The 230,686-nt window shown below is 66.3% G+C and carries 216 protein-coding genes, 4 tRNA genes and 1 pseudogene (2 of these 221 only partly in view); 74 read left to right on the top strand and 147 right to left on the bottom strand.

Going from position 1 to position 230,686, the window contains the following annotated elements:
- The 3 genes from ACQP1T_RS15260 to def all read right to left on the bottom strand — a co-directional run.
- Window positions 1-322, bottom strand: the 5' portion of a protein-coding gene (locus ACQP1T_RS15260) for an RsmB/NOP family class I SAM-dependent RNA methyltransferase (protein WP_433760885.1). 1,004 nt of this gene lie to the left of the window's left edge; 322 of the gene's 1,326 nt are visible here — the first part of the coding sequence; its start codon is at window positions 320-322; its stop codon lies beyond the left edge, outside the window.
- 749 nt (window positions 323-1,071) lie between these two features.
- Window positions 1,072-1,995, bottom strand: coding sequence for a methionyl-tRNA formyltransferase (fmt, locus tag ACQP1T_RS15255; protein ID WP_433760884.1), 924 nt, complete (start codon window positions 1,993-1,995; stop codon window positions 1,072-1,074).
- Complete coding sequence (gene def, locus ACQP1T_RS15250; protein ID WP_433760882.1) at window positions 1,995-2,558, bottom strand: peptide deformylase; 564 nt, start codon at window positions 2,556-2,558, stop codon at window positions 1,995-1,997. The genes fmt and def overlap by 1 nt, the downstream gene beginning before the upstream one ends.
- Before the next feature lie 433 nt (window positions 2,559-2,991).
- Here def and ACQP1T_RS15245 point away from each other — a divergent pair, with 433 nt between their 5' ends.
- Entirely contained in the window at window positions 2,992-3,390 is a 399-nt protein-coding gene (locus ACQP1T_RS15245; RefSeq protein ID WP_433760880.1) for a hypothetical protein, read from the top strand.
- A gap of 197 nt (window positions 3,391-3,587) precedes the next feature.
- The gene (locus ACQP1T_RS15240; protein WP_433760879.1) at window positions 3,588-3,761 is read left to right on the top strand and encodes a CsbD family protein; all 174 of its coding nucleotides are present in this window, start codon (window positions 3,588-3,590) and stop codon (window positions 3,759-3,761) included.
- A gap of 80 nt (window positions 3,762-3,841) precedes the next feature.
- On the opposite strand, the gene ACQP1T_RS15235 is transcribed toward ACQP1T_RS15240, so the two are convergent.
- Window positions 3,842-5,047 carry an AI-2E family transporter gene (locus tag ACQP1T_RS15235; protein WP_433760877.1) on the bottom strand — a complete coding sequence of 402 codons (1,206 nt, stop codon included), beginning with the start codon at window positions 5,045-5,047 and terminating at the stop codon, window positions 3,842-3,844.
- 204 nt (window positions 5,048-5,251) lie between these two features.
- Between ACQP1T_RS15235 and ACQP1T_RS15230 the strand changes: the two genes are divergently transcribed.
- The 4 genes from ACQP1T_RS15230 to ACQP1T_RS15215 all read left to right on the top strand — a co-directional run bounded on the left by ACQP1T_RS15230 (window position 5,252) and on the right by ACQP1T_RS15215 (window position 9,613).
- Entirely contained in the window at window positions 5,252-5,713 is a 462-nt protein-coding gene (locus ACQP1T_RS15230; protein ID WP_433762211.1) for an SRPBCC family protein, read from the top strand.
- A 226-nt stretch (window positions 5,714-5,939) separates the two neighbouring features.
- A complete protein-coding gene (locus ACQP1T_RS15225) occupies window positions 5,940-6,095 on the top strand; it encodes a DUF6131 family protein (RefSeq protein ID WP_433760876.1) in 156 nt (51 codons plus the stop codon).
- Window positions 6,096-6,269: 174 nt separating this feature from the next.
- A complete protein-coding gene (locus ACQP1T_RS15220; protein WP_433760875.1) occupies window positions 6,270-7,664 on the top strand; it encodes a sigma 54-interacting transcriptional regulator in 1,395 nt (464 codons plus the stop codon).
- The gene (locus ACQP1T_RS15215) at window positions 7,661-9,613 is read left to right on the top strand and encodes a hypothetical protein (protein ID WP_433760873.1); all 1,953 of its coding nucleotides are present in this window, start codon (window positions 7,661-7,663) and stop codon (window positions 9,611-9,613) included. Before ACQP1T_RS15220 ends, ACQP1T_RS15215 begins: the two co-directional genes overlap by 4 nt.
- 4 nt (window positions 9,614-9,617) lie before the next feature.
- Here the strand turns inward: ACQP1T_RS15215 and ACQP1T_RS15210 are convergent, their stop codons facing one another.
- The 5 genes from ACQP1T_RS15210 to ACQP1T_RS15190 form a co-directional block, all read right to left on the bottom strand.
- On the bottom strand, window positions 9,618-10,652 hold the full coding sequence (locus ACQP1T_RS15210; protein WP_433760871.1) for an NAD(P)-dependent alcohol dehydrogenase: 1,035 nt from the start codon (window positions 10,650-10,652) through the stop codon (window positions 9,618-9,620).
- Between the two features lie 81 nt (window positions 10,653-10,733).
- Window positions 10,734-11,423, bottom strand: coding sequence for a TetR/AcrR family transcriptional regulator C-terminal domain-containing protein (locus ACQP1T_RS15205; protein WP_433760869.1), 690 nt, complete (start codon window positions 11,421-11,423; stop codon window positions 10,734-10,736).
- Between the two features lie 92 nt (window positions 11,424-11,515).
- On the bottom strand, window positions 11,516-12,457 hold the full coding sequence (locus ACQP1T_RS15200; RefSeq protein ID WP_433762210.1) for an esterase/lipase family protein: 942 nt from the start codon (window positions 12,455-12,457) through the stop codon (window positions 11,516-11,518).
- Window positions 12,458-12,627: 170 nt separating this feature from the next.
- Entirely contained in the window at window positions 12,628-13,284 is a 657-nt protein-coding gene (locus ACQP1T_RS15195; protein ID WP_433760868.1) for a PadR family transcriptional regulator, read from the bottom strand.
- 357 nt (window positions 13,285-13,641) lie between these two features.
- Window positions 13,642-14,232 carry a TetR/AcrR family transcriptional regulator gene (locus ACQP1T_RS15190; RefSeq protein ID WP_433760866.1) on the bottom strand — a complete coding sequence of 197 codons (591 nt, stop codon included), beginning with the start codon at window positions 14,230-14,232 and terminating at the stop codon, window positions 13,642-13,644.
- A gap of 74 nt (window positions 14,233-14,306) precedes the next feature.
- Between ACQP1T_RS15190 and ACQP1T_RS15185 the strand changes: the two genes are divergently transcribed.
- Window positions 14,307-15,152 carry an NAD(P)H-binding protein gene (locus ACQP1T_RS15185; RefSeq protein ID WP_433760864.1) on the top strand — a complete coding sequence of 282 codons (846 nt, stop codon included), beginning with the start codon at window positions 14,307-14,309 and terminating at the stop codon, window positions 15,150-15,152.
- A 33-nt stretch (window positions 15,153-15,185) separates the two neighbouring features.
- Window positions 15,186-15,347, top strand: coding sequence for a hypothetical protein (locus ACQP1T_RS15180; RefSeq protein ID WP_433760863.1), 162 nt, complete (start codon window positions 15,186-15,188; stop codon window positions 15,345-15,347).
- 200 nt (window positions 15,348-15,547) lie between these two features.
- Here the strand turns inward: ACQP1T_RS15180 and ACQP1T_RS15175 are convergent, their stop codons facing one another.
- The 14 genes from ACQP1T_RS15175 to ACQP1T_RS15110 form a co-directional block, all read right to left on the bottom strand.
- Window positions 15,548-18,526, bottom strand: a complete 2,979-nt coding sequence (locus tag ACQP1T_RS15175; protein ID WP_433762208.1) for a hypothetical protein — start codon at window positions 18,524-18,526, stop codon at window positions 15,548-15,550.
- A gap of 131 nt (window positions 18,527-18,657) precedes the next feature.
- Window positions 18,658-19,872 carry a methionine adenosyltransferase gene (metK, locus tag ACQP1T_RS15170; protein ID WP_433760862.1) on the bottom strand — a complete coding sequence of 405 codons (1,215 nt, stop codon included), beginning with the start codon at window positions 19,870-19,872 and terminating at the stop codon, window positions 18,658-18,660.
- A gap of 285 nt (window positions 19,873-20,157) precedes the next feature.
- Window positions 20,158-21,381, bottom strand: coding sequence for a bifunctional phosphopantothenoylcysteine decarboxylase/phosphopantothenate--cysteine ligase CoaBC (gene coaBC / locus ACQP1T_RS15165; RefSeq protein ID WP_433760860.1), 1,224 nt, complete (start codon window positions 21,379-21,381; stop codon window positions 20,158-20,160).
- 25 nt (window positions 21,382-21,406) lie between these two features.
- Window positions 21,407-21,688 (bottom strand): DNA-directed RNA polymerase subunit omega, encoded by a 282-nt coding sequence (rpoZ, locus tag ACQP1T_RS15160; RefSeq protein ID WP_040692158.1) that lies wholly within the window; start codon window positions 21,686-21,688, stop codon window positions 21,407-21,409.
- Between the two features lie 58 nt (window positions 21,689-21,746).
- Window positions 21,747-22,331, bottom strand: coding sequence for a guanylate kinase (gmk, locus tag ACQP1T_RS15155; protein ID WP_433760858.1), 585 nt, complete (start codon window positions 22,329-22,331; stop codon window positions 21,747-21,749).
- Between the two features lie 8 nt (window positions 22,332-22,339).
- The gene (mihF, locus tag ACQP1T_RS15150) at window positions 22,340-22,657 is read right to left on the bottom strand and encodes an integration host factor, actinobacterial type (protein WP_062993489.1); all 318 of its coding nucleotides are present in this window, start codon (window positions 22,655-22,657) and stop codon (window positions 22,340-22,342) included.
- A 615-nt stretch (window positions 22,658-23,272) separates the two neighbouring features.
- The gene (pyrF, locus tag ACQP1T_RS15145) at window positions 23,273-24,097 is read right to left on the bottom strand and encodes an orotidine-5'-phosphate decarboxylase (RefSeq protein WP_433760856.1); all 825 of its coding nucleotides are present in this window, start codon (window positions 24,095-24,097) and stop codon (window positions 23,273-23,275) included.
- A gap of 16 nt (window positions 24,098-24,113) precedes the next feature.
- Window positions 24,114-27,422, bottom strand: a complete 3,309-nt coding sequence (gene carB, locus ACQP1T_RS15140) for a carbamoyl-phosphate synthase large subunit (protein WP_433760855.1) — start codon at window positions 27,420-27,422, stop codon at window positions 24,114-24,116.
- A complete protein-coding gene (gene carA, locus ACQP1T_RS15135) occupies window positions 27,422-28,534 on the bottom strand; it encodes a glutamine-hydrolyzing carbamoyl-phosphate synthase small subunit (protein WP_433760853.1) in 1,113 nt (370 codons plus the stop codon). Before carA ends, carB begins: the two co-directional genes overlap by 1 nt.
- Entirely contained in the window at window positions 28,531-29,028 is a 498-nt protein-coding gene (locus tag ACQP1T_RS15130) for a transporter (protein ID WP_433760852.1), read from the bottom strand. Before ACQP1T_RS15130 ends, carA begins: the two co-directional genes overlap by 4 nt.
- Entirely contained in the window at window positions 29,029-30,324 is a 1,296-nt protein-coding gene (locus ACQP1T_RS15125) for a dihydroorotase (RefSeq protein WP_433760850.1), read from the bottom strand.
- Window positions 30,321-31,277 carry an aspartate carbamoyltransferase catalytic subunit gene (locus ACQP1T_RS15120; RefSeq protein ID WP_433760848.1) on the bottom strand — a complete coding sequence of 319 codons (957 nt, stop codon included), beginning with the start codon at window positions 31,275-31,277 and terminating at the stop codon, window positions 30,321-30,323. The genes ACQP1T_RS15125 and ACQP1T_RS15120 overlap by 4 nt, the downstream gene beginning before the upstream one ends.
- Before the next feature lie 37 nt (window positions 31,278-31,314).
- Window positions 31,315-31,950, bottom strand: a complete 636-nt coding sequence (gene pyrR, locus ACQP1T_RS15115) for a bifunctional pyr operon transcriptional regulator/uracil phosphoribosyltransferase PyrR (RefSeq protein ID WP_040692178.1) — start codon at window positions 31,948-31,950, stop codon at window positions 31,315-31,317.
- Window positions 31,951-32,114: 164 nt separating this feature from the next.
- On the bottom strand, window positions 32,115-32,975 hold the full coding sequence (locus ACQP1T_RS15110; protein WP_433760846.1) for an SAM-dependent methyltransferase: 861 nt from the start codon (window positions 32,973-32,975) through the stop codon (window positions 32,115-32,117).
- A 103-nt stretch (window positions 32,976-33,078) separates the two neighbouring features.
- On the opposite strand from ACQP1T_RS15110, the gene ACQP1T_RS15105 reads away from it, so the two are divergent.
- Genes ACQP1T_RS15105 through ACQP1T_RS15095 form a run of 3 tightly spaced genes read left to right on the top strand, consistent with a single transcriptional unit; the run spans window position 33,079 to window position 34,814 of the window.
- Window positions 33,079-33,633 carry a TetR/AcrR family transcriptional regulator gene (locus ACQP1T_RS15105; protein ID WP_433760844.1) on the top strand — a complete coding sequence of 185 codons (555 nt, stop codon included), beginning with the start codon at window positions 33,079-33,081 and terminating at the stop codon, window positions 33,631-33,633.
- 51 nt (window positions 33,634-33,684) lie between these two features.
- The gene (locus tag ACQP1T_RS15100) at window positions 33,685-34,311 is read left to right on the top strand and encodes an alpha-ketoglutarate-dependent dioxygenase AlkB (RefSeq protein WP_433760843.1); all 627 of its coding nucleotides are present in this window, start codon (window positions 33,685-33,687) and stop codon (window positions 34,309-34,311) included.
- Between the two features lie 56 nt (window positions 34,312-34,367).
- Entirely contained in the window at window positions 34,368-34,814 is a 447-nt protein-coding gene (locus ACQP1T_RS15095) for an SgcJ/EcaC family oxidoreductase (protein WP_433760841.1), read from the top strand.
- 3 nt (window positions 34,815-34,817) lie between these two features.
- Here the strand turns inward: ACQP1T_RS15095 and ACQP1T_RS15090 are convergent, their stop codons facing one another.
- Window positions 34,818-35,666: a hypothetical protein gene (locus ACQP1T_RS15090; RefSeq protein WP_433760840.1), complete on the bottom strand. Its 849-nt coding sequence runs from the start codon at window positions 35,664-35,666 to the stop codon at window positions 34,818-34,820.
- Window positions 35,667-35,877: 211 nt separating this feature from the next.
- Between ACQP1T_RS15090 and ACQP1T_RS15085 the strand changes: the two genes are divergently transcribed.
- Window positions 35,878-36,591, top strand: a complete 714-nt coding sequence (locus ACQP1T_RS15085) for an HD domain-containing protein (RefSeq protein WP_433760839.1) — start codon at window positions 35,878-35,880, stop codon at window positions 36,589-36,591.
- On the opposite strand, the gene ACQP1T_RS15080 is transcribed toward ACQP1T_RS15085, so the two are convergent.
- A complete protein-coding gene (locus tag ACQP1T_RS15080) occupies window positions 36,588-37,163 on the bottom strand; it encodes a TetR/AcrR family transcriptional regulator (protein ID WP_433760838.1) in 576 nt (191 codons plus the stop codon). The genes ACQP1T_RS15085 and ACQP1T_RS15080 overlap by 4 nt on opposite strands.
- A gap of 82 nt (window positions 37,164-37,245) precedes the next feature.
- On the opposite strand from ACQP1T_RS15080, the gene ACQP1T_RS15075 reads away from it, so the two are divergent.
- Window positions 37,246-38,214: a quinone oxidoreductase family protein gene (locus ACQP1T_RS15075; protein WP_433760836.1), complete on the top strand. Its 969-nt coding sequence runs from the start codon at window positions 37,246-37,248 to the stop codon at window positions 38,212-38,214.
- A 142-nt stretch (window positions 38,215-38,356) separates the two neighbouring features.
- Here ACQP1T_RS15075 and ACQP1T_RS15070 read toward each other — a convergent pair whose 3' ends face one another.
- The 3 genes from ACQP1T_RS15070 to ACQP1T_RS15060 all read right to left on the bottom strand — a co-directional run bounded on the left by ACQP1T_RS15070 (window position 38,357) and on the right by ACQP1T_RS15060 (window position 46,030).
- On the bottom strand, window positions 38,357-39,586 hold the full coding sequence (locus ACQP1T_RS15070; protein WP_433760834.1) for an FAD-dependent oxidoreductase: 1,230 nt from the start codon (window positions 39,584-39,586) through the stop codon (window positions 38,357-38,359).
- A 130-nt stretch (window positions 39,587-39,716) separates the two neighbouring features.
- On the bottom strand, window positions 39,717-40,262 hold the full coding sequence (locus ACQP1T_RS15065; RefSeq protein ID WP_433760833.1) for a DUF4334 domain-containing protein: 546 nt from the start codon (window positions 40,260-40,262) through the stop codon (window positions 39,717-39,719).
- Window positions 40,263-40,327: 65 nt separating this feature from the next.
- Window positions 40,328-46,030: a TIR domain-containing protein gene (locus tag ACQP1T_RS15060; protein WP_433760831.1), complete on the bottom strand. Its 5,703-nt coding sequence runs from the start codon at window positions 46,028-46,030 to the stop codon at window positions 40,328-40,330.
- A 105-nt stretch (window positions 46,031-46,135) separates the two neighbouring features.
- On the opposite strand from ACQP1T_RS15060, the gene ACQP1T_RS15055 reads away from it, so the two are divergent.
- Window positions 46,136-47,395 (top strand): SLC13 family permease, encoded by a 1,260-nt coding sequence (locus ACQP1T_RS15055; RefSeq protein ID WP_433760829.1) that lies wholly within the window; start codon window positions 46,136-46,138, stop codon window positions 47,393-47,395.
- 13 nt (window positions 47,396-47,408) lie between these two features.
- Here the strand turns inward: ACQP1T_RS15055 and ACQP1T_RS15050 are convergent, their stop codons facing one another.
- The 7 genes from ACQP1T_RS15050 to ACQP1T_RS15020 form a co-directional block, all read right to left on the bottom strand.
- Window positions 47,409-48,335 (bottom strand): inositol monophosphatase family protein, encoded by a 927-nt coding sequence (locus ACQP1T_RS15050; RefSeq protein ID WP_433760828.1) that lies wholly within the window; start codon window positions 48,333-48,335, stop codon window positions 47,409-47,411.
- Entirely contained in the window at window positions 48,317-49,003 is a 687-nt protein-coding gene (locus tag ACQP1T_RS15045; RefSeq protein ID WP_433760826.1) for a hypothetical protein, read from the bottom strand. The genes ACQP1T_RS15050 and ACQP1T_RS15045 overlap by 19 nt, the downstream gene beginning before the upstream one ends.
- Entirely contained in the window at window positions 49,004-49,900 is an 897-nt protein-coding gene (locus tag ACQP1T_RS15040; protein ID WP_433760824.1) for a hypothetical protein, read from the bottom strand. It abuts the gene before it with no gap.
- Between the two features lie 331 nt (window positions 49,901-50,231).
- Window positions 50,232-50,498: a YciI family protein gene (locus ACQP1T_RS15035; protein ID WP_433760823.1), complete on the bottom strand. Its 267-nt coding sequence runs from the start codon at window positions 50,496-50,498 to the stop codon at window positions 50,232-50,234.
- On the bottom strand, window positions 50,495-51,004 hold the full coding sequence (gene nusB, locus ACQP1T_RS15030) for a transcription antitermination factor NusB (protein WP_433760822.1): 510 nt from the start codon (window positions 51,002-51,004) through the stop codon (window positions 50,495-50,497). Before nusB ends, ACQP1T_RS15035 begins: the two co-directional genes overlap by 4 nt.
- A 34-nt stretch (window positions 51,005-51,038) precedes the next feature.
- Entirely contained in the window at window positions 51,039-51,602 is a 564-nt protein-coding gene (efp, locus tag ACQP1T_RS15025) for an elongation factor P (RefSeq protein WP_433760820.1), read from the bottom strand.
- A gap of 47 nt (window positions 51,603-51,649) precedes the next feature.
- Window positions 51,650-52,777, bottom strand: coding sequence for a M24 family metallopeptidase (locus tag ACQP1T_RS15020; RefSeq protein WP_433760818.1), 1,128 nt, complete (start codon window positions 52,775-52,777; stop codon window positions 51,650-51,652).
- Between the two features lie 154 nt (window positions 52,778-52,931).
- On the opposite strand from ACQP1T_RS15020, the gene ACQP1T_RS15015 reads away from it, so the two are divergent.
- The 4 genes and pseudogenes from ACQP1T_RS15015 (at window position 52,932) to aroB (ending at window position 56,757) form a co-directional block, all read left to right on the top strand.
- Window positions 52,932-53,399, top strand: coding sequence for a prepilin peptidase (locus ACQP1T_RS15015; RefSeq protein ID WP_433760816.1), 468 nt, complete (start codon window positions 52,932-52,934; stop codon window positions 53,397-53,399).
- 70 nt (window positions 53,400-53,469) lie between these two features.
- On the top strand, window positions 53,470-54,663 hold the full coding sequence (gene aroC, locus ACQP1T_RS15010; protein ID WP_433762207.1) for a chorismate synthase: 1,194 nt from the start codon (window positions 53,470-53,472) through the stop codon (window positions 54,661-54,663).
- Window positions 54,660-55,178 (top strand): annotated as a pseudogene (locus ACQP1T_RS15005) (shikimate kinase); the annotation flags it as partial. The gene aroC and the pseudogene ACQP1T_RS15005, both read left to right, overlap by 4 nt.
- A 412-nt stretch (window positions 55,179-55,590) precedes the next feature.
- Window positions 55,591-56,757 (top strand): 3-dehydroquinate synthase, encoded by a 1,167-nt coding sequence (aroB, locus tag ACQP1T_RS15000; protein ID WP_433760815.1) that lies wholly within the window; start codon window positions 55,591-55,593, stop codon window positions 56,755-56,757.
- 259 nt (window positions 56,758-57,016) lie between these two features.
- Here aroB and ACQP1T_RS14995 read toward each other — a convergent pair whose 3' ends face one another.
- The 6 genes from ACQP1T_RS14995 to ACQP1T_RS14970 form a co-directional block, all read right to left on the bottom strand.
- Window positions 57,017-57,499 (bottom strand): B-4DMT family transporter, encoded by a 483-nt coding sequence (locus tag ACQP1T_RS14995; protein ID WP_433760814.1) that lies wholly within the window; start codon window positions 57,497-57,499, stop codon window positions 57,017-57,019.
- 46 nt (window positions 57,500-57,545) lie between these two features.
- Window positions 57,546-58,358, bottom strand: a complete 813-nt coding sequence (locus tag ACQP1T_RS14990) for a shikimate dehydrogenase (protein ID WP_433760813.1) — start codon at window positions 58,356-58,358, stop codon at window positions 57,546-57,548.
- 4 nt (window positions 58,359-58,362) lie between these two features.
- Complete coding sequence (gene mltG, locus ACQP1T_RS14985) at window positions 58,363-59,937, bottom strand: endolytic transglycosylase MltG (RefSeq protein WP_433760811.1); 1,575 nt, start codon at window positions 59,935-59,937, stop codon at window positions 58,363-58,365.
- Window positions 59,934-60,467, bottom strand: coding sequence for a Holliday junction resolvase RuvX (gene ruvX / locus ACQP1T_RS14980; protein ID WP_433760810.1), 534 nt, complete (start codon window positions 60,465-60,467; stop codon window positions 59,934-59,936). The genes mltG and ruvX overlap by 4 nt, the downstream gene beginning before the upstream one ends.
- Window positions 60,467-63,133, bottom strand: a complete 2,667-nt coding sequence (gene alaS / locus ACQP1T_RS14975) for an alanine--tRNA ligase (RefSeq protein WP_433760808.1) — start codon at window positions 63,131-63,133, stop codon at window positions 60,467-60,469. Before alaS ends, ruvX begins: the two co-directional genes overlap by 1 nt.
- A 93-nt stretch (window positions 63,134-63,226) precedes the next feature.
- The gene (locus ACQP1T_RS14970; protein ID WP_433762206.1) at window positions 63,227-64,573 is read right to left on the bottom strand and encodes a replication-associated recombination protein A; all 1,347 of its coding nucleotides are present in this window, start codon (window positions 64,571-64,573) and stop codon (window positions 63,227-63,229) included.
- A 269-nt stretch (window positions 64,574-64,842) separates the two neighbouring features.
- Between ACQP1T_RS14970 and ACQP1T_RS14965 the strand changes: the two genes are divergently transcribed.
- Window positions 64,843-65,190: a YciI family protein gene (locus tag ACQP1T_RS14965; RefSeq protein WP_433760806.1), complete on the top strand. Its 348-nt coding sequence runs from the start codon at window positions 64,843-64,845 to the stop codon at window positions 65,188-65,190.
- 4 nt (window positions 65,191-65,194) lie between these two features.
- Window positions 65,195-66,448, top strand: coding sequence for an RNA polymerase sigma factor (locus ACQP1T_RS14960; RefSeq protein ID WP_433760805.1), 1,254 nt, complete (start codon window positions 65,195-65,197; stop codon window positions 66,446-66,448).
- A 29-nt stretch (window positions 66,449-66,477) separates the two neighbouring features.
- Here ACQP1T_RS14960 and ACQP1T_RS14955 read toward each other — a convergent pair whose 3' ends face one another.
- Entirely contained in the window at window positions 66,478-67,647 is a 1,170-nt protein-coding gene (locus ACQP1T_RS14955; RefSeq protein ID WP_433760804.1) for a phosphotransferase family protein, read from the bottom strand.
- 193 nt (window positions 67,648-67,840) lie between these two features.
- Between ACQP1T_RS14955 and ACQP1T_RS14950 the strand changes: the two genes are divergently transcribed.
- Window positions 67,841-69,058 (top strand): hypothetical protein, encoded by a 1,218-nt coding sequence (locus ACQP1T_RS14950; protein WP_433760802.1) that lies wholly within the window; start codon window positions 67,841-67,843, stop codon window positions 69,056-69,058.
- Window positions 69,059-69,109: 51 nt separating this feature from the next.
- Here ACQP1T_RS14950 and ACQP1T_RS14945 read toward each other — a convergent pair whose 3' ends face one another.
- Together ACQP1T_RS14945 and aspS are read right to left on the bottom strand one after the other, a co-directional pair.
- Window positions 69,110-70,078: a DUF389 domain-containing protein gene (locus ACQP1T_RS14945; protein WP_433760800.1), complete on the bottom strand. Its 969-nt coding sequence runs from the start codon at window positions 70,076-70,078 to the stop codon at window positions 69,110-69,112.
- A 66-nt stretch (window positions 70,079-70,144) separates the two neighbouring features.
- Window positions 70,145-71,944 carry an aspartate--tRNA ligase gene (aspS, locus tag ACQP1T_RS14940; protein ID WP_433760799.1) on the bottom strand — a complete coding sequence of 600 codons (1,800 nt, stop codon included), beginning with the start codon at window positions 71,942-71,944 and terminating at the stop codon, window positions 70,145-70,147.
- 161 nt (window positions 71,945-72,105) lie between these two features.
- Between aspS and ypfJ the strand changes: the two genes are divergently transcribed.
- Both ypfJ and ACQP1T_RS14930 read left to right on the top strand, forming a co-directional pair.
- Window positions 72,106-73,029, top strand: a complete 924-nt coding sequence (ypfJ, locus tag ACQP1T_RS14935; protein WP_433760797.1) for a KPN_02809 family neutral zinc metallopeptidase — start codon at window positions 72,106-72,108, stop codon at window positions 73,027-73,029.
- Between the two features lie 63 nt (window positions 73,030-73,092).
- Complete coding sequence (locus ACQP1T_RS14930) at window positions 73,093-73,614, top strand: hypothetical protein (RefSeq protein WP_433760795.1); 522 nt, start codon at window positions 73,093-73,095, stop codon at window positions 73,612-73,614.
- 235 nt (window positions 73,615-73,849) lie between these two features.
- Here the strand turns inward: ACQP1T_RS14930 and ACQP1T_RS14925 are convergent, their stop codons facing one another.
- Both ACQP1T_RS14925 and ACQP1T_RS14920 read right to left on the bottom strand, forming a co-directional pair.
- A complete protein-coding gene (locus ACQP1T_RS14925) occupies window positions 73,850-75,448 on the bottom strand; it encodes a hypothetical protein (protein ID WP_433760793.1) in 1,599 nt (532 codons plus the stop codon).
- On the bottom strand, window positions 75,445-75,774 hold the full coding sequence (locus tag ACQP1T_RS14920) for a type VII secretion target (protein WP_433760791.1): 330 nt from the start codon (window positions 75,772-75,774) through the stop codon (window positions 75,445-75,447). The genes ACQP1T_RS14925 and ACQP1T_RS14920 overlap by 4 nt, the downstream gene beginning before the upstream one ends.
- A 247-nt stretch (window positions 75,775-76,021) precedes the next feature.
- On the opposite strand from ACQP1T_RS14920, the gene ACQP1T_RS14915 reads away from it, so the two are divergent.
- The 4 genes from ACQP1T_RS14915 to ACQP1T_RS14900 all read left to right on the top strand — a co-directional run bounded on the left by ACQP1T_RS14915 (window position 76,022) and on the right by ACQP1T_RS14900 (window position 81,162).
- Complete coding sequence (locus tag ACQP1T_RS14915) at window positions 76,022-77,026, top strand: NAD-dependent epimerase/dehydratase family protein (protein ID WP_433760789.1); 1,005 nt, start codon at window positions 76,022-76,024, stop codon at window positions 77,024-77,026.
- A 31-nt stretch (window positions 77,027-77,057) separates the two neighbouring features.
- Window positions 77,058-78,074: an Rv2578c family radical SAM protein gene (locus tag ACQP1T_RS14910; protein WP_433760788.1), complete on the top strand. Its 1,017-nt coding sequence runs from the start codon at window positions 77,058-77,060 to the stop codon at window positions 78,072-78,074.
- 83 nt (window positions 78,075-78,157) lie between these two features.
- Entirely contained in the window at window positions 78,158-80,083 is a 1,926-nt protein-coding gene (locus tag ACQP1T_RS14905) for a 2-oxoacid:acceptor oxidoreductase subunit alpha (RefSeq protein ID WP_433760786.1), read from the top strand.
- On the top strand, window positions 80,083-81,162 hold the full coding sequence (locus tag ACQP1T_RS14900; protein WP_433760785.1) for a 2-oxoacid:ferredoxin oxidoreductase subunit beta: 1,080 nt from the start codon (window positions 80,083-80,085) through the stop codon (window positions 81,160-81,162). The genes ACQP1T_RS14905 and ACQP1T_RS14900 overlap by 1 nt, the downstream gene beginning before the upstream one ends.
- Here ACQP1T_RS14900 and ACQP1T_RS14895 read toward each other — a convergent pair.
- On the bottom strand, window positions 81,155-81,601 hold the full coding sequence (locus ACQP1T_RS14895; protein ID WP_433760784.1) for a MarR family winged helix-turn-helix transcriptional regulator: 447 nt from the start codon (window positions 81,599-81,601) through the stop codon (window positions 81,155-81,157). The genes ACQP1T_RS14900 and ACQP1T_RS14895 overlap by 8 nt on opposite strands.
- A gap of 58 nt (window positions 81,602-81,659) precedes the next feature.
- On the opposite strand from ACQP1T_RS14895, the gene ACQP1T_RS14890 reads away from it, so the two are divergent.
- The gene (locus tag ACQP1T_RS14890) at window positions 81,660-82,055 is read left to right on the top strand and encodes a hypothetical protein (RefSeq protein ID WP_433760783.1); all 396 of its coding nucleotides are present in this window, start codon (window positions 81,660-81,662) and stop codon (window positions 82,053-82,055) included.
- 20 nt (window positions 82,056-82,075) lie between these two features.
- Here the strand turns inward: ACQP1T_RS14890 and ACQP1T_RS14885 are convergent, their stop codons facing one another.
- From ACQP1T_RS14885 to hisS, 3 genes are all read right to left on the bottom strand, one after another.
- Window positions 82,076-83,083: a malate dehydrogenase gene (locus ACQP1T_RS14885; RefSeq protein WP_433760782.1), complete on the bottom strand. Its 1,008-nt coding sequence runs from the start codon at window positions 83,081-83,083 to the stop codon at window positions 82,076-82,078.
- Between the two features lie 596 nt (window positions 83,084-83,679).
- Window positions 83,680-84,336 (bottom strand): hypothetical protein, encoded by a 657-nt coding sequence (locus ACQP1T_RS14880; RefSeq protein ID WP_433760781.1) that lies wholly within the window; start codon window positions 84,334-84,336, stop codon window positions 83,680-83,682.
- Between the two features lie 42 nt (window positions 84,337-84,378).
- Window positions 84,379-85,656 (bottom strand): histidine--tRNA ligase, encoded by a 1,278-nt coding sequence (gene hisS, locus ACQP1T_RS14875; protein WP_433760780.1) that lies wholly within the window; start codon window positions 85,654-85,656, stop codon window positions 84,379-84,381.
- Window positions 85,657-85,850: 194 nt separating this feature from the next.
- On the opposite strand from hisS, the gene ACQP1T_RS14870 reads away from it, so the two are divergent.
- Together ACQP1T_RS14870 and ACQP1T_RS14865 are read left to right on the top strand one after the other, a co-directional pair.
- Entirely contained in the window at window positions 85,851-86,666 is an 816-nt protein-coding gene (locus tag ACQP1T_RS14870) for a peptidylprolyl isomerase (RefSeq protein WP_433760779.1), read from the top strand.
- Window positions 86,667-87,089: 423 nt separating this feature from the next.
- Window positions 87,090-87,644 (top strand): hypothetical protein, encoded by a 555-nt coding sequence (locus ACQP1T_RS14865; protein ID WP_433760778.1) that lies wholly within the window; start codon window positions 87,090-87,092, stop codon window positions 87,642-87,644.
- Between the two features lie 64 nt (window positions 87,645-87,708).
- On the opposite strand, the gene ACQP1T_RS14860 is transcribed toward ACQP1T_RS14865, so the two are convergent.
- The 25 genes from ACQP1T_RS14860 to ACQP1T_RS14740 form a co-directional block, all read right to left on the bottom strand.
- Window positions 87,709-88,095, bottom strand: coding sequence for a DUF4913 domain-containing protein (locus ACQP1T_RS14860; protein ID WP_245672630.1), 387 nt, complete (start codon window positions 88,093-88,095; stop codon window positions 87,709-87,711).
- 73 nt (window positions 88,096-88,168) lie between these two features.
- Window positions 88,169-89,992 carry a type IV secretory system conjugative DNA transfer family protein gene (locus ACQP1T_RS14855; RefSeq protein WP_433760777.1) on the bottom strand — a complete coding sequence of 608 codons (1,824 nt, stop codon included), beginning with the start codon at window positions 89,990-89,992 and terminating at the stop codon, window positions 88,169-88,171.
- A gap of 48 nt (window positions 89,993-90,040) precedes the next feature.
- Complete coding sequence (locus ACQP1T_RS14850; protein WP_433760776.1) at window positions 90,041-90,598, bottom strand: hypothetical protein; 558 nt, start codon at window positions 90,596-90,598, stop codon at window positions 90,041-90,043.
- 161 nt (window positions 90,599-90,759) lie between these two features.
- Window positions 90,760-92,442 (bottom strand): peptidoglycan DD-metalloendopeptidase family protein, encoded by a 1,683-nt coding sequence (locus tag ACQP1T_RS14845; RefSeq protein ID WP_433760775.1) that lies wholly within the window; start codon window positions 92,440-92,442, stop codon window positions 90,760-90,762.
- 46 nt (window positions 92,443-92,488) lie between these two features.
- Entirely contained in the window at window positions 92,489-92,797 is a 309-nt protein-coding gene (locus tag ACQP1T_RS14840) for a transposase (RefSeq protein ID WP_040692310.1), read from the bottom strand.
- 88 nt (window positions 92,798-92,885) lie between these two features.
- On the bottom strand, window positions 92,886-95,189 hold the full coding sequence (locus ACQP1T_RS14835; RefSeq protein ID WP_433760774.1) for a hypothetical protein: 2,304 nt from the start codon (window positions 95,187-95,189) through the stop codon (window positions 92,886-92,888).
- Between the two features lie 7 nt (window positions 95,190-95,196).
- On the bottom strand, window positions 95,197-96,687 hold the full coding sequence (locus tag ACQP1T_RS14830; protein ID WP_433762205.1) for an SCO6880 family protein: 1,491 nt from the start codon (window positions 96,685-96,687) through the stop codon (window positions 95,197-95,199).
- 2 nt (window positions 96,688-96,689) lie between these two features.
- Window positions 96,690-98,171: a hypothetical protein gene (locus ACQP1T_RS14825; RefSeq protein WP_433760773.1), complete on the bottom strand. Its 1,482-nt coding sequence runs from the start codon at window positions 98,169-98,171 to the stop codon at window positions 96,690-96,692.
- Window positions 98,165-99,025 carry a hypothetical protein gene (locus tag ACQP1T_RS14820; RefSeq protein WP_433760772.1) on the bottom strand — a complete coding sequence of 287 codons (861 nt, stop codon included), beginning with the start codon at window positions 99,023-99,025 and terminating at the stop codon, window positions 98,165-98,167. The genes ACQP1T_RS14825 and ACQP1T_RS14820 overlap by 7 nt, the downstream gene beginning before the upstream one ends.
- Window positions 99,010-99,825 carry a hypothetical protein gene (locus ACQP1T_RS14815; RefSeq protein WP_433760771.1) on the bottom strand — a complete coding sequence of 272 codons (816 nt, stop codon included), beginning with the start codon at window positions 99,823-99,825 and terminating at the stop codon, window positions 99,010-99,012. The genes ACQP1T_RS14820 and ACQP1T_RS14815 overlap by 16 nt, the downstream gene beginning before the upstream one ends.
- Entirely contained in the window at window positions 99,822-100,475 is a 654-nt protein-coding gene (locus tag ACQP1T_RS14810) for a hypothetical protein (protein ID WP_433760769.1), read from the bottom strand. Before ACQP1T_RS14810 ends, ACQP1T_RS14815 begins: the two co-directional genes overlap by 4 nt.
- A gap of 23 nt (window positions 100,476-100,498) precedes the next feature.
- Window positions 100,499-100,759, bottom strand: a complete 261-nt coding sequence (locus ACQP1T_RS14805; RefSeq protein WP_433760768.1) for a hypothetical protein — start codon at window positions 100,757-100,759, stop codon at window positions 100,499-100,501.
- 23 nt (window positions 100,760-100,782) lie between these two features.
- Window positions 100,783-101,079 carry a hypothetical protein gene (locus ACQP1T_RS14800; RefSeq protein ID WP_063043704.1) on the bottom strand — a complete coding sequence of 99 codons (297 nt, stop codon included), beginning with the start codon at window positions 101,077-101,079 and terminating at the stop codon, window positions 100,783-100,785.
- Between the two features lie 25 nt (window positions 101,080-101,104).
- Window positions 101,105-101,746 (bottom strand): hypothetical protein, encoded by a 642-nt coding sequence (locus ACQP1T_RS14795; protein ID WP_433760767.1) that lies wholly within the window; start codon window positions 101,744-101,746, stop codon window positions 101,105-101,107.
- Window positions 101,743-102,618 carry a MinD/ParA family ATP-binding protein gene (locus tag ACQP1T_RS14790; RefSeq protein WP_433760766.1) on the bottom strand — a complete coding sequence of 292 codons (876 nt, stop codon included), beginning with the start codon at window positions 102,616-102,618 and terminating at the stop codon, window positions 101,743-101,745. The genes ACQP1T_RS14795 and ACQP1T_RS14790 overlap by 4 nt, the downstream gene beginning before the upstream one ends.
- A gap of 19 nt (window positions 102,619-102,637) precedes the next feature.
- Window positions 102,638-103,579: a hypothetical protein gene (locus ACQP1T_RS14785; RefSeq protein ID WP_433760765.1), complete on the bottom strand. Its 942-nt coding sequence runs from the start codon at window positions 103,577-103,579 to the stop codon at window positions 102,638-102,640.
- Window positions 103,580-103,629: 50 nt separating this feature from the next.
- Window positions 103,630-105,258: a cutinase family protein gene (locus ACQP1T_RS14780; RefSeq protein WP_433760763.1), complete on the bottom strand. Its 1,629-nt coding sequence runs from the start codon at window positions 105,256-105,258 to the stop codon at window positions 103,630-103,632.
- Window positions 105,259-105,615: 357 nt separating this feature from the next.
- Window positions 105,616-108,021, bottom strand: coding sequence for a RelA/SpoT family protein (locus tag ACQP1T_RS14775; protein WP_433760762.1), 2,406 nt, complete (start codon window positions 108,019-108,021; stop codon window positions 105,616-105,618).
- A 187-nt stretch (window positions 108,022-108,208) separates the two neighbouring features.
- Window positions 108,209-109,180 carry an alkaline phosphatase family protein gene (locus tag ACQP1T_RS14770; RefSeq protein ID WP_433760760.1) on the bottom strand — a complete coding sequence of 324 codons (972 nt, stop codon included), beginning with the start codon at window positions 109,178-109,180 and terminating at the stop codon, window positions 108,209-108,211.
- Window positions 109,181-109,459: 279 nt separating this feature from the next.
- Window positions 109,460-110,086: an NUDIX hydrolase gene (locus tag ACQP1T_RS14765; protein WP_433760759.1), complete on the bottom strand. Its 627-nt coding sequence runs from the start codon at window positions 110,084-110,086 to the stop codon at window positions 109,460-109,462.
- 58 nt (window positions 110,087-110,144) lie between these two features.
- Entirely contained in the window at window positions 110,145-111,398 is a 1,254-nt protein-coding gene (locus ACQP1T_RS14760) for an adenylosuccinate synthetase (RefSeq protein WP_433760757.1), read from the bottom strand.
- Between the two features lie 58 nt (window positions 111,399-111,456).
- The gene (locus ACQP1T_RS14755) at window positions 111,457-112,407 is read right to left on the bottom strand and encodes a hypothetical protein (RefSeq protein ID WP_433760755.1); all 951 of its coding nucleotides are present in this window, start codon (window positions 112,405-112,407) and stop codon (window positions 111,457-111,459) included.
- A gap of 107 nt (window positions 112,408-112,514) precedes the next feature.
- A complete protein-coding gene (locus ACQP1T_RS14750; protein WP_433760753.1) occupies window positions 112,515-113,474 on the bottom strand; it encodes an acyl-ACP desaturase in 960 nt (319 codons plus the stop codon).
- Between the two features lie 248 nt (window positions 113,475-113,722).
- Entirely contained in the window at window positions 113,723-114,088 is a 366-nt protein-coding gene (locus ACQP1T_RS14745; protein ID WP_433760752.1) for a DUF4345 domain-containing protein, read from the bottom strand.
- Between the two features lie 71 nt (window positions 114,089-114,159).
- Window positions 114,160-115,431, bottom strand: coding sequence for a hypothetical protein (locus ACQP1T_RS14740; RefSeq protein ID WP_433760750.1), 1,272 nt, complete (start codon window positions 115,429-115,431; stop codon window positions 114,160-114,162).
- A 65-nt stretch (window positions 115,432-115,496) separates the two neighbouring features.
- On the opposite strand from ACQP1T_RS14740, the gene ACQP1T_RS14735 reads away from it, so the two are divergent.
- The gene (locus ACQP1T_RS14735) at window positions 115,497-115,850 is read left to right on the top strand and encodes an MmcQ/YjbR family DNA-binding protein (protein ID WP_433760749.1); all 354 of its coding nucleotides are present in this window, start codon (window positions 115,497-115,499) and stop codon (window positions 115,848-115,850) included.
- Between the two features lie 4 nt (window positions 115,851-115,854).
- Here the strand turns inward: ACQP1T_RS14735 and ACQP1T_RS14730 are convergent, their stop codons facing one another.
- Both ACQP1T_RS14730 and ACQP1T_RS14725 read right to left on the bottom strand, forming a co-directional pair.
- The gene (locus tag ACQP1T_RS14730; RefSeq protein ID WP_433760748.1) at window positions 115,855-117,153 is read right to left on the bottom strand and encodes a HEAT repeat domain-containing protein; all 1,299 of its coding nucleotides are present in this window, start codon (window positions 117,151-117,153) and stop codon (window positions 115,855-115,857) included.
- A 36-nt stretch (window positions 117,154-117,189) separates the two neighbouring features.
- Window positions 117,190-117,690: a winged helix-turn-helix transcriptional regulator gene (locus tag ACQP1T_RS14725; protein ID WP_433760746.1), complete on the bottom strand. Its 501-nt coding sequence runs from the start codon at window positions 117,688-117,690 to the stop codon at window positions 117,190-117,192.
- A gap of 88 nt (window positions 117,691-117,778) precedes the next feature.
- On the opposite strand from ACQP1T_RS14725, the gene ACQP1T_RS14720 reads away from it, so the two are divergent.
- Window positions 117,779-118,210: a nuclear transport factor 2 family protein gene (locus tag ACQP1T_RS14720; protein WP_433760745.1), complete on the top strand. Its 432-nt coding sequence runs from the start codon at window positions 117,779-117,781 to the stop codon at window positions 118,208-118,210.
- On the opposite strand, the gene ACQP1T_RS14715 is transcribed toward ACQP1T_RS14720, so the two are convergent.
- The 7 genes from ACQP1T_RS14715 to ACQP1T_RS14685 all read right to left on the bottom strand — a co-directional run bounded on the left by ACQP1T_RS14715 (window position 118,178) and on the right by ACQP1T_RS14685 (window position 127,483).
- The gene (locus tag ACQP1T_RS14715) at window positions 118,178-119,761 is read right to left on the bottom strand and encodes an ABC-F family ATP-binding cassette domain-containing protein (protein ID WP_433760744.1); all 1,584 of its coding nucleotides are present in this window, start codon (window positions 119,759-119,761) and stop codon (window positions 118,178-118,180) included. The genes ACQP1T_RS14720 and ACQP1T_RS14715 overlap by 33 nt on opposite strands.
- 229 nt (window positions 119,762-119,990) lie before the next feature.
- Window positions 119,991-120,563, bottom strand: a complete 573-nt coding sequence (locus ACQP1T_RS14710) for an adenine phosphoribosyltransferase (RefSeq protein WP_433762204.1) — start codon at window positions 120,561-120,563, stop codon at window positions 119,991-119,993.
- 37 nt (window positions 120,564-120,600) lie between these two features.
- Window positions 120,601-122,304, bottom strand: a complete 1,704-nt coding sequence (locus ACQP1T_RS14705; RefSeq protein WP_433760743.1) for an ABC transporter substrate-binding protein — start codon at window positions 122,302-122,304, stop codon at window positions 120,601-120,603.
- Window positions 122,305-122,329: 25 nt separating this feature from the next.
- Complete coding sequence (gene secF / locus ACQP1T_RS14700; RefSeq protein ID WP_433760742.1) at window positions 122,330-123,580, bottom strand: protein translocase subunit SecF; 1,251 nt, start codon at window positions 123,578-123,580, stop codon at window positions 122,330-122,332.
- The gene (gene secD, locus ACQP1T_RS14695; protein ID WP_433760741.1) at window positions 123,577-125,313 is read right to left on the bottom strand and encodes a protein translocase subunit SecD; all 1,737 of its coding nucleotides are present in this window, start codon (window positions 125,311-125,313) and stop codon (window positions 123,577-123,579) included. The genes secF and secD overlap by 4 nt, the downstream gene beginning before the upstream one ends.
- A 150-nt stretch (window positions 125,314-125,463) precedes the next feature.
- A complete protein-coding gene (yajC, locus tag ACQP1T_RS14690) occupies window positions 125,464-125,811 on the bottom strand; it encodes a preprotein translocase subunit YajC (RefSeq protein WP_433760739.1) in 348 nt (115 codons plus the stop codon).
- Window positions 125,812-125,992: 181 nt separating this feature from the next.
- Complete coding sequence (locus ACQP1T_RS14685; protein ID WP_433760738.1) at window positions 125,993-127,483, bottom strand: flavin-containing monooxygenase; 1,491 nt, start codon at window positions 127,481-127,483, stop codon at window positions 125,993-125,995.
- Between the two features lie 97 nt (window positions 127,484-127,580).
- On the opposite strand from ACQP1T_RS14685, the gene ACQP1T_RS14680 reads away from it, so the two are divergent.
- Window positions 127,581-128,231 (top strand): TetR/AcrR family transcriptional regulator, encoded by a 651-nt coding sequence (locus ACQP1T_RS14680; RefSeq protein WP_433760737.1) that lies wholly within the window; start codon window positions 127,581-127,583, stop codon window positions 128,229-128,231.
- A gap of 149 nt (window positions 128,232-128,380) precedes the next feature.
- On the top strand, window positions 128,381-128,953 hold the full coding sequence (locus ACQP1T_RS14675; RefSeq protein ID WP_433760735.1) for a DivIVA domain-containing protein: 573 nt from the start codon (window positions 128,381-128,383) through the stop codon (window positions 128,951-128,953).
- Window positions 128,954-129,048: 95 nt separating this feature from the next.
- Here ACQP1T_RS14675 and ruvB read toward each other — a convergent pair whose 3' ends face one another.
- The 4 genes from ruvB to ACQP1T_RS14655 form a co-directional block, all read right to left on the bottom strand.
- Entirely contained in the window at window positions 129,049-130,134 is a 1,086-nt protein-coding gene (ruvB, locus tag ACQP1T_RS14670; protein WP_433760733.1) for a Holliday junction branch migration DNA helicase RuvB, read from the bottom strand.
- 6 nt (window positions 130,135-130,140) lie between these two features.
- Window positions 130,141-130,746 carry a Holliday junction branch migration protein RuvA gene (gene ruvA, locus ACQP1T_RS14665; RefSeq protein WP_433760731.1) on the bottom strand — a complete coding sequence of 202 codons (606 nt, stop codon included), beginning with the start codon at window positions 130,744-130,746 and terminating at the stop codon, window positions 130,141-130,143.
- Window positions 130,743-131,312: a crossover junction endodeoxyribonuclease RuvC gene (ruvC, locus tag ACQP1T_RS14660; RefSeq protein WP_062988884.1), complete on the bottom strand. Its 570-nt coding sequence runs from the start codon at window positions 131,310-131,312 to the stop codon at window positions 130,743-130,745. Before ruvC ends, ruvA begins: the two co-directional genes overlap by 4 nt.
- Before the next feature lie 95 nt (window positions 131,313-131,407).
- Window positions 131,408-131,893 carry an MmpS family transport accessory protein gene (locus ACQP1T_RS14655; protein WP_433760730.1) on the bottom strand — a complete coding sequence of 162 codons (486 nt, stop codon included), beginning with the start codon at window positions 131,891-131,893 and terminating at the stop codon, window positions 131,408-131,410.
- Window positions 131,894-132,070: 177 nt separating this feature from the next.
- On the opposite strand from ACQP1T_RS14655, the gene ACQP1T_RS14650 reads away from it, so the two are divergent.
- A complete protein-coding gene (locus ACQP1T_RS14650) occupies window positions 132,071-133,540 on the top strand; it encodes an alpha/beta hydrolase (RefSeq protein ID WP_433760729.1) in 1,470 nt (489 codons plus the stop codon).
- Window positions 133,541-133,545: 5 nt separating this feature from the next.
- Here the strand turns inward: ACQP1T_RS14650 and ACQP1T_RS14645 are convergent, their stop codons facing one another.
- The 6 genes from ACQP1T_RS14645 to ACQP1T_RS14620 form a co-directional block, all read right to left on the bottom strand.
- Window positions 133,546-134,673 carry an ABC transporter substrate-binding protein gene (locus ACQP1T_RS14645; protein WP_433760727.1) on the bottom strand — a complete coding sequence of 376 codons (1,128 nt, stop codon included), beginning with the start codon at window positions 134,671-134,673 and terminating at the stop codon, window positions 133,546-133,548.
- A gap of 52 nt (window positions 134,674-134,725) precedes the next feature.
- Window positions 134,726-135,580, bottom strand: coding sequence for an ABC transporter permease (locus ACQP1T_RS14640; RefSeq protein ID WP_433760726.1), 855 nt, complete (start codon window positions 135,578-135,580; stop codon window positions 134,726-134,728).
- Window positions 135,577-136,404 (bottom strand): ABC transporter ATP-binding protein, encoded by an 828-nt coding sequence (locus ACQP1T_RS14635; RefSeq protein WP_433760725.1) that lies wholly within the window; start codon window positions 136,402-136,404, stop codon window positions 135,577-135,579. Before ACQP1T_RS14635 ends, ACQP1T_RS14640 begins: the two co-directional genes overlap by 4 nt.
- A gap of 69 nt (window positions 136,405-136,473) precedes the next feature.
- Complete coding sequence (locus ACQP1T_RS14630; RefSeq protein WP_433760723.1) at window positions 136,474-137,676, bottom strand: amidohydrolase; 1,203 nt, start codon at window positions 137,674-137,676, stop codon at window positions 136,474-136,476.
- A gap of 143 nt (window positions 137,677-137,819) precedes the next feature.
- A complete protein-coding gene (locus ACQP1T_RS14625; RefSeq protein WP_433760721.1) occupies window positions 137,820-139,079 on the bottom strand; it encodes an amidase family protein in 1,260 nt (419 codons plus the stop codon).
- Complete coding sequence (locus ACQP1T_RS14620; RefSeq protein ID WP_433760719.1) at window positions 139,076-140,155, bottom strand: acetamidase/formamidase family protein; 1,080 nt, start codon at window positions 140,153-140,155, stop codon at window positions 139,076-139,078. The genes ACQP1T_RS14625 and ACQP1T_RS14620 overlap by 4 nt, the downstream gene beginning before the upstream one ends.
- A gap of 123 nt (window positions 140,156-140,278) precedes the next feature.
- On the opposite strand from ACQP1T_RS14620, the gene ACQP1T_RS14615 reads away from it, so the two are divergent.
- Window positions 140,279-140,950 carry a GntR family transcriptional regulator gene (locus ACQP1T_RS14615; RefSeq protein ID WP_433760717.1) on the top strand — a complete coding sequence of 224 codons (672 nt, stop codon included), beginning with the start codon at window positions 140,279-140,281 and terminating at the stop codon, window positions 140,948-140,950.
- Window positions 140,951-141,033: 83 nt separating this feature from the next.
- Window positions 141,034-142,311, top strand: coding sequence for an amidohydrolase family protein (locus ACQP1T_RS14610; RefSeq protein WP_433760716.1), 1,278 nt, complete (start codon window positions 141,034-141,036; stop codon window positions 142,309-142,311).
- A 4-nt stretch (window positions 142,312-142,315) separates the two neighbouring features.
- Here the strand turns inward: ACQP1T_RS14610 and ACQP1T_RS14605 are convergent, their stop codons facing one another.
- Entirely contained in the window at window positions 142,316-143,311 is a 996-nt protein-coding gene (locus ACQP1T_RS14605) for a GlxA family transcriptional regulator (protein ID WP_433760715.1), read from the bottom strand.
- A gap of 70 nt (window positions 143,312-143,381) precedes the next feature.
- Between ACQP1T_RS14605 and ACQP1T_RS14600 the strand changes: the two genes are divergently transcribed.
- Window positions 143,382-144,332, top strand: coding sequence for an NADP-dependent oxidoreductase (locus ACQP1T_RS14600; RefSeq protein WP_433760714.1), 951 nt, complete (start codon window positions 143,382-143,384; stop codon window positions 144,330-144,332).
- Between the two features lie 579 nt (window positions 144,333-144,911).
- Window positions 144,912-145,118, top strand: coding sequence for a DUF5988 family protein (locus tag ACQP1T_RS14595; protein WP_040692396.1), 207 nt, complete (start codon window positions 144,912-144,914; stop codon window positions 145,116-145,118).
- A gap of 85 nt (window positions 145,119-145,203) precedes the next feature.
- On the opposite strand, the gene ACQP1T_RS14590 is transcribed toward ACQP1T_RS14595, so the two are convergent.
- From ACQP1T_RS14590 to ACQP1T_RS14575, 4 genes are all read right to left on the bottom strand, one after another.
- Window positions 145,204-145,959 (bottom strand): YebC/PmpR family DNA-binding transcriptional regulator, encoded by a 756-nt coding sequence (locus tag ACQP1T_RS14590; protein WP_433760712.1) that lies wholly within the window; start codon window positions 145,957-145,959, stop codon window positions 145,204-145,206.
- Between the two features lie 113 nt (window positions 145,960-146,072).
- Entirely contained in the window at window positions 146,073-146,723 is a 651-nt protein-coding gene (gene pdxT, locus ACQP1T_RS14585) for a pyridoxal 5'-phosphate synthase glutaminase subunit PdxT (RefSeq protein WP_433760711.1), read from the bottom strand.
- 129 nt (window positions 146,724-146,852) lie between these two features.
- The gene (locus tag ACQP1T_RS14580; RefSeq protein WP_062988896.1) at window positions 146,853-147,089 is read right to left on the bottom strand and encodes a hypothetical protein; all 237 of its coding nucleotides are present in this window, start codon (window positions 147,087-147,089) and stop codon (window positions 146,853-146,855) included.
- Between the two features lie 139 nt (window positions 147,090-147,228).
- Complete coding sequence (locus ACQP1T_RS14575) at window positions 147,229-148,047, bottom strand: acyl-CoA thioesterase (protein WP_433760709.1); 819 nt, start codon at window positions 148,045-148,047, stop codon at window positions 147,229-147,231.
- 110 nt (window positions 148,048-148,157) lie between these two features.
- Here ACQP1T_RS14575 and ACQP1T_RS14570 point away from each other — a divergent pair, with 110 nt between their 5' ends.
- Window positions 148,158-148,784 (top strand): hypothetical protein, encoded by a 627-nt coding sequence (locus tag ACQP1T_RS14570; protein ID WP_433760707.1) that lies wholly within the window; start codon window positions 148,158-148,160, stop codon window positions 148,782-148,784.
- 304 nt (window positions 148,785-149,088) lie between these two features.
- On the opposite strand, the gene ACQP1T_RS14565 is transcribed toward ACQP1T_RS14570, so the two are convergent.
- The 14 genes from ACQP1T_RS14565 to ACQP1T_RS14500 all read right to left on the bottom strand — a co-directional run bounded on the left by ACQP1T_RS14565 (window position 149,089) and on the right by ACQP1T_RS14500 (window position 164,860).
- Window positions 149,089-149,583 carry a hypothetical protein gene (locus ACQP1T_RS14565; RefSeq protein ID WP_433760706.1) on the bottom strand — a complete coding sequence of 165 codons (495 nt, stop codon included), beginning with the start codon at window positions 149,581-149,583 and terminating at the stop codon, window positions 149,089-149,091.
- 239 nt (window positions 149,584-149,822) lie between these two features.
- Window positions 149,823-150,725 (bottom strand): pyridoxal 5'-phosphate synthase lyase subunit PdxS, encoded by a 903-nt coding sequence (gene pdxS / locus ACQP1T_RS14560; RefSeq protein WP_040692437.1) that lies wholly within the window; start codon window positions 150,723-150,725, stop codon window positions 149,823-149,825.
- A gap of 265 nt (window positions 150,726-150,990) precedes the next feature.
- Window positions 150,991-151,164: a hypothetical protein gene (locus tag ACQP1T_RS14555; RefSeq protein WP_433760705.1), complete on the bottom strand. Its 174-nt coding sequence runs from the start codon at window positions 151,162-151,164 to the stop codon at window positions 150,991-150,993.
- Window positions 151,165-151,355: 191 nt separating this feature from the next.
- The gene (locus tag ACQP1T_RS14550; protein WP_433762202.1) at window positions 151,356-152,399 is read right to left on the bottom strand and encodes an NUDIX hydrolase; all 1,044 of its coding nucleotides are present in this window, start codon (window positions 152,397-152,399) and stop codon (window positions 151,356-151,358) included.
- Between the two features lie 92 nt (window positions 152,400-152,491).
- Window positions 152,492-153,616 carry a glycosyltransferase family 4 protein gene (locus ACQP1T_RS14545; protein WP_433760703.1) on the bottom strand — a complete coding sequence of 375 codons (1,125 nt, stop codon included), beginning with the start codon at window positions 153,614-153,616 and terminating at the stop codon, window positions 152,492-152,494.
- Window positions 153,613-154,611 carry a phosphatidylinositol mannoside acyltransferase gene (locus tag ACQP1T_RS14540; protein WP_433760701.1) on the bottom strand — a complete coding sequence of 333 codons (999 nt, stop codon included), beginning with the start codon at window positions 154,609-154,611 and terminating at the stop codon, window positions 153,613-153,615. Before ACQP1T_RS14540 ends, ACQP1T_RS14545 begins: the two co-directional genes overlap by 4 nt.
- A gap of 76 nt (window positions 154,612-154,687) precedes the next feature.
- Window positions 154,688-155,371: a phosphatidylinositol phosphate synthase gene (pgsA, locus tag ACQP1T_RS14535; protein ID WP_433760699.1), complete on the bottom strand. Its 684-nt coding sequence runs from the start codon at window positions 155,369-155,371 to the stop codon at window positions 154,688-154,690.
- Window position 155,372: 1 nt separating this feature from the next.
- Window positions 155,373-155,972 carry an HIT family protein gene (locus tag ACQP1T_RS14530; RefSeq protein WP_433760697.1) on the bottom strand — a complete coding sequence of 200 codons (600 nt, stop codon included), beginning with the start codon at window positions 155,970-155,972 and terminating at the stop codon, window positions 155,373-155,375.
- A gap of 71 nt (window positions 155,973-156,043) precedes the next feature.
- Entirely contained in the window at window positions 156,044-158,095 is a 2,052-nt protein-coding gene (thrS, locus tag ACQP1T_RS14525; RefSeq protein WP_433760696.1) for a threonine--tRNA ligase, read from the bottom strand.
- 380 nt (window positions 158,096-158,475) lie between these two features.
- Window positions 158,476-159,129: a (2Fe-2S)-binding protein gene (locus tag ACQP1T_RS14520; RefSeq protein ID WP_433760694.1), complete on the bottom strand. Its 654-nt coding sequence runs from the start codon at window positions 159,127-159,129 to the stop codon at window positions 158,476-158,478.
- Window positions 159,126-159,551, bottom strand: a complete 426-nt coding sequence (locus ACQP1T_RS14515) for a TIGR02611 family protein (RefSeq protein ID WP_433760692.1) — start codon at window positions 159,549-159,551, stop codon at window positions 159,126-159,128. The genes ACQP1T_RS14520 and ACQP1T_RS14515 overlap by 4 nt, the downstream gene beginning before the upstream one ends.
- Before the next feature lie 70 nt (window positions 159,552-159,621).
- Window positions 159,622-161,877 (bottom strand): SulP family inorganic anion transporter, encoded by a 2,256-nt coding sequence (locus ACQP1T_RS14510; protein ID WP_433760690.1) that lies wholly within the window; start codon window positions 161,875-161,877, stop codon window positions 159,622-159,624.
- Window positions 161,878-162,158: 281 nt separating this feature from the next.
- Window positions 162,159-164,423 carry a SulP family inorganic anion transporter gene (locus ACQP1T_RS14505; RefSeq protein ID WP_433760688.1) on the bottom strand — a complete coding sequence of 755 codons (2,265 nt, stop codon included), beginning with the start codon at window positions 164,421-164,423 and terminating at the stop codon, window positions 162,159-162,161.
- 365 nt (window positions 164,424-164,788) lie between these two features.
- A tRNA-Val gene (locus tag ACQP1T_RS14500) sits at window positions 164,789-164,860 on the bottom strand.
- 510 nt (window positions 164,861-165,370) lie between these two features.
- Between ACQP1T_RS14500 and ACQP1T_RS14495 the strand changes: the two genes are divergently transcribed.
- From ACQP1T_RS14495 to ACQP1T_RS14485, 3 genes are all read left to right on the top strand, one after another.
- A tRNA-Gly gene (locus ACQP1T_RS14495) sits at window positions 165,371-165,443 on the top strand.
- Between the two features lie 45 nt (window positions 165,444-165,488).
- Window positions 165,489-165,559 (top strand) — tRNA-Cys (locus tag ACQP1T_RS14490).
- 1 nt (window position 165,560) lies between these two features.
- A tRNA-Val gene (locus ACQP1T_RS14485) sits at window positions 165,561-165,635 on the top strand.
- An 83-nt stretch (window positions 165,636-165,718) separates the two neighbouring features.
- Here the strand turns inward: ACQP1T_RS14485 and ACQP1T_RS14480 are convergent.
- Together ACQP1T_RS14480 and ACQP1T_RS14475 are read right to left on the bottom strand one after the other, a co-directional pair.
- A complete protein-coding gene (locus ACQP1T_RS14480) occupies window positions 165,719-166,393 on the bottom strand; it encodes a phosphodiesterase (protein ID WP_433760687.1) in 675 nt (224 codons plus the stop codon).
- Between the two features lie 133 nt (window positions 166,394-166,526).
- The gene (locus tag ACQP1T_RS14475) at window positions 166,527-167,528 is read right to left on the bottom strand and encodes an MASE1 domain-containing protein (protein ID WP_433760685.1); all 1,002 of its coding nucleotides are present in this window, start codon (window positions 167,526-167,528) and stop codon (window positions 166,527-166,529) included.
- A 161-nt stretch (window positions 167,529-167,689) separates the two neighbouring features.
- Between ACQP1T_RS14475 and ACQP1T_RS14470 the strand changes: the two genes are divergently transcribed.
- Window positions 167,690-168,907, top strand: a complete 1,218-nt coding sequence (locus ACQP1T_RS14470) for a sigma factor-like helix-turn-helix DNA-binding protein (protein ID WP_433760683.1) — start codon at window positions 167,690-167,692, stop codon at window positions 168,905-168,907.
- Between the two features lie 6 nt (window positions 168,908-168,913).
- Here the strand turns inward: ACQP1T_RS14470 and ACQP1T_RS14465 are convergent, their stop codons facing one another.
- A complete protein-coding gene (locus ACQP1T_RS14465) occupies window positions 168,914-169,897 on the bottom strand; it encodes a hypothetical protein (protein WP_433760681.1) in 984 nt (327 codons plus the stop codon).
- 402 nt (window positions 169,898-170,299) lie between these two features.
- Here ACQP1T_RS14465 and ACQP1T_RS14460 point away from each other — a divergent pair, with 402 nt between their 5' ends.
- Window positions 170,300-171,490, top strand: a complete 1,191-nt coding sequence (locus tag ACQP1T_RS14460) for a hypothetical protein (RefSeq protein WP_433760679.1) — start codon at window positions 170,300-170,302, stop codon at window positions 171,488-171,490.
- Here the strand turns inward: ACQP1T_RS14460 and ACQP1T_RS14455 are convergent, their stop codons facing one another.
- The 4 genes from ACQP1T_RS14455 to ACQP1T_RS14440 form a co-directional block, all read right to left on the bottom strand.
- Entirely contained in the window at window positions 171,491-172,441 is a 951-nt protein-coding gene (locus ACQP1T_RS14455; RefSeq protein WP_433760678.1) for a LysR family transcriptional regulator, read from the bottom strand.
- Window positions 172,442-172,799: 358 nt separating this feature from the next.
- Window positions 172,800-174,323, bottom strand: a complete 1,524-nt coding sequence (locus tag ACQP1T_RS14450) for a flavin-containing monooxygenase (protein WP_433760676.1) — start codon at window positions 174,321-174,323, stop codon at window positions 172,800-172,802.
- Between the two features lie 51 nt (window positions 174,324-174,374).
- Entirely contained in the window at window positions 174,375-175,691 is a 1,317-nt protein-coding gene (locus ACQP1T_RS14445; RefSeq protein WP_433760674.1) for a cytochrome P450, read from the bottom strand.
- Window positions 175,692-175,837: 146 nt separating this feature from the next.
- The gene (locus ACQP1T_RS14440; RefSeq protein ID WP_433760672.1) at window positions 175,838-177,067 is read right to left on the bottom strand and encodes a cytochrome P450 family protein; all 1,230 of its coding nucleotides are present in this window, start codon (window positions 177,065-177,067) and stop codon (window positions 175,838-175,840) included.
- A 198-nt stretch (window positions 177,068-177,265) separates the two neighbouring features.
- On the opposite strand from ACQP1T_RS14440, the gene ACQP1T_RS14435 reads away from it, so the two are divergent.
- Window positions 177,266-178,492 (top strand): MFS transporter, encoded by a 1,227-nt coding sequence (locus ACQP1T_RS14435; protein WP_433760670.1) that lies wholly within the window; start codon window positions 177,266-177,268, stop codon window positions 178,490-178,492.
- Entirely contained in the window at window positions 178,489-179,028 is a 540-nt protein-coding gene (locus tag ACQP1T_RS14430; RefSeq protein WP_433760669.1) for a GNAT family N-acetyltransferase, read from the top strand. The genes ACQP1T_RS14435 and ACQP1T_RS14430 overlap by 4 nt, the downstream gene beginning before the upstream one ends.
- Window positions 179,029-179,033: 5 nt before the next feature.
- Here ACQP1T_RS14430 and ACQP1T_RS14425 read toward each other — a convergent pair whose 3' ends face one another.
- Window positions 179,034-179,786, bottom strand: a complete 753-nt coding sequence (locus tag ACQP1T_RS14425) for an alpha/beta fold hydrolase (protein WP_433760666.1) — start codon at window positions 179,784-179,786, stop codon at window positions 179,034-179,036.
- Window positions 179,787-179,897: 111 nt separating this feature from the next.
- Here ACQP1T_RS14425 and ACQP1T_RS14420 point away from each other — a divergent pair, with 111 nt between their 5' ends.
- From ACQP1T_RS14420 to ACQP1T_RS14410, 3 genes are all read left to right on the top strand, one after another.
- Entirely contained in the window at window positions 179,898-180,785 is an 888-nt protein-coding gene (locus ACQP1T_RS14420) for an ABC transporter ATP-binding protein (protein ID WP_433760665.1), read from the top strand.
- Between the two features lie 41 nt (window positions 180,786-180,826).
- Window positions 180,827-181,591 (top strand): ABC transporter permease subunit, encoded by a 765-nt coding sequence (locus ACQP1T_RS14415; protein WP_433760663.1) that lies wholly within the window; start codon window positions 180,827-180,829, stop codon window positions 181,589-181,591.
- Window positions 181,592-181,666: 75 nt separating this feature from the next.
- Window positions 181,667-182,158 (top strand): GbsR/MarR family transcriptional regulator, encoded by a 492-nt coding sequence (locus ACQP1T_RS14410; RefSeq protein WP_433760661.1) that lies wholly within the window; start codon window positions 181,667-181,669, stop codon window positions 182,156-182,158.
- A gap of 1 nt (window position 182,159) precedes the next feature.
- Here the strand turns inward: ACQP1T_RS14410 and ACQP1T_RS14405 are convergent, their stop codons facing one another.
- Window positions 182,160-182,969, bottom strand: a complete 810-nt coding sequence (locus tag ACQP1T_RS14405) for a tyrosine-protein phosphatase (protein WP_433760660.1) — start codon at window positions 182,967-182,969, stop codon at window positions 182,160-182,162.
- On the bottom strand, window positions 182,969-183,985 hold the full coding sequence (gene zapE, locus ACQP1T_RS14400; protein ID WP_433760658.1) for a cell division protein ZapE: 1,017 nt from the start codon (window positions 183,983-183,985) through the stop codon (window positions 182,969-182,971). Before zapE ends, ACQP1T_RS14405 begins: the two co-directional genes overlap by 1 nt.
- A 35-nt stretch (window positions 183,986-184,020) precedes the next feature.
- On the opposite strand from zapE, the gene ACQP1T_RS14395 reads away from it, so the two are divergent.
- The 4 genes from ACQP1T_RS14395 to msrB all read left to right on the top strand — a co-directional run bounded on the left by ACQP1T_RS14395 (window position 184,021) and on the right by msrB (window position 188,286).
- A complete protein-coding gene (locus tag ACQP1T_RS14395; protein ID WP_433760657.1) occupies window positions 184,021-184,782 on the top strand; it encodes a pyrimidine reductase family protein in 762 nt (253 codons plus the stop codon).
- A gap of 32 nt (window positions 184,783-184,814) precedes the next feature.
- Window positions 184,815-186,371: an alpha/beta hydrolase gene (locus tag ACQP1T_RS14390; RefSeq protein ID WP_433760655.1), complete on the top strand. Its 1,557-nt coding sequence runs from the start codon at window positions 184,815-184,817 to the stop codon at window positions 186,369-186,371.
- Window positions 186,372-186,449: 78 nt separating this feature from the next.
- Complete coding sequence (locus tag ACQP1T_RS14385) at window positions 186,450-187,796, top strand: glycosyltransferase family 87 protein (protein WP_433760652.1); 1,347 nt, start codon at window positions 186,450-186,452, stop codon at window positions 187,794-187,796.
- A 46-nt stretch (window positions 187,797-187,842) separates the two neighbouring features.
- A complete protein-coding gene (gene msrB, locus ACQP1T_RS14380; RefSeq protein WP_433760649.1) occupies window positions 187,843-188,286 on the top strand; it encodes a peptide-methionine (R)-S-oxide reductase MsrB in 444 nt (147 codons plus the stop codon).
- Between the two features lie 105 nt (window positions 188,287-188,391).
- On the opposite strand, the gene hemQ is transcribed toward msrB, so the two are convergent.
- The 5 genes from hemQ to ACQP1T_RS14355 form a co-directional block, all read right to left on the bottom strand.
- Entirely contained in the window at window positions 188,392-189,087 is a 696-nt protein-coding gene (hemQ, locus tag ACQP1T_RS14375; RefSeq protein WP_433760647.1) for a hydrogen peroxide-dependent heme synthase, read from the bottom strand.
- A gap of 566 nt (window positions 189,088-189,653) precedes the next feature.
- Window positions 189,654-191,015 (bottom strand): protoporphyrinogen oxidase, encoded by a 1,362-nt coding sequence (locus ACQP1T_RS14370; protein WP_433760646.1) that lies wholly within the window; start codon window positions 191,013-191,015, stop codon window positions 189,654-189,656.
- An 80-nt stretch (window positions 191,016-191,095) separates the two neighbouring features.
- On the bottom strand, window positions 191,096-192,631 hold the full coding sequence (locus tag ACQP1T_RS14365; RefSeq protein ID WP_433760645.1) for an acyl-CoA synthetase: 1,536 nt from the start codon (window positions 192,629-192,631) through the stop codon (window positions 191,096-191,098).
- Between the two features lie 86 nt (window positions 192,632-192,717).
- Window positions 192,718-193,845 (bottom strand): DUF5938 domain-containing protein, encoded by a 1,128-nt coding sequence (locus tag ACQP1T_RS14360; protein WP_433760643.1) that lies wholly within the window; start codon window positions 193,843-193,845, stop codon window positions 192,718-192,720.
- A gap of 31 nt (window positions 193,846-193,876) precedes the next feature.
- Window positions 193,877-194,680 carry an SDR family NAD(P)-dependent oxidoreductase gene (locus ACQP1T_RS14355; protein ID WP_433760641.1) on the bottom strand — a complete coding sequence of 268 codons (804 nt, stop codon included), beginning with the start codon at window positions 194,678-194,680 and terminating at the stop codon, window positions 193,877-193,879.
- 224 nt (window positions 194,681-194,904) lie between these two features.
- Between ACQP1T_RS14355 and ACQP1T_RS14350 the strand changes: the two genes are divergently transcribed.
- The gene (locus ACQP1T_RS14350; RefSeq protein ID WP_433760640.1) at window positions 194,905-195,546 is read left to right on the top strand and encodes a TetR/AcrR family transcriptional regulator; all 642 of its coding nucleotides are present in this window, start codon (window positions 194,905-194,907) and stop codon (window positions 195,544-195,546) included.
- A 43-nt stretch (window positions 195,547-195,589) separates the two neighbouring features.
- Here ACQP1T_RS14350 and ACQP1T_RS14345 read toward each other — a convergent pair whose 3' ends face one another.
- Window positions 195,590-196,162, bottom strand: a complete 573-nt coding sequence (locus ACQP1T_RS14345) for a uridine kinase family protein (RefSeq protein WP_433760638.1) — start codon at window positions 196,160-196,162, stop codon at window positions 195,590-195,592.
- Window positions 196,163-196,172: 10 nt separating this feature from the next.
- Window positions 196,173-197,228, bottom strand: coding sequence for a uroporphyrinogen decarboxylase (hemE, locus tag ACQP1T_RS14340; protein WP_433760637.1), 1,056 nt, complete (start codon window positions 197,226-197,228; stop codon window positions 196,173-196,175).
- A 171-nt stretch (window positions 197,229-197,399) separates the two neighbouring features.
- Here hemE and ACQP1T_RS14335 point away from each other — a divergent pair, with 171 nt between their 5' ends.
- Window positions 197,400-197,951 (top strand): DUF3000 domain-containing protein, encoded by a 552-nt coding sequence (locus tag ACQP1T_RS14335; protein ID WP_062989119.1) that lies wholly within the window; start codon window positions 197,400-197,402, stop codon window positions 197,949-197,951.
- A gap of 22 nt (window positions 197,952-197,973) precedes the next feature.
- On the top strand, window positions 197,974-199,248 hold the full coding sequence (locus ACQP1T_RS14330) for an HRDC domain-containing protein (protein WP_433760635.1): 1,275 nt from the start codon (window positions 197,974-197,976) through the stop codon (window positions 199,246-199,248).
- 63 nt (window positions 199,249-199,311) lie between these two features.
- Here the strand turns inward: ACQP1T_RS14330 and ACQP1T_RS14325 are convergent, their stop codons facing one another.
- On the bottom strand, window positions 199,312-199,728 hold the full coding sequence (locus tag ACQP1T_RS14325; RefSeq protein ID WP_433760634.1) for an SRPBCC family protein: 417 nt from the start codon (window positions 199,726-199,728) through the stop codon (window positions 199,312-199,314).
- A gap of 107 nt (window positions 199,729-199,835) precedes the next feature.
- Between ACQP1T_RS14325 and ACQP1T_RS14320 the strand changes: the two genes are divergently transcribed.
- Entirely contained in the window at window positions 199,836-200,405 is a 570-nt protein-coding gene (locus ACQP1T_RS14320; RefSeq protein ID WP_433760632.1) for a CGNR zinc finger domain-containing protein, read from the top strand.
- Between the two features lie 150 nt (window positions 200,406-200,555).
- On the opposite strand, the gene dxs is transcribed toward ACQP1T_RS14320, so the two are convergent.
- Window positions 200,556-202,454, bottom strand: coding sequence for a 1-deoxy-D-xylulose-5-phosphate synthase (dxs, locus tag ACQP1T_RS14315; RefSeq protein WP_433760630.1), 1,899 nt, complete (start codon window positions 202,452-202,454; stop codon window positions 200,556-200,558).
- A gap of 364 nt (window positions 202,455-202,818) precedes the next feature.
- Between dxs and ACQP1T_RS14310 the strand changes: the two genes are divergently transcribed.
- A complete protein-coding gene (locus ACQP1T_RS14310) occupies window positions 202,819-203,502 on the top strand; it encodes an SIMPL domain-containing protein (RefSeq protein WP_433760629.1) in 684 nt (227 codons plus the stop codon).
- 65 nt (window positions 203,503-203,567) lie between these two features.
- On the top strand, window positions 203,568-204,371 hold the full coding sequence (locus ACQP1T_RS14305; protein WP_433760627.1) for an enoyl-CoA hydratase: 804 nt from the start codon (window positions 203,568-203,570) through the stop codon (window positions 204,369-204,371).
- A gap of 3 nt (window positions 204,372-204,374) precedes the next feature.
- Here the strand turns inward: ACQP1T_RS14305 and ACQP1T_RS14300 are convergent, their stop codons facing one another.
- From ACQP1T_RS14300 to ACQP1T_RS14290, 3 genes are all read right to left on the bottom strand, one after another.
- Window positions 204,375-204,674 carry a DUF1330 domain-containing protein gene (locus tag ACQP1T_RS14300; protein WP_433760625.1) on the bottom strand — a complete coding sequence of 100 codons (300 nt, stop codon included), beginning with the start codon at window positions 204,672-204,674 and terminating at the stop codon, window positions 204,375-204,377.
- 78 nt (window positions 204,675-204,752) lie between these two features.
- Complete coding sequence (locus ACQP1T_RS14295) at window positions 204,753-206,384, bottom strand: class I SAM-dependent RNA methyltransferase (protein ID WP_433760624.1); 1,632 nt, start codon at window positions 206,382-206,384, stop codon at window positions 204,753-204,755.
- A complete protein-coding gene (locus tag ACQP1T_RS14290) occupies window positions 206,381-208,369 on the bottom strand; it encodes an APC family permease (RefSeq protein ID WP_433760622.1) in 1,989 nt (662 codons plus the stop codon). Before ACQP1T_RS14290 ends, ACQP1T_RS14295 begins: the two co-directional genes overlap by 4 nt.
- A gap of 273 nt (window positions 208,370-208,642) precedes the next feature.
- Here ACQP1T_RS14290 and ACQP1T_RS14285 point away from each other — a divergent pair, with 273 nt between their 5' ends.
- Together ACQP1T_RS14285 and ACQP1T_RS14280 are read left to right on the top strand one after the other, a co-directional pair.
- The gene (locus ACQP1T_RS14285) at window positions 208,643-209,308 is read left to right on the top strand and encodes a potassium channel family protein (RefSeq protein WP_433760620.1); all 666 of its coding nucleotides are present in this window, start codon (window positions 208,643-208,645) and stop codon (window positions 209,306-209,308) included.
- Window positions 209,309-209,310: 2 nt separating this feature from the next.
- On the top strand, window positions 209,311-209,982 hold the full coding sequence (locus ACQP1T_RS14280; protein ID WP_062988989.1) for a potassium channel family protein: 672 nt from the start codon (window positions 209,311-209,313) through the stop codon (window positions 209,980-209,982).
- Between the two features lie 40 nt (window positions 209,983-210,022).
- Here ACQP1T_RS14280 and ACQP1T_RS14275 read toward each other — a convergent pair whose 3' ends face one another.
- From ACQP1T_RS14275 to ACQP1T_RS14265, 3 genes are all read right to left on the bottom strand, one after another.
- Window positions 210,023-210,658, bottom strand: coding sequence for a sigma-70 family RNA polymerase sigma factor (locus ACQP1T_RS14275; RefSeq protein WP_433760619.1), 636 nt, complete (start codon window positions 210,656-210,658; stop codon window positions 210,023-210,025).
- A 149-nt stretch (window positions 210,659-210,807) separates the two neighbouring features.
- Window positions 210,808-211,536, bottom strand: coding sequence for a DUF3159 domain-containing protein (locus tag ACQP1T_RS14270; protein ID WP_433760617.1), 729 nt, complete (start codon window positions 211,534-211,536; stop codon window positions 210,808-210,810).
- Between the two features lie 3 nt (window positions 211,537-211,539).
- Window positions 211,540-211,917 (bottom strand): OB-fold nucleic acid binding domain-containing protein, encoded by a 378-nt coding sequence (locus tag ACQP1T_RS14265; protein WP_040692536.1) that lies wholly within the window; start codon window positions 211,915-211,917, stop codon window positions 211,540-211,542.
- A 130-nt stretch (window positions 211,918-212,047) separates the two neighbouring features.
- Between ACQP1T_RS14265 and ACQP1T_RS14260 the strand changes: the two genes are divergently transcribed.
- The gene (locus ACQP1T_RS14260) at window positions 212,048-212,755 is read left to right on the top strand and encodes an alpha/beta hydrolase (protein ID WP_433760615.1); all 708 of its coding nucleotides are present in this window, start codon (window positions 212,048-212,050) and stop codon (window positions 212,753-212,755) included.
- On the opposite strand, the gene ACQP1T_RS14255 is transcribed toward ACQP1T_RS14260, so the two are convergent.
- Together ACQP1T_RS14255 and dut are read right to left on the bottom strand one after the other, a co-directional pair.
- Entirely contained in the window at window positions 212,752-213,702 is a 951-nt protein-coding gene (locus tag ACQP1T_RS14255; RefSeq protein WP_433760613.1) for a DUF3710 domain-containing protein, read from the bottom strand. The genes ACQP1T_RS14260 and ACQP1T_RS14255 overlap by 4 nt on opposite strands.
- Window positions 213,703-213,707: 5 nt before the next feature.
- Window positions 213,708-214,205 carry a dUTP diphosphatase gene (gene dut / locus ACQP1T_RS14250; protein ID WP_433760612.1) on the bottom strand — a complete coding sequence of 166 codons (498 nt, stop codon included), beginning with the start codon at window positions 214,203-214,205 and terminating at the stop codon, window positions 213,708-213,710.
- 159 nt (window positions 214,206-214,364) lie between these two features.
- On the opposite strand from dut, the gene ACQP1T_RS14245 reads away from it, so the two are divergent.
- Window positions 214,365-214,844, top strand: a complete 480-nt coding sequence (locus tag ACQP1T_RS14245) for a DUF3093 domain-containing protein (protein WP_063043606.1) — start codon at window positions 214,365-214,367, stop codon at window positions 214,842-214,844.
- A gap of 65 nt (window positions 214,845-214,909) precedes the next feature.
- Here the strand turns inward: ACQP1T_RS14245 and ACQP1T_RS14240 are convergent, their stop codons facing one another.
- Window positions 214,910-215,212: a DUF4193 domain-containing protein gene (locus ACQP1T_RS14240; protein ID WP_040692543.1), complete on the bottom strand. Its 303-nt coding sequence runs from the start codon at window positions 215,210-215,212 to the stop codon at window positions 214,910-214,912.
- 372 nt (window positions 215,213-215,584) lie between these two features.
- On the opposite strand from ACQP1T_RS14240, the gene cei reads away from it, so the two are divergent.
- Window positions 215,585-216,265, top strand: coding sequence for an envelope integrity protein Cei (cei, locus tag ACQP1T_RS14235; RefSeq protein WP_433760611.1), 681 nt, complete (start codon window positions 215,585-215,587; stop codon window positions 216,263-216,265).
- 65 nt (window positions 216,266-216,330) lie between these two features.
- On the opposite strand, the gene ACQP1T_RS14230 is transcribed toward cei, so the two are convergent.
- A complete protein-coding gene (locus ACQP1T_RS14230; protein ID WP_433760610.1) occupies window positions 216,331-217,236 on the bottom strand; it encodes an inositol monophosphatase family protein in 906 nt (301 codons plus the stop codon).
- Window positions 217,237-217,416: 180 nt separating this feature from the next.
- Between ACQP1T_RS14230 and ppgK the strand changes: the two genes are divergently transcribed.
- The 3 genes from ppgK (at window position 217,417) to ACQP1T_RS14215 (ending at window position 220,995) form a co-directional block, all read left to right on the top strand.
- A complete protein-coding gene (gene ppgK / locus ACQP1T_RS14225) occupies window positions 217,417-218,175 on the top strand; it encodes a polyphosphate--glucose phosphotransferase (protein ID WP_433760609.1) in 759 nt (252 codons plus the stop codon).
- A 195-nt stretch (window positions 218,176-218,370) separates the two neighbouring features.
- Entirely contained in the window at window positions 218,371-219,732 is a 1,362-nt protein-coding gene (locus tag ACQP1T_RS14220; protein WP_433760607.1) for an RNA polymerase sigma factor, read from the top strand.
- Window positions 219,733-220,146: 414 nt separating this feature from the next.
- Window positions 220,147-220,995: an MHYT domain-containing protein gene (locus ACQP1T_RS14215; RefSeq protein ID WP_433760606.1), complete on the top strand. Its 849-nt coding sequence runs from the start codon at window positions 220,147-220,149 to the stop codon at window positions 220,993-220,995.
- 39 nt (window positions 220,996-221,034) lie between these two features.
- Here the strand turns inward: ACQP1T_RS14215 and ACQP1T_RS14210 are convergent, their stop codons facing one another.
- Window positions 221,035-221,811 carry an MHYT domain-containing protein gene (locus tag ACQP1T_RS14210; RefSeq protein WP_433760604.1) on the bottom strand — a complete coding sequence of 259 codons (777 nt, stop codon included), beginning with the start codon at window positions 221,809-221,811 and terminating at the stop codon, window positions 221,035-221,037.
- A 702-nt stretch (window positions 221,812-222,513) separates the two neighbouring features.
- Between ACQP1T_RS14210 and ACQP1T_RS14205 the strand changes: the two genes are divergently transcribed.
- On the top strand, window positions 222,514-223,461 hold the full coding sequence (locus ACQP1T_RS14205) for a rhomboid-like protein (protein ID WP_433760603.1): 948 nt from the start codon (window positions 222,514-222,516) through the stop codon (window positions 223,459-223,461).
- Here the strand turns inward: ACQP1T_RS14205 and ACQP1T_RS14200 are convergent.
- Together ACQP1T_RS14200 and ACQP1T_RS14195 are read right to left on the bottom strand one after the other, a co-directional pair.
- On the bottom strand, window positions 223,363-224,547 hold the full coding sequence (locus ACQP1T_RS14200; RefSeq protein ID WP_433760600.1) for a cation:proton antiporter: 1,185 nt from the start codon (window positions 224,545-224,547) through the stop codon (window positions 223,363-223,365). The two genes, ACQP1T_RS14205 and ACQP1T_RS14200, sit on opposite strands and share 99 nt — an antisense overlap.
- Window positions 224,548-224,551: 4 nt before the next feature.
- Window positions 224,552-225,034, bottom strand: a complete 483-nt coding sequence (locus tag ACQP1T_RS14195; RefSeq protein WP_062989018.1) for a cation:proton antiporter regulatory subunit — start codon at window positions 225,032-225,034, stop codon at window positions 224,552-224,554.
- 146 nt (window positions 225,035-225,180) lie between these two features.
- On the opposite strand from ACQP1T_RS14195, the gene ACQP1T_RS14190 reads away from it, so the two are divergent.
- Together ACQP1T_RS14190 and ACQP1T_RS14185 are read left to right on the top strand one after the other, a co-directional pair.
- Window positions 225,181-226,371 carry a sensor histidine kinase gene (locus ACQP1T_RS14190; protein ID WP_433760599.1) on the top strand — a complete coding sequence of 397 codons (1,191 nt, stop codon included), beginning with the start codon at window positions 225,181-225,183 and terminating at the stop codon, window positions 226,369-226,371.
- A complete protein-coding gene (locus tag ACQP1T_RS14185) occupies window positions 226,371-227,015 on the top strand; it encodes a response regulator (protein ID WP_433760597.1) in 645 nt (214 codons plus the stop codon). The genes ACQP1T_RS14190 and ACQP1T_RS14185 overlap by 1 nt, the downstream gene beginning before the upstream one ends.
- Before the next feature lies 1 nt (window position 227,016).
- Here ACQP1T_RS14185 and ACQP1T_RS14180 read toward each other — a convergent pair whose 3' ends face one another.
- Complete coding sequence (locus ACQP1T_RS14180; protein ID WP_433762201.1) at window positions 227,017-227,388, bottom strand: DUF952 domain-containing protein; 372 nt, start codon at window positions 227,386-227,388, stop codon at window positions 227,017-227,019.
- Between the two features lie 276 nt (window positions 227,389-227,664).
- Here ACQP1T_RS14180 and ACQP1T_RS14175 point away from each other — a divergent pair, with 276 nt between their 5' ends.
- Entirely contained in the window at window positions 227,665-227,859 is a 195-nt protein-coding gene (locus tag ACQP1T_RS14175) for a DUF7455 domain-containing protein (RefSeq protein ID WP_029903635.1), read from the top strand.
- Window positions 227,860-227,927: 68 nt separating this feature from the next.
- Here the strand turns inward: ACQP1T_RS14175 and ACQP1T_RS14170 are convergent, their stop codons facing one another.
- Complete coding sequence (locus ACQP1T_RS14170) at window positions 227,928-228,692, bottom strand: TetR/AcrR family transcriptional regulator (RefSeq protein ID WP_433760595.1); 765 nt, start codon at window positions 228,690-228,692, stop codon at window positions 227,928-227,930.
- Window positions 228,693-228,812: 120 nt separating this feature from the next.
- Between ACQP1T_RS14170 and ACQP1T_RS14165 the strand changes: the two genes are divergently transcribed.
- Complete coding sequence (locus ACQP1T_RS14165) at window positions 228,813-230,675, top strand: DEAD/DEAH box helicase (RefSeq protein ID WP_433760594.1); 1,863 nt, start codon at window positions 228,813-228,815, stop codon at window positions 230,673-230,675.
- Window positions 230,675-230,686: the 5' end (the start) of a hypothetical protein gene (locus tag ACQP1T_RS14160; RefSeq protein WP_433760593.1), read on the top strand. Its footprint extends 549 nt past the window's final position; 12 of the gene's 561 nt are visible here — the first part of the coding sequence; it begins with the start codon at window positions 230,675-230,677; the stop codon falls past the right edge of the window. Before ACQP1T_RS14165 ends, ACQP1T_RS14160 begins: the two co-directional genes overlap by 1 nt.

Genomic DNA, 230,686 nt, shown 5'->3' with positions numbered 1-230,686 from the left:
CCCCGAATTCCGTGCGCGCCAACGCCACCGAGGTATCCACCGCCGCATGCGCCCCGATCCGAGTGCGCAGCAACTGATACACCCCGAGCCGCAGCACATCCAGCAGCGGCCCATCGATCTCGTCGACCGGCCGCCCAGCGCCCGCCGCGATCACCGCGTCGAGCAACCCGAGCGAACGACAGGCTCCGTAGGTCAGCTCGGTCGCCAACGCCGCATCCCGCCCCGAAATCCGCCGGTCCCGCAGCAGCCCCGGCAGCACCAGATTCGCGTAAGCCTCCCGCTCCCGCACCGCCCGCAGCACATCCCGTGCGACGATCCGCACCGGATCGCCATGTGCGGCCGGATCCTTTTGCCGCCCACGACCTTTCGGTGGGTCGACACGCCTGTCCGAAGCGCCGCCGGCCCGGCCGCCTGCGCCTGCCGCAGCCGAACCCCGCGCACGATTCGAACCCCGCTCGCCACCCCCAGCCTGTCGTCCCTCGTTCGATCCGGCCGAACTGGACTTCGCCGGGCGGTTGGCCCGCCGCTGCCCACCGGACGCCCCCTCGCCTCGACCCGCCGATGCGGATCTCGATCCAGCTGAACGGCTCTCACTCCGCGCACTGTCCGCGTTCCCGGCGCCCTCCGCGCCGCGATCCCGCCAGCCAGATGAGCCTGCGGAACGTCCAGTGCCCGGACGATTATCGCCAGACTGTCGCGCGGCCCGTGGGCTGTCATCCGGTGCCGAAGACCGCCTTGTCGCATCGCCACGCCGCGCCGGATCGTCCTGCCCGCCAGCGCCGCCCTGCCATCCACCGCGCGTCGAGCCTTTGCCCTGCGCCGAGGTCGCCCTTTTGCGCTGCGACGAACCGTCCCCCGATGATGCCGACTTGCGCTGTTCGGTCATATTCCGCCGCTCTGCTCGGGTCCGCGGCGCATCGCCACGAATCTGGTCGGTGCGCCACGGCCGGGCTTCGTCGTCGCGCCGCATGGCTTGCGAATTCTTCTGTTGTGCACCACTTTTCGCTGACGTCGCGCGGGCGAGCCAACCGGCGTCGACGGATTTCTCGGTGGACTTGCGATTCGGTGTCGTCACAGGACCACCGCGCCCGGCTGCAGGCGCGCGCCGCGGGCCCAGTCGAGGGCGGACATCATGCGTTTGCCTTGTGGCTGAACCTGATCGAGGCGGACCGCCGTGGTCGCCGTGCCGACGAAGACGCCGGACTTGCGGACCTCGATCGCCCGTTCCGGCAGGACTTCCTCGACCATCTCGACGGGACCGACCTTCAGACGGGTGCCGTTCACCTCGGTCCAGGCACCTGGTGCGGGGGTGACCGAGCGAATGCGGCGGTTGATCGCCAACGCGGGCTGATCCCAGCGGATATGTCCGGCCTCGACCGGCACCTTGGGGGCGTAGGAAACACCGTCATTCGGTTGCGGAACCGCTTGCAGCGTCCCGTCTTCCACACCGTCGAGTGTCTTCTCGAGCAGTACCGCCCCGGTGTTCGCGAGCCGGTCGAGTAGCGCGCCCGTGGTATCGGTCACCGCGATCTTCTCGGTCACCACACCGAAAACCGGGCCGGTATCCAAGCCCGCCTCGATCTGAAAAGTGGACGCGCCGGTGATCTCGTCGCCCGCGTCGATCGCCGCCTGCACCGGCGCCGCGCCACGCCAGGCGGGCAACAGCGAGAAGTGCAGATTGATCCAGCCGAAGCGCGGAATGTCGAGCACCTGCTGCGGCAGCAGCGCACCGTAGGCAACCACCGGACAACAGTCGGGCGCCAATTCGGTGAGCTGCTCGATGAATTCGGGCTCGGCGGGACGCCGCGGCGTCAGCACCGGAATGCCGTGCTCGTCGGCGAGCCGCCCGACCGGCGACCGCTGCACCTTGCGCCCGCGCCCGGCGACGGCATCGGGACGGGTCAGCACGGCGAGCACCTCGTGCCGCTCCGAATCGATGAAACGCTGCAGTGACGGGACCGCCGGTTCCGGTGTGCCCGCGAAGACAATGCGCATCAGCGGGCCCGCCCGAACGGTCCGGCCTCGGTCGAGCCGAGCGCACGCGAACTGCGCACGGTGACACCCGCGCTGAACCAATCGGATTCACGAATGGTGCGCATGGCCTCCTTGCGCTGCGCGGGATCGAGTCGATCGATGAACAGCACACCGTCCAAATGATCGGTCTCGTGCTGCACGCAGCGGGCCAGCAGGCCCTCGGCCGCGAATTCCACCGGTTTGCCGTCCATATCGACACCGGCGGCGCGCACCCGCAGCGCACGCCGCGTGTCATAGCGCAGGCCCGGAATCGACAGGCAGCCCTCGGGCCCGACCTGCTCCTCCGCACCGACCACCGCATAGGTCGGATTGATCAGATGCCCCCTGGCGTCCTCGGTGTCGTAGACGAAAACCCGCAGACCGACACCGATCTGCGGCGCCGCCATCCCCACCCCGCCGTCATCGTGCATGGTCTCGGTCAGGTCGGTGACCAACTGCCGCAGCTCACGATCGAATTCGGTGACCTCCGCCGCACGTGATCGCAGGATGGGATCGCCGAAGAGGCGAACGGGCTGAATTGTCACGGCGGCGGCTCCCCAAAACGATGAACACGGTCGATTCATTCTAGAGAGCGACGCTGTTCACACGGATCTCCCCGACCGAACGGGAGAAAGCTGGTAGAACTCCAGTGCGGTCCGGGCGGGGTGTTCACCCCTCCGCCCGGCCGCCCGCAGACCCACTCGTCGGCAACCCGGAGTCGCCTTTCGCCTGTGGCTCACCTGCCGTTCGACGACACGTCATGGCATTTCACGACCGAAACCAGCGCGGCTGCGCCACAAACGCCATGGCCGGTCCGCGTCGAATGTCTTCGTAACAGCGAGCCGCACACCGTCGACCTGTGGCTTCGACGTGCGTGCGGCGACCTCGGCATCCAAGGCATCCGATCGCATATTTCCGCAGTTCCGGGGTGGTCGAGTGGCGTTAGGGTGAAAGGGGGTGAGTGCGAGGAGTCGAAAGATGAGCACCACCGTTGTGATCGTGATCGTTGTCGTCGTCTTGGTCATTTTGCTGCTGGCCGGCGCATGGGTGTTGCAGCGCAAGCGGCGCGAACACCATCGGGTCGAAGCCGCGAGCATCCGTGACCGCGCGGCGGAACGGGAATTCGAGGTCGGTCAGCGAGAAGCGCGGGCGGAAGAGATTGCCGCCAGCAGCCGGGCGGCGCAGGCAGAAAGCGAGATCAAGGCGGCGCAGGCGGAACAGCTCGCCCAGCAGGCGCATGTGCATCACAGCGAGGCCGCGGATTCGCGAACCGAGTTGGACAAGGAATGGGAACGCGCGGATAAGGTCGATCCGGACGCGAAGTCAGGTGAGAAGCAGCAAGGAGCTGATCCCGGACAGCCGACCCACAATCCCTGATATCGATCCTGGTCAGCAGGTGCGGTCGCCGCTCGCGCCGTGGAAAACCCCCGCGCGAATCCAGGGCAGCCAGCCGATCTTCGACCCCGCGACAAGTCTCCCCCAGCAGGTTGTTTGGCTATCCGAATGCGGGTTATCCGCCACAAGACCGGCTGGAGACAGTAGGCCGGGCATCTTCGAGCAAAGGGGCCGCAATCATGGGCGCTGTAGACAAGGCCAAGAATAAGGCCGAGGAACTCTCCGGTAAGGCCAAGGAAAAGTTCGGCGAGGCCACCGACGACAAAGCCAAGCGGGACGAGGGTAAGACCGATCAGACCAAGTCCAACCTCAAGGATGCGGGCGAGAAGGTCAAGGACGCCTTCCGTCACTGACGCGACACTCGCCAGCGTCTGCCCGGTCTGAATCGGGGGCGAGCGGTCCGCCCGCCCCCGATTCAGCTGAAGCTGGGTAGCTAGCGCTTGTCCAGAGAAGGCAACACCGTTTCACTGATGATCAGCAGTACGGCGGCAGCGACCGGGATGGCGAGCAGGGCTCCGACGATTCCGAGCAACGCACCGCCGAGCAGAACCGACACGACCGTCACGATCGCCGGTACCCGCACCGTTCTGCCGATGATTCTGGGCACCAGTATGTAGTCCTCGAACAACCGCAGGATGATGAAGAAGATGATGGTTGCCACCGTGACGGGCAGGGATACGGTGAGCGCGACCAAGGCAACGATGATTCCGGCCAGGGTGGAGCCCACCACCGGGATCAAGTCCAGGACCGCGACCAGGACCGCAAGCAATAGCGGATAGGGCACGTCGAAGATCAGCAGCCAGATGAAGGTCAACACCGCGGTTATCAGCGAAATGACCAGATTGCCCAGGATGTAGCCGCCGACCTTCACGAAGATCTCGTCGCCGATCAGAATCGCTCGAGGTCGGCGCGAGCGCGGAAACAGCCGGTAGATCGACGTTCGAACCTGCGCGAAATCGGCCATGAAGTAGCCGGTGAGCACCGCGACGACCACCGTGCCGCTGACGATGCTGAACACGAGACGGCCCGCGCCGAGGATGCCACCGGCCAGATTCGAAGGATCGGATCCCAGCCCCTGCTGGACTCGGTCCTGCAGATGGAAGCGCGCGTTGAGCGTATCGATCAATGGATATCGTTGCGCGAGATGCGTGACGTAGTCCGGGGCGTTGTGGACCAGCGCGCTGCCCTGGGTGATCAGTGGCGGTATCGCGGCCGCTAGGAATCCGGCCAGCAAACCGATCGCGACCAGGAACACGGCGGTCACGGCGGCCCATCGTGGAAACCATGGCCGAACCAACCACGACACAACAGGTTCCAACCCGATTGCCAGGAACAACGCGATGGTGATCAAGACCAGAACTTGACTCACGGCGATCAGTGCTTGGATCGCGCCGTAGGTCACCGCAACTCCGGCCGCGCCCGCCATGCCGACCATGAACGGCGACCGCGGATCGAATCGTCGCCCGGGCTTGCCGAGCGGGTTCTGCGGCGTGCTGGCCCGCGCCGCCGCCGCTTCCGCGGTAATGATCGGTCCGCCTTCGTCGGTGGTGTGGGGTTGCGCGACCAGGTCCCTGTGGCCCTGTTCCGTCCCTTCCGGGGTGTGGCGCTTCTCAGGTTCTGCGGTGTCTTCGTTCCGCATCGGAACCGCCTCTTCCTCGACCTATGCCATGTCGACGTACCCATGGGCCGATCGTGGAAACAGGCCCCTCACAAGGGCGCGAGGCGTGTTCGTTTGGTCCATGGGTGTCCGGGTATGCCCGGCTTTGACCTGAGGCGCTCGCACGGAGCGTCGCGCGACGAGGTCCATCGCTCGCCCCCCGGGACGAGCCAGGAAGGAGCTGACATGAGCACTGTGGCCGCGACCGTCGATGTCGAAGTACCGGTCCGCACCGCCTACAACCAATGGACGCAGTTCGAGGAATTCCCGCAGTTCATGGTCGGCGTGGAGGCAGTAGACCAACTCGACGACAAGCACACCCATTGGCGTATCCATGTTGGGCCCGCGACCCGGGAATTCGACGCGACCATCACCGAGCAGCATCCAGACGAACGTGTCGCGTGGAAGTCCGACAATGGTCCCGATCACGCGGGCGTCATCACTTTCCATCGTCTGGACGACACGCATACGCGGATCACCGCGCAAATGGAGATCGATCCAGAGGGCTTCGTGGAGAACGCCGCCGACAAACTCGGCGTGCTGAAACACCGCATCAATGGCGACATGCAGCGCTTCAAGCAGTTCATCGAAGGCCAGCGGCATGAAACGGGCGCGTGGCGCGGTGATATTCCACGGCCTGACGCGTGATCTGACCCGCATCCCCAGTTGCGGCCGATAAACAGGGGTGTACATCCCTGATTCTGAGGCGTCTACTGGAATATGCAGGACATGGGTCGATCATCGGGGCTTCGTTCTTCCCGTGACCGCGATTGGGTAAGCGTAGTGGCGTGTGCTGGCATTGCGCACAGGACCGAATACCAGCACCGGAGGGTTTCTCAGGCCCTTCGAATAACAGCGAAACAGGTAGCTGGCCATGATCGTTCTCGGAGTCATCCTTCTCGTCGTTGGATTCATATTCAGCATCCCGATCCTCTGGACCATCGGGATCGTGGTCCTCGTCATCGGGCTCGTGTTACTGCTGTTGGGGTCGACGGGCCGCGCCGTCGGCGGCCGACGCCATTACTACTGACCCTGAATCACATTCGGGTGCTGATCCGCTCGCCGTCACCGCTGTCGTCTGAGCACGCACAGCGTCGGCGGCGGCCGAGTGGCGGCCGCCAGCGCTTGTCAACCTTATTTCCGGCTTGTTTCCGAGCGCGGCACAACGTCGACCGCATCGCCGAACCGACGTAGCGTCGATGGGGTGATTGTTCCTGAGCACCTGCCGACCACCGTCGGCGAGTTGCGCGCGGGCGGCCATCTGCCGCGCAGCGTGAAGTCCGAGATTCGCGAGAACCTGTTGTCCCGGTTGGGTTCCGGCGACGATCCGTGGCCGGGCATCGTCGGCTTCGATCGAACGGTACTGCCGCAGCTGGAACGCGCGCTGCTGGCGGGCCACGACGTCGTACTGCTCGGCGAGCGCGGCCAGGGCAAGACCCGGCTGCTGCGCACCATGATCGGCCTGCTCGACGAGTGGACACCGGTCATCGCGGGTACCGAACTCGGCGAGCATCCGCTCGCACCGATCAGCCCGGCCGGTCGTCGAATGGCCGAGGAATTGGGCGACGATCTCCCGGTCACCTGGCGGCACCGCTCCGAGCGCTACGCGGAGAAACTCGCCACGCCGGATACCTCCGTCGGTGACCTGATCGGCGATGTCGACCCGGTCAAGGTCGCCGAGGGCCGCAGCCTCGGCGATCCGGAGACCATCCACTTCGGACTCGTACCGCGCGCCCACCGCGGCATCGTCGCCGTCAACGAACTGCCCGATCTCGCCGAACGCATCCAGGTCGCGCTGCTGAATGTGATGGAGGAGCGCGATATCCAGGTGCGTGGTTACACCCTGCGCCTACCGCTCGATGTGCTGCTCGTCGCCACCGCCAACCCCGAGGACTACACCAACCGCGGCCGGATCATCACCCCGCTGAAGGACCGGTTCGGCGCGGAGATCCGCACCCACTACCCGCTGAGCGTCTCGGCCGAGGTGGCGCTGGTCCGGCAGGAGGCCGAACTGGTGGCCGAAGTCGGCGACCCGCTGATCGAGGTGCTCGCCCGGTTCGTGCGGCACCTGCGCGAATCGTCCGCGATCGACCAGCGGTCCGGCGTGTCCGCGCGATTCGCGGTCGCCGCCGCCGAAACGGTGGCCGCCGCCGCACTGCGCAGATCGGCGCTCACCGGCGAACGTCCCGCCGTCGCGCGTCCGGTCGACCTGGAATCGGTACCCGCCGTGTTGCGCGGCAAGCTGGAATTCGAGTCCGGGGAGGAGGGACGCGAACAGGAGCATCTCACGCACCTGATGCGGCGCTCGTTCGCCGAGGCAGGGAGTGCGCTACTCGGTGGGCTGAACCTGCGGCCGTTGGCGGAGGCGGTCGGCGACGGACATCTGGTCACCACCGGCGAACGTGTACCGGGTAAAGACGTGCTGTCCGCGTTGCCGGAACTACCTGTCCTGCACGAGGTCGCGCGTCGGCTCGGCGTCGGCGCCGACGCACCGCCCGCCCGCATCGCCTCGGCGGTCGAATTCGCGCTGGAAGCCCTCTACCTGGCCCGCCAAATAGCCAAGGATTCCGACGACGGCGTCGCGGTGTACGGCTCATGACCGCCCCCGACCGCTACGCCTATGGGCCCTATCACGACGGACCCGATCCACTGGCGCCCCCACTCGACCTGCGCGAGGCGCTGGACCAGATCGGCCGCGACGTGATGGAGGGCAGCTCACCCCGCACCGCACTGGAGGAACTGCTGCGTCGCGGTATGCGCGAAATGCGGGGGCTCGATGAGCTCACTCGGCAGGTGTGGCAGCGCCGCGCGGAGATCAGTCGACGACACCGGCTCGACGGCACCCTGCAACAGGTCCGTGAACTGCTGGAGCAGGGCCTGAAAGCCGAACGCCGCGAACTGTTTCCGGACCCCTCCGACGACGCCAGATTCGCCGAAGCCCAACTGGACGCATTGCCGCCGAGCACCGCGGCCGCCGTCAACGAGCTGGCCGAATACCAGTGGCGATCCGAAACCGGCAGGGAGAACTACCAGAAGATCCGCGACCTGCTCGGTCAGGAACTGCTCGAATCCCGATTCCAGGGCATGAAACAGGCCCTGGAGAACACCACACCCGAGGATGTCGAGCGCGTCGGACAGATGCTGTCCGATCTGAACGACCTGCTCGCCGCGCACGCACGAGGCGAGGACACCGAACAGCAGTTTGCCGAATTCATGGCCGAACACGGCGAATTCTTCCCGGAGAATCCGCGCGATACCGATGAGCTGATCGACGCGCTCGCCGCCAGGTCCGCCGCCGCCCAACGCATGTTGAACTCGATGTCCGCCGAACAGCAGGCCGAACTGGCCGAGCTGATCGGGCAGGCATTCGGCGATCCGCGCATTGCCCAGCAGGTCGGCGCCCTAGACGCCGCCCTGCGGGCGCTGCGGCCGGGCGAGGACTGGGACTCCGCCCAGCGCTTCCGCGGCAACGATCCGTTGGGCCTCGGCGCGGGAACCCAGGCCCTGCAGGATCTCGCCGAACTGGACGCACTCGCCGAGCAGCTCAGCCAGTCCTATCCAGGCGCCAGCCTCGAGGACATCGATCTGGACGCCCTGGCCCGCCAACTCGGCGACGACGCCAGCGTGGATGCCGCCCGACTAGCCGAACTGGAACGCGAACTGCGCAGACAGGGCGTATTCGAACGGGCACCCGATGGCTCACTCCGGTTGACGCCCAAGGCTTTACGACGACTCGGCGAAACCGCGCTGCGCGATGTCATCGGGCAGTTGCGGTCTCGGCGCGGCGAGCGGGATACCAGGCTGGCCGGTGCGGCGGGCGAGCCGACGGGCGGCACCCGGGCATGGCAGTTCGGCGATACCGAACCGTGGGATGTGCCAAGGACCGTGCGCAACGCGGTGCTGCGCTCCATGTCGGTGGGCAGTCGCAGCGTCACACTCGACGTGTCCGACGTCGAGATCATGGAAACCGAGCAGCGCTCCCGGGCCGCCGTTGCGCTCTGCGTCGACACCTCGTGGTCGATGGTGCAGGAGGGTAGGTGGCTGCCGATGAAGCGCACCGCCCTCGCGGTGCATCAGTTGATCAGCACCCGATTTCGCTCCGACGCGCTGAACCTGATCACCTTCGGTCGGCACGCCACCACCGTCGATATCGGCGAACTGACTGCGCTGGAAGGCGTTTGGGAGCAAGGCACCAACCTGCACCACGCACTTCTGCTGGCCGCACGCCATCTGCGCAGACATCCGGACGCGGTGCCCGTCGTGCTCGTCGTGACCGATGGCGAGCCGACCGCGCATCTGGAGCCGAACGGTGCGGCGTACTTCAATTGGCCGACCGCACCGCGCACCCTGGCCGTGACGATGGCCCAGGTCGATGCCCTGGCCAAGCTGGGCGCGTCGGTGACCGTCTTCATGCTCGGCGACGACCCGAGCCTGGCCGCATTCGTCGATTTGGTGGCCCGCCGCAGCGGCGGTCGCGTGGTGGCCCCGGATCTGGACGGACTCGGCGCCGCAGTGGTCAGCGACTACCTGCGCGGCAGGCGCGGTTGACCGGCTAGTCGCTGACCACGACCACCTTTCCCGTGGCGTGGCCTTCCTCCTGGTATCGGACGGCCGCGGGTATTTCGGTGAATGGATAGGTTCGGTCGATGACCGGTGTGATCTTTCCGTTCTCGATGAGCTCGGTCAGCGCCATGAGGTTTTCCCTGTTCCGAGTGCATCGAGTCACCTCCGCCAGCGCGACTCGCTGCGAGATGAGCGGCGCGAGCGCAAGAGCCGCGAACATCCGTCCGGCGGGTTGCAGCCAACGACCCGCCGGGCCGCCAACCGCGACATAGGCGCCCTCGGTAGTCAGCACGCGGCGACATGCCGACATCGAGCGGCTTCCCGCGATATCCACCAGCAGGTCGTAACGCTGCCCGGCACGCGTGAAATCCGCTGCGGTGTAATCGATTACCGCATCCGCACCGAGTGAGCAAATCAGCTCCAGGTTCCGCGTGCCGCAAACACCGGTGACGACCGCGCCGAACGCCTGCGCGAGCTGTACGGCGAACGTGCCGACACCCCCGGACGCGCCGTTGATCAATACCCGCTGGCCAGCCTGAACCCGTCCCTCGTCACGCAGCGCCAGCAACGCGGTATTGGCCGCCAGCGGCACCGCGGCCGCCTGCTCGAATGACAAGTTCTTCGGCTTAGGCGCCAGTTCGGTTTCCCGGACACATACGTACTCGGCGAAGCCACCCCCTCTGAGCATCGCGAATACCTCGTCGCCGGGCCGGAATCCGGTCACCGCCTCGCCGATACCTTCGACCACCCCCGCCACATCGGCGCCGAGGATGGCGATGGACGGCTTGCGCAGTCCGACGCCGCCACCCATCAGCCGCGCGATATACGGCTCGCCGCGCAGGAAATGCCAGTCATAGGGCTGCACCGAGGTGGCGCGCACCCGAACCAACACCTCGTCGTCGGCGGGTACCGGCTGGTCGATATCGGTGAGAGTCAGCCGCTCCGGTGGTCCGAATGCGCGAAGGACATAGGCCTTCATCATGTTCTCCTCAGATCTCGGCACCGAGACGCCGCGCGCACTCATGTGCCTTACGTCGTAAGGTACCCTTACGACGTAAGGCTGGTCAATGGTCGCGCGAGCCGCGCCGACCGAAGTCCTTGCAGATCAAGCAGTCTCACGCAAACGGTCGAGACCGTCGAGAATCAGATCGAGCGCGAATTCGAATTCGAACTGGTCATCACACCAGCCCAGTGTCGAGTCCGAATCGTCGTGTGCGACCTCGCGCAGCATCCCGACCAGATTCGGGAGCGCCTCGGCCATCGCGTCGAGCGCGGCCATGGCCTCCGCGTCGACCGGTCCGTCGCCAGGATCGAACAACTCCTGGGCGAAACCCAGCGCCCGACTACCCAGCACATGCATCGCGTGGTGGGTCTGGTCGTAGGAGAAGCCGCCTTCGTGCATCAGACCGAGCAAGCCGTCGTAGTAGCGCAGCACTGCCTGGCTGGTATTGGTCCGGGTCTGGAACACACCGGGCGCCCACGGATGCCGGAGCAGCACCGCGCGCGCGGAGAGAATCCGCTGCCGCACGGCCTGCTTCCACGCGGCCCCGACAGCGGGCATGTCGATCTCGGCAACGACCTGATTGATCTCCCCCACGATGACGTCGACCACGCCATCCAGCACGTCTTCCTTATTGGCTACGTGGTGATACAGCGACATCGCCTCGACCCCGAGCAGTTCCGCCAACCGACGCATCGTCAGCGCTTCGATACCACTCTCGTCGGCGACGCCGATCGCCGCGGAAAGTACTCGCATCCGGCTCAACGGGATTCGAGACTCGGCTTCGGCGGGCACCTACGCATCCTCCCATACGGCGTAAGTCCGACATGGACAGCAGAACGGGCGGCGGATCGAATACCCTCCGCCCGGTTGCCGAGCCGCGGCCGTCAGGAATGTCCGGCGATGATGACCTCGGGGATGCCGGTGCCGAGCGGCACCTCCCGACACGTCGGAGCGGGTGCGTGGACCGGGTCCAGGGTCCGCAGCAGCAGCTCCTGCACGAATGGGTCGTAGACCATATGGAAGTGACCGGTCTGATCGATTGCGCATTCGTCCTGCAGTGCGATGTTCTGCACGTTCGGGCCGTGTAGTGCGATATTGCTGAAAGGCTGGATCATCTCGTCGACGCGGCTGCCGATGGTCACATAGTGCGGGCCGGGCACGGTGTCACCGCCCGCGTTGAGTTCGACCATCAGCGGCGACCCCTGTACTTGCTGCACCGCCGCGAGTGAGGTGACCTGCGCGAAGGCCTGCAGCGCGCCCGGAATCGACTGCGCCACCGGCACCAGTCCGTACATCACCCCGCCGTAGCTCGGCGATGCGAGACCGATCCACTGACCGACCTTCGGCGCGCCACCGAGCTTGTTCACGTAGTAGCGAGTGACGTTGGCGCCCTGGGAAAATCCGACGATATCGACCTGGGTGGCATTGGTGGCGGCCAGTACCTGATCGACGAATGCGCCGAACTGGTAGGCGCTCACCACGATGTCCTCGGTGCCCCAGGTGTCCTTGCCGGGTGCACCGCCGTAGTTGAGTGCGAAGACACAGAAGCCGAGGGCCGAGATCTGCGGACCGATGGCCGCCCAGTCGGAGTACGCCGAGGAATCGGTGCCGTGTGCCAGGACGACCGGGCGAGGATGGTCACCGGTCGGCTTGCAGTCGAAGTTGTTGGTACCGGCCGGGGCCACGTTCTTGTGCGCCTTCTGGTACACCGCCGCGGCCAGATGGTCCGATTGGGACGGACCGGCCTGGGTGGGTACATCCGGCGGGCGATATCCGGCGACCTGCGCACTCACCGGCGCGGGATCTGCTGGTTCGGCGCCCGCCATCGGCGCCGCGCCGGAGCCGAAAAAGACGACTCCGGCCAGGACACCGGCAGACACCACACGCCCGAACTGTGATACTCCCCAACCCCACGACCCACTCGGCTGTTCCATATCACAATGATGTACCCGATCGGCTCGAAAAGTGCACGCTCAGGCGATGTTTCACATTGCCATCACTTTTCGGGGGAGTCGTCCTCGGCGAGAATGCGGTATAACGACTTACGCGCCTCGGTGAGCACCTCCGCGGCCCGAGTCGCCTGCTGCGGAGTACCGGCCGCCGCGACCTGGGCGGCCGCACCCATCAGCTGTCCGATGAGCGCGCGCAGATCCATCGCCTGGGCGCCGACGTCCTCCTTCACATCGGCCCAAGGATCGCCGAGTTCATCCCGATGCTCGGTGACATAGGTCTCGCCCGCGTCGGTGAGCTTCGCGGTCTTGCGACCCGCGACCTTCTCGATGAGCACCAGACCCTCGTCCTCGAGCTGCGCGAGCGCCGGGTAGATGGACCCCGGGCTCGGACGCCAGACGTCGTCGCTACGGTCCCTGATCTGCTGGATCAGCTCGTAGCCGTGCATCGGACGCTCGGTGAGCAGCAACAACACCGCGGCACGCACGTCACCGCGCCTGCCCCGGCCACCGCGGCCGCGCCCACGTCCGAATCCCGGACCGAAGCCGGGCCCGAAACCAGGACCGAAGCCCGGTCCGAACTCGGGCCCGAACCCGTGCCGCCCACCGCGGCGATGCTGGCGATGACCGGCGTCACCCCCGTCGTGCCCTGGCTTCCGCCAGCGACCACGACCTCTGAATTCTCCGTATTCGATGTTTTCCATATCAGCCTCCTGGGGCTCTCGTGTATATCTCACGCTATCGACGATATATCGGCAATGCATCGCACGCAAGAGTGATGGGCAACACGAACCGACCGGCCGCCCTGAATCCGGCCGACCAGCCGAGAAGGGCTATCCGGCCGGTGTCCTGGAGACCGGGCGGCGCTTCGCCGATCACGAATTCGCCCAGAGCAGCAGGCGCACGGGGAGGCGCAACCGGCTTGTCGCCATCATCTGGGCGGCCACGCGGATATCGAAGGTCGCCGGGAGGTCCGATCCCGGATGGTCCGCCCGGAATCGGCGGCGCCCCCAGCGCCGCAACGGTTTGCGGACCGCGAACCCAGCGGCACCATAACGCCGTTATGGCGCAAGCGAATCGATCCAACGCGCCAGCCGATGCCCCTCGGTCACCATGAGTTCCGGATCGCGGAAGGTGTTGGTCAGCAAGGAGATCCCCTGGTAGGCGGCGAACAGCGCAACCGCGAGCTCTCCCGCGTCCACGCGGCCCATCGCGGCGAACTGCCGCTCGATCCAGTCGAGCAGCGTGCGAATACTCGTCGCTGACGCCAGCTCCAGCCCGTCGCCACGTTTACCCAGCTCCGAGGCCAGAGTTCCAGTGGGGCAACCGAATTGCGCGGCACGGTCGCGCTGGTCGACCCAGCCGCGGACCAACGCCTTCAGCCGATCTCGCGGCTCGTCATAGCTTTCCAGGGCGACGATCAACTCCTGCAGCGTCTGCGCGTGCGCGCCGAGTGCCGCCTCGACCAGCTGATCCTTGGTCTTGAAGTAGTAGTACACATTGCCGAGCGGAACCTCGGCGGCCCGCGCGATATCGGCGATGGTCGTCTTCTCGACGCCCTGCTCGTGGAACACCTGGGCGGCCGCGGCGGCGAGGCGTTCACGCTTGCCCGCCTTGGATGTCGTGCGCCGACCTTCGACTGAGTTAGTCACACAACTAACTATAGACAAGCTCCCGGTCCGTCGACTACGGTCGATTCAGTCAGTCAACTAACTCAGGAGTGAACGTGATCGTAGTGACCGGAGCGACCGGCAATATCGGACGCACCCTCGTGCAGCACCTCGTCGCCGCCGACGAGCAGGTGACGGCCGTATCGCGCGGCAATCGAGACATCGCACTGCCTGCAGGCGTGCGGCATCGGCGGGCCGATCTGGCAGATCCCGAAAGCCTCTCCCCCGCAGTCGAAAACGCTGATGCGCTCTTCCTGCTGCTGACCGGACCCCAATTGGTGACCGGACCGGATCCGGCACGGTTCATCGAGGTCGCGGCGACGGGTGGGGTCAAGAAGGTGGTGCTGCTTTCGTCGCAGGCGACGGGCACCCGGCCCGGACTCGCCTCCCATGCGCGACTGCATGCGTTCGAGTCCGCGCTGCGGCGATCGGAGTTGGACTGGACGATCCTGCGGCCCACCGGATTCTTCTCCAACACCTACGCATGGATCGAGACGATCCGAGCCGAGCAGATGATTGCCGCCCCCTTCGCCGATATCGCACTGCCCGCCATCGATCCCGGCGATATCGCCGAAGTCGCCGCGACCGTATTGCGCACGGATGGGTATTCCGGACGGACCTACGAACTGACCGGACCCGCCGCGATCAGTCCGCGCCAGCAGGCTCATGCCGTCGAAGATGCGTTGGGAACCGCGCTGCGGTTCGTCGAATTGACCCGCGAGCAGGCGCGTTCCGGCATGTTGCGATTCATGCCGGAGGATGTCGCGGATGGCACGCTCGATATCCTCGGCACGCCGATGCCTGCCGAGCAGCAGGTCAGCGCCGATGTCGAACGGGTACTCGGGCGGCCAGCGACATCGTATGCCGAATGGGCGCGACGCAATCGGGCCATCTTCGGCTGACCCTGGCCAGTGATCCGGATGTGCTGCTCGCCCTTGCGATTCTCGCGCATCGACGCCGAGGGCGAGCAGCTCGCTGTCGAGATCATCGCGCCGCGGCCCCCGGAGCGCATCACGGGCAGCGATCCCCGCCTGGTCTCCGGGTGCCATCGGTCCACGGGTGAACTCCGCGCCATGCGGATCGTTCTGCTCGACTAGCCTCAGTCGCGTACGGCTTGTTCGATATCGCGGGCGCTCAGGTCAGTCGCACGAAAACCGGCCAGTCGCAGCCTCTTTCGATCTGTTGAGACCATGTCCGCATCCTCGCGGAGGGCGACGCTATCCGCGCGATACGCACTGTTCGGTCCTGCTCTGGGCCAGTGGTCGGCGACGATCAGCGCCAGGCTCTGGTTCGGGGCTCAGCCGATGTCGACCGGGTCGATTTGGACCCGGAGCGGCGCATCGGAGCGGTGAGTGCTGCGGACCGCCTGGGCGGCGGTGAGGGCGCGGGCCAGGGCGGCGCCGGAGGTGCGGTGGACGCGCAGGAGCATGCGTTCGACTTCCGCGGGGGTATCACCGCTGTCGAACGGTTTGCGGGCGCCGGGTGGAAGGGGCACCGGGCCGAGGACGTCGACATTGTCGGGAAGCTTTGCGGCGGAGAGCAATTCGGAGATGGAGTCGGAGGTGCCGTCGATAGCGGCCATGCGCACGGCGGGTGGGAACCCGACCTCGGCGCGGCTGTCCACCTCGGCACGAGCGTGGCCGAGCGGGTCCCAGCGCAGCAGCGCCTGGACCGTGGGTAGCGAGGGTTCGGCCATGACGATGACCTGACCATGATTGCGCACCAGGGTGGCCGCGGACATCCAGCGGCGCAGCGTGTCCTCGGCGGCGCGCAGGTCCGCGCGACTCAGTAGTGCCCAACCGTCGAGCAGCAGCGCGACGCCATAGCCGCCGGGCAGCACCGGCTCCGCGCCGACGGTCGCGACGATCACCTGCGGACCCGGTTCCACCGTGTCGAGCATCGCGCCGCCACTGGATCCGCGAATCGGCACACCGGGGAACGCACGACCGAGTTCCTCGGCGGTACGGGCCGCGCCGATCACCACCGCACGCAGCGCCCTGGAAGCGCAAGCCGGACAGCGGAATGCGGCCTCGGTGATTCCGCACCAGCGGCACGCGGGACTATGCGCGGTCTCGCCGCGATGCCCGGCTCGCCCGTCCGGCAGGGCAAGTGGGCCGTTGCAATGCCGACATCGCGCGGGCGTACGGCATTTCGCGCAGGCCAGTGCCGGAATGTATCCACGCCGCGGCACCTGCACCAGCACCGCCGCACCTTCCTTCAGTGCGGATCGCGCGGCGGCGTAACCAACGGCCGGAATGCGAACCGCCCGCGCCACCGGGTCGCGCTCCATCGCGATATCCGAGTCACCCGGCGCACTGATGCGCGGCGAAAATTTCCGCACCACAGCACGATCGGCGACCAGGTCATGCGCCCACCCCGAATCGACCACCGCCTGGATCTCCGCCGTCCGTGCGAATCCCGCCGCGACGAATGCCGCACCGGTCTCATGTGCCCGCAGCATCGCGACTTCGCGCGCATGCGGATACGGCGCCCGCGGCTCGGCATAGGTGTCGTCCCCGTCATCCCAGATCGCGATCAACCCGAGATCGACAGCGGGCGCGAACACCGCACTGCGCGTCCCCACAATCACCCGCGCGGTCCCCCGCAATGCCGCCAACCACCGCCGATACCGCGCCGCCGGTCCCAACCCAGCAGCCAATCCGATCGCCGAATCCCCCACCAGCCGAACACATTCCGCCAACACCCGATCCAGATCCCGCTGATCCGGAACCATCAGAATCGCACTGCGCCCCCGTCCGACGACAACCGCCGCCAATTCCGCCAACCGCCGCGCCCAATCCTCCCCCGGCACCGCCTGCCACCCCGCCCGCACCCCTTTCCCCTGCCCCAGCGCCGACACAAACGCCGTCCCATGGATGTACCGCTCCCACGGCCGGAGATCGATCCCGTTCGGCATCCTTCCGCTGCTCGAATCAGCCAGCGCCGCAGCGACATCCGCCGATTCCGCCGCATCTACGACGGGCACGCCCTCCTGCGTGGCGTCCCCTGCTCCGGCGGCGGCATCGGCAGCACCAGCACCAGCACCAGCACCAGCACCAGCCTGCCCTGCCGAAGTCACGGCACCAGAATCCGTCGCCGATTCGACCGAATCCGACAGCGGATCCGTCCCAGCCCCCGCCGAGTCCGCACCTACTGCGTTGGCAGCATCGGCAGAAGCTGCCTCCGGCTGTATCGACGGCACGGCACCAGAATCCGCCGTCCCTTCGATCGAATCCGACAGCGGCTGCGCCCCAGCCCCCGCCGAGTCCGCACCTACCCCGTTGGCAGCATCAGCAGAACCTGCCCCCTCCGGCCCTATCAACGGCACGGCACCAGAATCCGCCAACGCTTCGACCGAATCCGACAGCGGATCCCCAGCTTCAGCGGCCGCCACACCTTCTGCCGACCGCGCAGGCACCGAACCGGTACTGGGCCCCCGTGCAAGGTCGACCGACTCGCCCCGCGCCGTCCAATGGTCATGCTGTGCGACCGCATCAACGGACGTAGCGGATCCGCCAGCTTCGGCCGCTGTAGCAGCATCAGCCACCGGCCGCAGGCCACCGGAATCCCCCACGGCCGCTGCGGCATTCAGAGTTTCGGCAGGCCCGACGGCCTCAGCGTGCGACGCCACCGAGTCGTTCACCGGCGCGGGATCCGGCGACGACGAACCGCGCGCCGCCGATGCGGCCACGGCCGGTTCCACTGCGGAATCGTCGGCGAGTTCGCTATCGAGCGGCGCGCGCAAGGTTTCGGATGCGCGGGTCGGCCCGCGCGACGGAGTCGGCGCCTGCGTCGTTGGAGCAGTAGACCTGTCGGAGCCGCCATCAGTCGAGTCCGCCGAATCTTGCTGCGGCTCTGCGGGTTCGGCCGACTTCTTCGAGCCACCGTTCTCGGTGCGCGCATGCCGCGGCGGAATCGCCAGGCGCAGGACGTCCGCGCGGGTGCCCGCGTAGCGGGCGGCTACGGCGGTGGCGAGTCGCAGGATTTCCGGGGTCAGGACGCGTTCGGCGGAGACCACGCGTTCGAGTTTGACCATTTTGCCGGTGTGGTCGCTGTGCGACAGGCGGGCCAGCAGATACCCGTCGACGAGGCGGCCAGCGAAGCGGACGCGGACGCGGACGCCGGGTTGGGCGATCTCATCCAGCTCAGGCGGGACCAGATAGTCGAAGTCGCGGTCAAGATGCGCAGGCGACAGCAGCGGGAGCACCCTGGCGATCGGGTGTCCCGCTGCTGTCGAGTCGTGCGTCGCCGCGGCTCCGGCATCCGCGGGAGCCATAGCGGTGAGGTCCGCTGTGGGTTGGTGCACGCGGCCTCGTCAGAACTACAGGCCGGTGGCCGCGCGCAGTTTGTCCGCCCGCATCAGGCAGAGCCTCCCAGGGCAGGTCGGCATATCCATTTCGGCTACTCCTACAGGCCAGTGGCGGCGCGCAGTTTGTCAGCGCGGTCGGTGTGCTCCCAGGGCAGGTCGACGTCGGTGCGACCGAAGTGGCCGTACGCGGCGGTCGGCGCGTAGATCGGGCGCAGCAGGTCGAGGTCGCGGATGATCGCGCCTGGGCGCAGATCGAAGACCTCGGTGATTGCCGTGGCGATGCGCGCCGGATCGACCTGCTCGGTGCCGAAGGTTTCGACGAACAGGCCGACCGGTGCGGCCTTACCGATGGCGTAGGCGACCTGGACCTCGACCCGGTCGGCAAGTCCGGCCGCGACCACATTCTTGGCGACCCAGCGCATGGCGTAGGCGGCCGAGCGGTCCACCTTCGACGGATCCTTGCCGGAGAACGCGCCGCCACCGTGACGCGCCATGCCACCGTAGGTGTCGACGATGATCTTGCGGCCGGTCAGGCCCGCATCGCCCATCGGGCCACCGAGGACGAACTTGCCGGTGGGGTTCACCAGCAGGCGAATATCGGAGACATCCAGCGGTGCGGGCAGGTCGAGATCGGCGAGCACCACGTCGACGACCTTCTCGCGGATATCGGGCGCCAGCAAGTTGTCCAGGTCGATATCGGCGGCGTGCTGGGTGGAGATCACGACGGTATCCAAGCGGACCGGACGGTCGCCGTCGTATTCGATGGTGACCTGGGTCTTACCGTCGGGACGCAGGTACGGCAGCACGCCGGACTTGCGGACCTCGGTCAGCCGACGCGAAAGCCGGTGCGCGAGTGCGATCGGCAGCGGCATCAGCTCGGGAGTGTCGGTGTTGGCGTAGCCGAACATCAGGCCCTGGTCACCCGCGCCCTGCCGCTCGATCTCGTCGTCCGATCCGGCGGTGCGCGCCTCGTGCGAGGTGTCGACGCCCTGTGCGATATCCGGCGACTGCGCACCGATCGCAATATTCACACCGCAGGAATTACCGTCGAAACCCTTTGCCGACGAGTCGTATCCGATTTCCAGAACCTTTTCGCGGACGATTTTCGGAATATCCGCATAAGCCGATGTGGTGACCTCACCCGCGACGTGGACTTGGCCGGTGGTAACGAGAGTTTCCACCGCGACCCGGCTGCGCGGATCCGCCGCGAGCAGTGCGTCGAGGATGGAATCGCTGATGGCGTCACAGATTTTGTCCGGATGACCTTCGGTCACGGACTCACTGGTGAAAAGGCGGCTGCCAGACGTGGGCACAGTTCTTCCCTCTCCCTCAACGGGTTACTCGTATCGGATTGCGACGGTAACGCGATGCGGCCACCGCACAACCCTTCATTCAGACTATTCCAAACCACCGACGCGACGGGGCCGACGACAGGCAACTGTCTCAGACTATTGAAATCCGTCGACATATCGGGCCGGGGCTCCAGCCTCCAACACATCGACCAGTCCGGGTTGCGGTCGACAACAGCCTAACCATCACTCGGCGGCGTATCCACCGGACACCCTCGGTGCCCAGCAAACCAAGCGCCACAACGAGTCTCAGCGCAGCAGCGGACCGAGCGCGTCCAGCACCCGGCTCGCGAGCAATGCCTTCGATCCGTGGTCGAGCGCCTGTTCGGTGCCGTCGGCCCCGAGTAGCCAGCCGTCGTTGGTATCGACCTCGAACGCCTTACCCTCGCCGACCGCGTTCACGACCAGCAGATCACAACCCTTGCGCGCCAGTTTGGCCCGCGCGTGCGTGAGCACATCGCCGTGTTCGTCACCGGTTTCGGCGGCGAAGCCGACGATCGCGGTTCCGGGTAGTTGACCGTCGCGCCGCGCCTGCACCAGTCCGGCGAGAATATCGTCGGTTTTGGTCAGCGGGATCACGTCGGGCTCATGTGCGCCCTTCTTGATCTTGGCCGCGGCCACGGTGGTCGGCCGGAAGTCGGCGACCGCCGCGGCCATGATCACCGCGTCCGCACCCAGCGCGTGCTTCTCGACGGCGGTCTTGAGCTGTTCGGCGGTGGTGATGTGCACAAGGTCGACGGCGGCGGGGGCGGCCATCTCGATCGTATTGCCCGCGATCAACGTGACGTGGGCGCCGCGTTGCGCGGCGACTCTGGCCAATGCGTAGCCCTGCTTGCCTGAGCTGCGATTGCCGAGGAAGCGCACCGGATCCAGCGGTTCCCTGGTGCCGCCCGCGGTGATCACCACGCGGCGGCCGACCAGATCACGCGGGATGGCATCGGCGCGTTCCAGCAGCAGCGTCGCCAGCCCGAAGATCTCCTCGGGCTCGGGCAACCGGCCGGGACCGGTATCGGTGCCGGTCAAGCGGCCCGACGCGGGTTCCATGACGATCGCACCGTGCGCGCGCAGCGTCGCGACATTGGCGACGGTGGCCGGATGCTCCCACATCTCGGTATGCATAGCGGGCGCGAACAACACCGGACATCGGGCCGTCAGCAACGTCGCGGTGAGTAGATCGTCGGCACGGCCCTGTGCGGCGCGCGCCATCAGATCGGCGGTGGCCGGGGCGATGACGACGAGGTCCGCCTCCTGGCCCAACCGCACATGCGGCACCTCGGGCACATCGGTGAATACGTCGGTGTGCACCGGGTTCCCGGACAGCGCTTCGAAGGTTGCCTTGCCGACGAACTGCAGCGCCGACTCGGTGGGGATCACCCGTACCTGGTGCCCGGTCTCGGTGAACCGGCGCACGATCGAACAGGCCTTATAGGCGGCGATCCCTCCGCCGACGCCGACGACGATCCGTGTGGTCACTACGCCTCCGGCCTAGATGTGGTTGTTACTCGCCTTCGGAGTGCTCGAGCAGGTCGGAGTGGATCTCACGCATCGCGACCGACAGCGGCTTCTCCTGCAGGCCGGGCTCGACCAGCGGGCCGACATATTCGAGAATGCCGTCGCCGAGCTGGTTGTAGTAATCGTTGATCTGACGGGCCCGCTTGGCCGCGTAGATCACCAGCGCGTACTTGGACGAGGTGCGCTCGAGCAACTCGTCGATCGGGGGGTTGGTGAGGCCGACCGGAGTGTCGTATGCGGGCGCGGGCTTGATGTCCGTACTGCTCACTGAGAGGGCTCCTGCGGGGATCGGTTCTTCGGGCTGGGTGGTTTTCCGAGAGTGCGGGTCACGAACTCGAATTTGTGCTAACGAACAACGATACCAACTGCTCACAGGCGTCGGTCACCTCGTCGTTCACTATGACGATGTCGAACTCGTCACAGGCCGCCAATTCCGTCCTGGCGGTCTCCAACCTGCGGGCGATCACCTCGGCTGATTCGGTACCCCGCGCGGTCAGTCGGGAAACCAGTTCCTCCCAGCTGGGCGGGGCGAGAAATACCAGCAGCGCCTCCGGCATGGCCTTGCGCACCGACCGCGCGCCCTCGAGGTCCACCTCGACGAGCACCGGCAGGCCGGCGGCGAGCGCGGCCCGCACCGGTGCGGCCGGAGTGCCCGAGCGCTGCAGTCCCCCGTGGATATCGGCCCACTCGAGGAGTTCACCCGCCGCGATCATGGCGTCGAACTCCTCCCGGGATACGAACCGGTAGTCGCGGCCGTCGACCTCCCCGGGCCGGGGGGCCCGGGTTGTCGCCGACACGCTGAAGACCAGGTGGGGAAGTCGCTCGCGGACACAACGGACCACGGTCGACTTGCCCACGGCCGAGGGGCCGACCAGTACAACCAGTCGACCCTTCCGCGTGTGTTCGACCACCTTGGTGGTCAGGCGAAGTCGAATCGGGCGAGCAGCGCCTTGCGCTGCCGATCACCCAGTCCGCGCAGACGCCGGGTGGGGGCGATCTCCAGCTCGCTCATGATTTCCGCCGCCTTGACCTTGCCCACCTTGGGCAGAGCCTCCAGCAGCGCCGACACCTTCATCTTGCCGAGGATCTCGTCGGTTTCGGCGTCGGTGAGGACCTGCTTCAGGTCGGTGCCGCCACGCTTCAGGCGCTCCTTGAGCTCCGCCCGAGCACGGCGAGCGGCAGCCGCCTTCTCCAAAGCAGCGGCGCGCTGCTCGTCAGTCAGCTGGGGAAGGGCCACGGTTCCTCCGTCTCATCGTTCATTGCATCAACTCCTGCCGGTAACCCAGCAGTCTCAGCGACCGTACCCACGACGTTGCTCGATTGCGAACCCACCCCCCAGGTCAGCGCATGATTCGCCGATGTCGTAGGGGTGGGCCCGGCGGGATGCGCGCAGCGCGTCGATCGCTGCGGTGATCCTACCGCCGAAATCGCGAAATGCCCCGCTAGCAGGGCGTTTTCCTGCCGAAAGCGGGTTAGCGGAATGGTAGCGGCGACATCCCGCATCGGACCAGCAACCGGTCACGTGTCCGACCTGGAATTTTCTAGGATTTTTCCGCGTGTCGCGTTGTTCTTGCGCGTGTCGGAGGTGGGAAACGACCGATTTCAGGTTCCGGCCATTCATATCGACCGCGGCGCGGCAAGTACGCACGGCACGCTGTGCCGGTCCAGTTGGCCCCGAGATCGATCAGGACGCCGCCATGGCCACCGGGGTGCCGAATGGCACCGAAATCGTCGCAGCGGGCCGCACAGCTGTTCGATATGACACGTCATGCCCGCTCAACCAGCCTCCCCACCCCCCGAAACGCGAAGTGGACCGACGCCGAAGCGCCGGTCCACCGCAATCGTCATCGCGTCATCGCCGCAGGAACGCGAAGTCCTCCTGCAGGGCGCTTACCTTGGCACGCAGTGCCGGGACGGACGGACCGGCGCCGAGCACCTCCCGCGAAACATTCGGCACCGCGGCGTGCAACAACTGCTTCGGCACCAGCTCACGCACGGTTTCCGGACCGCCACCCTGCGCGCCGATGCCCGGCATCAGGATCGGGCCGTTGAGCTCGGCGAGATCCGGCGCCTCGGTGAGGGTGGCCCCGAGCACGATGCCGACCGAGCCGAATTCCGGGCCCGCATTGCACTGCGCCGCCGCGTCGACCATGGCCTGCGCGATCGTGCGACCGTTCGCCGCCTGTGCCAGCTGCACCTGTGCGCCTTCGGGATTCGAGGTCGCCGCGAGTACGAACAGACCGCGGCCGTTCGCCTCCGCGAGTGTCAAAGCCGGTGCGAGCGAACCGAATCCGAGATACGGCGAGACCGTCAGCGCATCCGAGCCGAGCGGTCCGTCGCCGAGCCAGGCGCGGGCATAGGCGTCCATCGTGGAGCCGATATCGCCGCGCTTGGCGTCGGCGAGCACCAGGGTGCCGGAGGCGCGCAGCACCTCGATGGTGCGCTCCAGTACCGCGATGCCACCGGAACCATAGGCCTCGAAGAAGGCGACCTGCGGTTTGATCAGCGCCACTCGGCCGTCGAAGGCCTCGACGCAGATCTCGGCGAATGCCTCGACACCGTCGACATCGTCGCTCAGGCCCCACGATTCGAGCAGGCCGGGATGCGGGTCGATGCCGACGCACAGTGGCCCGAAATGCCGCATGGCGTGCTGCAGTCGGGCACCGAACGTCTTCATCGCCGCGTCTCCTCGGTCAGCCACGCAGCACCGAATGCAGTTCCTGCAGCGAGCGCACCCCGATGCCGCCGTTGATGCTCGCCTCGATGCCCTGCACAGCCGCGGCCGCACCCTGCACGGTGGTGATGCACGGGATGTTCACACCGACCGCGGCCGTGCGGATCTCGTAACCGTCCACGCGCGGCCCGGAGTTGCCATAAGGGGTGTTGAACACCATGTCGACCTCGCCGTCGCGGATCTGCTCCACGATGGTCGGCTGATCGGCAGGACCCTGCTCGGAATGCTTGCGCACCTGTTCGCACGGAATTCCGTTGCGGCGCAGCATTTCCGCGGTGCCCTCGGTGGCCAGGATGCGGAAGCCGAGATCGTTGAGGCGTTTGACCGGGAACACCATGGCGCGCTTGTCCCGATTGGCGATCGAGACGAAGACGGTGCCCTCGGTCGGCAGCGAACCGTAGGCCGCGGCCTGACTCTTGGCGAAGGCGGTGCCGAAATCGGCGTCGATGCCCATGACCTCACCGGTGGACTTCATCTCCGGCGAGAGCAGCGAATCCACGCCGCTGCCGTCGGCCTTGCGGAACCGGTGGAACGGCAGCACCGCCTCCTTCACCGCGACCGGTGCGTCGAGCGGCACATGGCCACCGTCGCCCTCGGCGGGCAGCATGCCCTCCTTGCGCAGTTCGGCGATGGTGGCGCCCATGGTGATCCGGGCGGCCGCCTTGGCCAGCGGCACCGCGGTGGCTTTGGAGACGAACGGAACCGTCCGGCTCGCCCGCGGATTCGCCTCGAGTACGTAGAGCACATCGTCCTTGAGCGCGTACTGCACATTGAGCAGGCCCTTGACGCCGATGCCCTTGGCCAGCGCGATGGTAGAGCGACGCACCGCCTCGATATCGCTGCGGCCCAGGGTGATCGGCGGCAGTGCGCAGGCGGAGTCGCCGGAGTGGATGCCCGCCTCTTCGATGTGCTCCATCACACCGCCGAGGTAGACCTCGTCACCGTCGCACAGTGCGTCCACGTCGATCTCGATGGCGTCTTCCAGGAAGCGGTCGACCAGCACCGGATGTTCCGGGCTGAGTTCGGTGGCCCGGGAGATGTAGCCCTCCAGCGAGGCCTCGTCGTAGACGATTTCCATACCGCGGCCGCCGAGCACGTAAGACGGGCGCACCAGCACCGGGTAGCCGATGCCCGCGGCGATCTTCTTCGCCTGCGCGAAGGTGGTCGCGGTGCCGTACTTCGGCGCGGGCAGACCGGCGGCCACCAGCACGTCACCGAATTCGCCGCGGTCCTCGGCCAGGTCGATGGCGGCGGCGCTGGTGCCGACCACCGGCACACCGGCATCGGTGAGGCGCTGCGCCAGCCCCAGCGGGGTCTGGCCACCGAGTTGCACGATCACACCGGCCACGGTGCCCGATTCGGTCTCGGCGTGGTAGACCTCGAGCACATCCTCGAAGGTCAGCGGCTCGAAGTAGAGCCGGTCGGCGGTGTCGTAGTCGGTGGAGACGGTCTCCGGGTTGCAATTGACCATGACGGTCTCGTATCCGGCCTGCGAAAGCGTCTGCGCCGCATGGACACACGAGTAATCGAACTCGATGCCCTGGCCGATCCGGTTCGGCCCGGAACCCAGGATGATCACCTTGTCCCGCTCGCGCTGCGGCGAGACTTCCGACTCCGCCGCCGGATCGAGCTCGTAGGTCGAGTAGTGATACGGAGTCTTGGCCTCGAACTCCGCGGCGCAGGTGTCGACGGTCTTGAAGACCGGACGGATACCGAGCCGGTGCCGCAGTGCGCGCACGCCGGTCTCACCAGCCAACTCCGGTCGCAGCGCGGCGATCTGGCGATCGGACAGGCCATAGTGCTTGGCGCGGCGCAGCAGCGGCTCGTCGAGCACGGGGGCGTCGATGACCTGCTGGCGCAGCTCGACCAGTCCGGCCACCTCGGCCACGAACCAGGGGTCGATGCCCGAGGCCGCGGCGACGTCCTCGATGCTCGCGCCCAGCCGCAGCGCCCGCTCGACCTGGTAGATGCGTCCCTCGGTCGGAGTGCGCAGATCGGCCAGAATGGCCTCGGTATCGGTCCACTTGCCGTCGTCCTGCGTCCAGAAGCCCGCGGACTTGGTCTCCAGCGACCGCAGCACCTTGCCGAGCGCCTCGGCGAAGTTGCGGCCCAGCGACATCGCCTCGCCGACCGACTTCATCGTGGTGGTCAGCGTGGCGTCGGCGCCGGGGAATTTCTCGAAGGCGAAGCGCGGCGCCTTGACGACCACATAGTCCAGGGTCGGCTCGAAACAGGCCGGGGTCTCCTTGGTGATGTCGTTGACGATCTCGTCCAGTGTGTAGCCGATGGCCAACTTGGCCGCGATCTTGGCGATCGGGAAACCCGTTGCCTTGGAAGCCAATGCGGACGAGCGCGAGACGCGCGGGTTCATCTCGATGACGATCAGGCGACCGTCACGCGGGTTCACCGCGAACTGTATATTGCAGCCGCCGGTATCGACGCCGACCTCGCGCAGGATGTCGATGCCCAGGTCGCGCAGCCGCTGGTATTCGCGGTCGGTGAGGGTCATGGCGGGTGCGACGGTGACCGAATCACCGGTGTGCACACCCATCGGGTCCACATTCTCGATCGAACAGACCACCACGACATTGTCGCGGCCGTCACGCATCAGCTCGAGTTCGTATTCCTTCCAACCCAGGATGGATTCCTCGATGAGCACATTGGCCGTCGGCGAGGCGGCCAGACCGCCGCCCGCGATCCGATCCAGGTCCTGCTCGTTGTAGGCCATGCCCGAGCCGAGCCCGCCCATGGTGAACGACGGCCGCACGACCACCGGAAAGCCCAGCTCCGCAACGGTTTCGCGGACCTCGTCCATGGTGTGGCAGACCCGCGAGCGCGCGCTCTCGCCGCCCACCTTGGCCACGATGTCCTTGAACTTCTGCCGATCCTCACCGCGCTGGATGGCCTCGAAATCGGCGCCGATCAGCTCGACATTGTATTTCTGCAGCACACCGCGCTCGTGCAGGGCGACCGCGGTATTCAGCGCGGTCTGCCCGCCGAGTGTGGCGAGAATGGCGTCGGGGCGTTCCTTTTCGATGACCTTCTCGACGAATTCCGGGGTGATCGGCTCCACATAGGTGGAATCGGCGAATTCCGGATCGGTCATGATGGTCGCCGGATTGGAGTTCACCAGCGATACCCGCAGGCCCTCGGCCCGCAGCACCCGGCACGCCTGGGTGCCGGAGTAGTCGAATTCGCAGGCCTGGCCGATGACGATCGGCCCGGAGCCGATCACCAGGATGTGCTTCAGATCCTCGCGGCGAGGCATCAGGCTCCTTCCATGAGACCGGCGAAACGGTCGAAGAGATAGGCGGCGTCATGGGGCCCGGCGGCGGCCTCCGGGTGGTACTGCACCGAGAATGCGCGACCGTCGACCAGGCGCACGCCCTCGACGGTGCCGTCATTGGCGCACACGTGGCTGACCTCGGCCTTGCCGAACGGGGTGTCGAACTGTTCGCCCTGTTCGCCCTCCAGCGCGAAGCCGTGGTTCTGCGCGGTGATCGAGATCCGGCCGGTTTCGTGTTCGACGACCGGGATATTGATGCCGCGGTGGCCGAACTTCATCTTGTAGGTCTTGCGACCGAAAGCGCGGCCGAGGATCTGGTTGCCGAAGCAGATGCCGAACAGCGGCAGCCCCTGCTCCAGCACCCCCTGGGTGATGGCGACCGCGCCGTCCTGGGTGGCCGGATCGCCCGGACCGTTGGACAGGAAGACACCGTCCGGCTTCAGCTCCAGGATCTGGTCCAGTGAGACGGTCGAGGGCACCACATGCACCCGCATGCCGCGCTGGGCGAACATGCGCGGAGTGTTGGTCTTGATGCCTAGGTCGACCGCGACCACGGTGAAGCGCGGGTCGCCGTTCGGTTCGATCGTGTACAGCGCGTCGGTGCTGACCTCTTCGGCCAGATCCGCGCCGAGCATCGAGGGCTGTCCGTTGACTCGGGCCAGCAGTTCGTCGGCGTCGGCGAGCGCCGAACCCGAGAAGATGCCCGCCTTCATCGAACCGCGGGTGCGCAGGTGACGCACCAGCGCGCGGGTGTCGATGCCCGCGATGCCGACGATCCGCTGGCGGTCCAGCTGGTCCTGCAGGGTGCCGGTCGAGCGCCAGTTCGACGCGACGCGCGAGGCGTCGCGGACCGCGTATCCGGCGACCCAGATCTTGCCGGATTCGTCGTCCTCGTCGTTCCAGCCGGTATTGCCGATCTGCGGTGCCGTGGCAACCACGATCTGGCGGTGGTAGCTGGGGTCGGTGAGGGTTTCCTGGTACCCGGTCATCGCGGTGCAGAACACCGCCTCACCGAGTGTCTCGCCCACGGCGCCGAAGGCCGTGCCGCGGAAAACCCGGCCGTCCTCCAGCACCAACGCTGCCTGTCCTGTCATCTCTCGTCGTCTCCCGTCATCGCCCTGGCCCACGCCGGGTACACCGTCTTGTCGTCACCTCGGAAACCGGTATCTATCTCGGTTCCGGTCGGCAGCTTCCAGCGAATTACCAGCACACCATCTTCGGTCATCACCTTGCCCGCATGTCCGCGTTCGGTCCGCACGGCCGTAATGGATTCCTGCGGAATCCAGATCACCGTCGAACCGTCGCGCTCGAGCAGAATTCCCCGTTCGAACCGCGTGAGTTCCGCCGTGGCCCGGAAACCCAGGTCGCCCACCGCGATCCGGTCCTGCCAGCTCGGCGCGATGGTGCTGCCGAGATACATTCCGGTGGTCGGCTCGAGCACCTGAGCGCCGAGATCACCCGGCACATGCGGTAGTTCGCCGATCCGTGCGGCCTGCCGCGCGGCTCGGTTCTGCCAGCCCCGGTACATCAACCAGATGCACAGGGCGAACAGTGCGAGCAGTCCGACCACCCACAGTGCTCTTTCCACTTACGAACCTCCCACCGCCTTGCCCTCACGGGCGGTTACCCGGCCTCGGAGCAACGTCGTTGTCACTCGAGCCGGGAACGTCATGTCCTCGAACGGCGTGTTATTCGAAATGCTGGCGAGTTCGGCGGCCCGTACCGTCCAGGTCGCATCCGGATCGACCAGCGTCAGGTTGGCCGGTTCACCGACCTCGATCGGGCGGCCGTGGCCGTCGAGTCCGACGATTTCGGCCGGACGCTCGCTCATCACCCGGGCGACGCCGCGCCAGTCCAGCAGGCCGGGTTCGACCATGGTCCGCACGATGATCGACAGCGCGGTCTCCAGGCCGAGCATGCCGGGGCGGGCGGCGGCGAATTCGCAGCACTTGTCCTGTTCGGCGTGCGGGGCATGGTCGGTGGCGACACAGTCGAGGATGCCATCGGCGAGTGCCTGCCGCAGCGCGATAGTGTCGGAGACCTCGCGCAACGGCGGGTTCACCTTATTGACCGCGTCGTAGGTCTCCAGGCGCGAGTCGTCGAGCAGCAGATGGTGCGGGGTGACCTCGGCGGTGATCGAAATGCCCTGCGCCTTGGCCCATTTCACCAATTCGACGGTGCCAGCGGTGGAGGCGTGGCAGATGTGCACGCGGGCGCCCGCGTCACGGGCCAACAGTGCGTCGCGGGCGACGATCGACTCCTCCGCGGCGCGCGGCCAACCGGCCAGGCCGAGGCGGGCCGCGGTCGGGCCCTCGTGTGCGACAGCGCCTTTGGTCAGACGTGGCTCCTCGGCATGCTGGGCGATCAAAACGCCGAGGGAATTCGAGTACTCCAGCGCGCGGCGCATGAGCAGCGGGTCGTAGACGCAGTGTCCGTCGTCGGAAAACATGCGCACCGCGCCGACACCGGCCGCCATGGTGCCCATTTCGGCGAGTTGCTTCCCCTCCAGGCCGACCGTGACCGCACCCACCGGATACACATCGACCAGGCCGACCTCCTGACCGCGCCGCCACACATGATCGGTGACGACCACCGAATCGGCGACCGGATTGGTATTGGCCATGGCGAAGACCGCGGTGTAGCCGCCGAGTGCCGCTGCGGCGGAACCGGTTTCGATGGTCTCGGTGTCCTCGCGACCGGGTTCGCGCAGATGGGTGTGCAGATCGACGAAGCCGGGCAGCAGGATCTGGCCCTGAGCGTCGACGACCTCGGCGTCGATGATGCCCAGATCGGTTCCGATCGCGGCGATTACACCGTCGCGCACGAGTACGTCGACCGGCTCGCCCTCGCCGTACGGCCGAACACCCTTGAGCAGCAGGCTCATGCCACGGCCTCCTGGGTACCGACCAGCAGCCGGAACAGCACGGCCATCCGCATATGCACTCCGTTCGTCACCTGTTGCAGGATCGCCGCCTGCGGGGAATCCGCCACGGGCGAGGCGATTTCCATGCCGCGCAGCATCGGACCCGGATGCAGCACGACCGCGTTCTCGTCCAGCAGCGCGAGCCTGCGCTCGGAAAGTCCATAGTTGACGGAATATTCGCGCACGGACGGGAAGAAGCCGCCGTTCATCCGCTCCTGCTGCACCCGCAGCATCAGCACCGCATCGGCGCCGGGCAATTCGGCGTCCAGCGAGGGCGAGATCCGGGCGGGCCACAGATCCGCACCGACCGGCAGCAGCGTGCGCGGCGCGACCAGCACCACCTCGGCGCCAAGAGTATTGAGCAGGAAGACATTCGAGCGCGCGACCCGGCTGTGCAGGATATCGCCGACGATGACGATCCGCTTGCCCTCGACATCGCCGAGGCGCTGACGCAGGGTCAGCGCATCCAGCAGTGCCTGCGTCGGATGCTGGTGGGTGCCGTCACCGGCATTGATGATGGCCGGGCCCTGCCGCCCCTCCGCGACCGCCCAGCCATCCATCCAACGCGCGATCTGATGCGCCGCACCGGAGGCCGGGTGCCGGACGATGAGGGCGTCGGCTCCCGCCGCGTGCAGAGTCAATGCGGTGTCACGCAGTGATTCGCCCTTGGCGACCGAGGAGCTGCTCGCGCTGACATTGATCACATCGGCGCTCATCCACTTGCCCGCGACCTCGAACGAGACCCGGGTACGGGTCGAGTTCTCGTAGAAGACCGTCATCACGGTGCGCCCGCGCAGCGTCGGCAGCTTCTTCACCTCGCGGCCGAGCAGGGCCTGTTCGAAGCGTTCGGCCTCGTCGAGCAGTTCGGTGGCGGTGGCACGATCGAGATCGGTCACCGTCAGCAGATGTCTCACAACTGCACCTCGCTGACATTCGCTCCAGCGAGCCGGTTCACTGCGCTTCCTCCTGATGCAGATAGACGCCGTCGCGGCCGTCGTGTTCGGTGAGCAATACGGATATGTCCTCGCTGCGGGAGGTCGGCACGTTCTTGCCGACGAAATCCGCGCGGATCGGGAGTTCGCGATGGCCGCGGTCGATGAGCACCGCGAGTTGGACGGCGCGGGGGCGGCCGAGATCGCGCAGGCCGTCGAGGGCGGAGCGCACGGTGCGGCCGGAGAAGAGCACGTCGTCGACCAGGACGACGAGCGCGTCCTCGATGCCGCCCTCGGGCACCGAGGTGCGCTCGAGCGGGCGGTGCGGACGGCTGCGCAGATCGTCGCGGTAGAGAGTGATATCGAGCGAGCCCAGTGCCGGGCGGACGCCGGAGAATTCCTCGATCTTGTCGGTGAGTCGCGCGGCCAGGGTGGTGCCGCGGGTGGGAATGCCGATCAACACCACACGCGGTGCGTCCGGCTCGCCCGCATCCAGGGCGGTCTTTTCGATGATCTGATGCGCGATGCGCGCGATGGTCCGGCCGACGTCGGAGGGAGACAGCAACTCGCGTCCCGCGCTCACCCACTCCGGGGTGTGTCGCTGCGACGTTTCGGCAGCGCCGGACTTGGCGGCCCGTTCCTCGGGCACGGCCATGCCGACCTCCTTCCCCGCCTCACCGGACGGTCCGTTAAAGGATGTCTTTACGGCATGCAGCCTAGCAGCGCGGTTTGCACCGCTTTAACCAGGCATATCCGGCTGTGAGCGGGGCCACGCGCGGATCGGGCATTCCAAACATTCCGGGAGCATTCCGGGGAGGTTCACGGTTCCCGGACCGCGATGACGACTCCGATGTCCGGATCGTGCAGAGCGACGGGGCGGTCGAGGGTGGCGACCATATCGTCCCAGCTACGGAATTCGGTGCGCCAGCCGTGTTCGTCCAGCCAGGTTCTGGCGTCGGCGCCGAGGCCGGTGCGCGGACGGTCCGCGCCCTCGTCAGCACGGACCAGGCGTTTGAGTTCGGCGTACGGCCGGGCATTTTCGTCGACGGCGAAGCGGCTGACGCCGAAACGACTTCCAGGAGCGGATAATCCGGTCAGCGTGGTGACCACGTGCATAGCGTGTTCGTGGGTCAGATAGCCGAGGACGCCCTCGTCCACCCAGTGCGTGGGCAGATCCGGCCGAAATCCGTGCTCCCCGAGCAGCTTTGCCCAGTCCTCGCGCAAATCGATGGCGAGCACCGCGCGGCCGCAGCGGGTTTTCGCGTGTGCCGCGGCGAGGACCGGTTCCTTGAACGCGAACAGCTCCGGCAGATCGATTTCGAACACTCGGACGTCGGCGGGTAGATCCATGCGGAATGCCCTGGTGTCCAGACCCGCACCGATCAGCACGATCTGGCGAATACCTTGTTCGACCGCCTCGGCGACTCGGTCGTCGACGAGCCGGACGCCGACCGTGCGGCCTTCGAAGAACATGTCCGCGACTTCCTCCAGTCGCGCCCAGCGCTCGATTCCGCCGTCGATCTCGCGGTACGCGCGGCGGGCAGCGTCGACGAACAGCTGCGCGAAGGGATCGTCATACAGGCGATCCGTGCGCACGGATTCCTTCGCCCGAATGACCGCGACGCCGACCGCGGTCAGCGCGACGCCCGCCATCGGCAGCTTCGGATGCGTTTCGGTCACTGCTGCCTCCACATAGATTACTTGCCGCCCGGCTAGTAAGTCGGGCTCAGCGAAGACGCTAGGCTTCCGCTAGCCGGTCGTCAAGCAAAAAGAGAAGGACGCCATGGACGGACGTCGCAGCGATACGCGGGAGCGGATTCGTACTGTCGCAATGGAATTGTTCTCCGAACGCGGCTACGAGAAGACCTCCCTGCGCGAGATCGCCGACCGCCTCGGCGTCACCAAGGCCGCGCTGTACTACCACTTCCGCACCAAGGAAGATATCGTCGCGAGCCTCTCCGACGACCTGCGTCGCGGCATCGATGACATCGTGACCTGGGCCGAAAGCACACCACCCGGCCAGGAACGTGCCAACGAAATCCTCACTCGCTACGGCGCGTTACTGCACGGCATCGGCCGCGGCATGGTCCGCTTCTGGCACGAAAACCAGCCCGCGTTCCGCCAACTCGATTTCGGCTCGAGCATGCGCTACCAGTTCCGAGTGCTCGCCGACCTGATGGCCGGTCCGGACCACCCGCCATTGGCCGTCTTCCGCGCGCGCGAAGCCCTGCTCGCCATCAGTTGGAGCACCGCCATGATGGGCGATCTCCCACTCACCGATGACGAGTGCTACACCGCCGCCGTCGATATCGCGCGCGACATCCTGAGCAAGAATTGAATGACCGTTTTTCGCTAGCACATATGTTCGATACGGCGTAGATTCGGCGACATGTCGACACCGCTGCAGGGATCATTGCTCGACGGGTTCGGGGATATCGAGGTGGGAGGGCTCGATGGTGTGCACCGGACCGAGTTGACGCATGGCGCCTGGGTGGACGTATTGCCCGGGTGGTTGTCGGGGGCGGATGTGCTGTTCGAACGGTTGGCGGATGCGGTGCCGTGGCACGCCGAGCGGCGGCCGATGTACGACCGGGTGGTGGATGTGCCACGGCTGCTGTGCTTCTACGAGGAGGGTGCGCAGTTACCGGATCCGGCGCTGGATGAGGCACGGGACGCACTCACCGCGCACTATCGCGAGGAACTCGGCGAACCGTTCCGCACGGCCGGATTGTGCTATTACCGCGACGGACGCGACAGCGTGGCCTGGCACGGCGATACCTTCGGGCGCGGGGCGACCGATGACACGATGGTCGCCATCGTCTCGATCGGCGCACCGCGTGCACTCCTGCTGCGACCGCGCGGCGGCGGGGCGAGTCTTCGATTTCAGGTCGGACATGGGGATCTGCTGGTCATGGGCGGCTCATGCCAACGCACCTGGGAACACGCCGTACCGAAGTCCCGCAGGCCCACCGGACCGCGAATCAGCATCCAATTTCGGCCGCGGGACGTGCGCTGACCCCGGCCCGACGGCCAGTTGACCTCAACCACGGTTGAGATAAGAAGCTGATCTCCATGAGCGCAACGACAATTCAGCCCGTGGTCGCGGATACCACGGTCGATCACACCGAAGACATCGCGGCGATCGAGCAGATCATCGCCAACGTGGAAACCGCGTACAACACCAACGATGCCGAACTCATGACCGCCGACTTCACCGCCAATGCCGCGGTGGTCAATGCGGTCGGAGCGCTCCTGGTCGGGAAAGAAAAACTGCTGGAGGCGAACCGTCAGGGGGTGGTGGGATTTCTGAAGGATCAGTATGTCCGCTACGAGGTCGCCGACATCGTATTCCTGCGGCCGGATATCGCGATCGCGCACAAGCTCGCCCGGGCGACGACGGCCGAGGGTGAGCTGATCGATTTCGATCACGCGATGATCGCGCTGTATGTCCTGGTCAAAGAGAACGGTCGGTGGTGGACCGCGGCACGGCAGAACACACTGATTCCGCGGGCGGAGTAGCCGTCAGTTCATGGTTGTGGCGAGCCGTTCCTCGCGCGTCGGGTAGCGACGGCGGCGAACGGTCGCCCCGCGCGACCAGATGGCCCGCTGGACCTGCCCCGTCGAGGCATGTCCGTCGAACCGGACGAGCACTTCGGCACGAGCCTGACGTGCGATGTTCACCTTCCTGCGGTACTGCCGGAAGATCTGTACCTCACCGTTGCGGTCCTCGTCCAGGTACTCGTAGTCCATCCCGTAGTAGGCGTAGGTTCCGAGTGTCGCGAGCGAGGTTGCCCAGGATCGCAGCTGATCGCGAGCGCCGAAGATCGTGACCATGCCGCCGATGCGGTCGATCCGTTCCCAGCCGGTGGGCACATCGACGAAATTCCAGTCGCGCTCCCCCGGCCCCTTCGCGCGCCACTCCTGCAGCTCGGCCACCGCGGCATCCAGACCGAACGTCTGCCAGCGCACCGTGCCCTGCGACCCATCGCGGAACGGCAGTCGCCTGCGCAAAGCGACCGCGGCGGCGCGGGTGAAGACGGTCAGGTCCGCGGGCACCAGCACGATCGGATCCGACGGTGCCGCATCGAACGGGTTGGGATCCAGATGCGCCGGGTCGATCACGACAAGCGTGCCCGGCCGCCGCTGATAGGCCAGGCCCCACAGCAGCCGAGCGAGCATCCGCGCACCGCGCCAATCGGAGAGCACATGCCAGGTCTGGTGGAAATAGTTGGTGGCGAAGCGGAAATCGCTGCCGGGCCGCAGGCTCAGCACCGTATATACCCGCCCGTCGAGCACCATGGTGCGGCGATGCAGTTTCGCCATATTGTCGGTGGCCGGACCGGGGCGCGGCCGTTTGTTGTGCGCGGCCACATTCACCTCCAGTTCTGCCTCGCGTGCCTTTCAGGAGACCACGGCCGCCACTGTGCGGCAACGGATTATTTTCGCGCAGTTGAACAGTGGTCCAGAGCACAGCGGTGAGCGGCCGCCCCCGATAGATTGGCCATATGAGCAAGCGCAGCGAGCGGATCATGTGCCAGCGCGCGTTGCGCATGCCGGAGGCGAGCGCCAGCGAGGGGAAGGCATGAGCAATCCTGGGGCGGGGGTTTTGGCCGTGATGCCGCTGCATACGATCAGCGAGGTGTACGGCGAAAGCGGCCTGCGCGAACGACTGCTGCTGGAAATAGCCGAATTATCCGACACCGAACGGCTCACCGCGGCATTGGATCTGGCTACCGAATTGCACCGCGACGATCGCTACGGCCGCGAACCGTATCTGAGTCATATACTGCGCGTTGCCATTCGGATCGTCAGCCATTACGAGGTACGTGACCCGGATGTCGTCGCGGCCGGATTGCTGCACGATTCTGTCGAAGATCACCCGGTCGAACTGGCGGGCGGGCGTCCCGGTTCGCCGACCGATGCCGCCCTCGCCGAACTCTCGGCTCGGTTCGGCGCCCGGGTCGCCGAACTCGTCGCCGCCGTCACCAATCCGGAGCCGGATCCGGATAGCGATCGGCACGCGCAATACCGCGAACACGTAGCGGAAAATCTCGAGCGCGCGCCGTGGGCGCGCATCGTCAAACTGTCCGACTTCACCGATAACGGTGTCGGCATCCTCTACGCCGACGGTCCGGCGATGCGCAGACTCGCCACCAAGTACCGCCCGCTCACCGATATCTACCGCGAGCTCGTCACCCGCGCGGACACTCCGCTCGCGGAGCACGTCAAACGGCATATCCTGCACCAGCTCGACAGCGCCGACGAACGTTTCGACGCCATTCTCGCCAGGGACTAGGGCGCGCGCAGCACCGATTCGACGAGTTCACGAACCGCCGCGAGCAGCCGTTGGGTCTCCCCCGCACGCGCCAGTCGCGGCACCTGTTCGCCACCAAGTGCGCCGAGCAGCAGTCTGCCGACGACCTCGGCGTCCAGGTCGGGTCGGGCCTCCCGCAGCAGCGCGGTGATGTGGGCGTCCCAGAATTCGTGGATTTCGGCGGCGCGTGGATGCGGAGGGCCCTGCAGGTAGGCGACCGTCACCTCGATGTTGTCGGTCATCATTCGCACGAAAGCGTCGAAGAAGGCCAGCAGTCGCTCACCGGCCGGTGCTCCGGGGCCCAGCGGCGGCGGTCCGCTCCGGACGGCGTCCATCACCGCGAAGGTGCTCTCGGCGATCATCTCGTGCAGTAATCCGGCGCGATTGCCGAAGCGATGGAAGATCGTGCCCTTGCCGACCCCGGCGGCGGCCGCGACCCGGTCCATGGTGAGAGCGTCTGCGCCGTGTTCGGCGAGCAGCGCGGCGGTCGCGGACAGGATCGCCTGCCGGTTACGTGCGGCATCCGCCCTTTCCCTCGGGCGTTCGTCGGTCATTCCACCACCTTCATTGACAACTTGACCGACGGTCCATATGGTTCGAAATATCTGGACCGGCAGTCAAGTTATGGAGTTATCAATGAAGGCAATCGTAATGACGGGCGTCGGCGGACCCGAGGTCCTGGTCGCGCAGGATGTCGCCGCACCCCACCCCGGCCCCGGCGAACTGGTGATCCGCGCCGAGGCGATTCCGGTGCTGTTCCCGGAGACCAAACTGCGTTCGGGCGAGTTCCCGATGGCAGTGGAACCACCGGTGGTCTTCGGTTTTCAGGCCGTCGGGGTGGTCGTCGAGATCGGGGACGAGGTCGACGCGGAATTGCTGGGCCGCCGGGTCGCGGTGGCGACCATGGGCTTCGGCTCCTACGCCGAATTCGTCTGCGCACCAGCGGCTTCCGCGACCCCGATACCGGACGCCCTCTTGTCGGTCGACGCGGCCGCCGTCCTGATGGACGGGTCGGTGGCACTGCCGCTGCTCACGACCGCGGCACTCACCGGCACCGAAACAGTCCTGATCGAGGCCGCCGGGACAGGAGTCGGCAGCGCGCTTACCCAACTCGCCAAGGAATTCGGCGCCGCGCGCGTCATCGCGACCGCTGGTGGCCCCGAAAAGTCTGCGCGCGCACTGGCATTGGGTGCGGACGAGGTCATCGACCACAATGCGCCGGACTGGCCGACCCGGCTGCGCGAAAGCCTCGACGGCACAACGCTCGACGTAGTCTTCGATTCCATCGGCGGCACCACCGCCCGCGACCTACTGGCGGCCATGACCCCGGTACGCGGCCGAATCCTCAGCTACGGCTGGCTCTCCGGAGCCCCGGCCCAGATCTCCACCACGGATCTACTCCCGCACGGCCTCACCCTCACCGCCTGCGCCGGTCCGGCTTGGCTCGCCGAAGTATCCCGCTGCGGCACCGCCGCCCTCGACCGAGCAGCCGCCGGAACTCTCACTCCCCAAGTAGATTCCGTGCTTTCCCTCGACGAGGCGGCCAAAGCCCACCAACTCGTCGAACAGCGCTCCCCCATCGGCAAGATCGTCCTGCGCCCCTGACGCACCGCACAGCCGAACCGCCCCCCGCAGCCGTCGCCGAAATGCAGTCTCCCTCGGGATTGAAATGAACTGTGGCCGTTGGTGTTTCCCGTGGACCATTCGGTGCGTCGACTGCATCGTTGCACCGAGTGCATCCACTGGGTCAGGGGCGGCGGGCAAAACCGGGCGCGTGTTCGGGGAGTATTCCTCGGGCGATCAGGAATGGGGGGACGGTGCGGAGGACGGGGATTCGGCGCAGAATGCGTAGCGGTAGCGGAGTCGTTGCGGCGTTTGCGATATTGATTCGGCCGGACAGGGCGGGGCGGATCACGGCGACGTGGAGGATGCGTTGTAGGCCCTGGGTGACGGCGGTCGGGAGGGTACGGCGACGCTGCACCCTGGCCAGGTCGCGGATGGTCAGGTTGCCCGAAGCCAATGCTGGGGCAAGGATTCTCGCGGTGGCGACGGCGTCCTGGATCGCGAGGTTGATCCCGACGCCACCGGCAGGGGACATGGCGTGGGCGGCGTCGCCGATGCAGAGCAGCCCGTCGGTGTACCACTTGGTGAGGCGATCCAATTTCACGTTGAGCAGTTTCACCTCGTCCCAGTCCCCGAGCGCATCCTGCCGGTCACGCAGCCACGGTGCGGAATCGGCCATGCTGCCTACGATTTCGGTGACCGGACCGCGGCGGGCGGCCGCATCGCTGCCCTTGGCGATGAGGGTCGCGACCTGCCAGTAGTCGCCGCGGTCGAACATGACCGCGGCGCGATTGTCGCTGAGCAGTGCGATCAAACCGACGGGGTCGATTTCGGTGCGCGGCAGGCGGAACCACCACACATCCATCGGTGTCGGCCAACTGCGTGAGCCGAGGCCGACTTCGGTCCGCAGCACCGAATCGCGGCCATCGCAGGCAACTGTCAGGTCTGCGCGGATCTCGCCGGTTTCGCCGTCACTGGTCCGGTATACGACACTGGTGACCCGGCCGTCCTCCCGAATCACCCCTGTCGCTTCGGTATTCATGCGCAGCCGGAAGTTCGGCTCGCGATCGGCGGCCCCGGCCAAGAGGTCGAGCAGATCCCACTGCGGCACCATCGCGATGTACTTGTGCGCACCCGGCAGGTGCTCCAGGGTGAACACGGTCTGCACCGAACCGCGGATCGGCAGCTGGATCTGCCGCAGTTTGCGCGCGGGCAGTTTCGCGAATTCCTCGCCGAGACCCAATTCGTCGAGCAGGTCCAAGGTCGTGGGATGTACTGTGTCGCCACGGAAGTCGCGCAGGAAATCCTGATGTTTCTCCAGGACGGTGACATCGATGCCGGCACGGGCGAGCAGCAATCCGAGCACCATCCCAGCCGGTCCCCCACCGACCACCAGACACGTCGTATGTTCCATTGCCCCGACCTCCCTCCGTGCGCACGCGCCGGACGGACCTTCCGCGGGCGCGGATGTATCGGCCTGTCCCCGGGGCCGACTTCAGGGGTATGCCCGGAAAACGAGCCCAGAACCAAACGAGATAACCGGATCAGCGACGCAGGACGAAAAAGTACGGCTCGACCATCCCCCGCATATCCATCACCCCGAGCAGCGTATCGATATCCACCCGACGGAAGTGATCGATGATCGGCAGATGGTCGTAAACCATCGCGGCGCCGACCACACCGCGGTATTCGATATCGCGCAAACGCGCTGCCGACCTGCGAGTTCGGATCGCCGGACCGAGCACCGGCAGCAGCTTGCGCACCGTCTGCACGCCCGCGAGCGGCACCTTTCCGGCCAGACCGAGCGGCACCCGGCGTGGATCGACCGCGAAGATATTTCCCGATTCGTCGGCGAACAGCAGTGGATGCACCGACTCCGCATCATCGAACTGCTTGCCGTACCAGCCCGAGGCGACCAACACCCCGGCGAACGGATGCCCGGTATCGACTTCCTCCCCCCGCCACCGGCCGACAGTCACCTCCGCGACCCTGGCCGCGGGCAAACTATCGAACAGCTCCCACGCCTGCTCCACCGTGCACCTACCATCGAGCAAGGCTGCCAGCTCGGACTGCGCGCTCTCCTCGGCCATCACCGATCTCCTCACCAACGCTACGTTGTGAGATTAAGGCTATCAATCTCTCATTGCCGACCGACTCAGAAGGGCGCGTCGGCCGCCAACTGCCCCACTTCCGGCGAGTAGGGATCGAGCTCGCCGGATTCGAACCGCGACATGCCGATGACATGCCAGAACTGCCCGGCGATATTTCCCTCGAATTTGTATCGACCATCGGGCGCGAGCGCCGCCCATCCTTCGGACAGACCGAGCAGGATCGCACGGATCGACGGCGCATCGTCCTCCGGCCGCGACCAGAGCAGGATGTTGCCGTCATCACCGCCGCTGGCCAGCAGCTTGCCGGAGGGGTCGAAGCTCAGCGACCAGACTCGGCGCTTATGCCCTTCGAGGGTATGTAGATGACGTCCGGATGCCATGTCCCACATCCGAACAACCAAATCATCGCCGCCGGTCGCCAATGTGCCGGTGCGCCCATCGACCGCAGCGGTCCAGAGTCTGCCGGTGTGCCTGGTCAGCGTATGCAGCGCATCGCCCGATTCGATATCCCAGATGCGGGCGGTGGTATCCCAGGACACGCTGGCGAGGCGGTCCTCGTGGAAGGCGACCGCGTACACCCGGTCACGATGTCCGCGCAGTGCTCGCAGGAATCGTCCGGAGCGTACATCCCAGAGCCGAACCACGGAGTCGTCGCAGCCGGTGGCCATCAGCGCACCGTCGGCACTGAATGCGATCGAGCGCACCCGCCCCCGATGTTCGGCGCAGACGGCGTGCAATGCGCCGGTGGTGCGCATCCAGATGATCACCGTGTCGTCGTCATTGGCGGTGGCCACGTAGTCGCCGGTCGGGTCGAAGGCGGCGGCCCAGATCGGTGCGGATTCGACATTGATGTGCCGCTCGTACAGGTCGGCATCGAGGTTGAACAGGCTGAGCCGCCCGTCGTTGACGACGAGACCGAGCTGATGGCGGCCGAGTTTGCTGAATATCGCCGATTCGAAGGTGAGCAAGCGGTCTTCGCTGCCGATCAGTCGGCGAACCAACCGCCCGGTCACCGGGTCCCACAGTCGAACCACACCGTCGTTGCCCACGCCGGAGAGCAGGGTGCCGTCCGCATTGAAGCTGACCGTGCGGACCTGACGGCCGTGGCCGGTGAGCGTGTGCTTGCAGGCACCGGTTACGGGATCCCAGAGCCGGGTGGTGAATTGGTCGTCGGTAATGGCCAATTGGGAACCGTCCGGGCGAAAGGCGAAGGGCCAGATCGAGCCGGTATGCGCGGTGAGCCGGTGTCGCAGTTCCCCGGTCTCGCTATCGCGCAGACAGACCAGTCCGGCGCTGTCGCCCGAGGCGAGCAGATCACCAGCCGGATCGAAGGTGAGCCAGTAGATGGCGGCGGTGTGTTCGGTGAGCGACTGTCGTTCCGCACCGGTCTCCGCATCCCACAGACGCAAACCGCCGTCGGTATCCCCGCTTGCCACGATCGGGAGGCTGGGATGGAAGGTCACGGTATAGACCCGCCCGGTATGCCCTGATAGTTCACGAATCTTCTGGCAACTCGATGGATCCCACAGCGCCAGCGTGCCGTCGACGCCGCCGACAGCGAGCAATTCACCGGTCGGATTGAACGCCACCCGGAATACCGACCCGGATGCCCCAGTGAATTCGCCACTCTCCCTGCCACTTTCGATATCCCACAGCCGTACGGTGCCATCCCGATAGGAAGCGGCGACCAGCGGTCCGCGAATATCCAAGCTGTAGATGAGTTCCTGACCACCACCTGCCGGACGGCATTCGTGTCGCAGTTCGCCGCTCGGCAACGTCCACAGCCGCAGTACACCGTCGGCGTCTCCGGTGGCCAGCAGATCACCGGCTGGACTCAGCACCACCGGCCACGGCCAGTTCTTGTGCCCCACCAGGATTCGGCGCAGCTCACCGGTGTCGGCATCCCAGATGCCGACAGTGCCGTCGCCGGATCCGGTCACCAACACCGTATCGGTGAACGCGACCGCGAAGGTGCGGGCACGGTGGGTCTGCAAGGTGCGCAGCGGTCTGCCGGTTTCGGCATCGCAGATGAGCACACCGCCGTCATCGCTGCCGATGGCCAGCGTGCCACCGTCCGGATTGTAGGCGACCGGCTGCGGCAGTCGGCCGTGCCTGGCATGGAAGCCGTGCCGGACTCCGATTGCGGCAGGGGCGAATTCGGTCTGTGCCGCGACTCCGGGCACCCACGCCGCACCGCGCAGATCGGTGCCGGTAGGGGTGCCGGTGATCTCGATGAGTGCCGCGCGGGACCAGCGGCTGCCGCTGGCCCGCGATCCGGTCAGATCGGTGTGTACCAGGCGAGCGCGGGTGAGATCGGCCTCGCCCAGATCCGCGCCGACCAGGCTGGCCTCGTCGAGTCGGGCGCCGACCAATCGCGCACCGTGCAGTACGGCGCGGTCGAGGTTGGTGCCGACCAACCGGGCGCCGCTGAGATCCGCTCCGGTGAGATCGACATCGCGCAGATCTCGGTAGGACAGATCCTCCCCGGCCAGGCTCGCACCGCGCAGATCCGCGGTCGGTGCGGTGCGCAGCCGGGTCGCCACCCGAATCGCATTGGTGCGCGACACTTCGTCGGCCGCCTGGTCGGCGAGCACACCCTCGGCCCATATGCGCAGCGCCCGGTTATCCGCGAGGTCACAGAGGAAGTCGATCGACAATTGCGAGAGCGGAGACTGGGCCAGCTGGGCGGGCGCGAGGGTGCCGACATCGAATTGTTCGGCAATGTGGTTGGCCACCAACCATTCCATGACCGAGGAATGGATGAAGCCGAACAGGTTGTCCTCGGTACGCACCAGCAGGCTGCCGGAGCCGATGGCGTGCGCCGACTGCTGTACCGACATCCGGCTCGATCCGGTCAGCTCCGCCAAATCCGCTGCCACCTCGGTCAATTCGGACAGCCGCAGATATGGCTCACCGGTTTCCCAGACGCGCAGGGCGAATGCCGTGACACCGAGCCACAATTCGTGCAGGCGCAGCCCGGGCAGCGCACCGGCCACGCCCGCGGTCCGGTCGGCCTCGTAGGTGAGCCAGGACTCCAGGATCTCCCGGTACAACCCGGCCGGACCCACCGCCTGTTTCGCACCCGCCGCGGCCCGTAGCCGCCGCTCGTCCAGGTCGGCGATGAAGCCGAGCATCCTCGGATTCTGTGCCAGTCCGAGCAGATCCTCGATCCCGGTGATCAAGCCCATTCTGGCGTCGGCGCGGCGGATATCGCCGCCGTAACGGTTGGTCAGGAAGGCGTGAATCTGCGCCGGTGCGAAATCCTCGATGCTCACGATGCGCCGATCCTGCAGCAGACCGACGCGTTCACCGAGAGCGGTGAGCACCTGGGCGCGGGATTCGAAGTGCTGGGTGCGGCTGGCCACGATGATCTTGGCCTTGCCGACAGCGGCCTGCAGCAGGGTTTCGAGGTGGTCGGCGGCGAAGTCGTAGCTGATCCGAGTGACGAGTTCGTCGAAGCCGTCGAACAGCAACACCACCCGACCCTCGCGCAGCATGTAGTGCAGCGCCTTCAGATCTATCCGGTCCTCGCCGTGATTGGCCAGATGTGCGGCGACCAGACCGTCCACCGAATGGGTTTTGTCCAAGGCCCGCAGGTCGATCAGGATCGGAATCAGCGCGGGCATGGTTTCGGTGATGCGACGGGCCAACTCGCGCAGCGCGAAGGTTTTCCCGCGCCCGAAATCACCTAGTATGAGGATGAATCGGCCGTGGTCGGCCGCGATCACCTTCATCAGTTCGCCGACCAGATCATCACGGATCTGCTGGTCGCCGTGTTCGAGGATCCGAAAGCGCTGCGGCACATACAGATCCGGCGGATACGTGCGATCCGCGCGCAACCGCGCCGCCTGGTGCGTGAGGTAGTCGTCCAGATCGAGCAGGCCCTGGAATTCGGTGAAGCTGCGCACCCGCAGACCGTGGCTGGCCGCCTCCTCGCGCAGCGAACGCGGCGGCGCCGCACCGCGATACACGAGTTCGGAACCATATTCCGGATCGTGGCCGAGGAAATCCTCCACCACCTGCCTGGTCATATCGCCGACGTGCACACCGACGCGCCATTGGGCGATGACCTCGTCGTCCTCCCTGGTGATCAGCAGATGCGGCGGCTCCACCTCGACCCGCCGGACTTTCGCACCGGGATACCGGGTCTCGCACACCTCGGCGACGCGCTCGAGCAGACGCCCGTGCGGATCGACCGCCGGTGATTCGGCGGGCGGTTCCGGAAGTTCGGGCTCGTCCGGTCCGAGGAGCTCCGGCTGTTTGGCCGTCGGCAGCGCCGCGGTCACCTTCAGCCAATCGAATTCGAGTTGCGCGGTGGACTCACCGCGCCCGGAGAAACGCGCCAGGCCGGCGGCGGTGAGCTGGATGATCTCGTCGCGCCCCGGCGCGGCAGCGGGCAGCACGGGCAGTGCGTTGTCGAGCCGATCCAGATGCGGCCCACCGGGTCCCGGACCGTGCAGCAGCAGATTCAACCGGCCGCCGAGCAGCCGGGACAGCGTATCCGCGTCGCGAAGCAGATCCGGATCATGGGCGGGCGTGCCCGCGCCGGGCAGCGGATCGTGCCGGACGACGCCCAGGCGCAACCACCCGTTCTCCTCGAACGGGCGCAGCCGCTCGGCGAACCAGGACGCTTGCGGTTCGCCGATTCGACCGTAATCGTCCTCGGGCAGATGGGTCGCGGCCATGGTCGAATTCAGTCCGGCGACCACCACCCGCAATTCGGGAATCGGGAACAGCGTCCACGGCTGACCGACATCGAAGACCAGATGATCCAGGCCCTGGTACAGCGCGCCGAACATCCGTGCGTACTGCTCGAGCTTGGGGAAGTACGGCGGCTGTGGTTTGCGATCGCGGGCCTCACAGCTCAGGAAGTACGCGTGACAGGCCGGTTTGGAGACGTCGTGATTGCCGGGCACCACGATCAGCCGCTCCGGACCGAGGCCGAGCAGCGTGCGCAGTCCGCTCAGAAAGGTCAGCGCCTCCTCGACCTCGCGCGGACGGCCGGATTCGGTCATATCCCCGGACACCACGATCAAATCCGGTTTGGCCACCCCCTGATTCACCAGGTGGGTGACATCGGCGTGGATGCGCGCCTGTAGTTCGGCGGCGGTGCTCGGCTCGTCCGGCGCGAGCAGCCCGCGACCGAAGCGCGGACCCGCTACATGCAGCACCGAGACACTGGTACGCGGCTCGTCATGAGCAGTGGCACCCGGAAATGCGGGGGCCGCAACCGGTGTGCGCCGCGGCAGTGCGGATTCGGGTATGTCCGTGATGGTTTCGACGGCGAAACGGTCCGGCCCATCATGCGGGAACCCCGGCTCCGAAGGTGGCTTCGCTCGCCCCGCCAGCAGATGTCCGACCCGCTCCAGAAGAATTCGCCGCGCCTCCTCGGCGGTGGACACCCGCACCAGGTCGAGATAGGTAATGGTGGCGAGCAGACCCTCGAGCGTGCATTCGGCGATGCGCACCGGCATGAGCTTGCCGGGATCGGTGCGGTAGGCCGCCTGCCATTCCATGGTTCCGTAGTAGGAACCGAGATAGTTCTCCGACAACACCACCAGCACCACTGCCGAATCGCGCACGCCGCGATCCATGAAATCGATGAAGTTGGTGCCGGGTACGAAATCCCAGGCCTGGATGAGGGTGCTGTAGCCCGCCGTCTCCAACTGCCAGGCCAACCATGTGGCCCATCGCTCGTCGGCCGGTGAATAGCTGATGAAGAAGTCCCGCCGCCCGCCCGAAGTCACAGCATCAGTATGCCCCGATGGGTGGCCACGCCAAACGGCAGAAGATCATTACGACGCGGACCGAATACGGAAGTGCCCCAGCCGATATGCTGCATGATGGGGCATGTGTCCGAACAACAGGTCGATTCCACCGCGGAGAACCCGCCGTCGAGTGCCCTGGTGTCCGCACCGCCGAGACGGGCGCTGAGCACGCTGGATTGGGTCCGGCTCGGGCTGTTGGCGGCCGGACTGCTGTGCGTGGCGACCGGATTGCTGCCGCGCGCCGAGGCAGTCGACAATATGCGCCGGATCGGTCCGCTGCTGCTGTTCCTGTGCAGTGTGATCATTCTCGCGGAGCTGACGCGGCAGGCCAAGGTGTTCGATGTGATCGCACACCGGCTGGCCATCCTCGGGCGCGGCTACTATCCGGCGTTGTTCCTGCTCTGTGTGCTTTTCGCGTCGGCGACAACGATTCTGCTCAATCTCGACACCACCGCCGTATTGCTGACCCCGGTCATGCTCGCGCTGGCGGTACCGGCCCGCATTCCACCGCTGCCGTTGGCGATGACCACGCTCTGGCTGGCCAATACGGCGAGTCTGCTGCTGCCGGTCTCGAATCTCACCAATCTGCTCGCCGCCGACCGGGTTGCGTTGCGCGCCACGGATTTCGCGGCGCGGATGTGGGCGCCGCAGCTGGTATCGATCACGGCGACCATGGTGTGCCTATGGGTCTGGTATTGGCGGCGCGGTCGACGTGAAACCGACCGATATGTACCGCCGGAACCGATTCGTCCGGCCGATGCCAGGGAACGCACACTGCTCTATACGACGGCAGGCGCGTGTCTGCTGTTCATTCTGGCGATCCCGTTCGTCGGTGACCGGATCGGTATCGCCGCCACCATCGCCGCCACCATCGCGGTGGTCGCCTTCGCGATCTTCGACCGATCCTCGCTGCGACTATCGCTGATCCCGTGGCAGTTGCTCGTTTTCGTGATCGGGTTGTTCCTAGTGGTGCCGACGCTCAGCAGGTTCGGACTCGCCGATGTCATGCAAGCGCTGATCGGGCACGACTCCGGAGTGGTCGGGGCATACCGCGCGGCGGGCGCTGGCGCGGGACTGTCCAATGTGGCCAATAATCTTCCGGCTTACACCGCAGGTGAGGCGGTGGTGTCCGAGGAGAATCGAAATCAGTTGCTGGCCTTGCTCATCGGCACCAACGTCGGACCGATCGTGACGCCATGGGCCTCGCTGGCGACGTTGCTGTGTCTGGAGTTCTGTCGCACCCATGGGGTGCGGGTGCCGATGCCGCGGTTCGTGCTCACCGGACTCGGGCTCGCCATCGTCGCAACGACCGGTGCCGTGGCCGCGCTACTGGCGACGGGCTAGCTGGGATCGCCCTTCAGCCCGGCAGCCCCGTCACACTCACCTCGGCTGCGGCCTTCACCAGCAACGCCAGCTCGGGCAGCATCTCGGCACTGGCGGCAATGAAGTTCACTTCCCCGCCCGGGAGGTCGAGGTGGTCGTTGAGCGGTGCGCCGTCGAAATCGGTGATGTGGATACCGGATTCGCGGGCCAGCAGGGTGCCCGCGGGCAAGTCGACCAAACCCGCTCGGTAACCGACGAATCCGTCGATATCGCCGCGGCTCAACATGACCCAGCACAGCAGCGGAGACCACAGTTGGATCAGGCGGCGGGAGCCGGATTCCAGGGCAAGGCGCAGGGCGCGTGCCGTGGTGTCGGTGCGGGTCACCGGATAGCCCTGCAGCCAGGCCAGGGTCGGGGCGGATTCGCCGGGACGGTACGGCGGTCGCCAGAGCGGGCCGTCCGGACCTGTCGCGCCGGAACCGCGCACGGCGGACCAGGTGCGGTCGGCCAAAGGTTCGTGGACCAGGCCGAGGACCGGAACTCCGTTGTGGCACAGCGCGATACCGATGGTGCAGACCGGCAGGCCGATCGCGATGTTATTCGTGCCGTCCAGCGGATCGACGACCCAGCACCAAGAATCGTCGACTCCCTGCAGCCCGGATTCCTCGGCGAGAATGCGATGGTGCGGGAAGACCCGGCGGATATGGCCGACGATGATATGTTCGGCACGCAAGTCCAGATCGGTGACCAGATCGCCGCTGGCATCCTTCGTGCGGACCATGAGCGATCCGGCCAGTCCCTCCCGAATCGCCCGCCCGGCCTCGATCGCCGCCGCCATGGCAATCTCGGCAGCAGTCACCAGAACGGTTTCCACCCGGTCGAAGGGGCTGATCGGATCCGGATCGGCCAGCGCCGGACCATCCAGTGACAGCACCAGGTTCGCTATGTCGCCTGCTCGCATCGGTCCTCCAGTTGTTCCGGCAGGGTGGGCGCCTGCAGGTGGTCCAGCACCGTTTGCGCGGCGCGCCGGGTTTCGGTGCGGGTGCAACTGGTTCGGTGCACCCAGTGGTCTGCGGTGGCGAGAGCACCGAGCGATCGGTCCGGTCGGCCGCGGCGAACCTCGCCGAGCACCACGGTGGCCGCCTCACCCCGCACATCGGAGAGGTGAAATACCCCGTGTGGCAGGGTGTATACCTCGCCCGCACGGAAATGTTCACTGGATCGGGTGCGGTAGCGGACCAGACGCTCGCTCGCCCGCACCACGTCACCGTCGGCGCCACTGTGGATTTCGAAGATGCGATGGGTCGCTCGGTCCGCGGAGCTCTCCACTTCGAGTATCTCGTTGCCGACCTCGCCGTACAAGACGACGCTGAGCAGATCCCAGCTGTGCGCGTGCATCGCCGAGGTCGTCGGATGTGAGCGCAGCCCATCGGTCCAGACGTGCACGCAGACGCCGAGTCCGCCTTCGCGCCACGCGGGGAAACACAAGAACCCCAACGGATGTCGGATCGCGCCGACCTCGACGCTACCGTCGAGCACCGCGGTCATGAAATCACGCGCCCAGCCGCGCACCGCGGGACCCGCCGCATCGGAGCCGATCAGCTTTCGTAGTCGCGCGTAGTCGTTCATTCAGTACGGATTCCTCGGCTGCAGTGCGCGTCGTACGATATCGGCGACATCGCGATCGGAATAGGAAGCCGGTAGCGCGAGACCGAGCAGATCGAATAGCGCACGAGTCTGATCGACCGACGGCTCATCGGCGAGCGCGAGTTCCTCGCTCCGGCTCAGCGGGACCTGTCTGGCCTGCTTGAAACTGGCGACGAGCTCGCGGTTGAAGTCCCGATAGTAGGGCTTGTCCCGCTCGAACATCAGGGCCGGAGTATTCGGATTGTCCTGCGTGACAATGACGCAACTCGACGAGAGGTCCCAACGGAAGGTCGTCATCACCGTCGACAGCCCGACATCGATGGTCAGGAAGGTGAACCGCTGCCGGTACCAGCAGGCCGCCAGCACCGTCGCGAAGGACTCCTTGCGGGTGCGTTCAGTGGTCCACAGTTCGCCGGTGCGGTCGGCCTCGGGCACCAGCGAGGAGCGGAACTGCGCGTAGGTCTTGCACAGCTGTTCATTGGTCGGATCCAGCACCTCCACCTGGATCCGCAGCGGGCGCTGTTCGCGGCGCGCGTTCTCCACGCACTCCCGCAGCGTCACCGCGCGCAGGTAGGTTCCGGTGCCGCCCTTGAAAAGCCACTGTTCGGTACCCCGTCGGGCCAGGGTATGCGCATGCCCGATCTCGGGACCGTAGAGCAACTGCACCGAGGTCGTATCGCGAATTGCCTTGGCCGACAAGTGCCGATCGCGCAGCAGCGTGGTGGCCAGCAGGGCGAGCACAAGCAGAATGACCGCGTTGATCAGATCCGAATCGAACAGGCCGATATCGATCAGCGATATCACGCCGAAAATCACCGCGAGCACCAACGCGACGAGACCGTCGATATTGTTGCGCAGCCAGATCAGAACCCGTCCCATATGTTTTCGGCCTCCCCAAGGGTTTCTCCCCAGGATAGGTGCACCCGGCTACGACAGCGTATCGATTGGCGAGTCCATCGCAACCCGCGACCAGCGACGTGGTGCGAGTCACATCGACTTGACCTCGAGTGCGGTTGAGGAACCAGTATCGGGGACGTGTCACGGTTCGGGATGCGGTATCTCGCTGCGGATCCGGCACATCCGAGGCCGCGAGACCATCGCAATGGTCGGCTCGCGGTACGCTCCCGCTGGGCCCGTACACCCACCAGCGGGGTACTGAAATGCGAACAGCCGCACACCATTCGAGGTGTGCGGCTGTTCGGCTTGTCGATCAGGCGGAGACCGCGATCTCCCACTCGTACACGGTGAGCTCCGAGGAGCCAGTCGTATGCACCGGGTCGGTGAACGCGATTTCCCTTGCGGCTTCGAGACTTTCGGCGCGAATCACGTACGCACCGCCGGTGCCGTCGGTGAACCGACCGCTCTCCACCAATCGCCCGCGCTGCAACAGCTCGTTCAGGAACTGTCGGTGCGGTTCGATGACGGCGGGGTCGAACGACGGCTTGCGCATAGCCATGACCAGGTATTTGTTGATCACGCCTGCGACTCCGGACGCGGTGCCCTGGTCGCCGCGGCGGCCGCGCGCACCTGCGGGGCAACCAGCACGACCTGACCGAGCACACCGTTGACGAATCCGGGCGAATCGTCGGTGGACAGCTCCTTGGCCAACTCCACCGCCTCGTCGACGGCGACGACCGGCGGAACATCGTTGGCGTGGAACAACTCCCACACCGCGATCCGCAGGATGGCCCGGTCGACCGCGGGCAGCCGGGACAGCTCCCAATCCTTGAGGTAGGACTCGATGGTGCCGTCCACTCGATCCAGATCGTCGGCGACGCCCTCGACCAGCGTTCGGGTGTAGGCGTGCAGCGGGGCGACCGCCTGATCCTGGGTGGCCAGCTCGGCCCGCTCGGTGAGCAGGTCGGCCGCGTCCACATCGCGGGCCTCGGCCTCGAAGAGCAGATCGACCGCCCGTCGGCGGGCCTTGTGTCGCGCGCCGAGCTTCTTGAATGTGGACTTCTTGTCTCCGGGCTGTTCCGCCACAGCAGTCATTATCCCTGTTCGCCTGAGCGGGCGATCAGGCGTTCACGCGGCCGAGGTAGCTGCCGTCACGCGAATCGATGCGCAGCTTGTCACCGGTGTTGATGAACAGCGGGACCTGCACCTCGGCGCCGGTCTCCAGGGTGGCGGGCTTGGTGCCACCGGTGGAGCGGTCGCCCTGCAGACCGATATCGGTGTGCTGCACCTCGAGCTCGACGGTCACCGGCAGTTCGACGTAGAGGGGAGCGCCCTCGTGCGTGGCGACCTGCACGATCATGTTCTCCAGCAGGAACCGCGCGCCGGGGCCGATGGTGTCCTCGGAGATGGAGATCTGGTCGAAGGTCTCGCCGTCCATGAAGACGTAATCCGAGCCATCGTGGTACAGGTAGGTCATATCGCGACGGTCGACGGTGGCGGTCTCCACCTTCACGCCCGCGTTGAAGGTCTTGTCGACGACCTTGCCGGACAGCACGTTCTTCAGCTTGGTCCGCACGAAGGCAGGGCCTTTACCCGGCTTGACGTGCTGGAATTCCACGATCTGCTGGAGCTGACCGTCGATCTTCAGCACGAGGCCGTTCTTGAAGTCGCTGGTGTCCGCCACTGTTCTCGGATCTCCTAGTTCTGGATATGCGGTCTCGGTGACCGGCGTCATTCGACGACGGTCAGGTCTTTGCTGGTGTTGGTGAGCAGATCCGGGCCCCCCTCGCGCACCACGAGCGTGTCCTCGATCCGGACGCCGCCGCGGCCGGGGAAGTACACACCTGGTTCGACGGTCACCGCCACGCCAGACAGAAGTGTACCGGTTCCGGTTTTGGCGATTCCCGGCGCTTCGTGGATCTGCAGCCCGACACCGTGTCCGAGACCATGCACGAACAACTTGCCGTGCCCGGCCTCCTCGATCACCGCGCGCGCCGCCGCATCCACATCGGTGACCTGCGCGCCGGGCTCCAGCGCCGCGCACCCGGCCCGCTGCGCCGCCTCGACCAGCGCATAGACCTCGCGGTGCCAGTCGGATGCGGTGCCGAGCACGAAGGTGCGGGTCATATCGGAGTGATAGCCGCCGACCACCGCACCGAAGTCGATCTTGACGAAATCGCCGGTGGCCAGGACCGCTCCGGTGGGCCGGTGATGCGGGATGGCGGAGTTCGCCCCCGTCGCCACGATGGTCTCGAAGGCGACCGCGTCGGCGCCGTGTTCGAACATCGCCCATTCCAGATCCCTGGCGACCTGACGTTCGGTACGGCCGGGTCGCAGGCTGCCGCGTTCCAGCAGGGTCGCCAGCCCGGCGTCGCCCGCGGCGCAGGCGGCACGCAACTGTTCGATCTCGTAAGCGTCCTTGACCATGCGCAATTGTTCGACCAGCCCTGGCGTGGCGACGAATTCCAAACCGGTCTTCTGTTCGATGAATCCGCGATGCTGGTCGACGGTGACGATATGGCTCTCGTAGCCGACCCGGCCGAGCTGCCACTCCCCCGCGAGCTCCACGATTCGCCGGGCGGTGGCCCTGGCGATTTCGGCGCGCAGGTCGGGCACCTGCTCGGCGACCTGGCTCAGATAACGCCCGTCGGTGCCGATCACAGTGCGCTCCTCGGAATTACGCATATCCCAGGAGGTCACCAGCAGTGCGGCATTGGACCCGGTGAAGCCGGTCAGGTATCTGATGTTCACCAGATCGGTGACCAACAGCGCGTCGACCTCGTTCTCCACCAGCAGACTGCGCAGTGCGCCACGGCGCCCCGCGTAGTCGGGCCCAGGGCCCACGTGATCAGCAGACATGTCTCAAAACTACCGCCGACACGCCGTAGATCCCGCATAAAACACCGGTCTAGCGGTATTCGAGCGAGGCGATCGATGTTCACATCTGCGTCGGTTATCCCCAATCCGGAATCGGGGGCTGCATCCGCGAACTGGGCGGACGAGGCTGAAAGCCATGTCCCCCATCGCTTTTGCCCTGCTGGCGCTCTGGTGCTCGGTGCTCACCGTCTTCGATATCGGACAGCGTCGACTACCCAACGCGCTCACCGCCTCCGGTGCGCTGATGATCTTCGGATATGCACTGTTCACAACACAATTCACAGTCGCGGTGGTCGGTTCGGTCCTATTGGCGATGCCATATTTATTGGTGCACTTGATCGCACCGGCCACACTCGGGGCGGGCGATGTGAAACTGGCCGTCGGACTCGGCGCGGTGGCCGCACTCGGCGGTGCGCAGGTGTGGGTGCGGGCGGCGCTCGTCGCACCGATTCTGACCGCGGCATTCGGGCTCGTCGTATTGGCCCACTGGCGGATTCGATCCGGTGCCGATCGGGCCGGACCGCATGCGCTACCCCACGGGCCCGCCATGTGCCTGGCCACGATGCTGAGCTTGGCGGCGGCGTATGGCCAGCCGATGCCGTGACGCGACCTTGCCGGTGATCACGGCGGGCCGCGTGCCGGAGCACCCGCGCCGACATGGGAAGATGGACGACGTGTTGCGCTGGATAACTGCCGGAGAATCCCATGGTCCCGCTCTTGTCACCATCCTCGAGGGGATGGTGGCCGGTGTCGAGGTGACATCGGACGAGATCTCCGCACAGTTGGCGCGCCGTCGGCTCGGGTACGGGCGCGGCGCCCGGATGAAGTTCGAGGCCGATAAGGTCACCGTCATCGGCGGGGTGCGGCACGGGCGCACCATGGGCGGTCCGGTGGCCATCGAGGTCGCGAACTCCGAATGGCCGAAGTGGACCACCGTCATGTCCGCGGATCCGGTGGATGAGAGCGAACTCGCCGATATGGCCCGCAATGCACCGCTGACCCGGCCGCGGCCCGGCCATGCCGACTACTCGGGCATGCTCAAGTACAACTTCGACGACGCCCGCAATGTGTTGGAGCGGGCCAGCGCCCGCGAGACCGCCGCGCGGGTCGCGGCGGGCACGGTCGCCAGGAACTTCCTGCGCCAGGCCTTCGGCGTCGAGGTCGTCTCGCATGTCGTCTCGATCGGCACCGCCGCCAACACCACCGGCATCGTGCCGACCGCCGCCGACCTTGCCGCGATCGATGAGAGTCCGGTGCGCGCGTTCGACAAGGACGCCGAGGCCGCGATGATCGCCGAAATCGAGGCCGCCAAGAAAGACGGCGACACCCTCGGCGGCGTGGTCGAGGTGGTCGTGGACGGACTACCAGTCGGATTGGGTTCGTTCATCAGTGGCGCGGACCGGCTGGATTCGCGGCTCGCGGGCGCGCTCATGGGGATTCAGGCCATCAAGGGCGTCGAGGTCGGCGATGGTTTCGAAACCGCGCGCCGGCGCGGCAGCCAGGCACACGACGAAATGAAGCCGGGGCCGGACGGCGTGCTGCGCTCGACCAACCGTGCCGGTGGTCTCGAAGGCGGTATGACCAATGGCGAGCCGCTGCGCGTGCGCGCCGCGATGAAGCCGATCTCGACGGTGCCGCGCGCGCTGGCCACGATCGATATGACCACCGGCGAGGAGGCCGTCGCCATCCACCAGCGCTCGGATGTCTGTGCCGTGCCCGCCGCGGGTGTGGTCGCCGAGACCATGGTGGCGCTGGTTGTCGCGCAGGCCGCGCTGGAGAAGTTCGGCGGCGATTCGCTGGTCGAGACCGTCGACAACATCACCAGCTACGTCAAGCGCATCGGCACCCGACCACACGTGCCGCAATGATCGTGCAGTCCGATCCGCGCGCACCGCGCGTGGTGCTGGTCGGACCGCCGGGGGCGGGGAAGTCGACGATCGGCCGCAAGCTCGCCAGGGAACTCGGGGTCGAGCTCTACGACACCGACGTCGGAATCGAGCGCGAGACCGGACGCACCATCCCGGAGATCTTCACCGAGGACGGCGAACCGGAATTCCGCCGGATCGAGGAGCAGGTGGTGCGCCGCGCCATCCTCGCCGAACGCGGTGTGGTCTCGCTCGGTGGCGGAGCCGTGCTGTCGAAGGACACCAGGGCGCTGCTGCGCAATCGCACCGTGGTGTATCTGGAAATCAGTGTGGCCGAAGGACTTCGGCGCACCGGCGCGAGTACGCAGCGGCCACTGCTCAACGGTGCGGATCCTGGTGCGAAATATCGGGAGCTGATGCGCAAGCGTAGGCCGCTGTATCGCGAGGTCGCGACGGTGCGGGTGCGCACCGACGGGCGGAGCCCGGGCCGGGTGGTGCGGATGATCATGGCGAAGTTGGGCATGGAATCAGTACTGCCGCAAGAATCGGAGCCCGATTCGAGCGCACCCCCATCGGCTGTCGTAGCGCCGAAACCGCAGGGCAGCAATAGATCCCGCGCCCGCCGCGCTGCCAGGGCCCGTGCGGCCGCGCGTCGCCGGGCCGCCGCCGCGCAGGCGGATGGCACCGAATCCGCGACGACCGAGCGGATCAAACCCACCGGCAAGGTTACCGCGGCCAATCGGATCACCACCGATACCGCAACAGCCGACCGTCCGAAGCCCACCGGCAAAATCGCCAATGGTCGCGCCGGTTCCGAAGGATCCGGTGATCCGGCGACACCCGGAAGCCGGTCCCGCCGCACCCGGGCTCGGCGCGCCCGCGCGCGAGCGCTCAAACAAACAGCACGCACAGAATCGGAGCCGAGTACCCATGAGTGAGCGAAGCGAGCGGCCAATCAGCCCGGCCGAGCAGCACCCGACTGAGCCGAGTCGCATCGAGGTCCGCACCGCCCATCCGTATCCGGTGATCATCGGCCGCGGCCTGCTCGGCGAGCTCGTCGAGTCGGTCGTCGGCGCGACCACCGGCGTGCGCACCGTCGCGATCTTCCATCAGCCGCCGCTGGCCGAGACCGCCGAAGTGGTGCGCAAGGCATTGGCCGACAAGGGTATCGACGCGCACCGCGTCGAAATCCCGGATGCCGAGGCGGGTAAGGATCTGGCCGTGGCGGGCTTCTGCTGGGAGGTGCTCGGCCGCATCGGACTGACCCGCAATGATGTCGTGGTATCGCTCGGCGGCGGTGCCGCGACCGATCTGGCCGGATTCGTCGCCGCCACCTGGATGCGCGGAGTGCATATCGTGCATGTGCCGACCACGCTGCTGGCCATGGTCGACGCGGCCGTCGGCGGTAAGACCGGTATCAACACCGAGGCGGGCAAGAATCTCGTCGGCAGCTTCCACGAACCGGCCGCGGTGCTGGTGGATCTGGCGACCCTGGAAACGGTGCCGCGCAACGAGATCGTCGCGGGTATGGCCGAGATCATCAAGGCCGGCTTCATCGCCGACCCGGTGATCCTGGAGTTGGTGGAGCGTGATCCGGAGGCCGCGCTCGACCCGACCGGCGATGTGCTGCCCGAACTGATCCGTCGCGCGATCCAGGTGAAGGCCGATGTCGTCGCCGCCGATCTCAAGGAAGCCAGCCTGCGCGAGATCCTCAACTACGGCCACACCCTCGGTCACGCCATCGAGCGCCGCGAACGCTACCGCTGGCGGCACGGTGCGGCCGTCTCGGTCGGTCTGGTCTTCGCCGCCGAACTCGGCCGCCTCGCCGGTCGCCTCGACGATGCCACCGCCGATCGCCATCGCACCGTCCTGGCCAGCGTCGGCCTACCGACCAGCTACGACGCCGACGCGCTTCCGCAACTCCTCGACGCCATGCAGACCGATAAGAAGACCCGCTCGGGCGTGCTGCGCTTCGTGGTCCTGGATGGCCTCGCCAAACCGGGCCGCCTCGAAGGTCCCGACCCCACCCTGCTGGCCGCCGCCTACTCAGCCATCGCCCGCGAGGACAGCGCCAGCAGCGGCGCAATTCTGCTGTAGTCGCGAGAATTGAAGCGACGCATCCAAGTCCGGTCGGTTGCGCCGCTTTTCTTCGTGGGCGCGGCCGCGGACGAACTGCCGACGGCGTCCGCTGCAGGGGCGAACCGAGCAACTGCCCTCGTCGAGATGTCCGGGAACGGACCGTCGAACCCGCCTGCCACCCGGGACGCGAACAGGACTGCGTCCCCCATGTAAAACGAAGGCGACCCTCCGGCCGTATCGGCCGATGAGAGTCGCCTCCAGTCGAATTCGTGAGCGGCTACGCGGGAGTCGCGGCGGCGCCCGGCGCCTGCGGTGTAGGCCGGTCAGCGGACTTGTTTATCTGGCGATCGGCGATGATGCGGCCGATGCCGATGCCGATAAGACCAGGAATGAAGACCAGCAGGACGATGAAGGACGCCCCCGCGGTCAACTCGAAGAGCAGGCCGTTATCGCCGAGATCGAATCGGGGCAGCCAGTCGAGCAGCCACGAGACCGCGCCACTGCCCAGACCCGCGGCGACCGCGGCCTTCAGCCACCGAATGGTGAGGTCGGAGCCGTGCTCCGGATCCGGATGGACCTCTCGGTCCTTGCGGCCATCCAGCACACCCCAGAACACGACCGCGGCAAGCAGCACCACCAGGCACAGCGGTCGCAGCCAACTGCCCTGGGTCGGCCAGTACACCATCGCGAATCCCAGCGCGGCACGCAGGAAAACGACCAGCGCACCGAGCACGATGGCCCGCAACACCCAACCATTCATGGTCAACACCATAGCCTCGAGTCGGCCGGATCCAAATGAGAACCGGTTACAGATTTATCGCCGCGGCCATTTCCGCGTGTGGAGCCGGGCGGCCGGTGAACTGTTCGACCTGCCCGTAGGCCTGATGCAGCAGCATCTCCAGCCCACCCACCACGGTGTGCTCCGCCCGCGCGACCGCAACGGCCAGCGGCGTCGGCCACGGATTGTAGATCGCGTCGAGCACCACCGGGGCCGCCGCCACCGCCTCGGCGACAACCGCGGCCGCCTCGGCCGGGATCGTGCTGACCACCGCACCCGCAGCCGCGCATGCCGCGCGCAATGCGTCTTTGTCGAAGCCGATCACGGCGGTGGTCATGCCGAGCCGCTCCGCGAGATCCACCGCGTTGCGCGCCCTTCCGGTATCGCGGGCGACCACGGTCACCGTCTTCGCGCCGAGTTCGGATAACGCGAGCAGCGCCGGACGCGCGGTCCCGCCCGCACCCAGTACGACGGCCTCGGCCAACTCCCCGACACCACCAGCGCGCAATGCCCCGAGCACCCCATCTACGTCGGTGCAGTCGGCGCGCCAACCCTGCGAGCCGACCCGAACCAAGGTATTCGCCGAGCCCACCAGCACCGCACGCTCCGTGCGTTCGCTCGCATATGCCAGCGCTGCTTCTTTACCGGGCATGGTCACCGAAAGCCCGACCCACTCCGGCCCGAGTCCATCGACCAGCCCGGGCAACTCCTCGGCCGAACATTCGATCCGCTCGTAGGTCCAGTCCAGCCCGAGCGCGCGGTAGGCCGCCAGATGCAGCTCCGGCGACCGCGAATGGGCGATCGGCTTGCCGAGCACGGCCGCCTTGCGCGTTGTCGGCATCGCCTCACCTTCCACTATCGAGAATTCCGCTCTGCCTGGCCTTTTCGATATTGCGCAGATGTTCGCTGTAGCTCTCGGTGAACAAGGTGGTCCCCTGTTTGTCGACGGTCACGAAGTACAACCACGTCCCCGCCTCCGGATTCTCCACCGCGCGCAAGGCATTCAACGACGGCGCGGAGATGGGGGTCGCGGGCAACCCCGGCATGGCGTAGGTGTTCCACGGCGTGCGCTTGGCGCGGTCGGCGTCGGTGGTCGCGACCTCGGTGCGGTCCAGCGCGTAGTTCACCGTCGAGTCGAACTGCAGCGGTTGGTTGGCCGCGAGCCGGTTCACGATCACCCGCGCCACCTTGCCCATATCCTGCGGCAGTGCTTCGCGTTCCACCAGCGAGGCGGCGATCAGGGCCTGGTACGGATTCAGCTTCGTCTCCGCGCCCGACTGCACCAGACCGGTCGACTCGTAGCTGCGCGCACTCGCACTCACCAGCTGTTTCAGGATCTGCTCCGGCGTACCACTCGGATCGAAGTCCCAGGTGCCCGCGGCGATCAGACCCTCCAGCTGCCTGCTGCGGTCGGGCACGTCACGCACCCGCTGCTCGGCCCAGTTCGGCACGCCGAGTGCGGTCAGATCCGCCCCCGCCCCGGCGGCATCGAGCTGGTCGTAGCTGATGCACTTCTGATTCGTACCGGTGCCGACGCAGCTGGCGTCGGCGATCTTGCGGTAGATGCCGTCCTTGCGCGAGCCGGTATTCACATCCTGCTGGTCGTGCAGCTGCCGTCCCTCGGAGACGACCAGATTGCCGACCCGCGAACTCTTGGCGAGCAGCGCCGTCACCGCCTGTGTGGACGGGCTGTGACTCGGGATGGCGTAGTAGCCGGGCTGTACCGAATTCATATTCGAATTGCGCACGGCCGCTTGGAAGAACGCCTCGCTGCTCGCGACGATGCCCTTCTTCTGCATTTCCTCCGCGATCTGGTTGGAGGTGTCGCCGGGATGCACCTGCACCACCACCAGCGGCCCGACCGGACCCGCGAAATCCTCGGGCGCGCCGAACATCTTGACCACTTTCAGCCCCGCGAATACCGCGGCACCGGCGAAAAGCACGCCGAACAGCGCGCCGATCAGCCACAGATTCCGGCGGCGCTTCTTGCGCTCGGCGGCCTTGCGGGAGGCCACCCGGGACCGTCGGCCGCGCGAGGGCCCACTGCGCTGACGCTCCGAGCGGGACTCCGCACCTTCCTCGGTTCGACTCCCGCCGCGCTCGGACCTGCCGCGCCCGGACCGCGCGGGCGCGGCACCGGAGCGTCCACCACCCAACCCGTCACCGCGGGAGCGTCGCGGCGGTGCACCCTCGGCCCGCTGCGGACGCCCGCGCCGAGGTTCCCCGCGCTCGGCCCGCTGCGGGGCCGGGCGCCGCGAACGCTCGGCCGCGAGTGCCTCGTCGTGATCTTCGTCGGTGTAGCGCGGAATGACCGTCGTGTCGTCGTCGTAGTCCTCCCATGCCTGGTCGTTTCGCCGGTAACGCCGCTCAGCCTCGCGCTGACGGAAACGTTCCTCGGCTCGCGCCCATCGATCCGTCATGCACCGTCTCCGGACTCAGACGCCGCTTCGGCCGACTTCAACACCGCACTCCGTTCGTCCAACCATCCCTGCAGGATCGCTACGGCGGCCGCCTGATCGATCACCTGCCGCTGGCCACGCGCGCGAACTCCACTGTCCCGCAATGCACGTGCAGCTGACACCGTAGTCAAACGTTCGTCGGAAAGTCGGATAGGCACGGGTGCTATGACTGCGCGCAAACACTCCGCGAATGCCATCGCCGCGTCGGCTGCGGTGCCTTTTTCCCCGCGCAATGTCCGTGGCAGACCGACGATGACCTCGACGGCCTCGCATTCCCGCACAATTTCGGCAATTCTGGAAATATCGCTTGCCGGTCCCGGCACACGCTTATTCGGCTTCGCGCGCGCCACCGTTTCCACGGGCGTGGCGAGCATGCCGTCCGGGTCGCTGGAGGCGACCCCGATTCGGACACTGCCGACATCGATGCCGATCCGCCTGCCGCGGCCGGGATCGCTGTCGGGCGAGGGACGATGACTCTCCGAGTCGCCCATCACCCGGCCAGTTCGGCCACCCGGGCACGGACCGCGGCCAGACCTACTTCGATACCTGATGGGTCCGAACCCGCGCCCTGTGCCATCTCCGGCTTGCCGCCACCGCGGCCGGAAATGCTCGGGCCGAAGCTGGCGACCAGATCTCCGGCCTTGAAGCCGAGATCCTGTGCGCTCTTATTGACCGTCACGACGAACGGCACCTTGCCCTCGGCATTGCCGAGCAGCACGACGACCGCCGGTTCGGTGCCGAACCGGCCACGGATATCGGTGGCGAGGGTGCGCAGGTCACCGGCCGCGACACCTTCGGGTGCGGCGGCGGCCACCAGCAGTACGCTGCCGAATCGCTGGGCCTCGTCGACGACCTTCGCCGCCGAAGCGAGTACCGCGGCGATCTTGGTGCGCTCGAGCTCCTTCTCGGCCACCTTCAGCCGCTCAACGAGCTGCTCGACGCGCGCGGGCACCTCCTCCGAAGGCACCTTCAGCGAGGACGCGACACCGGCCAGTAGCGCACGTTCCTTCGCAAGATACTTGTAGGAGTCCAGGCCGACGAAGGCCTCGACGCGCCGCTTACCGGATCCGATCGCCGATTCACCGAGCACGGTGATCGGGCCGATCTGCGAGGAATGCTGTACGTGCGTACCACCGCACAGCTCCATCGAGAACGGGCCGCCGATCTCCACCACGCGCACCTCTTCGCCGTAGTTCTCGCCGAACAGCGCGAGCGCGCCCATCTGCCTGGCCTTGGGCAGATCAGTGACGAAGGTGTTCACCGGGAAGTCCGCGCCGACCGCGTCGTTGGAGACGGCCTCGATATCGGCCTTCTGCTGTTCGGAGAGCTGGCCCTGCCAGTTGAAGTCGAAGCGCAGGTAGCCGGGCTTGTTCAGCGAACCGGCCTGCACGGCGTTCGGACCGAGCACCTGCCGCAGCGCGGCATGCACCATATGCGTGCCGGAGTGTCCCTGGGTGGCACCCTGGCGCCAGGCCGGATCGGCCTGGGCGAGTACCACATCGCCCTCGGTGATCTGCCCCTGTTCGACCGTGGCCTTGTGCACCCACAGCTTCTTGGCGATCTTCTGCACATCGTTGACGCGCAGCTTGAGGCCCTGCGCGGTAATGCTGCCGCGATCGGCGATCTGACCGCCGGACTCCGCGTACAGCGGGCTGCGGTCCAGGATGACCTCGACGTCCTGGCCGATGGTCGCGGTCGGCACCCGGACGCCGTCGGCGATCAGCGCGAGCACATGCGCCTCGGAGGTCAGCTCGTCGAAGCCGGTGAATTCCGTTGCGCCGCGGTCGACCAGCTCCTTGTAGATGGACAGGTCGGCATGTCCGTGCTTGCGCGCCTGCGCATCCTCCTTGGCCATCTTGCGCTGCTCGGCCATGAGCGAGCGGAAACCCTCTTCGTCGACCGACAGTCCGGCCTCGGCCGCCATCTCCAGGGTCAGCTCGATCGGGAAGCCGTAGGTGTCGTGCAGTTTGAAGGCGTCCGAACCCGGAATCGTCTTGCCGCCCTTGGCCGCAACCTCGTCGACGGCGTCGGCGAACAGCCGGGAGCCGGTGTTCAGGGTCTTGAGGAACGCCGTCTCCTCACCCACCGCGACATTCTCGATCCGCGCGAAGTCGGTGGCCAGTTCCGGATACGACGGCGACATCAGCTCGCTGACGACCTTCATGAATTCGCCGATCACCGGCTTGTCCGCACCGAGCAGCCGGGCCGAGCGCACGATCCTGCGCAGCAGACGCCGCAGCACGTAGCCGCGGCCCTCATTGCCCGGGTTGACGCCGTCGGCGATCAGCATGGCCGACGTGCGGGCATGGTCGGCGATGACGCGGAAGCGGCGGTCGTCCTCGTGTTCGACACCGTAGGACCGGCCGGTCAACTCCTCGGCCTTATCGATGATCGGGCGCAGCAGGTCGGTCTCGTAGACGTTGTCGACGCCCTGCAGCAGCAACGCGATGCGCTCGACACCCATACCGGTATCAATATTCTTCTTGGGCAGCGATCCGACCGGCGGGTAGCCGAGCTTGGGGCTCTGCTCACCCCGGATGTCCTGCATGAAGACCAGATTCCAGATCTCCAGGTACCGGTCCTCGTCGGCGACCGGGCCGCCGTCCTCACCGTATTCCGGGCCGCGGTCGTAGTAGATCTCCGAACACGGGCCGCCCGGACCGGGCACGCCCATATCCCAGTAGTTGTCCTTGCCGTCGCGGAACTGGATCCGTTCCTTCGGGATGCCCGCGACCCGGTGCCAGATTTCGGCGGCCTCGGGATCGGATTCGTAGGCGGTCACCCAGATCCGCTCGGGATCGAAGCCGTAGCCGCCGTCCTCCTGCGACTTGGTGATCAACTCCCAGGCGAGGGTGATGGCGCCCTCCTTGAAGTAGTCACCGAAGGAGAAGTTGCCCGCCATCTGGAAGAAGGTGTTGTGCCGGGTGGTGACACCGACCTCTTCGATATCACCGGTGCGGACGCATTTCTGCACACTGGTCGCGCGCGGGAACGGCGGCGCCTCCTGGCCCAAGAAATACGGCTTGAACTGAACCATGCCCGCGTTGACGAACAACAGGGTCGGGTCGGCCAGGATCAGCGAGGCACTGGGCACCTCGGTGTGTCCGGCACGGACAAAATGGTCCAGGAATCGCCGTCGGATCTCGTGGGTCTGCACAGATATCCAGCCTACCGGTGTCCCGCATCCCCTTTTTCAGCGCCCGGGTGCTCCAGGGGCGGACACGGAACTGGTCCGAGCCGAAGGGAGCGTTTATCGTCCGCGCACGATTCTGCGCAGCTTCTCGACGCGCCGTTGGATGTCGCGTTCGACGCCGTGGTCGGTCGGGGTGTAGTAGTCACGGCCGACGATCTCGTCGGGCGGATACTGTTGGGCCAGTACGCCATCCGGATCGTCATGCGGGTATTTGTAGCCCTGGGCGTTGCCGAGGGCGGCGGCTCCCGCATAGTGGCCGTCGCGCAGATGTGCGGGTACCAGGCCTGCCTTGCCCGCCGAAATATCGGCGAGGGCAGCGCCGAGCGCGGCGGGCACGGCGCCGGATTTGGGGGCCGTGGCCAGGTGAATTGTCGCGTGGGTCAGGGTGAGTTGGGCCTCGGGCATGCCGATCAGCTGCACGACGTGCGCGGCCGCGACCGCGGTCTGCAGCGCCATCGGATCGGCCATCCCGATGTCCTCGCTCGCCGAAATCACCAGGCGGCGGGCGATGAAGCGGGGATCCTCGCCCGCACTGAGCATGCGGGCCAGATAGTGCAGTGCCGCATCGACGTCCGAGCCGCGAATGGATTTGATGAAGGCGCTCACCACGTCGTAGTGCTGGTCACCGGCTCGGTCGTAGCGGACGGCCGCCTTGTCCACGCTGGCCTCGACCAGATCCACATCGACGGTGCCGTCCAACGAGGATTCCGCCGATGCCTCCAGCGCGGTGAGCGCCCGGCGCGCGTCCCCGCTCGCGATCCGGACGATGTGCTCGAGCGCGGCCTCGGTCACCGTGTACGCGCCGCCGTAGCCGCGCGGATCTGCCAGGGCACGGTCGAGCACCAGCCGGATATCCGCCGCGGTGAGCGACTGCAATTGCAGTACCAGCGAGCGCGATAGCAGTGGTGAGACCACCGAGAACGACGGATTCTCGGTCGTCGCGCCGACCAGCAGCACGATCCGGTTCTCCACAGCGGCCAGCAACGCGTCCTGCTGGGTCTTGGAGAAGCGATGCACCTCGTCGATGAACAGCACGGTCTGCTCGCCCGCCGTCAGACGGCGGCGGGCCACATCGATGACCGCGCGTACCTCCTTCACCCCGGCCGACAAGGCCGACAGCGCCTCGAAGCGACGGCCGGTGGCCTGTGAAATCAGCGAGGCCAGCGTCGTCTTACCGGTGCCCGGCGGTCCGTACAACAGCACCGACGCCGCGCCGGATCCCTCGATCAGCCGCCGCAGCGGCGAGCCGGGTCCGAGCAGATGCTGTTGGCCGACCACCTCGTCCAATGTCGCGGGCCGCATCCGCACCGCCAGCGGCGCACCGGCATCCCGGCGCACCACACTGTCGATGGAGTGTCCGGTCGGCACCTCGTCGCCGGGCACGTCGAATAAGCCTTCGCTCACACCGAGCACGTTACCGAGAGCCACCGACAACTCCGGCGCGTGTGCCGATTTGCCTGCCGAGCGTGGATCAGCTGCTCCGCGCCGGTGCGGCACAAGCTCGTCGGGAGCCTGATTGATCGACTCTGTATCGGCGCGACTTGCCGGACTCCACACGATTCGAGGAGCAGAATTTTTCTCGCGACAGGTTGTCGATTTCCGTCGAGCTCGCTCGTCGGAACGAATACGACGGCCCCATCGGCGGGCCGACGCAAACCCGAAGGAGCGAGATCATGAGCCAGTACCTGGTGCTGATTTACGAGGACGAGAGCGCCTACGCGGGCGCATCGGAGCAGGTCATGGGCGAGGTCTACCAGGCGCACACGACCTTCCAGGAGATCGCGGGCAATGCGGTACAAGGCGGTAACGCACTGCAGCCGACCGCCACCGCCACCTCCATCCGGCAGAACGACAATGGCGATTTCACCGTGACAGACGCTCCGTTCGCCGAGGCCAAGGAGGCACTCGGCGGCTACTACCTGATCGAGGCCGCGGATCTGGACGCCGCGATCGCACTTGCCAAGCAGGTGCCCGCCCGATTCGGCGGCGTCGAGGTGCGCCCGATCCTGACCTTCGACTAGTTCTGTGCCGATCCATACCGATGCGGCCGCGGCCGTCGACCAGGCTCACCGTCGCGAATGGGCCTTCGTGCTCGCCGCGACGGTGCGGCTGGTCCGCGACTTCGACCTCGCCGAGGAGTGCGTCCAGGACGCCTATGCGCGAGCGCTCACCGAGTGGGCCGCGCACGGTGTTCCCGCCAAACCGGGCGCCTGGCTGACCACCGTCGCCCGCCACCGCGGCCTCGACCTGCTGCGCCGCGACTCGACCTTGCGGCGCACACTGCCCATGCTGATCACCGACCGAGCCGAGGACACCGCCGATCTCGCACTCGCGGAACTGGATTCAGCATCGGCCATCCCCGATGACCGGTTGCGCTTGATCAGCACCTGCTGCCACCCGGCCCTGGCCCGCGAGGCCCAGGTGGCGCTCACCCTGCGGCTGGTCTGCGGTGTCACCACTGCCGAGGTCGCCCGCGCCTTCCTCACCAGCGAATCGACCATGGCGGCCAGAATCACCCGCGCCAAGAAGAAGATCGCGGTGGCGCGCATTCCGTATCGGGTACCGTCGGTGCGCGAACTCCCGGCCCGACTCGACGCCATCTGCGCCGTCATCCACCTGCTGTTCACCACCGGTCACACCGCGCCGTCGGGTGCCGCGCTGGTGCGTGCCGATCTGGTCGAACGGGCGCTGCAACTCGCGCGAATGATGCATTCGCTCGTCCCCGATGACCCTTCCGTCACCGGCCTCCTGGCCCTGATTCTGCTCACCGACGCACGACGCGCCGCCCGGGTGGATGCCGAAGGGCGACTGTGCACCCTCGAACACCAAGATCGCTCCCACTGGGATCGCGAGGCCATCGCAGAGGGTATCGCTCTGGTGAAAACCGCTCTGCCACATACGGATCGGTACACCCTGCAAGCCGCCATCGCCGCCGTGCACGACGAGGCGCCGTCCTGGGCGGAAACCGACTGGCGTGAGATCACCGGCCTGTACGTACTGCTGCTCCGAATCTGGCCGTCACCGGTGGTGCGCCTCAACCATGCGGTGGCAGTTGGCCTTTCCGGCAACCCGACCCGAGCCCTCGCCCTGCTCGACGACCTGGCCACCGAACCGTCCCTGGCCACCTACGGCTACCTCGAAGCCGCCCGAGCCGCCTTCCTCACCCAACTGGGCCGGACCACCGAAGCAGCCCGAGCCTACGAATCCGCCCTACTGCTGACCGAAAACACCATCGAACGAGCCCACCTCGAAGCCCGCCTATCCGACCTCACGGCCTGACACAGCCGGGTTGCGAATCAATCCGAAACCTATTCGGACCAGCGCTCTTCGAGCATCGCCGACACATCCTCGGCGAAATCACCGACCGCGTCGTCCCCGGTGCAGCGCGCATCTTCCGCCAGGGCAGCCCAGCGGTTGATCAGGGCTTCCGAGCGCGGGACGGACAGGCCGTGTTCGCGGGCGGCGGCGATGCGGGTGTGGTCGGCGGGCAGGAACCAGTAGGTGGTGAGCCAGACCCAGATGAGACGGGCTTCCAGGATGCGTTCGGCGAGTACGGCGTCGTCGGCCAGCGCCGGCCAGACACCGACGACCTCGGCGCGCCACGCCTCGACCATTTGCTTGGCGCGCTCGCGGGACAATTCGAAGTCGCAGAGGCAGCCGGGGAAGGACACCAACGCGTAGGCGATGTCGAGGGTGGCGTCACGGTAGCCACCCCATTCGTAGTCGAGGAAGCGCGCGCCCTCTTCGTTGAGGATCACATTGTCCGGGCACAGGTCCGAGGGGCTGAATGCGCGTAAGCGCCCCGCGGAGAACAGGCGATTGCCTCGCACGATCCGCTCGGCGATCTCGCCGGGCACCTCGATGCCGAGTTCGCGCTGCAGCATGCCGGGCACCTCGGAGATGGCGGCCTCGGCCTGTTGCGCGATGCCGTCGACCCGGTGCACCACATCCACCCGGCGCAGCAAAGCGACGAAATCCGCTTCCCGCCCGACGGTGGCCGCATGCATCCGACCCAGCGCCTGCGCGAAGGCCATCAGCGCGTGGCGCGTGGCCGGTTCCGCACCGGATTGCAGCACCTGCGTCATCCGGGAGTTCTCACCGAGATCACTCAGTACGAGCAGCCGGTCCGGGAGACTGTGCGCGATCAGATATGCGCCCGGCCGCTGATCGCGGCTGAGCGCGGTGGTGAATTGATACGACACCGCCTCGCGGAGAAATGCGGAGTCGATGCTGGCGACGCCGGGCGCGAGACCACCCGTCGTGCGGTCCGCCGCGGATCCGCGAACCTGCTTGACGATGAGCGTCCGGGGCAGGGAGTAGGCGTTCTCTGAAACACGCACGCGTAGGACCGTCGTCCTACCACTACCGCTGAGTTCCATCGGATCGCTCAGCTTTACCGGAGCACCCATTCGCTTTGTGAGCAACTGCTGTGCTGCGGACACGACTTCGGCGGCGCGTTCGGCCAATAGTGCGGTCATCGCTAATCAAGCTACTCGCACCGGGTCACTTCTAGCGAGCGGTTACACAACCTTTCCGCGTCGTTCGGCGTGTCTGCGTCAAGGTTGCGGAACGGGCGCTGCTTGCTTGACACCATTGCGGCTGTCCGGTTTTCTCATCGTCAACTGCCGTGCGCCACACCGCAAACCAGTTGCGTCGAAAGGTCTGCAGACAATGTCCGACTCACCGTCGCCCAAGCCGAACCAACCGACTGGCTCGCCCGAACCGGGCGGCGGCGCGCGCGACGAAGGAAGTGGCGAACAGTTCTCCGCCCGTCCTGGTCAACACGAAAGTGCCGATCCGCAACCGACGGAAGCGAGCACCGAACACGGCAGGCACGAGATGGCGGGGCCCGCAGGCTACCCACAGTTCGAGGGTCCCGGCGCGGCGCAGTACGGCAGTGAACCGCTGGAGCCGCCACCACCGGTCGGCGCGCCCGGACAACCGGGACAGCCGAGCTACGGTCCACCGGGAACCGGTCCCGGCTCGGCGCATCCCGCAACGATGCCACCTGGCGCGATACCGCCCGGGGCGGACGCAACGCCTGCCGGTGCGGTCCCGTCGGGCGCGATGCAACCCGGCGTCGAACCGGCTGGCGCGGCAGCACCCGGCCTGGCGAAGCCCGGCACCATGCCGCCCGGTGCCGTACCTCCCGGCGCAATGCCGCCTGGCGCAACACAACCCGGCACCATGCCTCCTCCCGGTACCGTGCCCCCGGGCCCCGAGCCCGGCGCACCGACCTACGGCTATCAATCCGCCCCTGGCGCTCCGACCACCCTCGATGTCGGCAATGCCCTGAGCTACGGCTGGGAGAAGTTCCGCGCGAATTTCGGCCCCTGGTTGGCCATTACCGCGGTCGGCGTGATCGTCTATCTGGCCTTCGTGCTCATCGTCCAGACCGTGCAACCGAATTCGCTGTTCAGTCTGTTGCTGATCTTCCTCGCGGTGATGGTCGCGATCTGGCTGCTGCAGGCGGCCATGATCCGCGGCGCGCTCTATGAAACCGACGGCAACAAACCGACTTTCGCGTCCTATTTCCATTTCGTGAATGCGGGAAATGTCCTCTTGACAGCCCTGCTCGCCTTCGCGCTCACCTGGATCGGCGCGGCACTGTGTTTCGTACCCGGTCTGATCGCCGGATTCCTGTGCATGTTCGCGCTGCACTTCGTCGTCGATCAGGAGCAGGGCCCACTCGACGCGATCAAGTCCAGCGCGACGCTGGTCATCGCCAATATCGGGCAGGCGCTGCTGCTCGCCCTCGCGGTGCTGGTCATCACCTTTGTCGCCACCCTGCTGTGTGGCTTCGGGCTGCTGGTCGCCGGACCGGTGTGCACGATCGCGGTGACCTACGCCTACCGGGCACTCACCGGCGGCACCGTGTCCGTGACCTAGCATCCGGCGCACCAGCGCACCGAAAACCCTGACCCGCAATAGAATTGGCGGTCACTTCGAGGGCAGTGACCGCATCCACCACCACTGCTTGAACCGTGCGATCGGGCCGCCCTCGGTGCCCGCGCGCGGGCGCAGCGCCAGCACGAGCACCCCGGCCGTGACGATGCCCGCCAGGTTCACCGCGAGCTGCCCGACCGACATGAAGGCGATATGCCACTGCCCCAAGGTCGCCGCGACCACCGCGAATCCGGCCGCGGGCACGGTGGTCACCGAGATGAATACTCCGACCAGCGCCGCCGATTTCGCGGTCACCACCGCCAGCATGCCCGCCGCACCCGCCAGCAGCGCGACCACCAGTGAGAACGGCCCGACCTCATAGATGAAGTCGACATTCTGAATGGCTTCCACACCGGTCAAGGTGATCCAGCCGAACTGCTCCCACAGCAAGGTCGCCAACAGCGTGATGACCATCGCCACCGGAAAGGCCACCAGCAGCGCGACCGCCGACTTGCGGGCGAGCTGGAAATCGCGCCGCCACAGCCCAACCGAAAAGGCCGCCAGCGGCCCGAATTCCGGCCCGACCACCATCGCGCCGACGATCGTCACCGACGAGTCGGTTGCGACGCCGACGGCCGCGAGCAGGCAGGCGATGGTGAGGAAGGCGAGGAAGGTCAGGGTAAGCGAGGACTCCTCATGGGTCTGCGCGAGCAGTTCCTCCCACACGACGGCATCGGTCGGATCGCCCGGCGCCTCCTCGATCGCCCGCTCGCCCGCATCGGAGATGACCGTCTCGACGGGGCCGAGCGTGATGCCGCCGGTGTGCTTGATGCCGAGCGTGGTCAGATCGGCGAGCACATCATTGGCGGCCTCCCGCGCGACATCGGCCTGGATCAGATCACCGACGGGCTCGACGGCGACACCGCGCGCCAGCGTCACATGGGTGACGCCAGGGTCGGCACTCAGCACCGCCATCACCTTGTCGGTGAGTTCGGGCGGGCTGATCATGCGCAAGTGCAGCACTGGAACCCCTTGTGGTCAGCATCGATGAAACTGACCCAGAAAGTACCGCTCCAGCCGCGGGCCGCGCTATTCCGAACCGCGAGCCGGGTCGCCCTCGTCCTTCTTCTTCTCGGGCTTGAAGTCCAGACCCGCTTCCTTGCGCTGCTGCGCGGTGATCGGTGCGGGCGCATCGGTCAGCGGGTCCACACCGCCACCGGTCTTCGGGAAGGCGATGACCTCGCGGATCGAATCCACTCCGGCCAGCAGCGCGGTGATCCGGTCCCAGCCGAACGCGATGCCGCCGTGCGGCGGGGCGCCGTAGGAGAAGGCGTCGAGCAGGAAGCCGAACTTCTCCTGCGCCTCGTCATGCCCGATGCCCATCACATCGAAGACGCGCTCCTGCACATCACGGCGATGGATGCGGATGCTGCCGCCGCCGATCTCGTTGCCGTTGCAGACGATGTCGTAGGCGTAGGCCAGGGCCGAGCCCGGATCGGTGTCGAAGGTGTCCAGCGATTCCGGCTTGGGCGAGGTGAACGCGTGGTGCACCGCGGTCCATGCCGAATGACCAAGTGCCACATCGCCACTCGCGGCCGCCTCGGCCGCGGGTTCGAACATCGGCGCATCCACGATCCACACGAACGCCCAGGCGTTCTCATCGATCAGACCGCACTTGCGCGCGATCTCGCCGCGGGCCGCACCGAGCAGCGCGCGCTGCGCCTTGGCCGGACCCGCGGCGAAGAACACACAGTCACCGGGCACCGCGCCGACATGCTTCGCCAGGCCCTCGCGCTCGGATTCGCTGAGGTTCTTGGCGACCGGACCGCCGAGCGTGCCGTCCTCCTGCACCAGCACATACGCCAGCCCCTTGGCGCCGCGCTGCTTGGCCCAGTCCTGCCAGGCGTCGAGCTGACGCCGCGGCTGGCTCGCACCGCCGGGCATCACGACCGCGCCGACATACTCCGCCTGGAACACCCGGAACGGGGTCTCCTTGAAATATTCGGTGCATTCGGTGATCTCGACACCGAAGCGCAGGTCCGGCTTATCGCTACCGAAGCGACGCATCGCCTCCGCGTAGGTCATATGCGGAATCGGGAACGGGATCTCGTAGCCGACCAGCTTCCACAGCTGCTCCAAGATCTCCTCGGCGACCAGGATCACATCCTCCTGGCGCACGAAGCTCATCTCGAGGTCGAGCTGGGTGAATTCGGGCTGGCGGTCGGCGCGGAAGTCCTCGTCGCGATAGCAGCGCGCGATCTGGTAGTACCGCTCGATACCGGCGACCATCAGCAGCTGCTTGAACAGCTGCGGGCTCTGCGGCAATGCGTAGAAGTTGCCCGGCTGCAGTCGCGCGGGCACCAGGAAGTCGCGCGCGCCCTCGGGCGTGGAGCGGGTCATCGTCGGGGTCTCGACCTCGATGAATTCATGACGGGCCAGCACCGTGCGGGCGGCCGCGTTGACCTTCGAGCGCAGCCGGATGGCCTTACCCGGCGCCTCGCGGCGCAGGTCGAGGTAGCGGTACTTCAGGCGGGCCTCGTCACCGGGCTGCTCGTCGAGCTGGAACGGCAGCGGCGCACTCTCGTTGAGCACCTCGAGTTCGGTGACGTTGACCTCGATGGAACCGGTCGGCAGCTCCGGGTTCTCGTTGCCGTCGGGCCGGTGCTCGACCACACCGGTGACGCGCACGCAGAATTCGGCGCGCAACTTGTGCGCCTGCGCCGCTGGCTCGCCCTCACGGAACACCGCCTGCGCCACACCCGACGCATCGCGCAGATCGATGAAGATCACGCCACCGTGGTCACGACGCCGGGCCACCCAGCCGGTGAGGGTGACGGTCTGACCGGCGTGCTCGCTTCGCAGCGAACCAGCCAAGTGGGTGCGCAGCACGGGATTCCTTTCGACGAATGTGACACCGGCAGGGCGATCCGGTGCGGTTGCCATCGTAGTGAGACACATATCCCGAGAGGAAACCGATATCGCCGCCCCGCGTGCGAAGCTGTATCAGCAGGATATGACCGAGGCGTTTGGCACACGAGAAAGCGAAGCAGATGACCTTCAACGAAGGCCTCCAGATCGACCCGGACCGCGCTTCTTCCGGCGGTGGACCCGGGATGGGCGGCAAGCTCGCCCTCGGCGGCGGCGCCGGTGGTCTCATCCTGCTGGTAATCGGTCTGCTGCTCGGCGGGGATCCCAGTTCGCTGCTCGGGCAGTTGAACGGCAGCGAGAGCAGCACGGTGCAGCCCGGCACCGCGGGCACACCCGCGCACTGCAAGACCGGTGCGGACGCCAACAAGTACGTCGACTGCCGGGTGGTGCTCACCGCACAGAGCCTCGACGCGGTCTGGGCGGCACAGCTGCCCCAGCAGACCGGCAAGAAGTATTCGAAGCCGAAACTGGTCCTGTTCTCCGGCTCGGTCTCGACCGGATGCGGCAATGCGACCAGCGCGGTCGGTCCGTTCTACTGCCCCGCCGACCGGACCGCCTACTTCGACACCGCCTTCTTCCAGGAACTGGTCGACCGCTTCGGTTCCAGCGGTGGCCCGCTCGCCCAGGAGTACGTGGTGGCACACGAGGTCGGCCACCACATCCAGAATCTGCTCGGCGATATCGGTCGGGCCCAACAGGATCCGCGCGGCGCGGAATCCGGGGCGGTGCGCACCGAACTCCAGGCCGACTGCTATGCCGGCATCTGGGCCCACTTCGCCGACAAGCAGCCCGCCCCCGGCGCCAACCAGCCCTTCCTGAAAACCCTGTCCGACAACGATATCCGTGACGCCCTCTCCGCCGCGTCCGCCGTCGGCGACGACCGAATCCAGCGCGCCGCCCAAGGGCGCGTCAACCCGGAGGCCTGGACGCACGGTTCCTCGGACCAACGCCAGAAATGGTTCCTCACCGGCTACAAGACCGGTCAGGTCCAAGCATGCGACACATACTCGGCCGCGGACCTGAACAACCCGTCGGCATTGCGCTGATCGCCAGGCAATGATCAATAATCGACGCCAGTTGGTCTGCGGCACAGGGTAGATAGGGATTTCATGCGGAAAACAAAGTCGGCACTGTTGCTTATCGCCGTGGCACTCGCGGGTGGCTGGGGCGTCGCCTCGGCGCAACCGGCCGCCGAGGCACCACAACCGCCCGCCCCGGCGCTGCTGACACTCACCACCATCCCGAGCGGTTGGTCCGAGCGCGTCGACCTGCGCCCGCTGCTGCAGGTCTACGCCGACGGCCACGCGGTGGAACAGCCGGATGCGGCATCCACCACCCGCGCCGCCGATACCCCGCCGCAGCGACTCACCGGCACTATCCCCAGCGACGTCCTGAATTCCGCACTGGCGGAAACCAAATCACTCGCCGCGCTCGACCTCGGCATGCCCGGTGCCACCGACCAGGGCACCCAGATCATCGATCTCATGCAGACCCCGCCCGACCAGGATGTCCATCTGCTCATGTACGCCCCTGATGCGACCGAGAACCTCACGCCCGAGCAACAAGCCAACCGCAAACGCTTCACCGATCTCTACCGCAAACTTCTCGACGCTTTCACCCGAGACCACTGAACCGGGTTTCGATTTCGGCAGCGATTGCCGTTCACGCACTTCGACAGCACCCAGACCCGCTCGCGCGCAAACGGTGCTCTCGGCTACCGAATGCGGAGATAGTTCCGACACGGTACGCAACCACGAGGAACGTTGTGCGCCTGCGGTATTCGCCTGGGTGTGGGTAGCGCCAGGGCGTATACAGCAGAGTGCCCCCGCTAGAAACCGAGCGGGGGCACTGGAGCTCTGCTGTGGACTAGAACTGGTCCTGTTCGTAGTCCGAGCTGACCAATTCATCCGGGTGCGTCGCGCCGATGACGTCCGGGGTGGACTCACCGAGAGGCCCGGTGAGGTCGTTGTCGCCGGTGCGGCTGTGGTACGGGTCCACATTGCGCGAGTGCTCGTCGTCACCGCCGCCGCGTTGGCCGGTGGCACCGGGGCTGCCGCCCATGAAGGAGTTCCCGGTGCTCGCCGCGCCGGTCGAGGTACCCGTACCCAAGGATTGGCCGGACAGGCCCGCGACCCGACTGATGGGCGATACGGAGCTGCCGGGCGTTCCGGCCACCTTCTGCGTCGACGGCGAGCCCGAGGTGCTCGGCGAACCGGAATGGCTGCCGATGCCGATGCCCGAGCCCCCTGAGGTGGTGTGCCCGCTGTTGAACGACGCCGCCGTGGTGGACGTGCTCGGCGAACCGGAGGTGCTGGAACCGTCCAACAGGCTGGCGGCATTGGTCGACGCATCCTGCGCGACCGACTGCGCCTGCTCCATGATCGGCTCACCGATGTTCTGCATGACCGCCTGCGCGACCTCCTGCGGCGCGGGCAGACCACTGGTCCCGAGCAACTGATTCACGATACCGGTCAGCTCGGCCGTCTTCCCGGCAAGATCACCGCGGGTGGCATTGGCGACCGCGACGGCCGACCCCAGATGTTCGGTCGCGGTCGCGATGAGCGCGGCCTGACCGGGCGGGGTCAGCGCCACCGGCACGAGTGCGGTTGCCTGCGTGGCGAATTCGCTCGCGATGCCCAGCAGCTGCGCATTGCCCTGCTGCACCACAGCGGCGGCGCGCTGGGTGAGTGCGGAGATATCGATACCGCGCTGACTGGTGTCCTGTCCCTGGGTCTGCGCGGTCTGGCTCGCGGCCTGCGCCTCCCGGGAGGACTGGCCCTGCCACAGCTGCTCGACGGTCTGCAGACCACCCTTGCCGACCGATACAGCGGCATCGATGATCTTGGACGACTGACTGAGAATCGCGGTCGGGTCGAAGGCTCCGATGACACCGGTGCCGAAGCTGTTGAGCAGCTCGAGAATCGGCTGGAACAGCGTGTCGATGCCGGGGATTCCGGGAATCGACAGCCCCTGCATCAGCGCCGCGGCCGGATCGGACGGAATATTCGTTGCGGCCGCGGCGGCACCCTGATTGCCCGAGCCGCCGAGCGCACTGTTCACCGCACTCTGCGCCTGCTGCGCCGCGCTCTGCGCCGCCTGCACCACCGGAGCGGCCGCATGGCTGATCGCGGTCTGTGCATCGGTAAGCGCCTGCGATACATCGGTCGGCACCGCGCCGGACAGAATCGCGCTCGCGTCCGGCGTCGAATTGCCGTTGAGCCCAGGCATGCCCGAGGGAATGGTCCCCAGCTGCGGCGATTCCTCGGTGATCTTGCGCGCCAGTACGAATTCGGGCGCCTCGATCGGCGGCAGATCCGCGGGCAACTGCGGCAGCGACAGATGACTCAACCCCTGCGACGCGTTCTGCAGTGCGTCGACCGCGGTGTTCTGCGTCGCGATCACCGCCTCTTCGATGGCCACGCTCTGCTGATCGGGTGCGATCACGCCGGTATCCATCGGCTTCATACCCCGCCCCCGACCTGGTCGGTGATCGCGCTCAGCACGCCCGCGTTGCCGGAGTCGGTGGTGTCGAAGGCAGCGGCCGCCGTGAACGCGGACTTCGAGAGCTTGTCGTATTTGGCCGACAGATCATTGATGTCCTTGGCCTGCAATACCTGTGCCGCCGCGAACGCCAACAGATAGTCGGCGCCGATCAGACCGAATACCGGCGTGAGCGCGGCAACATTCTGTACCGCATCGAAATTGCCCGCTCCCGCGATCTCACCAGCGACTCCGGCATTCGTCACCGCGAACGCTCGGACCGCATCGGTCTCCACCGAGAGATCAGCCATCGAGTTACACCCCCCAAAATCGTCGTGAACTGCAGTTCAGTGTCCATAGCGTCGATCAACATCTACTCCCTGCCCGCACCGGCAGCTCGGCTGCGATCGGGCCCCTGCGCAGCTGCGAGTCGGTACCGGCGCCGCTGCGGTTGCGCTCAATATAGCCGACCCCACCGGCAAGTTTCGAGCCAAGCGCGGGCCGCGAAAGGAACTGGAACAGGTTGCAATTTAGAACAGGTTCTATATTCTCGATCGCATGAAGGTCGCAGTGACCGGCGCAGCCGGCTACCTTGGCACGAATCTGCTCAGCCTGCTGGTCGAACGAGGACACGAGGTCACAGCAATCGATCGCATCGTTCCGGAGCAGCGGACCGATCCCAACGTCACCTGGGTATCCGGCAACGTGCTCGACCCGGAATCCATGCGCACCGCGCTCGCGGGCGCGGAGATCGTCTACCACCTCGTCGCCGTGATCACCCTGGCCGAGCAGCACGACCTCGCATGGAAGGTCAATACCGAGGGCGTGCGCGTCGTCGCCGAGGCGGCACTGGATCTGGGCGTGCGCCGCATGGTGCACGCGAGTTCCATCCACGCCTTCAACCAGTACACCTGCGGCGGCCGCATCGACGAGACCTCGGTGCGTTCGACCGATCCCAGCCTGCCCGTATACGACCGCTCCAAATGGGCGGGCGAGATCGAACTGCGCAAGGTGATCGAGCAGGGCCTGGACGCGGTGATCTGCAATCCGACCGGCGTCTTCGGCCCGCTCGACTACAGCACCCCGCTGTCCAGGATCAACCGCACCCTCAAGGACGCGGCCCGCGGCCGGGTGCCCGCGATGATCGGCGGCGGATTCGACCTCGTCGACGTCCGCGATGTCGCGAAGGGTCTGATCCTGGCCGGCGAGCGAGGCCGGACCGGCGAGAACTACCTGCTCGGCGGTTCGATGATTTCCATGCTCGACCTGTGTCGCACCGCGGCGGAATGCGGCGGCAAGAAGGGCCCGAAGTTCTCGATCTCACCCAAGGTCGTCAACGGCTTGATTCCGGTGCTCGAACCGATCGGCAAGCTGTTCAGGACCGACATCGTGTCGAAGGCCGCACTCGGCGCGCTGGTCTCCGCCCCGATCGTCGACCACGGCAAGGCGGAGCGCGAAATCGGTTATCAGCCAAGGCCCATCGAGCAGACCGTGCGCGATCTGGTCACCTTCTTCACCGATCCCAAGCAGCTCACCACCACCGACGCCCGACAGATTGCTTGACAGCTCTTAGAACACATGTTCGACTGATGGGGTGCGGTGGCAAAGCCAAACCCTGGATGCCGACGACGGCGCCCTGCCCGGTCTCGGCCGGGCGGGTTTCGTGCGCACCGTGCAGACCCCCGAATTCGAGGGCATCACGTTCCACGAGGTGTTGTGCAAAAGCGCGCTGAACAAGATGCCGGAGGCGTCGAATCTGCCGTTCCATTGGACGATCAATCCGATGCGCGGCTGTTCACACGCCTGCCGGTACTGTTTCGCGCGACCCACCCACGAGTATCTGGATCTGGACGCTGGCCGGGATTTCGATTCACAGATCGTGGTGAAGACCAATATCGCCGCGGTGCTGCGCAAGGAACTCGCCCGGCGGTCCTGGCAGCACGAACCGGTCGCGCTGGGCACCAATACCGATCCGTACCAACGGGCCGAGGGCCGATATCGGTTGATGCCCGGGATCATTCGTGCGCTGACCGATTCCGGCACACCGTTCTCCATTCTCACCAAGGGCACGCTGCTGCGCCGGGATCTGCCGCTGCTCACGGCCGCGGCGCGCCAGGTCCGGGTGAGCATCGCCGTCTCCATCGCGATCCTGGATATGGATCTGCACCGCAGCCTGGAATCCGGCACTCCATCACCCAAGGCCCGGTTGGAAATGGTGCGGGCACTGGCCGATGCCGGGTTCGAGGTGAATGTCATGGTCGCGCCGGTGATTCCGTATCTCACCGACAGCCGCGCCCACCTGGACGCACTATTCGGTGCGATTGCCGAGGCCGGAGCGGTATCGGTGGTCGCATTCCCGATGCATCTGCGCGGCGCCACCCGGGGCTGGTTTCTGAGCTGGCTGGCCGAGACACATCCCGCCCTGGTGCGCCGCTATCGCCAGCTCTACGGCCGCGGCGCCTATGTGACGCCGGAATACGCGTCCTGGCTACGCGAGCGGGTGCAGCCACTGCTCCAGCGACACGGCCTCCTCCGCGAGCACACCCCGGAACCTGAGACACCACCCTCGACGCCGCCGACCAACGACACGCAGCTGGCGCTCTTCGCGTAAAGCATTTCACAAGCAATTCCCGCACACGGCGGAGTAGGTTGGCCAATGGCACCTCCCATCGGACGAGGAAGTGAAGCAGGCATATGGTTTCCGACCAAAGTGATGTCGGCACAGCGAAATTGGAAAAGGTCGTAATTCGGTTCGCCGGGGACTCCGGTGATGGAATGCAGCTCACCGGTGATCGCTTCACACACGAGGCGGCCGCATTCGGCAACGACCTCGCCACCCAGCCCAACTTCCCGGCCGAAATCCGGGCGCCACAGGGCACGCTGCCCGGCGTCTCGTCCTTCCAGATCCAGATCGCCGACTATGACATCTTGACCGCGGGCGACCAGCCCGACGTGCTGGTCGCGATGAATCCGGCCGCGCTGAAGTCCAATCTGGAGGATCTGCCGCGCGGTGCCACCCTCATCGTGAACACCGATGAATTCACCAAACGCAATCTCGGCAAGGTCGGCTACAGCACCGATCCGCTCGACGACGACACGCTGAGCGATTTCGTGGTCCACCGCGTGCCGATGACCTCGCTCACCCTCGGCGCGACCGAGCCCACCGGTGTCGGCAAGAAGGACGCTCAGCGCGCGAAGAATATGTTCGCCCTCGGCCTGCTGTCCTGGATGTACGGACGTCCGATCGGTGGCACCGAACGATTCCTGCGCGAGAAATTCGCCGCGAAACCGGATATCGCCGAGGCGAATCTGCTCGCCTTCCGCGCGGGCTGGAACTACGGCGAGACCACCGAAAGCTTCGCAACCACCTTCGAGGTGGCCCCGGCCAAGCTGCCGCCGGGAACCTACCGCCAGATAACCGGCAATACCGCGCTCGCCTACGGCCTCGTCACCGCCGGGCAATTGTCCGGGTTGCCGGTATTTCTCGGCACCTATCCGATCACGCCCGCCTCGGACATCCTGCACGAACTCAGTAAGCACAAGAACTTCGGCGTCACCACCTTCCAGGCCGAAGACGAGATCGCGGGCATCGGCGCGGCCCTCGGCGCTTCGCTCGGCGGCGCTCTCGGGGTGACGAGTACCTCCGGTCCGGGGCTGGCGCTCAAGAGCGAAACCATCGGACTCGCGGTAATGACGGAACTGCCGCTGGTGATCGTCGACGTGCAGCGCGGCGGTCCGTCCACCGGACTGCCGACCAAGACCGAGCAGGCCGATCTACTGCAGGCGCTCTACGGCCGCAACGGGGAGTCGCCGGTCGCCGTGCTCGCGCCGCGCTCCCCCGCGGACTGCTTCGCCACCGCGGTGGAAGCGGCGCGGATCGCCCTCACCTATCGCACGCCGGTGCTGTTGCTTTCCGACGGCTCGATCGCCAATGGCTCTGAGCCATGGTCGATTCCGCGGGTCACCGAGTTGGAGCAGATCGATCCACGCTTCGAACCCGAGGCCGAGGAGGGCACACCGTTCCAGCCCTATTCCCGTGATCCGGACACCCTCGCCAGGCCGCTCGCGGTGCCGGGCACCGCCGGTCGCGCACATCGGATCGGTGGTCTGGAGAAGGCCGACGGCAGCGGCAATATCTCCTATGAGCCAGGCAATCACGAACTGATGGTTCGCCTGCGGCAGGCCAAGATCGATGGCATCACCGTTCCCGATCTCGAGGTCGACGATCCGGACGGGCGGGCCGAACTGCTGCTGATCGGTTGGGGCAGTTCCTTCGGCCCGATCGGTGAGGCGTGTCGGCGCGCCCGCCGCCGCGGTGTCCCGGTCGCGCAGGCGCATCTGCGATATCTGAATCCATTGCCCGCCAACCTCGGTGCCGTACTGCGCGGCTATCGGACGGTGGTCGCGCCGGAAATGAACGGCGGCCAACTGGCCATGCTGCTGCGGGCGAAGTATCTGGTGGATGTGCAACCGTGGACGAAGATCGCGGGAACCGCATTCTCCGCACAGGAACTCGTCGGGGTGATCGACGCGGCACTGGACGGATCGATCGAGGATATGGAACACGATAAGGCCTTCGCGGCACGGTCCCGGGCCACGTACTCGACTGGGGGTAACTGATGACCATCGTCGAAACCTCGCTCGTCGGAACCGATCTGGGTCTCACCGGTCTGTCCGGAGTGCCGTCCGCGGACGGGCCGCAGAAGGTCAAGGACTTCACCTCGGACCAGGAGGTGCGCTGGTGCCCCGGCTGCGGTGACTACGTGATCCTGGCGACCGTGCGCGGCTTCCTGGCCGAACTCGGATTGCGCAGGGAGAACCTGATGTTCGTCTCCGGGATCGGCTGCTCGAGCCGGTTCCCGTACTACCTCGAGGCCTACGGCATCCACTCCATCCATGGTCGCGCGCCCGCCATCGCGACCGGGCTCGCGGTGACCCGGCCGGATCTGTCGGTGTGGGTGGTGACCGGTGACGGTGACGCACTGTCGATCGGCGGCAACCACCTGATCCATGCCCTGCGTCGCAATGTGAATATGACGATCCTGCTGTTCAACAATCGGATCTACGGACTCACCAAGGGCCAGTACTCGCCGACCTCGGAAGAGGGCAAGATCACCAAGTCGACGCCGATGGGCTCGGTCGACCACCCCTTCAACACGCTCTCGGTCGCACTCGGCGCGGAAGCCAGCTTCGCCGCGCGCGCACTGGATTCCGACCGGGCAGGTCTCACCGAGGTGCTGCGAGCCGCGGCCGAACATCGCGGGACCTCGTTCGTGGAGATTCTGCAGGACTGCCCGATCTTCAACGACGGTTCCTTCGATGTGCTGCGCAAGGGCGATGCCGAATCCCGCCTCATCCCGCTGCGGCACGGTCGGCCGATCCGTTTCGGCACCGATGGCGAATTCGCCGTGGTGCGTGCCGGTTTCGGACTGGCGGTGGTGCGCGCCGACGAGGTCGACGAGTCCGAGATCATCGTGCACGACGCCTACTCGGACAATCCGGAGTACGCCTACGCGCTCTCCCGCCTGTCCGACCAGGACCTCGGCCACGTGGTCACCGGCATCTTCCGCAATGTCACCCGGCCCACCTATGACGATGCGGTCCGCACCCAAACCGCCATCGCGCGGGAACGCAAACCGGTACAAGAGGATTCGCTGCAATCGCTGCTCAACGGTTCGGAAACCTGGACCATCAGCTAGGCAGCCCGAGCCGATCGGCGAGCGTGCCGAGGATGCGATGCAGGTCGGCACGCTCGGCTGCGGTGAGGTCCGCGGTGGTCTCGGCGTCGATCGACTGCGCGGCGTCGAGGCATTTGCGCAGTAGTGTGCGGCCGTGCGAGGTCAGACTCAGGTTCTGACGGCGGCGATCCTCGGGATCCCGTAACCGTTCGATGGCGCCGAGGGATTCCAGGTGATCGGCCAGCGCGACGACCAGACTCGGCGCGACGCGAAGTATCTGTGCAATCTCCATCTGTGATGTCGGGCCATTGCTCGCCAACACATTCAGCATCCCGGCATGCTTCGGCTTGAGCCCGAGCCTCGACACATCAGCACTGAAGCGGTCGGTCAGGAACGCACCCAGCAGGCCCAGCCGGAAGGTGGCAGTCTCCGGCAGCTTTTCCGCCTTGACGTTCTTCATGGCCAGCATAATACTGTCCCTAAACCATTCAGAGTGTGAACGATTTAGGGAGTGAAAGATGCAGGACCAGAAGCTCACCAGGTCGGCGATCATTGTCAATGCGGTCGGCGCGGGTGTCGCCGTGGCATTCAGTGTCGCGGCTCTTGTCGATCCGACCCTCGCGATATCCGGGAGCGCGGACTCGCCCGGCATCGATCTGTATGCCCAGGCCTACGCGGCCCGCGCGATCCCGCTGGGTGCCGCGCTGCTGTTCAGCCTGGCCAGCCGACGCAAGCGGGCTCTCCTACCGTTGCTCACCGTGTCGGGCGTGGTACAGCTCGGTGACGTCGCCATCGGCACCACGCAGGGAGTTCCGGGCATGATGGTCGGCGGCAGCGTACTCGCGCTGATTCATTTCGCCACCGCGGGTCAGTTGGCGCTCGGCAGAAATCGCTCCGCCGCGGCCGCAGCCTGAGCTACGACTTCGGGCATGAGTCAGACGTGCTTGGCGAAGCCGAGGTCGATGACGGCGTCGCGTTCCTGCTCGAGTTCGGCGACACTGGCGTCGATGCGGGCGCGTGAGAATTCATCGAGCTCCAGACCCTGGACGATCGAGTATTCGCCGTCCGCGCAGGTGACGGGGAACGACGTGATGAGGCCTTCGGGAATGCCGTAGGAGCCGTCGGAGGGCACGGCCATGGAGGTCCAGTCATCGGCATGAGTACCGAGCGACCAGTCGTGAATGTGGTCGATGGCGGCGCTGGCCGCGCTGGCGGCCGAGGACGCACCGCGGGCCTGGATGATGGCGGTGCCACGCTGCTGAACGGTGGGGATGAAGTCCTCGCTCACCCAGGTCTGGTCAACTAGGTCGAGGGCGGCCCGGCCCGCGATGGTGGCGTGGGCGATATCCGGATACTGGGTCGCGGAGTGGTTGCCCCAGATGGCGACACGGGCGATATCGGCGGCGGGCGCGCCGGTCTTCTTGGCCAGCTGCGCGATGGCGCGGTTGTGGTCGAGGCGGGTCATCGCGGTGAAACGCTCGGCCGGGACGTCCGGGGCATTGCACATGGTGATGAAGGCGTTGGTATTGGCCGGATTTCCGACCACGAGCACCTTGACGTCGTCGGCGGCACTCGCGTTGATCGCTTGGCCCTGTTCGGTGAAGATCGGGCCGTTGGCGGCCAGCAGATCCGAGCGCTCCATCCCCGCGGTGCGCGGCCGCGCGCCGACCAGCAGCGCGACATTCGCGCCCGCGAACCCGACCCACGGATCGTCACTGATATCGATGGACTCGAGCAGCGGAAACGCACCGTCCTCGAGCTCCATCGCCACCCCCTCCAGCGCCGCCACCGCCGCCGGAATCTCCAACAACCGCAGCCGCACCGGCGTCTCGAACCCCAGCAGCGCGCCGGACGCGATCCGGAACAGCAGGCCGTAGGCGATCTGCCCCGCACCTCCGGTCACGGCGACGGTCACGGGCGCGGTCCGAGCAGCGGTGCTCAAGAGAAACTCCTTGCGATAGACGGACACTCGATCCCCACCCTAACGACTCTCACCTCCGCCGAAGCCCAGTGGTGAGCTACGCGACAATCAGCCCGTCACACCCATCCAGCCGCCCCATCTGACCACAAAGCGCCGCGTCGACGACGTGCCCTCCGGACGCCGGATCAATGCTCAAACCTGCCCGGTCGACGCCCCCGTCCCGGCCACTCGATCAACGAACCCGGTACTCGCGGCCCCTGGCCAACGGCCCGTCCCGGAACAGTTCGAGCGACCCCACGTCGGGCTGGCCCGACCGCGGCACCGCGCCGAGCCGCCCAACTCGGTGCCGTACGCCTTCTCGGAATACGCGCTCACCAACGGCACCCACAACGGGGCGAACCGAGGTGCGGCGCTCAGCGCAGCGACCCCACGTCGGGCTGGCCGACCGCAGCAACGCGCCGAGCCGTCCATCCAGGTGCTGTACGCCTTCTCGGAATACACGCTCACCGACGGCACCCACAACGGGGCGAACCGAGGTGCAGCGCTCAGCGCGTCGCGCATGGCATGCAAACTCGCATCGCAGGCCAATTCGCTTGTCGCGCAACTCGACTCGCGCTTCAACACAACGCCGCGACTTCCTGGTCGGTCAGGACGATGGGCGAAACGTAGTCCTTCACCCGGGCCAGCCGGACAGCCCGGTACAAGGGCCGCTCCTCCAGACCGGCGTCTCGTGCCTCGGCGCGCAGTTGGTGGACGAGCATGGTCGAAACCGCTACGGCGGCGGCGAGTTCACTGGCGGCCAGGGCGTCGGCCAGCTTGCGGAGACCGAGCAGGTGGAGTTCGCGGCCGCTGCCCGCATCGGTGTACATCGCGAGCGGGACGACCTGAGAGTCGGCGCCCGCGGTCACCCGCAGGACGATGCGGCTCAAACGGGCCGGGAAGACGAGGATTTCGACGCCGTTGGCGGCCGCGATATCGACCCGGCGCTCGCCGATCACCCGTCGCGCGTGAATCGTGGTTCCGGCCAACCACATCCGTCGCCGACGCAGTGCCACGGCGTAGCCGACGGTGGGTGCACCGACGACGACACCGATCGCGATCGCGATCGACCACGGCAACAGCAGCGCAGCGAGCAGGGCGGCGCCGATGCCGACCCCTAGCGCGGCGAGGGCGAGCCGCCGCAGCATGGGTGCGTAGGTTTCTGGTGCGACGAGATCGAGTCCGACTGCCGGATCCGGTTGGGCTGCACCGGGATTCGTGGGTTCTACCGGCACGGCTGCCCGTTCCTCGTGATGCGGGTGTACCCCGGCACCGTACTACCCGCCCTGGCGTAATGCGGCGGTGACGGCGGCGACCGTCTCGTCCAGTGGGATCTGCCGCTGGTCACCGGTGGCCATATCCTTCAGGCCGATGGTGTTCTCGGCCAGGTCACGGTCACCGAGCACCAGGGTCAACCTGGCGCCGGACTTATCCGCGGCCTTCAGCGACCCCTTGACGCCCCGACCACCGTAGGCCAGATCGACCCGAATGCCCGCCGCCCGCAGCTGTGCCGCGAGCACGACCAACCGCTGTTTGGCCGCATCACCGAGCGATACGCCGTAGACCTCACACCGCGCCGGATCGCCCGCCGACTTGCCCTCGGCCTCCAGCGCCAGAATCGTGCGGTCCACGCCGAGCCCGAATCCGATGCCGGACAACGGTTGTCCGCCCAATTCGGCCATCAGCCCGTCGTAGCGGCCGCCGCCGCCGATACCCGACTGCGCCCCGAGCCCGTCGTGCACGAATTCGAAGGTTGTCTTCGTGTAGTAGTCCAGGCCGCGCACCATTCGCGGATTCACCACATAGGGCACGCCGAGCGCGTCCAGATACCCGAGCACCTGCTCGAAGTGCGTCTTCGCCGACTCCGACAGGTGATCGATCATCAGCGGCGCGCTCGCGGTCATCTCGCGCACCTCGGGTCGCTTGTCGTCGAGCACCCGCAGCGGATTCAGCTGCGCCCGCCGCTTGGTCTCCTCATCCAGCGGCAGCCCGAACAGGAACTCCTGCAACAGCTCTCGATACTGCGGACGACAGGTCTCGTCACCGAGCGAGGTGATCTCCAGCCGGAAACCATCGAGTCCGAGTCCGCGATATCCGGCGTCGGCGATCGCGATCACCTCGGCATCCAACGCCGGATCATCGATACCGATCGCCTCGACGCCGACCTGCTGCAGCTGCCGGTACCGACCGGCCTGCGGACGCTCATACCGGAAGAACGGACCCGAGTACACCAGCTTCACCGGCAGCTGGCCCCGGTCGAGTCCGTGTTCGATGACCGCGCGCATGACGCCCGCGGTGCCCTCCGGTCGTAGCGTGACACTACGATCGCCGCGATCGGCGAAGGTGTACATCTCCTTGGTCACCACATCGGTGGATTCACCGACACCCCGCGCGAACAACGCGGTGTCCTCGAAGATCGGCAGCTCCACATGCCCGTACCCGGCGAGTCGGGCGGCGCGGATCAAGCCGTCGCGCACCGCGACGAACTCGGCCGAACCGGGTGGCACGTAGTCCGGAACCCCCTTCGGGGCGGAGAAGCTGCTGGTCTTGGTCACGATGGTCCAGTTTCCACCACTACGGCCCGTCAAGTCCAACCGGTTTGCCACCGCCAGCGCCTACTTGTCGGTCGCTCGAAAGGATCAGCCGGTTCTTACAGCGTCACGACTGGTCGAAATGGCCTGCTGAGCAGTCTCAGGAATAGATGGCACAATCCTGTGCCGTACGTAACGGATACGGGAGGAACGTGGTAGTGCCGAGCAACGAACAGCGACGGGCAGCGGCGAAACGCAAGCTGGAACGCCAGCTGGCCAACCGGGCCGATCGGGTGCGCAAGCGCAGGCGACTCACGATCGCCGGATCGGCGCTCGGCGTGGTGGTCGTGGCCGCGGCCGCCGTCGGCGTCTACTTCCTGACCAAGAGTGACGATAAGCCCGCGGCCATCAGCTGCGACTACCGCGACAGTCAGAAGCCCGCGGATAAGCCGGTGAACAAGCCGCGTACCAGCGGCATCGAGAACACCGGCGACAACGCGAGCCTCAGCGTCAGCATGGAGACCACCCAGGGCCCGATCGGTCTGACCCTGGACAATGCCAAGGCGCCGTGCACCGTGAACAGCTTCGCCAGCCTGGCCGGTCAGGGCTACTTCGACAACACCATCTGCCACCGCATGACCGCGGACGAGGGCCTGAAGGTGCTGCAGTGCGGCGACCCGACCGGGACCGGCACCGGCGGTCCGGGCTACCAGTTCGACAACGAGTACCCGACCAATCGCTACAACCCCGCCGACCCGGCATTGCAAAAGCCGATGGATTACAAGCGCGGCACACTCGCCATGGCCAATGCGGGTCCGGATCCCATGACCGGCGGCGGCACCAACGGCAGTCAGTTCTTCGTCGTCTACGGCGATTCGCAACTGCCGCCGAACTACACCATCTTCGGCACCGTCGATCCGGACAGCATGGGCACGCTGGACAAGATCGCCACTGGCGGTCAGGACAACTCCAACGGCCAGGGTGACGGCAAGCCCAATCTCCCGGTAACCATCCAGTCGGTCCGCATCGACTGAAGCGACACGCCCGATCCGGAAACTCGCTTCGTTCGGGTCGGCTGCGCAAGATGGGCAGCGGACCCGAACCATATCTCCGACCAAGCCAGGGTAGGCGACCCTAATCGTTCGGTAAGGTTGCACTAAGACCGGAGATCCTCCGAAGCTTTCCCCTGTCCGCCGGAATTGTGCGATATATGCTGTTAAGCGGCACGCCCACACGGTTGGTGCCGAGCTTTCTCGGGTAATCTCGAATGAAGGAGAACGCGTAGCGCAGCCATTCCTGATCGGACGATCCCCACCGGGAGTGCCGCGCGATGAGTCCTCTGGGTGTCCACGTTTGCAGGCGGGGCACCGCCGTGGCGGACTACAGTTCGACATGGCGGCGTCCGTGACGAAGCACCACAACATCCATAGTGATCACTGCAGCATCGGGGAGCAGCCATGTCCGAGGAACTGGACGACATCGGCCGGGAAACCGCGGCCATGATGAAGACCGCATTGCAGCTTGCGACCTTAGTCGCGCTGCGGACCCGTGAGCGTGGTCAGAAAGAAGCCGAAGCCCGCGTCAAGATCACCGAGGCCCGCATCAAGGAGGCCAGGGAGCTTCAGATCCGGGAGGCCCGCGACGCCAAGGCGAAGGACCCACGCAATCTCGAACTTGCCCGCATGGTCGAGAAATCGGTTCCGGCCAAGGGTATTTCACTGGAGAAGGATCGTTTCTCCGCACAGGCCGAGGCCACCCGGATGGCCGCGACCGCGTCGGCTCAGTCCAAACCGCTCGTCCGCTACGACTCCCAGGAACGTCGGCAGGCGATCGCGGCGCATCTCGCCCGGATCGGTATCGCACCGGAACTGGCGGCGGTACGGATGCTCATCGAAGTAGGCCAGGGGCAACCGCCCGAAGAAGCGGTACGCATTCGCGACGAAGCCGCCCGTGCGGCCGCCGCCCGAGGTCGGGAACAGGACGCACGCGGTTTGGAACGCGTCCGACAGTAGGCTCGCTGCACCGGAAACCGAAAACGCCCGCTGAAATCAGCGGGCGTTTCGACGTTTTCGGCCTTCAGATGCGGAAGTCGCCGATAGTCGGATCGCCGAAGAGCCCCTGGGCCGGGGACTTCAGCGGCAGGGGGCTCAGCATGTCCTTGTGGCCGTTGCGGACACTGCAGTACTTGAACGGTCCACGGGGATCGAAGAGTTTGGTCATATGCGGATCGGCGTGGTCGAGGAACCAGATGCTCAATCCGGTGCTCGGCTCGAGTCGGTAGTGCTCCCATGCGCGCCAGAGCGCATCTAGTCGCGCCACCGCCTCGGCATGCTTCCACCACTCCGGGCACCACACCGTTTCACTGATATCGGTGACCTGACGCCGGTACACCAGGCTGAGGTAGTTCTCGACGAACTCCACGACGTTGGTGTAGATCATGGGCTGTTCCTGCTGGTCGGTCACAGCTGCACCTCGCTGGCGCTCGGTTCCGCTGCGACCGATGGTGCTGTGCTCATGGTTCGCTCGCTACGCTCGCTCACAGTGGCCGGACCTCCTCGATTTGACCGTATTCGGGTGGCGGAGCAGCCTTGGTCAGGTTGGGCGAGCCGAACAGGTCGGCGATCTCGGTCTTACGCCCCGGAAGATGGTGCGAGATCGACTTCTTCACATCGTCAGCGTAGTCGCCCTCCCACCAGGGCACGGTACGCACGAGCACCGCGGGCTGGCCGGAGGTGAAGACGATCGCGCGGCCCTGCGGCAGGGTTGCCAGCGCGTTCACGGTGAACGTCTTGGACGAACCGAGTGAGCGCGAATAGCTCTTGCCGCCTTTGGATTCCGAGACCGAGGACGAGATCGCGTCGTATTCGCCGATCGCCTCGGAGCGGTCGCGCAGGAAGTTCATATCGTCGACGCCCGGACCGAGCACCTTGATATTGGCCGCCGACCACAGCGCCAGCATGCCGTCATCACCCCAGCAGCGCGCGCCCTGGGCCCAGGACTGCAGCACCGTCATCACCACGATGCCGCGCGAGCCGAAGTGACTGTACTGCTTGGGCAAATCCTTCCAGCGCACCACATTCGCCGCCTCGTCCAGGACCGCGAGCATCGGGATCGGCAGCCGACCGCCGGGCGAATGCGTGGCCTTGCGCATGGCCACATCGACCACCGCCTCGGTCAGCGCACTGACCAGCGGTGCCGCCGAACCGCGGCCCTCCAGCGAGAGGCTGTACAGAGTGCCGTTGTTCTCGATGAATTCGAGCTCGTCGAACTGCATGCGGTTGTCGCCCGGCAGGATCCACGGGTGCACATTGGACAGCTGCAGGCAGCGGATCATTTTCTTCGCGGTGCCGAAAATGCCGCTCTTGGTGCGGGGATCGGCGTTGTACTGCATCGCAAGACCGGAGGCGGTGTAGTGCTTGCTCGCATTGCGCAGCAGCTCGATGGGCTCGGCATCGTTGGGATTGGTCACCCAGTCCCAGACCTGCACGATCGGGCGACCACCGAGCGCCGCGGCCAGGAACAGTCCGGCGAGCAGGTCCTCGGCCTCCGGATCGAAGAACACATCGCCCTTGGCATCGGAACCGTTGTCGGCGTCGGCGAAATGTCCGGCCAGCCGCGCGGCCCGCATCTCCGCACCGTCGTGGTAGGCGTCGACCCAGGCGAGTGGATCCCAGAACCAGGTCGGTTCCTCCCCCGCGACACCCTGCGGATCGAAGACGAAGGTACGACTTCCCTTGGCCTCGCGCACATCTCGGGTCGCGTCGACCACGTCGCGCTTATTCGAGGTGGACAGCACGGGGCCGATCGCGGTCAGGATGGCCGGAATCACCCGGGAGGTCGATTTGCCCTGTCGCGGCCCCCAGATATCCAGGTGCAGATCCTCATAGGAGCCGTAGAGCATTACGCCATCGGCAACGCCGACGCCGATCGGCACGCCCGGACTGTCGTTGTAGCCGAGCCGAACGCCGAGCATCTCGGCCTTGTCCCGCACGCCCTTCTCGGTGAGTGACTTGATGGCATCGCCGCTACCCATCACATCGGCCTTGTCGTCCACGGAAAGCCGCCCGACCGACCGACGTGCGGCGAGCCGCTTGCGCACCAGCACGAACGCCACGATCGCCGCGACCACGAGCAGCACGATCACCGTAGAAGCCCGCGGCCAGTGCAATTTGCCCTTGACCAGATCGGCGACGATCGCGATCGGGTTCATCGGAATGTCCTGCGGGGTGACAGCCATCGCGTTGCCGAGATGCAGGGCGATCCACAGGGTTCCGAGAGTAGCGAAACCGGCGTAGATCATGTAGAGGGTGATATCGGGTCCGACCGCGGCCGGATCCTGCACCTTCTTCTTTTTCGCCATCTCTGCCTCCTGTTAGGACCTGGCTATGTGGTTGTCGCTGGTGCGGGTTCAGCGGAAGGCGTCGAGCCGCCAACCTTCCGAGGTGCGCACCACGGTCGCGATGACCGTCGCGGGCGGCAGGGATTCCTTGCGCCCGTTCGGGTAGACGACCGTTTGCTCGACCCCGATCTTGAACTGCTGGACATTCGGATCGGCGCTCGTGGGCGGGCGCTCCCCGGATGCGAAGGTGAATGCCTCGATATGCGCCTGCGCCTTGGCCCAGTCCGCCCACTGCAGCGTCGGTTTCGGTGTCTCGATCCCGGTCGGCGTGCTGTCCAGCATGCGGATCAGGCTGGGGCCCAACCATTTCCGCGCACGGGACAGCGACGCGCCCTGGGCCTCGGTGGCGGGCTGCCAGGAGTAGATCTCCTTCAGCGCGGTCACCGCGACGCCCTCGGGCGTCACCGGATCGGGTGCGGGCACACCCTCCAGCAATCGGGTCGTGGACGTGGGCGGCTGCGGCGCACCGGAACCCGACTCCCGATCCGAGCTGGCGCACCCCGCACCCGACATCGCGACGCTCACCACCAGCATCACCACCAGTTTCGCGCGTGCAGTGTTCGACATGCGGCGTTCGCGGGCCCCTTCGTGGTCACGCTCCGCTACCGCCTCCGGGTCCATCGCTCGCGCCGCCGTGTTATTCCAGGCTAGCCGCCGGGACCGACACTTGTGCGGTGCAATCGCCGCACATGCTTCGGCGTGTTCGCCCACCGCGGTATCGGTTGTCCTCACAGCACCCTCCTCCCGCGGCCGTCACCCGGCACCGCGACCTCGGTCACGCCACTGGAATGCCCGTATGCGGCGGGCACGGATTGGATCATTCTGCCGTTGCCGGAATAGATTCCGACCTCGGCGGGGCCGCGTGGGCCGAATGAGCTGAACACCAGATCGCCCGGCTGCAGCTTGCTCAGCGGCACCTCGACGCCCGACTCCCACTGCTGTTCCGCCGTTCGCGGCAACGTCACCGTGCCCGACGACGCCGCGAATACCGCCGCCGAAGTGAGGCCGGGACCGTCCATACCGCCGCCGCTCGGCCCCTGCGGGCCGCCGCCACCCCAGACGTACGGCGTGCCGAGCCACTGCTGCGCCGCCTGGACGATCTGAACGCCGCCGGTACCCTCCTGCGGGGTGAAGCGGCCATTGGAACCCTGGGCGCGGTATTGCGGTTCCATCGCAAGGATATTCGCGACGTAGGGCTGGGTTTCGGCGTAATGCGCGGCCACCTGGTTCGGCATACCGCCGGAGGCAAGCACCGCACCCTCACCGGCGTTGTAGGCGGCCAGGGTCAGCGCGACGACATCGCCCTGCACGCGGCCCTGAGACTCCCACGCCGTGATCTTGTGCGCGAGCGCACACATATAGCGGCCCTGACCGATGATCGCGTCGCCGTCGTCCCATACGCTCGCGACGCCGTTGCCGTCGGCATCGATGACATAGGGCTGACCGTCATCGGGGTCGATACTGGCCGCGGTGCCGGGCAGGAACTGGGCCAGACCCTGCGCACCAGCGGGCGAGGCGGCGCCGCGCCGGAATCCGGACTCCTGCCTGCCCTGTGCGGCCAGCAGCGATGGGGTGATCTGCGGGCAGATGGAACCCGCACGGCGATACCATATTTCGAGTTCCTGGGGCACCTTGCCAGCCGCCAGCGCACCGCCAGCGGTACCGAACCCACGATTGCAGCGCGGATCGGACGAGAAGGCCTGCGCACCACCGACATCCGGGGTCGGAGCGCCGTCGAGCCAGGGCAGCGGGTCGATTTGCCGACCACCGGTGAAGCGTCCGCCGGGCACGATCTCGAAATGCAGGTGCGGACCGCTGGATTCGCCCGCCGACCCGACCTGGGCGATGGGCTGACCGGCCACGACAGTATCGCCCACGTGCACATGCACGCCGCTATCCCACATATGGCCGTAGACGGCCGAATACGCGCGGCCGTTGGTATCGACCGAATCCACGACGATCCAGTTGCCGAAACCCGAAGCGGGACCGGCCGCCACGACCCGTCCGTCGGAGACCGAGTAGATGGTGGTGCCGTCGGATGCGGCGAAGTCCACGCCCTTATGGGTGCCGCCGCGCGCGCCGAATACATCAGACACGGTGAAGGTGCCTGCGGCCAGCGGCAGCGTCCGGCGGATCGGGCCGACGCCCGCGGCCAGCGACGGTGCACCGGTGGCGGTCGAATGGGCTTGGGTGGCAGTCGGATTGCCGGTCGTTCTCGTGGGAGTGGGCGTGCCCGCGACCCGGGAATTACCCGGCGCGTATCCACCGAGCGGCGGCAACACACTCGACGATACGAGCACCGAGGTGCCCTCGCAGTCGTCGTCGACTGCGGGCATCACGATGACGACTACCAGGGTTATCAGCCCGAGTACGCTCGCCAGCGCCACGTACAGGAGGGTCCGTCCGCTCACCGCATCCCCGGCAGCGCCGAACGACCGCGGACCGAACCGAGCAGTTTCATGTTTGCCGCCGAGATTCGTTGAGGGTGTCGGCCAGGGTGCGGTTCATCTCCGCGGCGGCGGCCAATTGTTGTTGTAGCAATGCGACTTTGCGGCGCAGCGCCGTCGCGTCCAGACGCTCCAGACTCGGTCCCTCGGCGGCGCGCACCCAGTTGCGCACCGAGTTGGTGTGCACGCCGATCTGCTCGGCGACCACCCGGCATGCCTCCGATTCACTGCGTAGTTTGCCGGTAAGCGCGATGACCTGCTCGACCGCGGCCTTGCGCACTTCCGGCGACACTCTCCGATAGGACCGGTGCGGCATCATGCGCCCCACCTCCCACAGCCGACCGCCGGTCTCGAAAGCTCTGTTGCTTCGAGCGACCCGCCAGCAGTCACGAGCGGCGCGAGCCCCCTCATGCGGCACTCCCGCTGGGGGAATCGCCGCCACGCGAGGTCGACTCGGTGAACTCGGAGAAGCGCTGGTTGGTTTCGTGGATTCCACTTTCCTTCTCGGACAAGGTGAATTCCATATGGAACGGGATGCCCGGGCGGCGATCCTCACCGATCTTCAGTAGGAATTTGCCGGTGCCCGGTGGTGACGGGCGCAGCTGACCGGGTTTGAGCGCCTCACCCGTCAGCGCTTGCGGTGCGGACCATCCGGTCACCATCTCCTCCTCGGCGGATGTGAACGGAACCACGCTGTCCAGGCGTTTGATTTCCTCGCCGGGCAGCGCGCCGAATATCTTGGCGCGCGCGCGTTCGAGGAAGCCGAGCGCCTTCGCGATGGCGGCTTCCGATCCCAGTGCTTGCAGGTCCTTGATGGTGTGGCTGATCATGATCAGCGCGGTGGCGATGGTGCGCTGCAGGCGGGTCAGCTCATCGACCCGGTCGACCATGAAGTCACCGAGACCGAGCACCTGCCACAGTTCGTCCATCACCACCTGGAAATAGCGCTGCGGGCCGAGTTTCGCGTCGGCGAGCACATGCGCGGCCTCCACCGAGGCGAAACCGTCGGCCCAGCAGGCCAGCATCACGGCGGCCTTGAGCTTCTTGTCGCCGGTGGGGATATGGGATACGTCGATGCAGACGGCGACCGCGCTGGTATCGATCGGAACCGTGGTCTGCCCGTTGAAGATCGCGCCGAACGGACCCTGGGTCAACGCGCGCAGCGATCGGCGCAGGCCCTTGATGGCGACCTGGTATTCGTTCGGATCGTCTGCACCGGCATCGAGCTGCAGTTCGTCACCGCCCGCGACGATCACCTCGAGCAGGTTCTCCATGATGGGCGGTTGGTCGGGTGTGTAGCCGCTGCCCGGTCGGTAGAGGATGCGCAGTGCGGTGGCGATCAGCGTCTCCTCGTAGTCGCGCACCCGCGCGCCGCGCACCAATTCGACCAGACCGGCGATGAGCGTGACCTGGCGGGCACGCAGATCCTGCAGCACCTGAAGTTGCAGTGCCGGAAGCTCGTCCAGCATCGGCACGACCGAACCGAGCACACCCGCGGCGAGCGGGTTGAGCTTGCCGTGGCCGTATCCGAGGTCGATCACCTGGCCGCCGACCAGTTCGACCAGTTTGCGGTAGTCGGGTTTCACGTCGGCAAGGATCAGCGGCGTGATGCCCTGCGCGATACCGCCGAGCACGATCCGGCGCACCAGCGATGACTTGCCGAAACCGTTGAGCCCCAGGACGAAAAGGCTGGGCGCGGTGATGAAGCTGCCGCGCAGGAACCAGTTCATCGGGTCGAAGCACACCGGGGCGCCGGTGTGCAGATGCGAACCGAGCGGGGTGCCGATCAGCGGCGCACCCGCGCCGACCGACCACGGCCACAGACCCGCGACCTGGGCGGTGGTGGCCCGGTATTCGACCGGTCGACCCACGACATTCATCCGGCCGCCACCGGCACCCATATAACCGCGATCGGTGAGTTGGGCTGTGCTGCGGTCGAATCCGTCCTCGAAGACCTGTTCGGCACGGGCCGCGTAGTTGCGGCGGCGAATATCGTCGGTGCGGATCCGGAACGTCGCGAAGGCCGCCCGCAGGCCGGTGCCCTCACGGCTGATCTGCTCGAGTTTGGCCCTGGTCGCATCGTCGAGCAGCGGCGGACCGGACTGTTTGCGCTTGTCCGACCTGGCCTTCGCGCGACGCGCGGCCTTATCCATCTGCGGGGTGCCCATGGCGCGGTCGGCGGTGTAGTCGATCTTCGCCGCGCGCTGTGCCTCGCGACTCGTCCGCGAGCCAGTGCGATCCGGTCGTGCCACGCGTTCCCCCCGTACCGATCGTTGCGGTGCGCCATCGCGCTGCCGAGCGGTCCTGGCGCCGTCCGAACGTCCACGCTCGGCCGAATTCCGTTCACCGCGGCCGTTTTCCGATCTGGCGCGCCCGCGATCGGGGTGCGGCCGATCGGCACGGCCACCGTCCGCGGCTGCGGCGCCGGGTCGCGCCCGCCGCTCGGCCGCATCGCGCGACGGTCGCCGCTCCCGATCGGACGTTTCGCCGATGCCGGTCCGCTCGCCGCCGCTCATCCGCGCCGGGCCCCGCGCGGACCGCCGATCCCGGTCGGGCATCTCCTCGATACCCGAGCGCTCGACCCGGCCCCCGGTGGGCCGCTGCGCACCTTCGTCCGAGGGCCGCTCCCATCCCGCGTCCTCGGGGCGCCGCTTGCGCCGCACCGGCACTTCGTCCCGTTCGCGCACGGGTGGCTCGTACTCACCTGCCATGTATTGCTCACCCCGCCAAGGCTTTCGGAATTGTCGCGTGCTCCGGCAGGATCACCCCGCAACCGAGCGAGGCCGCGAAGGCCGCCGCCTGATAGCGGTAGCACCGCCGGATCTTCAACCGCGCCTGCGTGGACAGGTCGCGGGTAATGGCTTCGATGCGCGGCAGATCGCCGCGCAGGGGCTCGGTGATGGTCACCAGCGCCCCGAAGCGGGTCACACCGTGACCCCGGGCTTGTTCCTCACGGGCCTGCTGGGTGGCGCCCACCCGCAGGGTCGCGGCCGCCGAGACGACACCGCGTTCACTCTGCTGAGCCACCAGCGCGTTCTTGAAATCGTCGTCGACGATTTCGGCGGCGTCGGCGGCCGAATGCGGACGGTACACGATGGCGATGCGCTTGCGCGGCACTTCGGGATTCGGCGCGAGCAGCCGCTGCAGCACGCGCTCGTCCACCGCGCCCTCGGGTGCGGCGTCCATCTCCCAGGTGACCGAGCGGCCACCGTCGTGCACCAGATGATCCCACTTCTCGTCGTGCGAAACCGGTCCGGCATCGGCCCAATCCAGCCCGTGCCCTTCGGGTTCGCCCGCCGCGACCTCGAGATCGGCCTGCGAGGCCGGATCGTAGCTGCGCCGGATGAACGAGATGACCTCATCGGCCGACATCGGCTGGGCGCGCACGCCAGCCTCGGCCAGCGCGGCACAGATGCCGGGGAGCCTGCGCCCGATCTCGACCGCCTCCTCGGCCGGATTCTTGCGCCGCTCGGCGGTAGTCGCCTTGAAGGTGATCGCGACGCGCGGCAGCAACTGCACCCGTTCCTGCGGCAGCTCGGTGGCGAGTTCGTACATCACCTGCTGCGCCAGCTCCGGCGCTTCCGGACGGGTGATCGTGGCGACCTCGGTGAGCAGCCGGTTACCGGTCTCGGGCACCGTATCGATCACCGGGACGACGGCGACGATGTCACTGGTCTGGCCGACCGAGGCGAGGAAGGTGCCCCAAGCCGAGACCCAGCGATCGATGACCGGCTGGTCCACCGCCTCGTGTCCCTGCGGCCAAGCCCGCAAAACCACTGTGTACTGGGCGAATTGCGGTAGGTGGATCATGCCGAAGCTGTAACCGCCCGCATCGATGCCCTCGTAGAGCTTCGAGGGCGCGAGCAGACCGGGTAGCCGTGTGACACCGCCCGGAATCCGGGAGAACCGGCCGCCGCGATACACATGCTCACCGCGGTTGCGGGAGCGCATCCAGTTGAACATCATCAATCCGTTCTCGTATCCGGAGCGGCCCCCTGTCCGCCACACCAGTGGAACCATCACGACGACGCCGGTGCCGCCCACGATCAGACCCCACTTGAAACCGCCGACCATGGCGCAGATCAGAGCCGTGATCACGACGACGAAGCCGATGACGGTCTCTTCCCAGCGCAGACCGAAAAGGCCTGCGCTGCGCGGCTTCTGCCACAGCCCGTACGAGCGGCGCTCGTAGGTATCGCTGGTCGTCATCGTCATCGCGGAATGGTGCTCCTCCCGAGGTCGGGCGAACGGTTCGCCCAGCGGTCGCCCGCCACATCACCCATGGCTTCATCGGCTCGGTTCAGCGGCGCGGTCGCCGCGCGGGCCACGCCGATCGCACCCGCCGCCCTCGACGCACCGGACGGTACTCCCGCCCCGCCCTGCGGGACGGAGGCGCGCGGAGGTCCGGCCGCGGCCGCTCCGCCGCCACCGCCGCCTCCGCGTGGCGGGACCGGGCGCGGCGCGCCACCGCCGCGCGGACCGCCCGCGCCACCAGGCGGACGCGGACCGGCGGAGGTGCCACTGACGTAACCCGCCGAACCCGGTGCGGCACCCCTGACCGAAGTGGCCTTGGTACCCATTGCGCCCAAAGCGCCGACCGCGAGCAAGGTTCCGCCCGCCGCGGTGAGACCGGAACCGCCGCTGCCGACGATCGCGACCGCGGGCGTGACCAATCGCATCAGCGCGGGCAGCACGAACGCGACGCTGCACAGCAGCACGATGGCGACCAACATCCGTTGTGCCTGTTCGCCTTCGGGCAGTCCGCCGGTATCGGTCAGCGAATCCACGTGGCCCGCGGTGGTGAACGCGATCATGTAGACGATGGCCGCCACCGGCTTCCAGAGCATGAACGCGATGATCCAGCCGATCAGCTTCTGATACGACTGTTTGCCGATATTCATCCCGGATGCGGCGGCGGCCAATGGCAGTACACCCGCCGCGATGATCAGCAGACCCTGACGCACGATGGCGAGCACGATCTGCGCCAGCGCACCGAGCAGTCCGACGATCGCGATGATCAGCACCAGACCCGGCGAAAATGCCTGCAGCTTACTGGTTTTCACCATCAGCTCGGCCAGATCCTTGGCATTGCCATTGGTCGAGTCGTTGATGATCCACTCGGAGAAGCGATCCGAGGCCTGAGTGCCCGCGACGATGACGGCGCCCAGCATCCAGGAGCTGAAAACCACTCGAGTGAACATGCGGAACGATTCGGCCGCCTCGTTCATGACGGCACCGCGTCTGGCCTCGGCCAATCTGGCCCCGGACAGTATCACCGAGGCTATGAGCAGCAATATCTGCGCTTGATAGGTGTAATCGTTGATCTTGACGAACAACGAACCCGAATCGCTGGCCGCCTCGTTGGGGACCTTCATCCAGAAGGTCAGCGCGAGGATGATGGCCTCGCCGAGGCCGTTCATCAGCGAATCGACGACCTTGCCGAAGGTCGAATCCCAGGCCTTGTCCTTGACCGCGTTCGCGGCGCTGCCGGGGTGCGAGGCGGCATTGCCCGCCTTGCATACCGCCGACGCGGCGTCACCGAGGGAAACGCCGGGCAGCCCGACATTGTCGAGAGTGTCGTGCAGTTCGTTGCACGTATCGTCGAAACCGTACGTCTGGCCATAGGCCACCGTCGGCGTCGCGATCATCACCGTGAAGATGACCGCGAAAATCGTGAGTACTCGCCTCACCATTGTGTCCACCCCTCGATGCTTCGCAGGGAATCGATCTGGACTTGCTGCTGTCCGCTCACCGCCGTGAGCTTCCAATCGCCGTCGCGCCATATGACTGCCAGGCGCATGCCGACCCATGTTGGTTGGCCATCAGCTGTTTCTCGGGCCTTTCTCGCAAACTGGATGATCGCGGAATCTTCGGTATAGCTCTCGATTCGGAACGCATCCGAAGCGAACAACAGGGGTCTCAACTTGTCCGGCAGTCGATCCGAGACCTTGCCCTCGGCCACGAGTCGGTCGTAGTCGGCCAGGTATTGCGGGGTGACCTCGACCAGCCGCAGCAGCAGATCGCGATCACGCGGGTTGGCGTTGGTGCGCCAGTAGATCTGTTCGGCCGCAAGGGCAGCGCCCTGCGGTGTATGGGCGAATCCGACGGCGGCCTTGCCATCGATACGCGCCGGGCCGTCCGAGGTGGAAAACCGGACCACGGGTCCGCCGAAAATCCGCTGCCACACGCCTTGTCCGATAGCGGGCTGCGGTGCCGCGGTCTGCCAGTTCGGTGCGCCCGGCTGCTGCTGCAGCGCCGGATTCTGTTCCAGTGCAACGCCGATGCCATTATCGGGCACATCCACTCGACGGCCGAACATATCGGCTTCGGGGTTGCCGAAGCCCGACGCCGCTGTCTCGGGCACATGCTCCGAACTTGTGCCCGTCTTGGAAACCTGGTCGCCGCCGACGGCGTTGTCCCGCATGGCAATCACGGTCACCAGGACCGCGACGACTACCGCGAGCACCGCGCCGACGCCGAGCAGCGCCAGCGGCGAACGGTGCTGTGCCCGACCCGATCCGGGCCCTGGCCTCACCATTTCGTCCACCCGTTCAATGATTCGACGTACTCGGTCTGCGTGTTGTTGGTGGTGGCGGGCTTGAGCCGCCAGTCCCCGGCATCCCACACCATGACCAGTCGCAGGGCCGCCCATAGCTGTTTCCCGTCGACCACGGGCCCGCGCGACGCCAGCTGGATGATCGCCAGATCATCGGCATAGTTCTCGACCTTGAACGCATCCGAGGCGACGAAATACTTGGTCACCTTTTCCGGCTGCTGTTCGGGGAGCTTGTCCTGGGACAGGGCCTTATCGTAGGCGGCGATCTGCTGGGCCGAGACGCGGACCTGGCGGACGTAGAGGTCGCGGTCGGCGGGGCGGGCGTTGAGGCGGTAGGTGATCTGGGCGGCCGCGAGCACCGCGCCCTGCGGGGTGTGCGAATAGCCAACGGCCAGACCGTCTTCGATACGGGTCGGTCCGTCGGAGGTGGAGAACGGAACCGAGGCACCGTAGACCCGCTGCCAACCGTGCGGTGCGGTGGTGCCCTCGGGCGCCGCGGTCAGCCAGTCCGCGTCCGATGGCCTGCGCTGCCGGGTCGGATCCTGCGGAAGTGGTTGTCCGGCAGGGTTGTTCGGGATATCGACGCGCCTGCCGAGAATATCCACCTCGGGAGTCGCGAAGCCCGCACCGCCGGAAGTGGCCGCGGCGGCGGCCTTGTCGCCACCCGAACCCGAGTCGTCCCGGCTCACGTACACGAATACGCCGACGACCACGATGAGTACCAGCACGGCAGCGGACGCGATGGCACCGAAGGAGACGCGATCGCGCGCGTACGACTCCTTCTCACTCACTTCGGCGCCTCCAATTTCACTATGTCCGTGGGTAATTCATCGACCGCCTCGATGGGCCGAGCGGTCGAGTCGGGATCCGGCAGTCGTAATCTCCAATCGTTGCCGAACCATTCGACAGTGGTGTGGTTCACCGCCTTCGAGCTGTCCGAATATTCGGTATAGACATCGACGGCGGAGGCCGCATCGGTATAGCCGGTGATCTTGTATCCGAGCACTCTCGGCGCGTATTCGGGCACGGCCGGACCGGTGATCGAGAGCTGCACCCGATTCACCGCCCACTCGTCTCTGGCCTTGTTCGGCACCACCTCGTGGCGCACGATATCGGCCCATTGGCTGTCGGCGGCCACCGACAAGCGCACCGTGTGCACGATCGCGGCGAGCGCAGCACCGATCGGCGAATGCTCGAAACCCGTTGCGGCACCGTCGGATATCTGCTTCGGCCCCTGGTCGGCACTCGGCAGTGGCACGCCCTGGAACGGCTGCCACCGCACGTGGGTGGGTGCGGCCGAAAGATTCGGACCGGAATCGCCGTCACCGCCGCCGCAGCCGACCGCCGCGAGCAGCAGGGCAGCACCGAACGCACCGGCGGCGGGCTTGCCGATGCCGCGCCGCCACGCGCCGGGGTACTCCCGCACAACTGTGGAAATCATCCCAGGGCCGTCCCCATCCCCGTTCACGCCGGCAGGAACGCCAACGCGATCCCCGAGGCCGTGCTCGCCACAGCCGCCCCGAGCAGACTCATCAATACGCCGTGCGAGGCGTCGTTCATCGCCAGGTCGCTCCGGAACGCGATCCACAGGCGGCCCGCGGACACGATCATCCACGCCAGGCACACCAGCAGTACGAACCAGAGCAGCCAGTTCAGCAGCTGCATCAGCGGTTGCAGCACTTCGGCGGGCATCTGCTTGTAGGCAAGCAGGTCCGTCGCCGACATTCGCACGGTAGCCATCGCCGACATCAGGTTCCGATGACGGCGTTCATGATGGTGCCCGCGCTCGTCGCGACGACGCCGCCGATCATGGCTCCGGCCACCATCTTCGGCGATTCGAGCCCACCACCGGTCCACTTCTCCCACGCGAATTTGCCACCCGCGTAGGTGATTCCGCAGATACCGGAGAGCAACACGAACCAGGTCAGGTAGCGGACCAGCTGCAGGATCTTCTCCGAGCCGGGAGGCGCCTCCGGTGTCGGGTTACCGACCTGAGCCAGGACAGTGCCGTACGTGTCGTGCACGGCAAGGAGAATCATGCTCATCGGCTGCCTTTCTTGGTTGTCGCGGTCAACGGTGGCCCTCCTCGAAAGATGCACTGCTGTCCAGGTTTTCGCGCACGACCGCAACGATATCGGCCCCGAGCTCCCGGATCTCGAGCGGAACCTCCTCGAGCGGGTCGATCCTTTTCTTCTTCTGCGGTATCTCGTCGCCCGGGGTCCAGATCGGCAGGGACTCCGGTTCGACGAGGGTCCATTCCTCGTACCACGGAACCTGCCAGACCTGACCGGCAAGGGAACCGACCACATCACGGTAGCGCCGGATTTCGGCGGGCATGCGGCCCGGACGGGCAGCAACAGTGATCAGTCCGAGGACCTCACTGGACCCGGCGAAACCCGAATGATGTTGGCGCAGAAGATCATGTGCGCGGGTGAGTCCGGCGATGGTCTCCCTGGCCACCAGGACGACGAAGGGCGATTCGTGGTCGAAGACGCCGGGCCAGCGGCGGCCCGAATCCGCCGCTGGCGCGAGCACACGCGCGAGGCTACTGGCTCCGGCACCGCCGTGCACACCTAGCAGCCACCACAGCGGCGCGCGGCCGACGCCGGGTACGGGACGGTCCCAAATGGGCGCGCGACGGGACTCCGGTGGAGCGACCACACCGGCCTGGGCGGCTTCGGACTGGCGACGAAGTTTCATGGCGGCCGTCATGATGCCACTCCGGCGAGCAGCCGCCCATAAGCCCGGCGCGTCTCCGAAGCCAGCGATGCGTGGCGAACGAGTTCACCGCGCGCCAGATGTGGATCGTAGGGGATCTCCCTGATGTCACGAACCCAGCCAGAAAGGTGTTCGCGCAAATGGTCGGCAACATGAGAGTCGGCGCCGGGAAGTTGGTGCGAGACAACGATCGTGGTGTCGCCGACGATGCCACCGCCCTGACCCTCGGCCGAATCACCGAACTGGTCGTCGAGCCATTCCAGGGTCACCCGCAGTCGATTCGCGGCATCGGCGCGCGCCGGAATGGCAAGTACCAGAGCGACATCCGCGTCATCCAGCAGGGGCCGCAGCTGCCGCCCGGCAATCGGGTTGCCGCCGTCGTAGATCGCGGTGTACCCGGCGTCATAGATCGCCCGCGCGACTGTGAGATATGTGGCACGCCGACGCAGTGGCGCGGCGTCGCGCCACAGCAGTCCGATGCCCGAACTCGCCTGCGACAGACACTCCTTCAGCGGCGCCGGTTCATCGTTGCCGCGGCCGTACAACCACGATTGCAGGCTGATCGGATGCAGGTGCTCATCGGCCCCGCGCAGCGCCAGATCGCTGCCCGCCGCCGTGGCGTCCACCGCCACTGTCGATGTGCCCGTCGTGGCGAGTTCACCGGCCAAGCCCAATGCCGTGGTGGTAGTTCCCGCACCACCACAGCCACCGACCACCAGAATCGAACGCTGCGCCGGGTCAGCGGATTCGCTATCTCCGCCCTTACGCCGCAGACGCACCACCGGAGCCTTCGAAGGCGCGTGCCGGTCCGACGAATCACCCGCATCGGGCGCCTCGTCGAGCCAGCGGCTCCAGTCGTCTCCCATCGCTATCAGCTCTCCCTATTCATCCGGCCGCGACGCCCGAGATGAGCGTGCGACCGTCGACCACCACCGTGGTGACGGTCTGCTTGTTGTACGTGGCGGGCGCGCCGCCGGGTCGGTACTCGGTGACCTCGACCGAATACCGGTCGTCGGTGATCGTCTGGATTCGCACGCAGTGCGTGGTCCCCAGCGGAATGGTGTCGATGCCGTGCTGGATCACCGTGGCCGAGGAGATATTCGAATCCGGCGCGACCACCGCCCGGACTCGCTCGCCGGAGCGTTCCACGTAGTAGGCGTATTGGAACGCCAGGATCGCGTCCGGTCCCGAATCGGTGCCGCCGTGTTCGGCGCTGCGCACGATGCGGTCACCGCGTTCGGTCGGGCAATCGGCGATGCCACGGGATTGGACACTGCCCGCGGTGAATTGCATCGAGGGCACGACCGGCGCCGCGGCGCGATCACCGGACGAGCGGAGGAGGAAAAACGCGCCCGCGGCGGCCGCGGCCAACAGCAGCACGGCCACGACGAGCACCGCGACCACCCGGGCCCGGCGCGCGGTCGGATGATCGCGCGCCTCTTGGCGCAGTGCCCGCGTCACACGGGTCGACCGTTCGCGCGGAGCGTCGTCGTACTCGTGGTCGTCGTCCTCCGGCCACGGGAACTGTACAAGTTCGCCGTCGCGCGGACCGATGTAGTCGTCGTCGGGTCCGGGGGCCCGTCCGGCCACCCAATCCGACCACCCACCGGTGAATTCGCTGCGATTGGAGGCCAGATCGGCGGGCACCTCGTTGCGCGCGCGCACCTCGTCGGGATCCTCTTCGCGAATGTAGTGCGGAAACCGGGGCGCACCGTCCTCGTCACCAGGATCCCGCAGTCCTGGTTCATCGGGGTTCGGGGCCGCTATCCCCGTCTCCGGCTCCAGCGCGCCGTACCAGCGCGACAGCTGTTTGTACGACTTCAACATTCCCCCATTCCCGCAGAGCAAGGCACATGCATATCGGACCCTCTCTGCGATCAGTTCGTGGAGAACGGGTAGGTGTTGTTCACGGTGCCGGGTACTACGGTGGGCGGAGTCGACGTCACGCCGCCGGATGAGGCGCCATCGGCTCCTGTCCCGAACGGAAATTGTCCCGTACCGGACGAATTCGGCGTAGTCGACGCGCCGGAACTTTCTCCGAAGAATCCGGTGGTCGATTTTGTGCTGCCACCGATAGGCACCGCTCCGCTGCCGAATTTGTCGGCAAGATCATGTGCCGCCGCGGCGAACCAGTCCGCGACGAATCGGGTGGGCGCAGCACCGGTCGCGGTGACCGCCGTGGTGCTATAGGCGCCGTGGCGTTGCACGGTGTCCCAATACCGCACCCAGGTCGTCACATTGAGCAGTTCGCTGTTATCGGTGATGTTCTGTACCACCGCGTCGAAGGCCTGGGTAACCAGTCGGGCACCGGTCGTCGGTGGCACCAGCTGCGCAATCGCGCCCAGCAATTTCGTGCCGAACAGCAGGATTCCGGAGACCGGATCGGTCAGCCCCGCGGTGGCCAGTTGGCTGATATTGGCCGAGTTGATGACCGACTTGACTACCGTCACGACCGAATTCATTCCGATCATGCCGACCTTCAGCAGCGCCTGAAGTGCCGCAGGAATATTCAACGGCGTGCGCGGATCGGCAGCATCGGCCAAGCGCTGCGAAATCGACTTCTGCGGTGAAATCGACAAATTCGCGAGTGAGTTGCCATGGACATCTTCGTTGACGACTTTGCTGGCGGTCTTGATCGACGTATACGCAAGCGCCTGGGAAATCGACACCAATGACGCGATCGGATCGCCACCACTCAACTTCGACTGTCCGGCAATGGACGCCACTGCCTTCAGAATCGGCGCACCCTCCGGTGCGTCGCACGCGAGATCGCCTGCGGCACAGAAACTCGCGACACGTCCGGTAAGCGCGGCGAAATTGGGGGCCTTATCGCGTTCCGGTCCGATACCGCCGCCGCTGGCGGGCTCCTGCGGCAGTGCCGCGATGGCGGCGATCCGATCCCCCGACGTGCCCGGCGCGGGATCGGGGGTCGCCTTGCCCGGCGAGCCGGGAAATAGCGGCGCACCGGGATTGCGGGTCGGATCGGCGAACAAGGCGACCGCGGCCACCTTCTCGGGCGGGATCACCCCGTGGCCTTGGCCGACCTCCTGGGCGAACATCGAGGCCACATGCGCGCCTTGCGAATAGCCCACGATCGCGAAGCGGGTCTCGGCGCAGCGGGCCGCGACATCCTGGGCCATCGAGCGCAGCCGGAGTAGTCCGCCGATCACCGACTCCGCATACGACGCCGTACCACCGGCGGTCGCGCCGCCGAAGCCGGATTCGTATGGGACATAGGCGCGGTCGAGCAGACCGGGATCGGCCTTGGCCAGCATCGGCATGAAAACCGTGGAGAGCATGCCGGTGTCGGTGGTCGGTGCGGCATCCGGTGACGATTCGCCGGTGCCTTGAATTCCCAAGGCGTACAGTGCCGGACAGGTTCCGATGGTGATGTTCGTCGTCGGCCCCGCGGAATCGGACGGTTCCGCTACGGCAGTCCCCGCGGTCGCCACAGCAACGGCGAATGCGACCAGCATTCCCGAGATCCGTGCCGTGTAGCTCATCATAGCGATCCACAATCAATTCGTGTTGCTGCAGCTAACCTAAACGCCATGAAACGCAATAGACCGTAACAGATTCCGGCTCTTACCGGAGCTTCGACGAAAAGTTTGCGCGAACCGCCGAGTGGCGCATGGCGGTTCACGGCGTGCCATCTCGAATTATCCGACAAGTTTCCGACGACGGAAATCACCCCGCAACCGGTGGGCGACCCTTCGGCGATTCGAATCATCAACCTGGACTTCGCATTCCGGCCAACACCGGACCACACGGACCCACGACCGCAACAGGCAGGCTGTCCACCAGCGTGAGCCCTGCCTCGGACGCAGCAGACGCCGGCTATGTCCAGCGAGGTTGACGGGGGTCTAGGTGGCCGAGGTCACCCGGTAGACGTCGTAGACGCCCTCCACATTGCGCACCACATTCAGCAAGTGGCCGAGGTGTTTCGGATCGCCCATCTCGAAGGTGAACTTGCTGATCGCCACCCGGTCACCGTGCGTGGCGACCGAGGCGGACAGGATATTCACCTTTTCATCGGCGAGCACCTTGGTCACATCCGAGAGCAATCGGGTGCGGTCGAGTGCCTCGATCTGGATGGCGACCAGGAAGACCGAGGACGGCGAGGGCGCCCACTCCACATCGATGATGCGTTCGGCCTGTTCACGCAGCGAACCGGCATTGGTGCAGTCGGTGCGGTGCACGCTCACCGCGCCGCCGCGGGTCACGAAGCCCATGATCTCGTCACCGGGAACCGGGGTGCAGCACTTGGCGAGCTTGGCCACCGTGCCCGAGGCGCCGGGGATCAGCACCCCGGCATCACCGGTCACACGCTGACGGCTCGGCGTCGTCGACGGGGTCGAGCGCTCGGCGAGCTCGTTCTCCACATCACCGATGCCGCCGAGTTGCGCCATCAGCCGCTGCACGACGTGATGCGCGGACACCTGATGCTCGCCGACGGCCGTGTAAAGCGTGGAGATGTCGGTGTAGTGCAGTTCGTGCGCGACGGCGGTCATCGCGTCCACGCTCATCAGCCGCTGCAGCGGCAGCCCGACGCGGCGGACCTCCTTGGAGATCTGCTCCTTACCGCTTTCCAGGGCCTCTTCGCGGCGTTCCTTGGCGAACCACTGCCGAATCTTGGCCTTGGCGCGCGGGGAGACCACGAAGTTCTGCCAGTCGCGGCTGGGTCCGGCGTTCTGTGCCTTCGAGGTGAATACCTCGACGACCTCACCGTTTTCGAGCTGACGCTCCAGTGCGACCAGGCGGCCGTTGACCCGCGCGCCGATGCAGCGGTGTCCGACCTCGGTGTGCACGGCGTACGCGAAATCGACCGGGGTCGACTTCTGCGGCAACGTGATCACATCACCCTTCGGGGTGAACACGAAGATCTCCGGCGACTTGAGATCGAAGCGCAGCGACTCCAGGAATTCGGCCGGGTCGGCGGCTTCGCGCTGCCAGTCGAGCAGCTGCCGCATCCACGCCATATCGTCGACTTCGGTGGAGTCGTTGGAATGCTTGCCGCGGGTTTCCTTGTAGCGCCAGTGCGCGGCGATGCCGAATTCGGCGGTGCGGTGCATGTCCTGGGTACGGATCTGCACCTCCAGCGGCTTGCCGTCGGGGCCGACGACCGTGGTGTGCAGCGACTGGTAGACGCCGTAGCGCGGCTGGGCGATGTAGTCCTTGAACCGGCCCGCCATCGGCTGCCACAGCGAATGCACCACACCGACCGCCGCATAGCAGTCGCGCACCTCGTCGCACAGGATGCGGATGCCGACCAGGTCGTGGATGTCGTCGAAGTCCTTACCCTTGACGATCATCTTCTGATAGATCGACCAATAGTGCTTGGGGCGGCCCTCGACGATCGCGTTGATCCGTGACGCCGCAAGCGTATTCACGATCTCCGCGCGCACCCGCGCCAGGTAGGTATCGCGCGAGGGCGCGCGGTCGGCGACCAGGCGCACGATCTCGTCGTACTTCTTCGGATGCAGGATCGCGAACGCGAGGTCCTCGAGCTCCCATTTGACCGTGGCCATGCCGAGGCGGTGCGCCAGCGGCGCGATCACCTCGAGGGTTTCCTTGGCCTTCTTGGCCTGCTTCTCCGGCGGCAGGAAGCGCATGGTGCGCATGTTGTGCAGGCGGTCGGCCACCTTGATCACGAGCACACGCGGGTCGCGCGCCATGGCGATGATCATCTTGCGGATGGTCTCGGCCTCGGCCGCCGCACCCAGGTTGACCTTGTCGAGTTTGGTGACGCCGTCGACCAGATGCGCGACCTCGGCGCCGAAGTCCTCGGTCAGCTGTTCGAGCGAGTAGCCGGTGTCCTCCACGGTGTCGTGCAGCAGCGCCGCGACCAGCGTGGTGGTGTCCATGCCGAGTTCGGCGAGGATATTGGCCACCGCGAGCGGGTGGGTGATGTAGGGGTCACCGGATTTGCGGAACTGGTGGGCGTGGCGCTCGTCGGCGACGTCGAAGGCGCGCTGCAGCAGCGTGAGATTCGCCTTCGGATACAGCTCGCGGTGCACGCTGGCCAGCGGTTCCAGCACCGGTTTGACCGCCGCGATACCGCGCTGGCCGGTCATGCGCCTGGCCAGGCGGGCGCGCACCCGCCGTGAGGCGGAGGTCGGGACCGCGGCCGCGGTTCCAGGCTGACGCGCCGGTGTGGCATTGCCGCTCACCTGCGGTTTCGGCGTCGTCGCAGCGGGGGTGGCCGCACCATTCGATTGCGGGGCGCCTGCCGATTGCTCGACATTCGCCTCGCCCAGATGCTGAGTCATGCCACCACCTCTCCACGCCGCGATCGGACCACAGTATCCGACCGCTGCAACCGCCCAGACCACAACTTTAGTCCGAGCGCAGACCACCTGCCCGTTCCGAGGTTGCCGAGTCGGAAATGCCCGGTTATGCGGGTGGATTGCGGCGCTGGCGATCGTATGCGGCGGCAAGGATCGGAGCGTGGGTGCGCTATCGACTGGTGACGGGTTCGACGGGCTGACGGATGCGCGACTGTCCGTCGAAGTCCGGGTCGAGCGGAGCGCGGAAGATATCGAGGACTGTCGGGGTGATATCGACCAGGGAGAAGCTGGAACTGGTCGCGCCCGCGACGAAGTTCGGGCCGCGGGCGATGACGAAACTGCTTGTCTCGTCGGGAGTTTGGCCGCCGTGGCCGCCTTTGGGCCGGTGGCCGTGGTCGGTGGTGACCAGGATCGTCCAGCGCTCGGCGGGATTGGCGCGGGCGCGGGCGTCGACGGCGTCGACTATGCGGCCGACAAGGGCGTCGATGCGGGTGACGGCGTCGCGGTATTCGCTGGACGCGCCGCCGTGCTGGTGCCCGGCGCGGTCGACCTGGTCGAGGTGGGTGAACAGGAAATCCGGGGCGTATTTGGTGATGGCGGTGACGACGCTGTCGGTGGTGGCGGCGTCGGTGGCGCTTTCGTTGTCGTCATCGGGGACGAGCGGGGTGGACATGACGACGTCGGCGCGCGGATCGCCGCTCGCCGACATGGTCGCGATCTGATCCCAGGTTGCGATGGACTGGGTTTTGAGGGTCGGATCGTGACGTTCGAGTCGGGTGAAGACCGTGGGGCATTTCGCGAACGGGGTGGCATCGAAGTTGTTGTCGGTGATGCCGTGTTTGCTGCCCCAGACGCCGGTGAGCACGGTGGCCCAGGACGGGCCGGAGATGGAGATATGCGGGGCGATCGAGCTGCGGCCGAGAGTGCCTTCGGCGCTGAGCCGCAACAGGTTCGGCGCCCGCACCTCCTCGATCTTGCGATACATCGTGCCGTCGAGTCCGATCAGGACGACCTTGTCGGCTTGGGTGACCGCCTGTGCGCGGCCGGTGGTGAGGACGGTCGAAACGGCCGCGGCGGCAACGGCACCGGACAACAGTTGCCTGCGTGCGAGGGACGTGGTGGCTACGGTTCGCGCGCTCATATCCCGAACGATCCGGTACGACAGTGCCTTTCGGTAGCGCACCGAGTCAGTGTTCATGGATGTTTCACCGGTCTCGCCATCGCCGGTCGCCTTGCTGAACAACCACTGAACTTGCGATAGCGCATAGCTATTCACACTGCTCACGTGTGTGTATCGGTGAGGTGAACAGCAGAAGCCGGGTCAGTGGGAGCGGCAGCTTTCCCGACTACCCTGGCACGCCCGATCACGGCAGCGCCGAGCACCGTGGCCGGAGGGCCGGTGGACGCATTGTGCGGTCTGCTATTCGTCAGGGGCGAAGGCCCAGACGGCGGCGGGGCGGCCGGTGGCTTTGACGCGGCGGCGTTCGGTGGTGCGTGCCAGGCCGGGGATGGCGGCCAGGGTGCGGTTCAGGTTCGCCGGGTCGGGGCGAGCGCCGAGGACCGAGGAGCTGAGTTCCACCGCGCGGGTCGCCGGGAATTCGTCGCCGGTGAGAGCTCTGGTGAAAGCCATATCCTTCCAGAGCAGGCGGGCCAGCAGGCCGCGGGCGGCATCGACGATGCGATTGTGGTCGAAGGCCAATTCGGGCACCGCATCGAACGAAACCCATTGCGCGGGACCCTCATGCGGTCCGACCACCGCCCACATGGCGATCGATAGGGTCGGCCCGCGCGGGTCGCGATTCGGTTCGTCGAAGGTCACCAATTGCCCGACCGCCCCGATCGCCGCCTCCGGCACGCCCAACTTGGTATGCACCGCCCGCCGCGCCGCCGCGATCAACCGCTCCCCGCGCCCGAGCAGCACCCCCGGCAATGCCAAATGCCCGGTGAACGGCTCCATCTCCCGCGCTGCGATACCCACGCTCACCTCGGCATCGTCGGCCCAGAACCGCAATGCCACCACATCGACCGAAACCACGGATTGCTCCACGCGACCCCATCCTGCCGCACCCTGCCCGGCTCGCACCGAGTGGCACACCAACGAAGTGCTAGGCGGCGGCGACAACCCGGGCCGGGGTGCGGTCGCGACGGTCCGGGCCGTCGGCGGTCAGGACTATCGGGGCACCGAGTCGGTGTTCCAGCCACGGCACCGGATCGGCTGGCACGGCAGTCAGGATCGGCTCGGCCGTGGTCAGTAGCGCGGTGAGATCGCGTTGGTGATCGAGGTCTTGCCAGCGGCCTGGTTCGAGGCGGTCGACGACCCCCTTGGGTGTCGCGTATCCCGTTGCGGCGTAGTCGGTTCCGGGCGCGTCGAGATGGGTCAGGGCGAGTCCGTCGATGCCGCCGGAGACTTCGATGGCATAGCGGAGCAGGATGGGGTCGAGCTGACCGCGACGGAATTGGCCCTGGTAGGGGCCGGTGGTGTTGTGCGGTTCGGGGATGGTCATCGTGCGGTCTTCGGTCGGGAACGGGCCAGCGCCGTGGCGGGTCATGTAGGTCCGGGTGACGCCGAGTGTGTACGCGGGGGCGTCGATTTCGGTGAGTAGTGCCCGGGCATTGCGTGGTTCGACGGTGGACCAGGTGGTGTGCGGGTGGAAGCCGCGCCATTCGTCGAGGAGAACACCTTGTGCACCTTCGAAAATCAGGCGGCCGCGCCGGGCCAGCCGCGCGAGTTCGGCGCCGTCGACTATGCGCACGGCGGCGGCGAATTCCCGATACATATCGACCAGATCGCGAATCGCCTCGTAGCGGTGCGCGCTCGGCGCGATCAGCGGTCCGTAGTGTGCCGCCATCGCCTGCAGCTTGACGTACAGGACGTCGGGGCGCAGGCAATCCGAGACGGTCGGCGCGTCGTATTCGAGTGCGTAACGGGCGGTTTCGCCGATGCCGCGGCCGCAGGAACCGTGCCGTGCCGAACCCCTCGCATCCTCGCGGGCACGGTTGGCGGCGATATGGATCGGAGTGGTCAGCAAAGCGCGACCGTCGATCCGTAACAGCGACAGCGGGTCCGGCACACCGAGTGCCGCCAGCTGTCGCGATTCACTCGCCAGTGCGATCGGCTCGACCAGCATGTGCCGCGAGAGCAGCGTCGGCACACCGCAAAATGTTCCGGACCCGAACTGTGCGAAGGTGTGATGCCGACCGTCGGCGATCACATTGTGCGCGGCCTGCGCGCCGCCGTTGAACCGCACGACCGCCGATACGTCCAGCCCGGCCTCCGGCGAGCACAGCCAATCGACGGTCGCTCCCTTCCCCGCATCCCCGAAACCGAGGTCGAGCACGATGATGTGCGACTGAATCACCTCTCACCCCTTCCAATGATCGTTCCGAGAGCGCGGTCGGTCCGCCCCCGAGCCGGATTCAGCTCCGACCGCGTGACAGGGCACGAATGCTCGGACCCGCCTTGACACCCAAAGCCTTTCCGACCGAATCGGCCTCCGCCACCGACCCCACATCACGCAGATCAGCGAGTCCGGCGTGCATGTCGACGCGGTCTTCCGCCAGTCCGATGGTGAGCGCGATGAGCTCGCAGACCGCGGCGGGATCGTCGAGCTTCATGAAGTTCTGGCCGAGCAATTCCCGCCAGTGCTCGGCGATCTCGGGATCGTCGAAGTAGCTCGACTGGTTCGGCAGGATGTAGTACACATGCCAGCGCTCGGACAGTTCCCGATAGATCGAGCCGACCTCGATATCGGTGCGCACGTGATCGCCGATGACGCCGCGGATGTGCCGCCCCGCCAGTTTCGCCTTGTTCAGCTCGTCGCCGATGATGAACAGATAGCCGCGCTTGCCGCGCCGCTCCCACGCGTCGGTCGTGACATGGGTGGCCATGAAATACGCGGCCAATTCATAACTTTCGGACTTCTGTCCGCCACCGCCGCCCTCCAGCAGGATATTGCGCAACTGCTCGTCCATCCGGTTGTCGGATTCGAACTGCCCCACCTGCAGCGGCACGCGGTCGGTATCGGCGTCGCCGATGGCGCCGAACATGATCTGCGGATCCTCCGCATAGCCCTTGCGCTGCAGCAGCCTGTGCAATTTGCCGAGCTTGTCCTGCATGATCCGCGGCACCCGGCCCATTGATCCGGTGACGTCGAACAGCACCGCGATCGGCAGCGAGTTGCCGTGCTCGGCCGAATCCCGGCATTCGCGCACGGTGACGCCGAGCGGTTCGAGCGCGGGATGCGCCCGCCAATCCGAATACGGTTGCCCCTGCATCTCGGCGGTGTATCCGAAGGCGTCCAGACCTCGACTGGCGCGGAAGGTCTTGGCCGCGCGATAGGCGGTGTCGTCCCAGTGTCCGTATCCCATGTCGGCACTTCCTCTCGTGAATCTAGTTTTAGTGTAGAAGACTAAAACTCTGATCGTCAAGAGTTTCCAATGGTCGAGACCAAGATCATCGAACTTGCGGGATCCGCTCAGGCGTCCTGCCGCTCGCGCTTGCGTGCCTCACGCGCCAATGCCCGGTCGCGCTGCTCCTCGAACCTGAGCACATCCTTGCCCAGCTGCTCCAGGAATAAGCCGAGTTCCTCGCGTGCCTGTTCACCGCGGGCACCGAAGTCGTTGCGCTCGAAGATATTCCACTTGCGCAGCACCGGTGTGATGACGTCCTCGAGGTGCTGGCGCAGATCATAGATACCGTGTTTGGCCATCAGCACGCTGTTGCGACGCCAGTTCGGCATGCCCGCACCCGGCATCTGGAAGTTGCGGATGATCGCCGAGATCGCTGCCAGCGCTTGGTCCGGCGCCAGATCGAGGGCCGCACCGCAGAGGTTGCGGTAGAAGACCATGTGCAGGTTCTCGTCGGCGGAAATGCGCTGCAACATCCGGTCGGCGACCGCATCGTTGCAGACCCGGCCGGTATTGCGGTGACTGACCCTGGTCGCCAGTTCCTGGAAGGTCACATAGGCGACGCCGGGCAGGAATCCGTTGTCGTCCACCCCGGTCGGGTGCTGCACCCCGGCTGTCATGCACACCATTCGCGCGTGTTCCAGCGCTACCGGGTCCACCCCGCGGGTGACGACGAGATAGTCGCGCATGACGGTCCCGTGCCGGTTCTCCTCGGCGGTCCACCGCCCCACCCAGGTGCCCCATGCGCCGTCCTGAGAGAAGGATTCGGCGATCAGTCGGTGATAGGACGGCAGATTGTCCTCGGTCAGCAGATTGGTCACCATGGCGGCCTTGGCGATTTCGCTCAACTGGGACTGCGCTGGCTCCCAATCGATTCCGCCCATCTCGGCGAAATTTCGGCCCTGGTCCCACGGCACGTAGTCGTGCGGGTGCCAGTCCTTGGCCATCGATAGGTGACGGTTGAGATTCTGTTCGGCAATGGGTTCGAGTTCGGTCAACAACTCCAGCTGGGTCAAAGTATGTGTCACGATCTGGTTTCCTGTCATCGGATCAGGGGTTCTCTTCCAGAGTGCCCCGATTGCCGGGCCGCCGAAATCCCCTGCGGCGAATTCGTTCACCAGAGGCATGGCTCCCTACTCGCTGATCGCGAAGACAGGCCGACACGGTATCGACGGTGGACGGCGCGGCGAGTACCGAGTCTGCTGTGCATCGCTGGCCCAGGCACCCGAGGGTGCTGACACGTGAACCGAGCCGGCGATTCGGTAACGACGCCAGCTCAGGAGGCCGACACCAGAGCCGCCGCGCCGACCGTTTCGACGATGCAGTAGAACCAGTTGGGGTAGAAGGCAACTCGGTCATCGAGCACTGCGGATATGATGCGGCCCAATGCCATTCCGCCCAGCGCGACCCCGATGGTGATCATGATTCCGGTGCGCAGCGGTCCATCCTGGGTTGCCGCGACCGCCAGCATCGCCGCCATCGCCAGACCGAATCCGCCGTAGACCGCGCGCACCTCGTAGCGCGCCTCGGGTTGCTCGAGGCGAATGCCGAACGGACGGGTCAGCGCCGCGGGGGTGGCGAGGGCATAGACCCCCATCGCGAGGAAGAACACGGCGACGATTGTGTTGACGACGATTGCCAAGGGAACCTCCTGTACGAGACGGAAGGCAAGCATCCTCGACCGGGCGCGCACCCGCTTCCACAAACGTGCGGTCAGTCGCCGTGGTACTGCAGCGAGCGCCAGGCCTCGATAGCCCAATCCAATTCCGTCCCGGGAACACTGATCGTGACCAGCAGCAACTCACCGTTGCGGCGACTGGCGATCCCTTGCACGCCGACCTCGGCACCGTCCTCGGAGGGCAACCACCATCCGTCACCGGGACCGCCGGTCACCGGTTCGCCGCGATGACCCGCTGTCGCATTGGCGCCGTATTGCAGCATCGCGGCCGGTGGCGGCCCGGTTTTCGGGTCACCGACGCGCAGGATGGTGATCTCGATCTGGCGGGTGCCGTCCCAGGCCCACCACCGATCGCCGTCCCAGCCATAGGTGAAATCGCCGGGAATCCGCAGGCTCCACCCCGAGACCGGAGTGGTGTGCACCGGGCGGCGACGGTAGCCGAGCGGCACCTGGTCCGCGGCGGCGGCCCGCGCGGGCAGGTCGGCGGGCGCCCCCTCCGCGGTGGCGGCCGAATCCGCGAGCAGCAGCCGTAATTCGTGCCAGGCCGCCCACGGCAGCTCCAGCGCCGCGTCGAGCCGGTGCGCCTCGGCGAGCAATGCATCGGCTTGGTGCAGTGCGGGCGTGTCATCAGCGTCCGATGGTGCGCGCCACCGCACGTCGTTCCACATGATGCCCATCGCGGTGTTGCGAATGGTCGGTGCGGTCCAGCCGTCCTCCCACCACGGGAAAAATGCGCGCGCGGCCGCCTCGTCGCCATCACGGACCGCCTGGAACCAGTCACGATCGCGCGGCCCCAACCAGCTCGCGGCCAGTCCGTCATAGTCGAAACGGTCACTGCCCAGCGACAATCCGATCGAAACCCAGGCGTCCTCCGCAGGAACCTCGGTCAGCACCGTCTCCGCGAGACTGCGAATCCACATCAGATAGTCGCGTTCGACCTCGGCGCGGTCATCGCCCAAGCCGAGCGGATCCTCGGTCCCCTCGTCCCACACGATGTCGAATCGCCGACCCATTTCGTGCAGTACCGCCGCCACATGCCGGTGATAGCCCGGCCCGGCCGACGCACAACCCGCGCTCACCACCACCTGACCGTGCGCCGCGCGCAGATCGACCGGTTCGGCCGCCGGATGCAGCACGGCAAGCAGGCGATCTCCGGAGACTTCCACTGATTTCCGCAGCGGCGCGGATGTGGCGGTCCAGTCGACCCGCGCACCGGCGGGGCCGGTCCGCAGCCACTCCCCGACCTGATCGAGGAAGTCCGCGCCGGGCGCGCGGCAGACCCCCGCCGCGTGCAACTCGATTCCCATGGATACACATCCTTGTGTCCGCGTTCCGGCGGCGAAAGTCAGGACCCTACACCTACACTGCGGACGTGGACCCGTTGACGCGGATCCGGGCGATCTGCCTGGCACTGCCCGAGAGCAGCGAGCGACTCGGTCACGGCCGCCCGAATTTCTTCGTGCGGTCGAAGACGGCGTTCACCATGTATATGGAGGATCATCACCGCGAACCGGGTGCGACGATCTGGTGTCCGGCGCCGGAGGGGGTGCAGGCCGAACTCGTCGATGCCGAACCCGAACGGTTTTTCGTACCACCGTATGTCGGGCATCGCGGATGGATCGGCGTTCGGCTCGAGGTGGATCCCGACTGGGCGGAGATCACCGAGATCATTCATGACGCATACCGCAAGGTCGCACCGAAACGGCTTGTGGCCCAGATGGACTGACCGGCTACTGTTCGACGAGCCGACGACAACTGTCCCGACCGCCGGGCAGGCCGGCCGTATCGAGCCAGCGTTCGAGTTGGCCGAGCTGCCACAGATCATCGATCTCCACCAGCACTGCGAGGAACGACAGCTGGGCGGCGGATAGCTCCGATCCGACGCCGATCGGATCCGGAAAGGCTCTGTGCAGGAAGGAAATACAGTCGTAGTGCACCGTACTGGGATTCGCGGCCCAGGCCGCTTCGATCGCGGCGGGCAGCAGCGTCTCGAAATCCTCTACGCGACTGACGAGTTCGCGGATGACATCGTGGCGCAGCCAGCCCTCCTGTCCCGGCAGATGGCGATCGAACCACCGGTCGATGACCTCCGGGTGCTCCAGTGCGGCCAGCAGTTCGTTGGTGGCGCGCCGCTCGTGGGCGAATGCGGGGGCCAGCGCGGCGCAGGTGCGCACGCCGGGATGGGCATCGGCGAGCAGTTGCTCCGGACGACCGCCGTTGAGGCCGGAAATCCGTGCGGCAGTGGCGCGTTCGACCGGATCCGACATGGTCGGCGCGATCTCGTCCAGCCGCCGCAGCAGCGCGACCCGCTTCTCGGCATAGGCCGGATGTGTGGTGAGTTCGATCAGCGCCCGCAGTGCGGCCATGCGCACCGTCACATCCGGATCGTCGATCAGCGGCTCGACCGCGTCGATCACACCGGGAACGACCGCGCGACAGGCGATCTCGTCCCTGGCCCGCATCGCGGCGCGGAATACATGGTCATCGATGGCCGCCAACAAGCCCGGTGGCGTCGGAACATGCTCCACCAGAAGGGCGTTCGCGGGATCGGGCCCCAATTCCAGTAGTCCGGCGCGCCGATTCGCTTTGACGCGCTGCAGATCCGCTTCGGTGCGCTCGGGTGGGTAGGCCTCGGCATACAGCTGCTCATCGGAGATTCCCGAACAGCACCCCTGCGCGAAGACCTCGAGGTAGTCCAGCAGCGCGACGCGCAACGGGCGCGGCCCCGGATCCCACGGCAGGATGTCCTCGAGCTTCATCTCGGTGTGCGGACGCGCCAGCAGTTCGGCCACGATCGCGACGAACGGCGCGGTCGCGGAGTACACGCTGCCCTGATGTAGTAGCGCGGCGTCGAGATAGCCGACCGCGTCGACACAGGCCTCGGCATCACCGTCGATCAGCGCCCGCAGGTGCGCCGGGGCATCCGCCGCCGGGCCGTAAGCATGTTCCAGCTCGGCCCAATCGACATCGGCTATCGCCCGCAACACCGGATCCATCGGATTGATAATGCTGCAGCCGAGCACGTCCATCAACTCGAGCGAAACACTTGCGTTACCCGGAGCGAGCTACGGTGCCGGTTCCAGACGATCGCCGATCAGCATGGTTCCCGGTCCACGCTGGGCACCCGGACCATGCCGCCAGTACACGTTGTCGGCGGTGATCGGCGCGCCGCATTCGCGGCAGACCACCACCCCGGAGGTCGGATGTCCGCAATCGCGATGCACGACCAGCGCGGGCGGGCCCGCGGACCCGGCGAGCCATTTGTCGCCCCACGAGATGAGCATCGTGAGCACCGGATACAGATCGCGTCCCTGTTCGGTGAGCACATATTCGTGGCGCACGGGATTCGTCTGGTAGGCCTTGGCCTCGACGATCCCGTACTGCCGCAACACGTCCAGACGCGCGGTCAGGACATTGGTGGCGATGCCCAGATCACGCCGGATGTCCTCGAACCGGTTCACTCCGACGAACAGGTCGCGCAGGATCAGCGGCGTCCATCGCTCCCCGACCACGTCGAGGGTTCGCGCGATCGAGCACACAATATCGGACATGGCTGCTTTGGGCACCCGCCCATCGTAGTCCATTGCTTTTTGCAAGTGACTCCGATACGTTGCGAAACGTCGAAAGACCGAACGCGAAGGAGTGATCGAGACGATGTCGGATACTGTGGAGCGGTTTCGCGAGGCAACCGAGGCCAGCGATTTCGATGCGCTGATGACGACCCTGGCCCCCGACGCCGAGTTCACTTCGCCGGTCTCGGGCAAATTGGTCTTCCGAGGTCACGACGATCTGCGCATTCTGCTGACCGCGGCGTACGGGAGCCTCGACCGACTGCGCTGGACCGAGCACATCGGCGACGGCGCGCGCCGAGTTCTGCTCGCCGAAGCCGCCGTCGGACCATTCCGGATGACCGAGGCCATGATCCTCGAATTGGCGGCCGACGGTCGCATCCGCCGCCTCGAACCGCACCTGCGGCCCTGGCTCCCGCTGACCCTGTTGGCCGTGAAGCTCGGGCCGCGCCTGCTTCGTCATCCGGGCGTCATGCGGCGCGCGCTATCGCGTTTCGACCAGCCCGTCGCCGGCTAGTTCGAGACGCCTGGTCACCCCGATATCGTCGAGGAAACGGCGGTCGTGACTGACGACGATCAGTGCGCCCTCGAAGTTGGCCAGCGCCTGGGTCAGGTGCTCGAGGCTGGGCAGGTCGAGATTATTGGTCGGCTCGTCCAGCAACAGGAGCTTCGGGGCCGGATCGGCGAGCAGGAGCATGGCCAAGGCCGCGCGCAGACGTTCACCGCCGGACAGGGCCGCCGCCGCGACATCGGCATCGCTGCCGCGGAACAGGAAGCGGGCAAGTTGGGCCCGGATCTGTTCGGCGGCCGCATGTGGTGCGGTCGCGGCGACGTTCTCGAAGACCGTGCGCTGCTCGTCGAAGATGTCGAGGCGCTGCGGCAGTACGCGCCACGGCACCTGCGGCGGTTCGGCGGCGATGCGGTGCAGCAGAGTGGTTTTGCCCGCCCCGTTGCGGCCGGTCAGCGCGATCCGCTCCGGACCGGAGACTCGCAATGTCACCGTCGGACCGCAGGCCAGTTCGACCTCCTCGAGATCGATGACGTCCTGGCCCGGATAGAGCCGGGTGCCCGGTAGATCGATCCGGATCCGTCGGTCGTCGCGCAAGAGATCCTCGGCCTGCTGCAGCTGTTCCTTCGCGGTGTCCAGCTTTTCGATGTGGTTATTGCGCAACTTGCCCGCCGACACCTGGGCTGCCCGTTTGCGTGCCCCCATGACGATCTTCGGTTCGCGCTTGTTCTCGAACATCTTCTGTCCGTACCGCGCTCGGCGATCGAGTTTTATCCGGGTCTCGACCAGTTCGCGTGCCTGTTTGCGAACGTCGCTGCGCGCGTCCCGGATCGCGGCGCGTGCCACCTCCCGTTCGGCTTCGATGATCCGCTCGTATTCGCTGAAATTGCCGCCGAACAAACGCAATTCACCCTGGCGCAGTTCCGCGATGGTGGACATTCGCTCCAGCAGCTCGCGGTCGTGGCTGACGGTGAGGACGGTTCCGGAGAACTGGGCGATGACCTCGTAGAGACGTTGGCGGGCAACGTGATCCAGATTGTTGGTCGGCTCGTCGAGCAGCAGCACGTCCGGATCGCGCAGCAGCTCGGCGACCAGGCCCAGCAGCACGGTCTCGCCGCCGGAAAGGGTTTCGAGGCGGCGGTCCAGCTGTTCGGTGGAGTCGGCGAGGTAGTGCAGGCCCAGTCGACCCAGCAGCGCGATGGCACTCTCCTCGACATCCCACTGCGCGCCGACGATATCGAAATCGGACTCCTCGCCGATACCGGATTCGATGCGGTGCAAGGCCTTTCGTGTCTCGGCGATGCCGAGCACCGCGTCGACGCGCTGACCGTCGCCGAGACCGAGATCCTGGCGCAGGTACCCCAGTCGCCCGGTGACCGTGATCGAACCGCGCGTCGGTGTCAGCTCACCCGCGATCAGCCGCAGCAGGGTGGACTTGCCCGCGCCGTTGCCGCCGACCAGGCCGAGGTGGCCCGGGCCGAGCACCGCGTCCAGTCCGTCGAAGACGGGGGTGCCATCGGCCCAGGAGAAAGTGAGATCGGAAAGAGACAGATTGGTCATGTGGACCCCAGAGGTTGCACGGGAATGCGGCGCACAGGATGCGGGCCGCCCGAGTGGCTACCTCATGAGAGCAACGACATGACTCCGATCAACGGGGATAAGACTCGTCTAGATTAACCACATCCATGGGTGTGGTGCCACTGATATTCCGATCACATGTGCTGTGCGGAATGCCGCAGCGACCGAGTAACCCACCTCGACTACCCGGTCCGCGCCGCTGACGAGCGACCTAGACTCGCACCACCGAGCTCAACGGGTAATCGCCCTGGCGATCACGGCCATTGAGGAAACCCAACTCCAGAACGACTGCGGCCGCGACGATTTCGGCACCGGCGGTCTGGAACAGATCCGCGGCGGCGGCCAATGTGCCGCCCGTGGCCAGCACGTCGTCGAGCAGCAGAATGCGCCGACCCTTCAGGTCGACCCCGTCGGCGGGAATCTCGAGCGATGCGGTGCCATATTCGAGGCTGTACTCACGCGAGATGACCGGGGGCGGCAACTTCCCGGCCTTGCGCACCGCCATGACACCGGTGCCCAGCGTCGCGGCAACGCCCGCTGCGATGATGAAGCCGCGAGCGTCGACGCCCGCAACCAGGTCGGCATCGGGCGCGCACGCCGCGAGGCAGTCGATGACGGCCCGGAAACCCTCCGGATCGGCAAAAACCGGCGTGAGATCGGCGAAGCGAATGCCGGGGGAGGGGAAATCGTCGCGCCAGCGGGTCAGGCGTTCGACCAGTTCGGCCGCCTTACCTGTCCGCTCGGCTAGGACGTCGTCAGATTCCACCGCCGCATGCTTGCTCATCGACACCTCTCCATGATCACTCACCCACCGACACCTGTCACCGCTTCAACACCCAGCGGTCCATGTTCCAGCCGGTGCCCGCCTGGGTGGGCCCGGCTACGCCGTTCTGCAGACCGTTGCCGAACGCGATGGTGCGGGGCGTGACGAACAACGGAATGCTCGGCATCTCCGCCCACAGCAGATTCTCGGCCTCGGTGCGCAGATTCAGCGTTGCGGTCGAGTTGTCGTCGCCCGCAAGCTGATCGGTGATCGAATCGTAGCGGCCGTTACCGAAGCGACCGAAATTGAGCCCGCTACCGGTGCGCAACGCGCTGGTAGCGGCCACACCGGTCTCGGATCCGGCCGGACCCGGGGCCGATCCGGTGCTGCCGAGGACGGCGTCGACTTTGCCCTCGGTGAGCTGGGACGGTGTGAAATCGGCGGATCCGGCATCCACCACATTGATACCGGCCGGTTTGCACGCGTCCGCGATCATCTGCACGGTCTGCGTGCGGCGATCGTCGGGCTTCACATATCCGATCCGAATGGTCGGCTTGGCCGCACCGGCGGCGGCCGCCGCGGTCGCATCACCGCCGTGGTACTTGTCGGCCGCGCCGATCACGTTCGGGTAGTAGAGCGAATCCTGCTGTGTGATACGAGAATTCAGCACACCGGTGCCGAGTCCGGACTTCGGGGCATCCTTGGCCTTGCCGAGTTTGTCGAACAGGTCTTGGCGCGGCACACAAAATGCGAAACCGCGCCGCGCGTCGGCCGAGGCGAAGACTCCCGAAGTACCCAGCACCAACTGCTCGGCACCGCGCCCCGGCACGGTCCGCACCGAAAACCCACCCAGATTGATGTCTTTCACCGATCCGGCGCCGATATCGACTACCCCGACCGCTTTGTCGCCGACCTCGGCCTTCAGATCGGCGGTCTTCGGATACACCACGATCCGCCCGGTCTCGGGCTTATTACCCCACCAGCGCTCGTTGGCGACCAGCACCAGACCGTCCTTGGCGGAGTAGGAATCGATCCGATACGGGCCCGATGACGGGAACCGCGAAAGATCCACCTTGTCCGTGCCGATCGTCCACCCGTTGTTCCAGAAGTCGGCGATCCGCTGCAGCGACGCCTGATCACCGGATTGCACGGCCGTCACCACATTCGGCACGTTCGCCACCCGAGCCGCCACATGCGCGGGCATCAACTCCCCCGCGGTGAACAGATTGCGCCACGGCAGGTAGTGGTGGTCCGCGCGGAACACGACGGTGGCGTCCTTGGATCCGGGCTGACAGTCCACCCGCTCGATATCGGCGTATCCGGCGGTGCTCGCGGCATCGAAGAGCGGAACCTGGCCGCGGTCACCGGGTTTGGTGTAGCGGCCACTGCGCGCGGCCCAGGCGAGCACCAGATCGTCACATGAGGTCGGCACCCCGTCGGAGTACACCCCGTCCGCATTGAGCCGGTACTGCACCGTCTGCGCCTCGCCCGGCACCTCTTTCGCGGTGCCGACATCGGTGTCCGCGACCTGCTGACCGTCCGGGCCGGTGTAGAAGAACCCGGTCAGCACCCGCGCGAACACCGCGGCCGAGCCGCTGCTCGCACCGAGCGCGGTGCCGCCGTTGTAGCTGGCGATCACCGCGTCGACGGCATAGCCGATGGAGGGCACCTGGTTCTGACTGGAGCATCCGGTCACCACCGTGGCGGCCACGGTGCCCGCAGCCACCGCTCCGATCAGACGTACCGCTAGCGACTGCTTCATCTATGCAAACCCCTGCCGTCGGCTGTCAGTGCCTGCGCTTGTTCCGCTTTCCGCTCGGCCGGGCACCCGGACGCGGAGTCTGCCCGGGTTCGCGCACCGGACGCGCACCCAGCTCCCGGCCGGTCGCCGCGACCGCGCGCCGCTCCGCCTCGGCTCCCGCCCGCGCCGATGCCAGTCCGGCCCGCTTGTTGAGCACCTTCTTGGTGTGCGCCGCGACCGGCCCCCACCGCTCCTTGATCGATACCAGCAGAGGAACCGCGAAGAAGATCGACGAATACGCGCCGACGATCATGCCGACCAGCTGCACCAGCGCCAGATCCTTCAGCGTGCCGACACCGAGCAGCCACACCGCGATCACCAACATGCCGACAATCGGCAGGATGCCGATGACCGTGGTGTTGATCGAACGCATAAGGGTCTGGTTGGCCGCGAGATTCGCCTGTTCGGCATAGGTGCGCCGGGTGGTACCGACCACACCGCGGGTGTTCTCTTCGACCTTGTCGAAGACGACGACATTGTCGTAGAGCACGTAACCGAGGATGGTCAACAGACCGATCACCGCCGCGGGCGTCACCTCGAAACCGACCAGTGAGTAGATGCCCGCCGTGACGATCATGTTGAAGAACAGCGAGGCGATCGCCGCGATCGACATATCCCGTTCGAAGCGGATCGCGATATAGACCATGGTGAGCGCGATGAACACGACCAGCGCGATCAACGCCTTCTTGGTGATCTGGCTACCCCAGGTCTCGCTGATCTCGGCGATGCTGATCGCATTGCGAGAAACGTTGCCGTCCTTGTCCTTCGGCTGGAAGGCGTTGAACAGCGCGGTCTGCAGCGCGTCGGTCTGGGTGGCGCTCAGCGTGTCCGAGCGGACCTGGATGGTCTCCGCAGACCCGGATCCCACCTTCTGCACCGTCACCGGCGCGTGGCCGATGGTCTGGGAGTAGATGTCCTCGACCTTCTGCGTGGTGGCCGTCCCCGCCGCCGGCAACTGGATGCGCGACCCGCCCGCGAAGTCGATGCCGAGGGTGAATCCGCGAACTCCGATGCTCAGCAATGAGATCAGCACGAAGGCCACGGTCAGCCCGTAGTAGAAACGCCGCCGACTGACGATCTTGAATCCGCCGGTACCGGTGTAGAGGCGCTCGAAAACGCTGTGCTTGGGCGTCTGGAAATCGTTCACCTCGTCGGCGAACGGCTCCAGAGTCGAGTTCGGCCCACCCGGCACCCGGCCACCGCCCCTCATGGAATCGCTACGCGATGCTGTACTCATCGTGCCGTCTCCTTAACCAGCGCCTCGCCGGCCCTGCGCTCCCTGGCCACTTCCTGAATCGCACCGAGCCCGTTGACCGACGGCTTCGCCCAGAACGACGAGCGCGAGGCCAGCATCATCAGCGGCGCGGTCACCAGGTACAGCACGATCACGTCCAGGACGGTGGTGATTCCGAGGGTGAACGCGAAGCCCTTCACCTGACCGGCGGCCAGGATGTAGAGCACCACCGAGGCGATGAGGCTGACGGTCTTACCGGAGAGGTTGGTGCGCTGGGCCCGCTGCCAACCGCGCGGCACCGCCGAACGGAAGCTGCGACCCTCGCGCATTTCATCCTTGATGCGTTCGAAGAACACCACGAAGGAGTCGGCGGTCAGACCGATACCGATGATCAGACCGGCGATACCGGCAAGGTCCAGCGTGAATCCGATCCACCGGCCGAGCAGCACGATAATGCCGTACACCGCGACACCCGAGGCGATCAACGAGAATCCGGCGAGGAAGCCGAGCATCCGGTAGTAGAGCAGGCAGTACAGCAGCACCACCGCGAGACCGATCGCACCCGCGAGCAGACCCGCGCGCAGCGACGACAGACCAAGTGTCGCCGAAACCGTCTCGGCCTCGGAGGTCTGGAACGACAGCGGCAGCGAACCGTACTTCAAGGTGTTGGCGAGTTCCTTGGCACTGGCCGCGGTGAAGCTACCGGAGATGGTGGTGCGACCGCCCTGCTGCGGACCCGACTGCACGACCGGCGCGCTGACCACCTTCGAGTCGAGAACGAATGCGACCCGCTTGTTGATGTACTCACCGGTCAGCGCGGCCCAGGCATCGCTACCACCGGATTTGAATTCGAGGTTCACCTCGTGGCGCGCCTGCTGCTGGTTGAGCCCGGACGTGGCGTCCTTGATCTCCTGGCCGTCGATGCGGCTCTTGTCCAGCAGCAAGATTTCCTTGCCGTCGGTGGAGCAGGTGACCAGCGGCAGATTCGGATCGTCGTTACCGGCGAGCGGATCGGACTTATTGCAGTCCATCGCGGCCATCGCGGCCTGCTGCACCGTGGCATCAGTGCTCTGCCTGACCGCCTTGGCGTCCGCGATCTCCTTCTTCGCCTGTTCCTGCGGCGTCAGACCACCGGGCGGGGCGGGCGGCGAAGTCGGGGCCTGCGCGGGGAACACGCGCGGCTGCGGGGTCGATTCCGCCGCGGGTGCGGACTCCGTGGTCGGCGTCGACTCGGTCGTCGGCGCGGGCTGGGTCGGCACGGTGCCATCGGGGTTGAGTTGGGTGGTGTCCGGAACCGTGCCCGGCGTCGCCGTCCCCGCGGTACCCGAGGTCTGCGACGATGCCTTGCCGCCGACCGCGGGCACCGCCGAAAGCACCGGACGGATGTAGAGCTTCGCGGTCGTCGCCAGCGCCTTGGCCTGGCCGCCGTCGTCACCCGGAACCGTGATCACCAGATTGTCGCCATCGATGACGACCTCGGAGCCCGAGACACCGAGCCCGTTGACGCGGTTCTCGATGATCGTCTGTGCCCGGCGCAGGCTGTCCTGGCTCGGCTTGCTGCCGTCGGGGGTACGGGCGGTCAAGGTGACGCGGGTACCACCCTGCAGGTCGATGCCCAGTTTGGGGGTCGGGGAATGATCACCGGCGAAGAACACCAGCGCATAGATCACGGCCAGCAGCACGGCGTAGACGCCGAGCAACCGGAGCGGATGCGCCGATCCCTGGGAAGGTGGCACAGTTCGTCATCTCCTAGGCGGAAGTCGAGGGTGGAACAGGCGGGCGCGCACGGCCGGGCACCCGGACGGATGGCCCGCGGCGATCTGCGGCACGCGGGCGGGCCCTTTCGAGCGACCTGCGAGCAACCGCTGCGGGAGCCGGTAAACCGATCAGTCCTTGGTCAGCCGGGTCTCGGTCTGCTCCGCGGACTCCTCGACGGGACCGGCCTCGGCCTCGTCGGTCACGGTCTCATCCGTGGTCTCGTCCTCGGTGCGCACATCGCGGATGGCCTGACGCAACCATGTGGTGATGACGTCCTCGGCGATCTCGAGATCGACCGTGGTTTCGTCGAGATCGACCACGGTTCCATACAGACCCGACGTGGTGGTGACCTGATCGCCGACCTTCAGGCTTTCCTGCATGGACGTGACCTTCTCGGCCTCGCGCTTCTGACGGCGCACACCGAGGAACATGGGCACGAGCAGGGCTACCAGTAGGAGCGGAAACAGAAGTTCCATCGTCGAAGTCAGTCCCTAGTCTGTGGGTGGGAATGGGCTATTACCCCAACAGTCTGCCAGCTCATGTCGTCACCACCACACCGGCACACCCTTGACGTCCCGGAATCCGGATTCCGAGCCGATCCGGGACAGCATGAGCCCCGCGACCGAGCGGCGGTCGCGGGGCTGCGCAACGGGCGTCCTAGGCGGTCTTGCCGTAGGTGTAGTCGTCGAGCGGGAAGCTGACCGCCTCGCGGTGGGCATTGACGGTGCTGGTCGGGCGCAGTAGCGCGGCCTCGCCGTGCTGGTTGAAGTAGTAGCTGCGCGCGGTCGCGCAGTCGCCGCCGTAGAACACCGAGGAACCCAACTTCTCGGTGACGCGGTCCAGGAACCGGGTGTTGGCCTGCTCGGTCACCTCGAAGGTGGTCTCGCCGCGCCGGAACATTTCACCGAGCAACCGGCCCATATGCTTCATCTGGGCTTCGATGGTGGTGAAGTAGGACAGGCCGCTGTAGGAGTACGGGCTGTTGAGGCTGAGGAAGTTCGGGAACTTCGGCACGGTGATGCCCTCGTAGGCCTGGAAACGGTTGTCGCGCCAGAACTTTCCGAGGTTGACGCCGTCGCGGCCGATGATCTCGATGGCCGGGAAGTTCACATCCCACAGGTTGAAGCCGGTGGCCAGGATCAGCGTATCGATCTCGGTCTTGTGCCCGTCGACGGTGACGATGCCGTCGGCCTCGATGTGATCGATCGAGTTGGTCTCCAGCCGGACATTGGGCTGGTTGAACGTCTTGAAGTACTGGTTGGAGAAGGTGGGTCGCTTGCAGCCGAAGTCGTAGTGCGGGGTGAGCTGCTTGCGAATCTCCTTATCGCGCACCTGGGCCCGCAGATGCGCCTTGGCGAGTACACCGGCGGCCATATTCAGCGGCTTGGCCTGCTTGAAGTGCAGCACGCCGACCACCATGAGCGCCTCGAGCAGGCTGGTGTTGACCAGCCGTGCGGCCTTCTGGGTGACGGGCAGCCGGGCGAACAGCTGCTGCACGGGCGCGGGAATCGCGGTGTCGATTTTCGGCACCACCCAGATCGGCGTTCGCTGGAATACGGTGAGTTCCTCGGTCTTCTTCGCGGCCTCGGGTATCAGCTGCACGGCGGTGGCGCCGGTGCCGATGATGGCGGCCTTGCGACCGGTCAGGTCGAAATCGTCCTCCCACGCGGTGGTGTGGATGATCTTGCCCGCGAACGAATCGATGCCGGGAAACGGTGGTGTGTAGGGCTGGGACAGGAAGCCGGTGGCGGTGAGAAGGTAACGGCCGGTGAGGGTTTCACCACCGGCGATGGAGACGACCCAGTGCTGGTGCTCCTCGTCCCAGCGGGCGCCGTCCACCACGGTGCCGAAGCGCATCCGGCGGCGCAGGCCGTACTTGTCGGCAACGTGGGCGGCGTACTTCTTGAGTTCCTTGCCCGGTGCGAACAGGCGCGTCCAATACGGGTTGGGCTCGAAGGAATACGAGTAGGTCACCGAGGCGATATCGACCGCGAGACCCGGATAGTGATTGACATGCCAGGTGCCGCCGAGGTCGTCCTCGCGCTCCAGAATGACGAAATTGCTCAGACCCAGCCGGTCGAGCTCGATGCCCGCTCCGATGCCGCCGAATCCCGCACCGACCACGACCGCGTCGTATTGAGGCGCCACGTCGAACCTCCTGCTTCAACATTCCATCAGGAATGTAGGAACCATCCCTCACGGAATGACACATCATTCCGTTTGTGAACACCGTATCATCGGACAGGTGACGAAGCCATCCACGCGTGCGCCCCGCCCAGCGGCCGGAAATGCCATCCAGCGACGCAAGGCCGAACTCCGTCAGGAGATCATCGATACCGCCTTCGTCTGCTTCGCCGAGAAGGGGTATCACGCCACCGGCATCGCCGATATCGCCAACGAATTGGGCATCGGCCACGGCACGTTCTACCGATACTTCAGCAATAAGCGCGAGATCATCGACGTGGTCATCGACGATCTGGCCACCCACATCATCGAGGCGCTCGGCACCGACAACGCACCCGACGCCGCCACCTCCCTTGACGAATATCGCGCCCAGATCGATCGCATCGGCGCCGCGCTGACCCGGATCCTCGTGGCCGACCGACGGGTCGCCCAACTGCTGCTGTTCCACGCCACCGGCATCGATGACGAACTCACCGCACGGCTCTACGGTCTGCTCGATATGGCCGACGCGCTCACCGCGGGCTACCTGTCGCATGGCGTCGAACTCGGTTATCTGCGTGCGGATCTCGATACCAAGTACACCGCCAAGGCGGTGACCGGCATGCTGCTCGCGGGCATCGTGCACGGGCTGCGCAATCCGGACGAGGCCGGGGTGCAGGAATTGAACGAGGCGATCCGGCGACTCTTGATCGACGGTGTCCGCAAGGACTGAAATCCGGCGAATCTCCAGCGGCTACGTGAGCCGATTCCGGCTAGGGTGGGACCCGGATCGACGGCCAACGGGGGCAACACGTGTTCGGCAGAGACCGCCTAGTTCGAAAAAACCGCATTCGACGCGGGCAGGGCAGCGACCCTGGAACAATGTCGCGGGTGACCCCCGACGACGTGAGCCGAATCCACTTCGCCATGCCACCCATGGGGCACCGCGGCTACCACGCCGATGAGGTCGACGCATTCCTGGAACTGGTCTCGGCGACATTGGCCGGTCACGGGGCGCTGACCGCCGACGATATCCGGCACGTCGCCTTCGACGCCCCGCGCTTCGGCGGCCGCGGCTATCAGGCCGATCAGGTCGACGAATTCCTGGACCGGGTCCGCGTGGAACTGGAATTCCGGCAGCGCGGCTCCCGCCCGGTCCCCGCCGGTGGCAATGGCTCCGGCCCCTCCGCGCTGCTCACCCCCGACGATGTGCACCGCACGCGGTTCACCCAGTCCGCGGTCGGCCGTCGCGGCTACGACACCGAAGAAGTGGACGCTTTCATGGACCTCGTCGCCGCCACCCTCGCGCACGGCGGCCCCGGCAGCCTGACCATTCCCGACGTCCGCGCCGTCCGCTTCACCGAGGCCCGCCTCGGCACCCGCGGCTACGTCCGCGACGAGGTCGACGCCTTCTTGGACCTCGTCGTCACCGCCCTCGAAAACAACCACCGCTGAACCGCGCTCGCCCCACAACGCGCATCAAGTTCAGGTGGAATCCACCCGAGAAGCCACCGCTACCAGTCCACCTGATCTTGATCCGGCGGCGCGGGTCAGTCGAAGAGGTCGAGGGTGGGGTGGGGTTCGCGGCCGCGGACTTCGATGGAGCCGAAGACGAGATCGGGCGGTGGAACGAGGCCGAGGTGTTCCCAGGCGGCGGCGGTCGCGACGCGGCCGCGCGGCGTGCGGGCCACCATGCCCGCCCGGACGAGGAACGGCTCGCACACCTCTTCGACGGTCGCGGCCTCCTCCCCCACGGCGACCGCGAGGGTCGAAACACCAACGGGCCCACCGCCGAAGCTGCGGACCAGCGCGCCGAGGACCGCACGGTCGAGGCGGTCCAGGCCGAGAGCATCCACGTCGTAGACCTCGAGTGCGGCCTGGGCGATGGGACGGGTGATCACGCCGTCGGCGCGGACCTCGGCATAGTCGCGGACGCGGCGCAGCAGGCGGTTGGCGATGCGGGGAGTGCCGCGGGAGCGACCAGCGATCTCGGCGGCGGCATCTCGATCTATGGCGACACCGAGGATATGGGCCGAGCGCAGCAGGATACGCAAGAGTTCTTCGGGATCATAGAAATCCATATGGCCGGTGAAGCCGAAGCGATCGCGCAGCGGACCGGTGAGCGCACCGGATCGGGTGGTCGCGCCGACCAGGGTGAACGGCGCGATATCCAGCGGAATCGATGTCGCCCCAGGGCCTTTCCCGACGACCACGTCGACGCGGAAATCCTCCATGGCGAGGTAGAGCATTTCCTCGGCGGGCCGGGCGATCCGATGGATCTCATCGATGAACAGCACATCGCCCTCGACCAGATTGCTCAGCATCGCGGCGAGATCGCCCGCGCGTTCCAGCGCCGGACCGGACGTAATGCGCAGTGCCGTACCGAGTTCGGCGGCGATGATCATCGCCATACTGGTCTTGCCGAGACCCGGCGGACCGGACAGCAGCACGTGGTCCGGAGTGCCGCCGCGCTGCTTGGCACCGCGCAGCACCAGCGCGAGCTGTTCGCGCACGCGCGGCTGGCCGATGAAATCGTCCAGGGACTTCGGGCGCAGACTGGCCTCGATATCACCGTCGGACTTGAGATAGCTTGCGCTGACCTGGGATTCGGCGTCCGGGTCGGAGTCGTGATCCATGACGTGTTACCGATTCTTCCCCAGCGAGCCCAGCGCGGCCCGCAGCGCCTTCGACGTATCGGCCGCGGGATTCTCGGCGAGGACCGCGTCGACCGCGGGTTCGGCCTGTTTGATCGGAAATCCGAGTCCGACCAGCGCCTCGACGACCTGCTCGCGCACCGGCGTGAGCACCGGCGCCGGTGTGCTGCCGGGCGGACCGGCCTGTACCGGAACGAGATTCACCTTGTCCCGCAACTCGACAACCATGCGCTCGGCCCCGCGTTTACCGATGCCGGGCACCCGGGTCAGCGCCGCGACATTGCTCTCCGCCAGCGCCTTGCGCAACGCCTCGGGCTCGAGCACCGCGAGCACCGCCATCGCCAGCCGGGGACCGACTCCGGATACGGTCTGCAAAAGGCCGAACAGGTCACGGGATTCGGTATCGGCGAATCCGAACAGCGTCATCGAATCCTCGCGCACGATCATCGCCGTGAACAGCCGGGATTCCTCGCCGCGGGTCAGCGTGGACAGCGTCGCCGGGGTGACATTGAGCCGGTAGCCGACGCCCGCCGCCTCGATCACCACATGATCGAGCGCGATCTCGAGCACCTCACCGCGTACCGACGCGATCACCCGCGCACCACCTTCCGTTGTTCGGCAAGCCGCTGTGTATACCGCCGCTGCGCCTCGGCGGCGCGCGCCTCGGCCTCGGCCATCCGCGCCATCAGCGGCGCCCGCCAACAATGACAGATCGCCAGGGCCAGCGCATCGGCCGCATCCGCCGGTTTCGGCGCGACCTGGAGGCCGAGGATACGCGTCACCATCGCGGTCACCTGAGCCTTGTCCGCGGTGCCGTTGCCGGTGACCGCGGCCTTCACCTCACTCGGGGTGTGAAAGGCCACCGGTATCCCCCGGCGCGCGGCCGCAAGCGCGATCACACCGCCCGCCTGCGCGGTGCCCATCGCGGTGCGCACATTGTGCTGCGCGAACACCCGCTCGATCGCGACCGCGTCGGGTTCATGCGTATCCATCCAGTGTTCGGCCACGTCGGCAACGCCCATCAGCCGGTGTGCCAGGTCCATATCCGCGGGTGTGCGCACCACGTCGACGTCGAGCGCCGTCACCTTTCGCCCCAGCCCGCCCTCGACGATGCTGAGGCCGCACCGGGTGAGTCCCGGGTCGACGCCCATCACCCGCACACGATCCCCTCTCGAAGGCACGAACAACTGTTCGAGAGTCTAGTGGACGGGGTAGCTACCGTTCACCAACGACACGGTGGCCGTCCGGGATTCGGCTAGGTGAACGAGTGGTAGCAGCTCACATACGCGTAGGTGCCGGAGTCCGAATCCTCGACGACGACCTTGCCGTCCTGCAGGATTCGGCAGCTCACCGTGCCGCCGCTGGATCCGCTGACAGTCGCCGACACCCGGCCGGTGCGGACGTATCCGGTCACGGTCACGGCCTTCGTCCACGGCAACGGTGCGTCGTTGGCATTGGCGGTATCGAAATCGCCACTGTTGTAGGAGATATCGGCGGTGCCGGAGCCGGTGACCTCGTAGGTGATCGAGGTTTCCTTCTTCGATTCCTTGTCGATCCGGTAGGCGATGGATCCGAAGACCGCGACACAGCCACCGACAGTGAGCACGATCGCCAGGAACACGCCGCCGAGGACCCACGGCCACACCGGCTTGCCCTTGGGCGGCTGCGGCGGATAACCCGGGTAGCCCGGATACCCCTGCCCCGGATAACCCGGGTACTGCGGCGGTGGTTGATAAGTCATGTGCACCCTCCCGAATCCTTGCACGACCGGCTATTGGACCTTACCGGACATGACTGTTCGGAGCCCGGTTCACCTGTGCGGTTATCGACCCGCGCTCGACCGGCGTTTCAGCGTCGCCCAGGTTGATCGGAGCGAATTCACAGGTTCTCTCGAGGAACGGTCTCGACAATGCCGTAGGTGCCCGTAGTCCGTGCCCCGCTCGCCGCACCCGCGACCCCCGTGACACCGCCGCCACCACCGCGGCTGCCTTCGGCGAATCTGAATCCGAACTATCAGAACGGCTTTCACCACGGCATATCGCTACTGCACGGCTGGCTGCCGGTGACCGTCGAATTGGTCGCGGTGGCCGCATTGGTCCTGGCGATCGGCTGGCGAACCCGGCGCTGGCGGCTGGTGCTGCTGCCGGTCTGCGTACTGCTCGGTGCGGCGGGTGCGGTCGCCGCATGGGCCTATGTGAACGATCAGGGGCTGGCTTCGGATCCGGCGCCGGTCGAGCTGTGGGCCTGTGTCGGCGTCGCGGTCGCGGCGATCGCGGTCGCCGCGCTCGGCTGGCGCAGTGCCAGGTGGTGGCGGCGCGGCATCTCTGTCCTCGCCGTTCCGCTGGCGCTGTTGAGCACCGGCGTCGTGCTCAATCAGTGGGTCGGCTACTACCCCACTGTGCAGTCCGCGTGGAGTGCGCTCACCGCGGGTCCGCTGCCGAATCAGACCGATATAGATGCGCTGTCCGGACTGCGCAATACCGATGTCGGCACCGGCAAGCTCGTGCCGGTGCGAATTCCGGACGCGGGCAGCGGTTTTCCGCATCGAACCGAATACGTGTACCTGCCACCGGCCTGGTTCGCCGGTCCGACGCCGCCGACGCTGCCGGTCGTCATGATGATCGGCGGCGAATTCAATACCCCTGCCGACTGGATCCGCAGCGGCCAGATCATGCCCGAGGTGGACAAGTTCGCCGCCACCAATGGCGGCCGCGCGCCGATCCTCGTCTTCGTCGATTCCAGCGGCAGTTTCAACAATGACACCGAATGCGTGAACGGTCCGCGCGGCGATGCCGCCGACCATCTGACCCGAGATGTGCCCAGCTATCTCGAATCTCGGTTCGGCGCCTCGGCGGATCCGGCGAACTGGGCGGTGGTCGGCTGGTCCATGGGCGGCACCTGCGCGGTCGATCTGGCGGTCATGCACCCCGAATTGGTGCGCACCTTCGTCGATATCGCGGGCGATCTCGGCCCGGCCTCGGGCAATAAGGAACAAACGATCCGAAGGCTTTTCGGCGGCGACGCCGACCGCTGGGCCGCCTTCGATCCGATCACCGTCATGGCGAAACACGGCCCCTACACCGACATGGCCGGCTTGTTCGACGATCTCACTCCACCCAAATCCGGTCCGGGATCCCATGGTGCACGCCAACAATCCGCAGCAGCCGACGACGACACGGTGGGCATGGGTGGTCATGACGGGGTCTTCGACACCGGTGAGGTCGGCGCCGCCGAAAAGCTCTGCGACGCAGGCCACGAAGTCGGCATCGATTGCACCATTCACACCACCCAGGGCGGCCACACCTGGCAATTCGCCTCGGCCGCGTTCACCTCGTCGTTCCGCTGGATCGTCGCCCGCGTCGGTCTCCCGGTGCCCGATGCGGCCTGATCGGACTACGACGACCGCAAACCGATTGCGGGATCGATGAATTGGTTGGTGACCAACTCTGCCGCGGTGATGTGGTCTGGAACCTGCTGCCCACGCCCGCGCAGCGTTTCGGTCACGGCGGTAATGACACGATCGACCCGCGCGGTATCGAAATTGCCCAGGGTGTCATCGGTGCCGTTGCCGACTATCTTTTCGGCGACCTGCACCTTGACCGAATCGGCATTGCCCGCGGCGGTGATCGGCGGACCGTCGGGAATCGTCTGCGCGATGCGCAGCAGCGCCTGATTCGTCGACTCGGGATTGGTGACGTAATCGGCCTCGGCCTGCTGCAGTTTCGGAACCAGCTTGGTCAGGCACGGACTCAGTTCGGCGAGTTTATCGCTGCGAACCGACCATTGATGTGGGTAGATCTCGTAGCCTGCCTTGTGCACGAGCAGGTAATTCGTCGGCTTCAGCCAGCCCTTGACGTCATGTTCCCAGCGGTAGGGCTCATTGGAGACATACCCCTGCTGCATCACTTTGCCGCGCTCGGCGACGAACCGGCTCGGCGTGCCGTCGAAGGACGCATCCGCCTGCTCCGGCCGCACGTAGCCCTTGGCGATCAGATAATCCATATAGATCTTGCCCTCGCTGTACACCACGGGTGCGCCGGTCGAGGCCACCTCGTTCCAGGACTGGATGTGGTACGTCGCGGGATCCCACATGACGATCTGCGGATTGATATCGAGGGAGGCGAAAACGCCTGTGACATTGAACTTTCCGCGAGCGCGCAAGGCCTCGTCGGTGGGAATCATGCCGAGGGTGATGCTGGGGTCCTGATACATCTGGGCCGGGACCGGCTGGCCGCCGAGGAATGGACCACCAAGGCGCACTTCGACATTGATGCCGGTATCGCCGAGTGGGCCGGAATACGCGCCCTTCTTCACATCGACGGTGCCATCGGGACCGACCAATTGGAAGGCGGCGGCGCGTTCGGGTGTTGCGTACCAATCCGTTTGGATCACCACGGTCGAGGGACAGACGTCGGCGAGTTCACCCTTGCCGGTGGGCGCCGGCGTCGAGGTGGCAGCGTTACAGGCGGTGAGCAGGGCGGTGCCGGACAGCGCGGCAACAGCGAGCAAGCGTTTCTGCACGGGATTTCCTTGGGATCGAACGGATTTGGAGCAGGAGAGAGACTGGTCGGCGTTATCTGCCGCGGGACAGTCCGTGTGCGCGATCGACCCGTCCGGCGAGGAAGTCGAAGGACCAGAACAGGATCAGACCGACCAGCGAGGACAACAGCAGGGCGGTGAGCAGTTCCTCGGTGGCCAGGCGCTGGCGGTAGACATCGATCATGCGGCCGATGCCCGGCTGGCCCTGACGAAAGAAGAAGTCGGCCACGATCGAGCCGATCACGGCCATCCCGCCGGAGATCTTGAAGCCGGAGATCATGGCAGGAAGTGCCGCGGGTAGCTGCAGTTTCAGCAAGCGCTGCCAACGGTTGGCACCATGCAGTGTGAACAGATCGTGTTCGGCCGCGGCCACCGATTTGAGCCCGAACAGGGTATTGGTGATGATCGGGAACAACGCGACCATCACGCACACGATGACCCGGCTGCCGAATTCGTAGCCGAACCAGAAGCCGAACAGGGGCACCACCGCGAGGATCGGAATCGTCTGCAGGATCACCGCATACGGATACAGCGAGTATTCGGCCCACCGCGCCTGGCACATCAACACCGCGAAGCCGACGCCAAGCACGCTGGCGATGCCGAGCCCGACCAAGGCGATCTGCACCGTCGACCACAGTGCGGTCAGAATCTCGGTGCGCACCACCGAATCCGACAGTCCGTGCGAAATGACGGCCTCGGGCGCGGGTAGCAGGAAGCGCGATTCCTCGGCGAGCAGAAAATGACTCACGACCGACCACAGCGCGATGACCAGGACGAATACGATAATCGGCGCGATGATTCGGATCGGCGCGATGGGCATGCGCCAGCGCCGTTTCCGGGTCGTGGTGTCGATCTCGTTCGCGGTCGACCCCACCGTGGTGGCGATCATGCGGCGACCACTGTTGCGGCGCCGCGCAGCGCGACGGAAACCTCGGCCGCGATATCGGCGAACTCGGCCGTATACCGCAACTCGGGCGCGCGCGGAAAGCCGAGCGGCACCGGGATATCCGCGCACACCCGGCCCGGCTGCCCGGTCAGCACGATGATCCGGGTGGACATAAAGACCGCCTCGGCCACCGAATGGGTGACGAAAACTCCGGCGAATCCGTCCCGCCGGAACAAGCTGCCGACCTCCTCGTTGAGGCGCTGACGGGTGATTTCGTCGAGGGCGCCGAAGGGTTCGTCGAAGAGGAACAACTCGGGTCGCACGGTGAGGGCGCGGGCGATCGAGGCGCGCATCCGCATGCCGCCGGACAATTGTGCTGGCTTGTGCTTCTCGAATCCGGCGAGGCCGACCCGTTCGATGGCGTCGCGGGCGGCCGCGCGCCGGGTGGACTTGTCGACTCCGGCGAGTTCGGCGGGCAGTTCGACATTGCGCAGCACACTGCGCCACGGCAGCAGTGTCGATTCCTGGAACACATAGCCGAGCTGATCCGTCGCGACATCCACCGTGCCGGTGGTAGCCCGCTCGAAGCCTGCGGCCAGTCGCAGCAATGTGGACTTACCGCAGCCGGATGGGCCGACCAGGGAGACGAATTCCCCAGCGCGGACCGCGATATCGATATCGGCGAGGGCCTCGGTGCCGTTCTCGAAGGTCAGGGTGACGCCGCGAAAGGCAAGGGCCGGTACCGGATCCGCAACACTGCGGTCGGCAGCGGTCGTATACACGGACGTGCCCTGCCTGGTCGGCGCTGGAGAAGCCGTTGTGCTCATGAACAAGTTCTATCGGCGAGTGATTGCCGAATGCGGTCGGCACGATTACACCCCTGTTTCGTATACAATTTATTTGTCCGTGACGAGCACACCATCGCGGACGACGATCCGGCCACGCTTGAGCACCAACTTGCGCGGCGGGAGGACGACCACCGCGGCCGCCGGCGTCGGCGCTTCGACGACGAGCAGGTCGGCCGGTGCGCCGACCGTGAGCCCGTAGTCATCGAGTCCGAGAACCCGTGCACCACCGTAGGTTCCGGCGAGCAGCGCCAATTCGATCTCGGGATCGGCGACCAACCGGTCCCGATAGGCGACATTGTTGATCCGGCGCAGCATGTCGCCGTCACCATACGGAGTCCACAGATCCCGGATGCCGTCATTGCCGAGGGCCAGGGTCGCACCCACGTCGTGCATGATCCGCACCGGCACGACCGGCGCCTCCCCGACCGCGCAGGTCACCATGGAAACCCCTGCCTCGGACAGGTTTTCGGCGACCCGCCGCTGCTCATCCGGCGCGAGCGAACCCATGGCGTAGGCATGGCTGATGGTGACGCGCCCGGCCAGACCGGTAGCCCTGGTGCGCTCGACGATGAGGTCGAATTCCCAAGCGCCGAGGGTTCCGCCGTCGTGCAGATGGATGTCGATCTTCGCGCCGTAGCGCTCCGCCAGCCCGAAGATGACATTCAGCTGGCCCACCGGATCCCGGTCGTAGCCGGCGGGGTCGAGTCCACCGACGACCTCGACCCCCTCGGCGAGCGCCGCCGCCATCAGTTCGGCGGTCCCTGGCCTGCTCAGCAGCCCGCCCTGCGGGAAGGCGACAAGTTCGACATCCACCCGGTCCGAGTGCTCCGCCGCGGCGGCCCGGACTGCCGCCACCCCGCCCAACCCCACTTCGGGATCGATGTCGATATGACTGCGCACGGCCGTGGTGCCACCGCTGACCATCGCGCCGAGCAGGTTCGCGGCGTATTCCGCACTGGGCAAGCCGAGTTCGACCCGACGCCCCGCACCGTTCGCGATGCGTCCCGACAAAGTCCGACCGCCGGTATTGGGTATCCACGGGCCGCCGAACATCGTCTTGTCCAGATGACAGTGGGTGTCGACCAAACCGGGAAGTACCAGCGCGCCGGCCAGATCGATGATCTCGTCTGCCGTCGATTCCAGATCGGGGCCGATCCGCTCGATCCGTCCGTCGGCGATGCGGATATCGGCGACGTCGGTGGGCAGTCCTGGAATCCAGGGGCGTCCGCCGCGCAGCAGCAATGTGTTCATGGAATGTCCTCTCGAGATGGGGTGCGCAGAGTCAGGTGGCGGGTCACGTCGGGCCGTCGAGCCGCCACCGCACCACCGAGATAGCCCGGCCACAGCGACACCGAATTGGTCACTGTGGCCGCGACCGGTGGAAAATCCGGTGGTCAGCCCAGCAATTCGGCTATGGCCAATAGCGATTCGTCCCGCTCGGGAGCCGCCAACAGGGAAAGCCCGAGCGGCCGCCCGTCGATCTTCGCGACCGGCACACTCAACGCGGGAGCACCACAGACCGGCGCGAGACAGGTGAGTCGCACGAGGGCGGCCCGATCCGCCGCGCTTCCCGTCGCTGTTTCGGTCGCCGGCGCCCCCGCGGGCGGCGATCCGGCGGTCGACGACTCAGTCGGCGATGCGGTCGCCGACCGGAGGCCGAAGTGCCCACCAGGTGATCCGGTCATCGCCGAACCGAGAATCGGCGGCGCGGCCGTGGGCGCGCTCGGCATTGCAAGCACACCGTCGGGGCCCAATCCGCGCAGAATCCGATCGGCAGCGGCGCGCAGGATCGCTCGGGCTGCGGCCGCGGCGTCGGCATCGACCTCGGCGGCCACGGCGAGACGTGCGGTCACGCCAGGCCCGAAAGTCGGTCGCTCGCGGCGAATCCAGTCGCCGTGCACCGACCACACCTCGGCCGCCTGGACCGTTGCGAAGGCCGCCCGAACGTGCTCCCATCCCCCGGTCTCGAACAGCGGGGTAGTGTCCAGCGCCAATTCCGCCGCCAATATCTCGATCGCGGGCAGCACGGCTGCCCGCACCACGGGCGCGACCGGCAGGTCGATCGGAAACCACAGCCGCCGAGGCGATTGCGCCGGCGGCGCGTCATCCAGCAGCAATGCCACGGCGGCGCGCATTGTCGCCACGTCACGTGTCAGTAGACCCGGCACATCGAAAGATGGTGCCAGCGGGACGATTCCGGTGCGTGGTGCGCGAGCGTACGTCGGCCGCAATCCGTACAGGCCGGTGTAGGAAGCCGGTACTCGAATCGATCCTGCGGTATCGGTGCCGAGTCCCAGGTCGGCAGCCCCGGCCGCCACCGCGACGGCACTGCCGCTGGAGGATCCACCCGGAACCCGTCCGGATGCCGCGGGATTCTCCGGTGTGCCGTAATGGTGATTCGTGCCGGCCAAGCTGTATGCGAGTTCGTCGGTATGGGTCTTGCCGACCACCGTGAACCCGGCCCGCAGCCGCGCGACCGCGAGCGCGTCATGTGCGGGCACCGCGTGCGTGGTCAGCCAGCTGGGGTGGCCCGCACCGGTGGGCAGGCCCGCCACATCGATGACGTCCTTGACCGCGAGCCGCTGTCCGGCAGGCGCCGCGGTCACCGGCAGCCACGGCACGAATCCGTTCCCGACCCCGCCGCGCGCGCTCACAGATCCTCCAGATGACTCTTGCTGATACAGCAGTGCACGCCTTTCACCACGTCCACGACCTGCGAGATCCGGAAATCCGCCGCGGCGCTGAGGTACGCGAGCGCGATCGCGGGCGGTATCCGGTACCGCTCGCCGAGGAAGGTAATCGCGTTGCGGGTCGCCTGTTTCACGGCCTCGTCCAGATCGGTATCGAGGCCGAGCAGTAGATGGTCGGTCGCGGTCTCCGCGTACGGAAGGGCCAGTGCGGCAGCCATTTTCCTGGCACCGGGATCGGCATGCAGGGTCAGCCGCAGAGTGGCGCGCAGCGGTGCCTCGAAGGCGGTGAGCGCCACTTCGCCGTCGCCCATGGCGAAATGCGGATCGCCCGCATAGAACATCGCATCCGGAACCTGTACCGGAAGATACAGTCGCGCACCGACTCCCAGCATGCGCACGTCGATATTGCCGCCGTGCGGACCGGGCGGCACCGAGTGCACCGACTGCTCGGTGGCCGCGGCGACGCCCATGATGCCGAGAAACGGGTCGAGCGGAAAGCGCAGCGCGCGACCGTCGCCGATATCGATCACCCCGCGCCCGGCGGCGTCGACCGTGGCGATCGTGCACACCGGCGGCACCGGACCATCCCGATGGACGGATGCGGGCTGCGGAAACTCCCCCGGCAGCGCGCCCTTGCCGTGCCGATTACTGATCACCCCATATGGCGCGCGCCGCAGCAATTCGAGCACCTCGACTTCCAGCACATCGCCGGGACGCGCACCGCGCACCGCGATCGGGCCGGTCACCACATGCGGGCCGTGCACCGCTGGATCGTGTACGACCGACCGGGCCACCGTTGCGGTATCGCCCAGAATCTCCGATATCCCGCTCGCCCCGAAAAAGATCGCCGGATCCCGGCCCTGATCCTCCAGGATGCCCTCGTGGCTGATGGTGTCCAGACACACAGCGGTACCGGAATCGACCGTAAGTACCGGCTGGGCAAGGGAGTTCGGGAGCAATCCCCAGAAGATCCGGTCCGGATCCGCGGGAAGGTATACGTCTCCGGACCGGGCACCGGCACCCGACTGTAGTAAATTCATGGCATCCGATCCGACGATTGAGCAGTGGATCGTATACAACCATTGCTCGGGCCCGGCCGCCACCGCTGACGACCGCGGGCGGATCGCTCGAAACAACACGACTACGCCCGCTGTGGGAGCCATGTGAGCAGCACCACCCAGCGGATGACTCCGCAACAAGTGTGCCGAGCCATCCGCGACGACATCATCCGCGGCGTCTTCGCACCGGGTCAAAGACTCACCGAGGACACGCTCGCCGAGAGCTACGGCGTATCGCGAGTACCGGTGCGCGAAGCGCTGCGTGCCCTGGAGGCCGAGGGGTTCGCCCTTTCCAGGCCCTATGCAGGCACCTTCGTCGCCGAACTGACCGAGACCGACGCCGCCGACCTGCTGGAAATCCGCGCCCTGCTGGAACCGCTGTGCGCGGGGCGCGCCGCTCTGCGCCGCACTCCGGAGCAATTGGGCAGGCTCAAGGAACTCACCGCGCTCGGGCAGGATGCCGTCCGCGACGGCCGGCTCGACGAGCTCACCAGACTGAACAGCCGATTCCATCAGGTGCTCGCCGAGGCCTCGGGCAGCACCCTGCTCAGCCAGCTGATCACCCAGCTCAGTTGGAAGATCGCCTGGGTATATGCGGTGGAATTACCGAGGCGCGCCGAGGATTCCTGGCAGGAGCACGAGGAGATCTGCGCCGCGCTCGACGCACGCGACCCGGATCGGGCCACGCAGGTGGTCACCGCACATATCGCCCACGCCGCCTCGGCATACCGCAGGCGCGACCGCACTGCCGATTCCGCACCGCAGCAAGATCCGTAACGCAGCCGTCGCATTTTCTGCGGCGCGACGAAACATGTAGGTCGTATACAACTCATGTCCCGTACTGCTTCCGGAGGTTGCCAATGGCGGATCTGCTGCTCCGTGACGCCCGCATAGCCGACGACACGGCGCTAGTCGATATCGTCGTCGACCAGGGCGTCATAGTCCGGATCGGCCACTTGCCCGCCGATCGCGCCGACTATGAAATCGACTGTGCCGGACGCGTCGTCATCCCGGGTCTGATCGAATCCCATCTGCACTTGGACAAGGCGCTGCTCGATCGCGAACGACCGAATCTCGACGGCACCCTTGCCGGGGCCATCGCGGTCACCGGCGAACTCAAGCGCACCTTCACCCGCACATCGATCCGCGATCGCGCGCGGCGCATTCTCGATCTCGCGATTACCAACGGCACCACGACAATTCGCGCTCACCCCGATGTCGATCCGATCATCGGCCTGCTCGGCATCGAAGCACTGCTCGAACTGCGCGAGGAGTACCGCGGCCGAATCGACCTGCAGATCGTCGCATTTCCGCAGGAAGGCATCCTACGCGCCCCCGGCACCGTCGCCCTGCTGCGCGAAAGCCTCAGTCGCGGAGCCGATGTCATCGGTGGCTGCGCCTACAATGAGGCGACCGTCGCCGACTGCCGTCGCCATGTCGATCTCGTATTCGAACTGGCCGCGGAATTCGATGTCCCGATCGATATCCACGCCGACTTCGCCGATGATGCGACCGACCCCCGCTTCGCCCTCGCCGACTACATCGCGGAGGTGACCGCACACACCGGTATGAGTGGCCGAGTTGCCCTGGGCCACATGACTTCCCTCGCCGGACGACCACCGGACCAGCGCCGGGAAACCCTGACCCGGTTGGCCGAAGCGGGCGTCGCGGTGGTGCCGTTACCCGCCACCGATATGCATCTCGGTGGGCGTACCGATACCACCAATATCCGCCGCGGTATCGCACCGATCCGCGAACTCTGGGCCGCGGGTGTCACTACCGCGTACTCCTCCAACAACATTCGCAATGCCTTCACTCCCTATGGCAACGCCGACCTGCTCGACATCGGCCTGTTCCTGGCGCAGACCAGCCACCTGTCCACCCCCGCTGACCTGACTCGGGTCCTGGCCATGGCCACCACCGAGGCCGCCGCCGTCATCGGCATCGGCGACCGCTACGGCATCCGTCCCGGAGCCGCCGCGGATCTGGTGGTCCTGTCCACCCACCGCGTTGCCGACGCCATGCTCGACCGCCCGGACCGCTGCTATGTGATCAAAGCCGGCCGAATTGTGGCTCGCACCAGCCGAACCCACGAGCTGTTGCCCGTCACCAACCCACCGCGACCGGTGGCCTGTTAGAACATCAACCCAACGAATCCGAAGGCACGACCGACTCGGCGCGGAACGTTCGGCGATATGCCAGCGGTGCGACGCCGATGGAGTCGTGCAGATGCTGGCGTAGTGAACTGCCGGTGGCGAAACCGACCTCGCCCGCGATGCGGTCCACGGTCATATCGGTCGATTCCAGGAGCTGGCGGGCGCGGAAGACGCGCTGTTGGATGAGCCAGCGGCCCGGGCTCATGCCGACCTCGTCGCGGAAGCGGCGGGCGAAGGTGCGCTTGCTCATGCGGGCCTGGGCGGCGAGATCGTCCATGGTCAAAGGTAATTGGAGATTCTCCAGGGCCCAATGCCTGGCGGCAGCGGTGCCCGCCGAGGTCGACGGCGGCACCGGCTGTTCGATGTATTGGGCCTGGCCGCCATCACGCCACGGTGGCACGACGCAGCGCCGCGCCACCGTATTCGCCACCGCGCTGCCGTGGTCGCGGCGCACCAGGTGCAGGCAGAGGTCGATCCCGGCCGCCGCGCCCGCCGAGGTGAGCACGTCATCGTCGTCGACGTAGAGGACATCGGTATTCAGTCGCACCCGTGGAAAGGTGCGCCGGAACAGCTCGGCCACATTCCAGTGCGTCGTCGCGGGACGACCGTCGAGCAATCCGGCGGCGGCGGTCACGAATGCCCCGGTGCAGATCGACACGATGCGGGTACCGGGCCGGATCCGCGCGAACGCCGCGGCCACCGGGGTCGGCAGTGCGCCACTGAGCGTCATATCGATATCGCAGGCCGGAATGACGACGGTGTCGGCGCTGGCCAGCGCTCGGCTGTCGTGCTGGACGGCAATGGCGAAATCGGATCGGCTCGGCACCGGTGCGCCATCGATCGAGCAGGTGCTCACGTCGTACAGCTCGGCGGCGCTGCCGAAGACCCGGCTCGGGATGCCGAGTTCGAACGGATACACCCCGGCTAAGGCGAGCACCACCACCCGATGTCGCGCCGAATGCCCATTCCAGGTAGCGACCATGGCACGATCATATCGAATATTGGCAATCGTGCCATTTTCTGGTGCCGTCGCCGACGGCAGGCTGAACGACATGAACGACACCACTATGCGCGCGATCAGCCAAGACGTCATCGGCGGACCCGAGGTCCTCACCGAAGTCGAATTGCCCATCCCGACGCCCGGTCCCGGCGAGATCCTGATCCGGATGCGAGCAGCCGGTCTCAACCCCACCGATTGGCGGCATCGCGGCGCCTCCGGGCTCTTCCTCGGCGAACCGCCGTTCGTGCTGGGCTGGGATGTGTCGGGCGAAGTGGTGGCCACGGGTATCGGTGTCACCCTGTTCGAGCCGAGCGACGAGGTCTTCGGCATGCTCCCGTACCCGTATGGCCACGGCGCCTTCGCCGAATACGTCGTCGGCCCCGCTCGCGCCTTCGCCCCGAAGCCGATGAACCTGGACCATATTCAGGCCGCGGCGATCCCCCTGGCCGCCCTCACCGCGTGGCAAGCCCTCGTCGACACCGCGAAACTACAAGCCGGACAGCGCGTCCTGATCCATGCGGCGGCGGGCGGCGTCGGACACTTCGCCGTTCAGATCGCCAAGGCGCGCGGTGCTCACGTCATCGGCACCGCGAGCGCGGCCAACCAAAAATTCCTCCGCGATATCGGCGCGGACGAGATGATCGATTACCGCACAACCGATTTTGCCGAGACGGTCCGCGATGTCGATATCGTGCTGGATTCGATCGATGACGAGAACAGCCTGCGCTCCCTGCGCACGCTCCGCCCGGGCGGCCTGCTGGTCTCGCTTCGCGCCTTCGGAGCGACCGAATTGGCCACCGAGGCGAAGCAATTGGGAGTCCGGGCCGTGCGCATGCTGGTGGAGGACGATCACGCCGGAATGATCGCGCTCGCGGAACTCGCCGAATCCGGGGCGCTGCGCCCGGCCGTCGCCGGGGTCTTCCCGTTCGAAGAGGCGGCGAAGGCGCACGCACTCGGCGAAACCGGTCGCACTGTAGGCAAATTGGTGCTCACGGTGCCGTGAACGACAGTCAGCCTTTCTTGCCCGTGGCTGATCAGTATGTCGGCGCCCCACCAAGTCAGGCGACCCGCGATCGCCACGTATAGGAAGATCGCGAAGTACACCAGGCTCGCGCCGTAGTCGGCAGCCCAGCCGGGCATCCGATTCACCGTCGCGAATGCGGCGATGAGCAGGATCAGTCCGGTCGCGACCGCGAGCGGGGCAAAGGTGCTGTTCAGGTCGGTTGAATCGCCGGGATGCTCGTCGGCAAGGGATCGACTCATGATGGCTGGTCTCTTTCCGGGCGGGACAAGTTCTCGGTGCGGAGGGAGCCTGATCGGGCGGCCGCGGCGGTCTGTCGCGGCGCTCGATTCGCATATCGAGCAATCGAACCGCAATCGTTACACCGCAGATATCGACAGCTACGATCAGTTGCTCCGAACCCAGAAAACGAGATCAGCTAACTGACGGCAATCGCCAATCGGGCGTATCGGACTCGGCTGCCATCACCTCGGGTTTGCGCCATCGGAATTCCTCCACGACAACCCCGCCGTTCGGCCGCGTTTGTGGCGTGCATCACATTCGAGACCTACCATCCGAAGGATGAGCAATGTTGTGAAGGCTGTCCTAGAAGGTGGGCCGAAAGACTTGCCCGCTCGCATCGTTCCGATCACGCCGCCCGGCGTCGAGCTCAAAGTCGAATACCGCGGCGGATACGAGCACTTCAAGGTCACCAATCGGGAGGCCGATACGCCCGAGGGGCGGCTGCGGGTCTACGAGTGGTCCGATCGGACCCGAATCGCGGAATAACCAGTCCACATTGGGTGCGAAACGCACTCGGGGCGGTCCGCATCTCTGCGAACCGCCCCGAGGCACCGGTCGATGATGTCCGGTGTCAGTCCTGTTCCAGCTGGGCGCCGACCTCGTCGGAGATGTCCACGTTGGTATAGACGTTCTGCACGTCGTCGCTGTCCTCGAGCGCGTCGACCAACTTGAATACCTTGCGCGCGCCGTCGACATCGACGGCCACCGACACCGAGGGCTGGAAGCCGGATTCGGCGGAGTCGTAATCGATTCCGGCGTCCTGCAGCGCCTTGCGCACCGGGATCAGATCCGACGGTTCGCTGATGACCTCGAAGGACTCACCGAGGTCGTTGACTTCCTCGGCACCCGCGTCGAGCACGGCCATCAGCACGTCGTCCTCGGACAGCCCGTTCTTCTCCAGGGTCACGATGCCCTTGCGGTGGAACAGGTAGGAAACCGAACCCGGGTCGGCCATATTGCCGCCGTTGCGGGTCATCGCAACGCGCACCTCGCCCGCGGCGCGGTTGCGGTTGTCGGTGAGGCATTCGATCAGCACCGCGACACCATTGGGCCCGTAGCCCTCGTACATGATGGTCTGCCAGTCGGCGCCGCCAGCCTCTTCACCGCCGCCGCGCTTGCGGGCACGCTCGATGTTGTCGTTCGGAACCGACGACTTCTTCGCCTTCTGGATGGCGTCGTACAGCGTCGGATTTCCCGCCGGGTCACCGCCACCAGTGCGGGCCGCCACCTCGATGTTCTTGATCAACTTGGCGAAGAGCTTGCCGCGCTTCGCGTCGATCCCCGCCTTCTTGTGCTTGGTGGTGGCCCATTTGGAGTGGCCGCTCATTCCCTACTTCCTCCAGTCGACAGCACGTCTGATCGTGCGCACGGTACCCGCACCGGCCGGGTAGACAACTCTGCCAGCCTACTCGGCCGGTTACCGCGAATTCCTGAGGGCGACTACTCGGCGCCGCGAACCAGATCGACGAACATCCGGTGCACCCGCAAATCGCCGGTGACCTCTGGATGGAACGATGTCGCGACGACCTTGCCCTGTCGCACCGCGACGATGCGACCGGCGGCCGGTCCACTCGGAACAGTCGCCAGCACCTCGACGCCCGTGCCGACCCGCTCCACCCACGGTGCCCGGATGAACACCGCGCGCACCGGGCCATCGGTCAGCCCGGCGAACTCCAGATCGGTCTCGAACGAGTCGACCTGACGGCCGAAAGCATTGCGCCGCACCGTCATATCGATACCGGACAGATGTTTGGCATCCGGTCGGGTGTCGAGCACTTCGGAGGCGAGCAAAATCATTCCGGCACAAGATCCGAAGGCGGGCATACCTTCCCGCAGCCGCGCGCGCACCGGTTCGAGGAGTTCGAAGACCTCGAGCAGCTTGCTGATCGCGGTCGACTCGCCACCCGGCAGCACAAGTGCGTCCACCGCGGCGAGCTCGGAGGTGCGGCGCACCAGCACCGGTTGCGCACCGCATTCCGCGAGCGCCGCGACATGTTCGCGCACGTCACCCTGCAGGGCCAGCACGCCGATCTTTGGCCGGTCGGGACTGCGCTGCGCGCCCGTTGCGGGCGAGGCGACCGATGCGTTCACGCCATGAGCTTACGAGGCGCGCCGCTGTGGCCCCGCTCACGGTATCTGGTGCGCCACCGACGCCGGTGTCGGACTCCGCAGGACACGGCCGGTCGCGATCGCCAGCCGACGAAGCTCATCCGGCCGGGGTCAGCTGGTGAATTTGCAGCTCTGGTAGCCGGTGCTCACGTAGGTACTGGTGCCCGGATCGAGGTAGATCGAATCCCCTTGACCGTCACTGCGCGCGTACAGCCAGACCGTCGCATTCGTCTGGTTGTCCGCCGCTCCCCGGCCGATCGCTATGTTGTAGGTGCGGTACTCGTCCGGATTATCGATCCGGTCCGAATAGCCCGATCCGTTCTGGTAGGAAAAGCTCCCGACAGCCACATTCCTGCCTCCATTCTTGACGCATGAAACCGTCGTTCCTGGTCGGCGACTTCTTTGCGCGGCAGTCTACGAGCCGCCCGATCAAATACAGACCGTTCGGAATTTCCCAACACTGGGAAAAATGTCGTTTGGGCGCTCACTACCCCCGCAATGTGCGAATCAAGCCCTCTTGAACAACCGCCGCGACCAACTCGCCCGCGCGGTTGAAGATCTTGCCGCCGGTCAGCGCACGACCGAAGCCCGCGGACGGGGAGGACTGGTCGTATAGCAGCCACTCGTCGGCGCGGAACGGACGCAGGAACCACATGGCGTGATCGAGCGAGGCGTTCTGGGTCGGTTCGTCGGGGTGAGTGACCTTGGAGGAACCGAGCAGGGTCATATCGCTCATGTAGGCGAGGGTGCAGACGTGCACGACCGGGTCGTCGGGCAACGCATGCCGGTAGCGGAACCACACCTGCTGCGGGGAGACCACGCCGTCGCGGCGGGTCACCACATCCTGCGGCACGGTGCGAATATCCCAGTGCTCCCATTCGCGCATCGCCCACAGCCGCTCGGGACTCATCGTGGTGCTGGCGTCGGGCAGCTCATCCGGGCCCTGCACCGGCGGCATCTCGTCCTGATGTTGCGGACCCGAGTCACCGAGATGGAACGACGCCGACATGGTGAAGATCGCGGCCCCGTCCTGGACGCCGGTGACCCGGCGGGTGCAGAAGGACCGGCCGTCGCGGATCCGCTCGACGAGGTACACGGTCCGCTCTTCCGGATTGCCCGGCCGCAGGAAGTATCCGTGCAACGAATGCACCTGGAACCGCGGCTCCACCGTCCGCACCGCAGCAACCAGCGCCTGGCCGGCAACCTGTCCGCCGAATGTGCGCACGAGCTGGGTCTTGGTGGAAGCACCACGGAAGATGTCCCGCTCGAGCCGCTCGATCTCCAGCGCCTCTTCGATTGTCGCCATGGGGCCGAGATTATCCCGAGCGCCGACGCGACCTGTCGGTGACCTCTCGGCAATGGCCGCGTCCACCGCCCAGAACCGGGTTCGCGAGCATCGTTTGATGGAATGGATCGGTGCCGCATTTCGATCCGATCACCCCGGACGGCCTGGTCGAACTCGTCGTCAACCGCGTCCGCGAGCTGGCCGGGCGGGTGCTGATCGCCGTCGACGGCGCCGACGCGGCCGAACCCGTCACGATCGCGAACCGCATCGCCACCGCACTGCGCGACACCGGACGCACCGCCGAGGTCGTCGCACTGCACGACTACATCCGCCCCGCCTCGCTCCGCATGGAATTCGGTCGCACCGACGAAATATCTTATCGCACCGCCTGGTTCGACTACGCCGCACTCGACCGCGAAGTCATCGGCGCGCTACGCAACGACGACCGCTGGCTCCCCGCGCTGTGGGACGAGGCCCGCGACCGCTCGGCCCGCTCCCCCATCCGCACCGCCGCCCCCGACACCGTCCTGTTCGTCGCCGGTCCCATGCTGTCGGGCCGCGGCCTCGAATTCGATCTGACCGTCCACCTCGACATGTCCGAACCCGCCCTACACCGCCGCACCCCACCCGATGACCGGTGGACCATCCCCGCCCTGCTCCACCATGACCGCGACAATCCCAGCGCCCCAACCTTTTTCATCCGCTGGGACCACCCCGATCGTCCGGCACTCCGAATAGACGACACCGCCCATCGATAGTCGTAACCCATCCGAGAACACCGGCCGCCCTCCGCTCCTCTGCAATCTTTGTTGGGAGACAGCCATTTCCAGGTCCAACTCGACGTCGACATTTATATAGTTAAATGCGCATATCCGAGTATCGATATGTATTGCATTTCGGCAATCCAACCACTTCCAGGAATTCGTCCGGCCGCAGTGGATGCGAATCCTCAGAAAGGGCAAGGATATTCGCGATATGAGACGCAGCGAGGCGGCGAGCGTAGTGCTCGCCGCCTCGAATCACCCACTCCCCCGGCCGAACCCACTGCGGTCGGGATCAGGGTCAGCCGCAGGCCGTCGACTGCTGACCGAGATTGGTCAACATGGTGCAGGCCCAACTCTTTTCGACCTTCCACTTGCCGTCCTCGGCGACAAAGGGCACATCGACGATGTTCTCCTGGCCGTTGATGGTGAACTTCGCCTTGGCATTGAGCGCGTCGCCGAACGCGCTCACCTCGGTGACCTCGGCCTTGGCGCCCGCCTGCTGGTAGGCCTGCGCCAAGCGGTTCGGCAGTTCCGGATCCGCGGTCGCACCCTGCACCAGGTCCAGCTTGTCCGAGTTCGGCACCGACGGGTCGAGCGCGCGGAGCAATTGGGCGTTGAGGTCGGTGACGCTCGGGGTCGGCGGGACGCTCGCATTCGACTTCGTGACGCTGGTGGAGGTCTTGGTCGGCGTGGTCGCGGTCTTCGAGTCATCGCTGCCACACGCGGACAGGCTGAGCGCGGCCACGGCGGCCAGACCCGCGATCGCGATACGTCCGGTCTTACGAAGCTTCAACTGATCATCCTTTGCCGTTCGGACAGGTCCGTGACCCCGACGGCGCCGCGCCAACTGCCCACACGGCCGCCGATGTGCACCGAATTCCGAAGCTAGCCACCAACTCTGTGGCGGGCATAAGACAACTGTGAGGGCCGCGACAGCATCTCCCCCTCGTCATCGCCCAGGACGAGCGACGCCCGCGGCAGTGGGTCGAACCCTTTGCCGCGGGCGTCGATTCGGTTCAGCGGTACGCGGGCTCACCAACCGCGTTCGGCAAGCCGGTGGTCGACCGGCAGCTCCTCGACATTGATGCCGACCATGGCCTCGCCCAGACCGCGCGAAACCTTCGCCAGCACATCCGGGTCGTCGTAGAAGGTGGTCGCCTTGACGATGGCGGCGGCACGCTCGGCCGGGTTGCCGGACTTGAAGATGCCCGAGCCGACGAATACGCCCTCGGCGCCGAGCTGCATCATCATCGCGGCGTCGGCGGGGGTGGCGATACCGCCCGCGGTGAACAGCACCACCGGCAGCTTGCCGGTCTGGGCGACCTCGCGCACCAGCTCGTACGGCGCCTGCAGTTCCTTGGCGGCGACGAACAGCTCGTCCTCGGGCAGCGAAGACAGCTTGCGGATCTCGGCGCGAATCTTGCGCATGTGGGTGGTGGCATTGGAGACGTCGCCGGTACCCGCCTCACCCTTGGAGCGAATCATGGCCGCGCCCTCGGTGATCCGGCGCAGCGCCTCGCCCAGGTTGGTGGCGCCACAGACGAACGGCACGGTGAAGTTCCACTTGTCGATGTGGTTGGCGTAGTCGGCGGGGGTCAGCACCTCGGATTCGTCGATGTAGTCGACGCCGAGGCTCTGCAGAATCTGCGCCTCCACGAAGTGGCCGATGCGCGCCTTGGCCATGACCGGGATGGAGACGGCGGAGATGATGCCGTCGATCATGTCCGGATCGCTCATTCGGGAGACGCCGCCCTGTGCGCGGATATCGGCCGGAACACGCTCCAGGGCCATCACCGCGACCGCGCCGGCGTCCTCGGCGATCTTGGCCTGCTCGGGGGTGACGACATCCATGATCACCCCGCCCTTGAGCATCTCGGCCATCCCGCGCTTCACGCGGGCGGTGCCGATGGTGTTGGTGGTCTCGGGCGTGGTCACGGCAAACTCCTGAGTCATGTGCGCCAATCGGGTCGCTTGGAACTAACGTCACCGATTCTAGGCGGGCCGATCAGGCCACTTGATAGCCAGTTGGGCGGCACTGGCCTTGCCCCGACCAGCGTGTCTGCGCGGCGTCCGCGGCGACTGGACCTATCGGAAGGTGTTCGGGAGCTGACAACCGCGGCGCGAACGCGGATCCTGTGCGGAAACGGATCCGCCGGGTCGGCGCGTTGTCTCGCCGCCCCGGCGAATACCGGGTTTCGTTCTAGAGTGGGCCTACCACCAGGAGCTGCGCCCAGTACTCGGCAGCGCCCGGACCCAACAACGGCAACAGGAAATCGAACAACAGGTAGGACATGTACTGCTTACCTTCCACACGCCAACGGACCATCTCACTGCAGTGGAAGTACCACCAGAACTCCCGGTAGCGCTCCCCCACCAGCACTACCCAGGCGGCAGCAATCCAGTCGCGACGCTATCACGATCGTGAAACACATCACAGCCGAAAGAACCAGGCGCGCACGCTGATCGCGCACTGTCGGAGGCGCTGGGCTCGAGCGCCGTACTCGCGCCGACCCAGCGGGAATCCGTACAAGCGAGGCAGGAATGGGCGCTCACGGGCAATCCCGGTCAACGAATGGAGCGAACCTCGGGATCGGAATCGGCCGACGCGGCCGACGCGGCTTCGGGCAACAACTGGTCCAAGTGGTACGGGTAGACGGTTTCGCCGGTGTGGTCCAGAGCGACGATATCCGCCCCGGTGCACCATTTGTTTCCGGTGATGCTGCGGCGCTCGACCGCGGTCAGACTTCCCGGCTTCGGGTCGAAAGCCGGGACGCGCAGAGCGAAGAAAAGCTCCTCGGCGCGGATGAGTTCACCGTCGAACGGGAATACCGCGACCCGCCGCCACAGGGGACCGCGCAAGGCAGCCGGATCCGCGGTGTAACCAGTCTCCTCCCACAGCTCGCGCACCGCGGCACTGCGCAGGGTCTCTCCCGGTTCCACGCCGCCGCCGATCGTGAACCAAAAGGAGACATCGGGGGTTTTGGGATCGTTGCCGCGCATGAGCAACACGCGGTCCTGTTCGTCGAGCAATACGATGCGCGCCGAGGTGCGAACCGTATCGACGGCAAGGCCGGTCGAGGCGGCCGGGGTGGCACGTTCGCTGATCTCGAAGTATGTCGGCAGCGGCGCGGTACCGCCCAGGTGCAGGATGCGGACGGGGCGGCGGGTGCGCAGGGCGAGGGTGTCGCGCACCGCGTCGTTGTGGAAGCGGCGGGCGATCAGCACCCGGGCTTCGGCATCGGCGAGTTCGGCGACCTGCTGCGGGCGCAACTGGCCGATATCGACCGTGGAAAGTGCTGCGGAAAGCTGATTTTCGATGGTTTCGCGGTCGGCGCGGCCCGCGCGCTCGGCCCGATCGGCGAGTGTGGTCAGTCGTCTGGCCTGCTCGACCAGCGCGGAATCGGCATGTGGGCCCGCGATGGCCACGGCGACCGACCTGGCCACCACCGCCCGCCGCGCCAGCGCACCGTCGAGGGCCTGCCAGGACTGATCCGACCGCACGTGCAGCCGGTCGAGTCGGTTGGCCGTCGAGGCCGCCCACAGACCGACCGCCACGACCACCGCCGCGATAAGCGCGAGTACGAGAACCGTTGTCGCGGAAAAGGTAATCATCGAACAGCCCTCACCTTGCTATCGCCGACAACCGCCGGCGCACCCGCCCGAACCTCATCCTGATCGCGAATGACGCGGTCACGAGACCATCATCCGGCAGCTCGCACTCGCGTATCACCCACGGTGACAGTCTCGTACACCCGCAGAATCTGTTCCGCGACCACCGGCCAGTCGTATTCGCCGACTACCTGGTTGGCGGTGTGGATCAGGGATTCGCGGCGAACGTCATCGGTGAGCAGGGTGTCCAGCGCCGCGGCGAGTCGAGCCGAATCCCCCACCGGGACGAGCATTCCCGCCGTGCCGTCACGCAATACCCGACGGAAGGCATCCAATTCGCTCGCTACCACGGCGGTTCCGGCTGCCATCGCCTCGATCAGGATGATGCCGAAGCTCTCGCCACCGAGGTTCGGCGCGACATACACATCCGCGCTGCGCATCGCCGAAGCCTTCTCCTCGTCCGACACCTGCCCGAGGAAGCGCAGATGCCCTGCGAGCGGCCCGGCCTCGCGCCGAAGTCGATCCTCGTCACCGCGCCCGACGATGAGGATCTCGACATCCCGATGTCTGCGCACCAATTCGGGTAGCGCGCCGAGCAGGACTTCCATCCCCTTGCGCGGTTCGTCATAGCGACCGAGGAATAGCACCGTCCCGCCCGCGCGCGGATACCCGGGCAGCATCGGCGCCCGGGCGAAGGCGGGCACGTCGACACCGTTGGGGATCTCCACCGCATCCGAACCGAGCGCCTCAACCTGCCAGCGCCGCGCCAACTCCGAGACCGCGATCCGACCGCTGATCTTCTCGTGATAGGGCCGCAGCACTCCCTGAAAGGTGCTCAGCACCAACGATTTCGTGGTCGAGGTGTGGAAGGTGGCCACGATCGGCCCCTCGGCGATCTTCAGCGCGAGCATGGACAGACTCGGCGCGTTCGGTTCGTGGATGTGCAGCACATCGAAGTCGTTACCGTCGATCCACCGCCGAATCCTGGTGTAGGCCATGGGACCGAAGGACAACCGGGCCACCGAACCGTTGTACGGAATCGCCACCGCGCGACCGGCCGACACCACGAACTCCGGCAGCGGCGTGTCCTCGGACGCGGGCGCGAGCACGCTCACTTTGTGGCCGCGTTCGATGAATACCCGCGCCAATTCCACGACATGGGCCTGCACGCCACCGGGGACATCGAACGAATAGGGGCAGACCATGCCGATTTTCATGGTGTCGTCTCCCCTTTGGCGCTGTCCATACCGGCCTGCGCCGCGGCGATCCTGGCTCGCCGCTGCGCCGAAAGGTCTTGCTCCCATTGTGGCTGCAACATGTGCCAATCGGCGGGATGCTCGGCGATATTGGCCGCGAAACGGTCGGCCAGCGCCTGGGTGGTCGCCGCGACGCCACCCGAAACATCCAGCGGCGCTTCGGTCTTCATCCCCCAGCCTTCGCGACCATCGGCATCGACGGTGAACCAGACGTGCACCGGAATCAGCGCGGCGCCGGTCTCGATGGCCAGCTTCGCCGCGCCAGCGGGCAGCCAGGTGCGCTCGCCGTACATGGTCACCGGGACACCCCTACCGGTCAGGTCCCGCTCGCCCATCAGGCAGACGACGTTGTTCGCGCGCAGCCGAGCGGCCAGCGCGGTGAACGGCGGCTGTTCACCACCGGTCAGCGGGAATACCTCGAAACCCAGGCTCTCCCGGTAGGCGACGAACCGCTCGAACAGCGACTCCGGCTTCAGCCGTTCCGCGACGGTCGCCAAGGTGCCGCTGTGGCCGACCAGCCAGACCCCCGCCGCATCCCAGTTCCCGGAGTGCGGCAGCGCCAGCACCACACCGCGTCCCCGTGCCAGTGCGGCATCCAGATTCTCCACGCCTTCCACGACCGAGCCGGTCAGTGCCGAGTGATCCATCGTCGGCAGTCGGAACGCTTCGCGCCAGTACCGGGCATAGGACCGCATGCTCGCGCGGATCAGCTCGTCGGGCACTTCGGCCGGACTCACACCCAGCACGCGAGAGAGATTGCGCCGCAACTGATTCGGCTCGCCACCGGCACGGAAGGCACGATTCGCCTTGTCCGCGAGGCGATTGCCGCCCCAATCGAAGGCCCGCCGCGCCGTCGATTCGGGCAGCGCGCGCACAACCCGCCAACCCGCCGCATAGGCCCAATCCGTCAGTCCGGACTTGATCCGCGAGCCGACGCCTTCGGACTGCGAACTCACGACCGCGCCTCGCTGGCGCTCGGCTCCGTCGTACGTGAAGGCGCACTGTGCTGATGGTTCACTCGCTGACGCTCGCTCACGAGGGCAACTCCGTCGCGTCCGCCGGATTCTGCGGCGGCGCGGGCGGAATCACGTCCCGCGCGCCGGGCGAATTCCGGACCGCCAATATCCGCTGGAACACCGTGATAATGCTCAACACCGCCAGAATCCACATCGCCACGTGCACGGCCCAGGTCAGCCATTCGATCCCCCAATACCCGCCGATACCGGTCAATCCGGCGCCGACCAACACAATGATCAGCCGATCCGGCCGCTCGATGAGTCCACCGTCCGCGGATAGGCCGCTCGCCTCGGCGCGCGCCTTGGCGTACGAAATCACCTGGGAGGTAACCAGAACCACCAGCGTGGCGGAGAGCAGCGGCCCACTGTGCTCGTGATACACCGCCCACCAGGCCAACCCGGCGAAAATGGCGCCGTCGGCCACCCGGTCGCAGGTGGCGTCGAGCACCGCACCGTATTTCGTGCCGCCACCGCGCGCTCTCGCCATGGCGCCGTCGAGCATGTCGAACATGACGAACAGCCAGATCACCATGGTTCCCCAGAACAGATGTCCGGTCGGGAACAGCGTGACCGCGGCCGCGATCGAAGCGACGGTGCCGATCACCGTCACGGCGTCGGGGGTGAGTCCGGTACTGACAAGCGCTCTGCCCAGCGGCGCAGTCGCTTTGGAGAACGTCTCGCGGCCGAAGAAGCTGAGCACCCTACTCGACTTCCTTCCACGCCGCCGAAAGCAGCGCCCGAGTTTCCCGCAGCAATTGCGGCATGACCTTCACACCGCCGACGACGGTGATGAAGTTGGCGTCCCCGCCCCAGCGCGGCACGATGTGCTGATGCAGGTGGTCGGCGAGTGAACCACCGGCCACCCCACCGAGATTCAGGCCGACATTGAAACCGTGCGGCCGCGAGACCCGCTTCATCACCCGAATCGCCTGCTGGGTGAACGACATCAGTTCGGCGCTCTCCTCGACCGTCAGATCCTCGAGGTTGGCCACCTTGCGGTAGGGCACCACCATCATGTGCCCCGGGTTGTACGGGTAGAGATTCAATACCGCGTAGACGTGCTCGCCACGGGCGATGACCAGACCGTCCTCATCCGACATTTTCGGAATATCGGTAAACGGGTGGCCTGTGGTGTCTTTCGGATTGGAAGTCGCGGCCTCGGCGATATAGGACATCCGGTACGGAGTCCACAGCCGCTGCAACCGATCCGGCTCACCCGCCCCGGTATCCACGATGCTCCCGTGCTCGTCCGAGTCCGCGTTCAATTCCGCGAGCCCGTCCGGCACCGTGCGCTCAGTCATGCTCTGTCCGATCTGGTATGCGCGGGGGCCCTCCGTGGTTACGCCCGCTGCCTCCTCCGGGCCCTGACCGCTCATACCGGGCCCTTCACCACAAAACCCTCGGCGGTCGGCGAGGCATTCACCCGGTTCGCGATCCATTCCACGATCGTGGCCACCGCTGCGGCGACCGGCACGCCGTTCACCTGGGTGCCGTCGCGGAAGCGGAAGCTGACCGCGCCCGCGTTCACATCGCGCTCACCGGCGAGCAGCATGAACGGGATCTTCTGAGCGGTGTTGTTGAAGATCTTCTTCTGCATCCGGTCGTCGCTGCGATCGACCTGTGCGCGAATGCCCGCGTCCTGCAGCTGCTCGATCACCGAATCCAGATGCGGCGCAAAGGTTTCCGCGACCGGGATGCCCACGACCTGCACCGGCGACAGCCAGGCCGGGAAGGCGCCCGCGTAATGCTCGGTGAGCACGCCGAAGAAGCGTTCGATGGAACCGAACAGCGCGCGGTGGATCATGACCGGTCGCTGCTTGCTGCCGTCGGAGGCGGTGTATTCCAGGTCGAAGCGCTCGGGCAGGTTGAAATCGAGCTGGATGGTCGACATCTGCCAGGTGCGGCCGAGCGCATCCTTGGCCTGCACGGAGATCTTCGGACCGTAGAAGGCGGCGCCGCCCGGATCCGGGACCAGCTCGAGTCCGGAATCGGTGGCCACCTTGCGCAGGGTCTCGGTGGCCTCTTCCCACATCTCCTCGGAGCCGACGAACTTCTTCGGATCCTTGGTGGACAGCTCGAGGTAGAAGTCGTCGAGGCCGTAATCGGCGAGCAGACCGAGCACGAATTGCAGCGTGCTGGTCAGCTCGGCGTGCATCTGCTCCTTGGTGCAGTAGATGTGCGCATCGTCCTGGGTCATGCCCCGCACCCGGGTCAGGCCGTGCACGACACCGGACTTCTCGTAGCGATAGACCGAGCCGAATTCGAACATCCGCAGCGGCAGTTCCCGATAGGACCGGCCGCGCGAGCGGAAGATCAGGTTGTGCATCGGGCAGTTCATCGGCTTGACGTAGTAGTCCTGGCCGGGCTTGCGGACCGTGCCGTCCTCGTTGAGCTCGGCGTCCAGGTGCATGGCCGGGAACATGCCGTCCCGGTACCAGTCCAGGTGACCGGAGACCTCGAACAGATGCCCCTTGGTGATGTGCGGCGTATTGACGAACTCATAGCCCGCGGCGACGTGGCGACGGCGCGAGTACTCCTCGAGCTCCTTGCGGATGATGCCGCCCTTGGGGTGGAACACCGGCAGACCCGAGCCGAGTTCGTCCGGGAAGCTGAACAGGTCCAGCTCCAAGCCGAGTTTGCGGTGGTCGCGGCGCTCGGCCTCCTCGAGCAGGTGCAGATGCTCGTCCAGGGCCTCCTGCGATTCCCAGGCGGTGCCGTAGATGCGCTGCAGATCCTCGCGGTTCTGGTCGCCGCGCCAGTAGGCGGCGGAACTGCGGGTCAGCTTGAAGGCGGGGATGAATTTGGTGGTCGGGATGTGCGGACCGCGACACAGATCGCCCCAGACCCTTTCGCCGGTGCGCGGGTCCAGGTTGTCGTAGATGGTCAGCTCTTTACCGCCGACCTCCATGACCTCCGGATCGTCGATACCGGACTTGTCGCTGATCAGCTCGAGCTTGAACGGCTCCTTGGCCAGTTCGACGCGCGCGTCGTCGACCTCGACCACCCGGCGCGAAAACCGCTGCGCGCCTTTGACGATCTTCTTCATCCGGGATTCCAGTTTGGCCAGATCCTCGGGGGTGAACGGCCGGTCGACCTGGAAGTCGTAGTAGAAGCCGTCCTTGATGGGCGGGCCGATGCCGAGCTTGGCCTCCGGGAACTCCTGCTGCACGGCCTGGGCCAGCACATGTGCGGCCGAATGCCGGATCACGCTGCGACCGTCCTCGGTGTTGGCCGCGATCGCCTCGACCTCGACATCGGTTTCCGGGGTCCAGGACAGATCCTTGAGGCCCTCCGCATCGCGCACCACGACGATGGTGTCCGGCCCCTTCGTCGGCAGCCCCGCCTCGCGCACCGCGGCACCCGCCGTCGTCCCGGCCGGCACCCGAACGAGGGCGACAGGGCTGATAGGTGCTGAGGTGGTCACGGCGAGAGACTCCTTGGCGTTCGCTGGCGGGCGTGTTCCCGCGCTGGTGCGGGCGGTTGCCCACGGGTCATCGTCGGAGGCGAATTTGCTCCGGCGCGACCATGCTATCGGCACCCTGGCGGCCCCGCGTCGATGGACTCGGATCGCCGCGTCGCCGATCGGCCGGTGTAGTTGCGCGAGACCAGAACGTGACATCGGGCAGTCTGGTTCGCCTCATGCGACCGCCGCGTTCGCGGTTCGGGTTCGATGCTGTGTTCCCGGCAGTGAGTCGACACGTACACAATCGGGCCGGTCCGGCGTTTTCTGCCGCATCCAGGCGAGACATCCACCCATCGTGGCGGGCGAGCATCCGTGTGCGACGCCGAATACCTTGCGGGCGATCAGCTTTCGGCGGCGAGCCGAGCCAGGAGCGTCTCGCGTTCGGCGGCGGGCCGCTTGGGGCAGCTGGTGCACATTTCGCAGCCGGGCACCTCGAAGACCAGGCAGCACGAGATCCGGCGGACAAAGGTCCGCCCCTCGACGTCCACGAACCGCGGAACCGGCAGCTTGCCGCCGACCTCGCTCGCGAGCCGCGTCCCAGCTTCGGGATTCCCCGCATCGAGAGCCCGGTTACCGATGGCATCGGCGGCAATCGCCCAGAGTGACGGCACTCCCGCACCGGAGACCGCCGCTACGGGACCGATCACGGCCGCCAAGGTCTCCCGCAACGCCTTCGCGCAGGCATGGCCCGGCGCGGCGTCGGACTCATGTGGTTCAGCACCGAGACCTACGCCGGTGGCGGAGTGGATGTGGACGCGTTCTATGCCACCGTCCGGACGGACCTCGCAGTCGAGGCGGTCCAAGAACGGCTCCGGAGCGGGTTTCTCGTTCGCGTAGGCGCGGGCGAGCTGCTCGACCAGCGCCGATGCGACCATGCACCACCACAGCGTGCCGGAGACGCGCGGTTCGGTGGTGCCCCATGAGCGGCCCATTTCCGCGATCCGCGCCGACAGCCAGTCCGGTTCGGTCAGGGTGCGGCCGGGGACCGTGTTCACCACTTCAGGGGACTGCGCAACCACTGCCATTCGACTCCGATCCAGCCGCCGACCAACCCGAATGTTCCCAATACCCATAGTGTCGCGAGCACCAGAACGAAGGTCACCACCGCCGCGAACACCTGCATGGCCGGACCTCGTGCGGAGTACCACGCCATACCCTGCCGATACTTGTCACGCAGCCAGCCGAGCGCCTGGCGCGCCCAGGCGAATTCGGTGGCGAGAATGCCAAGTCCGGCGAAGACGATCGCCCAACCGGGTCCGGGATAGGGAATCGCCAGGATTCCGACGACCAGCACCGCGATGCCGACCACCGCGACCCCGATCCGGTAGGCGAGGTTCAGCGTAGGCCGCGCGGCCAGCCGGGCGCGGAAGGCGCGCCATCCGGTGTGGGTGGGTTCGGACTCCAACTCGACACTCATCTCCACCAGCCTACGAGCGATATGCGTGGACCCGCCCGAGCGAGGTCGGGCGGGTCCAGCTGCCATCAGCTCAGACGAGTTCCGGCGTGTCCCGCGCGCCGTTGTCGTCGATATGGGCGAGGCCGTTGACGGTCACCTCGATAACGCGCGCGCTGGCGATATCGAAGAACAACCCCGACACCGTCACCGCACGCTCGGCCATCGCCGCGCGCACCGCCGGATGCCGGTGCAGCGTCTCCAACTGCACGGCCACATTGACCATGCTCAGCTGATCGACCGCACCGAATCCGGCGGCCGCGGCCGCCTGCGCCACCGGATGCCCGAGTTGGAACCGCTCCAGGCTCGGATGGGCATGCGCGAGCCACGGCCCGATTCCCGGTCCACCGTCGGTACCGGAGTGCAGCGCCTTCATCGCACCGCAGGACGAATGGCCGCACACCACGATGGACCGCACATTCAACTCGTTGAGCGCGAAGACCAGTGCGGCCTCCACCGACGCGTCACCGCTGTCCGGCACCAGATTGCCCACATTGCGTACGGTGAACATGTCACCGGGACCGCTGTTGGTGATGATGTTCGGAACCACTCGGGAGTCCGCGCAGGTCAGGAAGAAGGTGTCGGGATCCTGACGGTCACGCAGTTCGTCCAGATGCGGCCGCACGACATGGGCATGGCTGCGGTGGTACGCAGCGACTCCTGAGGTCACCCGGTCGGCAGTGCTGTCATCGCCGCGCCACGGGCCGAGGATTTCGTCGAGCACCGCGCGTCCGAACCCGCGGGCGGGCGGACCGGCGGTCGCGTGCGCCATTCGCGCACTACCGATTTCCACGAAATCGACTGTGCCGCCGCTGCTTTCCTGCTGACGAACCCAGTCCTCGATGGCCTCGAAGGCGGCGTGGTCGAGGAAGTCGACCGTCATCTCGACGGTAACGTCCACGCCTGCGGGCACTTTCGCGAATTCCGCGGACAGCTTCGGCAGCGCGAGGAAGGTGCAGGAGCCGTCGATGGTGAGCAGCCAGCGCTGCGAACCGGGAATCTGCTCGGCCGCCACGGCGACTCGAACTACGCGCCACAGCAGCAACCCGAAAGCCAGTGCCAGACCGATGATTACGCCTTCCAGCAGATTCAGGAAGACCACGCTGACGATGGTGACGGCATAGATGAGTAGATCGCCGGTGCGCCTGGCCATCTTGATGTGCGCCAGTTTGACCAGCTGGATACCGATGACGATCAGCAGACCCGCGAGCGCGGATTTCGGAATCTGCTGCACCACCCCGGCGAGGACGACCGAGAACAGCAGAATCCAGAAGCCGTGCAGCACGGCCGATGCGCGGCTGCGCGCACCTGCCTGCACATTGGTGGCACTGCGCACGATCACGCCGGTGACCGGCAGACCACCTAGTAGACCCGAGAGCACATTGGCCGAACCCTGACCGATCAGCTCGCGGTCGAAATTGGTGCGCTTACCGGTGTGCATCTTGTCCACGGCCACCGCCGATAGCAGACTCTCGACGCTGGCGATGAGCGCGATGGTCACAATCATCAGCGCGACCGCGGACCAGTTACCACTGGGAATGTCCGGCAGTCCGATGGCGTCGAACAGCGAGCCGTTCAACACGATTCGCTCGGCCTCGAACGGCAGCACCAGCGACAACGCCGTGCCGACCAAGACCGCCACCAGCGGTCCCGGCACCACCCGAACCTTGGCGGGCACCCGGCGCCAGCCGAGCATGATCGCGATGACCACCGCGCCGATGATCGCGTCATCGCCGTGCAGCGACAACAACTGCGACGGCAACTGGGTGATGTTGTTCCAGGCCGAACTGCGCGAGGACCCACCGAGCAGCACGTGAACCTGTTGCAGCGCAATGGTTATGCCGATGCCCGCGAGCATCGCGTGCACCACCACCGGTGCGACGGCCAATGCGGCTCGCGCAATCCGGCTGAGCCCGAATAGGATTTGCAGTACACCGGCCACGACAACGATGAATGTCGTTGTTCGCCAGCCGAATTGGTTGATGGATTCGGCGACGACAACGGTCAGACCCGCAGCGGGTCCGCTGACCTGGAGCACCGAACCGCCGAGCGTGCCAGCGACGATGCCGCCGATGACGGCGGCGATGAGTCCGGCGGCGACGGGCGCGCCGGAGGCGACGGCGATGCCGAGGGACAGCGGCAGCGCTACCAGGAAGACCACGATGGAGGACGGTAGATCGTGGCGCAGAATCGATGTCAGACGATCGGACAGAGGTTCGGAACTGCGATGGCCCTTGCCCTGTTCAGTGGGCGGTAACGGTGGTGCGGCTACAGCGCTATCAATAGCCATTGACTTCTCCTTCGCCGACTCGACGCGAACGCCGAGGTCGGTTGACGATCAAAATGTCCAGCAGGGCACAGACCGCGAACCGGCATATCGCGGTGAAGCAGTTCCCGACACAGCGATGGGTCGAGAGGTAAATCGCGTCAAGGCTATTGGTAAAGACTTAGCAAAGCCTGAGAAGTTGCCCCAAAGTGCTCGAATCCATACCTCCGAATCGGTGTGAAAAGCGCCACATCCGCGCCGAGTTCGCCTGTCGGGCCGCATCATTCGGCCCGACAGGCCGCGGGTTAGACAGGCTCGGCAGCCACGCCACGCACGTCGGCCAACCCATCGAACGCCTCGACCGTCAACTCGTCGTCGAACTCGGCGATGCCGTCCATGGTCACCTCGATGACCCGTGCGGTCGCGAGATCGAAGAACAGTCCGGACACCGCCACTCCCCGCTCCTCCATCCCGCGCCGAACCACGGGGTGGGCATACAGCCGCTCGAGTTGCAGTGCCACATTCACCATGCCGAGCTGGTCGACCGGGCCGAATCCGGCGAATGCCGCGGCATCGGCGACCGGGTGTCCGAGCCGGAACCGGTCCAGGCTCGGCCGCGCGTGGGCGAGCCAGTCGCCGAGCCCCGGTCCGGTGCGAACTTCCCGATGCAGTGCATCCATTGCCCCGCAACCGGAGTGCCCGCAGACGACCACGGCCCGCACGTCCAGCTTCTCCAGCGCGTAGACCAGCGCGGCCTCCACCGAGACATCACTGCCACCGGCCGGGACCAGATTGCCCACGTTGCGGACCGTGAACAGGTCCCCCGGCCCGCTGTTGGTGATGACATTCGGCACGATCCGGGCGTCGGCGCAGGTCAGGAAGAATGTGTCCGCATCCGGCCGGTTGCGCAATCCATGCAGGTGCGGGCGCATCAGATGGGCGTGGCCGCGGTGATAGGCAGTGATACCGGCGGCAATCGGATCCGTCCGATTACCCGTCCGCCGCCACGGACCGATGACCTCATCGATGACCTGGCGAGAGCGCCCACGTTCGGGCGGCCCCGCCACCGCGGTCGCCATTCGCGCGCTGCCGATTTCGACGAAATCGACTGTGCCACCGGTGGCCTCACGCAGACCGGCCCAGTCGGTGATCAGCTCACAGGAGGCGTGGTCGAGGAAGTCGACCGTCATCTCGATGGTCACGTCGACGTCGGCGGGGACCTTCGCCAGTTCCGCGGTCAGCTTCGGCAGCGCGAGGAACGTGCAGGTGCCATCGATGGTGACCAGCCAGCGCCCGGCGTCGACCATCTGTTCGGCGTGAATGGTCACCCGCACCACCCGCCACAGCAGCAGGCCGAAGGCGAGCACGAGCCCGATCACCATGCCCTGCAACAGGTTCAGGAATACCACACCCAGCACCGTGACCACGTAGACGAACAGATCGCCGGTGCGCCGGGCCAACCGGATATGGGCCAGCTTCACCAGTTGCACCCCGATCAGGATGAGCAGCCCCGCGAGCGCCGCCTTGGGAATCTGCTGCACCAGCCCGGCCAGCGCGACGGCGAACAGCAGGATCCACACACCGTGCAGTACCGTCGCGGCCCTGGTCCGCGCACCGGCATGGGCATTGGTAACGCTGCGAACGATCACGGCCGCGATCGGCAGACCACCCAGCAGACCCGACACCACATTGGCCGAGCCTTGCCCGATCAGCTCACGATCGAAATTTGTTCGATGGTCGGGCCGCGACTTGTCCACCGCGACGGCCGACAGCAGGCTCTCCACACTGGCGATCAGCGCGACCGTCACCATGGCCATCACGACGGCGAACCAACTGCCGGACGGAATCGCGGGCAATCCGATGGAATCGAGCAGCGACCCGTTCAGCACGACCCGCTCGACACGAGTCGGCAGTACCAGCGACAGGATCGTGGCGACCATTACCGCAACGAGCGGTCCCGGCACCACGCGGATCGTGCGCGGGAGGAACTTCCAGCCGATCAGGATGACTATCACCACCAGTCCGACGAACAGATCGCCGTGATGCACCGACATCAACTGATGCGGCAGCTGGGTGAGGCTGGCGAACGACGAACTCAGCGAGTTGCCGCCGAGCAGAATATGGACCTGCTGCAGCGCGATGATGACGCCGATACCGGCGAGCATCGCATGGACTACCACCGGCGCGATGGCGAGCGCGCCACGCGCAATCCGACTGAGCCCGAACAGAATCTGCAATAGACCCGCGCCAATGGTGATGAAACAGGTAGCGGCCCAACCGAATTGGTGCACACTCTCGGCGACGACGACGGTGAGGCTCGCCGTCGGCCCGCTGACCTGGACGGCCGAGCCGCCTAGTAGCCCGGCGACGACGCCGCCGACGACGGCGGCGATGAGACCAGCGGCGACCGGCGCGCCGGAGGCAACCGCTATGCCGAGTGAAAGTGGTAGTGCGACAAGGAAAACCACGACCGAGGCGGGCAGGTCATGGCGGCCGACGGCGGCGAGACTCACTGGAAGACTTGCGCGAAGCGGCGACGTCCGTGGTGCGGAATCGGTGTCGGTGGACATAATTCTCCTTCGCCGAAACGGCGTGGAGCCGATCGGTTCATCGGTCGAACATGTACTGGCATCGAAAGCGAGCGGCGGGCGAAGCTTTCTGGAGAACGCTGGGTGCTGCATGTGCTCCGCATGGAGCAACTTCGTGGAGCAGTGACCCCATGGCGTGAAGGTCAGGCGCAATAGTAAAGACTTAGCAAAGCGCATGGAAAGGTTTATGTTGCAGATGTGGTCAACTGCTACCAAAATGTGACCCAAGTCACAGCATGAGGCGTGAGAGGGCCCCAATTCGAGGACAGTCGGATTCGCGGCAGACATTGCGCCGATACGAAAGGGGGTCGGGCACTCGTAGTGCACCGACCCTTTGTTCCAATGAGTGGTCCCAGCTGGTTTCGAACCAGCGACCTTCCGCGTGTGAGGCGGACGCTCTCCCACTGAGCTATGGGACCGAACTTGGCGTTGGAGCGGCGGCAGAGCAGCCGTTCGAACGAGATGGAACCTTAGCACGCACTACCGGCGTGCCACCAAATCGCCACCCCGACACGGGCGATCGGCTGTCGAACTTTGCGACCGACGTTGCTTTTGGGTCGTGAATTACCAAGGGGTGCAGCAAGTCCCGGAGGGGTCGTTCACATGCACAGGCACCATCGCGCTTCGCGGGCTATGGCATCCGAGAGCGCGGAGTTCCGCTTCGATCCCGCCCAGCGGCATCGTCAGTTGCCATCGGGCGCGGTAACACTTCGCCAACGTTCCCGATGGCAATTCGGAAGCGCCCAGACGAAGCGCGACTCTGCCGATCCGAGCCTCACTGCCCGGGATGCGCCTTATCTTGCCGCGCGAACAACACCCGTGTAATTCAACTTCACGCCGTTCTACCAGCGGATTTGTAGGTTGCGCCGAACGTCGGCTAATGTTCTGTCTCGCACCACGGAGGGCCGCGAGCCCCCGGAGATGCAAATGCGGATGTAGCGCAGCTGGTAGCGCATCACCTTGCCAAGGTGAGGGTCGCGGGTTCGAATCCCGTCATCCGCTCGAGGAGTAGGGCCAGGCAATAGTTAAAGCCTTCCCCCTTCGCACGGTGGAGTGGCCGAGTGGTGAGGCAACGGCCTGCAAAGCCGTGCACACGGGTTCGATTCCCGTCTCCACCTCGCGCGATTAGCTCAGCGGGAGAGCGCTTCCCTGACACGGAAGAGGTCACTGGTTCAATCCCAGTATCGCGCACCACCGTTTTACCAGATCAGGCCCGGTTTCCACCGGGCCTGATCTTATTTGTGCCCACCCTCGGACTTGCCGAAGCTGGAGGCGCGTCATGGCGCCTCGCCACGGCCCCGGCGGCTACCCGCGTATGCGACCTCGCGCAGTTGTCGGATTACCTTCGGGACCATCTCGACCTCGGCGGGATGATTGATCATCGGGTCGAAGTAGTCGGTCCGGTGCTCGCCCTCGGCCAGGCGCAGGTTGATCTCGGCGAGTTTGCTGGTCCGGCCGCCGATGGGGCTGCCGACCAAATCGAAATGCACCTCGTGTTCGCCCAGGTATTCTTCCAGGGCTTCGATGGACGCGGAGTTCGGTTGTGCCGCATCGGGTTCGGCGAACACCCAGGTAGGCGTCGAATTGCCGAAACGGTACGGCATCAGGCCGCCGTACCTGGCGCGGGCCCAGCCGGTAGCGACGGTGATCACGAACCGCCCCACCGTGCTGCGGCCCGTGGTCGCCAGGGCGAAGTCCCATGGCTTGTCGTCGCGATCCAGGACGCGAAAGGCGAACCCGAGCACATCCGGCACGGCTCCCGGCAGCCCGGTGCCCTTCGACATACGGGCGATAACGGCCCGTTCCCCGCTGCCGAACAGGTTCTCGAACTGGTATTCGGCGTGCAGCCTGCCCGACAGGTTCAGCCCATCAGGATGGAGGACCCGCGCGTGACGGAGCCTGGCTCCGGCTGCGAACGCGCTTCGCACGACTGCGGCAGATAAATCGACCATGGCGAGCCCTCCGAGGTAGGCGATGTGTTGTCTCCCGGTTGCCCCGCGGGTAGCCGGATAAACGGTAGGCGATCTCGAGGTGGCGATTACCGCCGGATACGGCGGTAGCGAGGCATTGCGGTACGAGTCGTGGTCAGGTCGATGCGGTGCCGGGAGGCTGGGTTCGGCGGGGGCGCGTGCTATCGATGACGCCCGCCAAGGGACGGCCCTGGCTGATGGTGAGGACGGTTTGGGCCAGTTGGCTGCAGGTGTCGTCTACCGCCTGACGGGCGCGGTCACGTTGCGCCGTCATGGTGGCGTGTAGCAGGGCGGTTAGGGCGACCGAGCCGTTGAATGCTTGCAGGGTGATCATTTTGGTGGTCAGGTCGAGGCCAGTGAAGGCCGGGAAGTCGCGGGCCGCCGCGACGATGGCGACCGTCGAGGCGATCAGGGCGCAGGGCAGGGCGCCGGACAGGTGGAAGCGCATCGCGGCCCAGATCAGGAAGGGGAAGACCAGGAAGAGCAGGTTCGCCGAAACCGCGGTGGCCGTTACCGCAACAACGAATGTGCCCACCACGAGGATCGCGGCCTCGATCACTCGTAATGGGCTCAGTGCCTTGGGTATTCGAATACTTTTGCCGACGAGGATGAGCGGCGCGATCAGGAGCACGCCCATGGCATCGCCGGTCCACCAGACCGACCAGGCGCCCCAGAAACCGTGGGCAGGTACCGTCCCGGCCAGCACCAGGGCCACGGTACCCAGCGTGGCACTGATCAGCATGGCGGCGAGGGCACCGAGGAAGACGAGTTCGAGTGCGTCGCGGACGCTGTCGAAATCGCTGCGGAACCCGACCCTCTTGAGGAGCAGGTACGCGACCACCGGGGCAACGGTGTTGCCGAGGGCGATCATGAGGACGGCAGGAAGCGTCGGCCCGAGCAGGGCATTCACCGCCAATGCGCCGATCGTGATACCCGGCCAGGTACGCAGGCCGAACAGGAACAGACAGGCAAGGGCGACCCCGGTCGGTGGCCACAGCGGCGTGATTTGATCGCCGACCAGGGCCGAACGCAACCCGACCTCGGCAGCCACGAAATAGGCGACCGCCGCGACAACCATCCACAGCGCCTGCTCGGCGTGGCTGCGGAAACGACCCACACCGTGAGCATAGAACCGTTTCCCACGACGATCAGGAAATATCGACCACAGCGACATCGAACCCGCGGCCGCCCGTCGGTGGGATCGGCTGGGTTGTCGGTGGTCGGCATTAGGCTTTGGCGCACATGTCGAGTGGAGCCGAGTCGTGGTCAGGGGTGCAGGTGACGGCAAGTGAGGCCGATGGGCGCGATCGCGCCGCCGACGGTGCCGATACCGATGTGCTCGACGATATCGCCGGGGATGTGTCGTTCGATCTCGAGGAGATCAACGAGCTATTGGGGGAATTGATCGAGATGCGGGGGGACCGCAAGCGGCGCGATGCCGAAATCGTGGGGTTTCGGCTGGGAGTGAGCGGGGCGGCGCCGGAGACGTTGGCGCGGATCGGTGCTCGATTCGACCTGTCACGGGATCGGGTTCGACAGTTGCATACCCGGGCGGTGGCGCAGATTCTGCGGGAAGCGCAGTTGAGTGGACATCGGGCGGCCGAGGTCTTCGGGGCGCGGTATCCGGTCGGGACACGGGATCAGCAGTTGGTGCGGGCGCTGCTGGTGGAGACCTATGCGACGGATACCGATCTGGCCGCCAATGAGTTGGCCTATCTGAAGCTGCGGTTGGCGGGGCATGCGGGCGAGGACGCCAAGCGGGTGGCCGGATACGTCATGCAGCGGATCATGGCGTGGCAGAAGAAGACGAACCGGCGGTTGGCGAAACTGCACGAACCGGCGGCGACAGATGAGCTGAATTCGTGGCTGGGACAAGTCGATTGGCCCGCCTCCGTACCGGTCCCCGCTCCGCTGCCGATCGTCTCGGCGCGGACCGTCGACGGCGATGACGAAGGACGCGGCCGGTTCTATCTCGACAAGGTCGGACGCGATATCGGGTTCGATTCCGGACTGGAGGCTCGGCTGCTTCGGACGGTGAATGCCAGCGATCTGGTCGAGACGTTCCAGGAGCAACCGAGTGCGGTCACCTACGAAATAGACGGCGCGGAGCGGATCTACTACCCCACCATCGGCGCACGGCTGGCCGACGGCCGCGTGGTCCTGATCGATGTCGAACCGCTGGGACATGTCGGCTTCCACATCAATCGGATCAAATCGGCGGCAGGTCGCGCCCATGCGCATGCCAACGGCTGGGGCTGGCTGGTGTGGACCGGCAGCAAGATCGGGATTCCAGATCTATTGCGGCGCAAGGTAGCCGCGGAGGTCGAGAATCGACTGCGGGAGCTGGTCGAGCGCGGACCGGTGTACTGGTCCGCGCTGCGAGAGTTGCGCGCCGAGGTCGAGCTGGATCTGCTCGACCTGATCGCGCTGGTGCTGCGCAACGAATGGCGTTGGGACCGTGCGCCGTTCCGCTTGACCGGCGCGCACCCCGACTGAACCGGCTCAGCGCACGAACATCGCCCCGGCGATGAATGTCACGATCAGCATCATCGCGCAGCAGGTGATCAGCTGCCAGTGGCCGATCGCCTTCTGCATGTTCACGATGGTGGCGCGCAGGCTGGCGTCGATGCGGTGGTGATCGTCGAGCTTGCGCCTGACCTCGGCCAGCGAGTCCGCGCGTTGCTGTGCGGAATCCTCGGCGCGTTCCAGCCGGGTGGTGAGCTTCATGATCTGTTTCTGCTTGTCCCGCACGGTTTTTCGGGACAGGGCCAGGGTGGTGCGTTGGTTGACCAACTCCTGGCGCTGCCGAGCGATGACGCTGGCCTGCGTCCTCGTGTGGTGTTCCCAGTCGGTCACGGTGGCCCATCCTCCTGTCATCACATCGCGGTAGCCCCACGCGATTTCACCCCGCACCCAGCCGTACAGGAAATCACGCAGTTCATAGGGTTCCCGGCGCGGCACGACGAGCGCGCTGTTCGAGGCATCCAACATGCCGTCTTCGGCCCGGTAATCGCACGCGGGCGGCGCGAAGTCGGCAATGCCGAGTGCGGGCAGATGCCCGACCCAGTAGCCCGGCGGGCACAGCCACAGCACCCCGTCACATCCGGAGGCGCGCAGCCGTGCCGTGTGGTGTTGCGCCGACTCCCGATCCAGCGGGCCGGTGCGGACCTCGATGGCATACTGCCGCTCGCCGCTGCGCCACAGCACGTCCACCGGGACGTCACCCACCCGGCGATCCACCTCGGCCAGGTCCGCACCGTAGGACGCGAGCCGACCACACAGCCAATATTTCAGCCGCTGGATATCCCATTGCGCGGCGGCACATTCCGGACATGTGCAGCCGTATCCCCCGGCTCCCACCGCTCCGCCGACGGGTGCGCGTCCATCCGGCACCCTGGTATCCGCGACGCGACTGTCCGATAACCCCAATTCGGCGAGCATCGCCCGACGCCCGCACGCCCGCTCGACGCGCTGCTTCGTTCTCACGCGACCTCACCCCTGCCCAAAACCACCGCAGGTCAGGTACGACCTACGCCATAGATCAAGAGTGCGTCAGCTTTGGCCCGGCCGCCAGCCCCCTATACCCCGCGCTCGGGTGCGCCACCACCTGCGAACACGCTCCGACCTGCCGATGTGTGCTGTCTCACAAGAGATTTCATTGCGACACGCGAGAGCATCGCCACAGTTATTCCGGTGATTGATAGTTGCGGCCATTCCTGGGACACGGACCGCTGCCGCCGAATCAGCGGACGAAAGCCGCCGGGTAACCGGACGAAAGGTGCGCAGCGCGGCCACGGCCGGTACTCGAGCCGGCGTCGGTACCGATCGACAGATAGAATCGGCCGGCCACGAGCGGAGTTTCGGGCAATACGGGGAAGAAGGTATGGGATGGACCACGACGAGCGGAGTGGCGAATCGATCGGCGCACTCTTGTCGAGTCTCGCGACGACCCTGCGTGAGGTGAGCAGCAAGCTCGACGCGGTCGCCGCGCACGTGGACGACGACCGTAATCTCGCCGGTCGCTTGGCCAAGTTGGAGGCGTGGGCTTTCCGTACGGGGGAGGATGTTTCCAAGATCGGAACACGGTTGGAGCAAGTCGTCACGGTCGAGGCGGGTGACGAAGCGGCCGAGCCCGCGCCGGGGATCCGTCCGGAGCCCGCTCCTTCGACCAGGGAACGGCGCGAACCGATCCCATCGCGACGTGACCGTCTCGATGCCGTCAACGGGCGCGCCGACACCACGAGCGCGCGTGCCGAGACCGGACGCAACGGCCTCCCGGATATCACGACCGTGCTCAGCGAAACGCCGACCGGGCGCAACAACCGTCCCGACGCCACCGGAACCGATGAGCGCCTCGAAACCGCGACCGGCCGCAACGACCGCGTCACGCCCACAACCGGCCCCAACGGGCGGCTAGCGACCCCGACGGGCGGCCTGGACACCCCGACCGGGCGTAACGAACGACTGGAAGATCCCGCGAACATCACGCCCCGCCCCGCACGGGCAGAATTCACCGCGCCGATCACTCGCACCGAACACCTCGAACCCTTCGGTCCCGCGACACCCAACGATTCCCTGTCCCTCCCGTCGCGGACGCCGCAACCCGTGCCGCCCGCGGCTCCCCCGACCTATCGCAGCGAAGCGCTGTCCGCACCCAGCTCGCGCCCCGATTGGCTCGACTCGGCCACACCGGCCCACACCGAGCCCGCCGCGCCGACCTACACCAACTCGCAACCCGCGAGCACCGGCGACCGACTCGAATATGGCTCGATCGGCGCCAGCAACGGCCGCCTGGAGCCGCTCACCTCCCCGCCCCGCAACGGCTACGAATCCGCCACGCCCACAACCCGTCCCGACACCGGCATGACCGCACCCCGCGCCGAGGACAACGGCGCACTGACTCCCGGCGCGCACCGCGCGGGCACCGGCGAGGACACCTCCCACGTCGACAAGCTGCAGGCCATGCTCGACGAACTCAAGCGCAACCCGCACGGCCCGTTCGGCCGTCCGGAACCGAGCTCGACGCCGAACGAGCTACCCGGTATAGACCCGAACTTCGCGATCCGCACCGAGGGCTGATCACCCGGCCGACGAGTCCAGACCGGCGAGGGTGTCGCGGATCAATTCGCGCAGCCATCGGTGGCCGCTGTCGGCGGTATTGCGGGGGTGCCACGCCATGGCGATGGCGATTTCGGGGAGGGGTAGGGGGATTTCGAAGGCGCACAAGCCGAGTGCGGTGCGTGTTGTCGCGGTGAGCGCGGCGGGGACGGGGCAGACCAGATCGCCGGAGCGGACCGCCAGCAGGGCGCTGGTCAGATCGGGAACAGTGGCCACGACGCGGCGGGTGCGGCCGTGCAGGGCGAGGCGATCATCGATGGGGCCGCGGGCGCGGGCGCGGCGGGAGATGCCGAGTTGGGCGGCCGCGGCGAACCGCGCCACCGTGACACGGTCGGTAATCAGCGGATGTTCCGGTGCGGCAACGCCGATCACGCGGTCGCGCAGGACGCGTTGCACGGTGGTCTCGGGATCGGTGTGCTCGATGACGCCGACCTCGACATCGACACGACCGTCGCGGAGTGCGGCGGTGCCCTCGTCGCGATCCGGGAGCAGATGCAGTGTCACCCCGGGCGCCTGCGCGCGGACGGCGGCCAGCAGCGGCGTCGCCAATTCGCCGAGAACCATATCGCCCGCCTGCACCGCGAAGTCGCGCTTGAGCGTGGCCGGGTCGAGTGCACCGCGCGGGGTGAGTAGCGTCCGTCCCCGCTGCACCAGAACGCTTACCTCGTAACGCAATTCGAGTGCGCGCGGCGTCGGCACCAGATTGCGGCCCGCGCGCACCAGCAGCGGATCGCCGAGCACGCGCCGCAGCCGCGCCAGCGTTCGGCTCATCGCGGGCGCCGAGGTGTGCAGCCGTTCGGCGGCCTCGGTGACGCTGTTGGTCTCCAGCAGCGCATCCAGAGCAACCAGCAGATTCATGTCGAGGGCGGCCACTCCTGGATTATCCAGAATGGAAAGACTGGTAACCAACATTGCACTGGCGATAATCCGTTGCGACGACCTCGGGGCGCTGTCACATCCGATCGTCGACTCGCATCGGAAGGGCAGCGCTCCCTATGCGGCATCGGTCACACACTGAACTCGCTCGACTCGAAACCCGTAGTCGCACTGCGAAAATCGACACCACCCTGTTTCGCTCCGGCATCCTGCGGCCGACCGCTATCACGCGGCATCGACTGGCGAGGGCCGAACGATCCCTTCCCCGCGATCGTCGACGCTGATCGAAACCGTATGTGCGCGCCACGGACGCACCTCGCCGCGGCGGCCGAGAGACAAATCGTCGGCGTCGAGGTACGCCCGGCCAACCCTGGGCGCATTACGAGCAATCGACCTAGGGCGTGCGCTGTTCGGCGGAGACCGGCGTCGCAGCTTCCGGCGCGGCTATCACTACCGGTCCCTTCGACCGCTCCGCGAGACCACGATACGAAGACGGCTTGATCGTCCGGAACCATTGTGCCGCACGGGTTCTGCGCGGCAGCCGGAATTTCAGGTCAGCGAGCATCTCATCGATATTGTGGATGGAGAACGGGGTGATCGCGCCGCCGTGTGCGTGATGGCCGCCCGTGCGTTCGGCCATCCAGCGCAGCCGCTTGTCGACATGCGCGGTCATCTCCTCCTGCGTCGGCAGGGCGAGTCGGCCACGCAGCAGTGCGGCGGTCCAATGCGCGCCGACCTCGGCGCCGAGCGTGCTGATGACCGAGGAGTTGTACCCGACGAAGCTCAGATTCGGCACGCCGATCGGCAGGATCTGGCGATACAGGCGGAAATTGCCATCCTCGTCGGTGAGTTGACGCTGCACGTACGGGGTGAGGAACGGCACCCGCTGGTGGAATCCGGTCGCGCAGATGACGATATCGGCCTGCAGGGTCGTACCGTTGGACAGTCGCACCTGATTCGCGGCCATTTCGGTGATAGTGCTGTCGCGGTGCACCGCGATCAGTCCCATTCCCACCCGCTCGAAGAAATCCTCGGTGACGAGACTGACCGTGCTCTCCGCGATGTCCTCGAAGCGCCCCTCCGGCACCAGACCCAGCTCGCGCAGATGCGACTTCTTGGTGGCGAGTTCCTGGATCACATCCAAGTTGCTGTCGCGGAAACTACGCCCGGAACCGTGCAGGAAACGCTCGATCCGCCCGAGCTTCTGATAGCGGAAATGCGCCTCCCCCAGCCTGGTCAGCATCAGCCGCTCGTAGTCGACCAGCCCGCGCGCCAACCCGCGCGGCATCTTCCACAGCAGTCGGCGGGCGACCACATTCGTCGACGCCGCGACATGACTGACCGCCTCGGCGATATCGCAGGCCGATTTGCCGTAGCCGACCACCACCACCGACTTGCCGCGCGCCCACTCGACATCCAGAAACTCCGAGGCGTGCCCGACCTGCCCGCCCGCCTGCCGGAACCGCTCGACGCCGGGAAAGTCGGGCACCGCGGGCTCGCTGAAAATTCCGTTGGCGATGACCAGATGGTCGCAGGAGGTGCGGTGGACGCCGATATGGTCGCGGATCTCCAGTAACCAGCCGCTGTCCACCGGATCGGCCGCGACCACCTCGGTGCCGAGCCGCAGGCTCTCGCCGAAGCCGAAGTGCCGCACGTACCCGTCGAGGTACTGCTGGATCTGCTGTCCGTCCGGCACGCGCGGATAGTCGTCGGGCATCGGGAAGTCGGAGAAGTGATACGTCTGTTTGCTGTTCTGTGCGCGCAGGCCGGGATACCGGCGCGTCGCACTCCATACTCCGCCGACGTCCGGGGTCCGATCGAATACCTCGACCGGAAATCCCTCCTGGCGCAATACCTTCGCGCAGGCAAGGCCTGCGATGCCCGCACCTACGATTGCGACGCGGTTCCCGCTCGTCATGGCACGGAGATTACGTCGCTCGCGCGAATGCGGCAAAGCCTCGGTGCGATTTCACGAAGCTGAACGGGGGGTGACTACAATCCTGGCCTTGTCGCGCGGCACGGTGGTGATATTGCGCACCCGTCCGCGTTCGGATTTCGCACCCTCGGGCACGGCGAGGGTGTAGCGGGACAGGATTTCGCGCAGTACCGTGGTGCCCTCCATCAGCGAGAATCCGGCGCCGATACAGCGGCGCACTCCACCGCCGAAGGGCAGCCAGGTATTCGGTTCGACTTCGCCGTCGAGGAAGCGCGACGGCCGGAAGGTCGAGATGTCGGGATAGTTGGCGGGACTGCGGTGCGCCAGCAGAATCGAACAGCTGACGACGGTGCCCGCGGGCAACTCCCAGCCGCCGATGGTCATATCCCTGGTGAGTTTGCGGACCGCGCCGGGTATGACGGTGCGCAGCCGCATCGCCTCCTTCATGACGGCCTCGAGTGACTTGTCGTCGTCGGTACGGACCGCTTCGCGGGCGTCGCGCTGTACCTGCGGGTTGACCGACAGTTCGTGCAGCGCCCAGGACAGCGCGGCCGCGGTGGTTTCGTGACCGGCCAGCAGCAGGGTGATGAGTTGGTCGCGCAGTTCGGCGTCGGTGAGCGGCGGATCGGATTCGGTTTCGCCGCCCGCCTGCAGCAGCCGGGACAGCACGTCGGTGCGTTCGGCCAGGTCGGGTGCGGTGCGCCGGGCGGCGATCTCGGCGTACAGCAGATCATCGATGGCGGCCATATTGTCGTGGAAGGACTTCCACGGCGGATACTTCTGCAGCGCCGGTTTCATCAGGCCGAGGTATTGCAGCTGGCCGACCGTGACGATGCGGCCGAGGCGCGGCGCGAGCGAGGCCCGGGTGCGCTCATCGGTGACGCCGAAGACCACCCGCATGATCACCTCGAGGGTGAGCGCGTTCATCCGGTCGAGGGTGATCACCGTCGAACCGGGCCGCCAGCGTTCCACCTCCGCGGCGGCGATCTCGGCGACCAGATCGCGGTAGCCGCGCAGGGCCGCGCCATTGAATGCGGGCATCAGCAATCGGCGGGCCCTGGCATGTTCGGCCTCATCGGTCAGCAGCACCGAATGCTGACCCATGACCGGGCCGAGGATCTGATTGCCTTCGCCCGCGTGCAGGTCGCGTGGGTCACCCGCGAAGATCTCCTTGATGTGTTCGGGGCGGGTGAATACGACGAGGTTCCTTGCGAACGGCGGGACATGTAGCGAGAAGACATCGCCGTAGCGGCGCCGCAACGGCGGCAGCATCTGGGCGCGGTTACGGATGTACAGCGAGCCCTGCAGAAATGCGGGAATCGGCGGACCGGGTGGATACGCCGCAGTCATCGTTTCCCTCCGCATCCGGCGCCGGACGCATCGTTACGCCGGTTCTCTGCACTGTTGCACAGTTGTCCGGCGTGACGGAAGACCCTGGGACACAACGCCTGATCAGCGGGGCCGTCCGCAGATCTGCGCACCCCGGAACGCCGGACTCAACGCAGCGCGGGTGTCCCTGCCAATTCGACCGGCAGATCCCGCAATCCCCGGATGAGCATGCTCTCCCGCCAACGCAATTCCGCACCATCGGCGGCCAAGCACAGGTCCGGATACTGCTCGACCAACCTCGTTATCGCGATGCGCGCCTCCAGCCGGGCCAGGCCCGCGCCGAGGCAGTAGTGGATGCCGTGGCCGAAGGCCAGATGGCCGGACGTCGAACGCTGCGGGTCGAACTCCGCGGCGTCACCGAAGTGCCGTTCGTCGTGATTGGCCGAACCCAATGCGACCAGTACCAGTTCGCCCGCGGGAATGTCCGTGCCGCCCAGGGTGATCGGTTCGGCGGTATAGCGCAGGGTCGCCACATTCACCGGACCGTCGTAGCGCAGCATCTCCTCGATCAGGGCGGGCACAGCCTCGGTATTGGCGTGCAGCGCGCGGTAGCGCGCCGGATCCGAGAGCAGGGTGAGCACGGTATTGCCGATCAGGTTCACGGTGGTCTCGTGGCCCGCGACCAGGATGAGGAACACCATGGAGATCAGCTCGTCATCGGTGAGGCGGTCACCGTCGGCATTGGCGGCGATCAGATCCGAGACGAGATCCTCCTCGAGGCCCTCCGCCCGTCGCCGAGTGATCAGCTGCTCGAAATAGTCGGCGATGGCATCGGTCGCGTGCCGGACCTCCTCGGGCGTCGCGGTGGACAGTTCGACGATGATGCGCGACCACTCCCGGAAATCCGCGCGATCGGCGACCGGCACACCGAGCAGTTCGCAGATGACGGTGATGGGCAGCGGAAACGCGTACTCGGACAACAGATCCACCCGGTCCGCGCCGTCCGCGGCGATACGGTCCAGGAGTTCGTCGGCGATCGCGAGCACGCGCGGCGCCAGCGCCTCGATCCGGGCGGGCGCGAATGCGGGCGCGACCAATCGGCGCAGCCGGGCGTGCCCCGGCGGATCGGTATTCAACAGGTGGTAGCTGATTCGGGTATTCACCGCACCGACGCCGGTGTCATCGGTGGGCAGACCGCGGGCCTTGCGGCTGGCGTCGGTGCGCGGATCCTTGCGGATGGCCGGATGACGCAGCACCTCGCGCGCGACGTCCAGATCGACCACCAGCCAGGCGCGCACGCCGGTATTCAACTCGATGGGGTGCACGGGGCCTTCGGCGCGCAGCTCCTCGTAGAAGGCATACGGCGTATGAAAGAAGTCCTGCGGCAGCTTTCTCATTCGACGGCCCTTCCCCGTTCGCGAGTTGTCTTGCGCCCCTTCGATAGTGGCACGCGTCACCGATCTCGACCACCCGCGCGCCGACCGTGGCCAGCGAATCTGACCAGAGGATGACCTTCGCGCGCACCGCATCCGACGAAAGGATGACCGCGACGGTTTCACCGGGCACGGCCACCGCCGGGCCGATACTCTCCGCAGATGGGACCGATTTCTCCTGTCCTGCGCGGAGCCCGGATCGCGAATTCGTTCGCCTTCGGATTGCAGGGCTTTTTCTTCGCGGTGGTGCTCACCGAACTGCCGCAACAGAAGGATCGCTTCGGCCTGTCCGATGGCTTGATCGCGGGTTCGGTGGTGCTGGTTTCGATCCTCGCGGGCGTCGGCAGCGTGGCGGCCGAGCAGGTGGCCACGCGATGGTCGAGCCGAGTCACCGTGCGGATCGGACTGCTGGGCATCACAATCACTGGATGCGCCATCGCGCTGGCTCCGAATACCCCCGTACTACTGATCACGCTCGGGCTCTACGGAATCGCGGTCGGCATCGTCGATGCGAGCACGAATATGCAGGGCGTGTTCATTCAGCACGGATACGGGACCTTCATCCTGTCGTCGTTCTACGCGGCGTGGAGTGCCGGATCGATCCTCGGCGCGCTGTTCGTATCCGCCTGCGAGGCAACAGATGTCACGCTGCGTGAATCGCTGATGACGGCGGCGGGCATTGTTCTGGTAGTCGGAGTGGTGATCGGCCCGCGCCTGCTCGGCGCCAAGGAAGCCGAATCCGGTCCGGCGGAAGTGGCCGACAGTGAATCCGGAGCATCCGGGATGGTTCCGCTGCGCATGTACCTCGCCTTCGGCATCGCGGCCTCGCTCGTATTCGCGATCGATCTCGCCGTCAGCAACTGGTCGGCGTTGTATGTGAAGGAGGATCTACTTGCTAGTTCGTCCACCGCGGCGTTGGCGTTGGCGGTCTATCAGTGCGCGTCGCTGGCCGCCCGGCTCAGCGGGGATCTGTGGGTACGGCGGCTGGGCGGACGTCGGGTGGTACGCATCGCGGGGGCGATCGGATTGCTCGGGCTGGCCGTCGCGGTGATCGCGCCCGGACCGGTCGTCGCGATCGTCGGATTTCTGATCGGCGGTTTCGGTACCGGCGTCGTCGCACCGCTGTGCTTCAGCGAGGCCGGACAGCTGACCAGCGGACGGCAGCTCGACGCACTCATCGCACGTCTGAATCTGTTCAATTACGCGGGCACACTCGTCGGCGGCGGGCTGGTCGGCGCGATCGCCGCCGGGTTCGGACATCGGATCGGTTTCGTGATTCCGGTCCTGTTCATGGCAATCGTTATCGGACTCGGGGGTGTATTCCATTCCCGTTCCGAACCGGATGAACTTTCCGCTGACAGCGCCGGTCGTGCTGTACTGGACACATGAGCAACATCCCAGTCACCGTCGACCGGGCCGGATTGTGGGACGCCGAGGCGCTCAGTGACGTTGCGGCCGCGACCTTTCCGCTCGCCTGTCCGCCGCACGCCACTGCGGACGATATCGAGATCTTCATCGCCGAGGTGCTCTCCGGTGAACGCTTCGGCGAATATCTGACCGACCCCACCCGGATCGTGCTCAAGGCGGTGGCGAACGGCGATATCGTCGGCTACGCGATGTTGCACTACGGTGACCCGGCCGATCCCGACGTCGCCAAGGCCGTCGACCTGCGACCGGCCGTCGAGATCAGCAAGATGTACGTGCTGCCCGGCCACCATGGCGCCGGTGTGTCGAAGGCACTGATGAAGGCATCACTGGAGCAGGCCCGCGAGGAGGCGGTCGCCGGGGTGTGGCTCGGGGTCAACCAGCAGAACCAGCGCGCCCAGCGGTTCTATCTCAAGCACGGATTCGAACGGGTCGGCACCAAAACCTTCACCGTGGGCAGCCAGTTGCATCACGATTTCGTCATGCGACGGGTTTTCTGACCGGATCAGGCCACGAACTCGACCACCGCCGCATGGAAACTCGGCTCCACCACTGCCATCAGGTGATCGCCGGGCACGACCCGCAACGTCGCGTCGGGTAGGGCAGCCGCGAGCCGATCGGGCTCGGCGGCGAACGGGTCCTTGTCACCGGCCAGAACCAGGCTCGGCATCGTGATATCGGCCAGGGTCTTGATCGGCTCGTCATCGAGGCCGGTCGCGACCGCCTCGATGGCATCGCGATCGGCGCGCACCGCGTCGGCGAGAATCCGGAACATCATCGCGATCGGTGGTGTGCCCGCGCCGTCACCGCGCATGGCGGCGCGCAGATCGTCGATATCGATGACGCGCCGGTCGACGCCGCCGCAATCGAGCACACCGGAGCCGATGCCGCCCACAGCCAGCTTGCTCACCCGCTCGTCCGCGCCCGCGACCAGCAGCGAGATGATCGCACCCATCGAATAGCCCACCTGCACAACGCGATCGAAGCCGAGTTCGTCGTACAGTGCGCTGACATCGCGTGCCATCCCCGCCCATGAATACCGCGCCGGATCATGGGGTTTCTCGGATCGACCGTGCCCACGCGCATCCAATGACACCACGGTGCGCCCGGCGGCCTGCAGAGCGGCGACCACCCCGGTGGCCATCCAGTTGGCATTCGTATCGGCGACAACCCCGTGTTGCAGTACGACCGGGATGCCGGTGCCCTCCCATACGCGGTAGTTGAGCTCCAGGCCGTCCCAGGTCTTGAACGTCGTCATGACCGGATCGTAGCCCCTCTGATGATTGACAAGTTCCGTATGTTCAGTCTTTACTGAACATATCAGTCTTTACGGAACACGAGAACCTTGCGTACCTGTCGAAGGAGCATCATGACCACCGCCGCGATCCGCACCGAGGGCCTGACCAAGCACTACGGCAAGCACGTCGCACTCACCGACCTGAACCTCGAGGTCGGCCAGGGCGAGGTGTTCGGGTTTCTCGGGCCCAACGGCGCGGGCAAGTCCACCACCATCCGCATCCTGCTGGATCTCATCCGACCGACCGCGGGTCGCGTCGAGTTGTTCGGCATCGAGCCGCGCGTCGGCGGTGCGCAATTGCGCAAGCGCATCGGATACCTGCCGGGCGAACTCGAGATCGAGGGCCGCAATACCGCTCGTGAGCTACTGACCTTCCTCGCCGATCTGCGCGGCGATGTCGCACCGACACGGATCACCGACCTCGCCGATCTGCTCGATCTGGATCTGTCCAAGAAGGTCGGCGCGATGTCCAAGGGCAATAAGCAGAAGGTCGGCATCATCGCCGCCTTCATGCACAATCCGGATCTGCTGATCCTCGACGAACCCACCTCGGGACTGGATCCGCTACTGCAGCAACGCTTTCTGGACCTGGTCGCCGCGGCCAAGCGCAACGGTCAGACGGTGTTCATGTCCTCGCACATTCTCAGCGAGGTGCAGCAGAGCGCCGATCGGGCGGTCATCATGCGCGCCGGTCGACTGCTCGGCACCGAGAATGTCGAGGATCTGCGCAGGCGTTCGCCGCGATCGGTCGAATTGGTCTTCGGCGAGGACGTTTTCGGCGACGACTTCGCCAGACTGCCCGGCGTGCGCGATCTGTCCGTCGACGGAAAGACCTTGCGCTGCACCACCGAAGGCGAGGTCGACGGTCTGTTCAAGATTGCCGCGAAATACCGACTGGTGAGCGTGCTGTCCACCGAGCCGGATCTCGAGCAGATCTTCTTCAGCCTCTATGGCCGCTGATCATCCCCAACCGAATCATTTATCGCACAGGAGCATTCGTGATGACTCGCTCGATTTTCACCCAGACCTCGAAAGAACAGCGGCGCGGCTTGATCGGCTGGTCGACCGGTTTCGCCATCATTCCGATGATGTATCTGCCGTCCTATCAGTCGCTGAAGGAGCAGGGCTCGCTGGATATCAAGCAGAACAAGATGTACGAAGCCATGGGTCTCAGCAATTTCGCCAGCGCCAGTGGATATTTGAACGCGACGGTGTACTCGCTGATGGGTCTGCTGCTGATGCTGATCTTCGCGGTCACCTTCGCGAGCCGCTCGGTGGCGCAGGAGGAGAACGGGATGCTGGATCTGCTTCTCGCACAACCGATCAACCGGATGAACCTGCTGCTGCAGCGATTCGCCGCACTGGCCGTGCAGATCGCGATCGCCACCACCGTGCTCACCCTGAGCGTTATCGCCGGGACCGATGCGGGTGGGCTGGACGTTCCCACCGGCAATATCGTGGCGGCCAGCGCGGGCCTCGGATTGCTGGCGCTGGTCGTCGGTGCGATCACGCTGCTGGTCGGCGCGGCCACCGGAAAGCGTTCGGTGACACTGGGTACGGCGTCGCTGATCGCGGTGGCGGGCTATCTTGCCAACAACCTCGGTGATGACTTCGTGCGCAAGCTGTCGCCCTTCTACTGGGCCAATGGCGGTGCGCCCCTGGTGCACGGCTGGAACGGCACTCACCTGGTGGTGCTGATCGTCGTGGCGGCCGTCGCCCTGGTGCTGGCGCTCGGCGCCTTCGATCGCCGCGATCTGGCGGTCTGATCGACCGATCCGGGGCGGACCGACACGGTCCGCCCCGTTTACCGCTATCCGCGTTCTGGAAGGGATACTTCTGCGATGGGCACCACCGACAACGAGCAGACAACCGGACCGACTCCGGAAAAGCTGGCATTCGTCGAGGATTTCGCGCTCGTATTGGAGCGGATGGGCCTGGTCCGGATGACCGGCCGGGCCGCGGGGTGGTTGCTGGTCAGCGATCCGCCGGAGCAGACCTTCGGCCAGATCGCCGATGCGCTGCAGGCGTCCAAGGGTTCCATTTCGTCGGCATTGAAGACACTGGTCACCATGCGCTGGGTGGACAAGATCTCCAAGCCAGGCGATCGCAAGGACTACTACTCGATCCGGCCCGGAATTCTGCCGGAGCTGACCCGTCAGCAGAGCGGTATGTACACCGACCTCACCAACATGACCGCCCGCGGACTCGCGCTGTTCGACGACCCGAATGGTGCTGATGCCGAACGGGTTCGGGATATGCACGAGTTCTTCGTGTGGATGGGCAAGGAGCTGCCCGCATTGATCGATCGCTGGTACGCGGAGCACCCCGCCTGAATCAGGCGAGCAGCTTCGCCTTCAGCGCCGCGATATCGGTGGCCGACAGCTGCAATCCCTCGCGGACGTAGTCGTCGAAACTGCCGTAGCTCTGGTTCGCCTGGTCGAAGGCCGCATCCAGCCATCCGGCCGAGACGCCGTTGAGTGGATCGTTCGGGCTCGCATTGCGGTACTGGTTGGACAGCAGGTAATCCTGCGTGACGGTGTCGCGGTCCACGCCGAGGACGGTCAGCAGTACGGCAGAGGTCCAGCCGGTGCGGTCCTTGCCCGCGGTGCAGTGGAACAGGACGGCGCCGTCGGTATCGATGATGTCGCGCAGCACCGAGGCGAAGGCCTCGTTCGCGCCCGGCGCGGTGATGAAAGCGCGGTAGAGGTCATCGCCGCCGGTGAGGGTGGTGACCAAGGTTTGCGGCGGGGCTTGGCCGATGACGTCGTTCCAGTTCGCGACCGCACCGCTCGGCACGCGATCGGCCGCGATGGTCCGCTCGTAGACGGTGCGCAGATCGTCGACGACGCGCACCTGACGGTCGGTCAGCACGGCCAGATCGGCCGGAGTGGCATTGTTGAGCTGGCCGGTGCGGTAGACGAGTCCGGTGCGCACCCGGTGGCCGTCGGTGGTGCGGTAACCGCCCGCGTCGCGGCCGTTCTGCACGCCCTGCAGGTTCAACGCGCGGTCGAAGGTGACCGGATCGGCGACGTAGACCGGGTCGGCCGGTGCGACGCCTGCCACCGGCCCGAAGGCGACAGTCAGACCCGCGGCCAGCGCCACCGGAACTCGAGCGGAACGACGGACCGCGCCTGCTCCGACCATTACGCCGCTACCTCGAAGCGCGAAAGCGCGAGCAAACGCGAAATCGCGCGCAGGTACTTCTTGCGGTACCCGCCGTCGAGCATTTCCTTGGAGAAGATCTCGTCCAGCTTCGCACCCGAAACGGTCACCGGGACGCTCGCGTCGTACAGCCGGTCGGCGAGCACGACGATCCGCAGCGCGACCGCCTGATCGGTCACCGGATGCACATCCGAGATGTATACCGAGGACACCCCCGAGATCAGCGCGCCGTACTTGGACGGGTGCAGTGTGCTCAGATGCTTCAGCAGCGCGTCGAATTCGTCGAGCGTGGAACCCGGTGTGGCAGAGGCACGTTCGGTGAGCAGCTCCGGCGAGGTCGGTTCCGGCGCTGGCGGCAGATCGCGGTGCCGGTAGTCCGGACCGTCGACGCGCACCGCCTCGAAGATCGAACCGAGCTTCTTGATCTCGCGCAGGAAGTCCTGGGCGGCGAAGCGCCCCTCCCCCAGCTGGCCGGGCAGGGTGTTGGAGGTCGCGGCAATGGAGACGCCGCGCGCCGAGAGCTCGGTCAGCAGCCGCGAGACCAGCATGGTGTCGCCGGGATCGTCGAGTTCGAATTCGTCGATGCACAGCACGCTGTTCGCCGCGAGCCGCTCCAGCGCGTTGTTGAAGCCGAGTGCGCCGACGAGATTGGTGAGTTCACCGAAGGTGCCGAAGGATTTCGGCGCGGGCGCACTGTGGAAGATGGAGGCCAGCAGGTGGGTCTTGCCGACACCGAAGCCGCCGTCGAGGTAGAGGCCGGCCCCGCTGATCGGTTTCTTCTTCCCGAACAGGCTCTTCTTGTTCGCGGCCTGATAGATCTTGGTGACCTGACCGGCGAAACCCTCGGCCTTGCCGACCGCGGCCGCCTGGGACGGCTCCTGCGGATCTGGAATGTAGGAGGCGAAACTGACCTCGTCGAACATGGGCGGTGGCACCATCTGGGCGACCAACTGGTCCGCCGGAACCTCCGGATGGCGATCGACAAGGCGCTCTTGCATGCTGGAAGCCTAATGACGTGGTGTGATCTTTCTTCATGCAGCGTATCCACAATGCGATCCAGCTCACAGGACTGAGCCGGGACGACCTGGCCGACCTGTACGCCTACCCCACCGAACTCCAGGCCCCTTGGGTCCGCGCCAATTTCGTCTCCAGCATCGACGGCTCCGCCACCAGCGACAATGTCTCCGAGGGCCTCGGCACCCCAGCCGACAAAACCGTTTTCATGCTGTTGCGCCAATTGGCCGATGTGATCGTGATCGGCGCGGGCACCGCGCGAGCGGAGAACTACGGCGGCGCCGGGACCGACCCCGTCTTCCGGCGTGCACTCTACGACCGCGGAATCGGCGGACATCGCGACGGCGCGCCGCCGCCGATCGCCGTGGTCACCGCGAGCGCCGCGCTGGAGCCGGGCGCGCGGCTGTTCACCGAAACCAAAGTTCCGACACTCGTCATTACGACCAGCACCGCGCCGGAGGATCGCAAACAGCAGCTCGCCGAGGCGGGTGCGCACGTCATCGAGGCGGGCGGTGTCGCGATCACCCCGCGGGGCCTGCTCAACACACTCGACGACCTCGGGCTGCGGCGCGTGCTGTGCGAGGGCGGTCCGCATCTGTTCGGTGAGCTGCTGGAGGCGGACGCGGTCGACGAACTGTGCGTCACCACCGCGCCGATACTGGTGGGCGGCACCGCCCGCCGAATCTCGCTGTCCGCCCACGAGTTCCGGGTACCGATGGTGCGCCGGCACATCCTGCTCGACGACGACGGCACCATGCTTGCCCGCTGGACCCGTTCATGAACAAACCGCACGAACCTGGCAGGCTGTAGCGCATGCGCTGGACTCGAGCCGTCGTGCTGGCATCGACACTCTCGATCATGATCGCCGGATGCGGTGCGGGACCTTCCGATCGCCCCGGCGTCGCCGTCGAGCGCGCGCCGCAGGGCGGGGCGGTTCCGCACCCGACCACGGTCATCGCGCCGCCGCCGGATGCCGGTGTCCCCAAAACCGATCTGACCTGGCGCGATTGCACCACACCGACGCTGGATCTGCTCGGCCTCGGTCCCGCGCCGACCGGCTTGGTGCTGGACTGCGCCGAATACACCACGCCGATCGATTCGACCGGTGGTGTGCTCGGCAACTTCCGCACCGGCGCCATGCGGGCCCGGCTGCCGCAGACTCCGACCGATGTCGCGCCGCTGGTCATCACCTCCGGCTCGGACCGCTCCTCGACCGCGACACTGGCCGGGCTCGCCGTCGGCGCGGGCAACGGGCTGCTGGCCGGTCGCCCGATCGTCGCGGTGGACCGGCGCGGCCTCGGCACCTCGCAACCGATCGACTGCATGACCGTCGAGTCCCGCCGCGGCCTCGCCGATAACGGGCAATTCGGTCCGGGCGCAAGCGATCCCGTCGAAGCGGTGACCGGATTCAGCCAGGACGCCACCATCGCCTGCCGCGACTTCCTGCAGCCTTATGAGGGCACCTTCGACGCACCGCACGCCGCCGACGACATCGAACAGTTGCGCAGGCAGTGGCAGGTCGATCGGATCGATCTGCTGGGTTCGGGCAATGGCGCGAAGGTCGCGCTCAGCTACGCCCGGAAGTTCGGCGACCACTTGGCGCGGCTGGTACTGGACTCGCCGGAGGCGGTCGGCGCCGATGCCGTCACCCGCACCGAACAGCGCGTCCAGGGCGCGGAGGCCGCCGTTACCGCATTCGCCCAGCGCTGTACCGGAGTCGGCTGCTCACTCGGTGCCGACCCACGCGCGGCGATCATCGAGCTGGTGCGCAAGGCGGGCAGCGGCGGACTCGGTGACATCTCCGCGAATGCGCTGTTGACCGGTTTGTCGGGCTTCCTGGCCGGTCCACGCGACCAGTCCGCGCACATCACCGAACTCGCCGACGCGCTCTCCGCCGCCGGGCGCGGCGATCGCGGCCCGCTCGGGACGCTGATCCAGCGCGAAACCGCCGCTACCGCGGCCGACGGTCAGTTCGTCAACCGCTGCACCGATAACCAGCTGCCGCCGAGCCCCACCAAGGCCAAGGAACTCGCGGACACCTGGGGTACCAAATATCCGGTCTTCGGCAGGTCGGCCGCGATCGGGATGATGGAATGCGTCGCCTGGCCGGTCACTGCCGCGCCGCCGCTGCCGGAGAAGCTGGACCTGCCGGTTCTCGTGCTCGGCGGGGTGGCGGATCCGTTGGTCGGCGACGGCGGTCAAGCCTCGGTGACCGGAGCGCTCGGCGCTGCGGGGGCGCGCAAGGCCGCGATCACCTGGCAGGGATGGGGTCATCCGGTTTTCGCCCATTCCGGTTGTGCGCAACGGGCTCTCACCGATTACTTGAAGGATGCCAAGCTGCCCGCCGATGGCACTGCTTGCCCCGCATGAGCAAGTGAATCGGACAACATCGGCGCGCCAGGTAGGTCCCGGCAACCGTGGCGTGCGGATCCGGTGTACCGTGCCCCAGTGTTACTTCGACAGCTCGAGCCTCGCACCGCTCGCACCACCGCCGAGGTGATCAAGTTCGCACTCTGGCCCCTCGCGGTCATGACCGTGCTCAACCGGATCTTCATCAAGGCAGTCAACGGGTTCATCACCGATGACTTCAAACCGGTCTACAACGCGTCGCTGGCCTTCCTCAACCACCGACCGGTGTACACGGCAAATTACAACCTGGTGGATCCGCACTACTTGTATCCGCCGAGCGGCACGCTGCTGATCGCGCCCCTGGCGCTGATCGATCCGGAAAAGTCGCGCTGGTGCTTCATCCTGCTGAATGCCGCCGCCATCATCGTGGCCTGGTACCTGCTGCTCAAGCTGTTCAAGTTCACGCTGTCCTCGGTGGCCGCCCCGGCGCTGCTGCTGGCCATGTTCAGCTCCGAAACCGTCATCAACACACTGGTTTTCACCAATGTGAACGGATGCGTGCTGCTGGCCGAGGTGGCCTTCCTCATGCTGCTGCTGGCGCGGCGGGATCTGTGGGCCGGTGCGATATTGGGTTTGAGTATCGCGGTGAAACCGACGCTCGCCCCGCTGGTGCTGATCGCGGCGGCGCGTGGGCAGTGGAAGGTGTTCTACACCGCCATCGGTGTTCCGGTGGCGCTCACAGCGATCGCCTGGCCGATGTCCGAGGATGCGGACAAGTTCTTCACCCGTACCGCGCGCTACATCTTCGAATCTCGGGACTACTTCAACAGCGCGATCGTCGGCAATGCGGCGTACTACGGTCTGCCACTGTGGCTGACCTGGGGTATCCGGATCGTCATGGGCATCGTCGTCGCCATAACGCTGTGGCTGCTGTACCGCTACTACCGCGAGGACGAACTGTTCTTCGTCACGACCGCCTCCGGTGTGCTGATGACCGCGTCGTTCCTGCTGTCCTCACTTGGACAGATGTACTACTCGATGATGCTGTTCCCGCTGCTGATGTCGGTGGTGCTGCGCAATTCGGTGATGCGGAACTGGCCGGCGTGGTTGGCGGTCTTCGGATTCATGTCCTACGACAAGTGGCTCTCGGACCGCTGGCAGGGCCTCGGGCGCAACCTCGAGTATCTGCGCATCACCTTCGGCTGGGGTCTGCTGCTGATCGTTATCGCGTGTGTGCTGGTCGAGCGCTATCTGGCGGCGCGACGGGAAGGTCGGCTGCCGTTCGGAATCGATCCGGAGTGGATGCGCTCGGCGCCGGATTCGCGGGATTCCGCCGAAGACGCGCCGCGGGTGGTCGAGCCGGAGACGGCATACGAGAGCACTCCGCAGGAGGCGGCGAACGGCAGGGAATTGCTCGACGAACCACGCGCGAGTGCGCTCAAGTAGGACGGCACATTCGACGCATGCGTCGAAAACCTATTAGCGTGGAGCAATGAGTTCTGACGCCGACACGTCCCTACCCGCGCCCCGGATTCAGCTGACCCCACAGGAGTGGAAGGCCAAGCTGAATCCGGAGGAGTACGCGGTGCTGCGACAGGCCGCGACCGAGCGTCCGTTCACCGGCGAGTACACCGACACCAAGACCGAGGGCGTCTACGTCTGCCGCGCGTGCGGGTCCGAATTGTTCCGCAGCACCGAGAAATTCGATTCGCATTGCGGTTGGCCGTCGTTCTTCGACCCGGCGAAGTCGGAGGCGGTCATTCTGCGCTCCGACGACGCACTGGGCATGCACCGGGTCGAAGTGCTGTGCGCGAATTGCCACAGCCACCTCGGCCACGTCTTCGAGGGCGAGGGATACAACACGCCCACCGATAAGCGCTATTGCATCAACTCCATCGCCCTGCAACTGCACCCCTCGGGCAGTGCAGCGGAGTAGAACGACTGCGGCGCTGAGCGAAAGATACAGACCGACCGGCATGTTGCGCATGCCCCGAAAAACTGGGGCACCCGCAAACGGTCGGTGAATCGGACCGGTCAGTGATCAGGGCAGCGCGGCGATGAGCTTTTCGATTTCGACGCGGGGGCCGGTGAAGAAAGGGACCTCTTCGCGCACGTGCAGGCGGGCCTCGGTGGCGCGCAGGTCACGCATGAGGTCGACGATGCGGTGCAGTTCCGGGGCCTCGAAGGCGAGGATCCATTCGTAGTCGCCGAGGGCGAAGGAACTCACGGTGTTGGCACGCACATCCGGGTAGCCGCGCGCGGCCTTGCCGTGGTCGGCGAGCATCTTGCGGCGCTCGTCGTCGGGCAGCAGATACCACTCGTAGGAGCGGACGAAGGGGTAGACGCAGATGTAGTTGCCCGGATCCTCACCGGCCAGGAACGCCGGAATGTGACTCTTGTTGAATTCGGCGGGCCGATGCAGCGCCACATTGCTCCAGACCGGCGCGCTGGCCCGGCCGAGTTCGGTGGTACGCCGGAAATCCGCGTACGCCGACTGCAGATCCTCGACCCGCTCGGCATGCGACCAGATCATGAAGTCGGCATCGGCGCGCATCCCCGCGACATCGTAGATGCCGCGCACCACGACATCACGCTCGTCGAGCCCGTCGAAGAACGCCCGCGCCTCCTTGATGGCAGCCTCACGGTCGTCTCCCAGCACCCCTGGCTGCACCTGGAACACCGAGAACATCAGGTAGCGGATGGTGGAATTGAGTGCTTGATAGTCGAGTCGCGCCATGATTCCTATCGTGCCACTGCCGCGGATCGACGCATCGCTGCGGGCCGTTCCGGACCGGGATGCGAGCGCCGCGTGCGCGACCTCACCCGTACGGTCGCTGCGTGAACTGCTCGGTGCGGATGCGTTGATCGGGCGTATTGGGTGCGCGAACCGACTGCACCATCACGGCCGGATGCCCCGCCGTGAGCGACAGTCGGTCATCCGGGTGCGGTTCAACGCATCAACTCGTCGTCCATAGCGGACACGCCCACCGCCCGACCGGGAGCAGCACGCGTTCACGCCGAGACCGTCGACAGATCGAATTCCCGACCGACGCGAGGTCTTCGCGGCCATCAATACCGGTCATTTGACGGTGCGACTGCCGAGCGGCAGCGTGTGGTGTGGTGCCGATCAGCTCGCCGCAGCTCGGGCCAGGGCACTGCGACCCCGTCGCCGCGTGGCGCAGCGCCAACCTGGACACGGCAGCTCAGGTCTGGGCACGAGTGAAGTCCCAGTGCGGGCACAGCGCGGATCAGGATGCCGCAGCTCAGATCCAAGCGCTCAGCACCGCTGTCGCGCAGTGCGGATCACGGGGCGGTGGTGTGGGTCAGGGTGGTGGCTATGCGGTGGGCGGCCGCGGTGCCGGAGGCCACGCAGGCGGGGACGCCGACGCCGTGCAGGTAGGCGCCTGCTATGGCGAGGCCCTCGAAATCGGCTGTGGTGGATTCGATTTCGGCTATGCGGTCGAGGTGGCCGGGGGCGTATTGGGCGAGCCCGCCCGGCCAGCGTTGCACCACGGCGGAGATCGGCTCGATGGTGGCGCCGGTGACGGTGGCGAGGTCTTCGGCGGCGGCCGCGATCAGGTCGGCGTCGGACCAGGTCTGAGTGGCGTCGTCGCCGAATTTGCCGAATGAGGCTCGGACGGCGGCGGTTTCACGTTCGGCGAGGTGGGTCCACTTGCGGCTGGACAGTGTGAACGCCTTGGCGCGCAAGGGTTCTCCGGTAGCGACCAGGATGCCGGAATTCTGCGGTAGCGCGGTGTCACGCGGGAGAGCAAGGGCCACAACGACGGACGAGGAGAGCTGGATTCCCGCGGCGGCCGATGCGGCGGCCGGGGCGAAGGGGCGCAGCAGGTTCGCGGTCACGGGGGCGGGTGTGGCGAGCACCACCGCGTCCACCGCGCCGACCGGTTCGAGGACCCAGCCGTGGCTCGCGCGGGTCAGGTGGGTTGCCGAGGTCGCGGTGACGAATTCCGCCTCGGATTTCGCGGCCAACACATCCAGGAGGACCCGGTAGCCATCGCGCAGGCCGCCGAAGACAGGCGCGTTCGAGGGCGGCGGCATGGCGGCGCCAACCGCCTCGGTGAGGCTCGATGCGCCATCGTCGAGCGCTGCGGCCAGGGTCGGCAGTGCGGCGCGCACCCCGATGGAGCGCGAACTGCCCGCATAGACACCGCCGAGCAGCGGATCGACGCTGCGCTCGGCGACCTGCGTGCCGAACCGGTCGGCGACCAGACTGTAGACGTCGATATCGGCGTCCGGATACCAGGCCAGTGGTCGTCGCGTCTCCGCATCGATCCGCTCGAGCGTGTCGGCATCGACCAACCCGCGCATCGACTCGGCGTCCGACGGAATGCCCATCAGCGTGCGTTCCGGCAGCGGATGCGCACACCCCTGTGCCCAGACCAGTGGCCGCAATCCGGCTGGCACCACCAGCTGCGACTCCATCCCGAGCTCGCGCAGTAGCGCGGGTACCTCCGGCCGCCGCCCGACGAACGCCTCCGCCCCGAGATCCAAAGGCTCCCCGGCCAGTTCGCCGGTATACAGAATCCCGCCGAGCCGCGCACCCCGATCGATGACCACGATCTCAGCGTGTGCCCCGAGCAGCCGCCTTAACCGGTACGCCGCGACAAGCCCGCTGATCCCGCCACCGACCACCGCGATTCTCATGTCGCGACCGTAGCCCGCCGACGGACCCGCACCGAGCACACCCCTGACCTTCGTGACCGAGCACACGGTCGAGCGGCGGGTCAGCGGTCGCCGCGCAACTGCGCCCGGATCTCCGGCTTGAGCACCTTGCCGATCTTCGAGCGCGGCAGGTCGGGCCAGATCTCCACCTGCTTGGGAGTTTTCACCGCGCCCAGGCGTGCCTTGGTGTGCGCGCGCAGTTCGTCGCCGGTCGCGGTGTGGCCGCGAGTCAATTGGACGACAGCGGTGACTCGCTCGCCCCATTTATCGTCGGGAAGTCCGATGACCGCGCAGTCCTGGACGGCCGGGTGGGTCAGCAGCGCCTGTTCGACCTCGGCGGAGTAGACGTTGAAGCCGCCGGTAATGATCATGTCCTTGGCCCGGTCGACGACATAGAGATAGTTGTCGGCATCGAGGTAGCCGATATCCCCGGTGTGATGCCAGCCGTATCGCGACACCTCGGCGGTCGCGTCCGGATTCTTGTGGTACCCGGCCATGACCAGCGGGCCCCTGACCACGATTTCGCCGCGCTCCCCTGCGGGAAGCAGGTGCCCCTCGGCATCCATGATGGCCACGCGAGTGAGCGGAGTGGGCCGTCCGGCCGAGGACAGTCGTTCGGTGGCGATCGAGCCGTCGGGGCGGAAGTGATCCTTCGGTGCGAGCGTGGCGACCATCATGGGCGCCTCGGACTGCCCGAACAGCTGGCCCATGACCGGTCCGATCCGGTCCAGCGCCGCGGCGAGCCGGGCGGTCGACATCGGGGCTGCTCCGTACCAAAGGCACTGCAGCGAGCCGAGATTCGCCTCCGGCAACGCCGGATGATCCAACAGCATGTAGATGAGTGTCGGCGGCAGGAAGGTGTGGGTGATCCGGTGCCGGTCGATCAGCGTGAGGAATTCACCGAGGTCCGGCGCGGGCATCACGACGATCTCCCCGCCGAGGACCAGGATCGGAAAGCACAACACTCCCGCGGCGTGGGTCAGCGGTGCCAGCGCCAGGTAGCGGGGTCGAGGTTCGAACGGATAACTCATCAGGGTCAGGGCCGTCATCGTCTCGATATTGTGGCCGGTGAGCCGAACCCCCTTCGGCCGCCCGGTCGTGCCACCGGTGCCGACCAGCATGGCGAGCTCGTCGATCGGCTCGACCTGCCACGGATCATCGGGGCATTCCCGCACCCAGTCGTCGAAAGATGGTGCGTCGGCGGCCTTTCCGTCCAAACAGACCAATGTCCGCAGCCCGGGCAGTCGCGGTGCGATAGCGGAAACCAAAGGTGCGAAGGCGGATTGGAATATCAGACAGGTGCAGTCGAACAGGTCGAGCAGCTCTCGATTCTCGGCCGCCTCGTTGCGAGGATTGATCGGGCACCACACCGCACCGGCACGGGCGATGCCGAAAACACAGGCGAAGGCCAGTGTGTCATTCGCCGACAGGATCGCGACCCGTTCGCCGGGCCGGACCCCGGATCGCGCCAGTGCGCGTGCGATCCGCCACGACAACTGCTGTACCTGCGCGTAGGTCAGCGTGTGCCCGTTCATGGTCAGGCAGGGTGCGGCGGCGCCGAGCGAGGCGCCCTTGTCGAGATAGTCCGTCAAACGCACGGTAATCCTCTGCGGAAGCTTTTGCGGGAGACGCCGATTCGGGCCACAGGCGGGCGACACTGTCCACCCGTGACCCGAGGCCGCGATCAACGGTGCACGGTCAGTACCGGTTCCGCGACCAGCCCGAAACCGCGCAGCACCCCGAGCAGTTCCCGATGGCCGAAGGCCTGGCACGCCGAGGCGAACCCGGTTCGTTTCGGCGGCGCCTGCAATAGGGCGTTCGCGGCAAACGCCTGCAGCAGGCCGGTCTGCTTGTAATTGCAGTTCCCATGGATCACGCAGTGGGCACGCGCCAGCGGTCCGGACGCGTACACGGAGTCGAGCGAGGTGTTGATCCGCGGATTCTCCCGCGGCGGCATCTCGTCGCGAACCAGCGCGGCCTGTTCGGCCAGTACGCGGTATTTCTCCTGCACCGGAAGGTCTTTCACCTGCTCGACGACCGCCTGCACGATTTGCGGCACGCCCTGCATCAACGGCCGGTTGAATACGCCGCCGAGCACCTTCACATTCGCCACCCGCGGATCGCGCTTGAACCACACCGGATGCGAGGTGCCGCCCCAGGGCAGTGCCAGCCCGATCTCGTGCTGGCCGGGCACAACCACGTCGTAGAGTCCACCGTCCGCGGGCCACTCCACATACTGGTTCTGTTCGAGGTAGTAGGCCTTGGACAGCGCGGCATTGACCAGGATCGTCTTCGTGGACGCGACGGTCGGGAAGCCTTTCCAGAAGACCTGGATATCGAGGGTGTCCAGACCGGGGGTTTCCAGGCAGATATTCGCGGCGATCTCGCCGGTGGTGTACATCTGCGCGACGCCCGGCGCGAGCAGCAGACCCCGCGCGGCCATTTCCTCGCCGTATTGCTCGTCGCAGTCGATCAGCCAATCCTGTTCGCCGGTGGTGTCCAGATAGTGGGACCCCGCGGCCACACATGCCCGCACCACCTCGTGCCCGTACTGCGCGAACGGGCCGACGGTATTGCAGACAACGGCGGCGCCGCGAAACAGTTCGGTCAGCGATGCGACCTCGTGTGCGACCTCGACGACCTCGTGCTCGACGGTCTCGATGCCGGGAATCTTGTCGATCGCCTCCTGCAGCCGGGCCTTGTCCCGGCCCGCGGCGATGAACGGAATATTGAATTCGCGGAGATATTCACAGACCAGTCGGCCGGTGTATCCGGATGCGCCGTAGACGACTACGGGCTTATCGGTACTCATCAGATCTCGAACCTTTCGCTGTCGTTCCCGCTCACATGCCCATGCCACCGTCGACCGGCAGACCGGCGCCGGTGATGAACCGCGCGGCGTCGGAGGCGAGGAACACCACCGCGTCGGCCATATCGGCGACCTCGCCCAACCGCCCCTGCGGTGTCTGTTCGACCACCGCGCCGACGGCGGCTTCCGCGCTCGGGAACAATCCGATCCGCGCGACATCGCTGGCCAATTGGGCACCCATCTCGGTCGGGACGAGGCCGGGGTATACGCAGTTCACCCGCACGCCGTAGCCGAGCTTCCCGGACTCCATCGCGGCGACCCTGGTCAGGCGATCCACCGCCGACTTGGTCGCCGAGTACACCGAAATTCCGGGAAAGGCGATGGTCGCGGCGACCGAGGCGATATTCACGATCGCGCCGCCCCGGCCCGCCGCACCGCCGGGCCGCATCGCACGCAACGCGTGTTTGATCCCCAGCGCGGTACCGAGCACATTCACCTCGAGCATCCGGCGCACCTCTTCCGGATCGAGATCGACCATGAGGCTGGTGATTTCGACACCGGCGTTGTTCACCACGATGTCCAGGCCGCCGAGCGCGGCGACGGTATCGGTGACCGCCTGGGCCCAGCGTGCGTCATCGGTGACATCGAGCGGCACGAATTCGGCCGTCGCGCCGCTGGCTCGCAAGGCTTCCACAGTGTCCTTGCCGAGATCCTCGCGCACGTCGCCGATCGCGACCGCCGCCCCGGCGCGGGCCAGCGCCTCGGCCATACCCGCGCCGAGTCCTCGCGCGCCACCGGTTACCAGGGCCGTGCGGCCGGCCAGCTCGTACCCACTCATCCGGCATCTCCTCCTCGAGATGGTCCATTCGGCTGTCATCGCATCCGCCCCTCGGGCGAATGCGACGTGGATCACAGTCTGCGCGCATTCTTGACGACCGTCAAGAGTTTTCTAGACAGTCGTCAAGCTTTTCTTGCACAACCGTCAATCCGGCTGGTCGCCCGCGCCCGATACCGCGATACACTGGGCGAATTCACAGGACGCGGTGACGGAGAGAAGCCACGATGACCGAAATCGTTGCGACAAGGCGGGATCGCATCGCGCGCCGCCAGGTCGACAAGTTCGGCGAACGGCGCGCGCAGCTGGCCGCCGCCGCGCTGCACACCCTCGCCGAGCTCGGCTACGCCCGGACAAGCCTGCGGGAGATCGCGCAGAAGTCCGAGTTCACCCACGGGGTGCTGCACTACTACTTCAACGACAAGGTCGAACTGATCACCCAGGCGGTGCGGCAGTACGAGCAGGTCTGCGTCACCCGCTACGACGACATCGTCGCCGCCGCGACAACGGCCGAACAGCTACGTCACGACTTCGGCGCCGCGATGGCCGCCACCCTGGACGCCGACGCGCCGCTGCACCGGCTCTGGTACGACCTGCGCAACCAGAGTCTGTTCGAGGAGTCCTTCCGCGCCGACGTGCTCGAAATCGACGGCCACCGCGAGCAGATGATCCGCAATGTCGTCGACCGGTTCGCCGACCTTTCGGATCGACCACTCCTGGTCCCCTCGGCCACGGCCTACGCCATCTTCGACGGGCTGTTCCAACAGGCACTGCTGCGCAAACTCGCCGGACACAGTGATGCCGCCGAAACTCTCGCCACCGAGGCCGCCGGTCTCCTCGACGTGGTGATCGGACAGGGCAAGCCCTAGCCGAAGTCCGGAATCATCCTGTCGCACAGCCGGTTAGAGACGATCAAGCCGCACCGGGAATGATCAGGTTCACGTGCTCGCGGGTGCGGTCGGCGGCGAAGTGGGCGTCTTCGGCGGCCATCCATTGCTCCCACAAAGGGAGAGTGTGGGCACCGTCGCGTTCGAGACCGCGTGCGAGACGCACCGCCCGCGGGGTCTCGATCCAGACCGCCAGCGACAGCCGAGCACGGACGGCGGCGCGGGCCGAGGAGACGCCCTCGAGAATGAGCACTCCCCCGGCAGCGACATCGTGCCATTCGGCCAAAGCCCGCTTGTCCCAGTCGAATCGCTGATATCGACCGGGACGGCTATCGGCGATCGGCACGAGGACCTGCCGTTCGAGACGAGGCCAGTCCGGGAGTCCGTTGTTTGCGGCCGCGAAGTCATCGGTATGCACCACGTGCGCGTCGCACTGCGCCGCCAAAGACGCTGCGAACGTTGACTTTCCGGCTCCGCCCGGTCCGTCGACGGCCACCAGCCTGGTCGAACCGAGTCGCGGCGCGCTGGTGACGACCCGATGCACGATGCCGTCGAGCGCCGTACTCCTACCTGACGACGCAGGTCGAGGATCACCCACGACTAGTCGGTCACAGTTCGTGGACGAGTTGCACCAGGGCGGTCAACACACCCGGATCGGTATCGGGCAGCACACCGTGCCCGAGGTTGAAGATATGACCCGCAGCCCCCATGGTGATCGCCTCATCGGCCTCATGCGCGATGCGCCGCGCCTCGGCTTCGATGGCGGCGGATCCGGCGAACAGCACGGCGGGATCCAGATTGCCCTGCAACGCCTTTCCGGGTCCGACCCGGCGCACCGCCTCGGTCAGCGGCACCCGCCAATCGACGCCGACGACATCGGCGCCCGCCTCCCCCATCGCACCGAGCAACTCACCGGTGCCGACCCCGAAGTGGATCCGCGGCACGCCGGCCTCGGCGACCTCCGCGAATACCCGCTCCGAATGCGGCAGCACGAATTCGCGATAGTCGGCAAGCGAGAGCGCACCGGCCCAGGAATCGAACAACTGCACCGCGTCCACACCCGCGGCCAACTGCGCCTGCAGGAAGGCGATGGTGATATCGGTGAGGACGCCGAGCAGCTCGTGCCAGGTCGTCGGGTCGGCGTGCATCATCGCCTTGGTGCGCTCATGGTTCTTGCTCGGCCCACCCTCGACCAGATACGACGCGAGCGTGAACGGCGCACCGGCGAATCCGATCAGCGGGGTATCGCCGAGCGCGTCGGTCAGCAGCCGCACCCCGTCGGTCACCGCGCCCACCTCTTCGGGCCGCAGCCGGGGCAATGCACGTACATCGGCGATGGTGCGCACCGGCGCGGCGATCACCGGCCCGACACCGGCCACGATATCGAGATCGATACCGGCGGCCTTCAGCGGAACGACGATGTCGGAGAACAAGATCGCCGCATCGACACCGTGGCGCCGGATCGGCTGCATGGTGATCTCACACACCAGTTCCGGATCGAAGCACGACTCCAACATGCCGACGCCCTTGCGCAGTTCGCGGTACTCGGGCAGCGACCGGCCGGCCTGCCGCATGAACCACACCGGACGACGGCTCGGTGCGGCGCCGGTAGCGGCGGCCAGGAAAGGGGCATCGGTCAACCGGCGACGGGTGTGAGTGCTCATCACCGCCTATCGTATGCGGCCCGCAAGGCCCGCTAGCGGCGCGCCTCCGACTGCGCCGGGCACCCAAGGTCTACCGTCGCTTGCGTGACACCGCTCGACTTCCGCGACGGAGCCGCACCGACCGAAGGACCCAACGGCGAGCCAGCTCAATTTCGCGCCGCGGTCGATGCGATGGGCACCGCAACCGTGCACCCTCGAATCGAGCTGGCACCGATCCGACCGCCACAACGTCTGGCCCCCTTTTCCTACGCACTAGGCGCGGAAGTCAAACACCCCGAAACAAATGTGGTGCCGGTCGATTCCGAGGGCGATGCCTTCGGCAGGCTGATCCTGTTGCACGATCCCGATGGCGCCGAAGCGTGGCACGGCATCTTCCGCCTGGTCGCCTACATCCAGGCCGACATCGATGCCGCACTGGCCACCGACCCGCTGCTGCCGGAGGTCGCCTGGAGCTGGCTGGTCGACGCACTGGAATCCCGCGGCGAACCGTTCACCGCACTCGGCGGCACCGTCACCTCCACCAGTTCGGTGCGCTACGGCGATATCGCCGGACCACCGCGCGCGCACCAATTGGAGTTGCGCGCCTCCTGGACCGCGATGACTACCGAGATGCGCCCGCACGTGGAAGGCTTCTGCGAAGTGCTGGCCTACGCGGCCGGTTTACCGCCCGCCGGAATCACCCATCTGCGACCGGAGTCGTATACCAGCAACGACCACACCTGATCGCCACGTAAAGTTCAGGTTTATGTCGGTAGCAGACGAGTCCGAGCAAAGCAACACCCCACCAGAAAGCACGGCGGAGCCGCTGCTCGTGCCCGCCGACGGTGTGCCGCCCGTGCTCGTCACCGCCGATGAGGTCGCCGATGCCGCCGCGCGGCTCGCCGCGGGCGACGGTCCGCTGGCCGTCGATGCCGAACGCGCCTCCGGTTTCCGGTATTCGGCGCGTGCGTATCTGATCCAGTTGCGGCGGGCGGGTTCGGGCACCTTCCTGATCGACCCGATTCCGGTCGCCGATGCGCTGGAACCGCTGGCCGCCGCGATCAACGATCTGGAGTGGGTCCTGCATTCGGCCGATCAGGATCTGCCCGGACTCGCCGAACTCGGTCTGCGCCCCGCGCGGCTGTTCGACACCGAATTGGGTGGCCGGTTGGCCGGATTCGAGCGCGTCGGACTGGCGGCCATGGTGGAGCGACTGCTCGGCCGGGCGCTGCGCAAGGGTCACGGTGCGGCCGACTGGTCGACCCGGCCGCTGCCCGATGACTGGCTGAACTACGCGGCACTCGATGTCGAATTGCTGCTCGAGCTGCGCGACGAAGTGGCCGCATCACTCGATGCCCAACACAAGACCGACTGGGCCGCACAGGAATTCGAGCACGTCCGGGTCACCGAACCGGGCACCCCGAAGGCCGATCGATGGCGGCGTACCTCCGGCATCCACACCCTGCGCCGCACCCGCCAACTGGCCATCGTGCGCGAACTGTGGACCACCAGGGACACCCTCGCCCGCACCCGCGATGTCGCACCGGCCCGCATTCTCCCGGATGCCGCGATCATCGCCGCCGCGAACGCCGAACCGCGCACCATCGCCCAACTGCGCACCCTGCCGGTCTTCGGCGGACCACGCCAACGCCGCTATTCCCGCGACTGGCTCGCCGCCGTCGACCGCGGCCGCACCCTGCCCGACACCGACCTACCGCCCCTGACCCAACCGTTCGAGGGACCGCCGCCGGTGAACCGCTGGGAGCGCCGTGATCCGGCCGCCGCCGCACGTCTGGTTCGAGCGCGCGCGGCCATGGGTGAACTGTCCATCGAGTACGCGATTCCAGTGGAGAACCTGCTCTCCCCCGACCTGGTGCGTCGCTTGTGCTGGGACGGACTCCCCGATTACGACCGCGTCGGCGAGCTCGACGATCTGTCCGCCGCTATCGATGGATTCCTCAAGTCGGGCGGGGCCCGGCCTTGGCAGCGCGAACTCGCGGTCCCCCGGCTCGCCGCCGCCCTGACCCCGAACCCTGTGTAGGCCACGAATCGGGTCGGTGGGCGCGCCGCCATCGCCGAGCGCGGCGGCGACCGAACTCGGCGTTCACGACGAGGTCGAGACAGCACTCTCCACGGCCTGCTTGAAGACCTGCAGGCCGTGCTCCATGGACGCGCCGAATGCGTCGGCGAGTTCGTGCGGCAGGGTGTCGTGGATCCAGACGAAGCGGCTGCCGTCGGCGTGCGGGAAGACCTGCATGGACGAGTTGTCGTGCTCCGGGGTGACGCTCCCGCCGACGATGGAGAACACGAGCCGACGTTCGGCTTCGTCGAGTGCGATGAACCGTTCGTGCAGCACCGTGCCGTTCGCGAAGGTGACGATGCGCAGGTCCGGGCCATCGAGGGTGCTGTCGGTGACGAAGCCGGGCGCCATTCGGACCGGGCCATGTGCGAAGTCGCCGATGATCGCCCACAGCTCCTCGGCGGGCGCCTCGACAATGATCTCCTTTTCGACCGATCCCATGACTGATCCTCCTGTACCGGAGCGGAGTCCCGCTCGTGGATAACTAGCGTTCCAAAAACGGTAGTTATGTAACCAGCCATCGTCAATGGGCAGTTATGATGGATTCCATGTCCGACACAGCCGATGCCGCACCTGCCGCGCTCGCTCGCCTGGTGGAATTCGTCAACACCCGCCGTGCGGACGGCGACGCCATCGGCACACCGGAGCAATTGACGAGTTGGCTCCGCACACACCAATTGCTGCCGGAGGGCACGGCGAATACGGCCGCACAACAGCGAGCCGTACGTGTCCGCGAGGGGCTGCGCGCCTTGCTCGCCACGAACAATGCCGAACCCGTCACCAGCCCGCGCCCGGACGGTCTCGATCCGACGGCCCGCGCCGAACTCGCCGCGCTCACCGCGACGCTGCCGCTGACGTTGGACGTGACCAGCACCCCGCCCTGCCTCGTACCGAACACCGACGACGTGGTCGACCGCGCCCTGACCACCCTGCTCGCCGACATCGCCACCGCCGTCGCGGCGGGCACGTGGTCACGCCTGAAGACCTGCCGAGAACCGAGCTGTCGCTGGGCCTTCTACGACCATTCCCGCAACCGCGGTCGCACCTGGTGCTCGATGGATGTCTGCGGCAATCGGGTGAAAGTCCGTGCGTCCCATCGGCGTAACGCAGCACGCTAGTCGCCGTCGCACAGCTGGGCTGTCACCCCGGCGATAGCGACCCGAAACGGACCGGCACCGAGTAACCGTCAACCGATCCCGCGATCACCGATCGGAAAGCACCGATGATGGTGCCGCCCAGCCCCAGTCGGTACCGAGCGGCGCAAACGCTCAGCGTGCGTCGAGCCAGCCCGAGATGCGGCGAGCGATATCGGCAGCGGTCAGACCGAGCTCCTCGTGCACTTCATTCCGCGACGCATGGTCCAGGAAGTGTTGCGGCACACCGAGATCGCGAGTAGTCACATCCAAGCCCGCGCCGCGCAACCGCGCGGAAACGGTGGACCCGATCCCGCCGTGCAGGCCGCCGTCTTCCAAAGTCACCACGAGACGGTAATTTTCGGCGAGTTTGACGACGGTGTCGGAAACCGGCAGCACCCAACGCGGATCGATGACGGTGACCGAAATACCTTCCGGTGCCAGCAGATCCGCGACCGCGATGGCGGTCGAGGCGAAGGGCCCGACCGCGACCAGCAGCACATCACCGCGCTGAGCTCGAGCAGAACCGCCCTCGCGCTCGGGCAGCCGCAGCACATCGACCCCGTCCAGCCGCTCGACGGCCGAAATATCCTCGGCCACACTGCCCTTCGGGAAGCGGATGGCGGTCGGCCCGTCGCTCACCGCGAGCGCCTCGGCCAACTCCTCCCGCAATGTCGCCGCATCACGCGGGGCCGCGACGCGCATGCCTGGAATGATGCCGAGCAATGACAGATCCCACATGCCATTGTGCGATGCGCCGTCCGGGCCGGTGATTCCGGCGCGATCGAGCACCACCGTCACCGGCTGCTTCAGCAGCGCGACATCCATCAGCAATTGGTCGAAGGCACGGTTGAGGAATGTCGAGTAGATCGCCACCACCGGATGCATGCCGCCGAGGGCGAGTCCGGCGGCCGAGGCCATCGCATGCTGTTCGGCGATGCCGACATCGAACATCCGCTCCGGGAACCGCTCCCCGAATGCCGCCAGGCCGGTCGGTCCGGGCATGGCCGCGGTGATCGCGACGATATCGTCGCGCTTCTCCGCCTGCGCGATCAACTCCTGGGAGAACACCGAGGTCCAACCGAGCGCCTTCGGGCCGCCGAGCGGACGTCCGGTCAGCGGGTCGATCGGATCGCAGGCGTGCATCTGGTCCGCGACATGGTTCTCGGCGTGTGAGTAGCCGCGCCCCTTCTGTGTCACCACATGCACGACCACCGGTCCGCCGAAATCCTTCGCGCGACGCAGCGCCGCCTCCAGCGCGACGGTGTCGTGACCGTCCACCGGTCCGACGTACTTCAGCCCGAGATCGCTGAACAGCTCCTGCGGGCTCACCGCATCCTTGATCCCGGCCTTCACCGCGTGCACCATCGAGTACGCGGATTCACCGACCCGCGGAATGCTCTTGAGGATCCGCTTACCCGCATCCAGCGCATGCTCGTAGGCGGGCTGGGTGCGCAGCGCGGTCAGCCGGTCGGCGAGGCCGCCGATGGTCGGCGCGTAGGAGCGGCCGTTGTCGTTGACCACCACGACCACGGGCCGGTCCGGTGCGGCGGCGATATTGTTCAGCGCCTCCCAGCACATGCCACCGGTGAGCGCCCCGTCGCCGACCACCGCGACCACATGCCGGTTCTGCCCGGTCAGCGCGAATGCCTTGGCCAGACCGTCGGCATAGGACAGCGAGGCCGAGGCGTGCGAGGACTCGACCCAATCGTGGGCGCTCTCGGATCGACTCGGGTAGCCGGACAACCCACCCTGCTTGCGCAGCGTGTCGAACTGATCCTTGCGACCGGTCAGGATCTTGTGCACATAGGCCTGATGCCCGGTGTCGAAGATCAACGGATCGGCCGGCGAGTCGAAGATCCGGTGTAGTGCGATGGTCAGCTCCACCACGCCGAGATTGGGGCCGAGGTGCCCGCCGGTGACGGCGACCTTCTGCACCAGGAACTCGCGAATCTCCTCCGCCAGTTCACCCAATTCGGCGACGGTAAGCCGTCGCAGGTCTTCGGGCGTATCGACCCGGGAAAGCACTCCCACCTGAACTCGCTCCCTCCGGATAGCGCATTTGATCCGATCAGTCTACGGAGCCGCACCAGTGGTTCCGCACGACAATGCCCCGCCACCAGCCGACTTCGCCTGGAAGTGTGAGCCTCCACACGAATCGCCAGCCCATCCGAAGACACGCTCGGGCGGACGAGTTCACCGGTCAACGTAACGTTACCCAGCTTAGAGTGGACCTGTGGCCCTGCCCGAGCAGACGGTTCCGCAAACGGTCGACCCGACGTGGTGGCGCGTCGATCTCCAAACCGGTCATGGCGTGTGTTGTTCCGTGACCTGCTGGATTGGACATTTCCGAAGCATCGACCGTTGCACCCGCAAACCGAGGACGTAGGAGAGCGTCGTGAGCAAGAAGAAGTCCGACCACACCGCCGGCACGGTCACCACCTTCGGGTCCGGTAGCGCCCGCGCCACCCCGGATCTGATGCGCGTCACCATCTCCATCGAAACCCGGGCCAGCAAGGTCGCGCTCGCCTACGGCCAGGCCGGTGAGCGTGTCGCCGCCGTCACCGAGTCGCTGCGCTCCGATGGCGTTCCCAGCACCGATGTCGCCACCAGTGGACTGTCGGTGCGCACCGAAACCGTCTGGCTCGAAGGCGGCGGCTCCAAGATCACCGGCTACGTCGCGACCACCGACCTCACCGTCGTGCTGCGCGATATCGGCGAAACGGCCGATCCGGGCCCCGCCACCATCATCGCCAACTGTGTCGACGCCGGTGGTGACGATGTCCGCCTCGGCGGGCTCAATCTCGGTTTCGCCGATCAGGAGAGCCTGCTCATCCGCGCTCGGGATGCCGCATGGGACAACGCGGTCGCCAAGGCCGAACAGTATGCGGGCCGCGCGCGCCGCACCCTCGGATCGGTTCTCGAGATCACCGAAAACGCGGTCTCCGCCGTGCCTGCCGCACCTCGGCTGATGGCCATGTCGGCCCCGATGAACGAGTCGTACGGCGGCGCGCCGGTTCCGGTCGAACTCGGCGAATCCGAAATCTCGGCGACCATCCGCGCGACCTGGCAGCTCGACTGATCACATCTGACCTAACGCTTGCTTGGGTATAGTGAGGGCCTCATCGAGTCTGATTAGGGGTCCGCATGTCGTTCGTGCTCATCGAGAAACCGCGACCACAGGTCGCGCTGGTCACGCTCAATCGGCCGGAACGGATGAACGCGATGGCCTTCGATGTGATGATCCCGCTGCGCGAGACACTCGAAGCGGTGAGTGCCGATAACGAGGTGCGGGTCGTGGTGCTCACCGGTGCGGGCGAGGGCTTCTGCTCCGGCGCGGATCTGCAGAACGCGGGCCGGATTCCCAATACCGATGGCCTGACCAAAACCAGCGTCGCGCGGCGCTCGATGGATCTGCTCAACGATGTGATGATCACGCTGCGGCGGATGAATCAACCGGTCATCGGCGCGATCAACGGCGCGGCGATCGGCGGCGGGTTCTGTCTCAGCGTCGCCACCGATATCCGAATCGCGGGCGAGGACGCCTACTTTCGCGCGGCGGGCATCAATAACGGCCTCACCTCAGCGGAATTGGGCATCAGCTATCTGCTGCCACGCGCCATCGGGGCATCCCGCGCCTTCGAAATCATGTTGTCCGGGCGGGATGTCGACGCGGTCGAGGCCGAACGCATCGGCCTCGTGTCCCGCGTCGTGCCCACCGCCAAACTTCTCGACACCTGCTACGACCTGGCCGAACGGATCATCAGTTTCAGCCGCGTCGGCACCGAGCTCACCAAACGCATGCTCTGGAGCGGTATGGAGGCGGGCGGTTTCGAATCCCATATGCAGCACGAGGGCATGTCCCAGCTCTACGTCCGTCTCACCACCGAGAATTTCGACGAGGCCATTCGGGCGCGGCGCGACCGTCGGCCACCGGTGTACGAAGACTGACCTTCACGAGCGCGGGTCGATGCCCTTGACCAGCAGCGTCACCGTATCCGCGCCCGCGTGGCGGTCCTTCGAGATCTCCTGGTACTCAGGGGAATCCGCCCACTCGAGAAACGATGGCTCATCCGGGAACGACATCAGCACGACCTTCTCCCGATCCGAATCGCCCTCGATCACCCGCGGGGATTCATCGGAAGCCAGCAGCGTGCCGGAGTAGCGGGTGAACACCTCGCGGAAGCGCGCACGGTAGCGATCGTAGGCGGTGCGATCGGTGAACTTCAGTTGTGCGACGACATACACGGTCATGGTGTGACTCTAAGCCGCGCTGCCACATCGGCAATCGAGGGAACCGGACAAGTGTGCGACCTTCGGGCGACGCAAGCATCAACGCTCGAGCAGGGCGAGGCATTCCACGTGGTGGGTGGCAGGGAAGGCGTCGAAAGCGCGTAGATCAGCGAGGTGGTAGCCCGCCGATTGGTAGAGGCCGAGATCGCGGGCGAAAGAGGCCGGATCGCAACCGATGTGGATGATGCGGGACGGGCCGCTGGTGGTCACGGCGGTGACGACCTCCTTGCCCGCGCCCGCGCGGGGCGGATCCAGGACGACCACATCCGGAGCGGCACCGCTGGCGTGTTCGGCCAGCCAGTGTTCGACACGCTGGGCGCGCAGGTCCAGCCAGGGCAGATCACGCAGCGCGGCATTGCCGTCGGCGACCGCGGAGCGCGTCGATTCCACCGCGAGCACCGAACCGGTCTGACCGACCTGTCCGGCCAACCGGGCCGCGAAGACCCCTACGCCGCTGTACAGATCCCACGCCCGCTCCCCGTGACGGAGCCCGGCCCATTCGGCGACCAGATCCGAATAACATTGCGCCGCACCACGATGCGCCTGCCAGAACCCGGTCGCCGCCAGCTCCCACCGCCGCCCGGCCACATATTCGACGGTCCGACCGCTACCGCCCATCACCCACTCGTCCCGAGCCGCATGCGTCGCCGCTCGGCGCGCCGCCGCTCGCCGCCGATCACCCTCGCTCCCAACGGATCCGGACCGCTCATGCCCGCGCGCGCCTGCATCACCGAACTCATCGCGACGAGATCGGTCCCGTCCGCCACGCCCCCACTCGCCATCGTGCCCGCGTTCCGCACCACGACTCGAACCGATATCCGGATCCCGACTGCCGTCGCCGTCATCGAGACGCCGCCACTGCGCGCCACCCCGACTCCCTCGACGGCCTTCGTCGCCGTGCCCGCGCGCGCCGGTCCGCGGCCACTCGGTGCCGCTGCGCTCGCCACCGGGTCCCCGCTCGGCGGCGCGACGTTTCCCTGCGCGCCGGTCCGTCCCCCGCTTGCCGCGCCGATCGCCACCGCGGGTCGAAGGCCGTTCGGGCTCAGCACGTGCCGCGACGGCCGACGGGGCCAACTCGACAATGTGCCGCATCCCATCACCGTCCACCGCGACCACCAGATCCGCACCGGGCGTCCACAATCGGTCGCCTATGCCGTCCATCGCACCCGAAACCGGTTGGGGACAGCGCAGATCGGTGATCACCTCAGTGCTGCGATACCCGTGCACGCCGGCTCGGCCCGCAGCGTCTACGGCCAGCCGGACGCGGGTGCGCCAGCCGCCGGTGGCCTCGGCCGGATATCCGGCGATCGGCTGCACGGTGATCTCGCGTTCGATTCCGGCGATGCGACGCAACTGCTCCGCGACCACCGCCGCCTTCAGCGCCCGCTGCGCTGCGGGAGTGGCGAAGGAGAAGTCGCAGCAACCCGCACCGCCCGGACCCGAAACCGGACACGTGGCGGGGACACGGTCAGGAGATGCCTCCAGAATCTCGATCGCGTCGGCCCGGCAGAACGAACCCCCGCGATCCTCGGTGACCCGCACCCGAACCAGTTCATCGGGCAGCCCGTGTCGCACGAAGACCACCCGGCCCTCGTGCCGCGCGACACAGAATCCGCCGTGCCCGGGCGGTCCGAGCCGCACCTCGAAGGTGTCCGAGCGCCAGTCGGTCATCCCTGGTCCTCGTACCCGCGCCGCACCGCACCCGGCGCATTCACCACGCCCGCCTGCCTGGCCTTCGCGGACGAGGTCAACTGCCACGGCACACTCGTCACCATGACACCGGGCTCGAAGAGCAATCTGCCCTTGAGCCGCAACGCGCTCTGGTTGTGCAGAATCTGCTCCCACCAGTGTCCGACAACGTATTCCGGAATGAATACGGTCACCACATCGCGCGGCGAATCCCGACGCACCCGTTTGACATAATCCAGGACCGGCTTGGTGATTTCGCGATACGGCGATTCGATCACCTTGAGCGGCACCGTGATATCGCTGCCCTCCCACTCGCGCACCAGTGCCCTGGTGTCGGCCTCGTCGACGTTCACCGTCACCGCCTCCAAGGTGTCGGGGCGGGTGGCGCGCGCGTAGGCCAATGCCCGACGCGTCGGCAGATGCAGTTTGGATACCAATACGATCGAATGCGACCGACTCGGCAGCACGCCGTCCCACTCGTGCTCATCGAGCTCGCGGGAAACCGAATCATAGTGCCGCCGAATGAGTTTCATCACAACGAAGATCGCCACCATGGTGCAGATCGCGATCCAGGCACCGGCGAAGAACTTGGTGATCAGCACGATGACCAGCACCGTCCCGGTGGCGCTGAGCCCGATCGCGTTGATCACCCGCGAACGCATCATCCGTGCCCGCTGCGACGGATCGGTTTCGGTGCGCAACAAGCGGGTCCAGTGCCGCAGCATGCCGGTCTGGCTGAGCACGAACGAGACGAACACGCCGACGATGTAGAGCTGGATGAGCTTGGTCACCTCGGCGCCGAACACCACGACGAAGGCGACGGCCGCACCCGAGAGGAACAGAATGCCGTTGCTGAACGCCAAACGATCACCGCGGGTGTGCAACTGCCGCGGCAGGTAACGGTCCTGCGCCAGAATCGAACCCAGCACCGGGAAGCCGTTGAACGCGGTATTCGCGGCGAGCACCAGGATCAGCGCGGTCACCGTCGTGATGAAGTAGAAGCCGATCGGGAATCCGTGGAATACCGTCTCGGCGAGCTGTGCGATCAGCGTCTTCTGGTGATAGTCCGCCGGTGCGCCGATCAATTCGGATTCGTTGTGCGCGTAAACGATCCCGATCTTCTGGGCCAGGACGATGATGCCCATCAGCAGTGCGATCGCGATGCTGCCGAGCATCAGCAGCGTGGTCGCGGCATTGCGTGACTTGGGTTTTCGGAATGCCGGCACGCCATTGCTGATCGCCTCGACACCGGTCAGCGCGGCACAGCCGGAGGAGAACGCGCGCGCGATCAGGAAGGTGAACGCGAGTCCGTATAGGTGCTCCTCCTCGGCATCGAGCTGGAAGCCCGCCGATTCGGCACGTAGCTCATCGCCGAGTATGAAGATGCGGAACAGTCCCCAACCGAGCATCGCGAACATGCCCAAGATGAAGGCGTAGGTCGGAATCGCGAAGGCGACACCCGATTCCCGGATACCGCGCAGATTGATCGATGTCAGCACGACGATCGCGACCACCGCGAACAACACCTTGTGCGTGGCGACGAACGGAATCGCGGAACCGATATTCGACGCCGCCGAGGATATCGATACCGCGACCGTGAGCACGTAGTCGACCAGCAGCGCACTGCCGACGGTGAGCCCGGCATTGGGTCCGAGATTCGTGGTGGCGACCTCGTAGTCACCGCCGCCGGAGGGGTAGGCGTGCACATTCTGCCGATAGCTGGCCACGACCACCGCCATCACGAATGCGACGGCCAGACCCACCCAGGGCGCGTAGATGTAGGCCGAGATACCCGCCACCGAAAGGACGAGGAAGATCTCCTCCGGTGCGTAGGCCACCGAGGACATCGCATCGGAGGCGAACACCGGAAGTGCGATTCGCTTCGGCAGCAGGGTATGGCCCAGCGCATCGCTACGGAAAGGCCTGCCCAGCAGCACACGTTTGGCTGCCGTCGTCAACTTGGACACTGGAGCGAGCATAGATCCCCGCAGGGTGGAGCGCTCCCTCGGCCGGTTCGCGTCGTATGTTTGGTTTACAGCCGAAGGGGGAAGTTGGGCCATGGAAACATCTGGCGGGTACGGTTCGATGCCGGAGATAGCAAACCGGACGCCCCGCGTCGTGAGCTCACGGCCCGGAGGAGGAAGCTTGCCTAACCACGCAGGGCCTACCCCCGCCGCGAAGGCGACGAGCAGCTCCGGCAGTGCCGCCAATTGAACACAGTTTCCAGGAACGAGGTTGCGGTGTACGTAGTGATCATGGGTTGCGGACGGGTCGGCTCATCGCTGGCACGCGCCCTGGTCCGGGTCGGCCATGAGGTCACCGTGATCGACCGGGACCACAGCGCCTTCCTGCGCCTCGGCGAGGACTTTCCCGGTGAGCGGGTGGTCGGTGTCGGCTTCGACCGGGACGTGCTGACCCGCGCGGGAATCGAGCGGGCCGACGCCTTCGCCGCGGTCTCCTCCGGCGACAACTCCAACATCATCTCCGCGCGGGTGGCCCGGGAAATGTTCGGCGTACAGCGCGTGGTCGCGCGCATCTACGACGCCAAACGCGCCGCCGTCTACGAGCGCCTCGGCATTCCTACCATCGCCACCGTGCCGTGGACCACCGACCGCTTCCTCACCACGCTTATCGGCGACGGTGGCACCACCACCTGGCGCGATCCGACGGGCACCGTGGCGGTAGCCCAGTTGACGCTGCACGAGGACTGGTACGGGCGCAGCGTGCGCGATCTGGAACACAATGTGGGCGCCAGAGTCGCCTTCATCATCCGGTTCGGTCAGGGCCTGCTCCCCGAGAGCAAGACCGTGGTCCAAGCCGACGACATCGTCTATGTCGCAGCCACCTCCGGCTCCGTCGGCGAGGCCGTCGCCTTGGCCGGTAAGCCCCCAGCAAGCGAGGACTGAACATGAAAGTGGCGATCGCCGGAGCCGGCGCCGTCGGCCGATCGATAGCCAGGGAACTATTGCGCGGCGGCCACCGGGTGATGTTGCTCGAGCGCCAGCTCGACCACATCGACCCCGCCGCCATCCCGGATGCCGTCTGGGTCCATGCCGACGCGTGCGAACTCGCGCTGTTGGAGGACGCCGGCCTGCAGACCTACGAGGTCGTCATCGCCGCTACCGGCGACGATAAGGCGAATCTGGTGCACAGTCTGCTCGCCAAGACCGAATTCGGCGTGCGCCGGGTGGTGGCGCGGGTCAACGACCCGCGCAATGAATGGCTCTTCGACGCGTCCTGGGGCGTCGATGTCGCGGTGTCGACGCCGCGGCTGCTGGCCTCGCTGGTGGAAGAGGCGGTATCGGTCGGCGATCTGGTCCGGTTGATGACGCTGCGGCAGGGGCAAGCCAATCTGGTCGAGATCACCCTGCCCAGCGATACCGCCTTGGCGGGCAAGCCGGTCCGCACGCTCACCCTGCCGCGCGACGCCGCCCTGGTGACGATTCTGCGTGGCGGCCGGGTGATCGTGCCGCAGCCCGACGACCCCTTCGAGGGCGATGACGAGCTGTTGTTCGTGACCTCCGTGGAGGCCGAGGAAGACCTGCGGGTGGCGCTGGCCACGCACGGCATCAAACCCTGACTCCCCGACAAGGCTGATGCGGATCAGCGCCGGAGCTGCCTCAGGATGCGGCCACGAGCTGCGCGCGCAGCTTGTTCAGCGCGCGATGTTGCATCACCCGAACCACGCCGGGGCTGGTGCCGATGGCCTCGGCGGTCTGCGCCGCGGTCCAGCCGAGCACGATCCGCATCACCAGTACTTCGCGGTGCGCGGGCGCCAGGATCTTCATCAATTCCCGGGTCGCCTCGCGACGTTCGGACGCGATCGCCCACTCTTCCGGGCCCGGGGCGGTCGATGCCGTATCGGGCACCTCGTCGACCGGGTACATCGGGTGCAGCTGCGAACGCCGGAACGCGTCGGCCACCTTATTGGCCGCGATGCCGTAGACGAAGGCGAGGAACGACTTGCCCTGATCGCGGTAGCGCGGAATGGCGTTGACGGTGGCCAGCAGGATCTCCTGCACCACATCGTCGGCCGTGACGTGCAGATGTGCGGTATTGCCAAGGCGCGCACCGCAATACCGGCGCACCAGGGGGTGGACCAGTCGGACGATCTCGGAGACCGCGCCGCGGTCGCCCGCGGCCGCCGGACCGATCAACTTATCGAGTTCGGCCGATACCCGACGGCTCTCCGACAGGGCCGGGTTGTGATGGGCTTGATTCTTCGACAGTGCCGCAATGCTGTGCTCGGTAGCCAACGTCCGAGTCCTTCCTCGCCGATCGTGCTTTTTTGCTTGCACTGATCGTCCGACGAACTCGAACGCCCAACCAGGCACCCCAGGGTGGGTCCTCCCCCACCTCCGGCGGCGATTCGTTAACACCCCCAGCGGAATTGGGGGCGGAAAGCCTAGGCCGTTTCGGCGGCCTTACCCCGCCGCACCGGCAGATGTCCGGCCCGGCGCACCGCCCACACGGTGACGGCCAGCGCTACCGCGGTCAGCGGCCAGCCCATCGCGATGCGCGCGAAGGCCAGCCAGCCGGTGCGATCGGTGTCGTAGAGCTGGGACTGCACCAGATAGCGCGCGCCGAATACGACCACCCAGGTGGTGGTCGCCAGGTCGTAGAGGCGCACAACGCGGCGGTCTGAGCGCCATTCGGTGCCGTGGCCGTTGAGCACACCCCAGATCACACCGACCAGCGGCCAGCGCACCAGCATCGACACCAGGAACACCCCGGCGTACACCAGGCTCGTGTAGATGCCGAACAGGAAAAAGCCCTTCGCCTCACCCATCCGGTAGGCGATGAACGCGCAGATGCCCACGCCGAGGAAGCCGGAGATCGCGGGCTGGATCGGGCTGCGCCGCACCAGCCGCCACACCAGAATCGCGGCGGCCACGCCGAGTGCCGACCAGATCGCCGCGGTGAGCCCGGCGAATGTATTCACGGGCACGAAGACCAACACCGGCAACGTCGAGTAGATCAGGCCGCTGAAGCCGCCCAACTGCTCGAGCAGGGTTTGTTCGGCCTCTTCGGTTTCGGCGTCGACAGCGCGATCTACGAGGTCGGACGGGCCCGCCTCGATCGGCTCGCGCCCTGCGGTGTGGATCTCGGCGGCATTCTCGTTGCTCGATGGCATACGTCAGCTGTTCTCACGCAATTCGTAGTAGGGGTTGTAGATCACCTTACGGCCATCCCGGTCACCCACACGACCGCGGACGAGGATCTTGCGTCCCGGTTCGATACCGGGGATGCGGCGGCGACCGATCCACACCAGACTGATGGCGTCGGTGCCATCGAAGAATTCTGCCTGAACACTGGCGCCGACGGATTTCGGACACGCCTCGACGCTGCGTAGTCGGCCGAGCATGGTCGCTTCGTCACCGCGCTGACAGTCCGAGGCCCGGCAGGCACCCGACGCATCGGCCGATTCGGCGAGTTCCTCGGCGTCCAACTGATCGATATCCTCGGTCAGCCTGCGGCTCAGTCGGCGAAAATAACCTGAGGCGGCGGATGACATTTGACGCTCTCCTGCGTGGAGCAAGACGACGTGGGTCACACGCCATCGTGGTTGTTCCGGTGATGACCGGCTTAAGGCCGTATACCCGCCACTGTAGATGGGCAACCCTCCCCCCGCTACGCTCGGACCGGTGTTCGACTCCCCACATTTCGCGCCGGACCGCGCCCCGATCGCCGTGGCGTTGCCGGGCACCGGATCGGATGCCGACTTCGCCCGTCGCGCATTCGGACCGGCTTGTGCGGCACGCGGAATCGAATTCATCGCCGTCGAGCCCGACCCGTGCGGAGTGGTTGCCGGGTACCGGGCGGCGCTGGACGCCGCCGCCGAGCGCGGGCCGGTCCTGGCCACCGGGATCTCCCTCGGCGCGGCGGTCGCACTGGAATGGGCGGCTGAACATCCCGAGTCGGCAACCGGTGTAGTGGCGGCGCTACCAGCCTGGACCGGACCCGATACCGCCGCCTGCCCGGCCGCGCTCAGCGCCGCCGCCACCGCGGACCAGTTGCGTGCGGACGGGCTGGACGCGGTGGTCGAACGCATGCGCGCGAGCAGTCCGCGCTGGCTCGCCGACGCGCTCGCCCAGTCCTGGCATTCGCAATGGCCCCGGCTGCCCGAGGCACTGCAGGAGGCCGCCGACTACAAATGGCCCGACGCGGAACGACTGAGCACCGTCGCGGTGCCCGTCGCGATCGTCACCGCCGTCGACGATCCGGTGCACCCGCTGGCGGTCGCCGAGGAATGGGCCGAGCTGATCCCGCGCGCCGAATTGATCCGGATCACCCTCGATGAACTCGGCGCGAATCCCGCGATTCTCGGAAACGCGGGACTCGCGGCGCTCTAGTTCAGCCCGAGCTGCTGCATGGCCGAACCATCCGCGCCGCGGCGCGGCTCATTCGGCATGCGCGGCGGGACCAGCGGCTGGGGTGTGGGCTGCACTGCGGCCTGCTGTGCGGCCATTGCCTGCTGCTGGGCCTCCACCTGGGCCTGATGTGCGGCGGCCAGCTGCTCGGCCAGCTCCGGCGGCAGCACGACGGCCAGCGGCTCACGCACCGGCATCGGGTCGTCGCCGCGCCGAATCACGGTCTCGGTCAAGATCGCTCGCGCGGCCCGCACCAGCGGCGCACCGTCATCGGCAGCGCCCTGCGGACCCGCGGCCACCAGCCGCACCATCCATCGCGGACCGTCCACCCCGATGAAGCGCAGATCCGCGCCCTCGGTGATGGCCAGTAGTTCCCGGCCCCACGGTCCGGTCTCCACCGCCACCCTGGCGCCGTCCTTGCGTAGTGATTCGGCGAGATCGGCTGCCACCGAACGCCATTGGCCTGCCGACTTGGGCGCGGCATAGGCCGCGACAGTGATTCGACCGTGTTCGGTCGCCAGGTGCACCGCCTGCGGGGTCCCGTCCGGGGTCATCTCGACCTGTAGTTGGCCGCCGGGCGGCACCGGCAAGATCACCGAACCCAGATCGAGGCGCTGATCGGAGACATTGTCCAGCAGCTCGGCCACCTCGTCGTAGTCGTACGGGCCGGATTTGGGCATTTCCACGACGTCGTCATCGTCGTAGTCGGGCTCGTCGTACTCCGGCTCGTCAGCGTAGTGCGCTGCGACGTAATCGGCTGGGACGATCGGATTCTCGTCGGTGATCGGATCGATGATGGGGTTCTCGTCGGTGATCGGCTCATCGTCGTAATCCGCGTCGCCGTAGGCCGCGTACTCGCCGTATTCGTCGTCGTAGCGGTCCTCGACGTATTCGTCACGTCCGCCGGACTTGCGTCTCTTCCCGAACATTGCCGTCATGCCTCCTTGCCGAGAGTGCCCGCCTCGTCGGCCGACGCGGCCAGAATCGCGTGGCCACCGCTCGACCCGTAACCGCCCGCACCCCGTGTGGTGTCGTCGAGCGCCTCGACCTCCACGAAATCGACCAGTTCCACCCGTTGCACCAGCAGCTGCGCGATCCGATCGCCGCGACGCAATTCGATCGGGGTGCGCGGATCGTGATTGATCAGGCACACCTTGATTTCGCCCCGATAGCCCGCATCGACCGTGCCGGGCGTATTCACCACGGACAGACCGGTTTTCGCGGCGAGTCCGGACCTGGGATGGATCAGGCCGACCGTGCCGACCGGCAGTGCGACCGCGACACCGGTGCCGACCAGCACGCGCTCCCCTGGTTCGATGATGACGTCCTCCGTAGTGCACAGGTCCACGCCCGCGTCTCCGTGGTGGGCACGCGTCGGCACGGGGATGCCGGGATCAAGCCGCAGCAAAGGTATGGGTGAAAGGGCGCTCATGACTGCGCCTCGCTGACGCTCGGCTCCGTCATGACCGCCCGGGCGGCTGTGTTGATTAATCGCTCGCTGCGCTCGCTCACGTTCACCGAGCCTACGCGTACGCCCTCGACCTCAGTGAATTAGTGTTGAGTCGTGTCGGACCAGCCCAACCCCGTGACTATGGACGAACAACAGCGAAGCTTCGAGCCCTATCGCGAGCGCCTGTGGGTGCCGCTGTGGTGGTGGCCGATCGCGTTCGCCATCGCCGGGTTGCTGGCCGCCGAAATCCATATGGGCGCACCGGGTCTGCGCGCCTGGTTGCCCTACGCGCTGCTGTTTCCGGTGCCGGTGTGGGTGCTGTTGTGGCTGAGCCGCCACCGGGTGGAAGTCGCCCAGGATGGTTCCGGTATCCGCGAACTGCGCGCCGATCGCGCGCATCTGCCGGTGAACTTCGTGGCCAGATCGGCCACGGTGGCCCCCACCGCCAAGAGCGCGGCGCTGGGCCGCCAGCTCGACCCCGCCGCCTATGTCCAACATCGGCCATGGGTGGGGCCGATGGTGTTACTTGTCCTCGACGACCCGGACGATCCGACGCCGTACTGGCTGATCAGTACGCGACGTCCGGACCGGGTCTTGGCCGCGCTTGGCATACCTGGCTGAAGCCGGGCGTGCCGAGCGCGGGCTGACCGTTGATCTCGGCTGGAGATCAGATCTCGCGCCGCAGATCAGGCTGCGCAGTCCATGCAGATCAGCTGACCGCCACTCTCGCTGGCCAGCCTGCTCCGGTGATGGACCAGAAAACAGCTGGAACAGGTGAACTCGTCGGCCTGCTTCGGGATCACCCGAACTGTCAGGACTTCCTCGGACAAGTCCGCGCCGGGAAGCTCGAACGACTCCGCGGTATCGGATTCGTCGATATCCACGACGGCGGACTGTGCCTCGTTGCGACGAGCCTTCAGCTCCTCCAGCGAATCTTCCGACACTTCGTCGGATTCAGTGCGCCTCGGTGCGTCATAGTCGGTTGCCATGTCGTCTTCCCCTCGTCCTTACTCCGTATATCCCGGACCGGGCCACTCACACCGATTCTCTCGAATCGGACTGACCAGCACCGCCCCGCCGGTGGTGCACGTCACACGTACACCGGTCCCCTATCAGGGCGGATCATGCGGACCCACCTTTGATAGCGCTCGGTAAACGCAGGACATGCCCTTCTTGTTCCCGCGACCGACCACCGATTTGGGCTGCGATGTTTCGATCTGGGCCGCCAGACAATAGCGGACGCCAGAGCAAAAGTCGCAATCAAAACACAGACGATTCGAAACTGAGGGGTAATCGACACCAACCGTGAACTCGCCGAGACCTTACGCGCTGTCCAGAAAACGTTTTCGTAGAGTGTGCACGTGGTTTCACTCATCACCGAAGGCAGCGCAACGGATCGAACGGGTCAACCCTTCGTCCGGCGACGCAACCAGCCATGGTTGATCCTGGTCGGCGTCCTACTCCTGATCTGCACCGTGGTGTGGATCAAGGCCCTGACCACCGAGGACAGCAGCGGAACCGCGATGGCGTGCAATTCGCCGAGTCCGGCCACCGACGCCAAATCGCCGCAACCGGCTCCGCTGGGTCAGCGGGTCGGCCAGTCGCGGTTGACCGACGTCGAACCGGCGGCGCTGGCCTCCTCCAAGGTCCGCGTGCTGAACGCGAACAACAAGAGCGGTCAGGCCTCGCACATCGCCTCGGCGCTCGGCGATCTGGGCTTCGCGAGCGCACCGGGGCAGCAATTCGGTAACGATCCGGTCTACGTCAACGGCGACCTGAACTGCACCGGCCAGATCCGCTTCGGTGTGAACGGCCGACCGGCCGCCGCATCGGTCCAGTTGGTCGCGCCGTGCGCCGAGCTGGTCGAGGATCAGCGCAACGACGACACCGTGGACCTGGTACTCGGTTCGGTATTCGGCGAATCGCTGCGGCCCAGCCCCGATGCCGAGGAAGTGCTGAAATCGTTGAAGAATCCGGCGCCGGGCGGATCGACATCCATCGATCCCAAACTGCTGTCCGCCGCGCGCACGGCACGCTGCTGACCTCCCACTGAACCGACCTTCATCGCCCCGGTCTGCCGTTTCGGCACACCGGGGCGATCCGTTATTCAGGCGTCCTGGATCGCGGTTGTCGCGCCGACGCGTTCGAGCAGTTCGGTCAATTCGTTCGCCACGCCCGGCGCGGCGGCGACCACCAACTCACCGGCCGCACCCGGGCTGGTCGCCGCGGGCAAACGCAACGACGCACCCGCCTCCGCGGCGATCAACGCGCCCGCGGCCCAGTCCCAGGCGTTGAGTCCGTGTTCGTAGTACGCATCGATGCGGCCCTCGGCGACGAAGCACAGATCCAGTGCCGCCGCGCCGAGGCGGCGGATATCGCGGATCTCCGGCAGGATCCGCGCGACCAGTTCCGCCTGCCTGGCCCTGCGTTGCTTGCCATAGGCGAATCCGGTGGCCACCAAGGCCATCGATGCCGACCGCACCGGTGTGCAGCGCAGATGTTCCACCGTGCCGTCACCGGTCACCTTCGTGGCGCCCATCCGCACCCCGGCACTGTAGGTCGCTGCCCGCGCGACATCGACCACGGCACCGGCGACGGGTTGTCCGTCGCGCACCGCGGCCACCGAAATCGCATAGCCCGGAATGCCGTACAGGAAGTTCACGGTGCCGTCGATCGGGTCGACGACCCAGTGCACGGTGTCACCGTCGCCGCCCGCCAGACTGCCGCCGCCCTCCTCACCGAGGATCGGATCGCCGGGGCGCGCTTCGCCGAGCAGTCGCCGGATCAGATCCTCGGTCTCGGTATCGACGATGGTCACCGGATCGGTGGGGTGGCCTTTGGCCTGCACGGCGCCGTCGCGCGCACCCTCCGGACCGAATACCTCGGGGCGGCGCGAGCGCACATGCGCGGCCGCGGTTTCGGCGAGTTGGACCGCGATCCGGCGCAATTCGGCGACGTCTTCGGACGGCGTCGCGGTCGGGCGGGCGGTAACTGACGCTCTGGTCTCCGGCATGCCCCCATGCCATCACAGATCCTCGGCGAACGGGAACCGATGCCCGCCCATTACTCTTGTCGTGCACGACACAACGCCGTCGTCGGGCACATCACCGCATGCTCCGCGACCAGCCAGTGGTGAGCTCCCGTGCGGCGGCGCGTTCATCACATCGGCCAGCACAGGGAACGAGGGAACGTCATGTCCGCTCGGGGGCACGCATTCGGAATCGATATCGGTGGCAGCGGCGTCAAGGGCGCCGCGGTGGATCTGACCACCGGAGCATTGGTCCATGAGCGGATAAAGATTCTGACACCGCATCCCTCGACACCGCAGGCGGTCGCCGACGCGGTCGCCAAATTGGTCGCCCAGGCCGATTGGGACGGCCCGGTCGGCATCACGCTGCCCTCGGTCGTGCTGGGGGGCGTGGCGCAGACGGCCGCCAATATCGATAAGGCGTGGATCGGCACCGACGCGCGGGCGCTGTTCTCCGAAGCCCTCGACGGCCGCGCCGTCACCGTGCTCAACGATGCCGACGCGGCCGGTCTGGCCGAAGACCGCTATGGCGCGGCAAAGGATTTCGAGGGTCTGGTGCTGCTGCTGACCTTCGGTACCGGAATCGGCTCGGCGCTGCTGTTCCACGGCACGCTGGTGCCCAATACCGAACTCGGCCATCTGGAGATCGGCGGTATGGAGACCGAACACCGCGCCGCCGCCTCGATCAAGGATCGCGACGGACTGACCTACGAGCAGTGGGCCGCACAGGTCAGCATTGTGCTCAGCGGCCTGGAGAATTTGTTCTGGCCGAAGGTCTTCGTCGCGGGTGGGGGCATCAGTCGCGCGGCCGAGCAATGGATTCCGTTGCTCACCAACCGAACCCAGGTAATTCCCGCCACTTTGGAGAACACGGCGGGCATTGTCGGGGCGGCCATGGCGATCGACGCAGGCATCGCGCCGTAGACGCGCGGAGGTGCGGCATTAGCCGTTGCCGGGATCGTCCCGTAGGTACCCTGGTTCGATCGTTACAATGGAACGTACTCCGGCCGCAAGCCGGAAACCCCAGACCCGGCGCTCAGCCGGTGAAACCCGACAGACCGCTCCGCCGGAACACCACTCTGGCGTGACGCCGCACGAGACCGTCACGAAAGGGCGTACGTGGTAGCCACGACCCGTCAGACCGCCGAATCGGCCGATGCCGACTCCGCAGATGTAACCGAAGCACGGCCGGTCCGCAAGGCTGCCGCGAAGAAGGCTCCGGCCAAGAAAGCCGCCGCCAAGAAGGCTCCGGCCAAGAAGGCCGCCGCGAAGGCGACGAAGGGCCCGGCCAAGAAAGCCGGACCGAAGAAGGCCGGTCCGGACGGCGAGCCCGGCGGCGACGAGAACCTCGAGACCGAGGATCTGGATCTGGAGGATCTGGGCGATCTCGAGGTGTCCGAGGACGATCTCACCGACGAGGCCGAGGAACTGGTCGAGGACGTCGCCGAAGAGGTCGAGGAGGGCGAACCGTCCGCCGCGGACAAGGCCTCCGGCGACTTCGTCTGGGACGAGGAGGAATCCGAGGCGCTGCGCCAGGCTCGCAAGGATGCCGAACTCACGGCATCGGCCGACTCGGTGCGTGCCTACCTCAAGCAGATCGGCAAGGTCGCGCTGCTCAACGCCGAGGAGGAGGTCGAACTCGCCAAGCGGATCGAGGCCGGTCTCTACGCCGCGGAGAAGGTGCGTGAATTCGCCGAGCAGGGTGAGAAGCTGCCGGTCGCGATGCGTCGCGATTACACCTGGATCGTGCGCGACGGCAACCGCGCCAAGAACCACCTGCTCGAAGCCAACCTGCGTCTGGTGGTCTCGCTGGCCAAGCGCTACACCGGCCGCGGCATGGCATTCCTGGACCTGATCCAGGAGGGCAACCTCGGTCTGATCCGCGCGGTGGAGAAGTTCGACTACACCAAGGGCTACAAGTTCTCCACGTACGCCACCTGGTGGATCCGGCAGGCCATTACCCGCGCCATGGCCGATCAGGCCCGCACCATCCGCATTCCGGTGCATATGGTCGAGGTCATCAACAAGCTCGGGCGCATCCAGCGCGAGCTGCTCCAGGATCTGGGCCGCGAGCCCACCCCGGAGGAGCTGGCCAAGGAAATGGACATCACGCCGGAGAAGGTCCTCGAGATCCAGCAGTACGCGCGTGAGCCCATCTCGCTGGACCAGACCATCGGCGATGAGGGTGACAGTCAGCTCGGCGACTTCATCGAGGACTCCGAGGCCGTCGTCGCGGTGGACGCGGTGAGCTTCACGCTGCTGCAGGATCAGCTGCAGTCGGTGCTGGAGACGCTGTCCGAGCGGGAGGCGGGCGTGGTCCGGCTGCGCTTCGGCCTGACCGACGGCCAGCCGCGCACCCTCGACGAGATCGGCCAGGTGTACGGGGTGACCCGTGAGCGCATCCGGCAGATCGAGTCGAAGACCATGAGCAAGCTGCGCCATCCGAGCCGCTCGCAGGTCCTGCGCGACTACCTCGACTAGTTCGTTCTGCTCGATTTTTCGAAGCGCCCGCGCCCAACAGCGCGGGCGCTTCTTTTTTCGCACCCCGGCCTTTTTGTCATTCCATCGACCGGCAACTCCGCCCGCATTCGCTCCGCCTACGGTCCCGCTACTGTCGAATCCGACTGCGCCCATAGGGATTTTCCATACTCTCGAGCCGAATCTATTCTGCGACAGACCCTTTCGGCGTTCACTTGCGCAACCGATCAGCCACGGAACGGCAATCGACACAGCGTCCGCCTCGCTAACCAATTCGGGTTTCAATCAAACCTGAAAGTGACCGAAACCACTTCTGCGAAACCAGATTTCGGCTCCACCGAGTCGATGACTGTCGTATCGTCTGACCCGCTGTTGTTTCAATCGCCGGAAGTTCGGTCTTCGGCAGTGGGGGCGTGCGTGCTCGACATCTACCATTTCAGTTACGGTCTAATGACCCCGCTGCTGGCCTACTCCATGTCGGTCACCGGATGCCTGCTCGGCTTGCAGTGCGCCGCGCGTGGCCGCACCGGCAAGGACCGGATCGGCTGGCTGCTCGGCGCGGCCGTCGCCATCGGCGGCACCGGTATCTGGGTCATGCATTTCATTGCGATACTGGGCTTTTCGATCCGCGGCTCGGAGATACGGTTCGACATTCCGCTCACCCTGCTCAGCGCGATCACCGCGATCGCCGTGGTCGGCATCGGGCTTTTCATCGTCGTCAAACCCGAACCGTCACTGCTCGGCCTGCTGAGTGGGGGGACGATCACCGGACTCGGCGTCGGGGCCATGCATTACATGGGCATGTACGCGATGAAGTCGAATGCGGTGATCACCTACGACGCGCGCCGCGTCGGGCTCTCACTGGTCATCGCGGTGGTCGCGGCCACGGTTGCACTCTGGTTCACGTTGCGGGTCAAAGGATTTGCGGCCACCGTCGGCGCCGGACTGATCATGGGCGTTGCGGTCTGCGGTATGCACTACACCGGGATGTCCGCGATGCACGCGCACACCGGAGATACCCATACCCCGACAGGGGCCGGTGCCATGGATCTGATCGCACCGCTGATCGTGGTGGCCAGTGTGGTGACCATGCTCCTGCTCATCAGCGTGAGCCTGACCGAGATCGAGCGCAATATCGAACTGCCGCCGCTGCGCATCGCACCACGCGCCAAACTCGATCCGCTACCGCCACTGCCGCCGGTGGAGTCGGAGATGCCGTCCGCGACCGCGTACTGGCCAACGCGGACCGAGGTACCGCGTTCGTGAATCCAGCAAAATCGCCTGCGCGACAAGCTAACCGAGGACTCAGTCCCTGGTCGGCCAGTAGTGCGTCGGACGCGGTCCACGCGGACCGTCGTAGGCCGAGTCATCGACATCGGTAATGCCGATATGCAGTAGCAGCATCATGGTCACCATGCCGACACCGACCGTCAGCGGAGTAAGCAGTTGGGTCGCGCCAGCGCCCGCGGGCGGATGCATATGGTGGCCGTTCTGCACATGCATCGCGAACATGCCGGTGTAATGCATGCCGCAGACCGCGACGCCCATTACCAGCGCAGCGCCGATGGTGGCCAGGGTGCCACGGACATGCAGCGCGAACCACAGTGCCGCCGTCGCGGCGATCACCGCGATCACCATGGACAGCAACACGATTCGTCCGTCGTATTCGATCACAGCATCGGATTTCATCGCGTACATGCCGGAATAGTGCATTGCGCCGACGCCTACACCGGTGATCGCACCGCCGATGTACAGCGCCACCGGCTCCAAGCCCGGCAGTTGCGCGACCCGTAAGCCGATCCACACCACCACCATCGCGATCACCGCGCTGAGCAGGGTGATCGGCACGTCGTAGCGGATCGAGGCGCCGTGGATCGAAAAGCCCAGCATGGCAATGAAATGCATGACCCAGATACCGGTACCGCCGATGGCGACCGCCGCGGCGACGAGCCATCCGGCGTGGCCGCTACCGGCCCGCGCTCGGACCACGCACCGCAGACCTAGCAATGATCCGGTGAATGACATCAGATAGGCCACAATCGGCGTGAGCAACCCGTGGCTGAAGTGGTTGATTTCCAGCACGCGAACTCCCTCGTTGGGCAGACCTCGGCCATCATCGCGACAGCGCGAGCCCGCCCGCTTGTACAAATCAGCAGGTAGGCGATTTACAGTACTACCGTCCGCTAAATTTGTCATGGGATGAATCCGGCCAGCGAGACAGCGCCCGTTACCCGGCAGCGACCCACGTGTCCCATACATACCGAACGGTTCCCCGCCGCCGAATCCTGTCGATTGCCGCTTCCGGCAATCGATCAGCACCGATATTGCTGGGACACAATGCATCTCGCGAATTCGACAGTCCACGGCTGGCGATCGCGCATTTGCAAGAACATCGCAGCAATTTCGGTACACATACCGAGTCTCATTGCGGCCCAGGACCGCCGAGCCGGATCAGCCTCGGTCGCCAACCGGACTTGACCCGCGTCGTGCTCGCCGCGGGTCTGCAGTATTCGCGTGGGAACTAGCGGAGGTCGGCGGATCAGGCGGGCAGCGCTTCGCCGGTTATCCATCGCGCAGCAGCGCGTGACCCGTGCGACCGGCAGTGCGCGGCGGCGAGGACAACATGTCCAACCGGAAGTACGCGGCCACCGTCTTGTCGGCGACCGAATCCGCGGAGCCGGAAATCAATCGCCAACACGGCGAAAAGACCAGCTCAGGTGAGCCAGGACACAGACCGGGCGGGTCTGCGGGCAGAAGCGCCTCGGAACCGGCAGACTTGTGCATGTGGTTGCCCCCACTTTGCGCCGAATCCACTCCCCCTGGACGCAGACCGTCGACCTCGCTGCGGAATTGCGCGCGGTCTGGTCGTGGGCGCGTCGGCCCCGGTTGCTGCGCCGACTGCTGCCCGAACTGCGCCAGCACCTGTCCGACGCACCGGCCAGCACGGCCTACGCGTTCACCTTGTTCGTCACCTGGTGGACGCTGCGCGGCGTCGGCGATTCGGTGGAGCGCAGGCTGATCTTCTCGGCCTCGACCAATCTCTACAACATGCAGCACAACCCGATCCAGGTGCTGGTGGCCTCCGCGTTCTGGACTCAGGGCCAATTTCCCTGGGTCACCATCGCCGAGATTCTGGTGGTGATGGGCTTCGCCGAACGTTGGCTCGGCACCAGTCGCTGGATTCTGCTGTTCGCGACCGGGCATATCGGCGCGACACTGCTCACCGTCACCGCGATCGACCATGCCATCGACCATCACGTCATTCCGGTGCGCGTGCAATATGCCGCGGATGTCGGCACCAGCTATGGATTCACCGCGGTTCTGGCGGCGATGGCCTTCCACTTCCGCGGGATGGTCCGCGCGCTGTGGGCCGGTGTCATCGTCGTATTCCTCGCCTCGGCGCTATTGATAGGACCGACCTTCACCGACTACGGGCATATGTGCGCGGCCCTGATCGGTTTGGCGGTCGGATTCGTCGCGTCGACTTTCTGGCGGCGCATCGAACGCCTGCGTACCGAACGCGAGGCGACCTCCGCCGCGCCGACACCGGTTACGGCGACGAATCCGCTTGCGGCGGAACCGATTACCGCCGCCGGTGGCGATGCCGGGCCGAGTTCCGTTGCGGCGCGGCCACTATCCGGTGCTGACGGCGGGGTTGAAGCGGCGCTGCACCATGCCGATGACCGGTTCGACGACGCGGGCCGCGATCGGGCCGAGCACCGCCATCAGTAGCACATAGGCCGAGGCCAGTCCGGCGATCTGGCCGTCTACCCCGCCCATGCTCACCGCCAGACCCGCGATGACGATGGAGAATTCACCGTGCGCGACCAGCGCCGCACCCGCTCGGGCCCGGCCCATCCGGCGGATGCCCTGGCGACTCGCCGCCCACCAGCCGGTGGCGACCTTGGTCACCACGGTGACCACGGCGAGCAGCATCGCCCAACCGAGCACGGGCGGAATGGCACCGGGATCGGTGCTGAGTCCGAAGGCCACGAAGAAGATCGCCGCGAACAGGTCCCGGATCGGCTCCAATAGTTTTGTCGCCTCGCGCGCGGTCGAACCGGAGATCGCGATGCCGAGCAGGAACGCGCCGACCGCCGCGGAAACATTCAGCGCCGACGCCAGCCCGGCGACCAGCAGCGCCGCGCCGAGCAGCTTCAACAAAAAGACCTCGCGGTCGGCGCTGTCCACGATCGCCGAGACGTACCGGCCGTACCGCAGCGCGACGACCAGCACGACGGTGACGGTGGCCAGGGCCAGACCGAGCACGGTCAGCCCGCTCAGCAGGCTCGTTCCGGCCAGGACCGCGGTGAGAATCGGCAGATACATCGCCATCGCGAGATCCTCGAAGACCAGAATGGACAGGATCACCGGGGTTTCCCGGTTACCGAGGCGTCCGAGGTCATTGAGCACCTTGGCGACGATGCCCGACGACGAGATGTAGGTGACCCCGGCCATCGTGATGGCTCCGGTTACCCCCCAGCCGAGTACCAGGGCGACCACCACGCCGGGTGTCGCGTTCGCGACGAGATCGACCAGACCCGCGGCCCAGGAGCGACGCAATCCGGTCACCAACTCGGCCGCGGTGTACTCGAGGCCGAGCAAAAGCAACAGCAGCACCACGCCGATTTCGCCTGCGATATGGCCGAATTCGTTCGCGGCGCCCAGTTCGATGAATCCTCCCTGGCCGAAGGCCAGCCCACCGAGCAGGTACAGCGGAATCGGTGACATGCCGAATCGTGCCGCCACTCTCCCGAGCATGCCTAGGGCGAATAACACCGCCCCGAGCTCGATTAGGGCGAGCGCGGTTGCGTTCACGCTCTCACCCGTGCGTCAGGATCTTCGCGGCCGCGTCCAGACCGTCGGGAGTACCGACGACCACGAGTATGTCATCGGCGGTGAAGGTGAAATCCGGTCCCGGCGAGGGATGCAGCTGCCCCGCGCGCATCACCGCGACGATGGAAGCCTTGGTGCGCGTGCGCATTCCGGTCTCGCCGAGCGTGCGGCCCTCATACGGCGAATCCTCGCCGATGGGCAGCTGACGGGTGGTGATCCCGGGTAGGTCGCGGTGGTCCTCGCGTAGCTTCGCCACCAGCTGCGGCGAGCCAAGTAGGTTGGCGAGTACCGAGGCCTCATCGGGAGTCAGCGGCACTTGCGCGGCGCAGGAGTCCGGGTCATCAGGTTTGGAGACGATCAGATCGATGCCGCCATCGCGGTGATCGACCACGCCGATCCGGCGACCCGACCGCAGCTGGAAGTCTTTGCGTACCCCGATCCCGGGTAGGGCGGTGACATCGACGTTCACCCCTCCACCCTAACCGTCTAAACGGGCTGGCCGCCCCAGCGGGGCCGATCACGTCGGACATCGGATGGACCGGGACTAATTCCTTTGGCCGGGACTCATTCCTTCGACGGACCCGGGGACGCGTTGGCATGTGCTGTGATGGGGCGATGCGGCGGCAGTGGGATGCTTTGTCGGCGACCGCGCAGGACGCGCTGGTCGCCGCCTTCGCGCTCGTACTCGGCGCCGCGCTCTACCTCACCGGCCTGTTCGAGATGGCCAGTGACCTGAGCCGCCACCCACCACTTCCGGTGCGGATCGGGGTACTCGCGCTGATCTGTGTGGCGACCTTCCTGCGGCGTCGCATGCCGATGTCAGCGCTCGGTATCGGACTGATCCCGTTCGCCATCGATTTCGCACTCGGTCCGACGGTGCCGGTCTGGCTCATCTATTCGGACTTGATCTATGCGGGCGTGCTGTATGCCACGCCCGCGCGTTCGCGCTCGCTTGTCACGGTGTGCGGGGTGGTTTCGGTCGTATTGACCGTGCTCGCGCTGGTGCTGGGCGACTGGCGAGTCGCGGTGATCACCATCGCCGCGCTGTTCGCCTTCGTCGCGACCCCACTGTGGTGGGCGCTGTCGGTGCGCGGGCACAAGGAGATCGCCGAGGCCGAACGCAAACGCGCACAGGCGATGACATTGGTCGCCGAATTGGATCGGCGTGCCGCCATCGCCGACGAACGCAAGACGATGGCGCGGGATCTGCACGATGTGATCGCCGGACACCTGTCGGCCATCGCCATCCAGTCCGAGGCGGCGCTCGGAGTGCTGGCCCGACAGGACACCGACCCCGCTGTCGCCGGGATCATTTCGTCGATCCGGTCCAATAGTGTCAGCGCGCTGCAGGAGATGCGCACCATGATCGGTCTGCTGCGCCGCGACGACGGCGCCGAGGACGATGCGGCCGCACCGCGCAAACTGGCCCAGCTGCCGATTCTCGTCGATGCGGCCCGCGCCGCCGGAATAACCGTGCGTGTGCGGGATTCGCTGAACGGGACGGCGCTGCCGAGCGCGGTCGACCAGGCCGCCTACCGAATCGTCCAGGAAGCACTGACCAATGCCATCAAACACGCACCGGGACAGGAAGTCGATATCGACGTGCGCGCGGAGGCAAAGGATTTGGCCGTCTCGGTGCGAAATCCCATACTTGTGCGCAATCGACCGACCGACGACGCGCGCCACAGCGGCCTGATGAATATGCGGGAACGGGCGGTGGCGCTCGGCGGCACCTTCACCGCCGGACCTGGTGCCGCCGGCTGGGAAGTCCTTGCGCGGCTGCCGATCTCGACCACGGAGGTGTGATGATCCGGGTACTGATCGCCGATGACCACGGCGCGATCCGGGCCGGACTGCGGATGATCCTGGAGACCGCCGATGGCATCGAGGTGGTCGGTGAGGCCGCCGACGGTGATATCGCGGTGGCGCAGGCCAAGGCGCTGCGCCCGGATGTGGTGCTGATGGATGTGCGCATGCCGGGCGTCGACGGCATCACCGCCACCGGCCGCATTACCGACGACGGGCTGGCCAGGGTGCTCATCCTGACGACCTTCGACCTGGACGAGTACGTCTTCCGGACGCTGCGCGCCGGCGCGTCCGGCTTCGTGCTGAAATCCGCTTCGGGACAAGCACTTGTCGACGCGGTGCGCGCGGTGGCCGCGGGTGACGGTGTGCTCGCACCCGAGGTGACCGCCGCGGTGATCAATGCGTTCGCCTCGACCGATGGCGAAGCGAGCGCGCCCGCACCGCACGGACTGGACGAGCTGACCGAACGCGAACGCGAGGTGCTCGACTGTCTCGGCGATGGCCTGTCCAATGCGCAGATCGCCGCCCGGCTGTTCATCGGCGAGACAACAGTCAAAACGCATGTCTCCCGTGTGCTCACCAAACTCGGTGTGCGGTCCCGGGTTCAGGCCGCCATCGTGGCGCGCGAGGCCAGGGACCGGTAGGTCAGGACTGCGGAAAGTTCGGGTCCAGTGCGGCGAAGGTGCCGTCGGGGCCGGGCTGGTACTCGACCACGGCGGTGACCGCGCCGACCGGCAGCGGACCGTACAAATGTGGGAACAGCATCGATTCGGGATCGGTGGGCACACCCGGTTCCCATTTCACCGGCGCGCCGACGCGGGACGGATCGATGCGCAGCAGCACCATGTCACGCCGTCCGGCGAACAGTCGATTGGCGGGCAGATGCGCCTGCTGCGGCGTGGAGAGGTGGATGAACCCGATCTCCTCGAACGAGTCCGGGCGGTACTCGCCGGTTTGCCGGGCGGTCAGCCATTCGGCGAGGGTGCAAATATGAACGAGCGTGTGAGTGTCATGGATCACGGGTAATCTCCCGGTAGACAACTGGATAGGCCTGTTCGTGATCGTGGTCGAGTGGAGTTCGATAGCTGACCAGTGATGTTCGCCAGTAGCGAAATCCCAGGTGGTGTTATCGAAAACACACAGAATCACTTCCGGGAACAAAGCCCCCGTCCCGAACGTCTGACAGAGTAGTCATACCCCTGCTGGGAAGTAGCGGTAGCGAGCCCGCGGAGTGACCACGGGCCCCACACCAGGTGAACGGACTGTAGTGCCGGGAGCCAGGACGGAGGAGTCATGCCAGGAACCCTGACAAGCACCCCACTGACCGCGGTCGATCGTTGCGACCGCTGCGGTGCTGCCGCACGAGTTCGTGCCGTATTGCCCGCAGGTGGCGAGTTGCTCTTCTGCCAGCACCACGCGAATGAACACATGGATCGCTTGCGTGAGCTCGAAGCCGTGATCGATACGGAATCGGCTCCCGCGCTCTGACCAGTCCTCGCGTCCCGACACAACAGCATCGAACAACAGAACATCGCTGATAGACGACAGCGGGCGACCTACAGGTCGCCCGCTGTCGGCGTGTCCGGTCCCGCTACGCCGGAAAGGATGCCGTCGAGCAGTTTCCCGAGACCGAAGGCGAAGTCGCCCGGCGGATCCGACGGCGCTTGATAGCGTTCGCCTACCGCCGCACCGACCCGCGAGGCGATCGGGAACTCCTCGACCGACATGACCTCGGTCAGCAGCGGACCGTGCTGCTCCCACCACTGCGCGTCGGTCAGCTCCGCTGTACTGCGAATTCCGGCGATCGCCATCCGCGCGTTGCCGGTCGCGAATTCCGACAGCACCGCAATCACCCGATCCATGGCCAGATCCGATAATCCGATCCCCTCGATCGCGGCCAGCTGGCGTTCATAGCGGCGCATCCGCCCCGGGCCGAGCACCAGTCGCCACGGGGGCACCTCGAGCAGCCATGGGTGCGCCATCAGTTCCGCACGAACCTGCTCGGCGATGGCGGACATCCGGTCACGGACCGGGATATCGATCGGGATGGGAACGTCCTCCAGTGCGACCGCGTCGACCATCAAAACGGTCAATGCCTCCTTGCTCGGCACATAGGTATAGAGGCTCATCGGGCGTAGGCCGAGTTCGGCGGCGACCGCCCGGATCGACACCTTCTCGTACCCCTCCCGATCGGCGAGGGCGATCGCGGCGGCGATGACCGCATCCACACTCACCGTCTGCTTCGGGCCGCGCCCGCCGGAACGCGGTGGCACAGCATGCCGCCAGAGCAGGCTCATCAACTGTTTCGCCTGGTCGGTCACGTGGTCCTCTCGGAATTAATTCGGTACGCTGTACGTTGTTTACAATACTCCGTACATGATACGACGATCTAGGGGACCGTTCTGCCCAGCACACAGGCCACTTACCTGCCCGACCGCCACATGTTCGCGCTGTGGACTTGGAACGGCTCCACGGTTGGACCCGCGCCCGAGGGCGATCGGGAAACGCTCTCTTTAGCCGTGCCGACCGGTGCCGGCGGCGCGATCGACGTCGCCGATGTCGATTGCGCACTCGTCGATCCGGACGAACTGTTGAACCTGGACCTCAGTGCGGCGGCCCCGTCCGTCCATGCGTGGCGCGCGGTGCTGTCGGACGGCACCGAAATATGTGATGCGCGGCCGCAAGCTTCTCGGCGACCAGCCGGGCCGCAGGCCGACGCCGCGCCGGATCAAGCGAGCGACATATCGCTGCTGCGCGCACCGGCACCGTCCGAGTCGGCAAGCGGTCCGGACGCTCCAGCGCGGCTGCCGATCGCGGCGCACGCGATCCCCGATGCCACCGGGACGGCGATCGTGTCCGCCGAGCGCGCGGTACGGGTGCTGCGTGAAACGCGATGTGTCGGGGCGGAATTGGGGGCGGGGCTGAAGGCGGAGTTGCGGCCCTATCAGGTGCGCGGGGTGGGGTGGTTGCACGAGACCGTCGCGGCGCACGGCGGGGCGGTATTGGCCGATGAGATGGGGCTCGGGAAGACCGTGCAGACGATCGGGTTTCTGCTCGGGCGGGCCGAGGCCGGGGCGCAGCTGGTGGTCTGTCCGACGTCATTGGTCGGGAACTGGGCTCATGAGATCACGCGGTTCGCACCGGGACTGCGGCCGGTGCTGTGGCGTGGGGGTGAATTCGCGGATGAGGCCGGGACCGTTGTGGTCACCGGGTATCCGATGTTGCGGTTGCACGGTGGCGTATTTGCCGAGCGGTCCTGGGCGACAGTCGTTTTCGATGAAGCACAGGCGTTGAAGAATCCGCGTACCCAGGTGTCCAAGGCGGCGCGTGCGTTGATCGCCGATGTGAAGGTCGCGCTGACGGGTACGCCGGTGGAGAACCATCTCGAGGAGCTGTGGGCGCTGCTGAATCTGGTGGCGCCGCGGCTGTTCGGGCATCGCACGCAGTTCCGGCGTCGGTTCGTCCGGCCGATCCACGAGGGTTCGGCGACCGCGGCGGCCCGGCTGCGGGATGCGCTCGAACCGGTGCTGTTGGCGCGCAAGAAGGTTCAGGTGGCCGCATCGCTGCCCTCGAAGATCCACAGCGATCTGCTCTGCGATCTGAGCACCGAACAGGAACGGCTCTACGACCAACTGCTAGACAAGGCGATCGATGACGGTTTCGGCCATGGCGTGCAACGGCAGAGCCGGGTGCTCGCCGCACTGACCGCCCTCAAGCAGGTCTGCAACCACCCGGGGCTGATCACGGGTGAGCTCGGCGAATTGGCGGGCCGGTCCGGAAAGCTGGACCTGTGCACCGATATCGTGGCCAATAACCTCGAAACCGGCCATCCGACGCTGATATTCACCCAATACCGTGCCACCGGCGACCTGTTGGTCCGCCACCTGCACGAGCAGTTCGGGGTGCGGGCACCGTTCTTCCACGGCAGCCTGAACCAGGCCGAGCGCGCCGAGATCGTTTCGGGTTTCCAAGCCGAAGACGGTCCGCCCGTGCTGATCCTGAGTCTGCGCGCCGCGGGCACCGGACTCACCCTGACGCGTGCCGCGGATGTCATCCATTTCGATCGGTGGTGGAATCCGGCCGTGGAAGCCCAAGCCTCCGACCGGGTGCACCGCATCGGGCAGACCCGCACCGTCACCATTACCACGCTCACCTCGGGCACCACGGTCGAGGAGCACATCGCGGGCATGCACGACCGCAAGTCCGCGCTCGCGGACCTCAACGATTCGGCGGGCATCGCGGCGCTGGCCCGCCTCGATGACGACCAGCTCATCGAGATCCTGCGCCGCAAGAGGGAGAACTGATGGCGGACAAC

Origin of the sequence: Nocardia sp. CA-135398 (assembly GCF_050955845.1) — a bacterium.
Lineage (GTDB): Bacteria > Actinomycetota > Actinomycetes > Mycobacteriales > Mycobacteriaceae > Nocardia.
The sequence above is the reverse complement of the archived record's forward strand: the minus strand, read 5'-3'. Positions and strand labels throughout refer to the sequence as shown.

Excerpts from the sequence above, each read along its gene's own strand:
- fmt (WP_433760884.1), bottom strand. The coding sequence starts at position 1,995 with ATGCGCATTGTCTTCGCGGGCACACCGGAACCGGCGGTCCCGTCACTG.
- ACQP1T_RS15245 (WP_433760880.1), top strand. The coding sequence starts at position 2,992 with ATGAGCACCACCGTTGTGATCGTGATCGTTGTCGTCGTCTTGGTCATT.
- ACQP1T_RS15240 (WP_433760879.1), top strand. The coding sequence starts at position 3,588 with ATGGGCGCTGTAGACAAGGCCAAGAATAAGGCCGAGGAACTCTCCGGT.
- ACQP1T_RS15235 (WP_433760877.1), bottom strand. The coding sequence starts at position 5,047 with ATGCGGAACGAAGACACCGCAGAACCTGAGAAGCGCCACACCCCGGAA.
- ACQP1T_RS15230 (WP_433762211.1), top strand. The coding sequence starts at position 5,252 with ATGAGCACTGTGGCCGCGACCGTCGATGTCGAAGTACCGGTCCGCACC.
- ACQP1T_RS15225 (WP_433760876.1), top strand. The coding sequence starts at position 5,940 with ATGATCGTTCTCGGAGTCATCCTTCTCGTCGTTGGATTCATATTCAGC.
- ACQP1T_RS15215 (WP_433760873.1), top strand. The coding sequence starts at position 7,661 with ATGACCGCCCCCGACCGCTACGCCTATGGGCCCTATCACGACGGACCC.
- ACQP1T_RS15210 (WP_433760871.1), bottom strand. The coding sequence starts at position 10,652 with ATGAGTGCGCGCGGCGTCTCGGTGCCGAGATCTGAGGAGAACATGATG.
- ACQP1T_RS15200 (WP_433762210.1), bottom strand. The coding sequence starts at position 12,457 with ATGGCGGGCGCCGAACCAGCAGATCCCGCGCCGGTGAGTGCGCAGGTC.
- ACQP1T_RS15195 (WP_433760868.1), bottom strand. The coding sequence starts at position 13,284 with ATGGAAAACATCGAATACGGAGAATTCAGAGGTCGTGGTCGCTGGCGG.
- ACQP1T_RS15175 (WP_433762208.1), bottom strand. The coding sequence starts at position 18,526 with ATGGCTCCCGCGGATGCCGGAGCCGCGGCGACGCACGACTCGACAGCA.
- pyrF (WP_433760856.1), bottom strand. The coding sequence starts at position 24,097 with ATGAAGACGTTCGGTGCCCGACTGCAGCACGCCATGCGGCATTTCGGG.
- carB (WP_433760855.1), bottom strand. The coding sequence starts at position 27,422 with ATGCCTCGCCGCGAGGATCTGAAGCACATCCTGGTGATCGGCTCCGGG.
- carA (WP_433760853.1), bottom strand. The coding sequence starts at position 28,534 with ATGACAGGACAGGCAGCGTTGGTGCTGGAGGACGGCCGGGTTTTCCGC.
- ACQP1T_RS15125 (WP_433760850.1), bottom strand. The coding sequence starts at position 30,324 with ATGAGCCTGCTGCTCAAGGGTGTTCGGCCGTACGGCGAGGGCGAGCCG.
- pyrR (WP_040692178.1), bottom strand. The coding sequence starts at position 31,950 with ATGGCCGTGCCCGAGGAACGGGCCGCCAAGTCCGGCGCTGCCGAAACG.
- ACQP1T_RS15105 (WP_433760844.1), top strand. The coding sequence starts at position 33,079 with ATGGACGGACGTCGCAGCGATACGCGGGAGCGGATTCGTACTGTCGCA.
- ACQP1T_RS15100 (WP_433760843.1), top strand. The coding sequence starts at position 33,685 with ATGTCGACACCGCTGCAGGGATCATTGCTCGACGGGTTCGGGGATATC.
- ACQP1T_RS15095 (WP_433760841.1), top strand. The coding sequence starts at position 34,368 with ATGAGCGCAACGACAATTCAGCCCGTGGTCGCGGATACCACGGTCGAT.
- ACQP1T_RS15085 (WP_433760839.1), top strand. The coding sequence starts at position 35,878 with ATGAGCAATCCTGGGGCGGGGGTTTTGGCCGTGATGCCGCTGCATACG.
- ACQP1T_RS15080 (WP_433760838.1), bottom strand. The coding sequence starts at position 37,163 with ATGACCGACGAACGCCCGAGGGAAAGGGCGGATGCCGCACGTAACCGG.
- ACQP1T_RS15075 (WP_433760836.1), top strand. The coding sequence starts at position 37,246 with ATGAAGGCAATCGTAATGACGGGCGTCGGCGGACCCGAGGTCCTGGTC.
- ACQP1T_RS15070 (WP_433760834.1), bottom strand. The coding sequence starts at position 39,586 with ATGGAACATACGACGTGTCTGGTGGTCGGTGGGGGACCGGCTGGGATG.
- ACQP1T_RS15065 (WP_433760833.1), bottom strand. The coding sequence starts at position 40,262 with ATGGCCGAGGAGAGCGCGCAGTCCGAGCTGGCAGCCTTGCTCGATGGT.
- ACQP1T_RS15050 (WP_433760828.1), bottom strand. The coding sequence starts at position 48,335 with ATGCGAGCAGGCGACATAGCGAACCTGGTGCTGTCACTGGATGGTCCG.
- ACQP1T_RS15045 (WP_433760826.1), bottom strand. The coding sequence starts at position 49,003 with ATGAACGACTACGCGCGACTACGAAAGCTGATCGGCTCCGATGCGGCG.
- ACQP1T_RS15040 (WP_433760824.1), bottom strand. The coding sequence starts at position 49,900 with ATGGGACGGGTTCTGATCTGGCTGCGCAACAATATCGACGGTCTCGTC.
- ACQP1T_RS15020 (WP_433760818.1), bottom strand. The coding sequence starts at position 52,777 with ATGTCTGCTGATCACGTGGGCCCTGGGCCCGACTACGCGGGGCGCCGT.
- ACQP1T_RS15015 (WP_433760816.1), top strand. The coding sequence starts at position 52,932 with ATGTCCCCCATCGCTTTTGCCCTGCTGGCGCTCTGGTGCTCGGTGCTC.
- aroB (WP_433760815.1), top strand. The coding sequence starts at position 55,591 with ATGAGTGAGCGAAGCGAGCGGCCAATCAGCCCGGCCGAGCAGCACCCG.
- ACQP1T_RS14995 (WP_433760814.1), bottom strand. The coding sequence starts at position 57,499 with ATGAATGGTTGGGTGTTGCGGGCCATCGTGCTCGGTGCGCTGGTCGTT.
- ACQP1T_RS14990 (WP_433760813.1), bottom strand. The coding sequence starts at position 58,358 with ATGCCGACAACGCGCAAGGCGGCCGTGCTCGGCAAGCCGATCGCCCAT.
- mltG (WP_433760811.1), bottom strand. The coding sequence starts at position 59,937 with ATGACGGATCGATGGGCGCGAGCCGAGGAACGTTTCCGTCAGCGCGAG.
- ruvX (WP_433760810.1), bottom strand. The coding sequence starts at position 60,467 with ATGGGCGACTCGGAGAGTCATCGTCCCTCGCCCGACAGCGATCCCGGC.
- ACQP1T_RS14965 (WP_433760806.1), top strand. The coding sequence starts at position 64,843 with ATGAGCCAGTACCTGGTGCTGATTTACGAGGACGAGAGCGCCTACGCG.
- ACQP1T_RS14955 (WP_433760804.1), bottom strand. The coding sequence starts at position 67,647 with ATGACCGCACTATTGGCCGAACGCGCCGCCGAAGTCGTGTCCGCAGCA.
- ACQP1T_RS14950 (WP_433760802.1), top strand. The coding sequence starts at position 67,841 with ATGTCCGACTCACCGTCGCCCAAGCCGAACCAACCGACTGGCTCGCCC.
- ypfJ (WP_433760797.1), top strand. The coding sequence starts at position 72,106 with ATGACCTTCAACGAAGGCCTCCAGATCGACCCGGACCGCGCTTCTTCC.
- ACQP1T_RS14930 (WP_433760795.1), top strand. The coding sequence starts at position 73,093 with ATGCGGAAAACAAAGTCGGCACTGTTGCTTATCGCCGTGGCACTCGCG.
- ACQP1T_RS14925 (WP_433760793.1), bottom strand. The coding sequence starts at position 75,448 with ATGAAGCCGATGGATACCGGCGTGATCGCACCCGATCAGCAGAGCGTG.
- ACQP1T_RS14920 (WP_433760791.1), bottom strand. The coding sequence starts at position 75,774 with ATGGCTGATCTCTCGGTGGAGACCGATGCGGTCCGAGCGTTCGCGGTG.
- ACQP1T_RS14915 (WP_433760789.1), top strand. The coding sequence starts at position 76,022 with ATGAAGGTCGCAGTGACCGGCGCAGCCGGCTACCTTGGCACGAATCTG.
- ACQP1T_RS14905 (WP_433760786.1), top strand. The coding sequence starts at position 78,158 with ATGGTTTCCGACCAAAGTGATGTCGGCACAGCGAAATTGGAAAAGGTC.
- ACQP1T_RS14900 (WP_433760785.1), top strand. The coding sequence starts at position 80,083 with ATGACCATCGTCGAAACCTCGCTCGTCGGAACCGATCTGGGTCTCACC.
- ACQP1T_RS14895 (WP_433760784.1), bottom strand. The coding sequence starts at position 81,601 with ATGAAGAACGTCAAGGCGGAAAAGCTGCCGGAGACTGCCACCTTCCGG.
- ACQP1T_RS14890 (WP_433760783.1), top strand. The coding sequence starts at position 81,660 with ATGCAGGACCAGAAGCTCACCAGGTCGGCGATCATTGTCAATGCGGTC.
- ACQP1T_RS14865 (WP_433760778.1), top strand. The coding sequence starts at position 87,090 with ATGTCCGAGGAACTGGACGACATCGGCCGGGAAACCGCGGCCATGATG.
- ACQP1T_RS14855 (WP_433760777.1), bottom strand. The coding sequence starts at position 89,992 with ATGGCGAAAAAGAAGAAGGTGCAGGATCCGGCCGCGGTCGGACCCGAT.
- ACQP1T_RS14850 (WP_433760776.1), bottom strand. The coding sequence starts at position 90,598 with ATGTCGAACACTGCACGCGCGAAACTGGTGGTGATGCTGGTGGTGAGC.
- ACQP1T_RS14840 (WP_040692310.1), bottom strand. The coding sequence starts at position 92,797 with ATGATGCCGCACCGGTCCTATCGGAGAGTGTCGCCGGAAGTGCGCAAG.
- ACQP1T_RS14835 (WP_433760774.1), bottom strand. The coding sequence starts at position 95,189 with ATGGCAGGTGAGTACGAGCCACCCGTGCGCGAACGGGACGAAGTGCCG.
- ACQP1T_RS14830 (WP_433762205.1), bottom strand. The coding sequence starts at position 96,687 with ATGACGACCAGCGATACCTACGAGCGCCGCTCGTACGGGCTGTGGCAG.
- ACQP1T_RS14825 (WP_433760773.1), bottom strand. The coding sequence starts at position 98,171 with ATGGTGAGGCGAGTACTCACGATTTTCGCGGTCATCTTCACGGTGATG.
- ACQP1T_RS14810 (WP_433760769.1), bottom strand. The coding sequence starts at position 100,475 with ATGATTTCCACAGTTGTGCGGGAGTACCCCGGCGCGTGGCGGCGCGGC.
- ACQP1T_RS14805 (WP_433760768.1), bottom strand. The coding sequence starts at position 100,759 with ATGTCGGCGACGGACCTGCTTGCCTACAAGCAGATGCCCGCCGAAGTG.
- ACQP1T_RS14800 (WP_063043704.1), bottom strand. The coding sequence starts at position 101,079 with ATGAGCATGATTCTCCTTGCCGTGCACGACACGTACGGCACTGTCCTG.
- ACQP1T_RS14795 (WP_433760767.1), bottom strand. The coding sequence starts at position 101,746 with ATGACGGCCGCCATGAAACTTCGTCGCCAGTCCGAAGCCGCCCAGGCC.
- ACQP1T_RS14790 (WP_433760766.1), bottom strand. The coding sequence starts at position 102,618 with ATGGGAGACGACTGGAGCCGCTGGCTCGACGAGGCGCCCGATGCGGGT.
- ACQP1T_RS14785 (WP_433760765.1), bottom strand. The coding sequence starts at position 103,579 with ATGTTGAAGTCGTACAAACAGCTGTCGCGCTGGTACGGCGCGCTGGAG.
- ACQP1T_RS14780 (WP_433760763.1), bottom strand. The coding sequence starts at position 105,258 with ATGATGAGCTACACGGCACGGATCTCGGGAATGCTGGTCGCATTCGCC.
- ACQP1T_RS14775 (WP_433760762.1), bottom strand. The coding sequence starts at position 108,021 with ATGACTCAGCATCTGGGCGAGGCGAATGTCGAGCAATCGGCAGGCGCC.
- ACQP1T_RS14770 (WP_433760760.1), bottom strand. The coding sequence starts at position 109,180 with ATGAGCGCGCGAACCGTAGCCACCACGTCCCTCGCACGCAGGCAACTG.
- ACQP1T_RS14755 (WP_433760755.1), bottom strand. The coding sequence starts at position 112,407 with ATGGGATACGGACACTGGGACGACACCGCCTATCGCGCGGCCAAGACC.
- ACQP1T_RS14740 (WP_433760750.1), bottom strand. The coding sequence starts at position 115,431 with ATGGGAATCGAGTTGCACGCGGCGGGGGTCTGCCGCGCGCCCGGCGCG.
- ACQP1T_RS14730 (WP_433760748.1), bottom strand. The coding sequence starts at position 117,153 with ATGGACGTGCTCGGCTGCAGCATTATCAATCCGATGGATCCGGTGTTG.
- ACQP1T_RS14720 (WP_433760745.1), top strand. The coding sequence starts at position 117,779 with ATGTCGGATACTGTGGAGCGGTTTCGCGAGGCAACCGAGGCCAGCGAT.
- ACQP1T_RS14715 (WP_433760744.1), bottom strand. The coding sequence starts at position 119,761 with ATGACCAATCTGTCTCTTTCCGATCTCACTTTCTCCTGGGCCGATGGC.
- ACQP1T_RS14710 (WP_433762204.1), bottom strand. The coding sequence starts at position 120,563 with ATGAGCAAGCATGCGGCGGTGGAATCTGACGACGTCCTAGCCGAGCGG.
- ACQP1T_RS14705 (WP_433760743.1), bottom strand. The coding sequence starts at position 122,304 with ATGAAGCAGTCGCTAGCGGTACGTCTGATCGGAGCGGTGGCTGCGGGC.
- secF (WP_433760742.1), bottom strand. The coding sequence starts at position 123,580 with ATGAGTACAGCATCGCGTAGCGATTCCATGAGGGGCGGTGGCCGGGTG.
- yajC (WP_433760739.1), bottom strand. The coding sequence starts at position 125,811 with ATGGAACTTCTGTTTCCGCTCCTACTGGTAGCCCTGCTCGTGCCCATG.
- ACQP1T_RS14675 (WP_433760735.1), top strand. The coding sequence starts at position 128,381 with ATGTCGCGGGTGACCCCCGACGACGTGAGCCGAATCCACTTCGCCATG.
- ruvB (WP_433760733.1), bottom strand. The coding sequence starts at position 130,134 with ATGGATCACGACTCCGACCCGGACGCCGAATCCCAGGTCAGCGCAAGC.
- ACQP1T_RS14655 (WP_433760730.1), bottom strand. The coding sequence starts at position 131,893 with ATGACTTATCAACCACCGCCGCAGTACCCGGGTTATCCGGGGCAGGGG.
- ACQP1T_RS14640 (WP_433760726.1), bottom strand. The coding sequence starts at position 135,580 with ATGATCGCCACCACGGTGGGGTCGACCGCGAACGAGATCGACACCACG.
- ACQP1T_RS14635 (WP_433760725.1), bottom strand. The coding sequence starts at position 136,404 with ATGAGCACAACGGCTTCTCCAGCGCCGACCAGGCAGGGCACGTCCGTG.
- ACQP1T_RS14630 (WP_433760723.1), bottom strand. The coding sequence starts at position 137,676 with ATGAACACATTGCTGCTGCGCGGCGGACGCCCCTGGATTCCAGGACTG.
- ACQP1T_RS14620 (WP_433760719.1), bottom strand. The coding sequence starts at position 140,155 with ATGAATTTACTACAGTCGGGTGCCGGTGCCCGGTCCGGAGACGTATAC.
- ACQP1T_RS14610 (WP_433760716.1), top strand. The coding sequence starts at position 141,034 with ATGGCGGATCTGCTGCTCCGTGACGCCCGCATAGCCGACGACACGGCG.
- ACQP1T_RS14605 (WP_433760715.1), bottom strand. The coding sequence starts at position 143,311 with ATGGTCGCTACCTGGAATGGGCATTCGGCGCGACATCGGGTGGTGGTG.
- ACQP1T_RS14600 (WP_433760714.1), top strand. The coding sequence starts at position 143,382 with ATGAACGACACCACTATGCGCGCGATCAGCCAAGACGTCATCGGCGGA.
- ACQP1T_RS14595 (WP_040692396.1), top strand. The coding sequence starts at position 144,912 with ATGAGCAATGTTGTGAAGGCTGTCCTAGAAGGTGGGCCGAAAGACTTG.
- ACQP1T_RS14590 (WP_433760712.1), bottom strand. The coding sequence starts at position 145,959 with ATGAGCGGCCACTCCAAATGGGCCACCACCAAGCACAAGAAGGCGGGG.
- ACQP1T_RS14575 (WP_433760709.1), bottom strand. The coding sequence starts at position 148,047 with ATGGCGACAATCGAAGAGGCGCTGGAGATCGAGCGGCTCGAGCGGGAC.
- ACQP1T_RS14545 (WP_433760703.1), bottom strand. The coding sequence starts at position 153,616 with ATGAAAATCGGCATGGTCTGCCCCTATTCGTTCGATGTCCCCGGTGGC.
- ACQP1T_RS14530 (WP_433760697.1), bottom strand. The coding sequence starts at position 155,972 with ATGACTGAGCGCACGGTGCCGGACGGGCTCGCGGAATTGAACGCGGAC.
- ACQP1T_RS14515 (WP_433760692.1), bottom strand. The coding sequence starts at position 159,551 with ATGAGTGTCGAGTTGGAGTCCGAACCCACCCACACCGGATGGCGCGCC.
- ACQP1T_RS14510 (WP_433760690.1), bottom strand. The coding sequence starts at position 161,877 with ATGGCTATTGATAGCGCTGTAGCCGCACCACCGTTACCGCCCACTGAA.
- ACQP1T_RS14505 (WP_433760688.1), bottom strand. The coding sequence starts at position 164,423 with ATGTCCACCGACACCGATTCCGCACCACGGACGTCGCCGCTTCGCGCA.
- ACQP1T_RS14480 (WP_433760687.1), bottom strand. The coding sequence starts at position 166,393 with ATGGTCGATTTATCTGCCGCAGTCGTGCGAAGCGCGTTCGCAGCCGGA.
- ACQP1T_RS14460 (WP_433760679.1), top strand. The coding sequence starts at position 170,300 with ATGGACCACGACGAGCGGAGTGGCGAATCGATCGGCGCACTCTTGTCG.
- ACQP1T_RS14455 (WP_433760678.1), bottom strand. The coding sequence starts at position 172,441 with ATGTTGGTTACCAGTCTTTCCATTCTGGATAATCCAGGAGTGGCCGCC.
- ACQP1T_RS14450 (WP_433760676.1), bottom strand. The coding sequence starts at position 174,323 with ATGACGAGCGGGAACCGCGTCGCAATCGTAGGTGCGGGCATCGCAGGC.
- ACQP1T_RS14445 (WP_433760674.1), bottom strand. The coding sequence starts at position 175,691 with ATGACTGCGGCGTATCCACCCGGTCCGCCGATTCCCGCATTTCTGCAG.
- ACQP1T_RS14440 (WP_433760672.1), bottom strand. The coding sequence starts at position 177,067 with ATGAGAAAGCTGCCGCAGGACTTCTTTCATACGCCGTATGCCTTCTAC.
- ACQP1T_RS14435 (WP_433760670.1), top strand. The coding sequence starts at position 177,266 with ATGGGACCGATTTCTCCTGTCCTGCGCGGAGCCCGGATCGCGAATTCG.
- ACQP1T_RS14430 (WP_433760669.1), top strand. The coding sequence starts at position 178,489 with ATGAGCAACATCCCAGTCACCGTCGACCGGGCCGGATTGTGGGACGCC.
- ACQP1T_RS14425 (WP_433760666.1), bottom strand. The coding sequence starts at position 179,786 with ATGACGACGTTCAAGACCTGGGACGGCCTGGAGCTCAACTACCGCGTA.
- ACQP1T_RS14420 (WP_433760665.1), top strand. The coding sequence starts at position 179,898 with ATGACCACCGCCGCGATCCGCACCGAGGGCCTGACCAAGCACTACGGC.
- ACQP1T_RS14415 (WP_433760663.1), top strand. The coding sequence starts at position 180,827 with ATGACTCGCTCGATTTTCACCCAGACCTCGAAAGAACAGCGGCGCGGC.
- ACQP1T_RS14410 (WP_433760661.1), top strand. The coding sequence starts at position 181,667 with ATGGGCACCACCGACAACGAGCAGACAACCGGACCGACTCCGGAAAAG.
- ACQP1T_RS14405 (WP_433760660.1), bottom strand. The coding sequence starts at position 182,969 with ATGGTCGGAGCAGGCGCGGTCCGTCGTTCCGCTCGAGTTCCGGTGGCG.
- zapE (WP_433760658.1), bottom strand. The coding sequence starts at position 183,985 with ATGCAAGAGCGCCTTGTCGATCGCCATCCGGAGGTTCCGGCGGACCAG.
- ACQP1T_RS14395 (WP_433760657.1), top strand. The coding sequence starts at position 184,021 with ATGCAGCGTATCCACAATGCGATCCAGCTCACAGGACTGAGCCGGGAC.
- ACQP1T_RS14390 (WP_433760655.1), top strand. The coding sequence starts at position 184,815 with ATGCGCTGGACTCGAGCCGTCGTGCTGGCATCGACACTCTCGATCATG.
- msrB (WP_433760649.1), top strand. The coding sequence starts at position 187,843 with ATGAGTTCTGACGCCGACACGTCCCTACCCGCGCCCCGGATTCAGCTG.
- hemQ (WP_433760647.1), bottom strand. The coding sequence starts at position 189,087 with ATGGCGCGACTCGACTATCAAGCACTCAATTCCACCATCCGCTACCTG.
- ACQP1T_RS14370 (WP_433760646.1), bottom strand. The coding sequence starts at position 191,015 with ATGAGAATCGCGGTGGTCGGTGGCGGGATCAGCGGGCTTGTCGCGGCG.
- ACQP1T_RS14360 (WP_433760643.1), bottom strand. The coding sequence starts at position 193,845 with ATGAGTACCGATAAGCCCGTAGTCGTCTACGGCGCATCCGGATACACC.
- ACQP1T_RS14355 (WP_433760641.1), bottom strand. The coding sequence starts at position 194,680 with ATGAGTGGGTACGAGCTGGCCGGCCGCACGGCCCTGGTAACCGGTGGC.
- ACQP1T_RS14350 (WP_433760640.1), top strand. The coding sequence starts at position 194,905 with ATGACCGAAATCGTTGCGACAAGGCGGGATCGCATCGCGCGCCGCCAG.
- hemE (WP_433760637.1), bottom strand. The coding sequence starts at position 197,228 with ATGAGCACTCACACCCGTCGCCGGTTGACCGATGCCCCTTTCCTGGCC.
- ACQP1T_RS14335 (WP_062989119.1), top strand. The coding sequence starts at position 197,400 with ATGGGCACCGCAACCGTGCACCCTCGAATCGAGCTGGCACCGATCCGA.
- ACQP1T_RS14330 (WP_433760635.1), top strand. The coding sequence starts at position 197,974 with ATGTCGGTAGCAGACGAGTCCGAGCAAAGCAACACCCCACCAGAAAGC.
- ACQP1T_RS14325 (WP_433760634.1), bottom strand. The coding sequence starts at position 199,728 with ATGGGATCGGTCGAAAAGGAGATCATTGTCGAGGCGCCCGCCGAGGAG.
- ACQP1T_RS14320 (WP_433760632.1), top strand. The coding sequence starts at position 199,836 with ATGTCCGACACAGCCGATGCCGCACCTGCCGCGCTCGCTCGCCTGGTG.
- ACQP1T_RS14305 (WP_433760627.1), top strand. The coding sequence starts at position 203,568 with ATGTCGTTCGTGCTCATCGAGAAACCGCGACCACAGGTCGCGCTGGTC.
- ACQP1T_RS14300 (WP_433760625.1), bottom strand. The coding sequence starts at position 204,674 with ATGACCGTGTATGTCGTCGCACAACTGAAGTTCACCGATCGCACCGCC.
- ACQP1T_RS14295 (WP_433760624.1), bottom strand. The coding sequence starts at position 206,384 with ATGACCGACTGGCGCTCGGACACCTTCGAGGTGCGGCTCGGACCGCCC.
- ACQP1T_RS14280 (WP_062988989.1), top strand. The coding sequence starts at position 209,311 with ATGAAAGTGGCGATCGCCGGAGCCGGCGCCGTCGGCCGATCGATAGCC.
- ACQP1T_RS14270 (WP_433760617.1), bottom strand. The coding sequence starts at position 211,536 with ATGCCATCGAGCAACGAGAATGCCGCCGAGATCCACACCGCAGGGCGC.
- ACQP1T_RS14265 (WP_040692536.1), bottom strand. The coding sequence starts at position 211,917 with ATGTCATCCGCCGCCTCAGGTTATTTTCGCCGACTGAGCCGCAGGCTG.
- ACQP1T_RS14255 (WP_433760613.1), bottom strand. The coding sequence starts at position 213,702 with ATGTTCGGGAAGAGACGCAAGTCCGGCGGACGTGACGAATACGTCGAG.
- dut (WP_433760612.1), bottom strand. The coding sequence starts at position 214,205 with ATGAGCGCCCTTTCACCCATACCTTTGCTGCGGCTTGATCCCGGCATC.
- ACQP1T_RS14245 (WP_063043606.1), top strand. The coding sequence starts at position 214,365 with ATGGACGAACAACAGCGAAGCTTCGAGCCCTATCGCGAGCGCCTGTGG.
- ACQP1T_RS14240 (WP_040692543.1), bottom strand. The coding sequence starts at position 215,212 with ATGGCAACCGACTATGACGCACCGAGGCGCACTGAATCCGACGAAGTG.
- ACQP1T_RS14230 (WP_433760610.1), bottom strand. The coding sequence starts at position 217,236 with ATGCCGGAGACCAGAGCGTCAGTTACCGCCCGCCCGACCGCGACGCCG.
- ppgK (WP_433760609.1), top strand. The coding sequence starts at position 217,417 with ATGTCCGCTCGGGGGCACGCATTCGGAATCGATATCGGTGGCAGCGGC.
- ACQP1T_RS14190 (WP_433760599.1), top strand. The coding sequence starts at position 225,181 with ATGCGGCGGCAGTGGGATGCTTTGTCGGCGACCGCGCAGGACGCGCTG.
- ACQP1T_RS14185 (WP_433760597.1), top strand. The coding sequence starts at position 226,371 with ATGATCCGGGTACTGATCGCCGATGACCACGGCGCGATCCGGGCCGGA.
- ACQP1T_RS14175 (WP_029903635.1), top strand. The coding sequence starts at position 227,665 with ATGCCAGGAACCCTGACAAGCACCCCACTGACCGCGGTCGATCGTTGC.
- ACQP1T_RS14165 (WP_433760594.1), top strand. The coding sequence starts at position 228,813 with ATGTTCGCGCTGTGGACTTGGAACGGCTCCACGGTTGGACCCGCGCCC.